The sequence below is a fragment of the Cupriavidus sp. C3SS-1 genome (assembly GCF_057073755.1).
In genome coordinates this window covers 2,485,722-2,712,786 of sequence record NZ_CP172699.1, presented here as the reverse complement: position 1 = coordinate 2,712,786, position 227,065 = coordinate 2,485,722, and the positions used below count along the sequence as shown (strand labels likewise).

Annotated in this window: 200 protein-coding genes, 1 tRNA gene, 1 other RNA gene, 3 pseudogenes and 1 riboswitch (1 of these 206 running past the window's edge); of the genes and pseudogenes, 117 read left to right on the top strand and 88 right to left on the bottom strand. The window is 65.0% G+C overall.

Annotation, left to right across the window (positions count from 1 at the left end):
• The 7 genes from panB to ACIGJC_RS12565 form a co-directional block, all read right to left on the bottom strand.
• Positions 1-592: the 5' portion of a 3-methyl-2-oxobutanoate hydroxymethyltransferase gene (gene panB, locus ACIGJC_RS12595; RefSeq protein ID WP_483709184.1), read on the bottom strand. The gene continues 230 nt to the left of window position 1, outside the view; 592 of the gene's 822 nt are visible here — the first part of the coding sequence; the start codon lies at positions 590-592; its stop codon lies beyond the left edge, outside the window.
• 103 nt (positions 593-695) lie between these two features.
• Positions 696-1,340 (bottom strand): deoxynucleoside kinase, encoded by a 645-nt coding sequence (locus ACIGJC_RS12590; protein ID WP_483709182.1) that lies wholly within the window; start codon positions 1,338-1,340, stop codon positions 696-698.
• A 33-nt stretch (positions 1,341-1,373) separates the two neighbouring features.
• Complete coding sequence (folK, locus tag ACIGJC_RS12585) at positions 1,374-1,892, bottom strand: 2-amino-4-hydroxy-6-hydroxymethyldihydropteridine diphosphokinase (RefSeq protein ID WP_483709181.1); 519 nt, start codon at positions 1,890-1,892, stop codon at positions 1,374-1,376.
• Entirely contained in the window at positions 1,889-3,397 is a 1,509-nt protein-coding gene (gene pcnB / locus ACIGJC_RS12580) for a polynucleotide adenylyltransferase PcnB (protein WP_483709180.1), read from the bottom strand. Before pcnB ends, folK begins: the two co-directional genes overlap by 4 nt.
• Before the next feature lies 1 nt (position 3,398).
• Entirely contained in the window at positions 3,399-4,073 is a 675-nt protein-coding gene (locus ACIGJC_RS12575; protein WP_483709179.1) for a histidinol-phosphatase, read from the bottom strand.
• An 84-nt stretch (positions 4,074-4,157) separates the two neighbouring features.
• Positions 4,158-4,865 (bottom strand): DnaA regulatory inactivator Hda, encoded by a 708-nt coding sequence (gene hda / locus ACIGJC_RS12570; protein WP_483709178.1) that lies wholly within the window; start codon positions 4,863-4,865, stop codon positions 4,158-4,160.
• A gap of 92 nt (positions 4,866-4,957) precedes the next feature.
• On the bottom strand, positions 4,958-6,028 hold the full coding sequence (locus ACIGJC_RS12565) for an AI-2E family transporter (protein ID WP_483709177.1): 1,071 nt from the start codon (positions 6,026-6,028) through the stop codon (positions 4,958-4,960).
• Between the two features lie 157 nt (positions 6,029-6,185).
• On the opposite strand from ACIGJC_RS12565, the gene purM reads away from it, so the two are divergent.
• The gene (gene purM, locus ACIGJC_RS12560) at positions 6,186-7,238 is read left to right on the top strand and encodes a phosphoribosylformylglycinamidine cyclo-ligase (protein ID WP_483709176.1); all 1,053 of its coding nucleotides are present in this window, start codon (positions 6,186-6,188) and stop codon (positions 7,236-7,238) included.
• Positions 7,239-7,376: 138 nt separating this feature from the next.
• On the opposite strand, the gene ACIGJC_RS12555 is transcribed toward purM, so the two are convergent.
• Together ACIGJC_RS12555 and ACIGJC_RS12550 are read right to left on the bottom strand one after the other, a co-directional pair.
• Positions 7,377-8,816 carry a coniferyl aldehyde dehydrogenase gene (locus ACIGJC_RS12555; protein ID WP_483709175.1) on the bottom strand — a complete coding sequence of 480 codons (1,440 nt, stop codon included), beginning with the start codon at positions 8,814-8,816 and terminating at the stop codon, positions 7,377-7,379.
• A 60-nt stretch (positions 8,817-8,876) separates the two neighbouring features.
• Entirely contained in the window at positions 8,877-9,770 is an 894-nt protein-coding gene (locus ACIGJC_RS12550; RefSeq protein ID WP_483709173.1) for a sterol desaturase family protein, read from the bottom strand.
• Positions 9,771-9,887: 117 nt separating this feature from the next.
• On the opposite strand from ACIGJC_RS12550, the gene ACIGJC_RS12545 reads away from it, so the two are divergent.
• Positions 9,888-10,814, top strand: coding sequence for a LysR family transcriptional regulator (locus tag ACIGJC_RS12545; RefSeq protein WP_483709172.1), 927 nt, complete (start codon positions 9,888-9,890; stop codon positions 10,812-10,814).
• Between the two features lie 6 nt (positions 10,815-10,820).
• Here the strand turns inward: ACIGJC_RS12545 and ACIGJC_RS12540 are convergent, their stop codons facing one another.
• The 3 genes from ACIGJC_RS12540 to mutL are packed head-to-tail and all read right to left on the bottom strand — an operon-like array spanning position 10,821 to position 14,337.
• Positions 10,821-11,336, bottom strand: coding sequence for an N-acetyltransferase family protein (locus ACIGJC_RS12540; RefSeq protein WP_483709170.1), 516 nt, complete (start codon positions 11,334-11,336; stop codon positions 10,821-10,823).
• Positions 11,337-11,381: 45 nt separating this feature from the next.
• A complete protein-coding gene (gene miaA, locus ACIGJC_RS12535; RefSeq protein ID WP_483709169.1) occupies positions 11,382-12,338 on the bottom strand; it encodes a tRNA (adenosine(37)-N6)-dimethylallyltransferase MiaA in 957 nt (318 codons plus the stop codon).
• A gap of 46 nt (positions 12,339-12,384) precedes the next feature.
• The gene (mutL, locus tag ACIGJC_RS12530) at positions 12,385-14,337 is read right to left on the bottom strand and encodes a DNA mismatch repair endonuclease MutL (RefSeq protein ID WP_483709168.1); all 1,953 of its coding nucleotides are present in this window, start codon (positions 14,335-14,337) and stop codon (positions 12,385-12,387) included.
• A 140-nt stretch (positions 14,338-14,477) separates the two neighbouring features.
• On the opposite strand from mutL, the gene ACIGJC_RS12525 reads away from it, so the two are divergent.
• Positions 14,478-15,131, top strand: a complete 654-nt coding sequence (locus tag ACIGJC_RS12525) for a VTT domain-containing protein (protein ID WP_483711533.1) — start codon at positions 14,478-14,480, stop codon at positions 15,129-15,131.
• A gap of 19 nt (positions 15,132-15,150) precedes the next feature.
• On the opposite strand, the gene ACIGJC_RS12520 is transcribed toward ACIGJC_RS12525, so the two are convergent.
• Together ACIGJC_RS12520 and murJ are read right to left on the bottom strand one after the other, a co-directional pair.
• On the bottom strand, positions 15,151-15,999 hold the full coding sequence (locus tag ACIGJC_RS12520) for a SirB1 family protein (RefSeq protein WP_483709167.1): 849 nt from the start codon (positions 15,997-15,999) through the stop codon (positions 15,151-15,153).
• Between the two features lie 82 nt (positions 16,000-16,081).
• On the bottom strand, positions 16,082-17,632 hold the full coding sequence (gene murJ, locus ACIGJC_RS12515) for a murein biosynthesis integral membrane protein MurJ (protein ID WP_483709166.1): 1,551 nt from the start codon (positions 17,630-17,632) through the stop codon (positions 16,082-16,084).
• 366 nt (positions 17,633-17,998) lie between these two features.
• On the opposite strand from murJ, the gene rpsT reads away from it, so the two are divergent.
• The gene (gene rpsT, locus ACIGJC_RS12510; RefSeq protein ID WP_011298911.1) at positions 17,999-18,265 is read left to right on the top strand and encodes a 30S ribosomal protein S20; all 267 of its coding nucleotides are present in this window, start codon (positions 17,999-18,001) and stop codon (positions 18,263-18,265) included.
• A gap of 123 nt (positions 18,266-18,388) precedes the next feature.
• Here rpsT and ACIGJC_RS12505 read toward each other — a convergent pair whose 3' ends face one another.
• Entirely contained in the window at positions 18,389-18,688 is a 300-nt protein-coding gene (locus tag ACIGJC_RS12505; RefSeq protein ID WP_011298910.1) for a DUF3579 domain-containing protein, read from the bottom strand.
• 416 nt (positions 18,689-19,104) lie between these two features.
• On the opposite strand from ACIGJC_RS12505, the gene argF reads away from it, so the two are divergent.
• Both argF and ppnP read left to right on the top strand, forming a co-directional pair.
• The gene (argF, locus tag ACIGJC_RS12500) at positions 19,105-20,028 is read left to right on the top strand and encodes an ornithine carbamoyltransferase (protein WP_483709165.1); all 924 of its coding nucleotides are present in this window, start codon (positions 19,105-19,107) and stop codon (positions 20,026-20,028) included.
• Positions 20,029-20,118: 90 nt separating this feature from the next.
• On the top strand, positions 20,119-20,430 hold the full coding sequence (gene ppnP, locus ACIGJC_RS12495) for a pyrimidine/purine nucleoside phosphorylase (RefSeq protein ID WP_483711532.1): 312 nt from the start codon (positions 20,119-20,121) through the stop codon (positions 20,428-20,430).
• 18 nt (positions 20,431-20,448) lie between these two features.
• Here ppnP and murB read toward each other — a convergent pair whose 3' ends face one another.
• Positions 20,449-21,459 (bottom strand): UDP-N-acetylmuramate dehydrogenase, encoded by a 1,011-nt coding sequence (gene murB / locus ACIGJC_RS12490; RefSeq protein ID WP_483709164.1) that lies wholly within the window; start codon positions 21,457-21,459, stop codon positions 20,449-20,451.
• Positions 21,460-21,594: 135 nt separating this feature from the next.
• Here murB and ACIGJC_RS12485 point away from each other — a divergent pair, with 135 nt between their 5' ends.
• Positions 21,595-22,080 carry a YajQ family cyclic di-GMP-binding protein gene (locus ACIGJC_RS12485; protein WP_483709162.1) on the top strand — a complete coding sequence of 162 codons (486 nt, stop codon included), beginning with the start codon at positions 21,595-21,597 and terminating at the stop codon, positions 22,078-22,080.
• A gap of 54 nt (positions 22,081-22,134) precedes the next feature.
• On the opposite strand, the gene ACIGJC_RS12480 is transcribed toward ACIGJC_RS12485, so the two are convergent.
• The 3 genes from ACIGJC_RS12480 to ACIGJC_RS12470 all read right to left on the bottom strand — a co-directional run bounded on the left by ACIGJC_RS12480 (position 22,135) and on the right by ACIGJC_RS12470 (position 23,681).
• Positions 22,135-22,584 carry a DUF192 domain-containing protein gene (locus tag ACIGJC_RS12480; protein ID WP_483709160.1) on the bottom strand — a complete coding sequence of 150 codons (450 nt, stop codon included), beginning with the start codon at positions 22,582-22,584 and terminating at the stop codon, positions 22,135-22,137.
• Between the two features lie 157 nt (positions 22,585-22,741).
• Positions 22,742-22,942, bottom strand: a complete 201-nt coding sequence (locus ACIGJC_RS12475) for a hypothetical protein (RefSeq protein WP_483709158.1) — start codon at positions 22,940-22,942, stop codon at positions 22,742-22,744.
• A 103-nt stretch (positions 22,943-23,045) separates the two neighbouring features.
• Positions 23,046-23,681, bottom strand: coding sequence for a pseudouridine synthase (locus tag ACIGJC_RS12470; RefSeq protein WP_483709156.1), 636 nt, complete (start codon positions 23,679-23,681; stop codon positions 23,046-23,048).
• Between the two features lie 249 nt (positions 23,682-23,930).
• Between ACIGJC_RS12470 and icd the strand changes: the two genes are divergently transcribed.
• Entirely contained in the window at positions 23,931-25,181 is a 1,251-nt protein-coding gene (gene icd / locus ACIGJC_RS12465; protein WP_483709154.1) for an NADP-dependent isocitrate dehydrogenase, read from the top strand.
• A 331-nt stretch (positions 25,182-25,512) separates the two neighbouring features.
• Here the strand turns inward: icd and ACIGJC_RS12460 are convergent, their stop codons facing one another.
• The gene (locus tag ACIGJC_RS12460; RefSeq protein ID WP_483709152.1) at positions 25,513-25,722 is read right to left on the bottom strand and encodes a cold-shock protein; all 210 of its coding nucleotides are present in this window, start codon (positions 25,720-25,722) and stop codon (positions 25,513-25,515) included.
• Positions 25,723-26,245: 523 nt separating this feature from the next.
• Here ACIGJC_RS12460 and clpS point away from each other — a divergent pair.
• From clpS to ACIGJC_RS12440, 4 genes are all read left to right on the top strand, one after another.
• Complete coding sequence (gene clpS, locus ACIGJC_RS12455) at positions 26,246-26,572, top strand: ATP-dependent Clp protease adapter ClpS (protein WP_116318045.1); 327 nt, start codon at positions 26,246-26,248, stop codon at positions 26,570-26,572.
• Entirely contained in the window at positions 26,569-28,866 is a 2,298-nt protein-coding gene (clpA, locus tag ACIGJC_RS12450; RefSeq protein ID WP_483709150.1) for an ATP-dependent Clp protease ATP-binding subunit ClpA, read from the top strand. The genes clpS and clpA overlap by 4 nt, the downstream gene beginning before the upstream one ends.
• A 122-nt stretch (positions 28,867-28,988) precedes the next feature.
• On the top strand, positions 28,989-29,990 hold the full coding sequence (locus ACIGJC_RS12445; protein WP_483709148.1) for a Bug family tripartite tricarboxylate transporter substrate binding protein: 1,002 nt from the start codon (positions 28,989-28,991) through the stop codon (positions 29,988-29,990).
• Entirely contained in the window at positions 29,990-30,838 is an 849-nt protein-coding gene (locus ACIGJC_RS12440; protein ID WP_483709147.1) for a VOC family protein, read from the top strand. The genes ACIGJC_RS12445 and ACIGJC_RS12440 overlap by 1 nt, the downstream gene beginning before the upstream one ends.
• Positions 30,839-30,850: 12 nt before the next feature.
• On the opposite strand, the gene dut is transcribed toward ACIGJC_RS12440, so the two are convergent.
• The 6 genes from dut to ACIGJC_RS12410 form a co-directional block, all read right to left on the bottom strand.
• Positions 30,851-31,351 carry a dUTP diphosphatase gene (gene dut, locus ACIGJC_RS12435; RefSeq protein ID WP_483709146.1) on the bottom strand — a complete coding sequence of 167 codons (501 nt, stop codon included), beginning with the start codon at positions 31,349-31,351 and terminating at the stop codon, positions 30,851-30,853.
• A gap of 51 nt (positions 31,352-31,402) precedes the next feature.
• Entirely contained in the window at positions 31,403-32,428 is a 1,026-nt protein-coding gene (locus ACIGJC_RS12430) for an LLM class flavin-dependent oxidoreductase (RefSeq protein WP_483709145.1), read from the bottom strand.
• Between the two features lie 6 nt (positions 32,429-32,434).
• Entirely contained in the window at positions 32,435-33,637 is a 1,203-nt protein-coding gene (gene coaBC / locus ACIGJC_RS12425) for a bifunctional phosphopantothenoylcysteine decarboxylase/phosphopantothenate--cysteine ligase CoaBC (RefSeq protein ID WP_483709144.1), read from the bottom strand.
• A 78-nt stretch (positions 33,638-33,715) separates the two neighbouring features.
• Complete coding sequence (lspA, locus tag ACIGJC_RS12420) at positions 33,716-34,267, bottom strand: signal peptidase II (protein WP_483709143.1); 552 nt, start codon at positions 34,265-34,267, stop codon at positions 33,716-33,718.
• Complete coding sequence (gene ileS, locus ACIGJC_RS12415; protein ID WP_483709142.1) at positions 34,267-37,158, bottom strand: isoleucine--tRNA ligase; 2,892 nt, start codon at positions 37,156-37,158, stop codon at positions 34,267-34,269. Before ileS ends, lspA begins: the two co-directional genes overlap by 1 nt.
• Positions 37,159-37,291: 133 nt before the next feature.
• Entirely contained in the window at positions 37,292-38,293 is a 1,002-nt protein-coding gene (locus ACIGJC_RS12410; RefSeq protein WP_483709140.1) for a bifunctional riboflavin kinase/FAD synthetase, read from the bottom strand.
• Between the two features lie 218 nt (positions 38,294-38,511).
• Between ACIGJC_RS12410 and ACIGJC_RS12405 the strand changes: the two genes are divergently transcribed.
• Positions 38,512-40,317 carry a hybrid sensor histidine kinase/response regulator gene (locus ACIGJC_RS12405; RefSeq protein ID WP_483709139.1) on the top strand — a complete coding sequence of 602 codons (1,806 nt, stop codon included), beginning with the start codon at positions 38,512-38,514 and terminating at the stop codon, positions 40,315-40,317.
• A 26-nt stretch (positions 40,318-40,343) separates the two neighbouring features.
• Here ACIGJC_RS12405 and ACIGJC_RS12400 read toward each other — a convergent pair whose 3' ends face one another.
• Positions 40,344-41,003, bottom strand: coding sequence for a response regulator (locus ACIGJC_RS12400; protein WP_483709138.1), 660 nt, complete (start codon positions 41,001-41,003; stop codon positions 40,344-40,346).
• Positions 41,004-41,239: 236 nt separating this feature from the next.
• On the opposite strand from ACIGJC_RS12400, the gene purN reads away from it, so the two are divergent.
• The 6 genes from purN to nadC all read left to right on the top strand — a co-directional run bounded on the left by purN (position 41,240) and on the right by nadC (position 48,444).
• On the top strand, positions 41,240-41,905 hold the full coding sequence (purN, locus tag ACIGJC_RS12395; RefSeq protein WP_483709137.1) for a phosphoribosylglycinamide formyltransferase: 666 nt from the start codon (positions 41,240-41,242) through the stop codon (positions 41,903-41,905).
• Positions 41,902-43,296 carry an RsmB/NOP family class I SAM-dependent RNA methyltransferase gene (locus tag ACIGJC_RS12390; RefSeq protein WP_483709136.1) on the top strand — a complete coding sequence of 465 codons (1,395 nt, stop codon included), beginning with the start codon at positions 41,902-41,904 and terminating at the stop codon, positions 43,294-43,296. The genes purN and ACIGJC_RS12390 overlap by 4 nt, the downstream gene beginning before the upstream one ends.
• 69 nt (positions 43,297-43,365) lie before the next feature.
• Complete coding sequence (locus ACIGJC_RS12385) at positions 43,366-44,742, top strand: mechanosensitive ion channel family protein (RefSeq protein WP_483709135.1); 1,377 nt, start codon at positions 43,366-43,368, stop codon at positions 44,740-44,742.
• 364 nt (positions 44,743-45,106) lie between these two features.
• Positions 45,107-46,297 carry a DesA family fatty acid desaturase gene (locus tag ACIGJC_RS12380; protein ID WP_483709134.1) on the top strand — a complete coding sequence of 397 codons (1,191 nt, stop codon included), beginning with the start codon at positions 45,107-45,109 and terminating at the stop codon, positions 46,295-46,297.
• A 132-nt stretch (positions 46,298-46,429) separates the two neighbouring features.
• A complete protein-coding gene (gene nadA / locus ACIGJC_RS12375; protein WP_483709132.1) occupies positions 46,430-47,584 on the top strand; it encodes a quinolinate synthase NadA in 1,155 nt (384 codons plus the stop codon).
• Entirely contained in the window at positions 47,581-48,444 is an 864-nt protein-coding gene (gene nadC, locus ACIGJC_RS12370) for a carboxylating nicotinate-nucleotide diphosphorylase (RefSeq protein WP_483709130.1), read from the top strand. The genes nadA and nadC overlap by 4 nt, the downstream gene beginning before the upstream one ends.
• 74 nt (positions 48,445-48,518) lie before the next feature.
• Here the strand turns inward: nadC and nadB are convergent, their stop codons facing one another.
• The 4 genes from nadB to radC all read right to left on the bottom strand — a co-directional run bounded on the left by nadB (position 48,519) and on the right by radC (position 51,594).
• On the bottom strand, positions 48,519-50,105 hold the full coding sequence (nadB, locus tag ACIGJC_RS12365; protein WP_483709129.1) for an L-aspartate oxidase: 1,587 nt from the start codon (positions 50,103-50,105) through the stop codon (positions 48,519-48,521).
• A gap of 207 nt (positions 50,106-50,312) precedes the next feature.
• Positions 50,313-50,483 (bottom strand): 50S ribosomal protein L33, encoded by a 171-nt coding sequence (rpmG, locus tag ACIGJC_RS12360; protein WP_010814980.1) that lies wholly within the window; start codon positions 50,481-50,483, stop codon positions 50,313-50,315.
• Between the two features lie 13 nt (positions 50,484-50,496).
• Complete coding sequence (gene rpmB / locus ACIGJC_RS12355; protein ID WP_006575661.1) at positions 50,497-50,730, bottom strand: 50S ribosomal protein L28; 234 nt, start codon at positions 50,728-50,730, stop codon at positions 50,497-50,499.
• A 177-nt stretch (positions 50,731-50,907) separates the two neighbouring features.
• The gene (gene radC, locus ACIGJC_RS12350; RefSeq protein ID WP_483709127.1) at positions 50,908-51,594 is read right to left on the bottom strand and encodes a RadC family protein; all 687 of its coding nucleotides are present in this window, start codon (positions 51,592-51,594) and stop codon (positions 50,908-50,910) included.
• A 108-nt stretch (positions 51,595-51,702) separates the two neighbouring features.
• On the opposite strand from radC, the gene ACIGJC_RS12345 reads away from it, so the two are divergent.
• The 7 genes from ACIGJC_RS12345 to ACIGJC_RS12315 all read left to right on the top strand — a co-directional run bounded on the left by ACIGJC_RS12345 (position 51,703) and on the right by ACIGJC_RS12315 (position 58,839).
• The gene (locus tag ACIGJC_RS12345; RefSeq protein WP_483709125.1) at positions 51,703-52,191 is read left to right on the top strand and encodes an FKBP-type peptidyl-prolyl cis-trans isomerase; all 489 of its coding nucleotides are present in this window, start codon (positions 51,703-51,705) and stop codon (positions 52,189-52,191) included.
• Between the two features lie 9 nt (positions 52,192-52,200).
• The gene (gene ispH, locus ACIGJC_RS12340) at positions 52,201-53,175 is read left to right on the top strand and encodes a 4-hydroxy-3-methylbut-2-enyl diphosphate reductase (RefSeq protein WP_483709124.1); all 975 of its coding nucleotides are present in this window, start codon (positions 52,201-52,203) and stop codon (positions 53,173-53,175) included.
• Between the two features lie 622 nt (positions 53,176-53,797).
• Positions 53,798-55,000, top strand: a complete 1,203-nt coding sequence (locus ACIGJC_RS12335; RefSeq protein WP_483709123.1) for a branched-chain amino acid ABC transporter substrate-binding protein — start codon at positions 53,798-53,800, stop codon at positions 54,998-55,000.
• Between the two features lie 210 nt (positions 55,001-55,210).
• Positions 55,211-56,146: a branched-chain amino acid ABC transporter permease gene (locus ACIGJC_RS12330; protein ID WP_011298876.1), complete on the top strand. Its 936-nt coding sequence runs from the start codon at positions 55,211-55,213 to the stop codon at positions 56,144-56,146.
• Between the two features lie 13 nt (positions 56,147-56,159).
• A complete protein-coding gene (locus ACIGJC_RS12325) occupies positions 56,160-57,317 on the top strand; it encodes an ABC transporter permease subunit (protein WP_483709121.1) in 1,158 nt (385 codons plus the stop codon).
• A gap of 13 nt (positions 57,318-57,330) precedes the next feature.
• Positions 57,331-58,107, top strand: coding sequence for an ABC transporter ATP-binding protein (locus tag ACIGJC_RS12320; protein ID WP_483709119.1), 777 nt, complete (start codon positions 57,331-57,333; stop codon positions 58,105-58,107).
• A 15-nt stretch (positions 58,108-58,122) separates the two neighbouring features.
• Positions 58,123-58,839, top strand: coding sequence for an ABC transporter ATP-binding protein (locus ACIGJC_RS12315; protein ID WP_483709118.1), 717 nt, complete (start codon positions 58,123-58,125; stop codon positions 58,837-58,839).
• Between the two features lie 63 nt (positions 58,840-58,902).
• Here ACIGJC_RS12315 and ACIGJC_RS12310 read toward each other — a convergent pair whose 3' ends face one another.
• Positions 58,903-60,090 (bottom strand): acetylornithine transaminase, encoded by a 1,188-nt coding sequence (locus ACIGJC_RS12310; protein ID WP_483709117.1) that lies wholly within the window; start codon positions 60,088-60,090, stop codon positions 58,903-58,905.
• A 301-nt stretch (positions 60,091-60,391) separates the two neighbouring features.
• Positions 60,392-61,450, bottom strand: coding sequence for a CDP-6-deoxy-delta-3,4-glucoseen reductase (locus tag ACIGJC_RS12305; protein WP_483709116.1), 1,059 nt, complete (start codon positions 61,448-61,450; stop codon positions 60,392-60,394).
• Positions 61,451-61,459: 9 nt separating this feature from the next.
• Here ACIGJC_RS12305 and ACIGJC_RS12300 point away from each other — a divergent pair, with 9 nt between their 5' ends.
• From ACIGJC_RS12300 to hutG, 11 genes are all read left to right on the top strand, one after another.
• The gene (locus ACIGJC_RS12300) at positions 61,460-62,437 is read left to right on the top strand and encodes an NAD-dependent epimerase/dehydratase family protein (RefSeq protein ID WP_483709114.1); all 978 of its coding nucleotides are present in this window, start codon (positions 61,460-61,462) and stop codon (positions 62,435-62,437) included.
• A gap of 309 nt (positions 62,438-62,746) precedes the next feature.
• Complete coding sequence (locus ACIGJC_RS12295) at positions 62,747-63,724, top strand: ABC transporter substrate-binding protein (protein WP_483709113.1); 978 nt, start codon at positions 62,747-62,749, stop codon at positions 63,722-63,724.
• 16 nt (positions 63,725-63,740) lie between these two features.
• Positions 63,741-64,595 carry an ABC transporter permease gene (locus ACIGJC_RS12290; RefSeq protein ID WP_483709112.1) on the top strand — a complete coding sequence of 285 codons (855 nt, stop codon included), beginning with the start codon at positions 63,741-63,743 and terminating at the stop codon, positions 64,593-64,595.
• A complete protein-coding gene (locus tag ACIGJC_RS12285; RefSeq protein WP_483709111.1) occupies positions 64,595-65,374 on the top strand; it encodes an ABC transporter ATP-binding protein in 780 nt (259 codons plus the stop codon). Before ACIGJC_RS12290 ends, ACIGJC_RS12285 begins: the two co-directional genes overlap by 1 nt.
• Positions 65,375-65,379: 5 nt before the next feature.
• Complete coding sequence (hutC, locus tag ACIGJC_RS12280) at positions 65,380-66,147, top strand: histidine utilization repressor (protein ID WP_483709110.1); 768 nt, start codon at positions 65,380-65,382, stop codon at positions 66,145-66,147.
• An 88-nt stretch (positions 66,148-66,235) separates the two neighbouring features.
• Positions 66,236-67,816 (top strand): histidine ammonia-lyase, encoded by a 1,581-nt coding sequence (gene hutH / locus ACIGJC_RS12275; RefSeq protein ID WP_483709109.1) that lies wholly within the window; start codon positions 66,236-66,238, stop codon positions 67,814-67,816.
• Between the two features lie 17 nt (positions 67,817-67,833).
• Positions 67,834-69,534: a urocanate hydratase gene (hutU, locus tag ACIGJC_RS12270; protein ID WP_483709108.1), complete on the top strand. Its 1,701-nt coding sequence runs from the start codon at positions 67,834-67,836 to the stop codon at positions 69,532-69,534.
• Positions 69,531-70,124 (top strand): HutD/Ves family protein, encoded by a 594-nt coding sequence (locus tag ACIGJC_RS12265; RefSeq protein ID WP_483709107.1) that lies wholly within the window; start codon positions 69,531-69,533, stop codon positions 70,122-70,124. The genes hutU and ACIGJC_RS12265 overlap by 4 nt, the downstream gene beginning before the upstream one ends.
• On the top strand, positions 70,121-71,392 hold the full coding sequence (gene hutI / locus ACIGJC_RS12260) for an imidazolonepropionase (RefSeq protein WP_483709106.1): 1,272 nt from the start codon (positions 70,121-70,123) through the stop codon (positions 71,390-71,392). The genes ACIGJC_RS12265 and hutI overlap by 4 nt, the downstream gene beginning before the upstream one ends.
• A 4-nt stretch (positions 71,393-71,396) precedes the next feature.
• Positions 71,397-72,803 carry a formimidoylglutamate deiminase gene (locus ACIGJC_RS12255; RefSeq protein WP_483709105.1) on the top strand — a complete coding sequence of 469 codons (1,407 nt, stop codon included), beginning with the start codon at positions 71,397-71,399 and terminating at the stop codon, positions 72,801-72,803.
• Positions 72,804-72,854: 51 nt separating this feature from the next.
• Positions 72,855-73,667 (top strand): N-formylglutamate deformylase, encoded by an 813-nt coding sequence (gene hutG / locus ACIGJC_RS12250; protein ID WP_483709104.1) that lies wholly within the window; start codon positions 72,855-72,857, stop codon positions 73,665-73,667.
• Positions 73,668-73,844: 177 nt separating this feature from the next.
• On the opposite strand, the gene cls is transcribed toward hutG, so the two are convergent.
• The 7 genes from cls to ACIGJC_RS12215 form a co-directional block, all read right to left on the bottom strand.
• Positions 73,845-75,314, bottom strand: coding sequence for a cardiolipin synthase (gene cls, locus ACIGJC_RS12245; RefSeq protein WP_483709103.1), 1,470 nt, complete (start codon positions 75,312-75,314; stop codon positions 73,845-73,847).
• A gap of 138 nt (positions 75,315-75,452) precedes the next feature.
• Positions 75,453-77,078, bottom strand: coding sequence for a bifunctional aspartate transaminase/aspartate 4-decarboxylase (locus ACIGJC_RS12240; RefSeq protein ID WP_483709102.1), 1,626 nt, complete (start codon positions 77,076-77,078; stop codon positions 75,453-75,455).
• A 96-nt stretch (positions 77,079-77,174) separates the two neighbouring features.
• Positions 77,175-78,860, bottom strand: coding sequence for an aspartate-alanine antiporter (gene aspT, locus ACIGJC_RS12235; protein ID WP_483709101.1), 1,686 nt, complete (start codon positions 78,858-78,860; stop codon positions 77,175-77,177).
• Positions 78,861-78,968: 108 nt separating this feature from the next.
• Positions 78,969-80,663 carry an aspartate-alanine antiporter gene (gene aspT / locus ACIGJC_RS12230; protein WP_483709100.1) on the bottom strand — a complete coding sequence of 565 codons (1,695 nt, stop codon included), beginning with the start codon at positions 80,661-80,663 and terminating at the stop codon, positions 78,969-78,971.
• A 276-nt stretch (positions 80,664-80,939) separates the two neighbouring features.
• Positions 80,940-81,692 carry a metalloprotease LoiP gene (gene loiP / locus ACIGJC_RS12225; RefSeq protein ID WP_483709099.1) on the bottom strand — a complete coding sequence of 251 codons (753 nt, stop codon included), beginning with the start codon at positions 81,690-81,692 and terminating at the stop codon, positions 80,940-80,942.
• Positions 81,693-81,868: 176 nt separating this feature from the next.
• A complete protein-coding gene (locus ACIGJC_RS12220; protein WP_483709098.1) occupies positions 81,869-82,654 on the bottom strand; it encodes a class I SAM-dependent methyltransferase in 786 nt (261 codons plus the stop codon).
• 235 nt (positions 82,655-82,889) lie between these two features.
• Positions 82,890-82,974: transfer RNA gene (locus ACIGJC_RS12215), tRNA-Leu, on the bottom strand.
• Positions 82,975-83,179: 205 nt separating this feature from the next.
• Between ACIGJC_RS12215 and ACIGJC_RS12210 the strand changes: the two genes are divergently transcribed.
• The gene (locus ACIGJC_RS12210) at positions 83,180-84,085 is read left to right on the top strand and encodes an alpha/beta hydrolase (RefSeq protein ID WP_483709096.1); all 906 of its coding nucleotides are present in this window, start codon (positions 83,180-83,182) and stop codon (positions 84,083-84,085) included.
• A 9-nt stretch (positions 84,086-84,094) separates the two neighbouring features.
• Here ACIGJC_RS12210 and ACIGJC_RS12205 read toward each other — a convergent pair whose 3' ends face one another.
• The 4 genes from ACIGJC_RS12205 to ACIGJC_RS12190 form a co-directional block, all read right to left on the bottom strand.
• Positions 84,095-84,985: an NAD(P)-dependent oxidoreductase gene (locus ACIGJC_RS12205; protein WP_483709095.1), complete on the bottom strand. Its 891-nt coding sequence runs from the start codon at positions 84,983-84,985 to the stop codon at positions 84,095-84,097.
• A 51-nt stretch (positions 84,986-85,036) separates the two neighbouring features.
• Entirely contained in the window at positions 85,037-86,209 is a 1,173-nt protein-coding gene (locus ACIGJC_RS12200; protein ID WP_483709094.1) for an ABC transporter substrate-binding protein, read from the bottom strand.
• Between the two features lie 88 nt (positions 86,210-86,297).
• A complete protein-coding gene (locus tag ACIGJC_RS12195) occupies positions 86,298-87,443 on the bottom strand; it encodes a methyltransferase (RefSeq protein ID WP_483709092.1) in 1,146 nt (381 codons plus the stop codon).
• An 88-nt stretch (positions 87,444-87,531) separates the two neighbouring features.
• The gene (locus ACIGJC_RS12190) at positions 87,532-88,473 is read right to left on the bottom strand and encodes a CysB family HTH-type transcriptional regulator (RefSeq protein ID WP_483709091.1); all 942 of its coding nucleotides are present in this window, start codon (positions 88,471-88,473) and stop codon (positions 87,532-87,534) included.
• A 165-nt stretch (positions 88,474-88,638) separates the two neighbouring features.
• On the opposite strand from ACIGJC_RS12190, the gene ACIGJC_RS12185 reads away from it, so the two are divergent.
• From ACIGJC_RS12185 to cobA, 7 genes are read left to right on the top strand one after another with little or no spacing between them, the layout of a single operon-like run.
• Positions 88,639-89,412: a sulfite exporter TauE/SafE family protein gene (locus tag ACIGJC_RS12185; RefSeq protein WP_483709090.1), complete on the top strand. Its 774-nt coding sequence runs from the start codon at positions 88,639-88,641 to the stop codon at positions 89,410-89,412.
• A 28-nt stretch (positions 89,413-89,440) separates the two neighbouring features.
• Complete coding sequence (locus ACIGJC_RS12180) at positions 89,441-91,123, top strand: nitrite/sulfite reductase (protein ID WP_483709089.1); 1,683 nt, start codon at positions 89,441-89,443, stop codon at positions 91,121-91,123.
• A gap of 17 nt (positions 91,124-91,140) precedes the next feature.
• Positions 91,141-91,716: a DUF934 domain-containing protein gene (locus ACIGJC_RS12175; RefSeq protein WP_483709087.1), complete on the top strand. Its 576-nt coding sequence runs from the start codon at positions 91,141-91,143 to the stop codon at positions 91,714-91,716.
• Positions 91,713-92,516 (top strand): phosphoadenylyl-sulfate reductase, encoded by an 804-nt coding sequence (locus tag ACIGJC_RS12170; protein WP_483709086.1) that lies wholly within the window; start codon positions 91,713-91,715, stop codon positions 92,514-92,516. Before ACIGJC_RS12175 ends, ACIGJC_RS12170 begins: the two co-directional genes overlap by 4 nt.
• Positions 92,517-92,533: 17 nt before the next feature.
• The gene (gene cysD / locus ACIGJC_RS12165) at positions 92,534-93,499 is read left to right on the top strand and encodes a sulfate adenylyltransferase subunit CysD (RefSeq protein ID WP_483709084.1); all 966 of its coding nucleotides are present in this window, start codon (positions 92,534-92,536) and stop codon (positions 93,497-93,499) included.
• A 24-nt stretch (positions 93,500-93,523) separates the two neighbouring features.
• On the top strand, positions 93,524-94,828 hold the full coding sequence (locus ACIGJC_RS12160) for a sulfate adenylyltransferase subunit 1 (RefSeq protein WP_483709083.1): 1,305 nt from the start codon (positions 93,524-93,526) through the stop codon (positions 94,826-94,828).
• Between the two features lie 39 nt (positions 94,829-94,867).
• Positions 94,868-95,671 carry a uroporphyrinogen-III C-methyltransferase gene (cobA, locus tag ACIGJC_RS12155; RefSeq protein WP_483709082.1) on the top strand — a complete coding sequence of 268 codons (804 nt, stop codon included), beginning with the start codon at positions 94,868-94,870 and terminating at the stop codon, positions 95,669-95,671.
• Between the two features lie 47 nt (positions 95,672-95,718).
• Here the strand turns inward: cobA and ACIGJC_RS12150 are convergent, their stop codons facing one another.
• From ACIGJC_RS12150 to lptF, 3 genes are read right to left on the bottom strand one after another with little or no spacing between them, the layout of a single operon-like run.
• Positions 95,719-96,132, bottom strand: coding sequence for a sirohydrochlorin chelatase (locus ACIGJC_RS12150; RefSeq protein WP_483709081.1), 414 nt, complete (start codon positions 96,130-96,132; stop codon positions 95,719-95,721).
• A 13-nt stretch (positions 96,133-96,145) separates the two neighbouring features.
• A complete protein-coding gene (gene lptG / locus ACIGJC_RS12145; protein WP_483709079.1) occupies positions 96,146-97,300 on the bottom strand; it encodes an LPS export ABC transporter permease LptG in 1,155 nt (384 codons plus the stop codon).
• The gene (lptF, locus tag ACIGJC_RS12140) at positions 97,297-98,418 is read right to left on the bottom strand and encodes an LPS export ABC transporter permease LptF (RefSeq protein ID WP_483709078.1); all 1,122 of its coding nucleotides are present in this window, start codon (positions 98,416-98,418) and stop codon (positions 97,297-97,299) included. Before lptF ends, lptG begins: the two co-directional genes overlap by 4 nt.
• Before the next feature lie 165 nt (positions 98,419-98,583).
• On the opposite strand from lptF, the gene ACIGJC_RS12135 reads away from it, so the two are divergent.
• The 3 genes from ACIGJC_RS12135 to ACIGJC_RS12125 are packed head-to-tail and all read left to right on the top strand — an operon-like array spanning position 98,584 to position 101,100.
• The gene (locus ACIGJC_RS12135) at positions 98,584-100,116 is read left to right on the top strand and encodes a leucyl aminopeptidase (protein ID WP_483709077.1); all 1,533 of its coding nucleotides are present in this window, start codon (positions 98,584-98,586) and stop codon (positions 100,114-100,116) included.
• Between the two features lie 22 nt (positions 100,117-100,138).
• Complete coding sequence (locus ACIGJC_RS12130) at positions 100,139-100,573, top strand: DNA polymerase III subunit chi (RefSeq protein ID WP_483709076.1); 435 nt, start codon at positions 100,139-100,141, stop codon at positions 100,571-100,573.
• Positions 100,570-101,100: a hypothetical protein gene (locus tag ACIGJC_RS12125; protein ID WP_483709075.1), complete on the top strand. Its 531-nt coding sequence runs from the start codon at positions 100,570-100,572 to the stop codon at positions 101,098-101,100. The genes ACIGJC_RS12130 and ACIGJC_RS12125 overlap by 4 nt, the downstream gene beginning before the upstream one ends.
• A 328-nt stretch (positions 101,101-101,428) precedes the next feature.
• Here ACIGJC_RS12125 and ilvD read toward each other — a convergent pair whose 3' ends face one another.
• Positions 101,429-103,102 (bottom strand): dihydroxy-acid dehydratase, encoded by a 1,674-nt coding sequence (ilvD, locus tag ACIGJC_RS12120; protein ID WP_483709074.1) that lies wholly within the window; start codon positions 103,100-103,102, stop codon positions 101,429-101,431.
• Between the two features lie 152 nt (positions 103,103-103,254).
• Here ilvD and ACIGJC_RS12115 point away from each other — a divergent pair, with 152 nt between their 5' ends.
• Both ACIGJC_RS12115 and lgt read left to right on the top strand, forming a co-directional pair.
• Positions 103,255-104,202 (top strand): LysR family transcriptional regulator, encoded by a 948-nt coding sequence (locus tag ACIGJC_RS12115; RefSeq protein ID WP_483709072.1) that lies wholly within the window; start codon positions 103,255-103,257, stop codon positions 104,200-104,202.
• 17 nt (positions 104,203-104,219) lie between these two features.
• The gene (gene lgt / locus ACIGJC_RS12110; protein WP_483709071.1) at positions 104,220-105,050 is read left to right on the top strand and encodes a prolipoprotein diacylglyceryl transferase; all 831 of its coding nucleotides are present in this window, start codon (positions 104,220-104,222) and stop codon (positions 105,048-105,050) included.
• 18 nt (positions 105,051-105,068) lie between these two features.
• Here lgt and ACIGJC_RS12105 read toward each other — a convergent pair whose 3' ends face one another.
• Genes ACIGJC_RS12105 through ACIGJC_RS12095 form a run of 3 tightly spaced genes read right to left on the bottom strand, consistent with a single transcriptional unit; the run spans position 105,069 to position 107,543 of the window.
• Positions 105,069-106,112, bottom strand: coding sequence for a M48 family metallopeptidase (locus tag ACIGJC_RS12105; protein ID WP_483711531.1), 1,044 nt, complete (start codon positions 106,110-106,112; stop codon positions 105,069-105,071).
• A gap of 48 nt (positions 106,113-106,160) precedes the next feature.
• Positions 106,161-107,261: a YjgN family protein gene (locus ACIGJC_RS12100; RefSeq protein ID WP_483709069.1), complete on the bottom strand. Its 1,101-nt coding sequence runs from the start codon at positions 107,259-107,261 to the stop codon at positions 106,161-106,163.
• A gap of 51 nt (positions 107,262-107,312) precedes the next feature.
• The gene (locus tag ACIGJC_RS12095) at positions 107,313-107,543 is read right to left on the bottom strand and encodes a hypothetical protein (RefSeq protein WP_483709068.1); all 231 of its coding nucleotides are present in this window, start codon (positions 107,541-107,543) and stop codon (positions 107,313-107,315) included.
• A gap of 449 nt (positions 107,544-107,992) precedes the next feature.
• Between ACIGJC_RS12095 and ACIGJC_RS12090 the strand changes: the two genes are divergently transcribed.
• From ACIGJC_RS12090 to ACIGJC_RS12070, 5 genes are all read left to right on the top strand, one after another.
• Positions 107,993-108,727, top strand: a complete 735-nt coding sequence (locus ACIGJC_RS12090; RefSeq protein ID WP_483709067.1) for a GntR family transcriptional regulator — start codon at positions 107,993-107,995, stop codon at positions 108,725-108,727.
• Positions 108,724-110,145, top strand: a complete 1,422-nt coding sequence (locus tag ACIGJC_RS12085) for a malonyl-CoA decarboxylase domain-containing protein (RefSeq protein ID WP_483709066.1) — start codon at positions 108,724-108,726, stop codon at positions 110,143-110,145. The genes ACIGJC_RS12090 and ACIGJC_RS12085 overlap by 4 nt, the downstream gene beginning before the upstream one ends.
• A 131-nt stretch (positions 110,146-110,276) precedes the next feature.
• The gene (locus ACIGJC_RS12080) at positions 110,277-111,278 is read left to right on the top strand and encodes a Bug family tripartite tricarboxylate transporter substrate binding protein (RefSeq protein WP_483709065.1); all 1,002 of its coding nucleotides are present in this window, start codon (positions 110,277-110,279) and stop codon (positions 111,276-111,278) included.
• A 3-nt stretch (positions 111,279-111,281) separates the two neighbouring features.
• Positions 111,282-112,064, top strand: coding sequence for an enoyl-CoA hydratase/isomerase family protein (locus tag ACIGJC_RS12075; RefSeq protein WP_483709064.1), 783 nt, complete (start codon positions 111,282-111,284; stop codon positions 112,062-112,064).
• A 103-nt stretch (positions 112,065-112,167) separates the two neighbouring features.
• Positions 112,168-113,721, top strand: coding sequence for a malonate--CoA ligase (locus tag ACIGJC_RS12070; protein WP_483709063.1), 1,554 nt, complete (start codon positions 112,168-112,170; stop codon positions 113,719-113,721).
• A gap of 62 nt (positions 113,722-113,783) precedes the next feature.
• Here ACIGJC_RS12070 and ACIGJC_RS12065 read toward each other — a convergent pair whose 3' ends face one another.
• The 6 genes from ACIGJC_RS12065 to ACIGJC_RS12040 form a co-directional block, all read right to left on the bottom strand.
• Positions 113,784-114,476 carry an SIMPL domain-containing protein gene (locus tag ACIGJC_RS12065; protein WP_483709062.1) on the bottom strand — a complete coding sequence of 231 codons (693 nt, stop codon included), beginning with the start codon at positions 114,474-114,476 and terminating at the stop codon, positions 113,784-113,786.
• A gap of 80 nt (positions 114,477-114,556) precedes the next feature.
• On the bottom strand, positions 114,557-115,369 hold the full coding sequence (locus ACIGJC_RS12060; protein ID WP_483709060.1) for a sulfite exporter TauE/SafE family protein: 813 nt from the start codon (positions 115,367-115,369) through the stop codon (positions 114,557-114,559).
• Positions 115,370-115,445: 76 nt separating this feature from the next.
• Complete coding sequence (locus ACIGJC_RS12055) at positions 115,446-115,886, bottom strand: EVE domain-containing protein (protein ID WP_483709059.1); 441 nt, start codon at positions 115,884-115,886, stop codon at positions 115,446-115,448.
• 167 nt (positions 115,887-116,053) lie between these two features.
• Positions 116,054-116,271, bottom strand: a non-coding RNA gene (gene ssrS / locus ACIGJC_RS12050) — 6S RNA.
• A 268-nt stretch (positions 116,272-116,539) separates the two neighbouring features.
• On the bottom strand, positions 116,540-116,881 hold the full coding sequence (locus ACIGJC_RS12045) for a cell division protein ZapA (protein ID WP_483709058.1): 342 nt from the start codon (positions 116,879-116,881) through the stop codon (positions 116,540-116,542).
• Positions 116,878-117,204 (bottom strand): hypothetical protein, encoded by a 327-nt coding sequence (locus ACIGJC_RS12040; RefSeq protein ID WP_483709057.1) that lies wholly within the window; start codon positions 117,202-117,204, stop codon positions 116,878-116,880. The genes ACIGJC_RS12045 and ACIGJC_RS12040 overlap by 4 nt, the downstream gene beginning before the upstream one ends.
• 196 nt (positions 117,205-117,400) lie before the next feature.
• Positions 117,401-117,653, top strand: a riboswitch (cobalamin riboswitch).
• 73 nt (positions 117,654-117,726) lie between these two features.
• On the opposite strand from ACIGJC_RS12040, the gene ACIGJC_RS12035 reads away from it, so the two are divergent.
• From ACIGJC_RS12035 to ACIGJC_RS12005, 7 genes are read left to right on the top strand one after another with little or no spacing between them, the layout of a single operon-like run.
• The gene (locus tag ACIGJC_RS12035) at positions 117,727-119,643 is read left to right on the top strand and encodes a TonB-dependent receptor plug domain-containing protein (RefSeq protein ID WP_483709056.1); all 1,917 of its coding nucleotides are present in this window, start codon (positions 117,727-117,729) and stop codon (positions 119,641-119,643) included.
• 18 nt (positions 119,644-119,661) lie between these two features.
• The gene (locus ACIGJC_RS12030; RefSeq protein WP_483709054.1) at positions 119,662-120,669 is read left to right on the top strand and encodes a FecCD family ABC transporter permease; all 1,008 of its coding nucleotides are present in this window, start codon (positions 119,662-119,664) and stop codon (positions 120,667-120,669) included.
• Complete coding sequence (locus tag ACIGJC_RS12025) at positions 120,666-121,502, top strand: ABC transporter ATP-binding protein (RefSeq protein WP_483709052.1); 837 nt, start codon at positions 120,666-120,668, stop codon at positions 121,500-121,502. Before ACIGJC_RS12030 ends, ACIGJC_RS12025 begins: the two co-directional genes overlap by 4 nt.
• Positions 121,499-122,140 (top strand): cob(I)yrinic acid a,c-diamide adenosyltransferase, encoded by a 642-nt coding sequence (gene cobO, locus ACIGJC_RS12020; RefSeq protein WP_483709050.1) that lies wholly within the window; start codon positions 121,499-121,501, stop codon positions 122,138-122,140. Before ACIGJC_RS12025 ends, cobO begins: the two co-directional genes overlap by 4 nt.
• Positions 122,141-122,195: 55 nt before the next feature.
• On the top strand, positions 122,196-123,236 hold the full coding sequence (gene cobT, locus ACIGJC_RS12015) for a nicotinate-nucleotide--dimethylbenzimidazole phosphoribosyltransferase (RefSeq protein WP_483709049.1): 1,041 nt from the start codon (positions 122,196-122,198) through the stop codon (positions 123,234-123,236).
• Between the two features lie 9 nt (positions 123,237-123,245).
• Complete coding sequence (locus ACIGJC_RS12010; RefSeq protein WP_483709047.1) at positions 123,246-124,022, top strand: adenosylcobinamide-GDP ribazoletransferase; 777 nt, start codon at positions 123,246-123,248, stop codon at positions 124,020-124,022.
• The gene (locus tag ACIGJC_RS12005) at positions 124,007-124,597 is read left to right on the top strand and encodes a histidine phosphatase family protein (RefSeq protein WP_483709045.1); all 591 of its coding nucleotides are present in this window, start codon (positions 124,007-124,009) and stop codon (positions 124,595-124,597) included. The genes ACIGJC_RS12010 and ACIGJC_RS12005 overlap by 16 nt, the downstream gene beginning before the upstream one ends.
• On the opposite strand, the gene ACIGJC_RS12000 is transcribed toward ACIGJC_RS12005, so the two are convergent.
• From ACIGJC_RS12000 to cobU, 4 genes are read right to left on the bottom strand one after another with little or no spacing between them, the layout of a single operon-like run.
• Positions 124,598-125,512: a cobalamin-binding protein gene (locus tag ACIGJC_RS12000; RefSeq protein ID WP_483709044.1), complete on the bottom strand. Its 915-nt coding sequence runs from the start codon at positions 125,510-125,512 to the stop codon at positions 124,598-124,600.
• Positions 125,513-125,544: 32 nt separating this feature from the next.
• Positions 125,545-126,567, bottom strand: coding sequence for a threonine-phosphate decarboxylase CobD (cobD, locus tag ACIGJC_RS11995; RefSeq protein WP_483709043.1), 1,023 nt, complete (start codon positions 126,565-126,567; stop codon positions 125,545-125,547).
• Entirely contained in the window at positions 126,564-127,544 is a 981-nt protein-coding gene (gene cbiB / locus ACIGJC_RS11990; RefSeq protein ID WP_483709042.1) for an adenosylcobinamide-phosphate synthase CbiB, read from the bottom strand. The genes cobD and cbiB overlap by 4 nt, the downstream gene beginning before the upstream one ends.
• A complete protein-coding gene (gene cobU / locus ACIGJC_RS11985) occupies positions 127,541-128,200 on the bottom strand; it encodes a bifunctional adenosylcobinamide kinase/adenosylcobinamide-phosphate guanylyltransferase (protein ID WP_483709041.1) in 660 nt (219 codons plus the stop codon). Before cobU ends, cbiB begins: the two co-directional genes overlap by 4 nt.
• A 122-nt stretch (positions 128,201-128,322) precedes the next feature.
• On the opposite strand from cobU, the gene ACIGJC_RS11980 reads away from it, so the two are divergent.
• Positions 128,323-129,783 (top strand): cobyric acid synthase, encoded by a 1,461-nt coding sequence (locus tag ACIGJC_RS11980; RefSeq protein WP_483711530.1) that lies wholly within the window; start codon positions 128,323-128,325, stop codon positions 129,781-129,783.
• 133 nt (positions 129,784-129,916) lie between these two features.
• On the top strand, positions 129,917-131,125 hold the full coding sequence (locus ACIGJC_RS11975) for a PepSY-associated TM helix domain-containing protein (RefSeq protein ID WP_483709039.1): 1,209 nt from the start codon (positions 129,917-129,919) through the stop codon (positions 131,123-131,125).
• 65 nt (positions 131,126-131,190) lie between these two features.
• Here the strand turns inward: ACIGJC_RS11975 and panC are convergent, their stop codons facing one another.
• From panC to ACIGJC_RS11960, 3 genes are all read right to left on the bottom strand, one after another.
• The gene (gene panC / locus ACIGJC_RS11970) at positions 131,191-132,039 is read right to left on the bottom strand and encodes a pantoate--beta-alanine ligase (protein WP_483709038.1); all 849 of its coding nucleotides are present in this window, start codon (positions 132,037-132,039) and stop codon (positions 131,191-131,193) included.
• A gap of 148 nt (positions 132,040-132,187) precedes the next feature.
• Positions 132,188-133,072, bottom strand: a complete 885-nt coding sequence (locus ACIGJC_RS11965) for a segregation and condensation protein A (protein WP_483709036.1) — start codon at positions 133,070-133,072, stop codon at positions 132,188-132,190.
• A gap of 34 nt (positions 133,073-133,106) precedes the next feature.
• Positions 133,107-133,298 carry a DUF3460 family protein gene (locus tag ACIGJC_RS11960; protein WP_483709034.1) on the bottom strand — a complete coding sequence of 64 codons (192 nt, stop codon included), beginning with the start codon at positions 133,296-133,298 and terminating at the stop codon, positions 133,107-133,109.
• A 224-nt stretch (positions 133,299-133,522) separates the two neighbouring features.
• On the opposite strand from ACIGJC_RS11960, the gene ACIGJC_RS11955 reads away from it, so the two are divergent.
• Genes ACIGJC_RS11955 through bamE form a run of 3 tightly spaced genes read left to right on the top strand, consistent with a single transcriptional unit; the run spans position 133,523 to position 140,068 of the window.
• The gene (locus tag ACIGJC_RS11955; protein WP_483709033.1) at positions 133,523-135,352 is read left to right on the top strand and encodes an autotransporter assembly complex protein TamA; all 1,830 of its coding nucleotides are present in this window, start codon (positions 133,523-133,525) and stop codon (positions 135,350-135,352) included.
• Complete coding sequence (locus ACIGJC_RS11950; protein WP_483709031.1) at positions 135,352-139,476, top strand: translocation/assembly module TamB domain-containing protein; 4,125 nt, start codon at positions 135,352-135,354, stop codon at positions 139,474-139,476. Before ACIGJC_RS11955 ends, ACIGJC_RS11950 begins: the two co-directional genes overlap by 1 nt.
• Positions 139,477-139,519: 43 nt before the next feature.
• The gene (bamE, locus tag ACIGJC_RS11945; RefSeq protein WP_483709030.1) at positions 139,520-140,068 is read left to right on the top strand and encodes an outer membrane protein assembly factor BamE domain-containing protein; all 549 of its coding nucleotides are present in this window, start codon (positions 139,520-139,522) and stop codon (positions 140,066-140,068) included.
• Positions 140,069-140,136: 68 nt separating this feature from the next.
• Here bamE and metG read toward each other — a convergent pair whose 3' ends face one another.
• A complete protein-coding gene (metG, locus tag ACIGJC_RS11940; protein ID WP_483709029.1) occupies positions 140,137-142,200 on the bottom strand; it encodes a methionine--tRNA ligase in 2,064 nt (687 codons plus the stop codon).
• Between the two features lie 311 nt (positions 142,201-142,511).
• Entirely contained in the window at positions 142,512-143,150 is a 639-nt protein-coding gene (locus ACIGJC_RS11935; RefSeq protein ID WP_483709028.1) for a YiaD family glycine zipper/OmpA-like lipoprotein, read from the bottom strand.
• A gap of 320 nt (positions 143,151-143,470) precedes the next feature.
• On the opposite strand from ACIGJC_RS11935, the gene apbC reads away from it, so the two are divergent.
• From apbC to ACIGJC_RS11865, 14 genes are all read left to right on the top strand, one after another.
• Positions 143,471-144,559, top strand: a complete 1,089-nt coding sequence (gene apbC, locus ACIGJC_RS11930; protein ID WP_483709027.1) for an iron-sulfur cluster carrier protein ApbC — start codon at positions 143,471-143,473, stop codon at positions 144,557-144,559.
• Between the two features lie 10 nt (positions 144,560-144,569).
• Positions 144,570-145,082, top strand: a complete 513-nt coding sequence (locus tag ACIGJC_RS11925; protein ID WP_483709025.1) for a DUF3305 domain-containing protein — start codon at positions 144,570-144,572, stop codon at positions 145,080-145,082.
• A gap of 12 nt (positions 145,083-145,094) precedes the next feature.
• Positions 145,095-145,658 carry a DUF3306 domain-containing protein gene (locus ACIGJC_RS11920; protein ID WP_483709024.1) on the top strand — a complete coding sequence of 188 codons (564 nt, stop codon included), beginning with the start codon at positions 145,095-145,097 and terminating at the stop codon, positions 145,656-145,658.
• Between the two features lie 97 nt (positions 145,659-145,755).
• Positions 145,756-147,927 (top strand): 4Fe-4S dicluster domain-containing protein, encoded by a 2,172-nt coding sequence (locus ACIGJC_RS11915; protein WP_483709023.1) that lies wholly within the window; start codon positions 145,756-145,758, stop codon positions 147,925-147,927.
• A 31-nt stretch (positions 147,928-147,958) separates the two neighbouring features.
• Positions 147,959-148,588 carry a TorD/DmsD family molecular chaperone gene (locus ACIGJC_RS11910; protein ID WP_483709022.1) on the top strand — a complete coding sequence of 210 codons (630 nt, stop codon included), beginning with the start codon at positions 147,959-147,961 and terminating at the stop codon, positions 148,586-148,588.
• A 135-nt stretch (positions 148,589-148,723) separates the two neighbouring features.
• Positions 148,724-148,939 carry a formate dehydrogenase gene (locus tag ACIGJC_RS11905; RefSeq protein WP_483709021.1) on the top strand — a complete coding sequence of 72 codons (216 nt, stop codon included), beginning with the start codon at positions 148,724-148,726 and terminating at the stop codon, positions 148,937-148,939.
• 71 nt (positions 148,940-149,010) lie between these two features.
• Entirely contained in the window at positions 149,011-152,037 is a 3,027-nt protein-coding gene (locus tag ACIGJC_RS11900; RefSeq protein WP_483709020.1) for a molybdopterin-dependent oxidoreductase, read from the top strand.
• 15 nt (positions 152,038-152,052) lie between these two features.
• Positions 152,053-152,733, top strand: coding sequence for a formate dehydrogenase FDH3 subunit beta (fdh3B, locus tag ACIGJC_RS11895; RefSeq protein WP_483709019.1), 681 nt, complete (start codon positions 152,053-152,055; stop codon positions 152,731-152,733).
• Positions 152,730-152,966 carry a hypothetical protein gene (locus tag ACIGJC_RS11890; protein WP_483709018.1) on the top strand — a complete coding sequence of 79 codons (237 nt, stop codon included), beginning with the start codon at positions 152,730-152,732 and terminating at the stop codon, positions 152,964-152,966. Before fdh3B ends, ACIGJC_RS11890 begins: the two co-directional genes overlap by 4 nt.
• Before the next feature lie 43 nt (positions 152,967-153,009).
• Positions 153,010-154,221, top strand: a complete 1,212-nt coding sequence (locus ACIGJC_RS11885) for a formate dehydrogenase subunit gamma (RefSeq protein ID WP_483709017.1) — start codon at positions 153,010-153,012, stop codon at positions 154,219-154,221.
• Positions 154,222-154,257: 36 nt separating this feature from the next.
• Entirely contained in the window at positions 154,258-154,587 is a 330-nt protein-coding gene (locus ACIGJC_RS11880; RefSeq protein WP_483709015.1) for a hypothetical protein, read from the top strand.
• 62 nt (positions 154,588-154,649) lie between these two features.
• On the top strand, positions 154,650-155,480 hold the full coding sequence (locus tag ACIGJC_RS11875) for a formate dehydrogenase accessory sulfurtransferase FdhD (RefSeq protein WP_483709014.1): 831 nt from the start codon (positions 154,650-154,652) through the stop codon (positions 155,478-155,480).
• A gap of 84 nt (positions 155,481-155,564) precedes the next feature.
• Positions 155,565-156,131 (top strand): dCTP deaminase, encoded by a 567-nt coding sequence (gene dcd / locus ACIGJC_RS11870; RefSeq protein WP_029046089.1) that lies wholly within the window; start codon positions 155,565-155,567, stop codon positions 156,129-156,131.
• A gap of 162 nt (positions 156,132-156,293) precedes the next feature.
• Positions 156,294-158,564: an Orn/Lys/Arg family decarboxylase gene (locus ACIGJC_RS11865; protein WP_483709013.1), complete on the top strand. Its 2,271-nt coding sequence runs from the start codon at positions 156,294-156,296 to the stop codon at positions 158,562-158,564.
• A 148-nt stretch (positions 158,565-158,712) separates the two neighbouring features.
• Here the strand turns inward: ACIGJC_RS11865 and ACIGJC_RS11860 are convergent, their stop codons facing one another.
• Positions 158,713-160,374, bottom strand: a complete 1,662-nt coding sequence (locus tag ACIGJC_RS11860; RefSeq protein ID WP_483711529.1) for a SulP family inorganic anion transporter — start codon at positions 160,372-160,374, stop codon at positions 158,713-158,715.
• 477 nt (positions 160,375-160,851) lie between these two features.
• Between ACIGJC_RS11860 and ACIGJC_RS11855 the strand changes: the two genes are divergently transcribed.
• Both ACIGJC_RS11855 and ACIGJC_RS11850 read left to right on the top strand, forming a co-directional pair.
• Positions 160,852-161,949 (top strand): glycosyltransferase family 4 protein, encoded by a 1,098-nt coding sequence (locus ACIGJC_RS11855; protein ID WP_483709012.1) that lies wholly within the window; start codon positions 160,852-160,854, stop codon positions 161,947-161,949.
• A 15-nt stretch (positions 161,950-161,964) separates the two neighbouring features.
• Positions 161,965-164,169, top strand: a complete 2,205-nt coding sequence (locus ACIGJC_RS11850; protein ID WP_483709010.1) for an amylo-alpha-1,6-glucosidase — start codon at positions 161,965-161,967, stop codon at positions 164,167-164,169.
• 78 nt (positions 164,170-164,247) lie between these two features.
• On the opposite strand, the gene ACIGJC_RS11845 is transcribed toward ACIGJC_RS11850, so the two are convergent.
• The 5 genes from ACIGJC_RS11845 to ACIGJC_RS11825 all read right to left on the bottom strand — a co-directional run bounded on the left by ACIGJC_RS11845 (position 164,248) and on the right by ACIGJC_RS11825 (position 169,502).
• The gene (locus tag ACIGJC_RS11845; protein WP_483709009.1) at positions 164,248-165,960 is read right to left on the bottom strand and encodes a TRAP transporter large permease; all 1,713 of its coding nucleotides are present in this window, start codon (positions 165,958-165,960) and stop codon (positions 164,248-164,250) included.
• On the bottom strand, positions 165,957-166,499 hold the full coding sequence (locus ACIGJC_RS11840) for a TRAP transporter small permease subunit (protein WP_483709007.1): 543 nt from the start codon (positions 166,497-166,499) through the stop codon (positions 165,957-165,959). Before ACIGJC_RS11840 ends, ACIGJC_RS11845 begins: the two co-directional genes overlap by 4 nt.
• A 165-nt stretch (positions 166,500-166,664) precedes the next feature.
• The gene (gene argH / locus ACIGJC_RS11835) at positions 166,665-168,077 is read right to left on the bottom strand and encodes an argininosuccinate lyase (protein WP_483709006.1); all 1,413 of its coding nucleotides are present in this window, start codon (positions 168,075-168,077) and stop codon (positions 166,665-166,667) included.
• A 118-nt stretch (positions 168,078-168,195) separates the two neighbouring features.
• Positions 168,196-168,918, bottom strand: a complete 723-nt coding sequence (locus ACIGJC_RS11830; RefSeq protein WP_483709004.1) for an anti-sigma factor — start codon at positions 168,916-168,918, stop codon at positions 168,196-168,198.
• Entirely contained in the window at positions 168,915-169,502 is a 588-nt protein-coding gene (locus ACIGJC_RS11825; protein WP_483709003.1) for an RNA polymerase sigma factor, read from the bottom strand. The genes ACIGJC_RS11830 and ACIGJC_RS11825 overlap by 4 nt, the downstream gene beginning before the upstream one ends.
• A gap of 134 nt (positions 169,503-169,636) precedes the next feature.
• On the opposite strand from ACIGJC_RS11825, the gene ACIGJC_RS11820 reads away from it, so the two are divergent.
• Positions 169,637-170,263 (top strand): ferritin-like domain-containing protein, encoded by a 627-nt coding sequence (locus ACIGJC_RS11820; protein WP_483709002.1) that lies wholly within the window; start codon positions 169,637-169,639, stop codon positions 170,261-170,263.
• An 82-nt stretch (positions 170,264-170,345) separates the two neighbouring features.
• On the opposite strand, the gene ppc is transcribed toward ACIGJC_RS11820, so the two are convergent.
• Positions 170,346-173,366, bottom strand: a complete 3,021-nt coding sequence (gene ppc, locus ACIGJC_RS11815; RefSeq protein ID WP_483709001.1) for a phosphoenolpyruvate carboxylase — start codon at positions 173,364-173,366, stop codon at positions 170,346-170,348.
• Between the two features lie 71 nt (positions 173,367-173,437).
• On the opposite strand from ppc, the gene hemC reads away from it, so the two are divergent.
• The 3 genes from hemC to ACIGJC_RS11800 are packed head-to-tail and all read left to right on the top strand — an operon-like array spanning position 173,438 to position 177,702.
• Entirely contained in the window at positions 173,438-174,442 is a 1,005-nt protein-coding gene (gene hemC, locus ACIGJC_RS11810) for a hydroxymethylbilane synthase (RefSeq protein ID WP_483708999.1), read from the top strand.
• A 9-nt stretch (positions 174,443-174,451) separates the two neighbouring features.
• Entirely contained in the window at positions 174,452-176,509 is a 2,058-nt protein-coding gene (gene hemDX / locus ACIGJC_RS11805; RefSeq protein ID WP_483708997.1) for a fused uroporphyrinogen-III synthase HemD/membrane protein HemX, read from the top strand.
• 2 nt (positions 176,510-176,511) lie between these two features.
• Positions 176,512-177,702 (top strand): heme biosynthesis HemY N-terminal domain-containing protein, encoded by a 1,191-nt coding sequence (locus ACIGJC_RS11800; RefSeq protein WP_483708996.1) that lies wholly within the window; start codon positions 176,512-176,514, stop codon positions 177,700-177,702.
• A gap of 36 nt (positions 177,703-177,738) precedes the next feature.
• Here the strand turns inward: ACIGJC_RS11800 and ACIGJC_RS11795 are convergent, their stop codons facing one another.
• Positions 177,739-179,289, bottom strand: coding sequence for a cryptochrome/photolyase family protein (locus ACIGJC_RS11795; RefSeq protein WP_483708994.1), 1,551 nt, complete (start codon positions 179,287-179,289; stop codon positions 177,739-177,741).
• A gap of 93 nt (positions 179,290-179,382) precedes the next feature.
• Here ACIGJC_RS11795 and ACIGJC_RS11790 point away from each other — a divergent pair, with 93 nt between their 5' ends.
• From ACIGJC_RS11790 to ACIGJC_RS11760, 7 genes are all read left to right on the top strand, one after another.
• Entirely contained in the window at positions 179,383-180,090 is a 708-nt protein-coding gene (locus ACIGJC_RS11790) for a pseudouridine synthase (RefSeq protein WP_483708993.1), read from the top strand.
• Between the two features lie 75 nt (positions 180,091-180,165).
• Positions 180,166-180,738 (top strand): YqgE/AlgH family protein, encoded by a 573-nt coding sequence (locus tag ACIGJC_RS11785; protein WP_483708992.1) that lies wholly within the window; start codon positions 180,166-180,168, stop codon positions 180,736-180,738.
• Positions 180,731-181,156 carry a Holliday junction resolvase RuvX gene (ruvX, locus tag ACIGJC_RS11780; protein ID WP_483708991.1) on the top strand — a complete coding sequence of 142 codons (426 nt, stop codon included), beginning with the start codon at positions 180,731-180,733 and terminating at the stop codon, positions 181,154-181,156. Before ACIGJC_RS11785 ends, ruvX begins: the two co-directional genes overlap by 8 nt.
• Positions 181,153-181,677 carry a bifunctional pyr operon transcriptional regulator/uracil phosphoribosyltransferase PyrR gene (pyrR, locus tag ACIGJC_RS11775; protein WP_483708990.1) on the top strand — a complete coding sequence of 175 codons (525 nt, stop codon included), beginning with the start codon at positions 181,153-181,155 and terminating at the stop codon, positions 181,675-181,677. Before ruvX ends, pyrR begins: the two co-directional genes overlap by 4 nt.
• 80 nt (positions 181,678-181,757) lie before the next feature.
• On the top strand, positions 181,758-182,729 hold the full coding sequence (locus ACIGJC_RS11770; protein ID WP_483708989.1) for an aspartate carbamoyltransferase catalytic subunit: 972 nt from the start codon (positions 181,758-181,760) through the stop codon (positions 182,727-182,729).
• A gap of 64 nt (positions 182,730-182,793) precedes the next feature.
• A complete protein-coding gene (locus ACIGJC_RS11765; protein WP_483708988.1) occupies positions 182,794-184,077 on the top strand; it encodes a dihydroorotase in 1,284 nt (427 codons plus the stop codon).
• A 7-nt stretch (positions 184,078-184,084) separates the two neighbouring features.
• On the top strand, positions 184,085-184,906 hold the full coding sequence (locus tag ACIGJC_RS11760) for a lysophospholipid acyltransferase family protein (RefSeq protein WP_483711528.1): 822 nt from the start codon (positions 184,085-184,087) through the stop codon (positions 184,904-184,906).
• A 39-nt stretch (positions 184,907-184,945) separates the two neighbouring features.
• Here the strand turns inward: ACIGJC_RS11760 and ACIGJC_RS11755 are convergent, their stop codons facing one another.
• On the bottom strand, positions 184,946-185,779 hold the full coding sequence (locus tag ACIGJC_RS11755; RefSeq protein WP_483708987.1) for a symmetrical bis(5'-nucleosyl)-tetraphosphatase: 834 nt from the start codon (positions 185,777-185,779) through the stop codon (positions 184,946-184,948).
• A 246-nt stretch (positions 185,780-186,025) separates the two neighbouring features.
• Between ACIGJC_RS11755 and rfbB the strand changes: the two genes are divergently transcribed.
• The 18 genes and pseudogenes from rfbB (at position 186,026) to ACIGJC_RS11665 (ending at position 205,967) form a co-directional block, all read left to right on the top strand.
• Complete coding sequence (rfbB, locus tag ACIGJC_RS11750) at positions 186,026-187,090, top strand: dTDP-glucose 4,6-dehydratase (protein ID WP_483708986.1); 1,065 nt, start codon at positions 186,026-186,028, stop codon at positions 187,088-187,090.
• The gene (rfbD, locus tag ACIGJC_RS11745) at positions 187,080-187,994 is read left to right on the top strand and encodes a dTDP-4-dehydrorhamnose reductase (RefSeq protein WP_483708985.1); all 915 of its coding nucleotides are present in this window, start codon (positions 187,080-187,082) and stop codon (positions 187,992-187,994) included. The genes rfbB and rfbD overlap by 11 nt, the downstream gene beginning before the upstream one ends.
• A gap of 11 nt (positions 187,995-188,005) precedes the next feature.
• Positions 188,006-188,884 carry a glucose-1-phosphate thymidylyltransferase RfbA gene (gene rfbA, locus ACIGJC_RS11740; protein WP_483708984.1) on the top strand — a complete coding sequence of 293 codons (879 nt, stop codon included), beginning with the start codon at positions 188,006-188,008 and terminating at the stop codon, positions 188,882-188,884.
• On the top strand, positions 188,881-189,432 hold the full coding sequence (gene rfbC / locus ACIGJC_RS11735; RefSeq protein ID WP_483708983.1) for a dTDP-4-dehydrorhamnose 3,5-epimerase: 552 nt from the start codon (positions 188,881-188,883) through the stop codon (positions 189,430-189,432). The genes rfbA and rfbC overlap by 4 nt, the downstream gene beginning before the upstream one ends.
• A 24-nt stretch (positions 189,433-189,456) precedes the next feature.
• Entirely contained in the window at positions 189,457-190,275 is an 819-nt protein-coding gene (locus ACIGJC_RS11730; protein ID WP_483708981.1) for an ABC transporter permease, read from the top strand.
• On the top strand, positions 190,265-191,602 hold the full coding sequence (locus tag ACIGJC_RS11725) for an ABC transporter ATP-binding protein (protein WP_483708980.1): 1,338 nt from the start codon (positions 190,265-190,267) through the stop codon (positions 191,600-191,602). The genes ACIGJC_RS11730 and ACIGJC_RS11725 overlap by 11 nt, the downstream gene beginning before the upstream one ends.
• Entirely contained in the window at positions 191,599-192,288 is a 690-nt protein-coding gene (locus tag ACIGJC_RS11720; protein WP_483708978.1) for an acetyltransferase, read from the top strand. Before ACIGJC_RS11725 ends, ACIGJC_RS11720 begins: the two co-directional genes overlap by 4 nt.
• Positions 192,285-193,418: a DegT/DnrJ/EryC1/StrS family aminotransferase gene (locus ACIGJC_RS11715; protein WP_483708977.1), complete on the top strand. Its 1,134-nt coding sequence runs from the start codon at positions 192,285-192,287 to the stop codon at positions 193,416-193,418. Before ACIGJC_RS11720 ends, ACIGJC_RS11715 begins: the two co-directional genes overlap by 4 nt.
• A 25-nt stretch (positions 193,419-193,443) precedes the next feature.
• On the top strand, positions 193,444-195,927 hold the full coding sequence (locus ACIGJC_RS11710; protein ID WP_483708976.1) for a glycosyltransferase: 2,484 nt from the start codon (positions 193,444-193,446) through the stop codon (positions 195,925-195,927).
• 2 nt (positions 195,928-195,929) lie between these two features.
• Entirely contained in the window at positions 195,930-197,861 is a 1,932-nt protein-coding gene (locus tag ACIGJC_RS11705; RefSeq protein WP_483708974.1) for a glycosyltransferase family 2 protein, read from the top strand.
• Positions 197,861-198,613 carry a glycosyltransferase gene (locus tag ACIGJC_RS11700; RefSeq protein ID WP_483708973.1) on the top strand — a complete coding sequence of 251 codons (753 nt, stop codon included), beginning with the start codon at positions 197,861-197,863 and terminating at the stop codon, positions 198,611-198,613. The genes ACIGJC_RS11705 and ACIGJC_RS11700 overlap by 1 nt, the downstream gene beginning before the upstream one ends.
• A gap of 6 nt (positions 198,614-198,619) precedes the next feature.
• Positions 198,620-199,720 carry an MraY family glycosyltransferase gene (locus ACIGJC_RS11695; RefSeq protein ID WP_483708971.1) on the top strand — a complete coding sequence of 367 codons (1,101 nt, stop codon included), beginning with the start codon at positions 198,620-198,622 and terminating at the stop codon, positions 199,718-199,720.
• Between the two features lie 87 nt (positions 199,721-199,807).
• Positions 199,808-200,761, top strand: a complete 954-nt coding sequence (locus ACIGJC_RS11690) for an NAD-dependent epimerase/dehydratase family protein (RefSeq protein ID WP_483708970.1) — start codon at positions 199,808-199,810, stop codon at positions 200,759-200,761.
• Between the two features lie 84 nt (positions 200,762-200,845).
• Positions 200,846-201,640, top strand: a complete 795-nt coding sequence (locus tag ACIGJC_RS11685) for a glycosyltransferase family 2 protein (protein ID WP_483708969.1) — start codon at positions 200,846-200,848, stop codon at positions 201,638-201,640.
• Complete coding sequence (locus tag ACIGJC_RS11680) at positions 201,640-203,142, top strand: glycosyltransferase family 4 protein (RefSeq protein WP_483708968.1); 1,503 nt, start codon at positions 201,640-201,642, stop codon at positions 203,140-203,142. Before ACIGJC_RS11685 ends, ACIGJC_RS11680 begins: the two co-directional genes overlap by 1 nt.
• 179 nt (positions 203,143-203,321) lie before the next feature.
• Entirely contained in the window at positions 203,322-204,128 is an 807-nt protein-coding gene (locus ACIGJC_RS11675; protein WP_483708966.1) for a class I SAM-dependent methyltransferase, read from the top strand.
• A gap of 338 nt (positions 204,129-204,466) precedes the next feature.
• Positions 204,467-204,556, top strand: a pseudogene (locus ACIGJC_RS11670) (hypothetical protein); the annotation flags it as partial.
• A gap of 331 nt (positions 204,557-204,887) precedes the next feature.
• Positions 204,888-205,967 carry an acyltransferase family protein gene (locus tag ACIGJC_RS11665; RefSeq protein ID WP_483708965.1) on the top strand — a complete coding sequence of 360 codons (1,080 nt, stop codon included), beginning with the start codon at positions 204,888-204,890 and terminating at the stop codon, positions 205,965-205,967.
• 140 nt (positions 205,968-206,107) lie between these two features.
• Here ACIGJC_RS11665 and ACIGJC_RS11660 read toward each other — a convergent pair.
• Positions 206,108-206,324: pseudogene (locus tag ACIGJC_RS11660) on the bottom strand (transposase domain-containing protein); the annotation flags it as partial.
• Positions 206,325-206,497: 173 nt separating this feature from the next.
• Here ACIGJC_RS11660 and ACIGJC_RS11655 point away from each other — a divergent pair.
• Positions 206,498-208,067, top strand: a pseudogene (locus ACIGJC_RS11655) (IS3 family transposase).
• A 150-nt stretch (positions 208,068-208,217) separates the two neighbouring features.
• Here ACIGJC_RS11655 and ACIGJC_RS11650 read toward each other — a convergent pair.
• From ACIGJC_RS11650 to ACIGJC_RS11600, 11 genes are all read right to left on the bottom strand, one after another.
• The gene (locus tag ACIGJC_RS11650) at positions 208,218-209,741 is read right to left on the bottom strand and encodes a glucosyltransferase domain-containing protein (protein ID WP_483708964.1); all 1,524 of its coding nucleotides are present in this window, start codon (positions 209,739-209,741) and stop codon (positions 208,218-208,220) included.
• A gap of 229 nt (positions 209,742-209,970) precedes the next feature.
• Positions 209,971-210,903: an aldo/keto reductase gene (locus tag ACIGJC_RS11645; RefSeq protein WP_483708963.1), complete on the bottom strand. Its 933-nt coding sequence runs from the start codon at positions 210,901-210,903 to the stop codon at positions 209,971-209,973.
• 1 nt (position 210,904) lies between these two features.
• The gene (locus ACIGJC_RS11640) at positions 210,905-211,651 is read right to left on the bottom strand and encodes a glycosyltransferase (protein ID WP_483708962.1); all 747 of its coding nucleotides are present in this window, start codon (positions 211,649-211,651) and stop codon (positions 210,905-210,907) included.
• 9 nt (positions 211,652-211,660) lie between these two features.
• Positions 211,661-212,794, bottom strand: a complete 1,134-nt coding sequence (locus ACIGJC_RS11635) for an FAD-dependent oxidoreductase (RefSeq protein WP_483708961.1) — start codon at positions 212,792-212,794, stop codon at positions 211,661-211,663.
• Positions 212,791-213,813, bottom strand: coding sequence for a glycosyltransferase (locus tag ACIGJC_RS11630; RefSeq protein WP_483708960.1), 1,023 nt, complete (start codon positions 213,811-213,813; stop codon positions 212,791-212,793). Before ACIGJC_RS11630 ends, ACIGJC_RS11635 begins: the two co-directional genes overlap by 4 nt.
• A 231-nt stretch (positions 213,814-214,044) precedes the next feature.
• Positions 214,045-214,443 carry a GtrA family protein gene (locus tag ACIGJC_RS11625; RefSeq protein WP_483708959.1) on the bottom strand — a complete coding sequence of 133 codons (399 nt, stop codon included), beginning with the start codon at positions 214,441-214,443 and terminating at the stop codon, positions 214,045-214,047.
• 134 nt (positions 214,444-214,577) lie between these two features.
• Positions 214,578-215,666, bottom strand: a complete 1,089-nt coding sequence (locus ACIGJC_RS11620) for a glycosyltransferase family 4 protein (RefSeq protein ID WP_483708957.1) — start codon at positions 215,664-215,666, stop codon at positions 214,578-214,580.
• A complete protein-coding gene (locus tag ACIGJC_RS11615) occupies positions 215,663-216,922 on the bottom strand; it encodes a lipopolysaccharide biosynthesis protein (RefSeq protein ID WP_483708955.1) in 1,260 nt (419 codons plus the stop codon). Before ACIGJC_RS11615 ends, ACIGJC_RS11620 begins: the two co-directional genes overlap by 4 nt.
• On the bottom strand, positions 216,919-218,061 hold the full coding sequence (locus ACIGJC_RS11610) for a glycosyltransferase (RefSeq protein ID WP_483708954.1): 1,143 nt from the start codon (positions 218,059-218,061) through the stop codon (positions 216,919-216,921). Before ACIGJC_RS11610 ends, ACIGJC_RS11615 begins: the two co-directional genes overlap by 4 nt.
• Positions 218,062-218,099: 38 nt before the next feature.
• Complete coding sequence (locus tag ACIGJC_RS11605; protein ID WP_483708952.1) at positions 218,100-219,413, bottom strand: exopolysaccharide biosynthesis polyprenyl glycosylphosphotransferase; 1,314 nt, start codon at positions 219,411-219,413, stop codon at positions 218,100-218,102.
• Positions 219,400-220,551 carry a glycosyltransferase family 4 protein gene (locus ACIGJC_RS11600; protein WP_483708951.1) on the bottom strand — a complete coding sequence of 384 codons (1,152 nt, stop codon included), beginning with the start codon at positions 220,549-220,551 and terminating at the stop codon, positions 219,400-219,402. Before ACIGJC_RS11600 ends, ACIGJC_RS11605 begins: the two co-directional genes overlap by 14 nt.
• Before the next feature lie 254 nt (positions 220,552-220,805).
• On the opposite strand from ACIGJC_RS11600, the gene ACIGJC_RS11595 reads away from it, so the two are divergent.
• From ACIGJC_RS11595 to ACIGJC_RS11580, 4 genes are all read left to right on the top strand, one after another.
• On the top strand, positions 220,806-222,191 hold the full coding sequence (locus ACIGJC_RS11595; RefSeq protein ID WP_483708950.1) for a phosphomannomutase/phosphoglucomutase: 1,386 nt from the start codon (positions 220,806-220,808) through the stop codon (positions 222,189-222,191).
• Positions 222,172-223,269, top strand: coding sequence for a lipopolysaccharide heptosyltransferase I (waaC, locus tag ACIGJC_RS11590; RefSeq protein ID WP_483708949.1), 1,098 nt, complete (start codon positions 222,172-222,174; stop codon positions 223,267-223,269). Before ACIGJC_RS11595 ends, waaC begins: the two co-directional genes overlap by 20 nt.
• Positions 223,269-224,558 (top strand): lipid IV(A) 3-deoxy-D-manno-octulosonic acid transferase, encoded by a 1,290-nt coding sequence (gene waaA, locus ACIGJC_RS11585; RefSeq protein ID WP_483708948.1) that lies wholly within the window; start codon positions 223,269-223,271, stop codon positions 224,556-224,558. The genes waaC and waaA overlap by 1 nt, the downstream gene beginning before the upstream one ends.
• A gap of 107 nt (positions 224,559-224,665) precedes the next feature.
• Positions 224,666-225,493 (top strand): DUF4377 domain-containing protein, encoded by an 828-nt coding sequence (locus ACIGJC_RS11580; protein ID WP_483708946.1) that lies wholly within the window; start codon positions 224,666-224,668, stop codon positions 225,491-225,493.
• A 61-nt stretch (positions 225,494-225,554) separates the two neighbouring features.
• On the opposite strand, the gene ACIGJC_RS11575 is transcribed toward ACIGJC_RS11580, so the two are convergent.
• Positions 225,555-227,048, bottom strand: coding sequence for a TolC family outer membrane protein (locus ACIGJC_RS11575; protein ID WP_483708945.1), 1,494 nt, complete (start codon positions 227,046-227,048; stop codon positions 225,555-225,557).
• Between the last annotated feature and the right edge of the window lie 17 nt (positions 227,049-227,065).

Genomic DNA, 227,065 nt, shown 5'->3' with positions numbered 1-227,065 from the left:
CGCCGGCCAGCGTGGCCGGCACGGCTTCCATCAGCACGATCTGGGCGCCGGCGTCCTGCATCGCGAGCGCATCGCGCTTGAGCTGGGCCGCGCCTTCATCAGTCTTGCCCTGCACCTTGAAGCCGCCGAAGGCGTGCACCGACTGCGGCGTCAAACCGATGTGGGCGCACACCGGGATGCTGCGCTCGACCAGGAACCTGACCGTCGGGGCGAGCCAGTCGCCGCCTTCGAGCTTGACCATGTGGGCGCCGGCGCGCATCAGCGCAACGGCGCTGGCAAAGGCCATTTCGGGCGTGCCGTAGGTGCCGAAGGGCAGGTCGGTCACCAGCAGCGCGGTCTGGTTGGCGCGCGCCACGCATTCGGTGTGGTAGGCCATGTGCTCAAGCGTCACGGGCAGCGTGGTCTGCTGGCCTTGTATCACGTTGCCCAGGGAGTCGCCCACAAGGATGACTTCCACGCCGCAGAAATCCAGCAGTGCGCCGAAACTGGAGTCGTAGGCGGTCAGCATGGCGATCTTTTCACCGGCGTCGCGCATGGCCTGCAGACGGGTGATGGTGACGGTCTTGCGGGTGGGATCGAGGAGGTAGCTCATGGCAGTGACGAATCAGGAGAGAGGCGCTCGGCGTGTAGCGGCCGGCGCGGCTGTCGTTATGGTTATGTACCGCCCCGGGCATTGCTCGGCTGCCCGGCTGCGGTCAGGGCGCAGCCAGGTTGAGAAAGGCCCTGCGACCGCGCATGTTCTCGATGCGCGTCAGTAGTGTACGGAAATCCCCATCGTTGTCCACCGGATTGAAATGGGCGGTATCCACGATCAGCACCGGGGCGTCGTCGTAGCGATGGAACAGTTCGCCGTAGGCGTCCGTGAGCCGTTGCAGGTATGACTCGTCGATGCCGGTGGCCTCGCCGGGCGCGCCACGGCGGGCGATGCGCTCGCGCAGCAATGACGGCGTCGCTTGCAGCATGATGACCAGGTCGGTGCGCTGCGGCGGCAGCTGCAGCCGTGCGGCAATCGCGTCATAGAGCGCCAGTTCGTCTTCGGGCAGCGTCAGGGAAGCGTACAGGCGGTCCCGGGCGAAGAGGAAATTGGCCACCATGCGCTGCGTGGCCAGCAGGGCGTTCTGCCATTGCTGGAGCTGGTCGGCGCGCTTGTTCAGGCAGGCCAGCTGCAGCGGCAACGCGTAGCGGGCCGGTTCGCGGTAGAAGCGTTCCAGGAAGGGGTTGGCGCGGGCGCTATCGAGGAGCGCCGTTGCGTGCAGCGTGTGCGCGAGGCGTTGGGCCAGTGCGGTCTTGCCGGAGCCGACCGGACCTTCCACCACGATGCGACGCAGATGTTCGAGCATATCGTTGACAGCGCGGGCGTGCGGCCCCGCGGCTCAGCCGCCGCTGCCGGCTGCCAGTGCCCGCAGGCACTTGCAGGAGGAAACCTTCTCGATGCGCTGGTCGCCGACACCGGCGAGGTAGTCGATCGCGGGGCCCATGCCGGGGATCACGAGATCCGGGGCCAATTCGAGCAGCGGCACGAGCGTGAAGGCACGTACGGTGACACGCGGATGCGGCACGGTGAGCTGTTCGTCGTTGTGCTGCTCGTCACCGAACACCAGCAGGTCGAGGTCCAGCGTCCGCGGCGCGTTGCGGAACGGGCGTTCGCGGCCGAACTGGTCTTCGATGTGGTGGCAGATGCGCAGCAGTTGCGCGGCGGTGAACGAGGTCTGCACCTTGACCACCGCGTTGTAGTAATCGTCGCCACCGGCATCGACAGGCGCAGTCCGGTACAGCGAGGACCGTGCCAGCACCGTGATGCCGACCTGCTGGGCCAGGCACACGATGGCGTCTTTCAGCGCCTGGCGGGCATCGCCCAGGTTGGCGCCGATGCCGATGAAGGCGAGTTTCATTGATGTTCCTCCGGCTGGTCGCGGCCGGCATGGACTTCCGGCCCCGCTTCCGTGTCGCTCCGGGAAGAAACTTTATCCGATTTCCGCGGACTGCGTCGGCGGCGCTTCTTGCGTGCCGGGGCGTCGCCCTCGGCCGCCGGACTACGCGGCGTGCGGGCGCCATCGATCAGGCCTTCGCGCTCGTCGGGATCGGCGTCCTGGAAATCTTGCCACCAGCGCGCCAGGTCCTCCGGCATTTCGCCGGACTGGCAGCGCAGGTGGAGGAAGTCGAAACCGGCGCGGAAGCGCGGCGACTCCAGCAGGCGGAACGGCATGCGGCCCACGCGCTTCTCGAAGCGCGGCTGCATGCCCCAGATGTCGCGCATGTCGGTGACGAAGCGGCGCTGGATTGCCAGCTGGCCGGTCTGCTTTTCCAGCACGGCGTCCATGGCCGTGTTGAGCGCCGCGATCGGGTGCTCGCCGCGTGCGCGCTCGGCATTCCAGCGCTGCAGCACGTGGTGCCACAGCAGCGCGGCGAACAGGAAGCCCGGCGACACCGGCTTGCCCGATTGCACGCGGCGATCGGTGTTGTCCAGCGCCAGCTGCACGAAGCGCTGGCCCATGGGCTGCTCCAGCGCCACGTCCAGCAGCGGCAGCAGGCCCTGGTGCAGGCCGGCCTTGCGCAGTTCCTGCAGCGATGCCCAGGCGTGGCCGGACATCAGCAGCTTGAGCATCTCGTCAAACAGGCGCGCGCTGGGCACGTTGTGGATCAGCGTGGCCAGGCCTTCGATCGGCTCGCGCGTGGCCTCGTCGATGCCGAAGCCGGTCTTGGCAGCGAATCGCACCACGCGCAACATGCGCACCGGGTCCTCGCGGTAGCGCGTGACCGGGTCGCCGATCATGCGCAGCGTGCGCGCGCGGATGTCTTCCATGCCGTGATGGTAGTCATGCACGGTCTGCGCGGCCGGATCGTAGTACATCGCGTTGATGGTGAAGTCGCGGCGTTCCGCGTCTTCGGCCTGCGAGCCCCACACGTTGTCGCGCAGCACGCGGCCCGAGGCATCGATGGCGTGGGTCTTGCTGTCGAGTTCGGAGCGCTTGAGGCGCCGGCCTTCGGGCAGCGTCTCGCTGGCCACGGCATCGACCAGCGCGCGGAACGTGGAGACTTCGATGATCTCCTGCTCGCGACCGCCATAGAACGTGACGTGGACGATCTGGAAGCGCCGGCCGATGATGCGCGAGCGCCGGAACAGCGCCTGCACCTGCTCGGGCGTGGCGTTGGTGGCGACATCGAAATCCTTGGGCTTGATGCCCAGCAGCAGGTCGCGCACCGCGCCGCCGACGATAAACGCCTGGTAGCCTGCCTGTTGCAGCGTGGAAGTGACTTTAACGGCATTGCGCGACAGCAGGGTCGGGTCAATGCGGTGCTCTTCCACGGTAACGATGCGCGGCGTGTGGGCGCGGCCGATGCGGCGCTGCTTGGGGCCAGGATTGCCCAGTAGGCGGTTGATGAGCTTCTTGATCACGTCAGAACAGATCCATGATGCGCCAGCCCGCGGCGGCGGCATGCTCGCGCAGGCGATCATCCGGGTTGGTGGCGATGGGCTCGCTGGCCTTTTCCAGCAGCGGCAGGTCGTTGGCCGAGTCGCTGTAGAAGTAGGTGGTGCTGAAATCGTTCCAGTGCGCGCCCTGGCTCTTCAGCCAGGCGTCGACGCGGGTAATCTTGCCTTCGCGGAAACTCGGCACGCCGTCGACCTCGCCGGTGAACTGGCTTTCCGGCTTGCCGTCGACCGTTGCCGGTTCGGTGGCGATCAGGTGCTTGATGCCAAACGCCGCCACGATCGGCGCCGTGACGAAGCTGTTGGTGGCCGTGACCACAGCGCACAGGTCGCCGGCTTCCAGGTGCTTGTAGACCAGCGCGCGGGCCTGCGGCGTCATGACGGGGTCGATCACTTCATGCATGAAGCGCTGGCGCAGGGCGTCGAGCCGGTCGCGCGAGTTGGCGGCCAGCGGCGCCAGCGCAAAGCGCAGGAAAGCCTGGATATCCAGGGTGCCGGCCTTGTAGTGGCCATAGAACTCGTCGTTCTTGCTGCGGTAGGATTCCTCGTCCACAACGCCCTGGCGCACCAGGAAGCGGCCCCATTCGTGGTCGCTGTCAGTCGGGATCAGGGTATGGTCGAGATCAAAGAGTGCCAGATTCATGGGGCGCGATTTTACCTTAAGGGAGGAGACCGGTCGGCAACGTGGCCCGCGCGACCGCTCCGGCCGGAACGAAGCAAATGGCGATTATTCCCGGAACTCCGCGAACATCTCGCGAAGCAGGGGCAAGGTCACCGGGCGCTTGCGCTCCAGCGAGTACGTATCGAGCGCATCGAGCAGCGCCATCAGGCTGGGCATGTCGCGGTAATGGCGGGTCACCAGCCAGTGGGTGATCTCCGGTGAAAGCTGCAGTCCGCGTTCGCGTGCCGCTTGCAGCACAGCTGACATCTTGTCTTCGTCCGACAACGGCTGCACCTGGTAGACCAGGCCCCAGCCCAGCCGGGTGCGCAGGTCTTCACGGACCGGCATGGCACGCGGCGCCAGGCCCCCGGCCACCACCAGCGCGGTGCGCACGTGCGCGCGGACTTCGTTGTAGAGCGAAAACACCGCGATCTGGCGCGCTTCGTCGAGCAGGTCGACATCGTCCACCGTATAGAGCTGGCAGGACGGATCGAACAGGAAATCCGACAGCGGGTGGTGCGGGCTCAGGTAGCGGCAGTTGATGCCGGTCTGCGGCGTGGCTTCGCATACGGCGTGCAGCAGGTGCGTGCGGCCGCAACCCACTTCGCCCCACAGGTAGACCAGCCGGTCCACGGCGCGCTCCTGCGCGACCGCATTGGGCAGGTCGTGCAGGCGCTGCACCGCCTCGCGGTTCGAAGCCACGACGAAATTGTCGAAGGTCGAAGGCGGGGGGCTGCCAAGCTCGAGCGAAAGTTGCTTGGGACGCGGGGACATGACGTATGGCTTGCTTGCTGGGGACAGCTCGCGCGGTGCGCTTGGAATCGGCTCAAGCCGACTATTGTCCGTCATTTTTCCCGTTGCTTCCGTTATTTCCGATAAAGGTCGCTGGCCAGGTACGCGCGGCGCAGTTGCCTGGCGCCGACCAGCAATACGGCGGACGTGGGCAGCGCCAGCAGCACGCCGAAGAAGCCGAACAGCTGGCCAAAGGCGAGCAGGGCGAAGATCACCACCAGCGGGTGCAGCCCGATGCGCTCGCCGACCAGGCGCGGCGTGAGGTAGAAGCTCTCGACGAACTGGCCGATGCCATACACGACCGCGACTGCCGCCAGCCCATACCAGTCGCCGAACTGCAGCAGCGCGGCCAGGATCGCCAGCACCAGGCCGACGCCGAAGCCGATATAGGGAATGAAGACCGCCAGGCCCGTGAACACGCCCACGGGTACGCCAACGTCAAAGCCGGCAACGGTCAGCCCGATCGAATAGATCGAGGCCAGGATCACCATCACCAGGATCTGGCCGCGCAGGTACTGCGACAGCAGCACGTCGGTCTCGCCGGTGAGTTCGCGCACCTTGGGCACCCAGCGGCGCGGCACCAGGCCTTCGATGCGCCGCATCACCATGTGCCAGTCCATCATCAGGTAGAACATGACGATGGGAACGATGAACAGCATGCCGGCCACTTCGATCAGGGCCGAGCCCGAGACCTTGGCATAGTTCAGGAACACCGCCAGCAGGTCTTCGGGACTGGCCGAGAAACGATCCGACAGCATGCTGCGCAGGCCCGGGAAATCGAAGCGCACGCGCACGCCGAAGTCCGCCAGGCGCGGCGCGACCACGGCGTTGAGCTTCTTCAGCAGCACCGGCAACTGTTCGCGGACCTGGGGGATTTCCCGCTGGAGCACGGCGATCAGCAGCAGTACCAGCACCACGCCGATCACCAGCAGCAGCAGGATCATCAGCGTCACGCCGACGGCACGCGGTATGCGCCGGCGTTGGAGCCAGTCGACGCCCGGGGTCAGGATGTACGCAAAGATGAACGCGAGCAGGAACGGCGTCAGGATCGGCGCAAGCGCGACGATGGCCGCAAACAGGCCAGCGGCGACCACAATCCACAGCAGGACGCGCTTGGTCTCTTGGTTCAGCAGGGGAGCGTTCATCGGTGGGCGCATAGGATGGAATGGCGAAACTGGTAGCCGGGCGCCTGTATCCGTTAAAATCGCGATTCTACTGGACTCGCGCCCGCCCCCTGCTGCTGCTGGGGCCGCCGGAGCGGCGAATTCACCACTTTATCTCCTCTGACACAAGCAGGTTCCCATGAGCGCTTCCCCGACCGCCGGCCAGGCAGGCCTTTCCTACCGCGATGCCGGTGTTGACATCGATGCCGGCGATGCCCTGGTCGACCGCATCAAGCCGTTTGCCAAGCGGACCATGCGCGAAGGCGTAATGGCTGGCATCGGCGGTTTTGGCGCGTTGTTCGAGCTGTCGAAGAAGTACCAGGAGCCCGTGCTGGTGTCGGGCACCGACGGCGTGGGCACCAAGCTCAAGCTGGCGTTCCAGCTGAACCGCCACGACACCGTGGGCCAGGACCTGGTGGCCATGAGCGTGAACGACATCCTGGTGCAGGGCGCCGAGCCGCTGTTCTTCCTCGATTACTTCGCCTGCGGCAAGCTCGACGTGGACACCGCCGCCACCGTGATCCAGGGCATCGCCCGCGGCTGCGAACTGTCGGGCTGCGCGCTGATCGGCGGCGAGACCGCCGAAATGCCGAGCATGTACCCGGACGGCGAATACGACCTGGCCGGCTTCGCGGTCGGCGCGGTGGAAAAGCGCAAGATCATCGACGGCACCACCATTGTCCCGGGCGACGTGGTGCTGGGCCTGGCTTCGTCGGGCGCGCACTCGAACGGCTATTCGCTGGTGCGCAAGATCATCGAAGTGGCCAAGCCGGACCTGAACGCGGACTTCCACGGCCAGCGCCTGCAGGACGCCATCATGGCGCCGACGCATATCTACGTGAAGCCGCTGCTGTCGCTGATCGAAACGCTGCCGGTCAAGGGCATGGCCCACATTACCGGCGGCGGCCTGACCGAAAACGTGCCGCGCGTGCTGCCGCAGAACACCACGGCCGTGCTCCACCGCGACGCCTGGACGCTGCCGCCGCTGTTCCAGTGGCTGCAGGCGCAAGGCCGCGTGGCGGACGACGAAATGCATCGCGTGTTCAACTGCGGTATCGGCATGGTGGTGATCGTCGCGAAGGAAGATGCCGAACGCGCGATCCGGCACCTGCAGGCTGCCGGCGAAGCCGTGTGGCAGATCGGCGAGATCCGCGAGCGCGCGGAAGGCCAGGCGCAGACCGTGGTGGTCTGACGGTCCGAAGGCCGGCCTTGCGGCCGGCAGCCGGTGATCGAACAGGAAGTTGAAGAGGGCACATGCATGGCATGTGCCCTTTTTGATTTTCAGGCGAGGGGCACCGGACATCCCGGCAACAAGCCCGGGGCCGAAACGCTATCCCTTCAGCCGGGTCAGCAGATTCATCAGCTTCAGGGCCCTTCCTGCATACGGTGGCTGAAACAGCTTCTGCACTAGCGACACCGGCCCCTGATAAAACACCGGCCGCAGCTTGGAGAAGGTATTGAACCCCTCCCGGCCGTGGTAGTGCCCCATCCCGCTCGGCCCGACACCGCCAAATGGCAGGTCATGCTGCGCCACGTGCAGCAGCGCGTCATTCACCGATACGCCACCGGACATCACGTGCGTGATGTAGTACCGCTGCAGCGCCTTGTCATGCGTGAACGGGTAGATCGCCAGCGGCCGGTCATGCGCGTTGATGTAGTCGGCCACTTCCTGATGGTCGCGATAGGTGCGGATGGGCAGGATCGGCCCGAAGATCTCGCGTTGCGACACCAGCATGTCCTCGCGGGGATCGAGCACCAGGCAAGGCGCGAACTTGCGCGCCGCGGCATCGCCGGTGGCCAGCTCGACGATCGTTGCGCCCTTTGCCCTGGCATCCTCCAGCGTCGCATGCAGGCGGTCATAGGCGCGCTGGTCGATGATGGCGGTGTAGTCGTTGCTGGTCAGGTCGGGGAAGCGCTCGGCAACCAGCCGCCTGGCATGCGCGACGAACGCGTCCACCGCGCCCTCGGGCAGGAAGACGTAGTCGACATTGGTGCAAATCTGCCCGGCATTGAACAGCTTGACCCACAGGATGCGCTCGGCGGCGGCCTGGATTGGAAAGTCCGGTGCCACGATCGCCGGGGCCTTGCCGCCCAGTTCGAGCGTGACCGGCGTGAGATTGCGCGCCGCATTGGCCATGACCGCGCGGCCCGTGGCGCCCGAGCCGGTGAACAGCAGGTGGTCGAAGGGCAGCGAAGAAAAGGCCGGTCCGCGCCCGCCGCCGTCCTCGAAGAACTTCAACTTGTCTTCGGGGAAGTAGCGCGGGCTGATGCGCGCCAGCAACTGCGCCAGGTGGCGCGAGTTCTCCGACATCTTGACCATGGCGCGGTTGCCAGCCGCGAAAATTGCCGCAAGCGGGCAGAAGGCTAGGTTGAGCGGAAAATTCCACGGCACGATGACCCCGACCACGCCCAGCGGCTGCGGGATGACGCGGTTGCGCGCACCCGGGTACATCAGCCTGTCGATATGGCGCCGTTGCGGCTTTATCCACTTGCGCAACTGCTTGCGGGCGTCGCGGATCGATTCGAGCGCGACGAAGAACTCCGCGAACAGGGTCTCGAATTCGGAGCGGCTGCCGTAGTCGCGCGCGATCGCTTCGACGATGTGCGCGCGGTTTTCCTTCAGCATGCGCGACAGCATGGTCAGGTCGGCAATCCGTTGCGCATGGCCTGGCTCGGGGTCGGCGAGATAGGCCTGCCGCTGACGCGCAAAACAGGCCTGGAATTCTTCCGGCATCACCACGTGATCGGCTGGCAGGTCAATGGCACCCACGGGGTCTCCTGTTGATTGGTTCCGGTTGAGGCGTGAAGGCGTCCCGATGCGTTGTCCGCGTCAGGGATTGCCAGCGGCCGTGGCGTCGGAGGCGGCGTCCTGGTCGCCGTAAGCCTTTCCGCCGAAGCGCAGCGCCGTATGCTGGCGCTGCGAGTGGCGCAACGGGTAGAACATCTGCGCGGCCCAGTGCTCGGCGCCGAAGCGGCGGTCATCCTCCAGCCCGACCTTCGCGGGGTACTGGCGGGTGATGTGCGCCGTGCCGAACAGCATATCCCAGATGAACAGCAGGTTGCCGAAGTTGCCCTTGTAGTGGCCGATGCCGTCGGCATTGGTCAGCGCATGGTGGGCCCAGTGCGTGGCCGGCGTGGAGATGGTTCTTTCCACCACCCACATCAGCGGGCGCAGCGCACGGATGCGGTACAGCGGCTCGTCCCAGCGCCAGGCACAGTGCGCGCCGAGGATCACGAGCATCTTGACCACGATGTACACGGCATAGACCTTGCCGAAGCCCAGGTACAGCAGCACGCCCGCGCTCCACAGCCCCGGCATCATCAGGTAATAGAAGAAGTTGTTCCGGTACGTGACGCGGATGCTCATGTACGACGCCGAGTGGTGCGCGCGATGCAGCGGCCACAACCACGGCGAATGGGATGCGCGATGCCACCAATACTGCGTCATGTCGTCGGCGACCAGCAGGATCGCCGTCATCGCCCACCACGGCAGATGGGACCATGCACCGCGCATGTCGGGCATGAGCCAGTTGCACAGCCAGTTGGCGCCCAGCAGCGCGAACGGCTGCGTCACGGCGACCAGGCTGACGAACATCAGCACTTCGAGCTTGGTGTCGTTGGCGTCGGCGCGCACGCCTTGCTGGTAGCGCCGCGTGGCAAATTCCATGACGGCAAAGCCAAGGATGATGCTGCCGATCAGCAGGTTCTGTAGCTGCAGGTTCATGCGGGCTGTCTCCGATCTCTTCGATGCTGGTTGTGCGGAAACTCTAGGTTGGCGCTGCCGATGCGTCCAATGCATAATGGACATTATTCCAATGTGTCTTGCGCAATGAGGTTGCCCATGGATCTCCGCCGGCTCAGCCATGTGGTCGCGCTTGCCGATACGCTGCACTTCGCCCGCGCGGCGGAGCAGGTTCACCTCAGCCAGCCCGCGTTCAGCCGCAGCATCCAGGCCATTGAAAGTGATCTCGGCGTGCGGCTGTTCGAGCGCGAAGCGGGCGATATCCGGCCCACGCCGGCCGGGGAATTCGTGCTCGAGCGCGCGCGCCGGCTGCTGTTCGAGGCACGTTGCATGCAGCGCGATGTCGAGCTTTACCGGGACACCCAGCTTGGCGACACGGCGTTCGGCGTCGGACCGTTTCCGGCCGCGACGCTGCTGCCGCGCGTGCTGTCGGAGCTTCGGCACCAGCATCCGCAGGTCTCGCTGCGGGTCGAGGAGAGCAACTGGGTCCTGTTGCTGGAGCGCTTGCGCGCGGAGGACATCGAGTTCTTCGTCGCCGACGTGCGCGACCTGCCGGAGGACGCGGCGCTGGAAGTGCGTCCGCTGCCGGCCCAGTCCGGGCGCTTCTTTGTCCGCGCGGGGCATCCACTGGCGGGTACGGCTTGCACGATCGGCGAGGCCTGGCAGTATGGGGTCGCGAGCGTCAAGGCGCCGCGCGTGGTGACGGCGGCGTTCTCCCGGGCGCTTGGACTGCCGCCCGGCCACGACGCCGTGCTGGCGCTTGAGTGCGACGACTTTGCCGTGATCCGGGCGGTCACCTTGTCCACCGACATGGTGCTTGGCGCGACCGATGCCTCGGTCAGGGCGGAGCTGGCTTCCGGCCAACTGGTCGCGCTGGCGGTGGAGGGATTTCCCGCGTTGCAGGCCGGCATGGGTATTGTGAACCTGCGCCACCGCACGCCGTCGCCGATGGCGGTGAAAGCGATCCGCTGCATCGAGCGGGTGGCAGCGCAGATCAGCGGCGAGGGCGAAGCCTTGCCGCAATAGGCCGGGTCAGTCCGGTACGCCGAGGCGGGCCAGTGCATCGCCGGTGACGCGGCAGATGCGCCAGTCCGGCATGACGTCCGCGCCCATGGCCTTGTAGAACTCGATCGACGGTGTGTTCCAGTCGAGCACCGACCATTCGAAGCGGCCGCAGCCGCGCTCCACCGCCAGCGCCGCCAGGTGCCTGAGCAGCGCCTTGCCAAGGCCATGGCCGCGCCAGGCCGGTTCGACGAACAGGTCTTCGAGATACAGGCCGGGTTTGGCCAGGAAGGTCGAGAAATTGTGGAAGAACAGCGCGAAGCCGACGGGCCGTGTGCCATCTGGTGTATGGGCTTCGACCAGCACGGCCTCGGCTTGCGGCTGCGCGCCAGGCTGCGCGCCAAACAACGCGTGTTCAAGCTTCTGCGGCGTGGCTTCGACCAGATGGGTCAGCTTTTCGTACTCGGCCAGGTCCGAGATCAGGCGGAACAGCGTGGTGCAGTCGGCAGGCGCGGCGGGGCGGATGGCAAAGTAAGGAGACGGCATGGGGCAGGGCATGGTGCGGGACAGACGACGATTATCGCCGCTGCGTCACATCCCGGCCAGCCGCGCAACGTGCGCGACGTAGTCGGGCGCGAGGCAATCGACGGACAAGCGTTCCGGCGTGCTGCGCAGCCATGTGAGCTGGCGCTTGCAAAGCTGGCGCGTGGCCGCGATGCCGCGTTCGCGCATGGCCGGGTAGTTGCAATCGCCGTCCAGGTATTCCCAGACCTGCCGGTAGCCCACGCAGCGGATCGACGGCAGGCCCGGGTGCAGATCGCCGCGCCGGCGCAGGCGTTCGACTTCCTCGATCAGGCCGCCGGCCAGCATGGCGTCGTAGCGCGCGGCAATGCGCGCGTGCAGCACGGCGCGGTCCGAGGGCTCCAGCGCGATCACGCGGTAGCGCTGGTCGGCCGCGCCCGTGAAGGTGCGGCCGTCTGCCTGGCGCGCCAGCAGTTCGGACATCGGTTGCCCGGACAAACGGTGGATCTCCAGCGCGCGCTGGATGCGCTGGGCATCGTTGGGCGCGAGCCGCGCCGCCGTGACCGGATCGACTTCCGCCAGCATGGCATGCAGCGCTGGCCAGCCGCGTGCGGCGGCGAGTTCGTCGAGTTCGGCGCGCACGGCCGGATCGGCCTGGGGCAGGTCGTTCAGGCCCTGCGTCAGCGCCTTGTAGTAGAGCATGGTGCCGCCGACGATCAGCGGCTGGCGCCCGCGCGCGCGGATCTCGCCGATCAGCCGTTCAGCGTCGGCGACGAACTGCGCGGCGGAGTAGCTGTCGGCCGGATCGATGATGTCGATCAGATGGTGCGGCACCGCGGCCAGCTCGTCGGGCGTGGGCTTGGCGGTGCCGATATCCATCTCGCGATAGACCAGCGCCGAATCCAGGCTGATGATTTCCACGGCTGCCTGCTGTGCCAGGGCCAGCGCGGCGGCGGTCTTGCCGGAGGCGGTCGGGCCGAGCAGGCAGACGATGGGCGGGTGTGCGGACGACGGCAAGGCGGACATCAGGTCAGGACTCAGGCAGGGCAGGACGGGGTGCGGGAGGGCGGCCTTACTGGCCGCGCAGGAACAGCCGGTCCAGCTCGGCCACGCTGAGCTGGACCCAGGTCGGGCGGCCGTGGTTGCACTGGTCGGCGCGCTCGGTCTGCTCCATCTGGCGCAGCAGCGCGTTCATCTCTTCTATCGTGAGCTTGCGGTTGGCGCGCACCGCGCTGTGGCAGGCCAGCGTGGCCAGCAGTTCGTTGCGACGCTCGGCCAGCACGCGGGAGCCGCCGTAGGCGTTCAGGTCGCGCAGCACGTCGCGCGCCAGCGCCTCGGCGTCGGCCTGCTGCAGCAAAGCCGGCACGGCGCGCACGGCGAGCGTGGTCGGCGATACCGGCGCGATGTCGAAACCGAGCAACGCCAGCGTATCGCGATGCTCCTCGGCCGTGCCGATCTCCACCGGGTTTGCCGGCAGGGTCACGGGCAGCAACAGCGGTTGCACGGCGAGATCGCGCGCATCAAGCGCGTCCTTGATCTGCTCGTACAGGATGCGCTCGTGCGCCGCGTGCATGTCGACGAGCACCAGGCCGCGCGCATTCTGCGCGAGCACGTAGACGCCATGCAGCTGGGCGATCGCATAGCCGAGCGGGTGATCGTCGGTGTCCTGCGCGGCGTCGTCCGCGGCGGGCGGGAGTGGCCGGGCCACGGCGATGCCGTCGAGCAGGCCGGGCGGCTCATCGGCCCGCGCGGCCTGCGCATCGGCCAGCCATGCGGGAGGCTGGGACGACGGCATATAAGGCCGCGGCGCCGTGGCGCCACGCACCATCCCCAGATAGGCCTGGCGTGGCTGAGCGATGCCAAGTTCGGTCTGGCGCGCCGCCGAATAGTTGACCCACTGGCTGCCGCTGCCCGCTGCACCGTAGGGCGCGCGTGGCTCTTGCAGCCGGATGGCGCCCGGCGCGGGCACCGGCTCGTCGTCCGTGCCGCTGTGCAGGCTGTCGCCATTCTCTCCGGCCTGGCGCGCCAGGCAGCGCTGCACGGCGTGATAGACGAACTGGTGCACGGCGCGCGATTCGCGGAAGCGCACCTCGATCTTCGACGGGTGGACGTTCACATCCACCATCTCGGGCGGCAGGTCCAGGCACAGCACGTAGGACGGGAAACGGTCGCCATGCAGCACGTCCTGGTAGGCGCTGCGCACCGCGTGGTTCAGCAGCTTGTCGCGCACGAAGCGGCCGTTCACGAAGAAGTACTGCTGGTCCGGCCGCCCGCGCGAGGCCGTGGGCAATCCGGCAAAACCATAGAGATGGAGATCGCCGGCCGCTTCATCGAGCGGTAACCGGGCCCGGGCAAAATCGCTGCCGAGCACCTGCGCCGTGCGCGTGGCCACATCGCCGGCGTTCCAGTGTTCGAGCGGCTTGCCATTGTGGTGGACCGAGATCGCCACGTCGGGACGAGCCAGCGCCGCGCGCCGGACCATTTCCAGGCAATGCCCCAGCTCGGTCTGTTCCGACTTGAGGAACTTTCGGCGCGCCGGAGTGTTGAAGTAGAGATGCTGGACGTCCACCGTTGTGCCGACTCCGCCAGATGCCGGCTGCAAGGCGCCGGTATCGGCACTGACCAGCGTGGCGTGCGGGTCATTCGCGGTACGGCTGGTCAGCGACAGCTGGGACACGGAAGCGATCGAGGCCAGGGCCTCGCCGCGGAAGCCGAGGGTCAGCACGGCCTCGAGTTCATCGAGTGAAGCGATCTTGCTGGTGGCGTGGCGCATCAGGGCCACGGGCAGTTCGGATGCGGGGATGCCGCAACCGTTGTCCGAGATGACGATGCGCCGCACGCCGCCTTCCTCGAGCCGGATGCCGAGCTGGCTGGAGCCGGCGTCGAGCGCGTTCTCGAGCAGTTCCTTCACCACGGAGGCCGGGCGTTCCACGACTTCACCCGCGGCGATCTGGCTGATGAGCTGGTCGGGCAGGGGGCGGATCGGGCGCGGCGGCTGCGCGGTTCGGGAGGCGGAGGCTGGCATGCGGCGATTATACGTGCCGTGCCACACGCGGGATGACCGCTTCCGGGCCGCCGGGTGACCGAAGCGTCGGGCGGCTCTTGTATGATGTCGCGCTTGTTGGATCAACCTACAACACAACGGGGAAAGACTTGGATCTCGCTCTGCAGCTCATCGACATGCTGTTGCACGTCGACAAATACCTCGGCACGGTCATCCAGCAGTATGGCGTCTGGGTCTACGCCATCCTGTTCGCGATCGTGTTTGCCGAAACCGGGCTGGTGGTGCTGCCATTCCTGCCGGGCGACTCGCTGCTGTTCATTGCGGGTGCGTTCTGCGCCACGGGCGCCATGAACGAATGGGCGCTGATCGGGCTGCTGCTGACCGCGGCGATCTCGGGCAACACCGTGAACTACTGGGTCGGGAGCTGGATTGGTCCAAAGGTGTTCGACCATCAATGGCGCTTCCTAGACCAGAAGGCGCTGCGCCGCACGCACGACTTCTACGAGCGTCACGGTGGCAAGACCCTGGTGATGGCGCGCTTTGTCCCGATCGTGCGTACGTTCGCGCCGTTCGTGGCCGGCGTCTCGCAGATGACGTTCGGGCGCTTCCAGCTCTTCAACGTGATCGGCGCGCTGGCGTGGGTCGCGGGACTGGTGTTCGCGGGCTACTTCTTCGGCAACCTGCCGTTCATCAAGCAGTACCTGAACCTGATCGTGCTGGCTGGCATTGGCGCGGCCGTGGTGCCGCTGGTGCTGGGCGGGATGTGGAAGCTCGTGCGCGGCAACAAGCGCAGCACGTCGAGCGTCGAGCGCTGAGCCCAGCGCTGCCGCGGTCCTAGTTCAGGCTGCGGCTCATCATGCGCAGGGCCGGCATGCGGTCGCGGATTTGGGCGATATCCGCGGCATCCGGGCGTGCCTTTACGTAGGCCTCCAGATCCTCCAGCGCCGGCCGGAAGCATTCCATGTTGGCATAGGCGAGGCCCCGGTCGCGCACTTCCTCGATCGATCCGGGAAGCAGGATCACCAGGCGGTTCTGCACCGCCAGCAGCCGCTGCCAGCGTGATTCCTGCAGGTAGATCGCCTTCAGGTTGCGCAGCATGCGCGCAATGATCTCGCGGTGGCTGGCGGCCTGCAGGAACAGGCCAAGCGGCACCTGGCCGGGATCGGAAATCCCCTCGCGCTCCAGGTACGGGTCAAGCATTTCCTGCAGCTGCTCCTTCGACAGGGTCTCGCCGCTCAGGGGGTCAAGGATGACTTCCCCGGCCGGGATCGTCATGCGCACCAGGAAATGGTTCGGGAAGGACACGCCCTTGAGCGGCAAGCCGATCTGCTGGCCAAGCTCCATGTACAGCACGGCCAGTGAAATCGGGATGCCGCGCCGCTGCTTCAGCACCACGTTCAGGTACGAGTTGTCGGGATCGTAGTAGTCGTTGGCGTTGGCGCCAAAACCGAGATCGCGATAGAAGAAGTGGTTCAGCAGGCGCAGCCGCTGGATGGCCGGAGTACCTTCGGCAATCCTGCGTTTGAGGCGCAGCGCCAGCACATCCAGCGCGGCCAGTTCGGCTTGAAGATCCAGGTCGGGGAAGGCGTCCTGCGCGATGGAAAGTGCGGTTTCAGTCAGGGGGATGCCGTTCTCGTCCGCCACCAGGCTGGCGAAGTAATCAAGGACTTTCGTACTTGTCATTGCGGATTCCTGATGCGGCACGGCCGTGCCGTGCCCTGGCGCTCACTTGGGTGCTACGGCCCGTTCCGTCGGTGAACGAGCCCTAGACCGTCCGGCGCTTGAAGGCGGCGTATCGCAGTCCCATGAGCCACAGTGTACCGAAGTAGACCACCGCTGCAAGTACCAGGCAGGAAGCCAGCAGCGCGATGCGCAGCAGCGGCGTGGCCCCCAGCCCGACCCAGTCGAAGTTGCGCACGAACCAGAGCAGCAGGCCCGACAGCAGCAGTACCGCGGTGAACAACTGGGCCAGGAACAGTCCCCATCCGGGCGCGGGCCGGTAGTAGCCGCGCCGGACCAGGCCGGCAAAGAGCAACAGGGCGTTGATGGTGGCACCGACGCTGATCGACAGCGCCAGGCCCGCATGGCCCAGCCACGGCACGAACACGTAGTTGCAGGCCTGCGTAATGACCAGTACCACCAGGGCGATCTTCACCGGCGTGCGGATGTCCTGGCGCGCATAGAACCCCGGCGCGAGGATCTTGATGACAATGAGGCCAAGCAGGCCGGTGCCGTAGGACACCAGCGCCTGCCGTGTCATCTCGACGGCGTGCGCGTCGAACTTGCCATAGTTGAACAGGACCGACGTCAGCGGCGCGCCGAAGACATAGAGCCCGACCGCGCACGGCACCGCCAGCAGGAATGTCAGGCGCAGGCCCCAGTCGAGCAGGCCCGAGTATTCGGCGCGATTGTCCTGGGCGCTCGCCTTCGACAGGCTTGGCAGCAGGATGGTGCCGAGCGCCACGCCGAGCAGCGCGGTCGGGAATTCCATCAGCCGGTCGGCATAGGTCAGGTACGACACGCTGCCGGCAGCCAGGCGCGAAGCAATATTGGTATTGATGATCAGGCTGATCTGCGCCACCGACACGGCCAGCAGTGCCGGACCCATCTGCCGGAGGATGCGGCGCACGCCGGGATCGGCCCAGGCCTTGCGCACGCTGAAAGTCACACGCGGCATGGCGCCCAGGCGCTTGAGCGCGGGGACCTGGATCAGCAGTTGCAGGATGCCGCCGACCAGCACGCCCCACGCCTGCGCATAGATCGGCTGCGCCATGCGCGGGCCGACGAACAGCGCCGCGAAGATCAGGCAGAGGTTCAGCAGCACCGGCGTGAACGCCGGCACGGCGAACTTGCGCCAGGTGTTCAGGATGCCGGACGCCAGCGCCACCAGCGAGATCAGGCCGATATACGGGAACATCACCCGGGTCATGAAGACGGCCGCCGTATAGGTCTCGCCCTGGCCGCGGAAGCCGGTCGCGACTATGGTCATGACCAGCGGCGCGCCGATCACGCCCAATAACGACACCCCCATCAGCGCCCAGGTCATGATGGTCGCAACGGCGTCGATCAGGTGTTTGGTCTCCGCGTCGCCGCGCTTGGCGTGGTATTCGCCGAGGATCGGCACAAAGGCTTGCGAGAACGCGCCCTCGCCGAAGATGCGCCGCAGCAGGTTGGGGATCCGGAACGCCACGTTGAAGGCGTCGGTCATGTCCGAGGCGCCGAAGGCCCGGGCAATCAGGATTTCGCGCACCAGGCCCGTGATGCGCGAGAGCATGGTCAGGCTGCTGATGGTGGCGAGCGCTTTGAGCAGGTTCAAGGTGAGTCGGCGGGAAGCGGTGGATCGGGCTGGTACGGGCTGGCGGGCATGGCGGCGTGCGTGCCGCGCATTGCGTGCAGGCGCGCGGATGGCGGTTCAGACGCCCGGCGCGCGGTAAAGTTGCCGCAGCGACACGCCGCGTGCGGCGAAGTGGCGCCTATTATACGGATCGGCTTGGCTGCAACTCCGGCCCAGCTTGGTATACCGAGCCCGGTCTTGCATGTGGCTTCGGCGTGTGTGTATAATTGCCGATTCACAAGGACAGCTGCGTTCCGGATTCGTGTGTCAGTGCATCCCGGGTCGCTTGATATGACTTAATTGTTGTGTCCCCCGCGGCACGCATCTGAATTCAGGATATTTAATTACATGGCAAATTCCGCACAAGCACGCAAGCGCGCCCGCCAAGCCGTTGCTCAAAACGCTCACAACTCCAGCCTGCGCTCGCGCCTGCGTACTGCCGTGAAGGCCGTCCGCAAGGCCATCGACGCCGGCGACAAGGCTGCTGCTGCTGAAATCTTCAAGAATTCGCAAGCTACCATCGACAGCATTGCCGACAAGAAGATCGTGCACAAGAACAAGGCTGCACGTCACAAGTCGCGTCTGTCGGCTGCTATCAAGGCCATGGCTGCCTGATAGTTGCCTGGGCCGCTCCGGCGGCCCCGACGGTACTGCAAAGTGCCCGTCTCAATAAAAAAGCTCGTCGGATGACGAGCTTTTTTATTTTCCGGCCGCCGCTGCACGCGGCGCCCAGTCGTCTTATTCCAGCGAGCAGGCTTCGACCAGTTGCAGGTTGTTGTCGCGCGCGAAATTCAGCACGAAGTCGAGCGCCTTCGGTTCGATCTCGCGCAGGCGCACATCGACCACCACGCATTTGACGTTGCCCGAGAAGATCGGGCGCACGTACGGGGAATAGGTCAGGCGGGGATCGCCGGTATCGCCTTCCGGGCGGAATTGCGCCATGACGCCGCAGAGTCGTTCAGCCCAGTCGCTTGGACGGAAGGTCTTGCCTTCCTTGGTAATGCCTTGGATGAAGTATTCGCGAACATTGGGGTTCATGAGACTGGGCGACTGCGGGTGAGGCGAGGTGACTCGACGGAAAACCCGCGGAACGGGCGCCCGTTTGACGCGGCCGGCGAGTGTTTGGTTCGCTCTTTCCAGGCCGGGGTGGCGGGGCGTCGGTGTCTGCGGGGGCACTTTTGATGCCGGCGGCGGGCAGCGGCAAGGGTATGCCGGGCCCCGCGTGAATCAGCCAGTATTATATCTTATATAAGACTTGCGCATAAGCCCGAAAACCTGTCGGGAACCTGTCAGCAGGTGCCGAGGCGGGTTCTTCCGGGCTCGCCAAAGCAGAAATAATCCCTTATGATCGTTGCACGTAAATTGCGTATGCGACGCGAAAGGCGGCTCCGCGACGCGCTTCTGTCATGCAGGTTCATGACGGCGTGTCTCCTCCGGGCCGCCTTCTTTGTTTTATGAGCTCAACCCCGATCAAGCATTACCTCCAGTTCAGCGACTTGTCTCCCGATGAGTACGAGTACCTGCTGGACCGCGCACGGATCCTCAAGGCCAAGTTCAAGAACTACGAAACCTGGCATCCGCTGCACGACCGCACGCTGGCCATGATCTTCGAGAAGAACTCGACGCGTACGCGCCTGTCGTTCGAAGCCGGCATCCACCAGCTCGGCGGCCACGCGGTGTTCCTGAACACGCGCGATTCGCAGCTGGGCCGCGGCGAGCCGATCGAAGACGCGGCGCAGGTGATCTCGCGCATGGTCGACATCATCATGATCCGCACGTTCGGGCAGGACATCATCGAACGCTTTGCCGCGCATTCGCGCGTGCCGGTCATCAATGGCCTGACCAACGAATACCACCCGTGCCAGGTCCTGGCCGACGTGTTCACCTACATCGAGCAGCGCGGCAGCATCCGCGGCAAGACCGTGGCATGGATCGGCGACGCCAACAACATGGCCTACACCTGGATCCAGGCGGCCGAGCGGCTTGGCTTCACTTTCAATTTCTCGGCGCCGCCGGGTTACCAGCTTGATCCGGCGATGGTGACGGCATCGGCCGCAGGCCAGCTCAAGGTGTTCGACGATCCGCTGGCGGCATGCCAGGGCGCGAGCCTGGTGACCACCGACGTGTGGACCAGCATGGGCTTCGAGGCCGAGAACGAAACGCGCAAGCGCGCCTTCAAGGACTGGATGGTGACCACGGCGATGATGGACCGCGCCGAGCCCGATGCGCTGTTCATGCATTGCCTGCCCGCGCACCGTGGCGAGGAAGTCGAGGCCGCCGTGATCGACGGCCCGAAGAGCGTGGTCTGGGACGAGGCGGAAAACCGCCTGCACGTGCAGAAGGCGCTGATGGAATACCTGCTCTGCGGCCGCTACTGAAGCACGCGCCGGCAGGCACAAGGGGAGGGGCCATGATGGCCCCTCTTTTTACGTGACCGCATCCACATGAATGCAATCAAGGAGATGGAAGTGAGCCAGTTCGACAACGTATCGGTCGTCAAGAAGGCCAACCTGTATTTCGACGGCAAGTGCGTGAGCCACACGGTGCTGTTTGCCGATGGCACGCGCAAGACGCTGGGCGTGATCTTCCCGGCGACGCTGACCTTCAACACCGGCGCGCCGGAGATCATGGAAGTCAACGCGGGCGTGTGCCGCGTGCGCCTGGCGGGCTCGGAAGACTGGCAGACCTATGGCGCCGGCCAGCAGTTCAGCGTGCCGGGCAACAGCAGTTTCGATATCGAAGTGCAGGAAACGCTCGACTACGTTTGCCACTTCGCCTGATCGTGGCGACGGAGCCGGTCAGAGCACGACCGGTTCCGGCTCGATACGCACGCCGAAGCGGGCCTGGACCGTATCGGCGATGCGCGTGGCCAGGGCCAGCAACGCTGCGCCAGTCCCGCCGCCATGGTGCACCAGCACCAGCGCCTGCTTGCCATAGACGCCCACCGGACCGTCATTGACCCCCTTGAAGCCGCAGCGGTCGATCAGCCAGCCGGCGGCCAGCTTGAACGTGCCGTCCGGCTGGGCATAGCTGACCAGGTCGGGGTGGCTGGCCACCAGCGCGCGCCGTTGCTCGGCGCTGACCAGCGGATTCTTGAAGAAGCTGCCCGCATTGCCGATCTGCGCGGGATCCGGCAGCTTGCGCGAGCGGATGGCGATCACCGCGTCGCGGATCGTTGCGGCGTCAGGTGCGGCATTGCCTTCCAGTTCCCGTGCCAGTTCCCCATAAGCGAGCACAGGCTGCCAGTCGCGCGGCAGCCGCAGCGTGACCGCAGTGATGATGTAGCGGTCGCGGCCCGCCTGCTTGAACAGGCTGTCGCGGTAGCCGAACGCGCACCGTGACAGGTCAAGGTCCACGAAGCGCATCGTCTGGCGGTCAAGCGCGCGCAGGCCGGCAAAGCGCTCGCGCAGTTCCACGCCATAGGCGCCGATGTTCTGGATGGGTGCCGCGCCGGCGGTGCCGGGGATCAACGCGAGGTTTTCGAGGCCAGGAAGGCCGTCCGCAATGGTGCGGCAGACCAGGCCATGCCAGTTTTCGCCGGCACCGGCGGTGACGCGCCATGCGTCAGTGCCGGTCTCCACGCGGTATCCCGGAATCTCCATCAGCAACACCAGCGCGTCGAGATCGCCGGTCAGCACGACATTGCTGCCGCCACCGAGCACCACCAGCGGCAGGCCACGGCCGCGCGGGTCTTCCAGCGCGGCCAGCAGGTCGGCTTCGCTGCGGACATGGACGGCGTAGCGCGCGCGGACATCGAATCCGAATGTATTGTGGCGGCGCAGGGGATAAAATTCGTGGAAATCTGCCATGCAAGCTAGAGGTGATGCGGCCGCCACAGCGCGGCCTGGCGCCTCATGGTGCGAGGCAGGCTGGATTATACGGAAGTGCCGGCGTGGCCCGAACCGGGCCCGGACGCCGTGCAGGCAAGTGAAAAGGAGAATGCAATGCCGTCGTTTGACGTAGTGTGCGAAGCCAACATGGTCGAGATCAAGAATGCGGTCGAACAGGCCAACAAGGAGATCTCGACGCGTTTCGATTTCAAGGGTTCGGACGCACGGGTCGAGCAAAAGGAAGGCGAACTGACCGCCTTCGCCGACGATGACTTCAAGCTGGGCCAGGTCAAGGATGTGCTGATCAACAAGATGGCCAAGCGCAATGTCGACGTGCGCTTCCTCGACTACGGCAAGGTCGAGAAGATCAGCGGCGACAAGGTCAAGCAGGTCGTCACCATCAAGAAAGGCGTGACCGGCGACCTGGCCAAGAAGATCGTGCGCATGATCAAGGACAGCAAGATCAAGGTGCAGGCCAGCATCCAGGGCGACGCCGTGCGGGTGTCAGGCACCAAGCGCGACGACCTGCAGGGCGTGATCGCGTTGCTGCGCAAGGACGTGTCCGAGGCGCCGCTGGACTTCAACAACTTCCGGGACTGATTCCCGTACCCGCGCCGGTGCAATGCCGGCGCGGTGCGAGGCCGCCGGCGGCGCTCAGCGCGCCTGCGGCAGCCCGCCGATCTTCGCGCCGGCCCGGATGCCCTTCTGCGCGAACCAGCCCTTGTTCATCTCGAGTGCGTAGCGGATCGCCGCCTTCGGGCAGTGGTTGTCCTGCGTCTGCGGCGCCATGTCCTCGATATTGACGATGCTGCCGTCGTCGGCCAGGAAGGCGATCGACAGCGGCAGGTCCGTATTTTTCATCCAGAAGCAGTGTCCGGCCTTCTGCTCGAACACGAACAGCATGCCGGCATTGGCCGGCATCGATTTGCGGTACATCAGCCCCTGCTCGCGCGCCGCGGGCGTCGACGCGACCTCTGCCTGAATGGCGTACATCCCGGCCGTGAGAGGCACCACGGGCAGGGCGCTCTGTGCGTGGGCCAGCCCGGTGACGGTGGCGGCCAACAGGATGCAGCGGGAAAGCAGGGTCTTGGTCAGGATTCGCATGGCAATGCGGCGGGGGGTCAATGGCAGGCGCAAGCATAACGCACGCACGGGCAGACTGAGCGACGTCCGCACGGCGGCGCGGTGGATACAAAAAAAGGCAGGTTGCCGGGCAACCTGCCTTTCGCACGTGCGCCGGAGATCCGGCGCGGCCGCGTGCTTACTGTGCGGCCGGTGCCGAAGCGGCTGCAGCCGAAGCGGCCTTCTTCGAGTGGTGCTTCTTGTGCGAGCTCTTCTTCTTGGTGGCCTTCGGGGCTTCCTTGGCGGCCGGAGCTGCGTCAGCGGCGGCCGGAGCCGAAGCCTGGGCGAAAGCGCCCGTGGCGAACAGACCAACAACCAGGGCAGCGATCAGTTTTTTCATTGCGATTACCTCGAAGAGTGACTGTAGTCGGAAAGTTGGCGCGCAATTGGACGCGTCACCGACAACAACGAGGACACCGCCCGCTGCGTTGACGTACCCGGTGTTAGTTTTTGTAACGCACGCGACCCTTGTTGCCGGCGCCCGGCCCGCGCGGGGCAGGCTGTGGCGCGCGGGCGACGGGCAGGCCAAGCAGGTCCGGCGCCACGACACAGGATTGCCCCGGCAGCAACGACAGTGCGCGCAGGTCAAGCCGGCCGATGGTCGCGCGCACGAGGCGCAGCGTCGGGAAACCTACCGCAGCGGTCATGCGACGGACCTGGCGGTTCTTGCCTTCACGGATCTGCAGTTCGAGCCAGCTGGTCGGGATCGCCGCGCGATAGCGCACGGGCGGATGCCGGGGCCAGAGCCACGACGGCTCCTCGACCACGCGGACCTTGGCCGGCAAGGTATGGAAATCGCCGAGGTCGACGCCTTGCCGCAAGCGCGCCAGGGCGGCCTCGTCGGGAATGCCCTCTATCTGCGCGAAGTAGGTCTTGGCGAGCTTGTGGCGGGGATCGGCGATCCGCGCCTGCAGGCCGCCGTCATCGGTGAGCAGCAGCAACCCCTCGCTGTCTGCATCGAGTCGGCCGGCCGGGTACACGCCAGGCGTCGCGATCCACTCGGCCAGCGTCGGCCGCGAGGGATGCTCGGAAAACTGGCTCATGGTGCCAAAAGGCTTGTTCAGGGCAATCAACGTCATGGGGCAGCAGTATGCCGGAGCCGGGGCGATTCCCGGCGTTCCCTGATCGGCGCTTCCAGCGTGGCAGATCGCCCGGAATTGCTGCATAATGAGTGGCTAGTCTTGTGTCTTATATAAGACTGACGTGGTGCGGCGCAACGCAGGCGGCCCCGGGCCTCCGGCTACAATGCCTTCGCTCCGCCTCGCTCATTTTGCTGCCGGGCCGTGCGTGCCGGGCGGCTGTCTTAACCGTTCCGTACTGGAGACGTCATGTATCAACACATCAAGGTCCCGGCTGGCGAGAAGATCACGGTCAACCAGGATTTTTCGCTGAATGTCCCGGACCAACCGATCATTCCTTACATTGAAGGCGATGGTACGGGCCGGGATATCACCCCGGTGATGATCAAGGTGGTGGACGCGGCAGTGGCCAAGGCATACGACGGCAAGCGCAAGATCTCGTGGATGGAGATCTACGCCGGCGAGAAGTCGACCAAGGTCTACGGCCCCGATGTGTGGCTGCCCGACGAGACCCTGGACGTGCTCAAGGAATATGTGGTCTCGATCAAGGGCCCGCTGACCACGCCGGTCGGTGGCGGCATCCGTTCGCTGAACGTGGCGTTGCGCCAGCAGCTCGACCTGTATGTGTGCCTGCGCCCGGTGCGCTATTTCAAGGGCGTGCCTTCGCCGGTGCGCGAGCCGGAGAAGACCAATATGGTCATCTTCCGCGAGAACTCAGAAGACATCTACGCCGGTATCGAGTGGGAAGCCGAAAGCCCGCAGGCCAGGAAGCTGATCGCCTTCCTGCAGAACGAGATGGGCGTAAAGAAGATCCGCTTTCCCGAAACCTCGGGGATCGGCGTCAAGCCCGTATCGAAGCAGGGCACCCAGCGCCTGGTGCGCAAGGCCATCCAGTACGCTATCGACAACGACAAGCCGTCGGTCACGCTGGTGCACAAGGGCAACATCATGAAATTCACGGAAGGCGGGTTCCGTGACTGGGGCTATGAGCTGGCCCAGGCGGAATTCGGTGCCGAGCTGGTCGACGGCGGCCCGTGGTGCAAGTTCAAGAACCCGAAGACCGGCCGCGATATCGTCATCAAGGACGCCATTGCCGACGCCTTCCTGCAGCAGATCCTGCTGCGTCCGGCCGAATACTCGGTGATCGCCACGCTGAATCTCAACGGCGACTACATCTCCGACGCGCTGGCGGCCCAGGTCGGCGGCATCGGTATCGCCCCGGGTGCGAACCTGTCCGACTGCGTGGCCATGTTCGAAGCCACCCACGGCACGGCGCCGAAATACGCCGGCAAGGATTATGTCAATCCGGGTTCGGAAATCCTGTCGGCGGAAATGATGTTGCGCCACATGGGCTGGACCGAGGCGGCCGACCTGATCATCGCTTCCATGGAAAAGTCGATCCTGTCGAAGAAGGTGACGTATGACTTCGCCCGCCTGCTGGAAGGCGCGACGCAGGTGTCGTGCTCAGGTTTTGGCCAGGTGATGATCGACAATATGTGATCCACTGGCCCGGCAGGCGCGCGCGTCTGCGTGCGAAAGCCCCGGCGCCGCAATGCGGCGACCGGGGCTTTTTAACGCCGATGAGCGACGTCGGGATCCGGGCAGGGTATTGCGGCACGGCGCACGGCCGCAGAATGCAGAAAGCCCGGCGCGAGGCCGGGCTTTTCGTCGGATGCGGTAGCGTGCAGCTGAGAGCCGTGCAACGGCATTGCCGCGGCCCTGAGGGCGGAGGCCATGCTGTTTTCGCGGATCCCGTTCCGGGGGAGTTTCCCCCCGCATCCTTGGTGACTACCCCGAAACTCTGTCGGCCCGGGTGCAGTCGCGGCGCACTTCAGCCCTGCGCGTCCTGGATGTTGGTGGCCTGCTTGCCCTTGGGGCCCTGGGTCACCTCGAACGAGACGCGCTGGCCTTCCTTGAGCGTCTTGAAGCCCGCCATCTGGATTGCCGAAAAGTGCGCAAACAGTTCTTCCTCGCCTTCGTCCGGCTTGATGAACCCGAAGCCCTTGGCGTCATTGAACCATTTGACGATACCGCTTGCCATATACTCCCCCAACGAAATAGCAGATTTCAAAGCGGGGAAGCCTGCGGCCAGCTGGATGACACGCGCTGCGGCGCCAGGCCGCCGCCTCCCTTCGGGATGCGGACGGCAATGACGCAGCATGGGTGAATCGCGTGGCAACGCTTCTGGTTATTGTGTGCCAGTATCGTCGCCACTGGTTCGTAAGCCTCCCTGCTCACGGATCACGAGGTCCGGCCCTTTTGCTTGACTCGCTGGCCTGAACCCGGTGTGCGACCGATTCTTCTGGCAAACCCATTTACTGTCAAGCTGGCGGATTCCCCACTCCCGGAAGGGTGTGGCGGGAATCGGACGGCCGCTGATGGTACCGTGTGGGGATGCGCACAGCGGCGTGGCGCACATTGGCGCTAGCGTGCCGGCGTGGGCCAGTCACGTGCATTGCAATGCCTTTGGCATTTTCCTAACGACGCGAACGCGTGGCGCGGCCCTTGAATCCCGCCACAGTTCCCCAAATTGCAGAGTTGCGAGTAAGGGTTAGAATAAAGCCATGGCTACACGGCTGGCGAATGTCCCACAACGCGAAGCAGGCACCATTCTGGAGCGGAAGGAGCAGGCGCTCAAACCGCCCGCTATGTACAAGGTGGTGCTGCTCAACGACGACTACACTCCGATGGAGTTTGTAGTCATGATCCTGCAACAGTATTTCAGCAGGGACCGTGAAACGGCGACGCAGATCATGCTCACCGTGCATCGGGAAGGTAAGGGCGTCTGCGGTATCTACACCAGAGATATCGCCGCGACAAAGGTCGAGCTGGTGTCAACGCACGCGCGGCAGGCGGGCCACCCCCTGCAGTGCGTGATGGAGGAAGCATGATTGCGCAAGAATTGGAAGTGAGCCTGCACATGGCGTTCGTTGAGGCCCGGCAGGCACGCCACGAGTTCATCACCGTGGAACACCTGTTGCTGGCGTTGCTCGACAACCCGACGGCAGCAGAGGTCTTGCGCGCCTGCGCGGCCAATATCGAGGACTTGCGCACCAGCCTGAAGAATTTCATCGCTGACAACACACCGGTCGTTCCCGGCACGGATGAGGTCGACACTCAGCCGACGCTGGGTTTCCAGCGTGTGATCCAGCGCGCGATCATGCACGTGCAGTCCACGTCCAACGGCAAGAAGGAAGTGACTGGCGCCAACGTGCTGGTCGCCATCTTCGGCGAGAAGGATTCGCACGCCGTCTACTACCTGCAGCAGCAGGGCGTGACGCGCCTGGACGTGGTCAACTTCATCAGCCACGGCATCCGCAAGGACCAGTCCGAGCCCGCCAAGCATGGCGATGGCACGGGCGAAGGCGAAGGCGGTGACGGCAAGGAAAGCCCGCTCGAGCAATACACCCAGAACCTGAATACGCTGGCCAAAGCCGGCAAGATCGACCCGCTGATCGGCCGCGAAAGCGAAGTCGAGCGCGTGGTGCAGGTGCTGTGCCGGCGGCGCAAGAACAACCCGCTGCTGGTCGGCGAGGCAGGCGTCGGCAAGACCGCGATCGCGGAAGGCCTGGCGTGGCGCATCACCAAGAACGAAGTACCGGACATCCTGGAAAAGGCGACCGTCTACTCGCTCGACATGGGCGCGCTGCTGGCCGGCACGAAATACCGCGGTGATTTCGAACAGCGCCTGAAGGGCGTGCTGAAGTCGCTCAAGGACAACCCGAACGCGATTCTCTTCATCGACGAGATCCACACGCTGATCGGCGCGGGCGCCGCGTCAGGCGGCACGCTGGACGCGAGCAACCTGCTCAAGCCGGCCCTGTCGTCGGGCCAGCTCAAGTGCATCGGCGCCACCACCTTCACCGAATATCGCGGCATCTTCGAGAAAGACGCGGCGCTGTCGCGGCGCTTCCAGAAGATCGATGTGGTCGAGCCTTCGGTCGACCAGACCGTTCAGATCCTGCGCGGCCTGAAGTCGCGCTTCGAGGAGCACCACGGCGTCAAGTACGCGGCCTCGGCGCTGACCGCGGCGGCCGAACTGTCGGCGCGCTTCATCACCGACCGCCACCTGCCTGACAAGGCGATCGACGTGATCGATGAAGCCGGCGCGGCACAACGCATCCTGCCGAAGTCCAAGCAAAAGAAGACCATCGGCAAGGGCGAGATCGAGGATATCGTCTCGCGCATTGCCCGCATCCCGCCGCAGAGCGTGAACCAGGACGACCGCAGCAAGCTGCAGACGCTGGAACGCGACCTGAAGTCGGTGGTGTTCGGTCAGGACCCGGCCATCGAAGCACTGGCCTCGGCGATCAAGATGTCGCGCGCGGGGCTGGGCAAGACCGACAAGCCGATCGGCTCCTTCCTGTTCTCGGGCCCCACGGGCGTGGGCAAGACCGAAGTCGCCAAGCAGCTCGCCTTCATCATGGGCATCGAGTTGCTGCGCTTCGACATGTCGGAGTACATGGAGCGCCACGCGGTCAGCCGCCTGATCGGCGCGCCGCCGGGATACGTCGGCTTCGACCAGGGCGGCCTGCTGACCGAGGCCGTTACCAAGAAGCCGCACTGCGTGCTGCTGCTGGATGAAATCGAGAAGGCGCATCCGGATATCTTCAATATCCTGCTGCAGGTCATGGACCATGGCTCGCTGACCGACAACAACGGCCGGCGTGCCGACTTCCGCAACGTGATCATCATCATGACCACCAATGCGGGGGCGGAGACCATGAACCGCGCCACCATCGGCTTCACCACGTCGCGCGAGCAGGGCGATGAAATGGCCGACATCAAGCGCATGTTCACGCCGGAGTTCCGCAACCGGCTGGACGCGATGATCAGCTTCCGTTCGCTGGACGAGGAGATCATCCTGCGTGTGGTGGACAAGTTCCTGATGCAGCTGGAAGAGCAGCTTCACGAGAAGAAGGTGGAAGCCAGCTTCACCGAGGCACTGCGCAAGTTCCTGGCGCGCAAGGGCTTCGATCCGCTGATGGGCGCCCGCCCGATGCAGCGCCTGATCCAGGACATGATCCGCAAGGCGCTGGCCGACGAGTTGCTGTTCGGCAAGCTGGTGTCCGGGGGCAAGGTGGTGGTCGATCTCGACGATCAGGACCAGATCAAGCTCGACTTCTCCGAAGCCGATCCGGAGCCGCCCGAGGCGCCGGAAAGCGAGCAGCGCGCGGAGGTCTGAGCGACGCGCGAGGACATTGTCTGCAATTGCGGCCATCCTCGGGCAAAATACAGGGGCGGCAGAAATGCCGCCCTTTGTTTTTTGTCACGGCAGCCAGTGGGCCGCCTCTTCCAGAAAGACCGATGTCCCGTCCCGAACGCACGCGGCTGCGCCGCATGCTGCTCAAAGCCCTGCCGCTGGCCGCTACACCGCTGACTGCGGTGGCCGCTGGCGCGCCCGCCGATTCGCCCGCAAGCGGCCGTCCGATCACGATGGTCCTGCCGTTTCCGCCGGGTGGCAGCGTCGATATCGTGGCGCGCCAGCTGCAGCCGGGCCTCAAGGCTTTGCTCGGCCAGACGGTCGTGGTCGACAACAAGCCTGGCGCCGGCGGACTGATCGCCTCCAGTACCGTTGCGCGTTCCAAGGCCGATGGCAATACCCTGCTGATGGCTTTCGACACCCACGCCATCAACCCGTTTGCCTACAAGCAGCTGCCCTACGACACCTTCCGCGATTTCACCCCGATTTCGCAGCTGGTGCGTTTTCCGCTCGTGATCGCCGCGAATCCGGCGCTGCCGGCCTCCAATGTGCGCGAGCTGGCGGCACTGGCCAAGGCCAGGCACGACGGCGTGCGCTATGCCTCGTCCGGCATCGGCAGCCTCAACCAGCTTGCCGCCGAAGCGCTGGCCACCGAGACCGGCGTGCATATGCTGCACGTGCCCTACAAGGGCGGCGGCCCGGCCGTGCAGGCCGTGCTGTCGAACGAAGTCGACATCTTCTTCAGCAGCTACGCGGCCGTGCAGGCCCATATCGCGGCCAAGACCATCAAGGTGCTTGGCGTCACGGGAACCAGCCGGCTGAAGCAGTTGCCGCAAGTGCCTACCGTGGCGGAGCAGGGCGTGCGCGGATTTGAGGCGTATTCGTGGATCGGCGTGTTCGGCCCGGCGGGCATGGCGCCCGCCACCGTGAGCCGCATCCACGACGCCCTGGTGGAGTCGCTGCACCAGCCGCGCGTGGTCGATGCCCTGGCGGCGCAAGGCTTCGAGATCGTCGGCGGCAGCCCCGCCGAGCTTGGAAACCTTGTGCGGCATGAGCACGACAAGTGGCAGGCTGTGGCACGCAAGGCCAATATCCAGTTCGAGTAATGGCAGGCAACGCCGAAATGTTCGACCACGCTGTCGTGGTCTGCCCCGATCTTGATGCCGGCGCCGAGGCCTGGCGCCGGCTCGGCTTTACGCTGACGCCGCGCGGCTATCACACGCTGGGTTCCCAGAACCACTGCATCATGCTGGCGCGCGACTATGTCGAGTTGCTCCACGTCACCGCACCGAACCCAAGCCGGCAGTATTACTGGGACGCCCAGGCGCGTGGTGGCGGCTGTGCGGCCATGTCATGCAAGAGCGCCGATGCCTTCGCCACGGCGGCCCGACTGCGCGAGGGCGGCTGGCATATTTCCGAGCCGATCGAGTTTTCGCGTCCGGTGGTGCTCGACGATGGCAGCGAGCACGCTGCCACGTTTCGCGTCACGGCGCTCGATGACGCACCGGGTGCGCGCTACTTCGTTTGCGAGCACCGCACGCCCGAACTGCTCTGGCGGCCGGAATGGATCCGGCACGCCAATGGCGCGCAGGGGATTGCGTCGATGTTCATGGTGGTAGCGCCGGCGCTGGTGGATGCGACCGGCCGCGCCTATGCCGAGCTGACCGGCGGCGAGATGACGCAGCTGAGCGACCACATCTGCAGTGTCTCGGTGGACGATGCCACGCTGGTCGTCAGTACGCCCCAGGCGCTGGCAGCGGCAACCGGCACCGCGCACATCCAGCGCGATGTGCCGGGCTATGCGGCGATCCGCCTGCGCACTGGCGCACTGGCAAAAGCGCGCCAGATCTGGCGCGCGGCCGGCATTCCGGCCCAGGACCTCGGACCGCACGAGACCCTGATTCCGGCGAGCGCCGCCGGCGGCGTTGCCCTGCTGTTCGAACAGCAGGGCTGAAGCCGGGCAGCGTCAGGCGCTGGCCTTGGCGTGGTGCACACCAGTCGAGCCAAAACCGCCGGCGCCGCGCTCGCTGTTTTCCGAGAACTCTTCGACCGTCGTGAACACCGGGCGCAGCACGGGCACGAACATCATCTGCGCAATGCGCTCGCCGGGCTGGATCACGATGGGCTCGGTGCCCGGCGCGTTGCGGTTCCACACGCTGACCATGATCTGGCCCTGGTAGTCGGCGTCGATCACGCCGATCGAATTGCCCAAGACCAGGCCTTTCTTGTGGCCTAGTCCCGAGCGCGGCACGATGGTCGCGGCCATGTACGGGTTGCCCATATGCACGGCGATGCCGGCCGGCACCAGTTGCGCGGCGGTGCCCGCTGCGATCGACACCGGTGCGTCGACGCAGGCATGCAGGTCGATGGCGGCGGCCATGTCGCTCTGGTAAGCGGGCAGGCCCCACTCGTTCAGGCGGGAATCCAGCACCTTGATTTCAACGGACGGGTTCAGTTCTAGGCTCATTTCGGGATCGGTTCTGAGAATCTCCGGCAAGGCGGCTTGCCTTGACGAGGTTCAGTTTTCGGAATTCAGTTCAAACGCTTCGGCCAGCAGTTCGTACGTGCGCAGCCGGGCGGCATAGGTCGCGGTCACGCTCAGCACCACCAGCTCGTCGGCGGCGAACTGCTCGCGCAGGGCCAGCATGCGCTCCGCCACGCGTTCGGGCGTGCCGCAGAGTGTGCGCGGGCGCTCGCGCTCGATGATCAGCTGGTCGCGTTCGGTCGGCACATGGTTTTCGGCCTGCTCCAGCGACGGGATCGGCGCGTTGACCCCATAGGCCATCTGCAGCCGCCGCAGATCCACGGCGCGTTCCAGTTCGGCCGCTTCGGCGTCGGTGTCGGCGCAGATCACGAAGATCGCGGCGGCACTGTAAGGCTGGGCCTCATAGCCTGGCTGGAAGTCCTCTCGGTACTGCCGCGCGACATGATGGCCCGTGTGCGCGTTGATGAAATGCGCAAACGCAAACCGCAACCCGAGCCGCGCGGCCAGTGCGCCGCCGTAGTCGCTGGAGCCCAGTATCCAGAGTTCAGGCTGCGTATCGACCACGGGCTGGAGCAGCACGCCCTCGGCCAGATGGCCGGGCGGCACGTCGCCGCGCAGCAGGCAGGACAGGTCGCGCACCTGCTCCTCGAACTGCGCGCCGCGGTCGTACTGGCCCATTGCCACGGCCTGCGCCGTGCGCAGGTCGCCGCCGGGCGCCCGGCCCACGCCGAGGTCGATGCGGTTCGGGAACAGGCCTTCGAGCATGCGGAACTGCTCGGCCACCTTGAACGGGCTGTAGTAGGGCAGCATGACGCCGCCCGAGCCCAGCCGGATACGCTGCGTGACGCTGCCGATGCGCGCCAGCATGACTTCCGGCGCGGGATTGCAGACGCCGCGCAGGCCGTGGTGTTCGGCGCACCAGTAGCGCGTGTAGCCAAGCGCGTCGGCCATCTGCGCCAGTTCTACGGTCGCAGCCAGCGCATCACGCGCGGTGTGGCCGGCGATGACCGGGCTCTGGTCGAGCACGGACAGGCGCAGGCGGGGTTTGGTCGCGGTCATGATGCTTCAGGGCTGGGTGCGGCCCGGCAGGCGCTGGCCGATGGCAGCCACCAGTTGGCGCGCCAGCGTGAGCTTGTCGGCGCGCGGCAGCCGGGTCATGCCGGCGGCATCGAACAGCACGATCTCGTTGTCGTCGAGGCCGAAGGTGTGGTGGCCGATATTGCCCACCAGCAGCGGCACGCCCTTGCGCTGGCGCTTCTGTTCGCCGTACTGCTCGAGGTTCTCGCTCTCCGCGGCAAAGCCGACGCAGTAGGGCGCATCGGTGCGTCCGGCGACGGTCGCCAGGATGTCCGGGTTCTGCACGAACTGCAGCGTCGGCGTATCGGTATCGTTGGCCTTCTTGAGCTTCTGCTGCGCGACCTCGGCGGGGCGCCAGTCGGCGACAGCCGCAACCGCGATGAAGACGTTTACGTCGCGCAGCTGGGCCAGCACCGTGTCATGCATCTGCTGGGCGCTGCGCACATCGGTGCGCACCACGCCGCGCGGCGTGGGCAGGCCGGTCGGGCCGGCCACCAGCAGCACCTCGGCGCCGGCTTCGCGTGCGGCGCGGGCGATGGAAAAGCCCATCTTGCCCGACGAGAGATTGGTGATGCCGCGCACCGGATCGATAGCCTCGAAGGTCGGGCCCGCGGTGATCAATACACGCTTGCCCGCCAGCGGCTTGGGCTGGAAGAAGGCGATGAGGTCATCGACCAGCTCTTCCGGTTCCAGCATGCGGCCGTCGCCGACTTCGCCGCAAGCCTGGTCGCCGCTGCCGGGGCCCAGGATGACGACGCCATCCGCGCGCAGTTGCGCCGCATTGCGCTGCGTGGGCGCGGCGGCCCACATCTGGCGGTTCATGGCCGGTGCCACGAGCAGCGGACAGTCGCGCGCGATGCACAGCGTGGTGAGCAGGTCGTCGCACAGGCCATTGGCCAGCTTGGCGAGGAAGTCGGTCGATGCGGGCGCGATCACGATGGCGTCGGCCTCGCGCGAGAGGTCGATGTGCGCCATGTTGTTGTCGACGCGCGCATCCCACTGCGACAGGAACACCGGGCGGCCCGAAAGGGCCTGCATCGTGACCGGGGTGATGAAATGGGTCGCTGCCTCGGTCATGGCCACCTGTACCGTGGCGCCGGCCTTGGTCAGCAGGCGGACCAGCTCGGCCGACTTGTAGCAGGCGATGCCGCCGGTCAGGCCGAGAACGATGTGCTTGCCGCGCAAATCCATGGGGGACTCGTCAAAGAAAGGGGTGTCGGCATGATACCGGCAGCCCGCGCGGGCTGCCGGGGGCGGCTTGGTGCCGGCTCAGTGCCGGCGAACGCGCCGCAGCTCGTCGACGACCAGCAGCACAGCGCCGACGGTGATGGCGCAGTCGGCCACGTTGAAGGCCGGCCAGTGGTAGTTGCGCACGTAGAAATCGAGGAAGTCGATCACGTGCCCGTAGACCACGCGGTCGACCACGTTGCCCACGGCGCCGCCCAGGATCAGCGACACGGCGAAGCAGAACAGGCGCTGGCCGGTATGGCGGTAAAGCAGCCAGACGATGAACGCGCCGACCACGAGCCCGAGCCCGGTAAAGAACCAGCGCTGCCAGCCGCCGGCATCTGCCAGGAAGCTGAACGCCGCGCCCTTGTTGTAGACCAGGACCAGGTTGAAGAAGCGCGTCACCGGGCGCGATTCGCCGTACGAGAACGTACGCACGATGACGATCTTGAAGAACTGGTCCAGCACCACCACCAGCAGGGCGAACGCCATCCACAGCAGCGGCGTGGCGTTGCCCGAGGCCTTGTTGTTATGGCCCGACGCCTTGTTATTGCGGCGTGCCGGGCGGGCGGAACGGGTCGTGGACGATGCCATCAGGCATGGCTCCTGTGTTCACCGGCGCCGAACAGGTTGCTGTCGCAGCGGCCGCAAAGGGTCGGATGGTCGGGGTTCTGGCCAACGTCGGCGCGGTAGTGCCAGCAGCGTTCGCACTTGGCATGCGCCGAAGCTGCGACCGTGACGAGCAGGTCGCCGGCTTCCGGCGCGGGCGTGACGGTGGCCGCGGACGTCAGCAGCACGAAGCGCAGGTCGCCGCCAAGGCTCTGCAGCGCGTCCAGCACCGGGCCGCCGGCCTGGATGTTGACCTCGGCCTGCAGCGACGAGCCGATCGCGCCTTCCACGCGCACTGCCTCGAGCTGCTTCGTGACTTCCGCGCGGACTTCGCGCAGGGTGTGCCACTTCTGCAGCAGGTCGTCGGCCTGGTCCACTTCCGGCAGCGTGTAGTAGGTGCTCGTGAAGATGGTGTCGGTGTGGCCGGTGCCGTGCGCGAACACTTGCCACGCTTCCTCGGCGGTGAACGACAGGAACGGCGCCATCCAGTGCAGCATGGCCTGCGTGATGTGGTACAGCGCGTTCTGCGCCGCACGGCGGTCCTTCGAGTCAGGCGCCGTGGTGTACAGGCGGTCCTTCAGCACGTCCAGGTAGAAGCCGCCCAGGTCTTCCGAGCAGAAGGTCTGCAGCTTGGCCACCACCGGGTGGAACTCGTACGCGTCGTAGTGCGACAGCACTTCCTTCTGCAGGCGCTCGGACAAGGCCACGGCGTAGCGGTCGATCTCCAGCCATTCCGAAGCGGGCAGCGCGTGCTTGGCATGGTCGTAGTCGGACAGGTTCGACAGCAGGAAGCGCAGCGTATTGCGGATGCGGCGATAGCTTTCCACCACGCGCTTGAGGATCTCGTCGGAGATCGACAGCTCGCCCGAGTAGTCGGTCGAGGCCACCCACAGGCGGATGATCTCGGCGCCCATCTTGTTGGCGATGTCCTGCGGCGACACGGTGTTGCCGACCGACTTCGACATCTTGCGGCCTTCGCCGTCGACGGTGAAGCCGTGCGTCAGCAGCGCCTTGTACGGCGGCTTGCCATACAGCATCGACGCCGTCAGCAGCGACGAATGGAACCAGCCGCGGTGCTGGTCCGAGCCTTCCAGGTACAGGTCCGCCAGGCGGCCGTCGGCTTCATCGGCCGACGGGTCGTACAGGTCTTCGCGGTGCGAACCGCGGATCACGGTCCAGTGCGTGGTGCCCGAATCGAACCATACGTCGAGCGTGTCGCGGTTCTTCTCGTACTGGTCGGCCTCGGCGCCGAGCAGTTCCTTCGGGTCCAGCGTCTGCCACGCCTCGATGCCGTGCTGCTCGACGCGCTTGGCCACTTCTTCCAGCAGCTCAGGCGTGCGCGGGTGCAGCGCGCCGGTTTCCTTGTGCAGGAAGAAGGCCATCGGCACACCCCACTGGCGCTGGCGCGACAGCGTCCAGTCCGGGCGGTTTGCGATCATGTTGTGCAGGCGCTGCTTGCCCCACGACGGGAAGAACTCGGTAGCCTCGATGCCCGCCAGCGCGGTTTCGCGCAGCGTCGGCACCGGCTTGCCGTCCTGCTCGACCGGATCGACATCCATGCCCGCAAACCACTGCGAGGTGGCGCGGTAGATGATCGGCGTCTTGTGACGCCAGCAGTGCATATAGCTGTGGGTGTACTTGTGCGAGTTGAACAGGTTGCCGGACCCCTTCAGTACCTCGACGATCTTCGGGTTCGCGTCCCAGATCGACAGGCCGCCGAACAGCGGCAGCGTGCCGGCGTACACGCCGTTGCCCATCACCGGGCTGATGATGTCGTGGTCGCTCATGCCGTGCGCCTTGCACGACTGGAAGTCTTCCACGCCATAGGCCGGGGCCGAGTGCACGATGCCCGAGCCGGTGTCGGTGGTCACGTAGTCGCCCAGGTAGATCGGTGACAGGCGGTCATAGCCGGCGTCCATCTTGGCCAGCGGATGGTGGAAGCGGATTTCCGACAGCGCGGCGCCGGTCGTGGTCGCGACGACCTTGCCTTCCAGTTCGTAGACCTTGAGTTGTTCCTCGACGCGCTCGGTTGCCAGGATCAGGAAGCCGCGCGGGGTGTCGACCAGCGCGTACTCGACTTCGGGATGCACGTTGAGCGCCTGGTTGCTCGGGATCGTCCAGGGCGTGGTGGTCCAGATCACGATCCAGCCCGGCTTGGCGTTGATCTGCTCGAACGGCACCTTGAAGGCGTGCGCGAGCTTGTCGGTGTCGGCGAACGGGAAACCGACGTCGATCGACAGGTCGACCTTGTCCTTGTACTCGACCTCGGCCTCGGCCAGCGCCGAGCCGCAGTCGAAGCACCAGTTGACCGGCTTCAGGCCGCGGAACACATAGCCCTTTTCCATGATCTTGCCGAGGGCGCGGATTTCGTCGGCCTCGTTGCTGTAGTTCATGGTCAGGTACGGGTGGTCCCAGTCGCCGAGCACGCCCAGGCGTTCGAAGTCCACCATCTGGCGCTTGATCTGCTCGGTGGCGTAGGCGCGGGCCTTGGCCTGGACTTCCTGCACCGGCAGGCCCTTGCCGAACTGCTTCTCGATCTGGATCTCGATCGGCATGCCGTGGCAGTCCCAGCCCGGCACGTAGACGGCGTCCAGGCCGGTCAGTCCGCGCGCCTTGACGATCATGTCCTTGAGGACCTTGTTGACCGCGTGGCCGATATGGATGTCGCCGTTGGCATACGGGGGGCCATCATGCAGCACGAACTTCCTGGCGCCCTTGCGCGCCGCGCGGATCTTCTTGTAGAGCTGCTTGTCCTGCCACTGCTTGACCCACTGCGGCTCGCGCTTGGGCAGGTCGCCGCGCATCGGGAAGGGGGTGTCCAGCAGGTTGACCGGATATTTGCTTTTCTCGGGCTTGGCGCGTTTGTCGTTGGACATGTCGATTCTCGGGGCAATTCGTTTGGCGCGCACCGGGCCGTTGATCTGGCCACGCATGGGTCGCACTGGGGCGTGCGCGCAGGAAAGACTGGATAGGGCGGAGCGCGAACCGGCACCGCGGGGTGCCGGGCCGCTAGCTAATTCGGTCCGTGGCCGACGTGGCGAAGCCGCCAGCGCCCTCGGCGCGGCCGGTGGAGGCGTCCGGCGCGGTCAGGCCGAAGAAGGCGCGCGCGTCGGCGCTATCCTTGGCGATGGCCGCGGTCAGTTCTTCCAGATTATCGAAACGCGCTTCATCGCGCAGCTTCTTCATGAACTCGACCCGGATCAGCTTGCCGTACAGATTCTCGTTGACGTCGAACAGGTGAACTTCCAGCAGCACGCGGCCGGCGTCCTCGATGGTCGGGCGCACGCCGATGCTGGCCACGCCGGGCAACGGATGCTCGGCAATGCCGTGCACTTGCACGACAAAGATGCCGTTGACCGCCGGTCGCTTGTGCGAGATGCGCAGGTTCAGCGTCGGAAAGCCCAGGTCGCGGCCCAGCTTGCGGCCGTGGATCACGTGGCCGCTGATGGCATAGCCATGGCCGAGCAGGCGGCGTGCGTGCTCAAGGTCGCCATCGGCCAGCGCCTGGCGCACGGCCGAGCTGGAGATGCGGATGCCGCCCTCGGACACCGAGCCCATCTGCTCCACGTCGAAGCCGAAGCGCTGGCCCGCGTCCTGCAGGTAGGCGAAATCGCCGGCGCGCTTGGCGCCGAAGCGGAAATCGTCACCAACCAGCACCCAGCGCGCGTGCAAGCCATGCCACAGCACGTTCTCGACGAACGCCTGCGGCGACTGGCCCGCGAAGTGGGCGTTGAAGTGCTCCACCACCACGCGATCCACGCCATTGCGTCGCAGGCTCTCGAGCTTGTCGCGCAGCAGGGCGATACGGGCCGGGGCCTTGTCAGGCGTGAAGAACTCGCGCGGATGCGGCTCGAACGTCATCACGCACAGCGGCAGGCCGCGCGCGTCGGCTGCCGCGCGTGCGCGCGCAAGCAGCGACTGGTGGCCGCGATGCACACCGTCGAAATTGCCGATGGTGAGCGCGCAAGGCGCCCGGCTCTCGGCGTTGGGCAGGCCGCGGAAGACTTTCACGGGGACGGCGGGAAATGTTTCGGGTAAAGCGGGCATTATAAGGCGAATGGGTCCGATTGCCCCTGCCGGGCGCCCATGTGTCGTCGACGGCCGCGGTTTTTGTGGCGCAATCGTCCTGTCGTCGTGGCGCGATAGGGCAAAAGGCGGCATGATAGGCGCCAGTCCAGACGCGCGGCCTTGGCTGCCGGCGCGTCCAAGCCTCGATCCCACAAATTCCCTTGAACGCGCTGCTCAATCGGCTGTTGCCGCGATTCCTGCCGCCTGCCGGCGCCCCGCTCGATACCGAGACGCGCGCGAAACTGATGGCGATCGTCCACAAGGGGTCGCCGTCGGGCACGCTGGCGGCGGTACTGCTGCCAGCGCTGACCATCTTCGCCTTCTGGGATTCCGCCGACCACGCCGCGCTGCTCGGCTGGGGCGCGGTGATGCTGTTGCTGGCCGGCGGCGGCGTGTGGTTCTACCTGGGCTACCAGCGCGATGGCGCTTCCATGAGCCGTTCGGCGCACACGCGGAAGTGGTGGGGCAATATGCGCGCCGTGGCGTTCCTGACCGGGCTGACCTGGGGCAGTTCGGCCCTGCTTCATATGTATACGGGCTCGACGATCTTCTCCAGCGTGCTGTACCTGCTCAGTCTCGGCGTTCTGGCGGGCGGGGCGGTGTCGCAGGCTCCCGTGCCGTCGAACCTGGTCTATGCCGGCGTGCCCGTACTGGTCCCGAACATGTTGTTGGCCGAGATTGCGTTTCCGGGGCACGGCATCTACGTGCAGTTGCTGCTTGTTATCTATGCGCTGATGCTGGGACGCCATGCAGTCGGCCTGCAGGGCACGCTGGTCAGGGCGATCCAGCTGGAAGGCGACAGCCGCCGACTGGCCAAGCAATTTCAGGAAGAGAAGGAACGTGCGCTGCATGCGAGCGAGGAGAAATCGCGCTTCCTGGCCGCGGCCAGCCACGACCTGCGGCAGCCGGTTCATGCGCTGGTGATGCTGGTGGAAGCGTTGCGCGCGCGCAACCAGTCCACGGTGCTCCATCCTCTCGTTGAGCAGGTGGCGGCCGGTACGCAGACCATCGACCTGCTGTTCCGTTCTTTGCTGGATCTGTCCAAGCTGGAGGGCCGCAAGGTCCTGCCCACCCTCGAACCGTGCGAACTGAGCGGATTGATCCGCGACGTCATGAGCCAGTTCGCCGCCGATGCGCGCGAAAGCGGCCTGACGTTGACGCCGCGCGTGCCGGACGAGCTTTATGCCATGGCCGAGCCGGTGCTGCTGCGCCGCGCGCTGTTCAACCTGGTGCAGAACGCCTTGCGCTATACGAAGCGCGGGGGCGTACTGATCACCGCGCGCCAGCGCCGCAAGCATGTGCGGCTGGAAGTGTGGGATACCGGAGCCGGCATATTGCCCGACCACCTGCCGGACATCTTTTCACCGTACTACCAGGTCCATAACCCGCAGCGAGACCCGTCGCAAGGCCTGGGGCTGGGGCTGGCCATCTTCAAGGAATGCGTGCGCCTGATGCGCGGCACGTACGGCGTACGGTCGGTGCCCGGCAAGGGCTCGGTGTTCTGGTTCGCACTGCCTCCGGTGCCGGCCGAGACAGTGGCCAGCGTGCGTGAAATGCGGGCCATGGCGGCGGCCGAGGATTCCAGGCCGGACAAGCTCCAAGGCACGGTGCTGGTGGTCGACGACGATACGCAGATCCGCAAGGCGTGGATTGCGCTGATGGAGGCGTGGGGCATCCGGGTGGCCTGTGCCGCCCATGGCGCGGAAGCCGACAAGCTGTTTGCCATGGGTTTGCGGCCGGACATCATCTTCTGCGATCTGCGCCTACCTGGCAGCGAAAATGGCCTGGATCTGCTGGAACGCTGGCAAAACACCCAGCCGCAGGCGCGCAGCGCCTTGCTGACGGGCGACCTGAAATCCGCCGCGCTGGCAGCAGCGGAGGACGCGGGATATTTCGTCTTGCCGAAGCCGGTGGACCCGGCATCGCTGCGCGTACTGCTGCGCCGCTGGTTGCGCGCCGCGGCCTGAAAGAGTGGACTGAAAGCTGGACGACCTTACTGACGCAGGCGGAAGCGTTCCATGCGGGACATGACTTGCATGCGCGTGCGGACACCGAGCCGCTGGAGGATGGCCGAAACGTGTTCCTTTACGGTGTTTTCGGTCAGCCCGAGCCGGCGCGCGATCACCTTGTTCGGCAATCCTTCCAGCACCAGCGCAAGCACCGAGCCCTGGCGCGGCGTCAGGCCAAGCTCGGCAGGCGTCACGGGGATACCATGAGCCGGTCCAAAGGACTGGGCGCGTCCGCTAAGCGCCTCATCGGTCGGAAACGAGGTATCGCCGGCGAGCACTTTGCGCACCGCGGAGGTGAAGGCGTGCGCGTCCAGGTGCTTGCCCACGAAACCACAGGCGGCCAAGGCGCGGGCGCGTCCGACGATTTCCGGCGTGGCTTCGGCCGACATGAAAATGAACCGCGCCCCTGGAATGACGGTCTTGAAGGACTGCATGGCATCGAAGCCCGTGCCGTCGTTCAGCCAGATATCGAGCAGAACGATATCCGGGCGCAGGCCTTGCTGGAGGCTCGTCAGCGCTTCCCGGGCGCTGCCGGCGGCATGGACTGCAACATCTGGCATCACCTCGGTCAGGAATGCAGTAGTGCCTGACAAGGCCATCGGATGATCATCGACCACCAACAACGTCGGTGCAGCGTTCGACATGCTAATTCCCGTAATTTCCCGTTTCGTCCTTGTTGTCACCAGCTTGCACAAAATTGGAGCGTGGACGTAGAGGCCACTCTATCAGAGGGTGCGATGCGTCACAATCTATCAAACGGGTCTTTGGGGCTTCACTGTCGCGTGCCCGTTGCAGTGTCCCGACTCCGATTCTCGCGAATTAGGCGCCTGATAGTTTGGCTTTGCCGGAGTTTGGTGCCTGCCCTTGGTAGAATTGCGCGATGAAAAAAATCGTCATCCTGATTTCAGGGCGGGGCTCCAATATGGAAGCCATCGTCCAGGCATGCGCGGCCGGCGGGTGGCCGGCGCGCATCGCTGCGGTAATTTCCAACCGGCCGGAAGCGGCCGGGCTGCAGTTTGCAAAGGACCACGGCATCGCCACTAGCGTGGTCGACCACCGCCTGTATCCCGATCGCGCGAGCTTCGACGCGGCGCTGGCGGAGGCTATCGATGGTTATGCACCGGACCTGGTGGTGCTTGCCGGCTTCATGCGCATCCTGACCGCGGGCTTCGTGGATCGTTATGCCGGCCGCCTGCTCAATATTCATCCGTCGCTGCTGCCTTGCTTCCCGGGCCTGAATACCCATAAGCAGGCGCTCGACGCCGGCGTGAAGCTGCACGGGGCCACCGTGCATTTCGTCACGCCTGAATTGGATCATGGTCCTATTGTGATCCAGGCGGCTCTCGATGTATTGCCGGTCGATACGCCCGAGAGCCTTGCCGTTCGCCTGCTCGATTGCGAGCATCTGATTTATCCCCGTGCCGTCCAATGGTTTGTCGAAGGACGCCTGCTGGTCCGGAACGGGGTCGTTCACGTCAATCCGGCCGAGCCTCAATTGCTTATGGCCATCTCCGCCGGTGTACCGGCGGCAGGAGCAAAGCCATGAGTCGTCATCAGGCCGGGGCGCGCCCGGCGTCCAAGGATTCCCGCCAGCCTGCGCGGGTCCGCAAGTCCAGTCCTATTCGCAAGGCCCCCGGTGCGGACGGTCAGCAGGTACGTTCGTCGAGCGGACTTCACGCTACGCACATCCAGCATATCGACCGCTTGCTTGGCAAAGTCATGCTGTTCGCGCGCCCGGCCGATGCCGTGGTGAGCTATTACTTTCGCGAAAACCCCAAGCTCGGACATCGCGAGCGCGGCATCATCGCCGAGGCGGTCTACGCGGTGCTGCGCCGCCGCGTCGAGTTCGGCCAGTTTGCCGAGAGTGGCACCGGCGCGGCGTCGCGCCGCCTGGCACTGCTGGGTCTGGCGGCAACCCTTGGACGCGATGTGCTTTCGCCTTTCCTGTATCCGGAGGAAGGCGAGTGGCTCGATCGCCTGACCACGATCGAGCGCGCCAGCCTGTCGCCCCGCGTGCGGGCGAACCTGCCGGAATGGCTGTTCGATAACCTGGTGGCACAGCACGGCGAAGCGTTTGCTTCGGCACTTGGGGATGCATGGTTGCGCCCCGCTCCGCTGGATCTGCGAGTGAATCTTGGCAAGGCCACCCGTGAAGCCGTGCTGGCCGAGCTCGAAGAAGCCGGCCTGCGTGCCGAGCCCACGCCGATGGCGCCGGCCGGCATCCGGCTGCAAGGCAAGCCGGCGTTGAACCAGTTGCCGCTGTTCGTGAATGGGCTGGTGGAGGTCCAGGACGAGGGCAGCCAGCTGCTGTGCAGCCTGGTCGCGCCGAAGCGCGGCGAGATGGTGGTGGATTTCTGCGCGGGCGCCGGCGGCAAGACGCTGGCGCTCGGCGCGGCGATGCGCTCGACCGGCCGCCTGTACGCGTTTGATGTATCTGAGAAGCGCCTCGCCAATCTCAAGCCGCGCCTGGCGCGCAGCGGTCTGTCGAATGTGCACCCCGTGCTGATCGATTCGGAACGCGACGCCAAGGTCAAGCGCCTGGCCGGCAAGATCGACCGCGTGCTCGTCGATGCGCCCTGCAGCGGGCTTGGCACGCTGCGGCGCAATCCGGACCTGAAATGGCGCCAGAGCCCGGAATCGGTGCTGGAACTTACCGCGAAGCAAAGCGCGATCCTGGACGCGGCGGCACGCCTGGTGAAAGGCGGCGGCCGCGTGGTCTACGCGACATGCAGCGTGCTGGAAGCCGAGAACGAGGCCATCGTGCGCAGCTTCCTCGCTTCCCACCCGAATTTCCGGCTGGTTCCGGCAGCAGAGGTGCTGGCCGAGCAGCAGATCGAGGTGCCTGACTTGCCGACGGAAGGCGGCATGTTCGCGTTGTATCCCCACCTGCACCAGACCGATGGCTTCTTCGCCGCGGTCCTGGAGCGTACGCAGTAATCCCTCCCACCGGTCGTCGCGCGGCAAGCGCGACGACCGGTGCGGCAGCAAGGTCCAGGCAGATTCTCCATGAGCGGAAACCCATTGGCCGGCCTGACGGCCACGCACACGACATTCGGCAGGATGCTCGACGACCTGCTCCGGGATGCGGGCGGCCCCGGCTTCATCTGGCAGCTTGTCGTGCTGGGCGGCTGCTTGCTGGCAGCCTGGCCGCTCGCGCGCTTTATCGTCAAACGGCTAGAGGATCGTTACGCATCGTCGAGTTTCTCGCTGCGCTTTGCCGCAGCCAGTCTCGAGCGTGCCATGTTCCCGCTGTTTGGCTGGCTGCTCGTGATGTCGGCCCGTTTCGCGCTGGAGCCGATGATGGCGATCAGCGTGCTGCGGCTTGCGCTTGTGCCGCTGTTCGGCATCACCTCCCTGTACTTCACGTTCTATATCCTGCGGCGCGTGCTGTCCGGCAGCGGCCAGTTGCACGGCATGCTGCTATTGGTCGAAAAAGTGCTGACCACGCTGGTCTGGGTGGCCATGGGGCTTTACGTGCTTGGCCTGCTTTCCGACGTGACGGGATGGATGGAGGCCATGCGCTTCTCGCTGGGCAAGCAGAAGGTGAGCCTGGCGGACATCCTGATGGCGGTCGTGTGGATCCTGCTGACCGTGCTGGTGGCCATGTGGTTCGGGTCCTGGCTGGAAGAGCGCCTGATGCGCTCGGCCAGTCTCGACGTGAACCTGAAGGTCGTGCTGACCCGCATTTCGAAGGCGCTGCTGCTGCTGGTCTCGCTGCTGCTGAGCCTGTCGCTGGTGGGCATCGACCTGACCGTGCTGTCCGTGTTCGGCGGTGCACTTGGCGTCGGCCTGGGTCTTGGCCTGCAAAAGATCGCCAGCAACTACATTTCGGGCTTCATCATCCTGCTCGACCGCTCGGTCAAGCTGGGCGACCAGATTACGGTGGACAAGTACTCCGGTACTGTCTCGCAGATCCGCACCCGCTACACGGTGGTGCGCAACGGCGACGGCGAGACCCTGGTGCCTAACGAGCAGTTGGTGGCGCAGTCCGTGCAGAACCACTCGTTTTCCAACACGCATGTCCGCGTGGCGACGCGGGTGCAGGCCGATTATGCGGCGGATCCCGAAACCGTGATCATGCTGCTGACCGAATGCGTGCGCGAACTGCCACGCGTGCTGAAGGACCCTGCGCCGGCGGCATTTCTGGTGATGTTCGCGGATAGCGGCATCGAATATGAGGTAGCCGTCTATATTGCCGATCCGCAGAACGGCAAGCTCGGCGTGCAGTCGGCCATGAACCGGGCAATCTGGCGTACGCTGCGCGAACACCGGATTTCGATCCCGTATCCCCAGCGGGAAATCCGCGTGCTCAATGCGCCGCAGGAACTCAACTCGGTCGATGATATTTCCGCGCCACCCGCGGAAGTGGCCAAATCGGCATGACTTCATAAAGAAACAGGCAAGAGCCGCACAACGGAACAAAAATCGCGGCGCCTCGTCAAACTCCGGGAAAAAGCGTATGACTCAGGCTTGCGCAATCCGGTAGAATGCTGGGTTGTCGCGGGTTGCGAGCATCCCGCATCCTCACACCGACAGCCGCCAGATTGCAGCGGCTCGTGCCTGTCCCGCCTGCCAACCGCCGGCGCCGGAACTGCGCGCCGGGGGTTCCCGCCATGAGATGGCCGGTCCCTGGCGGACGCCAGACCATATCGCAATCAGTAGATTTGCAGTCTTTTTTCTGCGCGTTGTGCACGGCGCCGGGGCAGCCGCAAGGGAATGCCCCTGTTTAACCGACGGAGAACAGAGTTTGTTCGACATTATTCTTGACTGGGCCGCCAATGGCCTTGCCAACTGGTCCTGGTGGGAGATCGTGATCTACACGCTGGTGATGACGCACGTCACCATCGCCGGGGTCACCATCTTCCTGCATCGTTGCATGGCGCACCGATCGCTGGACCTGCACCCGATTGCCCAGCATTTCTTCCGCTTCTGGCTCTGGCTGACGACGGGCATGGTCACCCGCGAGTGGACTGCCATCCACCGCAAGCACCACGCCAAGTGCGAGACCGAAGACGATCCGCACAGCCCGCAGACCCGTGGCATCCGCAAGGTGCTGCTGGAAGGCGCCGAGCTGTACCGCGCCGAAGCCAAGAACAAGGAAACCATCGCCAAGTTCGGCCATGGCTGCCCCAATGACTGGGTCGAGCGCAATGTGTATTCGCGCTTTGGCTGGCAGGGCGTCGGCCTGATGCTGATTATCGACCTGGCCCTTTTCGGCGTGATCGGCATGACGGTCTGGGCTGTGCAGATGCTGTGGATCCCGATTCACGCTGCCGGCATCATCAATGGCCTGGGCCACTGGTGGGGCTATCGCAACTACGATTGCGAAGATGCTTCGACCAATGTGTCGCCATGGGGCCTGATCATTGGCGGCGAAGAGCTGCATAACAACCATCACACCTATCCGACTTCGGCCAAGTTCTCGATCAAGTGGTACGAGTTCGACGTGGGTTGGGGCTATATCCGCGCCATGCAGGCCGTGGGGCTGGCCAAGGTGAAGAAGACGCCGCCCAAGGCCCGGCTCGTGGAAGCGCGTCCGGTCGACGACAACACGCTGGAAGCCATCATCGCCAATCGCTATGACGTGATGGCGCGCTACGCCAAAGCCTTGAAGAGCGCGTTCCGCCAGGAACTGGAGCAACTCAAGGAAGGCCGCGGCGCCGAGTACCGCACCCTCAAGCCGGCTGGCAAGTGGTTCCACCGCGAAGAAACCAAGCTGGCCGCACCGCAGCGCCAGCAATTGGCGAGCATCGTCGAGCAGAGCAAGTCGCTGCACACCTTCGTGGAAATGCGACGTGAGCTGGCCGCCATCTGGGGCCGTTCCAACCTGACGCGGGAGCAGTTGCTGCAGCAGCTGCAGGCCTGGTGCCATCGTGCCGAGGCCAGCGGAATCCAGGCGCTGCACGATTTTTCGCTGCGCCTGCGCCGCTACGCCTGATACAATCGGCCCGCGCCCGAATGGCTACACAAGGCCCCGCCCATGGCGGGGCCTTTTGTTTTAGATAAACTCCCCCATGTTCTGGCCGCCCGCATGAAGTTGCATGCGCGAGGGCCACGAGGAGTACCGGAGATGACCCCCCAATCGATCAAGACCGTCGAGTTCGAAAAGCCGAACCTGGCGGATACCGACAACGCCGCCGGCGGCAGCTGCGTGGCCCATGCCTGGGCCAAGGTGCCTCCGGTGCTCTCTCCCGACGAAAGGCAGGCGCTCAAGGCACGCATCAGGCGCTTGCTGAAAGAACGCAACGCCGTGCTCGTCGCGCACTATTACGTGGACGCCGACCTGCAGGACCTGGCCGAGGAAACCGGCGGTTGTGTCTCGGACTCGCTGGAAATGGCCCGCTTCGGCCGTGACCATTCGGCCCAGACCCTGGTGGTGGCCGGCGTGCGCTTCATGGGCGAGACCGCCAAGATCCTGAGCCCTGAAAAGACCATCCTGATGCCGGACCTGGATGCGACCTGCTCGCTGGACCTGGGTTGCCCGGCCGACGAGTTCGCTGCCTTCTGCGACGCGCATCCGGACCGCACCGTGGTCGTGTACGCCAATACCAGCGCGGCGGTGAAGGCCCGGGCCGACTGGATGGTGACCTCCAGCATCGGCCTGAAGATCGTCGAGCACCTGCATGCGCGCGGCGAGAAGATCCTGTGGGCACCGGACAAGCACCTCGGCGGCTATATCCAGAAGCAGACTGGTGCCGACATGCTGCTGTGGCAGGGCTCCTGCCTGGTGCATGACGAATTCAAGGGCGTCGAGCTGGACCTGCTGCGCCGCGAGTTTCCCAACGCCAAGATCCTGGTGCATCCCGAGTCGCCGGCCAACGTCGTGGCGCAGGCGGACGTGGTGGGCTCCACGTCGCAGATGATCGCGGCCGCGCAGGAACTTGACGCGACCGAATTCATCGTGGCGACGGACAACGGCATCCTGCACAAGATGCGGATGGCCGCCCCGGGCAAGCACTTTATTGAAGCGCCGACTGCGGGCAACAGCGCCACGTGCAAGAGCTGCGCCCACTGCCCGTGGATGGCGATGAACGCGCTGTCGAACCTGGCCGAGGTGCTCGAGACCGGTCGCAACGAGATCCACGTGGATCCGGCCACGGGCCGCCAGGCTGTGGTCTGCATCAACCGCATGCTGGATTTCGCCGCGCAGCAGAAAGCCAATGTCCGCCCGGTGGCTGACCTCGCGAAGGAACAGGCGTTGTTCCAGGGAATCGGCCCGGCATGAGCGTGAATCCCATTTTCGACAGCTATGGTTCGGCGCTGAAGGCGGCGCTGGAAGCCAACGTCGGCGCGGCCATTGCCGAAGACGTAGGCAGCGGTGACCTGACCGGCCTGCTGGTGCCGGCGGACAAGCAGGTGCTGGCGCGGGTGATCGTGCGCGAGCAGGCGGTGCTTTGTGGTCAGCCGTGGTTCGCCGCTTGCATGAAGGCCATCGACGAACGTCTGGTGGTGAGCTGGAAGCAGGAAGAGGGCGCCCGCATGGCACCCGATTCGATTGTCTGCGAAATCACCGGACCCGCACGCGCGCTGCTGACCGCCGAGCGGCCCGCGCTGAATTTCCTGCAACTGCTGTCCGGCGTGGCGACCGTCACGCGGCGCTATGCCGACCTGATCGCCGGCACGCGCGCGCGCGTGCTGGATACCCGCAAGACACTGCCGGGCCTTCGGCTGGCGCAGAAATACGCGGTCAAAGTGGGCGGCGGCGAGAATCAGCGGCTGGCGCTCTATGACGGCATCCTGATCAAGGAAAACCACATTGCCGCGGCAGGCAGCATCACGGCTGCGATGCGCGCCGCGCTGGCGCTGGGCGCCGATGCGACGATCCAGGTCGAGGTGGAGTCGCTTGCCGAACTGGAAGAGGCCCTGGCTGCCGGCGCCACGTCGATCCTGATCGACAACTTCACGGTGCCGATGATGCATGACGCCGTGCGCATCAATGCCGGGCGCGCGTTGCTGGAGGTGTCGGGCGGTGTCAATGCGGAAACGATCCGCACCTTTGCCGAGACCGGCGTGGACCGCATCTCGGTCGGGGCGCTAACGAAGGATGTGCGCGCCACCGATTACTCGCTGCGCATCATCGGCTGATCCCTGACTGTGCAGAACAAAACGGCCCGCTCGATGCGGGCCGTTTTGCATGCTGCCTTGCGCGGCGCTGCCTCTCAGCGCTTGCGCGCGGGCTGCATCACGGTAGGCAGTGCTTTGGGCAGGGTCTCCGGATAGTCGCGGCTGAAATGGAGGCCGCGGCTTTCGTGACGCGAATACGCGCTATCGACGATCAATGCGGCGACCTCCACCAGATTGCGCAGTTCGAGCAGATCGCGCGTGACGCGGAAATTCGCGTAGTACTCGGCGATCTCCTCGCGCAGCAGGCGGATGCGGTGCTGCGCGCGCTCCAGCCGCTTGCTCGTGCGCACGATGCCGACATAGTTCCACATCATGCGGCGCAGTTCGTCCCAGTTGTGCGAGACCACGACTTCCTCGTCGGCGTCGGAGACGCGGCTTTCATCCCAGGCCGGCAGCGGCAGGTCCGGCAATGCCGCCTTGTCCTGGCCAGCAATGTCGGCAGCGGCGGCTCTCCCGATCACCATGCACTCGAGCAGGGAATTCGATGCCAGCCGGTTGGCCCCGTGCAGGCCCGTGCAGGCCGTCTCGCCGACGGCGTACAGGTTGCCGATATCGGTGCGGCCCGCGGTATCGGTCACCACGCCGCCGCACGTGTAGTGCGCGGCCGGGACCACTGGGATCGGCTCGCGCGCGATGTCGATGCCCAGCTCCAGGCAGCGCGCATGGATGGTGGGGAAATGCTCCTTCAGGAAGGCCTCGGGCTGGTGCGTGATGTCGAGGTAGACGCAGTCCAGGCCGCGCTTCTTCATTTCGAAGTCGATCGCTCGCGCCACCACATCACGCGGCGCCAGCTCGGCGCGATCATCATGCTCCGGCATGAAGCGGGTACCGTCCGGCAGCTTCAGCAGCCCGCCTTCGCCGCGTACGGCTTCCGAGATCAGGAAGGACTTGGCATAGGGGTGGTACAGGCAGGTTGGATGGAACTGGATGAATTCCATGTTCGACACCCGGCAACCCGCGCGCCACGCCATGGCGATGCCGTCGCCAGTGGCCGTGTCAGGATTGGTGGTGTACAGGTAGACCTTGCCGGCACCGCCCGCCGCCAGCACCGTGTGCGTAGCGGTGATGGTGCGGACTTCTTCCGTGCGGTCGTCGAGCACATACAGGCCGTAGCAGCGGTTGCCAGGTAGCCCGAGCTTGCGCGAGGTGATCAGGTCGACGGCGAACTGGTCTTCCAGGATGGTGATGTTCGGATGCTGGCGCGCCTGCTCCGACAGCGTGCTGACGACGGCATGGCCGGTCGCGTCGGCGGCGTGGATGATCCGGCGACGGCTGTGTCCGCCTTCGCGGGTCAGGTGATAGCCGAGTTCGGCCTGTTCGTCCCTGGTGAACGGCACGCCGCGATCGATCAGCCACTGGATGGCTTCCCGCCCGTGCTCGACGATAAAGCGCGTGGCTTCTTCATCGCAAAGACCGGCGCCGGCGACGAGCGTGTCCTGCGTGTGCTCGTCATGGCTGTCGCCTGAATCCAGCACTGCGGCAATGCCGCCCTGGGCCCAATCGCTGGCGCCATGCGTCATGGCGCGCTTGCTGAGGATGACAACCCGGTGGGTGTCGGCCAGTTGCAGCGCGACCGTGAGACCGGCCAGCCCGCTGCCTACGATGGCGACGTCGAAGTTCATGGTGCAGGAGGTGCCCGCGCGAGGGCGCGGCATTGGAGGGAAAGCTCGAAAGTCTACACCCGGGGGTGCCCTCACGCATCAGCGCTGTCGCCGCTGCAAGGGCTAAAAGCACTGCCGCGAGCCTCGGTGCGCGCCATAAGCCGCGCTGACGCCACAAAAACAAAAAGCCCCGCGGTGGCGGGGCTTTCTGGCTGGAATCCGGATCAATTACTTGATCTTGGTTTCCTTGTAAGCGACGTGCTTGCGGGCGACGGGATCGAACTTCATGATCTCCATCTTTTCCGGCATGGTGCGCTTGTTCTTGGTGGTGGTGTAGAAGTGACCCGTACCTGCGGTCGATTCCAGCTTGATTTTGTCGCGGCCGCCCTTGCTTGCCATGATGTACTCCTAATTAGACTTCGCCACGTGCGCGCAGATCGGCGAGCACGGAGTCGATGCCTTTCTTGTCGATCAGGCGCAGGCCGGCGTTCGAGACGCGCAGGCTCACCCAGCGGTTTTCCGATTCAACAAAGAAACGACGATTCTGCAGGTTGGGCAGAAAACGGCGCTTGGTCTTGTTGTTTGCGTGGGAAACGTTGTTGCCGACCATCGGCGCTTTCCCGGTCACTTGACAGACGCGTGCCATGAAGCACTCCTAACTCTTCTATTCGTGGACAATGTTCGCAACAGATCAACAAAAGGCGCGCGGGCCCGGACTGCAGCGGATGAGACACAGCAAACGGGCATTATAGACTGGAAGCCGCCGATGAATCAATGCCTTCTGCACTCTGGTGTTGTATACCCTTCCGCGGTGCCGTCAGCATCACGTGACGGATTTCAGTTGCCCGTGCTCGGCAAAGGAGTGCACATGGGTGCCGGCTACGACGAAGTGGTCGAGTAGCTGCACATCGATCAGTGCCAGGGCGCGGCCCAGCAGGCGGGTCATCTGCAGGTCGCTCTGGCTCGGCGTGCACGACCCGGACGGGTGGTTGTGCGCGATGATGACGCCGGCGGCATTGTGCGCCAGCGCGCGGCGTGCCACCTCCCGCGGATAGACCGCGGTCTGGGTCAGCGTGCCGCGAAACATTTCCTCGGTCGCGATCATGCGGTTGCGGGTGTCGAGGAACAGGCACATGAAGACCTCATGCGCGAGCGGGGCCAGCGTCAGGCGCAGGTAGTTGCGTACCGCCGCAGGGGAATCCAGCCCGCGCGGCAGTTGCAGTGACTCGGCCAGCATGCGGCGCGCCAGTTCGGGCACGGCCTGCAGCTGGGTGTACTTGGCTTCGCCCATGCCCCGGATGTCCAGGATGGTGCGTGCATCGGCCGAGAACAGGCGGGTCAGCGAGCCAAAATGAATCATCAGATCGCGCGCCAGCTCCACCGCGCTCTTGCCCGTCGCGCCAATACGCAGGAACACGGCCAGCAGTTCGGCGTCGGACAGGGCAGCGGCGCCGCTCGCCTGCAGCTTTTCTCGCGGCCGCTCGCAGGGTGGCCAGTTTGTGATGCTCATGTCTCGGGAGTCTCTGGACGGGTGGGCCCGGGTCGGGCAGGCGTGGATGGGCAGGGCGCCCGGCAGCCCAGTCGAATACAATACGGGTTGTTCCCTGGTTGATCACCCATGAATTTGCAAACATTTGCGTCGGAAGCCGACGGCGGCGCAGCTGGCCGCAAGACGGTCCAGGCCGACTCGTTCCTGACCCTCCATTACAGTCTCTCTCTCGAAAACGGCACCGAAGTCATGAGCACGTTCGAGGACAAGCCCGCCACGCTGCTGCTCGGCCAGGGTCAGTTCGCCCCGACCCTGGAGCAGGCGCTGCTCGGCATGCCCGAGGGCGAGCGCATGACCTATCGCCTGGCGCCCGAGCAGGCGTTCGGCCCGCGCAACCCGGAACTGCTCCAGTGGGTCTCGCTGGCCACGCTGCGCGAGAACAGTTCGTTCGAGGAAGACTACAGCCCGGGCGACCTGGTCGAGTTCAACGCGCCCGGCGGCGGCAAGTACGCCGGCGTCCTCAAGGAGTTCGGCGACACGGCGGCGCTGTTCGATTTCAACCATCCGCTGGCCGGGCAGACCATCCTGTTCGACGTGCAACTGATCGGGATCCTCTGATATTGCAGCATGCCTGACCTGACTACCGCCCCCGATGCCGAGATCCTGATGGCGCAGCCGCGCGGCTTCTGCGCCGGCGTCGACCGCGCCATCGAGATCGTCGAGCGCGCGCTGGCACGCTTCGGGGCGCCAATCTATGTGCGTCACGAGATCGTCCACAACGCCTATGTCGTGGCGGACCTGCGCCGCAAGGGCGCCGTGTTCGTGCGCGAGCTGGACGAGGTGCCTGCCGGCGCCACCGTCATCTTCAGTGCCCACGGGGTGTCCAAGGACGTCCGGGCCGAGGCCGCCGTGCGCGGCCTCAATGTATTCGACGCGACTTGCCCGCTGGTGACCAAGGTCCATGTGGAAGTGGGCAAGATGCGCGCGGAGGGCTGCGAGATCGTGATGATCGGCCACCGCGGGCATCCGGAGGTCGAGGGCACGATGGGGCAGGCCGAAGGCGGCATGCTGCTGGTCGAGTCGGTGGCTGATGTCGCCGGCCTGGCGGTGACCGATCCCGCGCGCCTCGCCTACGTGACGCAGACCACGCTGTCCGTGGACGAGACGCTCGAGATCGTGGCGGCACTCAAGGCACGCTACCCCCTGATCCGCGAGCCCAAGAAGCAGGACATCTGCTATGCCACGCAGAACCGCCAGGACGCCGTGAAGTTCATGGCGCCCCAGGTTGACGTGGTGATCGTGGTGGGCAGCCCCAACAGTTCCAACTCGAACCGGCTGCGCGAGCTGGCCGCGCGCCTCGGCGTGCCGGCCTATATGGTGGATGCGCCGGAGCAGGTGCGCCCGGAATGGGTCGCGGGCAAGCGTCGCATTGGCCTGACCGCGGGCGCTTCGGCGCCCGAGGAACTTGCCCAGTCCATCGTCGCGCGCCTGCGCGAACTCGGCGCGGGCCATGTCCGCGCCCTGCAAGGCATTGAAGAAAACATGGCCTTCCCGCTTCCGCGCGGGCTGCAGGCCGCTATCCCCGCCGGCGTTACCGCCTGAGCTGCCAGGCGCCGCCTCCTGCGGCGCCTGATTCCCCGCTTCGCTTTCCCTGCCGTATGCGCGTCCAGCGTGCGCGGGCGTACCGACATTTCGCTCCAGTTGGCCGGATGCTTTTATCGTCACAACGATAATCTTTGAAATTCAATTCCACGGAAGCCTCTTAATACGCCCCTTCAAAGGGCACTCATTAGGTGCCTGTTCGGGTAAGCAGACAAATCAGGGTAATCCCCGTAACTGGGGTTTTCCCTATTATGGTGCGGCGCTACATTCTGCACATTAGATAGCGGTGCATGGCATTGCGAATGAAATGCCTAATTAATACGGATGGATTATGTATGGCCCCAGGCGCGTATATTTCAATGGAGAGAAGAAGCAGGCACGGTTCTTGTAAGCATTGGCGTTGACGCCGCCAGGCGATCAGGAATTGCCTCAATCTGTGCATTGGGGAAATTCCCTAGCTCGATTGGCGGTTGATTCGTCCAGGTTGTTGCGTCGCGTATTGCATCGCCGAAGAAAGGGGATACAATGCGCGCGTTTCAAATTGAAACTAAACAAAGGCGGTACGGGGAGACGTCCGGGAGGCGTCGCAAATCCCCGTTTTGTGAATCCTAGGAGATCACTCATGCAAATCTCGTTTGCCAAGATTCTGCCGATTGCGGCCGCAGTGGCGCTCGTTGCAGCTTGCGGCAAGAAAGAAGAAAAGCCGGTTGAACCGTCGGCATCGGCTCCTGCTGCTGCCGCTCCGGCCGCCGGCGGCGGTGAAGTTGTCGTCAAGATCGGTCACGCCGCTCCGCTGACCGGCGGTATCGCCCACCTTGGCAAGGACAACGAAAACGGCGCCCGCCTTGCCGTGGAAGAAGTCAACAAGAAGGGTCTCGAGATCGGTGGCAAGAAAATCAAGCTGGAACTGATCGGCGAGGACGACGCGGCCGATCCGAAGACCGGCACCGCCGTGGCCCAGAAGCTGGTCGACCAGAAGGTCGTGGCCGTGGTCGGCCACCTGAACTCGGGCGTGTCGATCCCGGCGTCGAAGATCTACAGCGATGCCGGCATCGTCCAGATCTCGCCGTCGTCGACCAACCCCGACTACACCAAGCAGGGCTTCAAGACGACCTACCGCGTGGTCGCCACCGATGCCCAGCAAGGTCCGGCGCTGGCCAACTACGCCGCCAAGAGCCTGCACGCCAAGAGCGTGGCCATCGTCGACGATGCCACTGCCTACGGCAAGGGCCTGGCCGACGAGTTCGAGAAGACCGCCAAGGCGGCAGGCGTGAACGTGGTGGCGCGTGAAGCCACCAACGACAAGGCCACCGACTTCAAGGCCATTCTCACCAAGATCAAGGGCAAGAAGCCTGACGTCATCATGTACGGCGGCATGGACGCCACCGGCGGGCCGTTCGCCAAGCAAGCCAAGGAACTGGGCATCTCGTCCAAGATCGTTGGCGGCGACGGCGTCTGTACCGACAAGGTGGCCGAGCTGGCCGGCGATGCCGTGTCCAACATCATCTGTTCCGAGGCAGGCCTGGCCCTGTCGAAGATGGAGAACGGCGCCGACTTCGAGAAGCGCTACCAGGCTCGTTTCAATGCCCCGGTGCAGATCTACGCACCGTTCACGTATGACGCCGTCATGGTCATCGTGGACGCCATGAAGCGCGCCAACTCGACCGAGCCGGCCGCCATCCTGGCCGAAATGCCCAAGACCAACTACAAGGGCGTGATCGGCAACATCGCCTTTGACGAGAAGGGCGACATGAAGGAAGGCACCATCACGCTGTACGAGTACAAGGACAAGAAGAAGTCCGTTCTCGACGTCGTGAAGATGTAATTCGGGCTTACCGGCCCATCCGAACGGCACCGTGAGTATTTTGCGGTGCCGTTCTTTTTAGCCTCGCCTAATGTAGAAGCATCCTTACCAAGGATGGAACAGGGCAGGCCGCTTACCAGCAACCCACCACACTCACCTACCCATCTCGCACCATGGTCCCTCCGGCATCCACACCATGCCGTAAGAACCGGGGCTGAAGCAGGAGTTTTCATGGATATCTTTATCCAGCAGATCGTGAACGGTCTGGTGCTCGGCAGCATTTATGCGCTGATCGCACTGGGCTACACCATGGTCTACGGCATTCTAGGCATCATCAACTTCGCCCACGGCGACGTCCTGATGATTGGCGCGCTGACCGCTTTGTCAGCGATTCTGGGGCTGCAGAAATTCGCTCCCGGGCTGCCCGAGTGGCTGACGCTGGTGATTGCCACGCTCATCGCCATGCCGGTCTGTGCTGTACTGGCCTATTCCATCGAGCGGATCGCCTACCGGCCGCTGCGCAATGCACCGCGCCTGGCGCCGCTGATCACCGCCATCGGCGTTTCCATCATCCTGCAGACCGCGGGCATGCTGATCTGGTCGCGCAACCCGCTGACCTTCCCGCAGTTGCTGCCTTCCGAACCGATCGACATCGGCTCCACCGGCGCCACCATTACCGGCAAGGAAATGGTCATCATCGGCCTCGCCGTGATGGTCATGGCCGGCCTGCTGGCCCTGGTCAACCGCACCAAGCTGGGCCGCGCCATGCGCGCCACTGCCGAAAACCAGAAGGTTGCCGGCCTGATGGGCGTGAACCCGAACTTCGTCATCTCCGCCACGTTCATGATCGGCGCGACGCTGGCCGCGCTGGCTGGCGTGATGATGGCCACCAACTATGGCAACGCCCACTTCTACATGGGCTTCATTCCCGGCCTGAAGGCGTTCACCGCCGCGGTGCTGGGCGGCATCGGCAACCTGGCCGGCGCCATGGTCGGCGGCATGCTGCTGGGCCTGATCGAGGCACTGGGCGCCGGCTATATCGGCGACCTGACCAACGGCGTCTTTGGTTCCAACTACCAGGATGTCTTTGCGTTCATTGTGCTGATTACCGTACTTGTGTTCCGTCCGTCCGGCATCATGGGCGAACGCGTGGCTGACCGTGCCTGAGGGGAGCGAATCCATGAATACTCCGATTCCATCCACGGCCGCCGTCGCCGCGCCGTCCAAAGTTCCGGCGAAAACCCTGGCCGCGCTGGTCGGCTTCCTCGTGATCGCCCTGTGCGCCCCGTTCTTCGTCCAGACCCTGGGCGGCAACTACTGGGTACGCGTGCTCGACTTCGCGCTGCTGTACATCATGCTGGCGCTGGGCCTGAACATCGTGGTGGGCTTCGCCGGCCTGCTCGACCTGGGCTACATCGCGTTCTACGCGGTCGGCGCCTACATGATGGCGCTGCTCGGCTCGCCGCACCTGGCCAACCAGTTCGAGTGGATCCACCAGTTGTTCCCCAATGGGCTGCACCTGTCGATGTGGTGGGTCTTGCCACTGGCGATCCTGGTGGCAGCCACCTTCGGCGTGCTGCTGGGCGCGCCGACCCTCAAGCTGCGCGGTGACTACCTGGCCATTGTGACGCTGGGCTTTGGCGAGATCATCCGCATCTTCATGAACAACCTCGACCGCCCGGTGAACATCACCAACGGGCCGAAAGGGATTACCGCGGTGGACCCGGTCCATATCTTCGGCTTCGACTTTTCGAAGACGCACGATATCTTCGGCCTCAAGTTCTCGCCGGTGTTCATGTACTACTACCTGCTGGTGGCCCTGGTCATCGTGATCGTGTTCGTGTGCCTGCGGCTGCAGAACTCGCGTATTGGCCGTGCGTTCGTCGCCATTCGCGAAGACGAGATCGCCGCCAAGGCGATGGGCATCAACACCCGCAACATCAAGCTGCTGGCCTTCGCCATGGGCGCGTCGTTCGGCGGCGCCTCCGGTGCGGTGTTCGGCGCGTTCCAGGGCTTCGTGTCGCCGGAATCGTTCACGCTGTGGGAATCGATCTATGTGCTGGCGATCGTGGTGCTCGGCGGCATGGGCCATATCCCGGGCGTGATCCTGGGCGGCATCCTGCTCGTCGGCTTCCAGGAACTGCTGCGCGTGGTGGCGGAGCCGATCCAGACCGGCATCTTTGGCCATGTGATCGTCGATGCGGAAGTCCTGCGCCAGCTGCTCTTCGGCCTGGCCCTGGTCGGTGTCATGCTGTATCGCCCGGCGGGCATCTGGCCGTCGCCGCGCAAGGAAGATCGCCCCGTCGCACGCCGCGCGGGCAGCGTGGGCCGTTTCTGACCAGGAGGACAACATGAGCAATAACAATTTCCTCCTGTCGGTACAGGGGGTGAACAAGCGTTTCGGCGGCCTGCAGGCGCTGTCCGAGGTCGGTCTGGAGATCAAGCCGGGCGAAATCTACGGCCTGATCGGCCCCAATGGCGCCGGCAAGACCACGTTCTTCAACGTCATCACGGGTCTCTACACGCCCGATTCCGGCGAATTCGTGCTGGGCGGCAAGCCCTACCGGCCGACCGCCGTGCATGAGGTGGCCAAGGCCGGCATCGCCCGTACGTTCCAGAATATCCGCCTGTTCGGCGACATGACCGCGCTCGAGAACGTGATGGTTGGACGCCATGTGCGTTCCAAGGCCGGCCTGTTCGGTGCGATCTTCCGTCCGCCGGCGGTGCGCCGCGAGGAAGAGGGCATCGAGGACCTGGCGCATGACCTGCTCGACTATGTCGGCATCGGCAAGTACGCCAACTTCACCTCGCGCAACCTGTCGTACGGCCACCAGCGCCGGCTCGAAATCGCCCGCGCGCTGGCGACGGAGCCCAAGCTGCTGGCGCTGGACGAACCGGCTGCCGGCATGAACGCGACCGAGAAAGTGGAGCTGCGCGGCCTGCTCGAGAAGATCAAGGGCGATGGCAAGACCATCCTGCTGATCGAGCACGACGTGAAGCTGGTGATGGGTTTGTGCAACCGCCTGACCGTGCTGGACTACGGCAAGGTGATCGCGCAAGGGCTGCCGCATGAAGTACAGAGCAACCCGGCGGTGATCGAGGCTTACCTGGGTTCGTCGGCGCACTGAGGCGGGAGGACAGCAATGAAACAGACAGTACTGAAGATCTCCGGCCTGAAGGTTGCCTACGGCGGCATCCAGGCCGTCAAGGGCATCGACCTTGAAATCAACGATGGCGAACTGGTGACGCTGATCGGCGCCAACGGCGCCGGCAAGACCACCACCATGAAGGCCATCACCGGCCTGCAAGGCTGGGCGGGCGGCGATGTGGAGTACATGGGCAAGTCCATCAAGGGCGTGCCCAGCTACGCGCTGCTCAAGCGCGGCCTGGCGATGGTGCCGGAAGGGCGCGGCGTGTTCGCGCGCATGACCATCACCGAGAACCTGCAGATGGGCGCCTACACCCGCAGCGACGACAGCAAGATCAAGGACGATGTCGATCGCATGTTCGGCATCTTCCCGCGCCTGAAGGAGCGGGCCAACCAGCTGGCGGGCACCATGTCGGGCGGCGAGCAGCAGATGCTGGCGATGGCGCGCGCGCTGATGAGCCAGCCCAAGGTGCTGCTGCTCGACGAGCCGTCGATGGGCCTGTCGCCGATCATGGTCGAGAAGATCTTCGAAGTCGTGCGCGACGTCTCGGCACAGGGCGTGACCGTGCTGCTGGTCGAGCAGAACGCGCGCCTGGCGCTGCAGGCCGCGCACCGTGGCTACGTGATGGAGTCGGGCCTGATCACGATGAGCGGCGAGGCGAAGCAGATGCTGGATGATCCCAAGGTCCGGGCGGCGTACCTGGGCGAGTAAGGCGCTCGGCAGCAACAAAAAGCCCCGCGAAAGCGGGGCTTTTTGTTTTGAAGCGCAATGCGATCAGGCCAGCTTCTTCAGCAGCGCACGCAACATGCCGATCATCTGGTCGATCTCTTCGCGCGTCACGTTCAGTGCCGGCATGAAGCGCAGCAGGTTGGCGCGCGGCGCGTTCAGCAGCATGCCTTCCGGTCCCATGTCGCGGGCTTCCTCGACCAGTTGCGGGCCGATGTCCTTGCCGAGCTGCAGCGCGCGCAGCAGGCCTTCGCCACGTTCGCCTTCCAGGCCGAATTCGCCGCATAGCGCCAGCAGCTGTTCCTTCAGGTACTCGCCCTTGGCGTTGACGTCATCCAGGAAGCCGGGCGCGGTCAGCTGTTCGATCACCGAGCTGCCCACGGCCGTCATCAGCGGGTTGCCGTTATAGGTGCCGCCCTGGTCGCCGGCTTCGAAACTGGCGACTTCGGCCTTGCACAGCAGCGCCGACAGCGGCACGCCGCCGCCGATACCCTTGCCCAGCGTCATGATGTCCGGCTCCACGCCCGACAGCTCATAGGCGAAGAGCGTGCCGCAGCGGCCGCAACCGGTCTGCACCTCGTCGACGATCAGCAGCAGCTTGTGCTTGTCGGCCAGCGCGCGCAGGCCTTGCATGAACTCGCGCGTGGCGGGGATCACGCCGCCTTCGCCCTGCACCGGCTCGAGCATGATGCCGACAGTCTTGTCGTTGATGAGCTTTTCCACCGAGGCCAGGTCGTTCAGGTCGGCCTTCGGGAAACCCGCAACCTGCGGCGCGAAGATGGTGTCCCAGCCGGCCTTGCCCGATGCGCTCATGGTGGCGAGCGTGCGGCCATGGAAGCTGTGGTCCATGGTGATGATCTCGAACGCGCCGTTCTTGTGCTTGCGGCCCCATTTGCGCGCGAGCTTGATCGCACCTTCGTTGGCTTCGGCGCCGCTGTTGGCGAAGAAGACCTTGTCGAAGCAGCTGTTGTCGGTCAGTTGCTTCGCCAGCCTGATCATCGGCTCGTTGTAGAACGCCGGGCTCGGGTTGATCAGCTTGCCCGCCTGCGCGACCACGGCGTCGACCATGCCCTGGTTGGAGTGGCCGAGGCAGTTCACTGCCCAGCCTTGCACGAAGTCCAGGTATCGCTTGCCGTTGTGGTCCGTCAGCCAGGAACCCTTGCCCTCGGTGAAGACGAGCTCGGGCCGGTTGGTGATGTACATCAGGGATTGAACGGGATACTCGGCAAATGCCATGGCGGACTCCAGGGGTCGGCGTAAATCGTTAGACGGGATGGCGAAGGGACAAACAGGTCGAAACCCGCAAGGGCACGGCCCAAAGCAAAAAGCCACGGGGGTTGCCCGTGGCTTGTTGACCTGAACAGACGCTGTCGACGGTCAGCCGCGCGGCACCCCGGTGGGGAGCATCGTACGGAAACTGCGTCGGATCATGGCGGCGTTCATGCGGGCAAATATAAGACGCATGGCCCCCGGTGTCAAAACGAATTTTGGCGGTCGGGGGCATTGTTGTGCTGACGGAACGGCCTGGCGGTCCGCTTCAGGCAGCTGGCGCAGCGGCGTGCATGTCGGCCTCGGACGTGAACGAGTCCGCGAAGAACGCGTCTTCGTGCAGCTTGCATTGCTTGGTGAAGTCGGTGCGGGCGGCGTTGATCATCACCGGGGCGCCGCAGGCGTAGACCTCGTGGCCGGACAGGTCCGGGTGGTCCGCGATCACGGCCTGGTGGACGAAGCCGGTGCGCCCGCTCCAGTTGTCTTCCGGCAGCGCGTCGGAGATGACCGGCACGTACTGGAAGTTGGGCAGGTCGCGTGCCCACTGCTCGCACAGCGCGTGCATGTACAGGTCCTTCGGCCGGCGGCCGCCCCAGTACAGCGTCATCGGGCGCGTGATGCCGGTGTAGGCGGCGTGCTCGACGATGGCCTTGATCGGCGCGAAGCCCGTGCCCGAAGCCAGCAGGACGATCGGCGCTTCGGACTCTTCACGCAGGAAGAAGCTGCCCAGCGGGCCTTCGAAACGCAGGATGTCGCGCTCCTTCATGGCCGGCGCGCCTTCCTTGGCGCCGAACACGTAGTCGGTGAACGCGCCGCCGGGCATGTGGCGGATATGCAGTTCGATCGGGCCGTCCTCATGCGGCGGCGTGGCGATCGAATAGCTGCGGCGCTTGCCGTCGCGCAGCAGGAATTCCACGTACTGGCCGGCCAGGTACTGCATGCGCTCGGTGGCGGGCAGTTGCAGCTTGATGGCGATGACATCGTCGGCCAGGCGTTCCAGCGAGGTGACGCGGCACGGCACCTTCTTGATGGGAATATCGCCCGCGCCGTGGACCTCGCGGCTTTCGATGGTGATGTCCGAGCTGGCGTTGGCGCAGCAGAACAGCGCGCGGCCCTCGGTCTTTTCCTGTTCGGTCAGCGCGGCGGGGGCGTGGTCGCCCTGTACGATCGTGCCTGCCAGCACGCGGCCCTTGCACGAGCCGCATGCGCCGTTCTTGCAGCCGTAGGGCAGGCCGATGCTGTGGCGCAGGGCCGCGCCCAGGATGGTTTCATCGGCAGCCACTTCGAACTTGTGGCCGCTGGGCATTACGGTGACTTGATAAGCCATAATCGATCTATGAGCGAAATTCTTAAGAAGCTGCAGCCATCGCGCCGTCCGGGCCCTGCCGTTCGCCTGGGCCGCCCGCGCCTGCTGATCGTCGGGTGCGGGGATGTGGGGACGCGCTGCCTGCGAATCCTGTCGGCGCGCATGCGTGTCTTTGCCGTGACGTCGCAGCCGGCGCGCCGGGCCGAACTGCGTGCCGCCGGCGCGGTGCCGCTGGTCGCGGACCTGGACCGGCCCGCCACGCTGGCACGCCTGCGCGGCCTGGCGGATCGCGTGCTGGACCTGGCGCCGCCACCCGGGTCGGGTGAGGGCGATCCCCGCACGCGCGCCTTGCTCGCCACCCTGCGCCGCACCGCCCGGCGCCGCGCCCGGGCGCACGCCGGCGAGCCCGTCATTCTACCCGAGCGCCGCAGGGCCCGTCCGGCCTTTGTCTATGCCAGCACATCGGGGGTTTATGGTGACCGGGCCGGCGCCCGGGTGGCCGAATTCGCCCGCCTTCGCCCGCAGACTGCGCGGGCGCGACGCCGCGTGGCGGCCGAGCGCACCGTGCGCGAGTTCGGCCGTGCGGGGAACTGGCGCACCAGCATCGTGCGCATTCCTGGCATTTACGCCGAGGACCGCCTGCCGCTGGCGCGCCTGAAGCGCGGCACGCCGGCGCTGGCGCCGCAGGACGACGTCTATACCAGCCACATCCACGCCGACGACCTCGCGCGCACCATGGTCGCCGCGCTGTTCCGCGGAAGGCCCCAGCGCGTGGTCCATGCGAGCGACGACACCGAGTTGCGCATGGCGGACTATTTCGACCTGGTGGCCGACCGCCGTGGCCTGCCACGGCCGCCGCGCATCACACGCCAGCAGGCGCGTGAAGTGATCGATCCCACGCTGCTCAGCTTCATGAGCGAATCGCGCCGCCTCGACAACCGGCGCCTGAAGCGCGAGCTGCGCCTGCGGCTGCGCTATCCCACCGTCTCGTCTTTTTTCGACGCCTGAGTCGCAAGAGTCCGCGCCGTGCCGTTTCAGGCACGGCGCTTGCCTTTCCATCGGCCGCATCCTTCCTGTCTATACAGCGACCGGCTTTTTGCCCCGCCACCGTGCATCGGCCGCGCTTGCCAAAGCGGCTTCCTCGCGCACCTGGTGCCGAAGCACGCCACGGAAGTGCGCAAATCGATGCCTTACGTACGCCATGCCCCGGGCAACTACTACGTTGACTTGTATATACAGGATTGTAAAATCCCCCGGACACGAGCAGTGCCACACGCATGGCGCCGCCGCTGACGGACAAACCAAAGGAGCTTACCGATGAGGATTCAGAGCCGGATTGCAAGTCAGGCCGCCACGCGCGTGGCCCGTGCGTCGCTGCTGGCAGCCGTTGCCATGGCAGGGGTGGCCCATGCCCAAACCACGCAGGTCACGCTCGGCATGAGCGGCTGGACCGGCTTCGCGCCGCTGACGCTGGCCGACAAGGCAGGAATCTTCAAGAAGCATGGCGTCGACGTGGACATCAAGATGATTCCGCAGAAGGACCGCCATCTCGCGCTGGCCTCCGGCGCGATCCAGTGCGCGGCCACCACCGTGGAAACGCACGTCGCCTGGAACGCCAACGGCGTGCCGATCACGCAGATCGTGCAACTCGACAAGTCCTACGGCGCCGATGGCCTGGCCGTACGCGCCGACGTCAAGGGCTTTGCCGACCTGAAGGGCAAGACCATCGGCGTGGACGCGCCCGGTACCGCGCCGTACTTCGGCCTGGCGTGGATGCTCAAGAAAAACGGCATGACGCTCAAGGACGTGAAAACCACCACGCTGTCGCCGCAGGCGGCCGCGCAGGCCTTCGTCGCCGGCCAGAACGACGGCGCCATGACCTACGAGCCCTACCTGTCCACCGTTCGCCAGAACCCGGACAAGGGCAAGATCCTGGCCACCACGCTCGACTATCCGATGGTGACCGACACGCTCGGCTGTGCGCCCAAGTGGCTCAAGGACAATCCCAAGGCCGCGCAGGCGCTGGTCGACAGCTACTTCGAAGCGATCGAGATGATCCAAAAGGAGCCCGGGAAGTCGAACGAGATCATGGGCGCGGCGGTCAAGCAGACCGGCGAGCAGTTCGCGAAGTCGTCGGCCTACCTGCGCTGGCAGGACCGCGACGCCAACCGCAAGTTCTTCTCCGGCGAACTGGCCAGCTTCAGCAAGGAAGCCGCCGGCGTGCTGCTCGACATCGGCGTGATCCGCCAGGTGCCGGACGTCACCGCGCTGTACGACGCACGCTTCCTCAAGTAAGCAAGGGGCCGATGTCATGGCGCAAGTTCAAGTGAGTTCCCCGGCGCCGGTCGCCATGGCGGCGAAGGCGGCACCGGCGCGCCGCCGGCATCCGTGGCTGTCGCCGCTGGTGCCGGTGTCGCCGCACGCGCGCTGGGTGCTGGGCCTGTCCTTCTTCGTGCTGTTCTTCGCGGTCTGGGCCGTGGTCACGCTGGGCGGTTTCGTGCCGCGCACCTTCCTGGCCGATCCGCTGACGATGGCGCGCGAAGGCATGACCCTGTTCGCCGAGTACAACTTCATCGGCGATATCGGCATGACCGTGTGGCGCGTGCTCGGCGGCTTCGTGCTGGCGGCGGTGCTCGCGGTGCCGCTCGGCATCCTGATGGGCGCGTACAAGGCGGCCGAGGCGTTCTTCGAACCGTTCGTCTCGTTTTGCCGCTACCTGCCGGCCTCGGCCTTCATTCCGCTGCTGATCCTGTGGGCCGGTATCGGCGAGACCCAGAAGCTGCTGGTGATCTTCATCGGCTCGTTCTTCCAGATCGTGCTGATGGTGGCGGTCGCCGTGGGCGGCGCGCGCAAGGACCTGGTGGAAGCCGCCTATACACTCGGCGCCAACAGCCGAGGCATCGTCAGGCGCGTGCTGATCCCGGGCGCAGCGCCGGAGATTGCCGAGATCCTGCGGCTGGTGCTGGGCTGGGCCTGGACCTACGTGATCGTCGCGGAACTGATCGGCTCGTCCTCGGGCATCGGCCACATGATTACCGACAGCCAGGCGCTGCTGAATACCGGCCAGATCATCTTCGGCATCATCGTCATCGGCTGCATCGGGCTGGTGTCGGACCTCGTCTTCAAGCAGGCCAACCAGCGCCTGTTCCCGTGGAGTTCGATCTGATGAGCGCACTGTCCATCCAGCAGGTCTCGCGCACCTTCGCCAATCCGCGCGGCGGCCAGACCCATGCGCTGCTGCCCGTCGATTTCGAAGTGCGCGACAACGACTTCGTCACCATCCTGGGCCCGTCGGGCTGCGGCAAGTCCACGCTGCTGCGCATCGTCGCCGGTCTCGACACGCCCACGAGCGGCACCGTGCTGCTCGACGGCCAGCCGGTCAGCGGGCCGGGCGCCGACCGCGGCATGGTGTTCCAGTCCTATACGCTGTTCCCGTGGCTGACGATCGAACAGAACGTGCGCTTCGGCCTGCGCGAGCGCGGCATGAGCGAGGCCGAGCAGCGCGAGCGCAGCGACTTCTTCATCGAGCGCGTGGGCTTGCGCGGTTTCGAGCACCACTATCCCAAGCAGCTCTCGGGCGGCATGCAGCAGCGCACCGCGATCGCGCGCGCGCTGGCCAATGATCCCAAGATCCTGCTGCTCGACGAGCCGTTCGGCGCGCTCGACAACCAGACCCGCGTGCTGATGCAGGAATTGCTGCTCGGCATCTGGGAAGCTTCGCGCAAGACGGTATTATTCGTGACCCACGATATCGACGAGGCCATCTTCATGGCCAACCGGGTGGCGGTGTTTTCCGCCAGGCCGGGTCGGATCAAGAGCGAGATCGCGGTCGATTTTCCGCATCCGCGCCATTACACGATCAAGACGTCGCCGGAGTTTTCCGCGCTCAAGGCGCGGCTGACCGAGGAGATCCGCGCCGAGGCCATGGCCGCGGCCGAGCACTGAACACCATGAACCACGCCGTCGGCCAAGGGCCAGCCAACTCCGCTACGAACTCTCCCACCGCGCTTTACCAGCAGGTGAAGGAGTACATCGCGCGCCAGATCCAGAGCGGCGCGTGGCAGCCGGGCGACCGGGTGCCATCGGAGCAGGAGCTGGTGACCCGCTTCGGCGTATCGCGCATGACCGTCAACCGCGCGCTGCGCGAACTGTCCGAGCAGGGCAGGGTGGTGCGCGTGGCCGGCGTGGGCACCTTCGTGGCCGAGCACAAGCCGCAGTCCACGCTGCTCAGCGTGGTCAACCTGCAGGACGAGATCCGCATGCGCGGGCATGACTATGCCTGCGACGTGATCCTGGTGGAGCGGGTGGCCGCATCGATCGAAGTGGCCGCGGCGCTGGAGCTGCGCACCGGCGAATCGGTGTTCCATTCCGTTTGTGTGCATCGCGAGGACGGCGTGCCGGTGCAGCTGGAAGACCGATACGTCAACCCGCGCGTGGCACCGGACTTCATCAGCCAGGATTTCACCGGCATCAAGCCCGGCGAATACCTGCTGCGCAATGTGCCCTATGACCAGGTCGAGCACGTCGTCGATGCCATTTCCGCCACGCCCGACCAGGCCGCGCAACTCGAAATGCCGCCGACGCAGCCTTGCCTGATGCTGACCCGCCGCACCTGGACCAACGGCGTGCCGGTGACTTTCGTGCGTTGCCTGCACCCGGGCAACCGCTACCGCCTCGGCAGCCGCTTCCGCGCCGACGGCAATCCCGCCTTCGGCTGATTCCAACTGATTTCGGACAGAAGCCAGCCATCCATCCCAATTTTGTTCTAAGCTGTATAGACAGGAACATACAAGACAGGATTCACTCATGACCGCCAGCCAAACCAAACTCGCCTCCCGCCCGTTGCTGACCTTGCATCCGGGCGAGGTCACCCTGGCCGACCTGCGCCGCATCTATCGCGGCGAAGTGCGCGTGGCAATGGCCGACTCGGCCTGGGCCGGCGTGCGTGCCGCACAGGCCACCGTGCAGGACATCATCGACGCCGACGCCGTGGTCTATGGCATCAATACCGGCTTTGGCAAGCTTGCGCAGACGCGCATCCCCCATGACAAGCTGGCCACGCTGCAACGCAACCTGGTGCTGTCGCACAGCGTCGGCACGGGCCCGGACCTGGCCGAGGACACGGTGCGCCTGATTCTCGCCATCAAGGCTGTGAGCCTTGCGCGCGGCCACTCGGGCGTGCGGCCCGAGCTCATCGAAGCGCTGCTGGCGCTGGCCAACCACGGCGTGACGCCGTGCATCCCGGGCAAGGGTTCGGTAGGCGCCTCGGGCGACCTCGCGCCGCTGGCCCATATGTCGTGCACGCTGATCGGCGTGGGCGATGTGATCGTCGATGGCCGCCGCGTGCCGGCCGCCGAAGGTCTGGAAGTTGCCGGTCTGTCCGTGTTCGAACTGGGTCCGAAGGAAGGCTTGGCGCTGCTCAATGGCACGCAGGTATCGACCGCGCTAGCGCTGGCGGGCCTGTTCGCCGCCGAAGATGCCTTCGCGGCCGGCCTCGTGGCCGGGGCGCTGTCGCTGGAAGCGATCAAGGGCTCGGTCAAGCCGTTTGACGCGCGCATCCATGAAGCGCGTGGGCAGGCGGGTCAGATCGCCGTGGCGGGCGCGACGCGCGCGATGCTCGATGGCAGCGAGATCGTCGATTCGCACAAGGCCTGTGGCCGCGTGCAGGACCCGTACTCGATCCGCTGCCAGCCGCAGGTGATGGGCGCCTGCCTCGACAACCTGCAGCACGCCGCGCGCATCCTGCGCATCGAAGCGAATGCCGCCTCGGACAACCCCCTCGTCTTCTCCGAGCAGGGCGACGTGATCTCCGGCGGCAACTTCCACGCCGAGCCGGTGGCGTTCGCCGCAGACATCATCGCGCTGGCGATCGCCGAGATCGGCGCGATCTCCGAGCGCCGCCTGGCGCTGCTGCTGGATACGGGCTTGTCCGGGCTGCCGCCGTTCCTCGTGCGCGATGGCGGCCTGAACTCGGGCTTCATGATCGCGCAGGTGACGGCAGCGGCGCTGGCATCGGAGAACAAGTCGCTGGCGCATCCGTCGAGCGTGGACAGCCTGCCGACGTCGGCCAATCAGGAGGATCATGTGTCGATGGCCACCTACGGCGCGCGCCGGTTGGGCGACATGGCCGCCAATACCGCGGTGGTGGTCGGCATTGAAGCGATGGCCGCTGCGCAAGGCATTGAATTCCATCGGCCGCTGAAATCATCGCCGCTGATCGAAAGCGAACTGGCCCGCATCCGCGCGCGCGTCGCGTTCGTGGAAGCGGACCGCTACCTGGCACCGGATATCGAAGCGATGAAGCAGTGGGTGGTGCAGGGGGATGCGGGCGCGGGGTGGCCGGCGGCGGTTCGCGACATCCTGCCCACTAACACCAAGAGCGCCTGAGCAAGGAGAGAGACCTCATGAACGCCCACGAATCCCAATTCCTCCAGCGCGGCCAGCGCGAGATCCGCGCGCCGCGCGGCACGCAGCTGCATTGCAAGAACTGGCTGATCGAAGCGGCCTACCGCATGATCCAGAACAACCTGGACCCGGACGTAGCCGAGCGTCCGCAGGACCTGGTGGTCTACGGCGGCATCGGCAAGGCCGCGCGCAACTGGGAATGCTTTGACGCCATCCTCGACAGCCTGCGCCGCCTGGGCGAGGACGAGTCGCTGCTGGTGCAGTCGGGCAAGCCGGTCGGCGTGTTCCGCACGCACCCGGACGCGCCGCGCGTGCTGATCGCCAATTCCAACCTGGTGCCGCACTGGGCCAACTGGGACAAGTTCAACGAACTCGATCGCGCCGGCCTGATGATGTACGGCCAGATGACCGCGGGCTCGTGGATCTACATCGGCACGCAGGGCATCGTGCAGGGCACCTACGAGACCTTCGTCGAAGCGGGCCGCCAGCACTACAACGGCGACCTGTCGGGCAAATGGATCCTGACCGCGGGCCTGGGCGGCATGGGTGGCGCGCAGCCGCTGGCCGGCGTGCTGGCCGGTGCGTGCGTGCTGGCGATCGAATGCCAGGAATCGCGCATCGACTTCCGCCTGCGCACGCGCTATCTCGACAAGAAAGCCACCACGCTCGACGAAGCGCTGGCGATGATCGCCGAGGCCACGCAGAAGAAGGAAGCGATCTCGGTGGGCTTGCTCGGCAATGCGGCCGACATCGTGCCGGAACTCGTCAAGCGCGCACAGGCGGGCGGCATGCGTCCGGATATCGTCACCGACCAGACCTCCGCGCATGACCTCGTCAACGGCTACCTGCCGCAAGGCTGGACTGTCGAGCAATGGGAGCAGGCGCGCCAGCAGGATCCGAAGTCGGTGGAGTCGGCCGCGCGTCCGTCGATCGTCAAGCATGTGCAGGCGATGCTCGCCTTCCAGCAGATGGGCGTGCCCACCGTGGACTACGGCAACAACATCCGCCAGGTCGCGTTCGACGAAGGCGTGAAGAATGCGTTCGACTTCCCGGGCTTCGTGCCGGCCTATATCCGTCCGCTGTTCTGCCGCGGCAAGGGGCCGTTCCGCTGGGTTGCGCTGTCTGGCGATCCCGAGGATATCTACAAGACCGATGCCAAGATGAAGGAGTTGTTCCCCGAGGACAAGGCCCTGCACCGCTGGCTCGACATGGCACATGACCGCATCGCGTTCCAGGGCCTGCCCGCACGGATCTGCTGGGTGGGGCTGGACGAGCGCCACCGCGCCGGCCTGGCGTTCAACGAGATGGTGAAGTCGGGCGAGCTGAAAGCGCCGATCGTGATCGGCCGCGACCACCTCGATTGCGGCTCCGTGGCCTCGCCCAACCGCGAGACCGAAGCGATGCGCGACGGCTCCGATGCCGTGTCCGACTGGCCACTGCTCAACGCGCTGCTGAACACCGCGGGCGGCGCAACGTGGGTCAGCCTGCACCATGGCGGCGGCGTCGGCATGGGCTTCTCGCAGCATTCGGGCGTCGTGATCGTCTGCGACGGCACCGATGCCGCGGCCAAGCGCATCGAGCGCGTGCTTTGGAACGACCCGGCCACTGGCGTGATGCGCCATGCCGATGCCGGCTATGACCTCGCCATCGACTGCGCGCGCGAGAAGGGCCTCAACCTGCCCATGGTGGACCGCGCATGACCCGCTTCGCACTCGACACCCTTTCTCCCACGCCGTGGAAGAACGGCGGCGGCACCACGCGCGAAGTCGCCGTGTGGCCACCCGATGCGGGGCTCGATGACTTTGCGTGGCGCATCAGCGTCGCCGACATCGCGGCGGACGGCCCCTTCTCGGCCTTCGCGGGCATCGAGCGGCACATCGTGCTGCTCGATGGTGCCGGCGTGCGTTTGCGCGCCGCCGACGGCAGCTTCGATCATCGCCTCGATACCGTCGGCGAACCGTTCGCGTTTTCGGGCGACGTAGCCGTGGACGCCACGCTCGTCGCCGGCACCACGCGCGACTTCAACGTGATGTCGCGCCGCGGCGTGTGCCGCGCGCACGTCCACGCCATGCGGCATGGCTTCTCGTTCAACTCGGGCGAGGACGCCGTGGCGCTGTTCGTGCTCCGGGGCGCCTGGCGCGATCCCGGCGCGAGCCTGATGGAGCCGCTGCGCGCCAACGAGGGGGTCTGGTATCCCACTGGCGTCACTGCGGCATTCCATGCGCTCGCGCCGCTCGAAGACGATTCGCTGTGCCTGTGCATCACGCTGCAAACGGAGGCCGACGAATGACCGCGCCTGTTGCTGCGGGCCTGCCCGAAGCCCGGTCCGCCGACGGCGTCTGGCACCACTGTCACCTGCTGCCCGATGCCGACCCGGACCGCGCCGTGCGCGACGGCGCGCTGGTGGTCGAGCAGGGCCGCATCGCGTGGCTCGGGCCCGAGGCCGAGCTGCCCGACGACTATCGCGGCCTGCCCCGTCACGATGCGGACGGGGCATGGGTCACGCCGGGCCTGGTCGATTGCCATACGCATCTGGTCTACGGCGGCCAGCGTGCCGATGAATTCGCCATGCGGCTGGCGGGCGCCAGCTATGAGGAGATCGCACGAGCGGGCGGCGGCATCGTGTCGTCGGTGCGTGCCACGCGTGCCGCGGATGAAGACACGCTGTTCGCGCAGGCTGCTGCGCGCCTGGCGCCGCTGCTGGCAGAAGGCGTGACGGCCATCGAGATCAAGTCCGGCTATGGCCTGGAACTGGAGGCCGAGCGCCGGCAACTGCGCGTCGCGCGCCGGCTCGGCGAAGCCTTTGGGGTGTCGGTGCACACGACCTTCCTTGGCGCGCATGCGCTGCCGCCGGAGTATGCGGGGCGTGCCGACGATTACATCGACCTGGTCTGCAACACCATGCTGCCGGCCCTCGCCGAAGAAGGACTGGTCGATGCCGTCGACGCCTTCTGTGAATCGGTTGGCTTTTCGCTGGCGCAGACTGAGCGCGTGTTTGAAGCCGCCGCCTGCCATGCCCTGCCGGTCAAGCTGCACGCGGAACAATTGAGCAACCTCGGTGGCGCCGCGCTGGCCGCGCGCCATCGCGCACTGTCGGCGGACCATCTGGAGCATCTGGACGAAGCGGGCGTGGCGGCCATGGCGGCCGCGGGCACGGTGGCGGTGCTGCTGCCGGGCGCCTACTATTTCCTGCGCGACACGAACCTGCCGCCGATCGCGCTGCTGCGCCGCCATGGCGTGCCCATGGCGATCTCCACCGACCACAATCCCGGGACCTCACCGGTGACATCGCTCCTGCTCATGATGAACATGGCCTGCACGCTGTTCCGCCTGACCGTGCCCGAGGCGCTGGCCGGCGTGACCACGCACGCGGCGCGCGCACTAGGCGCAGCCGACCGGCATGGCTTGCTCGCAATGGGACGTGCCGCGGACTTCGTGCTCTGGCGCGTCGATTCCCCGGCCGAACTGGCCTACTGGTTCGGCCGCAATCCGGCTGCTGCCGTGGTGCGTCAGGGACGCATCCATCCGGCGCCATCGCAACATGGCGGGAGGGCATGAGAGCATGAGCGAATCACGCATTTTTGCATCCCATGCATTGCTGCCCACTGGCTGGGCTCGCGACGTGCTGCTGGCATGGGACGCCGATGGCCGCCTGACCTCGGTACAGGCGGGCGCATCCGCCGCGGCCGACGTGCCGCGCGCGGCCGGTCCGGTATTGCCCGGCATGCCGAATCTGCATTCGCACGCGTTCCAGCGCGGCTTTGCCGGCCTGACCGAGTACCGCAGCGTGGCGCAGGGCGGAGATCCCGCCGGTGCCGACTCGTTCTGGAGCTGGCGCACGCAGATGTACCGCTTTGCGCTGCGCGTGTCGCCCGACACGCTCGAGGCCATCGCCACGCAGCTCTACATCGAGATGCTGCGCGCGGGCTACACCAGCGTGTGCGAGTTCCACTACGTGCACCGCGACATCGATGGCAAGCCCTATGCAGACGCGGCCGAGATGTCGCTGCGCCTGCTGCGCGCGGCTCAGCGCGCCGGCATCGGCATGACGTTGCTGCCCGTGCTGTACCAGACCGCTGGCTTCGGCAACAAGCCGCCGCTGGCTGAGCAGCGCCGCTTCCTGCACGACACCGATGCCATGCTGAAGCTGCTTGAACGGCTCGCGCCGGCCTGCAGCGAGCACGGTGCTCGTCTTGGGCTCGCCCCGCATTCGCTGCGCGCGGTGCCGCCGCAAAGCATGACGCACGCGCTGGCCGGCCTGCATGCGATCGATCCGACCGCTCCGGTGCACATCCACATCGCCGAGCAGCAGCGCGAGGTGGACGACTGTATCGCCTGGGCCGGCATCCGTCCGGTCGAATGGCTGCTCGACCACGCCGAGGTCGACGCACGCTGGTGCCTGGTGCACGCGACCCATATGGACTGGGATGAGCGCCGGCGGCTCGCGCACAGCGGCGCCGTGGCCGGCATCTGCCCGACCACCGAGGCCAACCTTGGAGATGGCGTGTTCGAGGCGGCGCCCTACATGGCGCAGCACGGCGCGTGGGGCATCGGCTCGGACAGCCATGCGAGCGTCAGCGTGGCGGAGGAGCTGCGCATGTTCGAATACGGGCAGCGGCTGGCGCTGCAGCAGCGCAATGTGCTGGCGTCGGAATCGCACCTGCAGGTCGCGGACCGCTTGTACCTGGAAGCCGTGACCGGCGGGGCGCGCGCCGCGGGGCGTGCGGTGGCGGGACTGGCAGCCGGCCAGCAGGCGGATTTCGTCGTGCTCGACGGTGCGCATCCGGCGCTTGCGGGCCTGGACGGCGCGCAGGCGCTGGCCACCCATGTCTTTGCCAACCACGGCCATGAGACACTAGCGGAGGTCCGCACGGCCGGCCGCTGCCGCGTGCAGCATGGCGCGCATCCTTTGCAGGCGGAGGCCGGCCGGCTGTTCGTGGCCGCGCGCGCGAGCCTGCTCGGCGACTGAAACCGGAAGCCGCCGCCTTGGGGCGGCGTGCTGCCAAGCCTCACACAGACCATGCCCTTTTCTACCGATACCCCCGCCTTTACCCTGCATCGCGGCACGCGTCCGCTGCTGGTATCGATGCCGCACGTCGGCACTTACCTGCCCGCAACCGTGTCGCAGCGGCTGACTGCCGAAGCGCGTACCGTAGCCGATACCGACTGGCACCTGGAACGCCTCTACGACTTCGCGCGCGCACTCGGCGCCTCGGTGCTGGCGGCCACGCATTCGCGCTATGTGGTGGACCTGAACCGTCCGCCCGACAACGCCAACCTGTATCCCGGCCAGGACACCACCGGCCTGTGCCCGGTCGACACCTTCGACAAGACGCCGCTGTACGTCAGTGGCGTGGGCCCGGACGAAGCCGAGATCGGCATGCGCCGCGATGCTGTATGGCGGCCGTACCACACCGCGCTGGCCGAAGAGCTGGCGCGCCTGCGCCAGCAGCACGGCACCGTGGCGCTGTGGGACGCGCATTCGATCCGCTCGGTCCTGCCGCGCTTCTTTGAAGGCAAGCTGCCGGACTTCAACCTGGGCACGGCCAATGGCGACAGTTGTGACCAGGCGCTTGCGGACGAACTGCTGGAGATCGCGCAGGACGTGCCCGGCCATACCGCCGTGCTGAACGGACGCTTCAAGGGCGGCTATATCACGCGCAACTACGGGCAGCCGCGTGATGGCGTGCACGCCGTGCAGCTTGAACTGGCGCAGTCCGCGTATATGAGCGAGTCGTATCCGTTCGCGTATGACGAAGCGAAGGCGTCGGCGCTGCAGCCGTCGCTGAAGCAGATGCTGGTGGCGGTGCTGGGGTTTGTGGAAGGGCGCTGAGCCGTACTTCGTGGGGACGCCTGCCCTCTCCCCCAGCCCCTCGCCCGCAGGCGGGAGAGGGTAGCAGCCCACGCCGGCTTTGGAAGCGCCACGTGCTGCGATACGCGGTTTGCTCCCCTCTCCCACTTGTGGGTGAGGGGCGGGGAAGAGGGCCAGCGCTCGCCCGAGCCAACACGCTTACAACAACGAATCCGCCAACCTGCAAAGGTTCTGCCACGTCCGCGTCCGCAACGGCCGCCGAGCCCATTTTTCCCGCGCCACCGTATCGCTGTCCGCCAGATAGCGTTGCTGAATCCGCACCATCTTTTCCACCACCTCCCGGTCATAGATCACCAGCGCCGCCTCGGCATTGAGCGCGAACGAGCGGATATCCATATTGGTTGATCCCACCATGGCCACGGTGTCGTCGATGGTCACGTGCTTGGCATGCAGGAATGCCGGCCGGTACAGGTGGATCTTCACGCCCGATTCCAGCAGCACGCCGAAATAAGCTTCCTGCGCGGCCTGCGTGAAGCGCTGGTCGATGCGCTGCGACAGCACCAGGTGCACCTCCACGCCGCGGTAGCAGGCCACGTGCAGCGCCTGCAGGAACGACTCGTCCGGCACGAAGTAGGGCGTGGTGATGACCACGCGGCGCACGGCGTTATGGATCATCGAGACCAGCACCATCTGCGCGTTCTGCGTACCGTAGCCGGGTCCGCTGGGCAGCATCTGCGCGATGCTCGGGCCTTCCGGCGACAGCGGCGGGAAATCCGCCGCGCCAAGGTCCTTGTCGCCGGTTTCGAGGTAGCGGTCCGCCAGGAACACGGCCTGCAACTGCGACACCGCCGGCCCCGTGACGCGCGCCACCAGTTCCTCGTTGGGCAGGCCCGGCATCGACTCCGCATCGACGATGTTCTGCGAGCCGATATAGCCTACGCGGCCATCGAGCACCACGATCTTGCGGTGGTTGCGCAGGTCGAAGCGCGCACTCTTGCCCTTGAGCACCGCGGACAGCGAGCCCATCGGCAGCACCGGCACCACCTGCACACCGGCGTGCCGCAATACGTCGGTGAAGGCCTTCAGGCCGCCACGCGCGCCCAGCGCGTCGAGCAGCACGCTGCAGCGCACGCCGCGGCGTGCGGCGCGCAGCACGGCGTCGGTGATCGTGCGGCCGGTGGCATCGGCGGCGTAGATGTACATGAGGATGTGCACCGACTGCACCGCGGCATCGATATCGGCCACCATTGCCGCCACGACTTCGTCGTAGCGGTCCATCAGCGTGACCGTGTTGCCGCGCATCGGCGCGAACGAGCCGACGCGCTCGATCAGGCAGGCCCCGGTCTGGCACACCCCGTCGGGCAGCGGACCTTCCGGCAGCTCGTGGCTGATGCGCTCGCGCAGCTGCTCGATGCCGCGGTTGATGCGGGCCAGCTTCACGCTGCGTGATTTTGGATAGTAGATGCGCCCGAACAGCGCATAGAGCAGCAAGCCAAGCCAGGGCAGGAAGAACACCAGCAACAGCCAGGTGCGCGCCGCCGCCGGCGCGCGGCGCTGCGGCACATAGACCAGCATGGTCAGGCGGATCGCCCACTCGGTCAGCGTGAACAGCGGGTCCGACCACAGGGCGGGGTCGGGCAGCGAAGACAGGAACGACGGAAGCAGCATGCCAGGGCTCGGGTATGGCGGCGGAGGGCGGGCGGAAATCGCCCAGACCATACCAGAGCCGGCTGCCCGCGGCCATAAGCGGGCAACCGCGGCGGGCAACCGGGGCCGGCACCTCGCGGGTGCCGGCCAGTGCGGCGCTTACTTCTTCACCACGTTCTTGTTGGCCTTGTTGCCGGTGGCCGCGTTGTATTTCTCCACATACTCCTCGAACAGCTTGCGGATCGAGCGGCCGATCTTGGCGTAGTCCGATTCGTTCAGGTTGGCCAGGGACACGCGGCCCGACGGGTGGCGCGTACCGAAGCCGCGGCCCGGCAGCAGCACCACGCCGGAATCCTCCGCCAGGCGGAACAGCAGTTCGTTCGGCTCCACCGATGCCATCACCCATTTGACGAAGTCCGGCCCCAGCGCCTTGCCGCCCAGCGCTTCAATGTCGAGCAGCGTGTAGTAGTCCACGGCGTTCGGATCGTTCGCCTCCGGCGCGATGCCGATCTCGCGGTACAGCGCCGCCTTGCGGTTGCGGATCAGGCGCTTCATGGCGGTCTTGTAGCTGTCCGGCGTGTCCATCAGCGAGAACAGCGAGAACAGCACCATCTGCACCTGCTGCGGCGTCGACAGGCCCGCGGTGTGGTTCAGCGCGACCGTGCGGCTGTCGGCCACCAGGCGGTCGATGAACTTGAGCTTGTCCGGCTCGGTCGTGATCGAGGTATAGCGCTCGTGCAGTTCCTTGCGCGCGGCCTCGGGAAGCGCGGCGATTTTCTGGTCGAAGATATTCTCGCGGTGCGTGGCGATCACGCCGAGCCGCCAGCCGGTCGCGCCGAAGTACTTCGAGAACGAGTACACCAGGATGGTGTTCTTCGGGCACATCGCGAACAGCGAGACGAAGTTGTCGGCAAAGGTGCCATACACGTCGTCGGTCAGGATGATCAGGTCCGGACGCTCCTCGATGATCGAAGCCAGGTACTCCAGGCTTTCATCGCTCATCCGCACCGAAGGCGGGTTGCTGGGGTTCACCAGGAAGAAGGCCTTGACCTTGGGGTCGCGCAGCTTGTCGAGTTCCTTGTTCGAGTACTGCCAGTTGCTGGCCGGGTCGGCGTCCACGGACAGCTCGACCAGCTTGTAGTCGTTCAGCTCGGGGATCTCGATATACGGCGTGAAAATCGGCATGCCCAGCGCGATGGTGTCGCCGGCCTTGAGCAGATGGTTCTCGCGGATCGAGTTGAACAGGTACGTCATCGCCGCAGTACCACCTTCGACGGCGAAGAGGTCGAACTCGCCGATGAACGGATGATTGCCGATCATCTCCTTGCGGATGTACTGGCCAACGATGACCTCCGACAGCTTCAGCATGCGATCCGGCACCGGGTAGCTGCAGGCCAGGATGCCTTCGCACATCTCATAAAGGAAGGCGCCGGCATTCAGGCCAAGCTGGTCGCGCACATAGGACACCGCACCCGCCAGGAACGACACGCCGGGCACATCGGCGAATTCGCGTGCGAACAGGTCGAAGCGCTCCTCGATGCCTTCGCGGCGCGGGAAGCCGCCCACGCCCTCGGGCATGTAAGAGAACGAACGCTCGGATTCGCGCATGGCGAACAGGCCAAGCTGCCAGAAGGCATGGCGCGGGACGGTGGCGAGGAAGTTCGGGTTGCCGCGGCCCGCGTTGAGCATCAGGCGGTCCGCGTCGCTGCTGGCAAGCTTGATCAGTTCGTCCTTCAGTTCAAACGGCGAGAGGCTGGCCAGCTTGGAGATATCCGGTTTGCTCATGACTTGCTCCTGTAAAGACGCTTGTCGGGTTGGCGCTGGCGGGCCGGAAGGGTAGGGCCCGCGTAGCGGTTGGGAACGCAAGGAATGCTGGCGCGACTAGACCAATCCCACAATCAGGGGGCCGAGCAGCGTCAGCAGAACGTTGGCAATGGCATACGTGATGGCGAACGGAACAGTAGGCACGGGGCTTTCCGCCTTGTCCAGCACGCCCCCAAATGCCGGGTTCGCACTGCGCGATCCCGACAGGGCCCCAGCCAGCAAGGCGGCGTTGTCGTAGCGCAGTACATAGCGGCCGAACAGCATGGTCAGGAACAGCGGCAGCAGCGTGACGACCGCGCCGAGCACGAAGATAGTGAGGCCTTGCTGCTTCAGCGTGTTGGCTGCCTGCAGGCCGGAGTTGATGCCGACGATGGCGACGAACGCGGCCAGCCCGAAATCCTTGAGCAGCTGGCAGGCCGCCGTGGGCATCGCGCCGAACATCTTGTGCTTGGACCGCGCCCAGCCGAACACCAGGCCGGACAGCAGCGCACCGCCGCCCGAGCCCAGGGTGAGCGGAATTCCGCCGACGCGCCATACCAGCAGGCCGATCAGCAGACCCACCAGAACGCCGGCACCGAAGTACACGAAATCGGTCTTCTCGCTAGGCACCAGCTCATAGCCCGCCATTTCCGACGCGCGCTTGGTGTCGGCCGGGGTGCCGTAGAGCGTGAGGATGTCGCCGTGCTGCAGCTTCAGTTCCGGCAACAACGGCAGCGGATGGTCATAGCGCTCGATATGCTCGATGTAGACGCCATGGCGCATATCGCGTCCCACCATCTCGACAATCTCGGCCACCGTCTTGTTGTTCATGCCCTTGGCGGAGAAGACTACCTTGCGCGCCTGCATGACTACGCCCATGCCTTCCGCGTCAGCCACTTCCTCACCGATCCGGGCGGCAGTCGGTATCATGGCATCGCGCCGACCTACCAGCAGGACCAGGTCGCCTTCCTTCAAGACCTCATTCTGCTTGACCTCCAGGGCCTTGCCGCCACGCTGGATCTTCTCCACGGTGACCAGGTCCTCTCCGCCAATCTCGATCTGCGAAACGGTCTTGCCGGCAGCATCGGTGACGCGGAACAGGCGGCCGGTCAGGCGCGGGAGTGCGCCACGCTGGCCCGGTCCGAACTGCGGCAACCCGCCATGCAGTTTGACCTCCATCTTCTTGGCGTCGCTTTTGAGGTCCGCCTTCATGAAGCGTGGCAGGATGTTCACGCAGACGATGATGGCGCCGAGCGACCCAAATACATAAGTCACGGCGTAGCCGATCGCGACGTTGGCCTGCAGCCGCTTCACCTCCTCGGCCGACAGGCCGAGCTTGGTGATCGCATCGCCCGCCGTGCCGATGATGGCCGACTGGGTCATGCCACCAGCCGCAAGTCCGGCGGCGATGCCCTTGTCGAGATCAAAGATCTTGGCCAGCACCACCACCGTCACCAGGCCGCACACCGCCATGAAGACCGCCATGGCGATCTCGCGCAGCGAACTGCGGTTGAGCGAGTTGAAGAACTGCGGGCCGCTTTCGTAGCCGACGGCATAGATAAAGACCGCGAACATCACGGCCTTGACGCCGTTGTCGATCTGGACGCCGAACTGGCTGATCACCACCGCGGCAAGCAGTGAGCCGGCCACGCCGCCGAGCTGAAAGCGCCCGAAGGTGATCTTGCCGATGGCATAGCCGACGGCGAGCGACAGGAATAGCGCTGACTCCGGCGATTTCTGGAAGATAGTGTGCAACCAATCCATGGTGCCCTCCTGAAGCGATCGATGCGAGTTGAGACGACGTTTTCGACTTGCTGCTGCCGGGTGTTGCAGGGACAGTCTTCTCGCGCGGCATCTGCGTGCCGCGTCTGGTCAATGCCTTGCCAGTGCTCCGGCCATGGCCACCGATATCGGGCCCAGCAGCGGCAGGAGGACATTGGAAATCGCATAAGTGATGGTGTAGCCGATCACCGGGGTGCCGTTGCCGGCCGCGGTGGTCAGCGCCATGATGGTCGGCGTGCTGCAGTGCTGCCCGGCAACGGCGCCGAGCAGGATGGGCGTGTCGAGCTTCAGCCAGCGATGACCGATGAACAGCGAGATCGCGGCTGGCACCACCGAGACGAGGATGCCCGCCACCGGCAGGATCAGGCCATATTCGCGGATGAGCTTGATCGCGTCAGGACCGGCGGAGAGGCCCACCGCGGCAATGAAGGTGGCCAGGCCGAAGTCCTTCAGGATCTCGGCGGCGGAAGAGGGCAGCGAGCCGAACAGCGGCACGCGCGCGCGCAGCCAGCCGAACATCAGGCCTGACACGAGGCAGCCGCCGCCGGTGCCGAGCGTGAGATCGGCGCGGCCGAGCTTTACGCTGAGGCTGCCGATCAGCATGCCCAGCAGCACGCCGACGCCCAGGAACACGAAGTCGGTCTTGATGGTCGGCGTGACCGTGTAGCCGAGTTCCGGCACGACGCGCTGCACTGCCTCCTGCGGGCCCGCCAGGGTCAGCACGTCGCCGCGCCTGAGTACGGTTTCGGGCAACGCGGGAACGCTGTGCTGCATGCGCGCAATGCGCTGGATATAAACGCCGCGTCCCATGCCGACATCGGCCATCTGGCGCAGGCGTGCAAGCGTGAGGCCAATGACCTCGCGCCGCGTGAGCAGGACGTCGTGCTCGCTCTGCACGGCGTCCATGTCGGGCTCTTCCGGCAATTCGGGGCCGACCAGTCCGGCGAAGGCCACCATGGCATCGCGCCGGCCAACGGCGAGCACCGCATCACCGCCGCGCAGGATCTCGTCGGGGGTCGGCCGAAACGTGTTCCCGTCGCGCCGTACACGCCGGATCGTCACGCCCAGCGCGACCAGCTTCTCGGTATCGAGCACGGTCTTGCCGGCCACGTCTTCGACGCGCAGTACGCGTCCGACCAGCAGCGGCAATGCGCTGCTCTGGCCTTGGCCCATGTCGTTCTCGCCACCGAGCTTGTGCCACAGTTTTTCGGCGGAGTCGCGCAGGTTCACGCGCAACAGCCACGGCGCGAGCTGGCTTGTGAACAGGACGATGGAAACCAGGCCGAACAGGTAGGTCACGCTGTACGCGGTGACGATATTGGTTTGCAGCACCCGTATCTGTTCTTGCGAGATGCCCAGCCGGGAAATCGCTTCGGACGCGGTGCCGATTACGGCAGACTCGGTCGCGGCGCCGGCGAGCAGGCCGGCGGCGGTACCCTGATCGAGTCTCAGCAGTGGCACGGCGACGGCCAGCAGGCCCAGCAGCACGAAGACTTCCACGAGCGAGAGCAGCCCGATGCGCCATTCGCGTCCGACATTGGCAAAGAACTGCGGCCCGCCGGTGAAGCCCAGCGCGAAGATGAAGACGGCGAACGCAACGTTCTTGACGTCGTTGTCGAGCCGCGCGCCGCTTTGCCCGATCACGAGCGAGGCGATCAGCGTGCCGCAGATGCCGCCGAGCTGGAACGGGCCGAAGCGGATCGCGCCGATCGCATGGCCGACCGCAAGCGCGAGGAACAGCGCAATTTCCGGTTGCGAGGCAAGCAGGCCTGAAAGGAATTCCATGGCGCGGCAGCGATATCCTTGGGGCGTGCGGCGTGGCGCGAAAACGTATTGCGCATTGCCGCTCAAAGCGCGCGGCCGTGCGGCCAGAACGCATCAGCATCCGCATGGGGATGCTGCGTGATGGATTATCACTGCGGGGTCGAAACCGGCGTACTGAAAGCTTTTATCGGTGATTTAAATAATTAAACGCGTCCGATTTTCGTTGCGCCGCACCACGCGGCGGACCCGGAACGCTTCACCCGGTCGGGTGCGGCGCCGCCATGGCAACGTCACGCGCTACTTCCCGCCGGCGAGCCGTGCGTCGATGTGCTTGGCGCGCTCCAGCGAGCCGGGGTGGCTGCTGAGCATGCTGGACTGTCCGCCGTCGAGTGCCGCCAGCTTGCGGAACGCGGAGGCCAGCGCCTGCCGGTTGGCGCCGTTTTTGGTGAGCAGGTCGAACGAATAATCATCGGCGGCGCTCTCCTGCCGTTGCGAGAACTGCGCATTGATGAATTGTTCGCCCAGGTCGGCGATCTGCGACGAGGTCAGCGCGGTGAGTGTCGGACTGCCCAGCGAACCGAGCAGGCCGCGCGCCGCCGACGTGCTGTACGCCACCTGCATGGCGTGCTTGGTATGCCCCAGCGCGACGTGGCCGATCTCGTGGCCCACCACGCCGCGGACTTCGTCGTCGCTCATCAGGTCCATCAGGCCGCTGTAGACGCGCACGCAGCCGTTGGCCATGGCCCAGGCATTGACGTCCTTGGTCATGTACACCTTGGCGTCGAGCGGCAGGCCGGTATTGCCCAGCCCGCTCATCACGTTGGCGAGGCGTCTGGTGTAGGGGCTGTCGGCCGCGGCAATGGTGTTTTTCTTGTCCATTTCCGCGCAGGACTGGTCGGACAAGGTCTTGACGTTGGCGTCGGTCAGCGAGGCTGCCGAGAACAGGCTGCCGCCGGCTTGCGTCATGCTGTCCATGTTCATGTTGGCGCAGCCGGCCTGCAAGGCCACGCAGACCACGGCAGGGACGGCAACTCGCGCGATTCGCGTCATGGTTCGGCTCCAGGGCGGAATTGACCAATGCATAGCATAGGAAAACCGGGAGCGAATGCGCCAGTGGAGTTTGTCCGACAAGGACGCGCGCCAGCGCGCGCGTCCTGTGACGTGGAGCGTTTTTTCAGCGGGCCTCGGGCCGTTTCGCGCACATTGCGGGGACGGCTCCCGACGCCTCAGTTTTGCGGCAGTTCGTAGGCGATGGTGCGGATGACACCACCGCTATCGGCCACCTCGCAGAGAATCCGCGCGGACCGTACCTTCAGGTTGAACGGAGGCGCGGTCAGCACGAGCCCGCTCGGTTGCGCCCCGAACAGGCGCAGGTGCGAGCCGATTGCCTTGTCGACGTTAGGCGTGAAGTTCGCGCTCTGCGGCAGGTACTCGGTCAGGATCAGCACCTTGTATGGCCCGAGTTTCGACAGCACGGTGGCGATGCGCGCATTGTCCAGGTGGTCGAGCACCTGGCGCAGGAACACGATGTCGCCCGCAGGCAGCGGATCGGTCGTGATGTCGACGCAGCGAAAGTCCACGTCGAGATCGGCGAACCTTGTCCGGTTCGACTGGATCGCCGCGTCCACGACGTCGCAGCCGACGTAGCGCCCGCAAACGGCGCGAATCCGCTTGCCGACGTTGAAGTCGCCACAGCCGAGGTCGACGACGGCCGGCTGCGACAACGCGCCCAGGTACTCGGTCACCGCCTTTACATAGGGTTCGACAATCTTGGGGTCATGGGAACTGCTGCCGCTGTAGAACCCGGACTGGTCCTCCGCCACGCCCCAGCCACCGGTCTGGTACACGTGGGTGAAAACTTCCCCAAGGGGCTTGCCTTCATACAGCGCCGTTTGCCTGCGTATGTTTCGGTCGCGGTGGAACTTCAGCACCCACGACGGCATGAATGGCTTCAGCGTTTGTTTGACGCGTTGCGCCAGTACGGAACGTGCGGGTGTGGCTGCCGTAGTCATGTTGCCTCCTGTCTGGGCTGTAGGGACTGGCTCGGATGTTTGAGCTTAGTAACAACCACAGCCAGCTTCATCCCAAAGGTTGATGACCTTTGTGCGGAAGGCCTCAGAACGACTGGATCTTTTGGGTCGTGCGCGCAGCAATGCAAGCGTACGCCGGTGCGTTCGCGGCAATGCCAGGGACAGGGGAGCACCGATCCGGAAATCCTTTGTCAATCAAAGGTTTGATCGGTATTGATGGTGCCCGGGGTCGGACTCGAACCGACACGCCTTGCGGCGGGGGATTTTGAGTCCCCTGCGTCTACCTGTTTCACCACCCGGGCAGGTGTGGGCGCCGGAGCCGGCACCGCGTTGAGCCGCGAATTATGCCGCAAATCGCCCCTTTCGACAACCTGCGGGTGCGCTCAGCGGCGCCGGCGGGCGTTGATGTGGCGGGTGCCGTCGCAATATTCAGTGGTATTGGCCCGGATATCCGCGCGTGCCGGGCCGGGGCTACGATGGCGCTTTCCCATGCACGCCGAGCCCGCCATGCCCGCACAATCGTCCCTGGCCAGCCTGGCCCGGTTGCCTTCCCAGGACCCGGCCTACTACGAGCGAGAATACAACAACCGTGCGCGCGTGCCCGACAACGCCGAGCACATGGCGCGCTGGGCGACGCTGTCGGCGCAGGTGCGCGCGCGCGGCGGCTACCAGGAGGATCTGAGCTATGCCGCACCCGGTTCGGTCCACGCGCAGGACGAGCGGCTGGACTACTTCCCGGGCGCCGGCGAGAACCCGCCGCTGCTGGTATTCGTGCATGGCGGCTATTTCCGCGCGCTGGACAAGCGCGACCACAGTTTCGTGGCCAGCGAGCTGCCGCGGCTGGGCGTATCGGTGGCGGTCGTGAACTATTCCCTGTGCCCGTCCGTGGCGGTCCCGGCGATCGTGCGCCAGGTGGTGGGCAGCGTGGCGTGGCTGTACCGGCAATCATCGCGCCTGGGCCATGACCCTGCGCGCATCTTCGTGGCCGGCCATTCGGTTGGCGGCCACCTGGTGGCCATGCTGATGGCGGCGCTGTGGCCGCAGGTCGGTCCCGACCTGCCGGACGACCTGGTCAAGGGCGGCCTGTCGGTCAGCGGCCTGTACGACCTGGAGCCGCTGCGCCGCGCCGAGTTCCTGCAGCGCGACCTGCGCCTGTCCGAGGCCGACGTCGCGCGCCTGTCGCCGGCGTTCATGCCGCCCGCGACGCATGCGCCGCTGGTGACGGCCGTGGGCGAACTGGAAGCCGCCGAGTACCACCGCCAGAACGCGTTGATCCGCGCCGCGTGGCCGGCCAATGCTGCGCAGGATGTGCCGCTGCCGGGCCGCCACCATTTCAACGTGATGGATGACCTGGCCAATCCCGACAGCACGCTGCTGCGGGCTGTCCTGACGCTGACGGGCGCCAGGACGTAGCCGGCGCGCTCAACCTTCGAGCACGCGCAGCAGGGACGAGGTATCGTCCTTGCCCCAGCCCTTTTCCATGAGCGTCTGGAGCTGGCCCGAGGTGGCTTCCATGGCCGGCAGCTTCAGGCCGATTTCCTCGGCGATGTTGCGCGCGAGCCCGAAGTCCTTGTCATGCAGCCGTGCCTCGATGCCGGCGGCGAAGTCGTGCGCGACCATCTTCGGCCCCATCATGTCGAGCATGCGGCTGCCGGCCAGGCCGGTGGACATGGCCTCGAACACGCGTGCGGTATCGACCTGCTGCGCGGACGCAAAGCGCATGGCCTCGGCGATGCCTTCGATATTGACCACCTGCGCGATCTGGTTGCACAGCTTGGCCACCTGGCCGGCACCGTGGTCGCCGATGTGGGTGATGGTCTTGCCGAGCAGCGCCAGCAGCGGGCGCACGCCTTCCAGCACTTCGGGCTTGCCGCCGACCATGATGGTCAGCGTCGCGGCCTCGGCCCCGACCGTGCCGCCCGATACGGGGCAGTCCAGCATGTCGATGCCGCCTGCGGACAGTGCGGCGGCGATTTCACGCGTGACGATGGGCGAGATGGTGCTGTGGTCGATGCAGACCGTGCCGGGAGCAGCGCCGTGGATCACGCCGTTCTCGCCGAGCAGCACCTCGCGCACGTCCTCGGACGAGGTGACGTTGGTGAACACCACGCTGGCGCCGCGTGCGGCTTCGGCGGGCGTAAAGTACGGCTCGGCGCCAAGCGCGCGCGCAGCCTCGGCGGCTTCCGGGCGGCGCACGAAGGCGCGCACCGAATGGCCTGCGGCCAAGAGGTGGCGGGTCATGTGCGAACCCATGGCGCCCAGGCCGATAAACGCGACGGTGCGCGCGGAGGATTGTGGATTGGCGGTGGTCATGCGGTGTTTCCCTTTCAGTGCGGCCGTGCCGGTCGCAATCGCTACAGGTGCTTACTCGTCGCCCGCGTAGGCGAACTTGCCGTTGCGGACGGTTCCCATCACGCGCGAACGCTGGTCGAAGCCCTGGTGGTCTTTCGCATTCATGTTCATCACGCCGTTGGGAATGGTGAGGTTCGAGGTGGTTTCAATGGCGTTGCGCAAGGCGTTGCGGAATTCACGCGTGCCCGGCTGCGCGCCGGTCTTCAGAGCGCGCCGCGATGCATCGTCGAGCAGCTGCCACGCGCCCCAGGCGTCGCCGGCGAACTGGGTCACGCTGTCGGCGCCGTACTTCGCTTCATAGCGCGTGACGAAGTCGAGCGCCACCTTGCGCACCGGGTGGCTGGCCGGCAACTGGCGCGCGACCACGACGGGGCCGGTGGGGAACAGCGTGCCTTCCACGTCCTTGCCGCCGACGCGCAGGAAATCCCACGTCGCGATGCCATGGGTCTGGTAGATCTTGCCCTTGTAGCCGCGCTCGGCCAGCGTCTTCTGCGGCAGCACCGCGGGCGTGCCCGAGCCGGCGATCAGGATGGCGTCCGGATTGGCCGACATCAGCTTGAGCACCTGCCCGGTCACGGAGGTGTCGTTGCGGCCAAAGCGTTCATTGCCGACCACTTTCAGCTTGCGCACCTCCGCCAGGCGCGAGAACTCGCGCCACCAGCTTTCGCCGTAGGTGTCGGAAAAGCCGATGAAGCCGACTGTCTTCACGCCATGGTTGCTCATGTACTCGGTCAGCACCGTGGCCATGTGCGAGTCGTTCTGCGGCATCTTGAAGGCCCAGCGCCGGCGCGCATCGGTCAGCGGCTCGATGATCGCGGCGGAGGCGGCCAGCGCCACCATGGGCGTTTCGTTCTCGGCGATGGCATCCAGCGCGGCAATCGCGTTAGGCGTGATGTTGGGGCCGACGATGACGTCGACTTTTTCCTCGGAGATCAGCTTGCGCACGTTGCGCACCGCGGCGGCCGGGTCCGAGCCGTCGTCGAGCAGCACGTAGTGAGCCTTTTGCCCGCCCAGCGTCTGGGGCCACATCAGCACGGTGTTCTTGGACGGAATGCCAATCGACGCCGCCGGGCCAGTGGTCGATACGTCAATGCCGACGCGGATGTCGGCCTGGGCGCTGTTGGCGATCAAGGTGGTAGCGGAGGCGCAGGCGATGACAAGCGCACGGCGCAGCACGTTGGGCATGGTTCTCCTCCTGGTGTGTGTTTTTCTTTTTGAGGGTTGCTCCCCTCTGCCACGCAGCGGGAGAGGGGAGCAACCAAAGGGGGCAAGCTTACCGCGCCCCCAGCCGCCACAGCGACGTCACTTCCGCCGAGCGCGCCGCATGGAGTGCGTCGGCCGCGTCCGTTGCGCGCGGGTGGCGCGGACGGATATCCGTGCGGCCCAGCACTTGCAGGCCGGCCGCTTCGATCCAGCCGAGCAGTTGCTCGCGCGAACGCAGGCCGAGGTGCTCGGCCAGGTCGGACAGCAGCAGCCAGCCCTCGCCGCCAGGCTCCAGGTGGGCCGCCAGGCCGTCCAGGAAGCCACGGAGCATGACGCTGTCGGGGTCGTAGACGGCGCGCTCCACGGGCGAACTCGGTCGTGCCGGCACCCACGGCGGGTTGCAGACGACCAGTGGCGCACGGCCCGCGGGGAACAGGTCGGCTTCGAGCACCTCGACCTGCCCAGCCACGCCAAGCTGTTCAAGATTTTCGCGCGCGCAGGCGAGCGCACGCGGGTCCTGGTCCGTCGCCACCACGCGCTTGACGCCGCGCCGGGCCAGCACGGCCGACAGCACGCCAGTGCCCGCGCCGATGTCGAACGCCAGCGCCTTCGACGGCAGCGGCGCATTGGCGACGAGGTCCACGTACTCGCCGCGCACCGGCGAGAACACGCCGTACCACGGGTGGATGCGCGCCCCCAGCGCGGGAATCTCCACGCCTTTGCGGCGCCATTCGTAGGCGCCGATCATGCCGAGCAGCTCGCGCATCGACGCGACGTAGGGTTCGCCGGCGTTGCCATAGACCTGCTCGCAAGCCTGCGCGACATCCGGCGCGCGGCGCAGCGGCACCGTATGGCCGGCGTCGAACGGCAGCAGCAGCATGCCCAGCGTGCGCGCACGCTGGGACTGTGCCAGCCGGTGTTGGTGGAAGGCTTCGGTCGGCGACTCGGACGCATGCTTGTGTCCGGGCCGGCTCTTTTTCTTCGGCTTGCGCTCGGTGCGGCGGGCCATGGCCTGCAGCATCTGGCGGGCATTCTGGAAGTCGCCGCGCCATAGCAGCGCGGTGCCTTCGCACGCCAGGCGGTATGCGGTATCGGCGGAGGTGGTGTCATCGGCCACCACCACGCGGCGCGGCGGCGGCAGGCCGGCTTCGGAGCGCCACTGCGCGCTGCGTTCGGCGCCGTCCTCGGTCCAATGGATTTGCGGCAATTCGCTCACGGGCGGGCCTCCGGTCGGCACGGTTGTGCCAGGAAAACGTGCATAAAGGTGTCCTGCATACAAATGGGGATGGGCGGGAGCCGCGGCCTCAGAGTTCGTAGACCTCGTGCTCGCCCGACATGGCTTGCTCCACCAGCTTGCGGTTCAGCGTCGGCGAGAACAGTTCGATGAAGGTATAGACGAAGCTGCGCAGGTAGGCGCCCTGCTTGACGGCCAGGTGCGTCACATTGGTGCCGAACAGGTGGCCGGCCGGAATGCCGCGCAGGTTGCGATCGCGCTCTGCATCGTAGGCCAGGCCGGCCACAATGCCGACGCCGAGCCCGACTTCCACATAAGTCTTGATCACGTCCGCATCGATGGCCTCCAGGACGATGTCGGGCTCCAGGTGGCGTAGCGCGAAGGCCTTGTCGATCTTCGGCCGGCCGGCAAAGTTCGGATCGTAAGTGATCAGCGGGTAGCCCTTCAGGTCTTCCAGCGCCAGGTGCTTCTTTTCGAGCAACGGATGATCGGGTGGCGTAATGACCACATGTTGCCACTGGTGGCCCGGCAGGGAGACCAAGGTCTTTTCGCTGGAGATGCCTTCCGTCGCAATGCCGATGTCCGCCTGGTCATGGAGCAGCATGTCGGCGATCTGCGCCGGGTTGCCCTGCTGGATCGACAGCCGGACCTTCGGGTAGCGCTTGGTGAACTCGCTGATGACCCGCGGCAAGGCGTAGCGCGCCTGCGTGTGAGTGGTGGCAATGGTGAAGTTGCCCTGGTCCTGCGCGGCATAGTCCATGCCCACGCGCTTCAGGCTTTCCACTTCCTGCAGGATCTTCTCCACCGAGTTGAGGATGCGCCGCCCCGGTTCGGTCAGGCTGCGGATGCGCTTGCCATGGCGCGTGAAGATATCGACGCCCAGCTCTTCTTCCAGCTCGATGATGGCCTTGGACACACCCGGTTGTGATGTGTAGAGCGCTTTTGCGGCTTCCGTCAGGTTGTAGTTCTGGCGTACCGCTTCACGCACAAAGCGAAACTGGTGCAGGTTCATATAACTTCGATCGTATAAACAAACAACTTCTTATTAGTTTGAGGTATGAGGCCAGTTTATTACGATTCTCGAACTTTGTTAATGAATGGCCAGCCCGCATTGCGCCCGCAGCCGCCACCCTGAAAGTGGCGCGGGCAAGACGGAATGGCCCACAAGAGCCTCTCAATGTCCCTTGCCTATACCGTTTCCGGTTTGCTGGTAGGCGTCCTCGTCGGTCTGACCGGGGTGGGCGGGGGCTCGCTCATGACGCCGCTGCTGACGCTGCTGTTTGGCTTCTCGCCGGCCACGGCAGTCGGCACGGACCTGGCCTTCGCCTCCATCACCAAGGGCTTCGGCACGCTGGCGCACCGTGCGCACGGGCATGTGCAGTGGCAGGTCGTGCGCCGCCTGTGCCTGGGCAGCCTGCCGGCCGCGGTGGCCGCCATCCTCGTCCTGAAGAGCGCCGGCGAACTCCATGGGCAGTGGCTGCACGCGATTCGCCTGACGATCGGCGTGTCGGTGCTGCTGACCGTGTTGTCGCTGCTGTTCCGCAAGCAGATGCTGGCCTGGCTGGCGCGCAATCCGCGCTTCCAGCTCCAGGGCCGTGCGCAAGTGATTGCCACCGTCGTGGTCGGCGCCGTGATCGGCGTGCTGGTCACGGTGTCGTCGATCGGTGCCGGCGCGGTTGGCGCCACGCTGATCCTGCTGCTGTATCCCCATATGAAGCCGGCCGAAGTGGCCGGCACCGATATCGCCTACGCCGTCCCGCTGACGGCGCTGGCCGGGCTGGGCCATGTGTGGCTTGGCACCGTCGACTGGAATCTGCTGCTGGCGCTGCTGGTGGGCTCGATCCCCGGCATCTGGCTGGGTGCTCAGCTCTCCCGCGCGCTGCCCGAGCGCCTGGTGCGCGCGGCCCTGGCCACCACGCTGACCCTGGTCGCCATCAAGCTCGTCTCCTGAATCCCACGAATACTGAACGGACCCCGCCATGTATCAGTACGACCAATATGACCAGCGCATCGTCAACGAGCGTGTTGCCCAGTTCCGTGACCAGGTGCGCCGCCGCCTGTCGGATGAACTGACCGAAGAAGAATTCCTGCCGCTGCGCCTGCAGAACGGCCTGTACATGCAGCGCCATGCCTACATGCTGCGCGTGGCGATTCCGTACGGACTGCTGGCCTCGAAGCAGCTGCGCAAGCTGGCCCATATCGCGCGCGAGTACGACCGCGGCTATGGCCACTTCTCGACGCGCCAGAACATCCAGTACAACTGGATGGAACTCGAGCGCGTGCCCGACGTGCTGGCCGAACTCGCCAGCGTCGAGATGCACGGCATCCAGACCTCGGGCAACTGCGTGCGCAATATCACCACCGACCACTTCGCCGGCGTCGCGCCGGACGAGTCGGTGGACCCGCGCGTGCTGGCCGAACTGCTGCGCCAGTGGAGCACGTTCCAGCCGGAATTCGCGTTCCTGCCGCGCAAGTTCAAGATCGCGATCTCGGCCTCGAAGGACGACCGCGCCGTGGTGCAGATGCATGACATCGGCATCTACGTCTACAAGAACGACGCCGGCGAGACCCGCATCCGCGTGCTGGCCGGTGGCGGCCTGGGCCGCACCCCGATCCTCGGCACGATCATCAAGGACGACCTGCCGTGGCAGCACATGCTGACCTACGTCGAGTCCGCCATCCGCGTGTACAACCGCTATGGCCGCCGCGACAACAAGTACAAGGCGCGCATCAAGATCCTGGTCAAGGCCATCGGCGCCGAGAAGTTCGCGCAGGAAGTCGAAGAGGAATGGCAGTTCAGCAAGGACGGTCCCGGCACGCTCACGCAGGACGAGTTCGACCGCGTGGCGCAATACTTCGCGCCGCCGGCCTATGAGAAGCTGGCCGACACCGATGCTTCGTACGAGAAGCACCTGCTCGAAGAGAAGGCCTTCGCCCGCTGGGTGAGCCGCAGCGTGCATGGCCACAAGGTACCGGGCTACGCCGCCGTGACGCTGTCGACCAAGCCGGGTCCGGTCTCGCCTCCGGGCGACGCTACCGCCGAGCAGATGGAAGCCGTGGCCGACCTGGCCGACCGCTTCGGCTTCGGCGAGCTGCGCGTCGCGCACGAGCAGAACCTGGTGCTGCCGGACGTGAAGAAGCACGACCTGTACGACTTGTGGCAGCTCGCGAAGAAGGCTGGCCTGGCCACCGCCAACATCGGCCTGCTGACCGACATCATCGCCTGCCCGGGCGGCGACTTCTGCTCGCTGGCGAATGCCAAGTCGATCCCGATCGCGCTGGCCATCCAGGAGCGTTTCGACAACCTGGACTTCGTCCATGACCTGGGCGAAGTGTCGCTGAATATCTCGGGCTGCATCAACGCCTGCGGCCACCACCATGTCGGCAATATCGGCATCCTCGGCGTCGACAAGGATGGTTCCGAGTGGTACCAGGTCACGCTGGGTGGCGCCCAGGGCAACGACGCCGCGATCGGCAAGGTCATCGGCCCGTCGTTCAGCGCCGAGGAAATGCCGGACGTGGTCTCGCGCATCATCGAGACCTTCGTGGCCAACCGCATCGAAGACGAACGTTTCATCGAGACCGTGAACCGGATCGGCGTCGCCCCGTTCAAGGAGCGCGTCTACGCCGACAAGCAGCCGCGCGAGCGCGCCGAAGCCTGAGGACCGGAGAAAGACACATGGCAAAGATCATTCAACTGCAACGTACCGCCGACGCGGTCACCCCGGTTATCGTCGAAGACAGCTGGACCGTGCTGCGCGGCGCCGAAGGGCAGCCGCTGACCGAAGAGCAGATCACCGCAGCCGTGCAGGGCCAGGACGCCGTCCTGTTCCCGCTGACGGTGTGGAAGTCGCATCAAGACCTGCTGGCCGGCCGCGCGCGCGAGCGTACCGGCGTGTGGCTGGCCCCCGAAGACGAGCCGGGCGATGCCCAGTCGCTGTTCGACGGCGTGGCCGTGGTCGCGGTGGATTTCCCGGTGTTCCGCGATGGCCGCGGTTTCTCCACGGCTTACCTGCTGCGCACGCGCTACCAGTGGAAGGGCCAGCTGCGCGCCATCGGCGACGTGCTGCGCGACCAGCTGAATTTCATGAAGCGCTGCGGCTTCGACACCTTCGCGGTGCGCGCCGACAAGAACATCGACGACGCCATCAAGGGCTTCACCGAGTTCACCGTGGCGTACCAGGCTTCGGTCGACGAGCCGCTGCCGCTGTTCCGCCGTGCACGTGCCGAAGTTGGCGCAAGGGAATCGGCATGAGCGCTGCATTGAGCGACATCGCGGTGGTGGATGCCGGTGCGCCGGCGTCGGCGCTGCGTCCCGCGCTGTGGACCATGCCCGAGTACACGGGCAGCGTGGCCGCGCTGGAAGAGAAGGAGCGCGAGCTGGCGAGCCGCCTGTCCGGCATTGCCGCACGTTTCTTCCGCGCGCGCTTCGCCACCAGCCTCGCCGCCGAGGACATGGTGCTGACCGACGCGATCCTGCGCGGCACGCAGGCCGTGCGCGCGGGCATCCGCGTGTTCACGCTGAACACCGGCCGCCTGCACGCGGAGACGCTGGCTGTGCTGGACCAGGTGACCGGTCACTATGGCTACACCATCGAGCAATACACGCCGGATGCCGAGGCAGTGGAAAACTACCTCAAGAGGCACGGCTTGAACGCTTTCTACGACAGCGTAGAACTGCGCAAGGATTGCTGCGGCATCCGCAAGGTGGAGCCGCTCAACCGCGCGCTGTCGCACGCGGACGCCTGGATGACCGGCCAGCGCCGCGAGCAGGCCGTCACGCGCGCCGAGCTGCCGTTCGAGGAAATGGACGAAGCCCGCGGCATCCCCAAGTTCAATCCGCTCGCGGACTGGACCGAGGCCGAGGTGTGGGCATACCTGAAGCGCCACAACGTACCGGTCAACGCGCTGCATGCCAAGGGCTACCCCAGCATCGGCTGCGAACCCTGTACCCGCGCGGTGCGCGCCGGTGAAGACGTACGCGCCGGGCGCTGGTGGTGGGAGAGCAAGGACTCGAAAGAGTGCGGGCTCCACGAACAGAACATCAAGCATTGAGATTGGGGCCGAACGACATGGGCATCATGAACGACATCGCAAGCGCCGCCAGCAGCGTGGCGCACCTGCTGCAGGTACAGAACGACCACCTCGACCGCCTGGAGGCCGAGTCGATCTACATCATCCGCGAGGTGGTGGCCGAGTGCCGCAACCCGGCGCTGCTGTTCTCGGGCGGCAAGGACTCGATCGTCATGCTGCACCTGGCGCTGAAGGCCTTCCGCCTCGGCGAGCGCAAGATCGAGCTGCCGTTCCCGCTGGTGCACATCGATACCGGCCACAACTACCCGGAAGTGATCACCTTCCGTGACCAGCGCGTGGCCGAACTCGGCGCGCGCCTGGTGGTGGGCCACGTGGAGGATTCGATCAAGCGCGGCACCGTGCGCCTGCGCAAGGACACCGATTCGCGCAACGCGGCGCAAGCCGTGACGCTGCTGGAAACCATCGCCGAGCACCAGTTCGACGCGCTGATGGGCGGCGCCCGCCGCGACGAAGAGAAGGCCCGCGCCAAGGAGCGCATCTTCTCTTTCCGCGACGAGTTCGGCCAGTGGGACCCGAAGGCCCAGCGCCCCGAGCTGTGGAGCCTCTACAACGCGCGCATGGCGCAGGGCGAGCAGATGCGCGTGTTCCCGATCTCGAACTGGACCGAGCTGGACGTGTGGCAGTACATCGCCCGCGAAAAGCTGGCGCTGCCGCCGATCTACTACACGCACCAGCGCGAAGTGGTACGCAAGAACGGCCTGCTGGTGCCGGTGACGCCGATCACGCCGAAGCAGGACGGCGACGTCAGCGAAGTGCTGTCGGTGCGCTTTCGCACCGTGGGCGACATCAGCTGCACCTGCCCGGTGGCCAGCACGGCGGATTCGCCGGAAGCGATCATCGCCGAAACGGCCGTGACCGAGATCACCGAGCGCGGCGCCACGCGCATGGACGACCAGACCAGCGAGGCGTCGATGGAACGCCGCAAGAAGGAAGGCTATTTCTAAGCCGACGCAGCCAAGGATTCAGACATGACTCACCAATCTACCCACCAGGGCCTGCTGCGTTTCATCACCGCGGGTTCCGTCGACGACGGCAAGAGCACGCTGATCGGCCGCCTGCTGTTCGACAGCAAGGCCGTGCTGTCCGACCAGCTGACCGCGCTGGCCAACGCCAAGAACAAGCGCACCGCCGGCGAGCAGATCGACTTCTCGCTGCTGACCGACGGCCTCGAAGCCGAGCGGGAGCAGGGCATCACGATCGATGTGGCGTACCGCTATTTCTCGACCGCGCGCCGCAAGTTCATCATCGCCGATACGCCGGGCCACGAGCAGTACACGCGCAACATGGTCACGGGTGCCTCGACCGCGCATGCGGCCATCGTGCTGGTGGATGCCACCCGTGTGACGGTCAAGGACGGCCGCGCCGAACTGCTGGCGCAGACCAAGCGCCATTCGGCCATCCTGAAGCTGCTGGAACTGCAGCACGTGATCGTGGCCGTCAACAAGATGGACCTGGTCGACTACAGCGAGCAGCGCTTCAACGAGATTCGCACGGCCTACGCCGAACTGGCCGAACAGCTCGGCCTGAAGGATGTGCGCTACGTGCCGGTGTCGGCGCTGCGAGGCGACAACATCGTGCACGCCAGCGACGCCATGCCGTGGTACCAGGGCGAGTCGCTGCTGCCGCTGCTTGAAGAACTGCCGGTGGAAGAGGCTGCGCCGGAGGGCGACACCGCGCTGCGCTTCCCGGTGCAGCTGGTGATCCGCCAGGACGGCTCGCAGTCGGACGACTTCCGTGGCTACGCCGGCCGTGTCGAGGCAGGCACCGTGCGCGTGGGCCAGAAGCTGCGCGTGCTGCCGGCCAACCGCGACGCCGTGGTGGCCGAAGTGCTGACGCCGAACGGCGCCGCCGATTCCGCCGGTGCCGGCGATACCGTGACGGTGCGCCTGGCCGAGGACGTCGATGTATCGCGTGGTGACATGTTCGTCGCCGCCGACGCGACCGCGGCCTCCGCCAAGAAGCTGCAGGCCGACCTGTGCTGGTTCGACGACGAATCGCTGAACCCGTCGCGCAAGTACGTGCTCAAGCACACCACGGCCAGCGTGTTCGCACGTGTGTCGGCTGTGGATCGCGTGCTGGACGTCCACACGCTGTCGCACGAGACCGGCCGCCACGATATCCGCCTGAACGATATTGGCTCGGTGCAGCTCTCGCTGCAGAAGCCGATCGTGTGCGATACCTACGGTGACAACCCGGCGACCGGCGCCTTCGTGCTGATCGACGAGGCGACCAATCACACGGTGGCCGCGGGCATGATCCGTGCATACTCCTGAGCGTTACGGCACATAGTCAATCGCAAGCGCAAGGGGCAGATGATGAGCAAGGCAGGCAAAGCGACCGGCAAGGTCTACCTGATCGGGGCAGGTCCCGGGGCGGCGGATCTCATTACGGTGCGTGGTGCACGGTTGTTGGGCGAAGCCCAGGTCGTGCTGCATGACGCATTGGTATCGCCGGAGATGCTGGCCTGGTGTCCGCAAGCGAAGCTGGTGGAAGTGGGCAAGCGCTGCGGCAAGCGTTCGACGGCGCAGCTGTTCATCAACCGCCAGATCGTCGACATGGCCACCAAGTTCGAACGCGTGGTGCGCCTGAAGGGCGGCGACCCGATGCTGTTCGGCCGTGCCGACGAAGAGCTGCAGGCGCTGGAAGCCGCGGGCATCGAGTATGAGGTGGTGCCCGGAATTACCGCTGCGCTGGCGGCCGCATCGGCCATCGCCAAGCCGCTGACCAAGCGTGGCGTGTCGCGCAGCGTTGCGTTTGCCACGCAGGCCAAGGCCGCGGACGGCACGGAAGTGCCAGCTGCGGCGGCCGACATCGAGGCCGATGTACGGGCCGATACGCTGGTCTACTACATGGGCCGCGACCAGGCTGCGGCCATTGCTGCGCAACTGATTGCGCACGGAAAGGCGCCATCGACGCCGGCATGGGTGGTGGAGTCGGTCAGTACCCCGCGCCAGCGCAGCCATGCGTTCACGCTGCGACAGATGGCGGCGGGCGAGGCTGCCGGCTGGATCGACCCGGCGCAACCGAGCCTGCTGATGATCGGTGAGGCGCTGGCGGCGCGGGCGACCGAGCCGGTGCTGGATCAGGCGGAGCCTGTTGCGGCGAAAGCGGCCTGAGGCCGCGTAGCCGTACGAAAGAGAAACCGGGCAACTGCCCGGTTTTTTCATGCGCCGCCAGTTGCGGCCGGCGCCAGCGATGCCACGCAGTACGCGGCAATCGCATCGAGGACACTGTCATCCTCGCCCACTGCGGGCGCACAGCGAATCGACAAGGCAGGATATTGCTGCCGGCAGGTATCGATCAGCGCGGGCAGGTCGCGCCGCAGGTGGCCACCCTGGCCAAAGAACACTGGCACCACGGTGATCTCGTCGATGCCAGCGGCTGCGAGCTCACCAAGGGCCTCCTGCAACTGCGGCGACATCAACTCCAGGAAAGCAAGCCGCACCGGCGTGCCCGGCAGAACCCCGCCGAGCTTCTGCGCCAGCCGATCGAACGGCTCACGCCAGCGCGCGTCGCGCGCCCCGTGTGCGAACAACACGAGGGCCTGGCGGCTGGGCGTGGCTGTGGTTGGAGGCATCACGATCCTTGTGTCAGTGACGATCCACCCAGCGCAGCGCCGTCAGCGCGAACAGCAGGTACAGCGTTCCGGGCACCAGCGCCGAAAGGATCGGTGGCCAGGTATGCAGCAAGCCCACGTGCGAAAACAGCGTATTCGACAGGTGGAACGACAGCCCCAGCATGATCCCGCCGAACACCTTCACGCCGACCGCGCCCGCACGCGCGTGCAGGTAGGCGAAGGGCAGGGCGAGGGCCATCATGACGAACAGGGTCAGCGGGTAGACCACTTTCTTCCAGAAGGCGATCTCGTAGCGCTGCGTGTCCTGCTTGTTGTCGCGCAGGTGCCGGATATAGCGGAACAGGTCCAGCGTCGACATGCGTTCGGGCGTGACCAGCAGCACGGACAGGATCTGCGGCGTCAGCTCCGAGTGCATGGTGATGCTGGGGAACTTGACCTGCTCGGCGCGGAACTCGGGCGCGAGTCCGTCGCCCGGCGCGTTGGCCGGCTTGCCCAGTTCCGAGAAGCGGGTCTCGTTGACATCGCTCAGCAGCCACGACTGGGCGCCCTGGTACCGGCCTTCCTTCACCACCCGGATGACGCGCAGGCGGTACTGGGCATCGAACTCATAGACCGTGATGCCGGTGATGGTCTGGTCCGGCCGCAGCCCGGCCACGTTGACGAAGCGCGTGATCTCGCCATCGCCCTTCGGATCCTTGTCGCGGTCCTTGACCCAGACGCCGGAACGGAAGTCCGACGATACCGTGGCACCGATGGCTTCCAGCTTGACCTTCTGCGCGAACTGCTCGGCCCGGGGGCCGATGAACTCGCCGAAGATGAAGGTGATGAGGGCCAGTGGTACCGCCAGCTTGAACAGCGAGAACAGCGCCTGCCGCGTATTCAGGCCCGCCACCCGGAAAATCGTGAACTCCGACTGGCTGGCCAGTTGCGAGAAGACGTAGATCGCGCTGATCAGCACCGCGATCGGCAGCACCTCGTAGACCCGCGTCGGCGCCTGCAGCAGGACGTGGAAGAACGCGATCAGCGAGGTGTACTTGCCGGCAACGCTCTCCAGTTCGTTGAGCAAATCGAAGAACACGAACAGCGACAGCACCGCGAACAGGATGAAGATGAACACCCCATAGACCTGGCGCGCAAAGTAGCGCTCATAGACGCGCAGCACCCTCATGCCGTGCCCCCCTTGGCGGGCGCGGGCCGATGCCCGAACACGGCGCGCCAGCCGCCCAGGCTGCGGTTCTGACGGTAACGGAACATCACCAGCGCGGCCAGGAACACCACCAGGTGGATCGGCCACCAGGCCAGCCAGAACGGGACCGAGCCGGAACGCACCCAGGACTGGGCCAGGTTGATCATGTTGCTGTAGGTCAGGTAGATCAGCACCGCGAACACCAGCGGCGTGTAGCGGCCGAGCCGCGGGTTCACGTACGCCAGCGGGATGGCGATCATCACGAAATTGAAGGCAAGGATCGGCAGAGAAATGCGCCAGAGCAGCTCGCCCAGGTTCTCGCGTGTGGGATTGCGCAACAGGTCGATGGTGTCACGGCTTTTGGGCGGCACCGAGTTCTGGTTTTCAGGTGGCTTATTGTCCACCTTGACGGCATAGCGCTCGAACTCGACGATGCGGTAGTCGATCTGGCCCGGCGTGCCGGCATAGCGGCGGCCATTCTCCATGACCACCAGGCGGTCGCCGTTGGGCATGGTCTCGAACTTGCCCTGGTGGGCCAGCGCGACCCCGACCTTGCCGGCCTCGGCATTGGCGACAAAGACGTTGCGCGCGTACTGCATGTTGGCGTCGATGCCTTCGATGAACAGCACGTAGTTGCCGTTGGACGGTTCGATGAAGCGCCCCGCGGCAATCATCGACAGCACGCCGCGCTGCTCGAAGCGGTCGCGGAACAGTGCGCTCTGCTGGTTGGCCCACGGCCACGCGAACACGCCGAGCAACAGCGACAGCAGGATGAACGGCGCCGCGAACTGCAGCACCGGCTTGACCAGGTCGCGCAGGGAGATGCCGGCCGAGAACCACACCACCATCTCGGAGTCCTTGTACCAGCGCGTGAGCACGATCAGGGTCGAGATGAAAAGCGTGGCCGAGAGCAGGATGGACAGGTAGCCGATCGTGGCCAGGCCGATCAGGATCAGCACGTCGTTGGGACTGGCCTTGCCGTTGGCGGCCAGGCCCAGGATACGGATCACAAGCGACGTGAGCATGAAGGTCAGCATCACCAGGAACACCGCGCCGGCGGTGTAGGCGAGCTCGCGTCGCAGGGCTTGTTGAAGGATCATGCGGTGTCGGTTCCGGGCTGCCGGCCGGCGCGGGCGATGTGCCGTGTGTCAAGTGCCTCGCAGGACAGCGGGCTGGCGGCGGGGCGGATCGGCAGCGGCAGGTCGCGGATAAAAATCGCGGATAATGGGGGCTTTCGTGACTACAAGCCCCTAGAAGGAAGCGCGATGGAATTTAGCACAAAAGCCCTGGATTGGAGCAAAGCCGGCCAAAATGGTTTCCTGGCGACCAAGACCGACTGCCTGGTGGTCGGCGTGTTCGAAGGGCAGAACCTGGCGGGGGTCGCCAAGGCCCTTGACGTGGCCACCAAGGGCTTGGTCGCACGCTTGCTGAAGCAGGGCGACTTCGAAGGCAAGCGCGGCACGCACCTTACGCTGCACGAAGTGGCCGGCGTGGGCGCGGCCCGCGTGCTGCTGGTCGGCCTCGGCAAGGAAGCGGACTTCAGCGACAAGGCGTTTGCCGAATCCGTGCGCACGGCCGTGCGTGCCTTGTCGGCCACGCGCGCGACGTCGGCGCTGTGGTGCCTGTCGCAGCAGCCGCCGCAGCAGCGCGACATCGGCTGGGCCGTCATCACGACGATCACGCTGGTGCGCGACGCGGGCTACCGCCTGCTGGAGCGTCACCCGGGCCTGAAGCGCGCCAACGGCAAGCCGGGCGCGCCCGACAAGCCGGCGCTGCGCAAGGTGGTGCTGGCCGTGGACGCCAACGATGCCAAGGCCGCGACCCAGGCCGTGGTGCGTGGCACGGCCATTGCCAACGGCATGGAACTGACCCGCGACCTGGGCAACCTGCCGTCCAATATCTGCACCCCGACCTACCTGGCCAACACGGCGCGGGCCATTGCCAAGCGCCACAAGCTCAAGGTGGAAGTGCTCGGCCGCAAGCAGATGGAAGCGCTGAACATGGGCTCGTTCCTGGCCGTGACCAAGGGCAGCGTCGAGCCGCCGCAGTTCATCGTGCTGCGCTATGACGGCGCGGGCGCCAAGCAGGCGCCCGTGGTGCTGGTGGGCAAGGGCATCACCTTCGATACCGGCGGCATCTCGCTCAAGCCGGGCGAGGGCATGGACGAAATGAAGTACGACATGTGCGGTGCGGCCTCGGTGCTGGGCACGCTGCAGGCCGTGGCCGAGATGGGCCTGAAGCTCAACGTGATTGCCGTCGTGCCCACCTGCGAGAACATGCCCAGCGGGATCGCGACCAAGCCCGGCGACGTGGTGACCAGCATGTCGGGACAGACCATCGAGATCCTGAACACCGACGCCGAAGGCCGCCTGATCCTGTGCGATGCGCTGACCTACGTCGAGCGCTTCAAGCCGGCCGCGGTGGTAGACGTGGCCACGCTGACCGGCGCCTGCATCATCGCGCTGGGCCACATCAACAGCGGCCTCTACGCCCGTAGCGACCTGCTCGCCGACCAGCTGCTGCAGGCCGGCCGCAAGTCCATGGACACGGCCTGGCGCATGCCGCTGGACGACGAGTACCAGGACCAGCTCAAGTCGAACTTCGCCGACATGGCGAATATCGGCGGCCGCCCGGCCGGCAGCGTGACCGCCGCCTGCTTCCTGGCGCGCTTCACCGAAAAGTACGACTGGGCCCACCTGGACATCGCCGGCACGGCGTGGAAGAGTGGGGCGGCCAAGGGTGCCACCGGGCGCCCGGTGCCGCTGCTGGCCCAGTTCCTGATGGATCGCGCCGCCTGACGGGCGCAAGGGGCAGGCAGTCATGACGCGCATCGATTTCCACAGCAATGTGCCGGACAAGCTGGGCTATGTCTGCCGGCTGGTCCGCAAGGCATATGGCGCTGGCCAGAAGGTGGTGGTACACGGCCAGCCGCCGCAGCTCGCGGAACTCGACGCGCGGCTGTGGACCTTCTCGCCGCTGGACTTCCTGCCGCACTGCGGCGTGGACAGTCCCAATGCGGCCGTCACGCCGATCGTGCTGGCCGCGCAGCTGGAAGGCCTGCCGCACCATCAGCTGCTGATCAACCTGGACTCGCAGGCACCGGCGCAGTTCGCCAGTTTTGAACGCCTGATCGAAGTCGTGGGTGCCGGCGCCGAAGACCGCGAGGCAGGGCGCGAGCGCTACCGTTTCTATCGTGAACGCGGTTATCCGCTGACGCACCACGACCTCGGCCAGCCCAAGGGAGATTCCGCATGAGCGAACGCACGACCTCGCGGGTGATCCCGCGGCTCGGGCCCAACGACAGCATTCCGCTGCTGACCGAAGTGGTGGAGTTTCCGGATGCCGCCACGGCGCTATCCGAGGACGGTGTCATCGATACGGCCGGCATGGCCGAGTCGGGCGTGGTCACGTATGTGGGCGACACGGGCGAGCCGGATGCGCTGGCGATACCGGTTTTGATGGATGAGGTGGAAGACGGCGATACCGCGTTGCCGGTGACCGATCCTGAAGACATCGCTGTGTCGGGGCGCTATTTGTCGGATGCGCCCGGCGAGGATGATCTGCGCGCCATGCGTTCCGAATTGCTGACACGCGTCATGATGCGCTTTCGCACGGAGTGGCCGCAGGTGGTGGAGGCGCATACCGAGGCCACGCTGCGCGCGCGGCTGGCGCCACTGACCGCGCAGCTCGCGGCTGAACTGACCCAGGCGCTCGAGGCTCGGCTGGTCGAGTGGCTGGATGCGACGCTGGAAGAGATTGAGCGGGATCCGGGTGGGTTGTGAGGATGGCGTCCCGGGCAGGCGCCGCTGTTTCGCCGGCGTAGCCGGCGAGTCACTTCTTGTCCGGGCGACAAAAAGTAAGCAAGAAACGCGTCGCTTACCCTAGCGGGCGAATATTGATCGTAGCGTGCGCAGAACTTCGTACGGGTATTCGCTTCATAGTCTTCCACGCTGCCTGCCGCGTGGAGCGCGTCCGTCTGCAGGCTCTCGGACAATGATTGAACGAGCCCCGAAACTGTCCGTGGCCCGGCCCTGCTCGCGCTTTCGCATCATCGCCTGCGGCTGCGCTGCGCGCGGCTCGGCAGCCGCGACGCTTCGCGCAGCCGTCCGCTCAATCGGTCACCGCCCCCTTGCTCGCGGTTGACGCCAGCCGCGAAAACTTCGCCAGGACTCCACGCGTATAGCGCGGCGCGGGCTGTTTCCATTCGGCCCGGCGCCTCGCCAATTCTTCATCCGACACATTGACCTGCAACACCAGCTTGTGTGCGTCAATCGTGATCGAATCCCCTTCCTGTACCAGCGCGATCGTCCCACCCACATACGCTTCAGGCGCTACGTGGCCAACCACCATGCCCCACGTACCACCGGAGAAGCGGCCATCCGTAATAAAGCCCACGGATTCGCCCAGCCCCTTGCCGATGATGGCGGAGGTCGGCGCCAGCATTTCCGGCATGCCCGGGCCGCCCTTGGGACCCAGGTAGCGCAGCACCAGCACGTCGCCGGCGTTGATCTTGTCGGCCAGGATCGCGTCCATGGCGCTCTGCTCGTCTTCAAACACGCGCGCCGGGCCGGTGATGACGGGGTTCTTCAGGCCCGTGATCTTTGCGACAGCACCTTCCTCGGCCAGGTTGCCCTTCAGGATGGCCAGGTGGCCTTCGGCGTATAGCGCCTTCTCGATCGGCATGATCACGTCCTGGTCTGCACGCGGCTGGTCTGGCACGTGCTCCAGTTCCTCGGCCAGCGTGCGGCCGGTGATGGTCAGGCAGTCGCCATGCAGCAGCCCGGCCTTCAGCAGGATCTTCATCACCTGCGGGATGCCGCCGGCCTTGTGCAGGTCGGTGGCCACATACTGGCCCGATGGCTTCAGGTTGCAGATCACCGGCACCTTGCGGCGGATGCGCTCGAAATCGTCGATGGTCCATTCGACTTCGGCGGAGTGCGCAATGGCCAGGTAATGCAGCACGGCATTGGTCGAACCCCCGGTCGCCATGATCAGGCTGACCGCATTCTCGATCGACTTGCGCGTGATGATGTCGCGCGGCTTGATGTCCCGCTTGACGGCCTCGACCAGCACGCGCGCCGATTCCGCCGCGCTGTCGACTTTCTCCTGGTCAGGGTTGGCCATGGTCGACGAGTACAGCAGCGACATGCCGAGCGCCTCGAACGACGAACTCATCGTGTTGGCCGTGTACATGCCACCGCAGGAACCCGTGGACGGGCAGGCGTTCTTTTCCACGCCCTCGAAGTCTTCCTCGCTCATGCGGCCGGCAGTGAATTCGCCCACGGCCTCGAACGACGAGACGATCGTCAGGTCCTTGCCTTTCCAGTTGCCCGGCCGGATGGTGCCGCCATAAACGTAGATGCTGGGCACATTGGTGCGCGCCATCGCCATCATGCCGCCCGGCATGTTCTTGTCGCAGCCGCCGATCACGACCACGCCATCCATCCACTGGCCCTGCGCGGCGGTCTCGATGCAGTCGGCAATGACCTCGCGCGAGATCAGCGAGTACTTCATGCCCTCGGTGCCCATCGACATGCCATCGGAGATGGTCGGCGTGCCGAACACCTGCGGATTGGCCCCGGCGGCCTTCACGGCGTCGATCGCGGCATCGGCAAGGCGCTGCAACCCAGCGTTGCACGGCGTGATCGTCGAATGACCGTTGGCGATGCCGACCATCGGCTTGTCGAAGTCCTCCTTCTGGTAGCCGAGGGCGTAGTACATCGAGCGGTTCGGGGAACGGGCCACGCCTTGCGTGATGTTCTTGGAGCGCTTGTTGAATGCCATGGTGGGGGTCTCCGGGGGATGTCTCTCGGCCGCCAGCACGCCGCACGGGCGCAGGCAGGGCAATGTTGTGCCGAAAGAATGCGACTTGCGTTTTGGCGTGTCAAATATATTATTTGACCGTTATTGAGTCGAAAAACATATCAGGAGCGGCATTGGACCTGCGCCAGCTGCGGTACTTCGTCACGGTGGCGGAAGAGTTGCATTTCGGACGCGCGGCCACGCGGCTGGCCATGACGCAGCCGCCGCTTTCGCAGCAGATCCAGTCGCTGGAAGAGGAAATCGGCGTGCAGCTGTTCGCGCGCACGCGCCGTTCGGTCATGCTGACGCCCGCCGGGCAGCAATGGCTGCCCGAGGTGCGGCGCGTGCTGGCGGATGCGGCGGCGCTGCCAGCGCTCGCCCAGCGGTTCGCGCGGGGGGAGATCGGCTCGCTGGCGCTGGCATTCGTCAGCACGGCCGACTACGGCATCCTGCCCGAGCTGCTGCGGCATTTCCGCGCACAGCATCCGGAAGTCCAGCTGCAGTTGCGCGAGGCCACCAGCGATATCCAACTGGAGGCACTGATCGACGGCAGCATCGACGCCGGGCTGGTCATCCGCCCGCAATGGCCCGCCATGCCGCACGGCCTGTCCTACCTGCCGCTGGTCAGCGAACCGCTGGTACTCGCCGTGCCGGATGGCTGGCGGCCCGCGCACGGCGCCGCATCGTCCGACGGCAAGGTTTCGCTGCGCGACGCCGCGCAGGAACCGCTGATCATCTTCCCGCGACGAAGCGCGCCGGTGTTTTATGACATCATTACGGGCTACTATGCGCGCGACGGCTTGTCGCCAGTGATCGCGCAGGAAGCCATCCAGATGCAGACCATCGTGAGCCTGGTGTCTGCGGGCATGGGGGTGGCGCTGGTGCCGGCCTCGCTCTGCAACCTTCGCCGCACCGGCGTGTCGTACCTCGCGTTGCGCGAGGCCGGGCCGCAGATCGAGACCGGCCTGGTCTGGCGCGAGGGCGCCGCCGGCGTCGCGCCGGCGCTGCGTTCCCTGATCGACATCGCGAGCGGGCTGGCCTTCGCGGGACCTGTGGGTTCCGTGGCTGCCGGGCCTTTATAACTTCCACCCACCTCACCATGCTGATTCATCCCCAATTCGATCCGGTCGCCATCCATCTCGGCCCGCTTGCCATCCGCTGGTACGGGCTCATGTACCTGGCCGGGTTCATCATGTTCCTGTGGTTCGGGCGCCTGCGCATCCACCAGCCGCATATGACAGCCAAGGGCTGGGTGGCGCGCGATCTCGATGACATGCTGTTCTTCGGCGTGCTGGGCGTGATACTGGGCGGCCGGCTCGGCTATGTGCTGTTCTACAAGCCGTCGTACTACCTGTCGCATCCGCTGGAGATCTTCAAGGTGTGGGAAGGCGGCATGGCCTTCCACGGCGGCTTTCTCGGCGTGCTGGTCGCCATGTGGCTGTTCGCGCGGCTGCGCGAGCGCCATTGGCTGGAGGTGACCGACTTCATCGCGCCGATGATCCCGTGCGGGCTGGCCGCCGGCCGCATCGGCAATTTCATCAACGGCGAGCTGTGGGGCCGGCCCACAGACCTGCCGTGGGGCATGATCTTCCCGCAGGCAGGCGACAACATTCCGCGCCATCCGTCGCAGCTCTACCAGTTCGCCGGCGAGGGCGTGGCGCTGTTCATCATCCTGTGGCTGTTCGCACGCAAGCCGCGGCCGATGGGCGCGGTGTCGGGCGTGTTCCTGATCGGCTATGGCGCCTTCCGTTTCGCCGTCGAGTTCGCGCGCGAGCCGGACAATTTCCTGGGCCTGCTGGCGCTGCACTTGTCCATGGGCCAGTGGCTGAGCCTGCCGATGATCCTGATCGGGATCGGCATGGTGGTGTGGGCGTATCGCCGCCAGCCGCGCCCCGCAGAGGAACAGCCCGCGGCGGGAACGGGCGCCTGACAGGGCGTCCGCGCGCAGTCAGGTGCCTGCCGCGCGCAATGCCTCGATCCGTTCGCGCGTGTGCGGATGCGTGGAAAGGAAATCATCCCTCTCGGGTGCTTCCGCCTTGCCGGCGGGCGCGGCCGCGTCCTTCCGCGCGCCACGGTTCTGGTTCTCCAGCGCAATCAGGACATCGGCGAGCGCTGACGGCGGCAGCCGGTTGCGCAGCATGATCTCGATGGCATAGGCATCCGCCTCGCGTTCATGCTCGCGCGAATAGCGCAACGTCAGCATCGCGGCGGGCACGCCCGCCAGCACCGAGGAATAGTCGCCGAACATGTAGGCCGCCAGCGCGCCGACCGCAGATGCCTGGATGACCTGCTGCAGGCCGTGGCGTTGTGCCACATGGCCGGCCTCGTGTGCGAGCACCCCGAGCATGCCGGCGCCGGTCCCCGCCAGCCCTGCCAGTTCGTCCGTGACCACGATGATGCCGCCGGGCAGGGCCAGCGCATTGGCGCCCAGGCGCCCGCCGCGGCGGAACACGATCTGGTAGTCATGGCCCGGATCGTCGGGCCGCTTCAGCCCGGCAAAGCCCGCGCGGATGCGCGCCTGTTCCGCGGCGGGCAGGCGCGTGGGCTCTACCACGCCGTTGTCCAGGCTGGCCAGCGTGGCGCGCCCGAGCTGCGCCTCGAGCGCGGGCGGTACGGCGCGTGCGATCTGCGACGAGCCCCACGGCAGCACGACGTAATAGCCCAGCACGAGCACGGCAACCAGCGCCGCCACGGCCATGCCCGCCATGCGCCAGCTGTTCTGCGCCCTGACCACCCAGCCTTCCCGATGTCCCGTTTCGGCAAGCAGCCGGTCGAACCCGTTGTGGTCGCTGACCTGGCAGAAGGCGCCGTCCGCGAACGTAACCAGGCGCGGCGCGCGCCGGACCCGCTCCGATACGCGCAGCGACGACAGCGCCGCGCGCCGCAGTTCCGCGCCATTGGCATCGCGCAGTACGGCCTGCCCGGCGTCCACGGCCAGCGTGGCCGGGTGCGCCCGGGAAGAGCGGCCATCGAAGTAGGTGACGGGAATCATCGGCGCCATGTCATGGGTGAATCATTTCGGCATCTGCTGCGCGCGGGCTCACAGCGCGATGTCGATGTCGTACCAGTCCGCCGCGGCATCGCCGAGCGCACCTACGCTCTCGGCCTGCCCTGCAACGAAGGCGTCCAGCGGCGCGCGCGCCAGCAGCGACACGCGTTCCACGCGGTAGCGTGCGGACCTGACCCGGGCAAACGGCAGGAACAGGCCCAGGGTCAGTGTGATGGCAACCATGTTGGTCAGGAAAATATAGAACAGACGGCTTGCCTTCACCTCGCTGCGCAAGCCGTGCGGGGCCAGGGTGGTGTGGTTCCACACCACGTTCTGCAGCCGCGCGGTGAAGTAGGGCCCGATAGCCAGGAACGAGGCGTAGATCCCGAGTGCTCCGACCAGGCCCGCAAGCATCGAGGCGGCTTCGTTCCCGCGCGCCGCTGCGGCGAGCCCGGCGGCGCCGAGGGCGGCAACAATCAGCACCAGAACTGTTAGCCCGCAGCCACGCAGGTAGACGCTGTAGAAATCCCCGGAAACCGCGCTGAAGGCGAATGGCGCGGTGCCGAAGCGCGTGTGGTTGTGCTGGTAGTGCTTCAGGCGCTGATGCGCCAGCGGTGCCAGCGCGCCAAGCGTGAACACCGTCAGCAACGGCCACAGCACGAACACCTTGTACGCTTCGGCGTCGCCGCCAGTGAAGGCGAAGCGCAGGCCGCGATAGCTCGTGTTCGCCATGCGGAAGCGCAGCGACCGGACCAGCAGCAGCGGGAACACCGCGGCCAGCGCCAGGGCCAGCAGGACGGCCAGCAGCGGCGACACCTTGCCGGCCAGCTGAAACGCGAGTGCCAGCACGAACACGATGGCGCGACCCTTGAGGATGGCCGTCGGCTTGCCGTGGTAATCGAACGTCGCCCCGTCCAGGCTGGTGTTGCGATAGAAGTACTGCAACGTGCGGACCTTGGCCCACGCGGAGTAGATGCCGAACGTGACGATGGTCAGCAGGGTGTTGACGATCCAGATCCGGAAATATTCCGATCCTGTGCCGGTGAAAGCGAGCCGCAAGACGCTGGTCTCGACCGCGGACGTCGAGGGTGGCCGGGCGCGGTCTTGCGTTTCCGGGAAAGCGGGGACTGCGCTGGTGTCGCCGGTTTGCATGGTCGGAATTCCCCTCGGGTCGTATTGCGGAAGCCGGGCCGCGTTGTTTCATCAGCGCAACCAATTTGCGCGTGTCGATTGTGCCTTACTCCCCATACTGCTGGTATTTGAACTGGCAAATTCGCCACAAATGCCAGTGTCTTCAAGGCCGCCCCCACTTCCCGACCTGCCCCCGGACAGGATCAGTGTCGTAACAACCGGGAAACATTCTGTTACATCGATGCGGTCTTGTAACAAGTTTCTCATCATCGACTTCAATAAAAACAAGGGATTAGCTTTCATGGCACGATCCTCGCTAACTCTTCTGTTACAACAGAGCGGGCTATGCCGAGCCCGCCAGGACGGCGCCAGGGAGGACCTGCCAGTCAGGCAGGGGCACCGGACCACAACGACGGCAGACGGGAAAATCTGCGCACCGGTGTGCGCCAACAGGGGGGCGCAGGGTCTGCGCCGGGAGTCCATGACCCACGCGGGACGATGCCTATCCAGGCGTTGACCGGCGATGAAATAGTCCGCAGCTGTTCTTTCAGGCGCGGGCGGATGCTGGCGGGGAGGCCTGGCATCCGCCCGCCGCACCTCTGCCCCTTTCCGAATCGATCTCGCTGGCCCATCCGCCGCTGCGGCGCAGCATCGAAATGCCTTGCCTGATACTTCCAGTTATTCATAATTATGAATTATGAAGACCCCTGCACAGCATGCGGGACGGTCTGGACTGATCCTGGCGGAGGCCTATGCGTATCGTCCAGCAGGCGCTGTATCTGGAGGTGGCGGACCGCATGCGCGGCATGATCGATGCGCACGCCCTGGTCCCCGGGGCATGGATCGACGAAAGCACGCTCGCCGGGCAACTCGGCATTTCACGCACGCCGCTGCGCGAAGCGCTCAAGGTGCTTGCCGCCGAGGGGCTGGTTCGCCTGGAGCCGAGGCGCGGCTGCTTCGTCAACGAGCTGTCCGAGCGCGATCTCGACGAAATCTTCCCGCTCATGGCGCTGCTGGAAGGACGCTGCGCCTACGAGGCCGCGCGCAACGCGACCGCGCAGGACCTGGAGGCGCTCGAAGGGTTGCACGCCGAACTCGCGCGGCATGCCGGCGCGGGCGAGATCGATGCCTACTACGAAACCAATTTCCAGATCCACGAAGCGATCCAGCGGCTGGCCGGCAACCGCTGGCTGTCGGGACTGATCAGCGACCTGCGCAAGGTGCTGCGCCTGTCGCGGCACAAGAGCCTGAAATTGCCGGGGCGCATCAACGAGTCCTGTGCCGAACACCTGAGCATCTTCGCTGCGCTCAAGGCGCACGACCCCGAAGGCGCGGAAGCCTTGATGAAGACGCATCTGCTGCGCCAGCGTGCCGCACTGACGACGCTGACGGCGCTGACGGCGCTGGACCGCAGCGTCCGGGCTGACGTGGCCGCGCCGCATGCGTTCCCCAATGTTTCTTCACGCACCCAGGCAGGTACCCCATGAGCGCCCTCGACTCCGGTGACCAGAAGATCAGCGCCCCGCTGGGCGTCAGCGAACCGTCAGGCCCCAACCTGTTGTCCAGGATCGGACGCTGGTGGGGCCGCAAGGGCGAAGCCGAGGCGACGCCCGCATCGGCCAGGAACGCGGAGGCGGCGCCGTTGCCCGCGCGCGTGGCGCGCCGCCAGCGTGAACAATTGCGGCTTTGCCTTGATGCGCGGCTGACCGACGGCAATGCCAATACCGCCGCCCAGGCCTGGCAGGCCGAATACGAAGCCGCGGACGAGGGCCGGCGTCGCGGCATGCTCGAAGTGCTGGCGGAGGTGGCCGGCGGTACGGGTCCGGAAAACGGCGCGGCGGATGCGGACAAGCCCGCCAGGGCGGCACAGGCTTTGTCGAATGCGCGTATCCGCTTCTTCAAGCGGCTCGCCGCGCTGCATGGCCAGCGTGGCAACAGTGCCTGCGGCCTGCATTTCCTGATTCACCTGCGTGCCGACATGCTGCGCTGGCAACGGCGTCTTCCCGGCTTGCGCGTGCTCGATGAAGACCTGGAAGCCCTGTTCTCCAACTGGTTCGACGTGGGCTTGCTCGAGTTGCAGCCCATCACCTGGGACTCGCCGGCCTCGTTGCTCGAGAAGCTGATCCGCTACGAAGCGGTGCATGAAATCTCGTCGTGGACCGACCTGCGCAACCGCCTCGATTCCGACCGCCGCTGCTATGCATTCTTCCATCCGCGCATTCCACGCGAGCCGCTGATCTTCGTGGAAGTTGCCTTCGTGCCGGAGATGGCGGCCAATGTGCAGACCCTGCTCGACGAGGCCGCGCCGCTGGAAGACCTGCGCCGCGTGAAGTGGGCCATCTTCTATTCGATCTCGAATACGCAGGCCGGATTGCGCGGCGTGAGCTTCGGCAACTTCCTGCTCAAGCGCGTGATCGAGGAACTGCAACGCGAGTTTCCCAAGGTCAGGCAGTTCGCCACGCTGTCGCCGATCCCGGGGTTTGCCGACTGGCTGCGCAAGCAGGACGGCACCACCGTGGCCGAGGCGCTCGGTGCCAGGCGGGTGGCGCGCTGGCAGGACCGGCACGGCCCGGCGCCGGCCGATGGCGCGGGCTGGCTCGCCGCGTTGCCAGCCGATTCGCAGGACGCCGTGGTGCGTGACACCGCGCTGTCGCTCGCCGCGCATTACCTCGTGCGCGAGCGCAGCCAGTCCATGCCCGCGGACCCGGTAGCGCGCTTCCACCTGGGCAACGGCGCTTGCGTGGAACGGCTGAACTGGGGCGGGGACCTGTCGCGCAAAGGCTGCAACCAATCGTGCGGCATGATGGTGAATTACCTTTACGCGCCCGAGGCACTGGATGACAATCTAGCGCGCCTTGGCGAAGGCAACCCGCGCATCAGCCGTGCTGTCGCGAAGCTGCTGTGACTCTGGTCAGGTCACATTAAACACGCCATGGCATCGCCGTTCCCTGACCGCCGGGGACGGCCTTTGACGGGATTAACAACAAGCCGTATCGGAACCAACTTTCCAATTCGAGAGAAAGGGAGACAGTGAAGATGAATCGTCGTCAGTTCAGCCTGGCCGCGTGCGCGCGCGCCGCCGTCGTGGTCGCCGGCGTTGCCGGCATGGCCGGGCAGGTACCCTCCGCGCTGGCGGATACCTGGCCGTCCAAGCCGGTCACCGTGATCGTGCCGTTCCCGGCAGGCGGCGGCACCGATGCCTTTGCCCGTCCGCTGACCGCGCAGCTTTCCAAGCAGCTCGGCAAGCAGTTCGTCATCGACAACCGCGGCGGCGCTGGCGGCACCCTGGGCGCGAGCCTTGCGGCCAAGGCCGCGCCGGACGGCTACACCGTCTTTATCGGCGGCGCGCACCACGCGATCGCGCCGTCGTTCTACAAGAAGCTCGACTACGACATCGAGAAGGACTTCATCCCCGTCACCGTGATTGCGCAACCGCCGCAGGTCGTGGTGGTGAATCCGTCGCGCGTGCAGGCCAACAACCTGCAGGAGCTGCTCGACTATGCGCGCAAGAATCCCGGCAAGCTGAACTACGGCTCGGCGGGCAATGGCTCGTCGCACCACCTGGCGGGCGAACTGTTCAAGCTGCAGACCAAGACCTTCATCACGCATATCCCCTACAAGGGGGCGGGCCCGGCGTTGTCGGACCTGATCGCCGGCCAGGTGGACATGGTGTTCGACGGCCTGGGCTCGTCCGCGCAACACATCCGCGCGGGGCGCATCAAGGCGCTGGCGGTGGCATCGGCCAAGCGCTCACCCGCGTTCCCGAACGTGCCGACCGCGGCCGAGGCGGGCGTGCCGAACTACGAGGTCTCGACCTGGTACGCGATGTGGGTGCCCAAGGGCACGCCCAAGGAGATCGTCGACCGCCTTTACATCGAGACCGAAAAGGCCCTGAACACGCCGGATATCAAGCACGTCTGGATCAGCAACGGCTCGGAAACGCCGCAGTTTACGCAGGAGCAGTTCGCGCAGTTCCAGCGCAGCGAGATCAAGCGCTGGGCCCAGGTGGTGCAGGCCTCGGGCGCCAAGATCGACTAAGCGATGAGCGGTACTGTCCAGTTCGCTGTCGAAGGCACGACGGCCACCGTCACGCTGTCGCACCCGGGCAAGCTCAACGCCATCTCGGCGCAGATGTGGGAGGCGCTGACCGCCGGCTTCATGCGGCTGTCGGCTGACCGCTCGCTGCGCTGCGTGGTGGTGCGCGGCGCCGACGGCAATTTTGCCGCTGGCGCCGACATTGCCGAGTTCCCCACGGTGCGCGGCGACCAAGCCGCGGTGCGCCGCTACCACATGGAGATCATCGCGCCGGCGCTGGCGGCCATCGCCGGTTGCCTGCACCCGACCGTGGCGATGATCGAGGGCGTATGCGTCGGCGGCGGCCTGGAGATTGCCTGCCACTGCGACCTGCGCATCGCGGCGGACAACAGCCGCTTCGGCGTGCCGATCAACCGGCTCGGCTTTCCGATGGCGCCGGGCGAGTTGAAGGGTTTGCTGGCGCTGGCGGGCCGTGCCGTGGCGCTCGAGATCCTGCTCGAAGGCCGCGTCTTCGATGCGGCCGAAGCGCGCGAGAAGGGCCTGCTGACGCGCGTGGTTGCGGCCGGCGGCGTGGCGGCGGAGGTCGAGGCCGCGGTGCGCCGCATCACGGCGGGGGCACCGCTCGCCGCACGCATCAACAAGGCCACGATCCACCGCCTGTCGCCACAGCCCGAGCCTTTGAGCGCCGAGGAACTGACCGCACATTTCGCCTACGCCGAAGGCGGCGACCATGCCGAAGGCGTGGCCGCCTTCCTGGCGCATCGTCCGCCGCGGTTCAAGGGAAACTAGCGCCTTTCCGCATTACAATCGCCCATCGCGTCATCGTTCCATCGACCCTTCGTCCATTGCATTGCGCGCCCGGATTCCGGAAGCCCTTGTCTTCATCCGCACCATGAACGCCAACCTGTTCGCTCTGTTCGAAAACCGCTTTCCCGCCGACCGCACCGCGTGCTGCATCGAAACGCATGACGGCCTGTACTACAGCTGGGACGATCTCGACCGCGCCACCGCCAAGCTGGCCAACCTGCTGACAGGCCTGGGCCTGCCCGAAGGCGCGCGCGTGGCCGTGCAAGTGGAGAAATCGCCCGAGGCGCTGTTCCTGTACCTGGCAACGCTGCGCGCCGGCTATGTCTACCTGCCGCTGAACACGGCCTACCAGGAAGCGGAGATCGACTACTTCGTCGGCAACGCCGAACCGTCGGTGGTGGTGTGCAGCAGCAAGAATTTCGCCTGGGTATCGAAGGTGGCGTTCCGCCACGGCACCAGCTACGTCTTCACGCTTGACGAAGACCGTTCGGGCTCGCTGCTGTCGCGCGCCGCGGCGCGGCCCGATACGTTCGAGACCGTGCAGCGCGCTGACGACGACCTGGCCGCCATCCTCTATACGTCCGGCACCACCGGCCGCAGCAAGGGGGCGATGCTGACGCATGGCAACCTGGCATCGAACGCGCAGACGCTGCACGAATACTGGGGCTGGCGCAGCGACGACGTGCTGCTGCACATGCTGCCGATCTTCCATGTGCATGGCTTGTTCGTGGCTTCGCACGGCGCGCTGCTGGCCGGAGCCAAGATGATCTGGGCGCCCCGGCTCGACATGGCGCAGGTGCTGAAATTCCTGCCGCGTTCCACCGTGATGATGGGCGTGCCGACCTACTACGTGCGCATGCTGCAGGAGCCGCGCTTCGACGACGACACCTGCCGCCGCATGCGGTTGTTCGTGTCGGGTTCGGCCCCGCTGCTGCTGGAAACATTCGAAGAATTCCGCAAGCGCACGGGCCACACCATCCTCGAACGCTACGGCATGAGCGAGACCGTGATGCTGGTCTCCAACCCGTACGACAGTGCCTTGGGCGAGCGCATCGGCGGCACGGTCGGCATGCCGCTGCCTGGCGTGTCGGTACGCGTGGTCGATGGCGAGGGCCAGCCGAGCGCGATCGGCGAGATCGGCAATATCGAGGTCAAGGGCCCGAACGTGTTCAAGGGCTACTGGCGCATGCCGGAAAAGACGCGCGAGGAATTCACCGCGGACGGCTGGTTCAGGACCGGCGACGTGGGCCGCTTTGGCGGTGCCGTCGTCAGCCAGGCGGGCGAGGTTTCGGTACCGGACAACTACGTGACCATTGTCGGCCGCAGCAAGGACCTGATCATTTCCGGGGGCTACAACGTGTACCCGAAGGAGATCGAGAGCTTTATCGACGAGATGCCGGGCGTGGCGGAAAGCGCGGTCATCGGCGTGCCGCATGCCGATTTCGGCGAGGCCGTAGTGGCCGTGGTGGTGAAGAAGCCGGGGGTCGAACTCGATGAGGGCGAACTGATCGGCACGCTGAAGGGACGTATCGCCAACTTCAAGGTGCCCAAGCGCGTGCACGTGGTGGACGAATTGCCGCGCAATACCATGGGCAAGGTACAGAAGAACGTATTGCGGCAGCAGTTCGCCGCGCTGTAGTTCCTTGCTCCCCTCTCCCATTTATGGGAGAGGGGAGCAACGACCCGCCGTTGCGAAGAGGCTTACTTCAGCATCTGCACCGACCCATTCACCGACACGGTGACCTGCGTCTTGCCGCCCTCGACCGGCACCGGCGCCGCGGCGTCGGACATCATGGCCTTGGCGGCGCCGTACATGCGCGGCATCGGCGGCACCACGCCGCTCTCGTTCACATTCACTTCGCGGATCGTATAGCTGCTGAAGCCGAACAGCTTCGAGGCGGACTGCGCCTTTTCGCGGAAGGCGCCCACGGCCTGTTCGGTCAGCTTGCCTTCGGCGGCCACGCGCGCTTCGCGCGACAGCGAGAACGCAATGCCCTGCACCTGCATCTGGCTGGCCAGCTCCCCGGCCAGCTTCGACACGGCCGCAAAATCCCGCGATTGCAGGATGACTTCCGAACGGCCGCGCCAGGTGGTGATGCGGCCATTGCGGTCGGTACTCGGGCGGATCGTGAAGCCACCGGATTCGGCCTGCACGCCGGGGGTGCGCTTGGCCTGGCTGATGACGGCCTGCGTGCGGGTCGAGAGCTGCGACGAGATCGCGCCCGGCTCCGCGCCTTCCTGCTCCGCGGCCAGCGTCAGGTGCACGACGTCGGTCGGGACTTCGGTCACGGCCTGCGCCGAGAGTGACAGCACGCCGGCCGGCGGCGGCACGGTCTGCGCGGAGGCGGCCAGCGCCGTGGCGCCGAGCAGGGTCGCTGCAAGCAGTTGCTTCATTCTTCTTCTCCCAGTCAAAGTGATGGGTATGAGACGCAAACGCCGCGCAATCGTTCCGCGCGCTCGCTCGGATGGACGCGTCAGAATGCCTTCCAGGCCTTCCAGAACATGTAGCTGGCCAGGCAGAGCAGCAGGATCGCAAACGCTTTCCTGAGCTGCGCCACGTCCATGCGATGGGCGGTGCGGGCGCCCAGCGGCGCGGTCAGCACGCTGGCGACGGCAATGCCGACCAGCGCCGGCAGGTAGATGTAGCCGAGCGAGCCGGCCGGCAGGTCCGGCTGCTGCCAGCCGCTCCAGATGTAGCCGATCACGCTGGCTACCGCAATCGGGAAGCCCAGCGCGGCCGAGGTGGCCACCGCATTGTGGATCGGCACATTGCACCAGGTCATGAACGGCACGGAGACAAAGGCACCACCCGCGCCGACCAGACTGGACAGGAAGCCGATCACCGATCCGGCGCCCACCATGCCCGGCACGCCCGGCAACTGGCGGCTGGGCTCGGGGCGCCGGCTGCGCAGCATCTGCAGCGCCGAAAAGCCGACGAAGCAGGCGAATGCCAGCGACAGCCAGCTGGTCTTGAGCGCGGCGAACACCTTGCCGCCACCGATCATGCCGCCCAGCAGGATCCCCGGCGCCAGCGCAAGGACGATCGGCCAGCGCACCGCGCCGCGCTTGTGATGTGCGCGTACCGACGACAGCGAAGTGAACAGGATGGTGCCCATCGACGTGGCGATGGCCATATGCACGATGGCCTCGCCGGCAAAGCCGAGACTCGTGAACAGCAGCGTAAGAAAAGGCACCATCATCATGCCGCCGCCCACGCCGAGCAGGCCGGCGCAGAAACCGGTAAAGGCGCCCAGCGCGAGCAGGGCGGGAATCAGGGCAAGGCTCATAGGAAAGGAAACGAGGAAAACGCCGCGTCGCTTGTGGTTGTACTTGTGATCGCGTCCGCCGCGCGGGCGGCGCGGCTCAGCCCATCAGCCGCGTGGTGATGAAGCGCCATTCGGCCGGCGTGACCGGAGTGATCGACAGCCGGTTGCCGCGTCTTAGCACGACCATATCTGCGAGTTCTTCGTGCGCGCGCAGTTCGGCCAGCGGGATCAGTGCACTCTTGCGCACGAACTTCACGTCGACGAGCTGCCAGCGCGGCTCGTCCGGCTTGGACGCGGCATCGTAGTAATCGCTCTTGCGATCGAACTGGGTCGGGTCCGGGTAGGGCTGCGAGCAGACCTCGGCGAGGCCGGCGATGCCAGGCTCCGGGCATGACGAATGGTAGAACAGCACGCCGTCGCCGATGCGCATGACGTCGCGCATGAAATTGCGCGCCTGGTAGTTGCGCACGCCGGTCCACGGCAATGTCCCTTCTTTTGCAAGGGTATCGATGCTGGCCTCGTCCGGTTCGGACTTCATCAGCCAGTATTGGCGGGCACGTGCGGGCGCTTTTTCTGTGCGACTGTTTTCTGCGCGGCTCATGGCAGTCGGGGATGCGGGCGTTTTGGAATACGCGCTGCACGCGCGACGCGGCAGCGCCCGGCAAGAAAAAAGGCGGTGGTCTGTGAAAACCACCGCCTTTTTAAGGGGTCCCCGCCTCGGCCGTTGGGTCGGCATCCTGAACCCTGTTGAGGTTCAGAGTGGCTGCGGAAGTCGTATTTCGGGTACATCACCCATTCAGGGAGTCCAAGCCAGGCCCAGACTATGAAGGTAGCGACGCGCTCGCCCATACGACATGATCCCGCACCATGCGATGCATATCGGTTCAAGGAGTCTATGACCCTAGCGAACCAGGCAGGGAAACTGTCAAACGTCTGACGCTCCGGACATCCCGACGTGACCAGAATTCGGACTCGCGGGCGGGATGTCAGACGTTTGCCGTTTCGAACTAGGATGGGATGAGAACGGCGGTCAGGCGCGATAACCCGACCCTTATGCTGCACGTCTGTGGTGCCTCGTGCAGTCTGGCTACACTATACACCTCGATGTGTTGCATACCAAGTCCACCTGGCCGCCTCGTTACACTTTGCCCGACAGCGCACATCCAGCGCACATGGGCCCGCGCGCCGCGCTCAGCCAGGCTGTGCCTGCGTGCCCGTGCCAACGTGCGCGTACTGGCGCAGCGCTTCGTCGGCACGCTCGTTGAGTTCGCGAATGCGCGCGCGGATGGCATCGACGGGGATCGCGCCATCCGACTGCTGCTTGCGCTGCAGGGCCAGCAGGTCGGACGCGATGCTGATCGCCGCCATCACCGCCACGCGCTCCACGCCCTTGGCCGAGGCGTTGTTGCGCAGCTTGTTCATCTGCGTGTCCACCAGTGCCACGGCGTCCAGCAGCGCGGCCTCGTTCTCGGGGGCGATCGCGAAGCGGTAGGGCTGGCCGGCGATGTTCACTTCGACTTGCTTGTTGCTCATGCGTGTTCTCCGGAGGCCTTGTGCGCGGCGCGTTCCTGGGCCGATGACCCGGCCTCTTCGCCGAGCAGGTCGAGCTGGCGCGAGTCGGCCGCGGTGGGGAGCTTGTCGAGGATGGACTGGATGCGCAGTTGCGCTTCCTCGATCTTGATATTGAGCAGTTCGCGATCGGCGGCCATGGCTTCGCGCTCGCCGCGCAACTGTGCGGCCTCGCCTTCCAGGCGCGCGATTTCGTCGCGCAGCCGCTGGTTCTCCGCCGCCAGGGTGTCCGCGTGATGGAGCACGCGTCCGATCTTGGCTGCCAGCTGTTCGAGTTCGTTAAGCATAGGGCCTGTCATGGTGAAAGGTGTCAGGTATCGGGATTCTAGCCGAAGCGTCGTCGCGCACAACGAAAGGCAAGGCGGTGTGACCGCCATGACGCGCGGAAGTTGCCCGCTTCTGCGCCGAAATCACGGTTTATGCGCCATTTGCATGCCGGCAAGTGAGGTCCGAATCCACATTGACTCGGTTAGGGAAACTGCCTACACTGCCGCTCGTTCCAGGTGCTCGCCATCTTGCGCAAGGCAAGTGGCAGTTCAACGGGAAACAGGGAGCCGCGGCCGACAGACAGCTCGGCCAGGCCAACCTGTGCTGCCCCCGCAACGGTAAGCGGCCGCGATGCCTGTCCACACATGGCATCGCAGGGCTGGCCCATCGCCACTGAACCACAAGCGTTCGGGAAGGCGGCCAGCCTGGCGCCGCCAGCCCGGATACCGGCCTGAACGCGGGCTGCCGCCCCTGCGTGGCACGCCTCATCGCCATCTGGCCCGCGGGGGAACGGGTCTGGCTGTCCTATCCATTCCTGCATCATGCGTTCATCGCTTTACAGGTCGAACCGTCCGGCGCTGCCGACGGTGCGTCCGTCCGTGGTTGCCGTACTGGCTGCCCTGTCTTCCCTTGTCCTGAATCCCGCCGTGGCACAGACCGCCGAGACGCCTGCAGCGTCCCAGCCTGCCGCCGACGCGGCGCCCGCGCAACTTGCGCCCGTGGTGGTCACGTCGACCCGCACGGCGCAGCCGCTCACCGAGGCCCTGCCGCACACTACGGTCGTGACACAGGAAGACATCGTCAACGCGCAGGCGCCGGACCTGCGCACGCTGCTGCGCAACCAGGCCGGCGTGGAGCTGACCGCCAACGGCGGCATGGGCTCGAACACCTCGCTGTTCATGCGCGGCGCCAACTCCAACCAGACGCTGATCCTGATCGACGGCGTGCGCGTGTCGTCCGTGAGCAGCGGCACGGCCCAGCTGGCCAACATCCTGCCGGACCAGATCGACCATATCGAAGTGGTGCGCGGCAACGTGTCGGCGCTTTATGGCTCGGACGCAATCGGCGGCGTGGTGCAGATCTTCACCAAGAGCGGTGCGGGCCAGGCGCCGGCGGCGAACGCGCAGGTCGAATACGGCAGCAACAACACGCGCCAGGGCACGGTCGGCTATGGCGGCCAGATCGGCGACACCTCGTTCAACGTGACCGGCTCCGCGTTCAAGACCGACGGCTTCTCGTCGATCAACACGAAGCAGGCGCCGCGCGCCAACCCGAACGACAACCCGTACGAGAACCAGAGCGTGTCGGCGCAGGTGAAGCACCGCTTCACGACTGACTGGGATGCGGGCCTGGCGGGCTACTACTCGAAGAGCAAGCTGTCGTACGACAACAACTTCGGCCGGCCTACCGACGACAACCGTTCCAACAGCGACCTCTACACCGTGTCGGCCTTTGTCAATGGCAAGGTGCTGCCGGACTGGGCGACGCACTTCAAGCTGGCGCAGAGCGAGGACCGCAGCGAGAACTTCCTGAATGGCGCGAACAACGGCACCTTCAACACGCGCAACCGCCAGTTCAACTGGCAGAACGAGTACGCACTGGCGGCGACGCACACGCTGCTGTTCGGCACCGATTACCTGCAGCAGGAACTGGATTCCAACTCGTACAATGCGCCCTCGCGCAATGTCTTCTCGGTATTCGGCGGCTATGACGGACGCATCGGCAAGCACCAGCTGCAGCTCAATGGCCGCAACGATCACTACTCGGACTTCGGCAACCAGGCCAGCTTCTTCGCGGGCTACGGCTACAACCTGACCGAGGCCCTTAAATTCATCGCTAACGTCAGCAACGCTTTCCGCGCACCGACTTTCAACGAGCTGTATTTCCCGGGATTCGGCAACCCGAACCTGAGCCCCGAGCGCGCCAAATCGGCCGAAGTCGGTGTGCAGTACAACACTGCCGCGGCCGGCCTGCTGCGCGTGACGGCCTTTGAAACGCGCTACAACGACCTGATCGTCACCGTGTCGCAGCCGAACGGCATGTTCCTGCCCAGCAACGTCAACAAGGCGAAGGTGCAAGGCCTGGAGGCCTCCTGGCGCGCGACGCTGTGGAATACCGACGTGGGGGCCAGCGTAACGTTCCAGAACCCGGTCGACGAGCAGACCGATACGCAGCTGCTGCGCCGCGCGCGCCGCCATGCCGCGTTCGACGTGGGCCGCAACTTCGGCAACTGGCGTTTCGGTGGCGAGTGGCTGTTGTCGTCGTCGCGCCTGGACGCCGGCTCGCGCACGTTGGGCGGATACGGTATCGTCAACCTCAACGCGCGCTACAACATCGACAAGCAATGGTTCGTTGCCGCCCGGGTGGAAAACCTCTTCGACAAGAACTACCAGCTCGCCTTCCCGTACAACACGCAGGGCAGGGCGGGCTTTATCACGCTGGGCTGGCGCCAGAAATGACGGGTTGCGTGGCGCGCGATGTCTGAGTTCCGGCGCGCCCTCGCGGTATGGCTCGCGCTTGCGGCGGCGGCCGTGGCGGTGTTCCTGCTGTCTCTGGCGCTGGGCAGCGTGCGTCTGGATGCCGCCCAGCTCTGGCAGGCACTTAGCGGCGCCGACACGGGCACCGCCGGTGCCATCGTGCGCGAGTTGCGCCTGCCGCGCGCCGCGGCCGCATTCGCATGCGGCGGCCTGCTGGCCCTGTCCGGTGCGCTGATGCAGGTGCTGCTGCGCAACCCGCTGGCCGAGCCCTATGTGCTGGGCGTATCCGGCGGCGCCGCCACCGGCGCGCTCGGGGCGATGCTGCTGATGCTGCCGCTGTGGGCCGTGCAGGCTGGCGCGGCGAGTGGCGCGCTGCTGTCGATGGTGCTGGTTGCCACGCTGGCGCGGCGCGACCTGCTGCATCCGCAGGTGCAGGGCGGCCACCATGAGGCCGGCGCGCGCCTGCTGCTCACTGGTGTGATCCTGGCTTCGGGCTGGGGTGCGCTGATTACACTGATCCTTGCCATCGCGCCCGAAGCGCGGCTGCGGGGCATGCTGTTCTGGCTCACGGGCGACCTGGGAGGAACCGCCGAATACGGCGCCGCGCTCGCCATGCTGGTTGTCGCCGTGCTGCTGGCCATGCCGATGGCGCGCTCGCTCAATGTGATGCTGCTCGGCGAAACCGTGGCGCAATCGCTGGGCGTGCGCGTGGGACGCGTGCGGCTGGCCACCTTCGTGCTCGCTTCACTGTCGATCGCCGTGGCCATCACGAACGCCGGCTCGATCGGCTTTGTCGGCCTGGTGGTGCCGCATCTGGTGCGCCTCGCCTGGGGCAACGACCAGCGCCTGCTGCTGCCGGCCTCGGCGCTGCTGGGCGGTGCGCTGCTGATGGCCGCCGACCTGATCGCCCGCACCGTGATCGCGCCCGCGCAGTTGCCGGTGGGCGTCATCACCGCGCTGCTGGGCGTGCCGACCTTCCTTTACCTGCTGCTGCGGAGGCCGCGATGACATCATGGTCCGAACCCGCGGCCGCCTGTCCGACGCTGGCGCTCCACGACGTCAGCCTGCGCACCGGCACGCGCGTGCTGCTCGAGCGCCTGTCGCTGGAGATCGCCCCGGGCCAGCTCTGGTGCGTGGCCGGGCCCAACGGCGTCGGCAAGTCCACACTGATGGCGGTGCTGTCCGGCCTGCGCCGCGCGGATGCCGGCGGCGCCAGCCTGGACGGTACGCCGCTGGAGCGCCTGTCGCCGGCCGCGCTGGCCCGCCAGCGTGCCTACCTGCCGCAGGCGGTGCATGACACGTTCTCGATGTCGGTGATGGATGCGGTGCGCGTTGGCCGCCATCCACACCTGTCCGGCTGGGGCTGGACCGGCCGCGACGACGATGCCGTGGTGCGCGCGACCATCCATGCAATGGATCTCGACACGCTGTCCGCGCGCGACGTGCTGACGCTGTCCGGCGGCGAACGCCAGCGCGCCGCCCTTGCCGCCGTGCTGGCGCAGCAGGCGCCGCTGCTGCTGCTCGATGAACCGGTCTCGCACCTGGACCTGCGCCACCAGGTCATGGTGCTGGAGGCGCTGGCGGCGCTGGCGCGTGCCGGCCGCCACGCCATGGTCGTGATCCTGCATGACCTGAACCTGGCCCGCCGCTACGCCACCCATGCGCTGCTGATGGCCGAAGACGGCACCGCGCTGTATGGCCCGGCGCAACAGGTGCTGACCCCCGAACAATGCTCGCGCGCGCTGCGCACGCCGATCGTCAGCGTGACGGACGGCGTGCACACCGCGCTGATTCCAGATGGATTTCCCCGCCCGGCGGAGTCATCGCACGACGAACCATGAACGACAACCTCACAGAACAAGACAACAGTCAGGACGACGCCGGCCGCGATGCCCGCCACAAGGCACGCATGGTCCGCAAGAAGGAAGTGATCGACGCCAAGATCGCCGCCGCGCAGGACGAGCGCGGCGTGATCGTCATTACCACAGGCAACGGCAAGGGCAAATCGAGTTCGGGCTTCGGCATGGTGGTGCGCGCACTTGGCCACGGCATGCGGGCCGGCGTAGTGCAGTTCATCAAAGGCGCGCAGCCCACCGGCGAAGAAATGTTTCTGCGCCGCTTTCCCAACGAGTGCGCCTTCCACGTGATGGGCGAAGGCTATACCTGGGACACGCAGGACCGCGCGCGCGACGTGGCCAAGGCCGAAGCGGCCTGGGAAGTGGCTCGCGGCATGCTGCGCGACCCGTCGATCGGGCTCGTCCTGCTCGACGAACTCAACATTGCGCTCAAGCTGCACTATCTTGATGTGGAGCAGGTCGTGGCCGACCTGCGTGTGCGCCCGCCGATGCAGCATGTCGTCATCACGGGCCGCGGGGCGCCGCCGGCACTGGTGGACGCGGCCGACACCGTGACCGACATGGTCCCGGTCAAGCACGCGTTCCAGCAAGGCATCAAGGCGCAGCGCGGCGTGGAGATGTAGCGGTACATTGCGGCCCGATTGTTTTTCCTCGTATCACTCGAATTCATTGCGCATCATGATGTTCCCGGAAATCGCCCCCCTCGACGACGCGCTGCGTCCGGCCCTGCGGGCCGCCATCGACGACAAGACCAAGCCGCTCGGCGCGCTTGGCCGCCTGGAAGACCTTGCCATGCAGATCGGCCTGATCTGCGGCACCACGCAGCCGGCGCTGAAACGCCCGACCGTGATCGTCTTCGCGGGCGACCACGGCGTGGCTGATGCCGGCGTGAGCGCCTATCCCGCCGAAGTCACCGCGCAGATGGTGCTGAACTTCCTCAAGGGCGGTGCGGCCATCAATGTGTTCTCGCGCCTGCACGGCATTGCGCTCGAAGTCGTCGATGCCGGCGTGCGCGCGCCTCTGCCCGCCGCGCCGGGGCTGGTCAACTGCCGCATCGCCGATGGCACGCAGAACTTCGCGCAGACGCGCGCCATGAGTTCGGAACAGGCCAGCGCGGCGATGATGGCCGGCATGGCGCGCGTGCTGCGCGCCGCGCAACAGGGCTGCAACGTGATCGGCTTCGGCGAGATGGGCATTGCCAACACCTCTTCGGCGGCCTGCCTGATGAGCCGGCTCACGGGCCTGCCGCTGGCCGACTGCATCGGGCGCGGCACGGGCCTGGACGACGATGGCCTCGCGCGCAAGCGTGAAGTGCTCGAACGCGCGCTGGCGCTGCACGCGGACGCGGAGGAGCCGCTGGACGTGCTGGCCGCGTTTGGCGGCTTCGAGATCGCGATGATGGCCGGTGCCTTCCTCGCCGCCGCGGCGAGCCGCATGGTGATCCTGGTGGATGGCTTCATCGCCTCGGCCGCGCTGCTGGTCGCGCATTCCATCGATGCCCGCGTGCTGCAGTACTGCGTGTTTTCGCACTGCTCGCACGAGCGCGGCCACCGCGCGCTGCTCGATCATTTCAAGGCCGAGCCGCTGCTGGCGCTGGACCTGCGCCTGGGCGAGGGCACCGGCGCGGCGCTGGCCTGGCCGCTGGTGACATCCGCCGCGGCCTTCCTGAACGAGATGGCCACGTTCAGCGGCGCCGGTGTCAGCGGCGCCTCGGCCTGACCGCGCCGCATGGCCGACGAACTGCGCTTCTTCCTGACCGCGCTGGGTTACTTCACGCGGGTGCCGTTGCCGTCGCCGCTGGCGCGCTGGGTCGGCTACGAGCCGCGTTACCTGAACGCAGCCGCGCGTTACTTTCCGCTCGTGGGATTGATGGTCGGCGGCGTAGCCGCCTTGGTGACGTGGGGTGCGCTGCAGTGGTGGCCGCCCGGCGTGGCGGTGCTGCTGGGCATGGCGGCCACGTTGCTCTTGACCGGCGCCTTCCATGAAGACGGGCTGGCCGATTGCGTGGATGCCTTCGGTGGCGCGTGGCGGCGCGAGGATGTGCTGCGCATCATGCACGATTCGCGCATCGGCGCGTTCGGTGCCATCGCGCTGGTGGTGGCGCTGTTGCTGAAGTGGCAACTGCTCGTGGCGATCGGTGCGCGCAGCGGGCTGGCCGAGTTGCTGATGGTGCTGGTCACCGCGCACGGCGCCAGCCGCGCCATGGCCGTGAGCTATCTTGCGACACTGGACTATGTGCGCGACGAAGGCAAGGCCAAGCCCGTGGCGCAGCGGCCCGGCGCGTTGGGGCTGGCCTTTGCGCTGCTGTGCGGCGCCGCGCCGCTGCTGCTCGTGTCGCCAGCCTTCGCAGGCGTCGCGATTGTCGCGCTGGCGATCCTGCGCTTCTTGCTCGGCCGCTACTTCGTGCGCCGCATCGGCGGCTACACGGGCGACTGCCTCGGCATGGCCCAGCAACTGGCCGAACTGCAGATCTACCTGGTGGCCGCGGCATGGACGTGGTCCTGATCCGCCACGCGCGGCCCGACGTAGGCTCCGGCATTTGCTATGGCCGCACGGACCTGTGCCTGGCTACGCCAGTCACGCCGGCCCCGGCCGCCATCGTTGCGGCGCTGCCGACGCCGCATCGCGTGCTGACCAGTCCGCTGCAGCGCGCTGCGGGCACAGCCCGGCTGCTGCTGCAGGCCTTGCCTTCGCATTCGCTGGAGCCCGAATTCGAACCGCGGCTTGCCGAGATCGACTTCGGCGCGTGGGAAGGCCGCGCGTGGGACGACATCCCACGCAGCGAACTCGATGCGCTGGCGGATGACCTGCTCGATGCCTGCCCACACGGCGGCGAAACCGCGACGCAGGCCCTGGCGCGCGTATCCGGCTGGGCGACTGCGCTGGCACAGCAGGCTTCGCCCGAAGCGTGCCTGTGGGTGGTTGGCCATGCCGGTCCGATGCGCATGCTGGCCGCGCACTGGCTCGGCTTGCCGCTGGCGACAACGCTGGGTTGGGAGCTGGGCTTCGGCGCGAGCTGCCTGTTCCGTCTGGGCAACGGCATGCCGCAGCTCGCGTGGTGGAACCGCAGCGCTGTCTGATCAGCGCGCGGGCCGTCGGCTGCGCGCCATGTCGAGGTCCTTGCAGATCTCCTCTGCGCCTTGAACCACGCGCGGGCCAGCACGGCTGACGAGGTCGCCATTGATCGTGAACAGGTTGCCACGCGCGACCGCGGTGACCTGCTTCCATTTCTCCCACATCGCAAAGTCCGCCAGCGGCCGGTCCGATTGCGTGGCGCCTGTGCCTGCGGTCAGCATGACTTCCGGATTGGCGGCCACCACGGCCTCAACGGACACGGTAGGCACCAGCGGAGACTCGGCGGCAAACAGGTTGCGGCCCCCGCACAGCGCAAGCACGTCGCTCATCAGATGCTGGCCGTTCAGCGTCATCAGCGGCTGCTGCCAGACCTGGTAGAACACCGTGACGGGCGGCTTGCCCGCGTAGGTCTTGCGCAGCGTTGCCACGCGCTGGCGGAAATCCTCCGCGGCGCGGCGGGCCAAGGCTCCGGTACCCAGCAGGGTGCCGAGCTTTTCGATATTTTCGGGGATGGCATCGAGCCGGCGCGGCTCGCTGTAGAACAGCGGCAGGCCGAGTGCGCGCAGGCGGTCGGTCTGCTTCTGTGCATTGCCGTGCCGCCACACCACGATCAGGTCCGGCTTGAGCGCGGCAATGCGTTCGAGGTCCAGCGCCTTGTTGTCGCCGACGCGCGGGATATCGCGCGCCTGCGGCGGATAGTCGCTGTAATGCACGGTGCCGACGATGCGCTCGCCGCCGCCCGCGGCGTAGATCAGCTCGGTCACGTGCGGGGCCAGCGATACCACGCGTCGCGCAGGCTGGGCGAGGGTGACGGTCTGGCCGGCGTCGTCGACGACGGAAATGGCGGCCATGGCCGGCGCGGCAGCGCAGAACCATGCGGCGGCAACGAGGCAGCGGACAAAGGCAATTCGATCAGGCATCGGCTTGATGAGTGAGTTCGCGGTGGTGGCGTTCAGCGGGGCAGCACGGCAGCCAGCGCGGCTTCCAGATGCCGCCACGCCTGCGGCGTATCGGGCGGCAGGCCGAGTCGCAGGCCCGGAGGGCAGTCGCCGGCGGCATCGAAGCGGCGGGTCCACACGCCATGCGCCGCCAGCGCATCGTGCAGGCGGGCTGCGTCCTCGTGGGCCACCCAGCAGAACAGTGGTTGCATCACCGGCTGCAAGCCGCAGCGGTGCAGCATGGCCGCCAGGCGCTCGCCCGATGCGGCAAGCGTGTCGCGGTTGGCAGCCTGCCAACTGGTGTCGGCCAGCGCCGCGCGTGCGATCACGCGCGCCGGCCCCGACACGGTCCAATGGCCCAGGCGCTCATCGAGCGCCTGGAGCAATGCGCGTTCGCCGAGCACGAAGCCGCAGCGGACGCCGGCCAGCCCGTAAAACTTGCCTAGCGAGCGCAGCACCACCAGTCCTGGTGTGCTGCTGTGAGCCGCGATGGAGTGTCCCGGCGTGCAGTCGATGAAGGCTTCGTCGACGATCAGGGTGCCGCCTCGCCGGGCGAGTGATGCGTGCCAGTTCAGCAGCGTTTGCGGCGGCACCAGCCGGCCGGTCGGATTGTTCGGGTTGACCACGACAAGGTGGTTCAGGCCATCCGCCAGCGAAGGCTGTGCGAAGTCCGATTCGCCGAGCAGCACGACGTCATGGCCGGCGGCAGCGAACGCGGGCGCGTACTCGCTGTAGCCGAGCGCGGCAACGCCGACGCGTCCGCGTTCCAGCAGTTGCGGCAGCGTGCGGATTGCCGCCTGCGAACCGGCGACCGGCAATGCGTGTTGCGCGCCGAATGCGTGTGCGGCGTTTTCCGCAAGACCATCGTCATCCTCGGGCAGGCGCTGCCATGCGTTGGCCGGAATCGGGGGGACGGGATAGCTTGTCGGATTGATGCCGGTGGACAGGTCCAGCCATTCGGCGGCAGGACGCCCATAGCGGCGCACGGCTGCCTGCAGGTCGCCGCCGTGGCGGATGAGGGGCAAGGCGGGTCTCATATCGCCAGCGGTGTGGAAAACGCGTACAGGGCCGCCGCGCTCGCGAGGGCCAGTGCAAGCCACAGCCACAACGTGCGCCGCACCAGCCGCAGGCAGGCCAGCACATGGGTGGCGTCGGGCCGGGCACCGGTGCCCAGCGGCGGACGTGCCTCGAGTTCCCCGTGGTAGCGGGCCGGGCCACCGAGCGCCACGCCAACCGCGCCGGCGCCGGCGGCCATCACCGGACCGGCGTTGGGGCTGGACCAGGCCGGCGCCTGTGTCCGCCAGCAGCGCAGGGCCTGTGCGGTGGCGCCGAGCATGGCGTAGGACAGCGCCGTCAGCCGCGCAGGCGCGAGGTTGAGGGCATCATCCAGCCGCGCGGCAGCCCAGCCGAAATACCGCAGGCGCGGCGTGCGGTAGCCCCACATGGCATCGAGCGTATTGGCCAGCCGGAACGCGACCACCGCGGGCGCACCGCCCACGAGAAACCAGAACAGCGCGCCGAAAATGGCATCGTTGCCGTTTTCCAGCGCCGATTCGCACGCGGCGCGTGCCAGCGCTTCGCTGTCGGCATCGGCCGTATCGCGCGACACGATGCGAGCGGTCAGCGCGCGCGCCGCGTCAAGGTCGGCGCGTGCCAGCGCTGCGGCGATCGGGGCGATGTGCTGATGCAGGCTGCGCGCGCCCAGCGCGGCGTAAAGCGCCACGACGTGCACGATCCAGCCGAGCCACGGATGCCAGTCCGTTGCGACATCGGCCAGCCATGAGGCCAGCGCCGCCGGCACCAGCACCATCAGCGACCATGCGGCGAGCCCGGCCAGTCGCTGGCGCCAGGCAGGCGTCGTTTGCGGAGAACGGTTGAAGCGGCGTTCCACGGCATTGGCGAGACGACCGAAGCCGACCAGCGGATGCCAGCGTCTCGGCTCGCCCAGCCATTGGTCCAGCAGCACGCCTGCCAGCGCGGCGGCCGCGCATGCCGGCCAGGACAGCATGGTCATGCCGGGTCGGCGCCCTTGACGGGAACGGGAATGCCGGCGACCAGCAGCCGCACGCAATCGGCGGCGGCAGCCAGCTTCTGGTTCAATCGGCCGAGTTCATCGACATAGAAGCGGGTGATGGCGCCCATCGGCACCACGCCGAAGCCGATCTCGTTCGAGACCAGGATTACATGGCCGGGCAGCGTGGGCAGGGCGTTGAGCAGCGCGTCGATTTCTTCGGCGAAGATGTCCGGCGGGGTGATCACGCCATGCTCGGGATACGCGCGGTCCTTCGGGAACAGCAGGTTGTTGAGCCACAGCGTGACGCAGTCCACCAGGATGCAGCCGTCATGGCGCGCATGCGCATAGAGCGCGTCGGCCAGGCGCACCGGCTCTTCGATCAGGTGCCAGTCGGCCGGGCGGCGGGCGCGGTGCAGCGCGATGCGCAGCTCCAGCTCCTCGTCGGTCTGGTCGGGGTCCTGGCGCGCCGTGGCAATGTAGGTGACCGGGCCGCCCCTGATGGTGGCGTGGTCGGTCGCCAGTTGCTCGGCGTAATGGCTCTTGCCCGAGCGGGCGCCGCCGAGCACCAGCGTGAGCTGGCGCGGGCCATGGCCGTTCGCGGCCCGGCGGGGCTCCGCGGCCGTGGCGGTCGCGATATCGGTGGCCGGTGTTTCCATCCGGGTATTGTAGCGGTCGCTTCCGGTCGCCGCACGGACCGGTGAGATAATCGGCCGCTATGCAAAGTGATGCTTCTGAAACTACGGACCACGTCGACACGGGTGCCCTGCGCGGCACGCTGATGGTCCAGGGCACGACTTCCGACGCCGGCAAGAGCACGATCGTCGCGGGCCTGTGCCGCGTGCTGGCCCGCGCCGGCACGCGCGTGGTGCCCTTCAAGCCCCAGAATATGGCGCTGAACAGTGCCGTGACGGCCGACGGCGGCGAGATCGGCCGCGCCCAGGCGCTGCAGGCGCTGGCCGCGGGGCTGGCGCCGCATACCGACATGAACCCGGTGCTGCTCAAGCCCAGCAGCGATACCGGCGCGCAGATCATCATCCACGGCCAGGCAAGGCTGGATCTGGACGCGCGCGCCTATCACGCGTACAAGCCCGAGGCGATGAAGGCCGTGCTGGCTTCGCACACGCGCCTGACGCAGGCCTATGACGTAGTCGTGGTAGAGGGCGCCGGCAGTCCGGCCGAGATCAACCTGCGCGACCGCGATATCGCCAACATGGGGTTTGCCGAGCGCGTCGATTGCCCGGTCGTGCTGGTGGCCGACATCGACCGCGGCGGTGTCTTCGCGCACCTCGTGGGCACGCTGGACTGCTTGTCGGACAGCGAGCGCGCGCGCGTCACCGGCTTCATCATCAACCGCTTCCGCGGCGATATCGGCCTGCTGGAGCCGGGGCTGGACTGGCTGGAGGCGCGCACCGGCAAGCCGGTGTTCGGCGTGCTGCCCTACCTGCATGGCCTGCACCTCGATGCGGAAGACGCCATCATTGGCACGCAGTCGGCCAAGCAGGGCGCATCCGAGACGCTGCTGCGCGTGATCGTGCCGGTGCTGCCGCGGATCTCGAACCATACCGATTTCGATGCGCTTCGGGCCCACCCGCAGGTGGATCTGCGCTTCATCGGGCCGGGCATGCCGGTGCCGCCCGCGGATCTCGTGATCCTGCCCGGCAGCAAGAGCGTGCGTGCCGACCTGGACTTCCTGCGTGCCAACGGCTGGGAGCCGGCGCTGCGGCGGCATCTGCGCTTTGGCGGCAAGGTGATCGGCATCTGCGGCGGCATGCAGATGCTGGGCCGGCAGATCCATGATCCCGCCGGGCATGAAGGCCCGGCCGGCAGCAGCGCGGGCTTTGGCTGGCTCGACTACGAGACGACGCTCGCGCCGCACAAGCACCTGCGCCATGTCAGCGGCCAGCTGTCAGGCGCGCAGGCGGCCGTCAGCGGCTATGAGATCCATATGGGCGTGAGCACCGGCGCCGGGCTCGATCGCCCGGCACTGTGGCTCGACGAGGGCGACGGCAAGGCGCGCCCGGATGGCGCCTGTTCCGAAGACGGCCAGGTGCTGGCGACCTACGTGCACGGTCTGTTCGACGAACCGGCGGCTTGCCAGGCGCTGCTGCGCTGGGCCGGGCTGGACGGCGCGCAGGGCGTCGACCTGGCGGCCTTGCGGGAAGCATCGATCGAGCGGCTGGCCGACAGCGTCGAAAGCCACCTCGACCTGCGCGCCATGTTCGCGCCGCTGCGCCGCTAGCGGTCGTTCGGCGGGGTAGCCAGGCCGCGGCGGGCTGCTGATACAATTGCGAATCTTTCCCATTTGCATCGCTGGGCCGGGGCAGGCACCCTACGCCATTTCCGCCAGCTTTCGCATTCCCTTCTGTCGCCCCATGGTCACTGGCCGCCTCCGCGTCGTCATCGTCAAGCTGCACCTGTATATCGGGCTGGTGTTTGGCCTGTTGTTTGTCCTCATGGGGCTCACGGGCACCACCATCGCGTGGCGCGACGAGCTGGATGCGTGGCTGAACCCGGACCTGCTCGTGGCATCCGCGCCAGTGCCGATGCCGGTGTCGCCCGATACGGTCCAGGCCGTCAGCGAGCGGCTGTCAGTCCCCGGCTACGGCAGGCCCAACCTGCTGATGCTGCCGGTCGAGGAACATGGCGTCTTTGTTGCCTGGTATCCGGTCAAGGGGCACGATGGCGCGGTGCCGGGGCGTTCGCGCCAGGTCATGATCGATCCGGTCACGCTGCAGGTGAAGGGCGAGCGCGTGTGGGGCGAGCCCGGCCTGACGCGCCAGCAGCTGCTGCCCACGCTGTTCCACCTGCATCGCTACCTGCTCGGCGGCGACACCGGCAAGACCATCACGGGCGTGGGCGGCATGATGCTGCTGATCACCGTGCTGCTCGGCATCGTGGCCTGGTGGCCGAAGCTGCGGCCGCGTTCGGTACTGCAGGCGTTCCGCATCACGCACGGCGGCTCGTGGTCGCGCTTCAACTATTCGCTGCATCGTGCGGGCGGCATCCTTGCGGCACCGGTGCTGGCGGTCATCGCCTTCTCGGGCTGGTACCTGAACCTGCCGAAATGGGTCACGCCGATCGTGTCCAGCGTGATGACGGTGACGCCGCCGGCCAGGCATGTTTCGGCACCGGTTGAGCCCGGCGCGCGGCCACTGGGTGCGGCGCGGATGATGGCGGCCGCGCAGGCGGAATACCCGCATGCCGCTGTCACGCGCATCAGCTTCCCGCGCAAGACGGGCGATGCCTACGAAGTGCGCCTGCGCCAGCCGGGCGAGGTGCGCCAGGACAGCGGCGCCACGCGCCTGTGGCTCGATGCCTATACGGGCCGGCGGCTCGGCGTGCGCGACCCCGCCGATGCGCCGGCCGGCGACACTTTCCTGAACTGGCTGTTCCCGCTGCATACCGGCGAGGCCTTCGGCGTGCCGGGCCGCGTCTTCATTACCGTCTTCGGCCTGGCGCCGCTGACGTTCGCCATCACGGGCGTGCTGATCTGGTGGAAACGGCGGCGGGGCCACCAGCGCCATGTGATCAAGGCGGTCCAGCGGGCCGGCATGCGCGGTACCGGCAAAGCCGGCGCCTGAAATGCAAAGAGCAAGCCCGGGGGCTTGCTCTTTTTGTCTGGTGGGGCGGCGCGTGGCCGCCGGGCTCAGATTTCCAGATTGTCGATAAGCCGCGTAGCACCGAGCTTGGCCGCCGTCAGCACCACCAGCGGCTCGCCGGCGGCGAATTCCTCGGGCGTCGGCGCCTGCAGGTTGCTGCGCTTGCGGATGGCCACGTAGTCGGGCTTCCAGCCGCGCTGCGCCAGCGTGTCGCACGCGTTGGCCTCGACGGTCGCCAGCGCGGTGGCCGCGCGGTCGCTGCCCAGCACGGTGTCGCGCACGTCATGCAGCGTACGGTAAAGCATGGGCGCCTCGGCGCGCTCGGCTTCGGTCAGGTAGCGGTTGCGCGACGACAGCGCCAGCCCGTCCTCGGCGCGCACGGTTTCCGCCGGCACGATCTCGATCGGCAGCGCGAACTGCTGGACCATGCGGCGCACGATCATCAGCTGCTGGTAGTCCTTCTTGCCGAACACCGCCACGCGCGGCTGCGCGCACGTGAACAGCTTCATCACCACGGTACAGACACCCTTGAAGAAGCCCGGGCGGAACTCGCCCTCCAGGATGTCGCCGAGGTCGTGGGGCGGATCGATGCGGTACTCCTGCGGCTCCGGGTACATGTCGCGCTCGGTCGGCGCGAACAGCACGTACACGCCTTCCTTCTGCAGCTTTTCGATGTCGTCCTGCAGCGTGCGCGGGTACTTGTCGAAGTCCTCGTTCGGGCCGAACTGCAGGCGGTTGACGAAGATGGACGCCACCACCGGGTCGCCATGCTGGCGCGCCAGCCGCATCAGCGACAGGTGGCCTTCGTGCAGGTTGCCCATGGTGGGGACGAACGCGGCCCGGTTCTGCCCGCGCAACTGGTCACGCAGCTCGTGGATGGAGGAAATGACTTTCATGAACGTGGTGTGCTGTCGTGGTATGGGTGACCCTGGCGCCTTCTGGCGGGCGCCCCGACATGCCCGGCGCACCTTTTGCGGACGCTTCCCGGGTTGTCGGCGGATTGTAGAACATGTAGCCACGCGGCGGGCGCGGCGCGACGGGAGGTCAGGCGGGGGTGTACGCCAATCGCACATAAATTGGCGCGAACGGCTCGGGCTGCGTGATCTCCACCAGGGACTCGCGCGCAAGCTCCAGCATGGCGATGAAGTTCACCACCACCACCGGCACGCCCTTGCCCGAGCGGATCGCGTCTTCGAACAGTTCGGTGAATTCCATGAAGCGCGCATGCTGCAGCCGGCGCAGGATCTGGCTCATGTGCTCGCGCACCGACAGTTCCTCGCGCGAGATCTTGTGGTGCTGGTTGAGCTTGGCGCGCTTGAGCACATCGGCCCAGGCCGATTGCAGGTCGATGGTTTCCACCTCCGGGAAACGCGGCGCCAGGCTCTGCTCGATATAGACCTGCGAGCGCAGGAAGTCGCGGCCCAGCTGCGGCACGGTGTCCAGGCGCTGCGCGGCCAGCTTCATCTGCTCGTATTCGAGCAGCCGGCGCACCAGCTCGGCGCGCGGATCCTCGGCATCCTCGTCGCTGTCGGCCTTCTTGACCGGCAGCAGCATGCGCGACTTGATCTCGATAAGCATGGCCGCCATCAGCAGGTACTCGGCCGCCAGCTCAAGGTTGGTCTTGCGGATTTGCTCGATGTACGACAGGTACTGCCGCGTGACCTGCGACATCGGAATGTCCAGGACGTTGAAGTTCTGCTTGCGGATCAGGTACAGCAGCAGGTCCAGCGGACCCTCGAATGCTTCCAGGAAGATCTCGAGCGCGTCCGGCGGGATGTAGAGGTCCTGCGGCAGCTTGAACAGCGGCTCGCCGTACAGGCGTGCGAACGCCATGCCGTCGACCACCTCGGCCGGGCTGCCCGATTGCGCAGGGGGCCCCGCAGGCAGTTCCACGGCAGGCTTCAGCTTGTCCTGATCGCTCTGGTTCATGGATGGCGCGCGGTAGCCGCGACGTCAGCGCGGATCAGTTGTCCAGCGAGTAGACGTAGGGCTTTTGCGACACGCGCGAGGCTTCGGCGCGGGCGCGTTCCTCGAGGTCGATCGGTTCCTTGTCCCACAGCAGGGCGCGGCCTTCGCGCTGCTCGGTCTCGAGGGCGGGACGTTCCTGCTTGAGCGACTTCAGGAACTGGGTGATTTCCGATTCGTACATGGCCATGGTGGGATTTCTGGTAATGCGCCGCGAAGGCGGCATGAAAGGTACGGTGCGGCAGGATTTTACAGTATCCCGCCCCTGGAACGGTTCGTTCGCCGTGCGCGGCTTGCCGGCGCGTTGCGTTGTGGCAGCCTCATGGTTACGGCCTTGGGCGGGGGTGTGGTCAAATACCGACTTCGTGTACTGCGCACACGCGCCATTCCCGCCCGTCGGAGCAACACCAGCGAATGAGGACCGAATCGGCCTGCATGGCGGCCACCCCTGACCGGAACACCGGGCCGGACGCGCGGCAGCGGATACCCGCGCGCCTGCGGCGGGTGCTCCTGTCCGCGCTGGCGGCGGTGTGGCTGCTGCCGGCCCACGCTACCTACAAAGTGGAGGTGGAGGCGCCCAAGCCCTTGCGCGAGATCCTGGAAAACCACCTCGACCTGTCCCGCTACAAGGACCGCACCGACCTGTCGCCCGACCAGTTCGACTATATGGTGGAGACCGTGGGCGAGCAGGTGCGCCAGTTCGCCTCGACCGAAGGGTATTTCGATCCCGTCACCACCACGCGCCTGGAGGGAGAGGGCGACAAGCGCACCGTGCATGTGATGGTCGACCCCGGCGCGCGCACGCTGATCCGCAACGTCGATATCAAGGTGGAAGGGCCGGCGGCGACACGTTCGCCCGAGCAGGTTGCCGAAGTGCAGAAGAAATGGGACCTGCCCGTCGGCAAGCCATTCCGGCAGGAAGACTGGGACAAGGCCAAGGAAGATGCACTGGTGACGCTGCAGAGCCGGAACTACTACGGGGCGCGGCTGGCCCGGTCCCAGGCGCGCATCGAACCGGATGAACTGCGCGCCGAATTGTCTGCAAGCTATGACAGCGGGCCGGCGTACCTGCTTGGGCCGTTGCACGTCAGCGGCACGCGCCGCTATCCCGAGCAGATCATCTACAACGTGAATCCGCTCAACGAAGGCGAGCCTTATCGCGTCGAGCGGTTGCTGGAATTGCAGCGCGCCATCCAGAACCAGCCCTACTTCTCGAACGTCCAGGTCGAACTGGTGCCGCCGGCCGTGCAGGCGGCTAATCCGCCCGATGGCGTGATCACCGCGCCGGTGGAGGTCAAGGTGCGCGAGTATCCCGAGCACCGGCTGAACAGCGGTGTCGGTTTCACGACCGATACCGGCGCGCAGGTGGAAGGCCGCTATTCCTACTACAACCTGTTCAACCGCGCCTGGGTGTTCGATTCGCAGGCCCGCATCGAACAGAAGCGCTCGTATCTGTTCGCCGAAACCGCCATGCCGCCGGACCGCAGCACGTTCCGCAACAGCCTGTACGGCAGCTACGAGCGCACCATCGACCTGGAGAACACCGATACCACCAGCTGGCGCGCGGGTCTGAAGCGTTCGCGCTCGCGGGAGAAGTACGACATCACGATGTCGCTGGACTTCTACTACGACAACCTGCTGCCGCAGGGCCAGCCCGCGCAGATCAGCAAGGCGCTGGTGCCGGCCTTCGCGTGGGCGCGGCGCGACGTGGACAACCCGGTCTTTCCGCGGCGCGGCAACGTGATCAGCACCCAGCTCGGCGTGGCGGCCAAGGGGCTGCTCAGCGATGCGACGTTCTTCCGCATGTACGGGCGCATCCGCCAGTACGTGCCGGTAGGCAACCGCGACCTGTTCATCGCGCGGCTGGAACTGGGCGCCAACCTCACCAGCGCCGATTCCAGCAAGATCCCGGCCACGCTGCGTTTCCGCGCCGGCGGTACCGATTCGGTGCGCGGTTATAGCTACCAGTCGATCGGCACGGCAAGCGGTTCCAGCGTGCTGCCGGCCAAGTACCTCGCCACGACCGGGCTCGAGTACCAGTACTGGTTCAAGCCCGACTGGGGCATGGCGGTGTTCTGGGATGCCGGCACGGCCGCCGACGCGCTCAACGACGTGAAGATCTTCAATGGCGTCGGTGTCGGCGCACGCTGGCGCAGCCCGGTGGGGCCGGTGCAGCTCGATATCGGCTACGGCATCCAGAAGCAGCAATTCCGTCCGCACATCTCGCTCGGGGTGGCGTTCTGATGGCCCTGGTCGACATGCCCTCGGTTCCGGGCCTCGGCGACGACGCGCCGCCGCCTGACCTGCCGCCGTCCCGGCGGCGGCGTTTCGGCCGCGTGCTGGCGTGGATCGCCGCGGGCCTGCTGGCCTTGCTGGTCGTGCTGGCGGCCGCCGGCGTGCTGGCGCTGCGTTCCGAGACCGGCACGCGGCACCTGTGGACGCTGGCCACGCGGCTGTCGGCCGGGATGCTGGCGGGCAAGTATGAAGGCGGTACGCTGTTCCAGGGCCTGCGGCTGCGCGATGTGGTGTTTGCCAGCGGTGCCACGCACGTGACGGTCGACCGGATCGACAGCAGCTGGAACATGGCGTGGTCGCCGCGGCGCTGGCACGTGGCGTGGCTGCGCATCGGCAAGGTGGAGGTGCAGCTCGGCCCCTCCACGCCGAGCACGACGCCGGCCACGATGCCGACGTCACTCGAACTGCCGCTGGCCATCGACATCGACGTACTGACGCTGGAGCGGCTGTCGCTGCGCACCAGTCCGGCGGCAACGGCGGAGCCGATGGTCTTTTCCGGGCTGGCCGGCGCCCTGCATTCCGACGGGCTGCGGCACCGCCTCAGTGTCGACCGTCTCGAGACACCGTATGGCAAGCTGGCCGCCAACGCGCAGATCGCAGCCCAGGCCCCGTTCGCGCTGAACCTGCAGGCCTTGCTGGAGGCCAGCTGGCAGAAGGAAGACTTCACGGTCAGCGCCACCGCGCAGGGTTCGCTGGACGCGTTGCGCGCCGAGCTGGAGGCCAACGGCGAGCGTATCCGCGCGCGCGCCAGCGCTGACGTAACGCCCTACGGGAAGGTGCCCTTCACGCACCTGCTGGCCGATGGCGAGCGCATCAACCCGCGGCTGTTCAGTCCGTCGGCGCCGCAGGCGAACCTGAGCGTCCATGCCGAACTGCGTCCCGTCGACGCCGCCGGGGCCCCTGCGAAGCTGCCGGCGCCAGCCTCGGCGCCGGCGTCGAGCCCCGCAGCGTCGGCCCCTGCGGCGGCACCGCTCACGGTCGCCGGCGACATCGTCGTGCGCAATCTCGAAGCGGGCCGCATCGATGCCGGCAGATTGCCGGTGCAGTCGGTGCAGGCCCACGTGCAGCTCAACGAGAAGGCGCAAGCCTTGCGCGATCTGCGCATCGCGCTGACGGGCAAAGCCGAGATCACGGGCAGCGGCTCGCTGCAGGACGGTCGCGGGGCTTTTGACCTGGACGTGAATCGCCTCAATCCCGCCGCGCTGCATGGCTCGCTGAACGAAGCCAGCCTGTCGGGCCCGCTGGCCGTGCGCCTGGAGCCAGGCCGGCAGAGCGTGGCGCTGGATCTCAGTGGCGGCGAGCTCAAGCTCTTTGCCGATGCCAGCATGGACGAGAACACGCTGACGCTGTCGGCGTTGCGCGCGACGCTGGGCGCGGGCACGCTCACGGCCGACGGCAAGCTCGGCCTGAAGGACCAGCAGGCGTTCGAGTTCAAGGGCAAGCTGGCGGCGTTCGACCCCGCGCGCCTGGCCAAGGTCGCCAGCGGCCGCATCAACGCGGACTTCAGCACGACCGGCACGCTGGCCAACGAGATTCGCGCCGCGGTGGATTTCACCGTGCGCGAGAGCGAGTACGCCGGCCTGCCGATGACCGGCGCGGGCAAGATCCGGCTGGCGGGCGAGCGGCTGCTGCCCAGCGAAGCCTCGCTCAGCATGGCCGGCAACCAGGTCGACCTGCGCGGCAGCTTCGGCGCGCGCGGCGACCGCCTGCATGTGGCAGTGGATGCGCCACAGCTGGAGCGCCTGAAGTTTGGCGTGGCGGGCAAGCTCAAGCTCGATGCGGACGTGAGCGGGACGATCAAGCGGCCCGAGATCGTGGGCGACTACAGTGCGCAGGCGCTGACGTTCGGACCGCACAGCGTGGCGACGGCCAGCGGGCACGCTGAAGTGCGCGGCGGCCTCGACGGCACCCTGTCGGTGCAGCTTGCGGCGCGCGGCTACAAGGGGCCGCAGGCAAGCCTGAGCACGCTCGACGCCACGCTCAACGGCACGCAGGCCAGCCACGTTTTCGATGCCAGGGCCGCCGGCACGCTGCACCAGCGGCCGCTGCAGCTGGCGTTGTCGGGGCAGGGCGCGTGGAAGGGCCCCAAGGACGGCTGGCAAGGCACCATTCGCACGCTGGAGGAACGCAGCACGGTCAACGTAAAGCTGGCCGCGCCGACACAGCTGATGGTGGCCGACCAGCGGCTGCGCCTCGGCGCCACGCGCCTGCTGTTCGATCGTGCCGTGCTGCAGATCGACAAGCTGGACTGGGACCACGGCCGCATCCGCACGCAGGGCCATCTGGATGGCGTGCAGGTCGGCAATGTGCTGACGCTGGTCGAAACGGTGACGGGCGAGAAGCCACCGCTGCGTTCGGACCTTGTGCTCGATGGCCGCTGGAACCTGACGCTGGCGGAAACCGCCGCGGGGTTTGCCGAGATCCGCCGCCGCAGCGGCGACGTGTCGGTCAACGCCGGGCGTGGCTTCACGTCGCTGGGGCTCGGCGAGACCTCGCTGCGCGCCGATATCGCGGGCGGCAACCGCATCACGCTGCGCGGCGGCACCGTGGCCGAGCGCATCGGCAAGGTGGCCGTCGATGTGTCGGCAGGACTGGTGCCGGACCAGGGGCTGCTCAGCGTAGGGCCGGCCTCGACGCTGGGCGGCACGGTGCATGTCGACGTGCCACGGCTGAAGTCGCTGGAGGCGCTGAGCGGGCCGCAGTATGCCTTCGAAGGCAAGCTGGCGGCAGCGCTGCGGCTTTCCGGCAGCGTCGGCGCGCCGGTGCTCACGGGCACGGTCGATGGCGACAGTATTGCCCTGACGATGTATGACCTGGGCATTCGCCTGACCGATGGCATCGTGCGCATCGTGCTGGACCAGAACACGGTGGAGTTGAAGCAGGTGGAGTTCCGCGGCGGCGACGGCAAGCTCACCGCCACGGGCAACGTCAAGCTGGGCGAGGCCGATCCGAACCTGACGGCCAGGATCGTTGCCGACAAGCTGCAGTTGTTCGCGAGCCCTGAACGCACGCTGATCCTGTCGGGCAATGCGACCATCGGCAACGAGAACCGGCAGATGGCGATTCGCGGCAAGTTCCGCGTCGACCGCGGCCTGTTCGACCTGCCGAAGGCCGGCGCCCCGGTGCTCGGCGACGACGTCGTGGTGGTGCGCCGCAAGGATCAGCGCGAGCTGAAGACGGCCGCCACGCCGGCGCCGGAAGCCAAGCCCGCGAGCAAGTTCAGCCCGCTGATCGAGGTCGCCGTGGATCTCGGCAATGACTTCCGGTTCCGTGGCGCTGGGGCCGATCTCAAGCTGGCCGGGCAGATGACGGTGCTGAGCGAGCCGCTCTCGCCGATGAAAGCCACAGGCACCGTGCGCGTGACCGAGGGCACCTACGAGGCCTTCGGCCGCAAGCTGAATATCGAACGCGGTACCATCAACTTCAACGGCCCGATCGACAATCCGAATATGTACATCCGCGCGATGCGTCGCGGCCAGGAAGTCGAGGCCGGCGTGGAGGTGACCGGCACGGTGCGGCTGCCGCGCGTGCGGCTGGTGTCCGAGCCCAATGTGCCGGAGGAAGACAAGCTGTCATGGCTGATGTTCGGCTACGGCGCGGAAAGCGCCGCCGCGGGCCAGCAGAAGCAGCTCGGCGGCGCGGCTCTGGGTGGCGCCGCGCTCGGCATGCTTGGCGGCAAGGCGGGGAAGGGCGTCGTGCAGCATTTCGGGCTCGACGAGTTCTCGATCGGTCCGTCCACCGCCGGCCTGAATGACCAGCAGGTGGTGAGCGTGGGCAAGGCCGTGACCGACAAGCTCGCGGTCGGTTACGAGCAGAGCCTGACGTCGGCGTCCAACGTGGTCAAGCTGACCTGGGCGTTTTCGCGACGCTGGTCGCTGATCGCCAAGGGCGGATCCATCAACGGCCTGTCGGTCTTGTTCAACCGCCGCTTCGACAACTGGGGCGTCCTGTTCTCCGGGGCTTCGAATCGCAGCGGCACCAGAAGGAGCCAGGAGGATGGCAACCCGGAATCCGATTTCGAAGGCGCGGCACAGGCCGCATCGGCTGCTGTCGCCGAGCCGGTCAAGCGCTGACCGTTACCCGCCAACTTATGCGTCGCCGCGACGCCTTGCCGCCATGGGACTGTTCGCTTCCTTGCTTGCGTTGTTTGGCTGCGACCAGCAGAAGGTCGATGAAGCCATGAAGAAGGCCGGCGATACCGCGCGTGCGACGTGGAACTCGGTCAAGCCGGACAGCCAGTTGTTCAAGGGCATCGAGCCGGGGCAGTCCACCGAGGACGATGTGGTGCGCCAGGCTGGCAAGCCGGAGACCGCGTGGGAGGAAGAGAACGGCGCGCGGCGGCTGGAGTATCCGCGCGGACCCGAGGGCGCAACCACGTGGATGGTGACGATCGATGCCGATGGCAAGGTAGCGCGCATCGAGCAAGTGTTGACGGCAGAGAATTTCGCACGCGTGCGGCCCGGGATGAACCAGGACCAGGTCAGGCGCATGCTTGGCAAGCCGACCAAGGTTGAGAAATTCGCGCTGAAGAAAGAGGAGGTGTGGGGCTACCGGTGGTGGGAGTCGTCACAGGAAAAGGCCTTCTTCAATGTGCACTTCAATCCCGACGGCATGGTCACGACGACGTCGCGCAGCGACGATCCGTCCCGCATGGGAGGCGGATGATGGTCCGGCCGCGATAAAAAAAGGCGGCTGCCCGAAGGCGCCGCCGTTTTGCTTTGCCGCGAGGCGGGTCAGCCGATCCGCATTCCCGGCACCGCCCCACTGTGCGGTTCCAGGATGTAAAGGCCCGGACTGGCCTTCTCATCCGCCGCCGACGCGGCCAGCACCATCCCTTCCGACACCCCGAACTTCATCTTGCGCGGCGCCAGGTTGGCGACCACCACGGTCAGCTTGCCCACCAGCTGTTCCGGCGAGTAGGCCGACTGGATGCCCGAAAACACGTTGCGCGTGCGGCCTTCGCCCAGGTCGAGCGTAAGCTGCAGCAGCTTGCTGGAGCCTTCCACCTTCTGGCATTCGACGATCTTCGCGACACGCAAATCGATCTTGGCAAAATCGTCGATCGTGATGGTGTCCGCGACCGGCTCGATCGATGCGGCCGATGCCGATGCGGCCGGCGCCGCAGCCTGCAGCGATTCGCGGTTTGCGGCCAGCAGTGCATCGACCTGCTTGGCATCGACACGGGTCATCAGGTGCTGGTACGGCTGCACCGGGCTCGAGGCCGACAGCTGCTTGTCGATCGCGCGCCAGTCGAGCGGCTCGACGTTGAGGAAGCGCTCGACGCCGGCGGCCATCGCCGGCACCACCGGCTTCAGGTAGACCGTCAGCAGGCGGAACGCTTCCAGCGACACCGAGCACGCGGCGTGCAGCGCGTCGCGCTTGGCTTCGTCCTTGGCCAGTTCCCACGGCTTTTCGGTATCGACGAAGGCATTGACGGCGGCGGTCAGCTCCATCACCAGGCGTAGCGCCTTGCTGTATTCGCGCGCTTCATACAGCTGGGCGACCTGCGGCGCGGCTTCGCGCAGCTGCTTGAGCAGCGGATGTGCCAGCGCGGCTTCGTTGACCTTGCCTTCGAAGCGCTTGACCAGGAAACCGGCTGCGCGGCTGGCGATGTTGACGTACTTGCCGATCAGGTCGCTGTTGACCCGGGCGATGAAGTCGTCCAGGTTCAGGTCCAGGTCTTCCATGCTCGCATTGAGCTTGGCGGCGAAGTAGTAGCGCAGCCACTCCGGGTTCATGCCGGTGTCGACATAGCTCTGCGCGGTGATGAAGGTGCCGCGCGACTTGCTCATCTTGGCGCCATCCACCGTCAGGAAGCCGTGCGCGAACACGTTGGTCGGCGTGCGGTAGCCCGAGAAGCGCAGCATGGCCGGCCAGAACAGCGTGTGGAAATACAGGATGTCCTTGCCGATGAAGTGGTACTGCTCGGCCGTGGAGTGCGGGCCGACCCAGGCGTCGAAGTCGATGCCCTTCTTCTCGGCCAGGTTCTTGAAGCTTGCGTAGTAGCCGATCGGCGCGTCCAGCCACACATAGAAGTACTTGCCCGGTGCGCCCGGGATCTCGAAGCCGAAGTAAGGCGCGTCGCGCGAGATGTCCCAGTCGGACAGGGTCGAGGCTTCGCCTTCGCTGCCCAGCCATTCCTGCATCTTGTTGGCGGCTTCGGGCTGCGCCAGGTCGGCCACCCACTCGCGCAGGAAAGTTTCGCAGCGCGGGTCGGACAGCTTGAAGAAGAAGTGCGTGGACGACTTGCGCACCGGCGTGGCGCCGGACACCACCGAGTACGGGTTCTTCAGGTCGGTCGGCACGTAGGTGGTGCCGCACACTTCACACGAGTCGCCGTACTGGTCCTTGGCGCCGCACTTCGGGCATTCTCCCTTGATGAAGCGGTCCGGCAGGAACATGTTCTTGACCGGGTCGAAGAACTGCTCGACCTCGCGCTCGGCGATCAGGTCGTCGGCCTTCAGGGCCAGGTAGATCTTTTCGCACAGCGCGCGGTTTTCTTCCGCGTCGGTGCTGTAGTAGTTGTCGAACGACACCAGGAAGCTGTCGAAGTCGCGCTTGTGCTCGTTCCAGACGCGGTCGATCAGTTGCTTGGGCGAAATGCCTTCCTTCTCGGCCCGCAACATGACCGGCGTGCCGTGCGTGTCGTCGGCGCCGACGTAGTAGACCTCGTTGCCCATCATGCGCTGGAAGCGCACCCAGATGTCAGTCTGGATGTACTCCACCAGGTGGCCGATATGAATCTGGCCGTTGGCATATGGCAGGGCAGATGTAACGAGGATACGACGTGCGGTCATGGAAAAGAGCCGGTGGGGATGACGGGGAAGCGATCTGCGACGGCAGCCGCGGCGAGGCCGGGCGCCGGCCGCGAAAGGGCTATTCTAGCAAGCACCGCCCGGCGCGACCGGTATTGCGCATGGTGAAACCGGCGCCGACCGAATGGTGATGCTTGGCGCACTCCTGGTCCTACGGCCAAAAAAAAGCGCCGGTCAGCGCCGGCGCAGCTTTCCACAACGGAAAAGGAGGAGAAATCAGGTACCGCCCGGGAGGTCAGCCACCCATCGCGAGCCAGCAACGGTGGCAAGCGGTACCTGTTTCTATGACCGGGTCATCCCTGAATTGGTTTCAAAAAAATTTCAACGCGGCGATTTTGTGCCCGTCCGGCCTCGGTGGCGTTGTCCGCCACGGGTTGGGTCTGGCCCCGGCCCTCGGCGGAGAGACGGTTGCGGGCGACTCCGCGGTCACCCAGGTAGCCCGCCACGCTCTGGGCGCGGCGCTGGGACAGCTGCATGTTGTATTGCGCGTTGCCGGTGCTGTCGGTATGGCCGACGACGTTGGCGCTGACATCCTGGTGCTGCCCCAGCGTCTGGGCCACCTGGTCAAGCACCGAGCGGAACGACGGCTTGATGGTGGCGCTGTCGGTATCGAACGTGACCTGGCTCGGGATATTGACCTTGAGCGAGCCGTCCGGCTGTTCCGTGATCTGCGTCCCGGTGCCGGCCGTGTCCTTGTTCAGCTTGCCGCGGATGGCGTTCCAGTTGTAGCCGGCAGTACCGCCGAGGGCGCCGCCCACTGCCGCGCCGACCAGCGTGCCAGTGGTATTGCCACCGATCAGGTTGCCCAGGCCTGCGCCTACTGCAGCGCCCACGCCGGTCCCGACGGCCGTGTGGGTCTGTTGTTCGGTGGCGCAGCCGGCGGCCAGAACCGTGACCGCGGCGAGCGAGATGGTGGCGAACTTGAATTTCATGCTTTCTCCTTCTGAATGTTCCCGTAGAAGTATTTTGGATTGCTGCAACGAGGATGGTAACGCCGATAGTAACGCCCGGCGCACCCGCCATGCCCCCGCACGATCCGGATAGGCACGGCGGGGCCTTGTGCAAACACTGCGGCACTACAATATGGATATGGCGGTGCGCGCACAAGTGCAAGCTTGTGAGATTTGTAAATGTCTGTAATCCCACAAAGCCCGAAAGGGCTTGGGCGCCGATTCGCGGTCCTGATGGCCGCTGCTGCATACTTTGATACATTAGTCCGTCCCCACCCCTCACCATCACAGCGGAGTTTGTCTTGAGCCTCAGTACTGAACAGGTCACGGAAGTCCTGCGTACGGTCATCGACCCCAACACGGGCAAGGACCTGGTGTCCACCCGCTCGGCCAGGAATATCCGCGTCGACGGCGGCGACGTGTCGCTGGAGGTGGAACTGGGCTACCCGGGCAAGAGCCAGTTCGAGCCGATCCGCAAGCTGGTGGTGGCTGCCGTGCGGCAGCTCCCCGGCGTCAGCAATGTGAGCGTCAGCGTCAGCATGAAGATCGTCGCCCACGCCGTGCAGCGCGGCGTCAAGCTGCTGACCGGCGTGAAGAACGTGATCGCGGTGGCCTCGGGCAAGGGCGGTGTCGGCAAATCGACCACGGCGGTCAACCTGGCACTGGCCCTGTCCGCCGAAGGCGCGCGCGTAGGCATGCTCGATGCCGACATCTACGGTCCCAGCCTGCCGATGATGCTGGGCATCGACGGCCGCCCGGAGTCCTCCGACGGCCAGACCATGGAGCCGCTGGAAGGCCACGGCCTGCAGGCCAACTCGATCGGCTTCCTGATCGAACAGGACAACCCGATGGTATGGCGCGGCCCGATGGTCACGTCGGCGCTGGAACAGCTGCTGCGCCAGACCAACTGGCATGACCTGGATTACCTGATCGTCGACATGCCCCCCGGCACTGGCGACATCCAGCTCACGCTGTCGCAGAAGGTGCCCGTGACCGGCGCGGTGATCGTGACCACGCCGCAGGACATCGCGCTGCTGGACGCCAAGAAGGGCCTCAAGATGTTCGAGAAGGTGGGCATTCCCATCCTGGGCATCGTCGAGAACATGGCGGTGTACTGCTGCCCGAACTGCGGCCATGTCGAGCATATCTTTGGCCAGGGTGGCGGCGAGAAGATGTGCGCCGACTACGGCGTGGACCTGCTGGGCAGCCTGCCGCTGAACCTGTCGATCCGCGAGCAGGCCGATTCGGGCCGCCCCACGGTGGTCGCCGACCCCGACAGCCCGGTGGCGGAGCTGTATCGCGGCATCGCGCGCAAGGTGGCCATCAAGGTGGCCGACAAGGCGCGCGATATGACCAGCAAGTTCCCCAGCATCGTCGTGCAGAACACCTGAGGCCAACGCCATGGACATGCCCGCGCCGCAAGCCCGTCCCGCCGTCACCATGGCGGTGGTCATGCGAAGGGTGGCGCTGGCAAGTCGCTGGCAGTCCTGGAAATGGGAGCTGGAAGCCGTCTGGCCCGACCTGGGCGAGTTCGGCGCCACGCCCATGTGCCTGGAACAGGACGGGCACGGCGCGCGCTGGCTCTATCCCGGTTTCGAGGTCGCGCTGTTCCATGACCAGGGCGAAGGCTACTACCTCAACCTCACCTCCACGCAGCCCTGCTGGTTCGTGCACTGGCGCATGCAGGAAGAGGTTCCCGCGGACGAGGCACGGCCCGTGCCGGTCACCGTGTCGCTGTCCTACAACGAAGCGGGGCGCTGGCTCGATGCCGGCGAAACCGTGGAGAACGTGCCGCTTGCACCCGAACAGCGCGAATGGCTGCAGGCTTACGTCGACCAGAACTACCGTCCCGAACCGAAGCAGCGTCGCCGGCCCGAGTCGTTCAAGGCGCCGGAGGATCGCGCGCGCTACTGACGGCCGCCGGCCATGAGCGAATCGTCCTTCCTGTCACGCTGGTCGCGCCGCAAGGCCGCGGTGCGGGAGGGCGCTTCCGTGCCGGACGAGCCGCCGGGTGCCGAACCGGTTCAGCCCGAGCCGCTGCCCGCTGTCGACGCGCAGGTCCCTGCAACGCCCGCCGAAGCGCCGGTTGATCTCCCCACCATGGCGGATGTGGCGCAGCTGCGACCCGGCGACAACATAGCGCGCTTTGTCGCGCGCGGCGTGGACGAGGGTGTCAAGCGTGCCGCGCTCAAGACCTTGTTTGCCGATCCGCACTTCAATGTGATGGATGGCCTCGACACCTATATCGACGACTACGGCAAGCCGGACCCGATTCCGCCGGATGTGCTGCGGCGCCTGACCCAATCCAGGACGCTGGGATTGTTCGATGACGTGGAAGCCGCGCAAGCCCCGCAAGCGGCAGGGTTCGCGGCGTTGCCGGAATCCGCGGCAGCGTCCGTCCCAGCCTTGCCGGACACGGAACCGGACGATGCCGAAGTCCACGTGCCATCCGTCGAGTCCGTAGCACCAGACCCGGACAAGCACGCGTAGCTCGCAGCATACGCCAGGCCTACAATAGGTCTCCCACAATTCCCGGCCTGCAGACCCTCGCAAGAAAGGGTGCCCGGGCCGGTCAGCCGCATTCGCCATGCCGACGCTGATCTGCAATTGCAATGACACCATGCCGCTCGACGCAGCGGCGCTGTCCCAGGCCAACGGTGCCAACGGTGAGCCACTGAAGGTTCACCGGCTGCTGTGCCGCAGGGAGATCGGCGCTTTCACCGCCGCGCTCGACGGGACCGATGATGTGATCGTCGCCTGCACGCAGGAGCGGCAGCTGTTCACTGAAGTCGCGGCACAGGCCGCGCGCGGCGCCGATGGCCGCGCCGTGGTGGCCGCGCCCGTGCGCTTCGTGAATATCCGCGAGACTGGCGGCTGGTCCCAGGGCGCCAGGCGCGACCCGAAAACCGCCAACGCGAAGATCGCCGCCTTGCTGGCCGTGGCCGCCTTGCCCGAGCCGGATCCAGTGCCGGTGGTGGACTACCGCTCCGAAGGCGCCGTGCTCGTGATGGGCCCCGCCGACCGCGCCTTGCCGTGGGCCGGGCGTCTCGCGGCCATGGCGCTCGAAGTCACCGTGCTGCTGCCCTCCGATGCAACGTCACACGGCCGCGTGGAACCCGGTATCGCGCCCGCGGATCGCGCCTACCCCGTCCACAGCGGCACGCTGAAGACCCTGGCCGGCTGGCTCGGCGCCTTTGCGGCCACCTGGGAGACCGGTGCGGGCCGCGCGAATCCCATCGATCTCGATCTTTGCACGCGGTGCAATGCCTGCATCGAAGCCTGCCCGGAACAGGCGATCGACTTCAGCTACCAGATCGACCTGGACCGTTGCCGCGCGCACCGCGATTGCGTGCGGGCATGCGGCGCGGCGGCCGCGATTGACTTCGACCGGCCGCCGGCGATCAGCGAGGGCCGCTTCGACCTGGTCTTCGATCTCAACGATGCGCCGGCCTTCACGATGCACGAGCCGCCGCAAGGCTACCTGCATGCCGGCGCGGATGCGCTGCGCCAGCAGCAACAGGCGCTGGTGCTGACGCAACTGGTCGGCGAATTCGAGAAGCCCAAGTTCTTCCGCTACAAGGAAAGCCTCTGCGCTCACGGCCGCAACCAGACCACCGGCTGCACCGCGTGTATCGACATCTGCTCGACGCAGGCCATCCGTTCGCAATGGCATGACGGCAAGGGCCGCATCGAGGTCACGCCCAACCTGTGCATGGGCTGCGGGGCGTGTACCACGGTGTGCCCGAGCGGCGCGATCAGCTACGCGTATCCGGGGCCGGAGATGCTGGGCACGCGCTTGCGCACGCTGCTGTCGGCCTACCGGTCGGCGGGCGGGCGCGATGCCGTGGTGTTGCTGCACGGGGAAGCGACCGGCACGCCGGCCATCCTGGCGCTGGGGCGCGCCGCGCGCGCCGGGCGGGCGCAAGGCGTGCCGCCGAACGTGATGCCGGTGCAGGTGTTTCATCCGGCTTCGGCAGGGCTGGAACTCTGGCTGTCGGCGCTGTGCTGGGGCGCGGCGCGCGTGGCGGTGCTGCTGACCGGCGACGAGGCGCCGCAGTACCGCACCGCATTGATCGGGCAGATCGATGTCGCGCGGTCGCTGCTGGCCGGGCTCGGCTACGACGGCGAGGCCGTGTCGCTGGTCGAGGCGAACGATGCGGCGTCGCTGGACCAGGGGCTTGCCGCGCTGCGCCCCGCGCGGCAAGCGTTGCCGCCCGCGCCATTCGGTGCCGTGGCTGCCAAGCGCGAGATGCTCGAGTTTGCGCTCGACCACCTCGTGCGGCACGCGCCGGTCCCGGCCGACATCGTGCCGCTGCCTGCAGGAGCACCGTTCGGGGCGGTGGCGGTCGACACGGCGGCTTGCACGCTCTGCATGGCCTGCGTCGGCGCGTGCCCGACCCAGGCCCTGCGTGACAACCCGGAGCGCCCGGTGCTTGGCTTCCTGGAGCGCAACTGCGTGCAGTGCGGCCTGTGCGAGAAGACCTGCCCGGAGAACGCGGTCACGCTCGTGCCACGCCTGCTGACCGGCGATGCCGCGCGGCGCGCCGTCACGCTCAATGAATCGCAGCCGTTCCATTGCGTGCGCTGCGCCAAGCCGTTCGGCACCGCGCAGATGGTGGAGGCGATGCTGGTGCGCCTGGCCGGACACCCGGCCTTTGCCGGCGCGGCCGCCGAGCGCCTCAAGATGTGCCCCGATTGCCGGGTAGTCGACATGATGGAGCGCGACCCGGGGGCGATCAGCGGCGCCACGCTCCGGTAAGCATTTCCGCCCAGACAAGAAACATCACGACATGACAGAGTTCCAGACGATCCAGCTGACCGCCGCGCCCGAAGACGATACCGAGGACATTGCCCGCGCCGATTTGTATGGCCTGCTGGCCACGCTGTTCTATCGCGCGCCGGACGCGGCGCTGCTCCATCACATCGCCGCCAACCGCGCGCCGGACGAGAGTTCGGGCACGATACTCGGCCAGGCGTGGAACGCATTGTGCGATGCGGCGTCGACCACCAGCGAGGCCGAGGCCGCCGACGAGTACCGTGAACTGTTCCTCGGCGTGGGGCGCCAGGAGGTCTTCCTGTACGGCTCCTTTTACCTCACCGGCTTCCTGAACGAGCGCCCGCTGGTGGTCCTGCGTGACGACCTGGCCCGCTATGGGCTGGTCCGGCACGACAATGTCAGCGAAACCGAGGACCACGTCGCCGCGCTGTGCGAGGTGATGCGTTTCCTCGTGGGGGGCGATGATGTCGCCGTGTCCAACCTCGGCGAACAACAGCGCTTCTACGCGCAGCACCTGCAGCCGTGGATCGGGAAATTGTGCGATGCACTAAGCGGCCATCCGAAAGCGCGCTTCTATCGCAGCGTTGCCGGATTGATGCAGGCCTTCACGGATGTCGAGGCCATGGCGCTCGAAATGCATTGATTGCATTGTCTTCCGTAATAGGGATTAACCCGGTAACTCCATGGTTTTTCAGCGATATTGCACCTAGAATATGCATAACAACGCATAACGGCTGAATCATCGGCATGCCTGTGCCGAACCCGAGGAGTGCCTCACATGAAAGAGAAGCAACCCAGGGTCGCGCGCCGCGGTTTTCTTGCGGGCGCTGGAGTTGTTGCTGCCGCCGCCGGCGCAGCGTCGCTGACCGCGCGGGGTCCCGCCGTGCCGGTCCAGAGCGCGGCCATCCCGGAGCCCACCGACGTGTCGTCGGACCAAGCGGGCTATCGGGTGTCCGAGCACATTCGCAAGTACTACCGCACCACGCTGGTGTGAGCACGCCGGCGGGCCGGGCCATCCGGCGGCGCCAGTCCGGCATTTGCTGCTTTCCTCTGTTGAGGTGAGACATGATCTTGACCCGCAAGCGCGCGGCGCAGGGCACATCGACCCGGCTGGCTGACAACCTCGCTCAGACTAATGCGTCGGGAACCGGCCGCCTTTCCACGCGGCTCGCCGCGAGCCTGGCCGGCGCCATGCCGACCATGGACCGGCGCAGCTTCCTCAAGCGCTCCGGCATTGGTGTCGGGGCCGGACTGGCGGCCTCGCAACTGACGCTGCTGCGCAAGGCCGATGCCGCCGATGACAAGACCGTTGCCGCTGCCGAAGGCAAGGGCGGCATCGTGGTGAGGCGCACCGTGTGCGGCCACTGCTCGGTGGGCTGCGCGGTCGATGCCGTGGTGCAGAACGGCGTTTGGGTGCGGCAGGAACCGGTGTTCGACTCGCCCATCAATATGGGCGCGCACTGTGCCAAGGGCGCCGCGCTGCGCGAGCACGGCCACGGCGAATATCGCCTGAAGTACCCGATGAAGCTGGTCAACGGCAAGTACCAGCGTATCGGCTGGGACCAGGCGCTCGACGAGATCACCGCGAAGATGAAGGAGATCCGCCAGCAGACCGGACCGGATTCCATGTTCTTCATCGGCTCTTCCAAGCACAGCAACGAGCAGTCCTACCTTTTGCGCAAATGGGTGTCTTTCTTCGGCACCAACAACACCGACCACCAGGCGCGCATCTGCCACTCCACCACCGTGGCGGGCGTGGCGAACACCTGGGGCTACGGGGCGATGACGAACTCTTACAACGATATGCAGAACGCGAAAGCGGCTCTGTATATCGGCTCCAACGCGGCCGAGGCGCATCCGGTGTCGATGCTGCACCTGCTGCATGCGAAGGAGAATGGCTGCAAGGTGATCGTGGTGGACCCGCGCTTCACGCGCACGGCCGCGAAGGCCGACCACTACGTGCGCATCCGTTCGGGCACCGATATCGCCTTCCTGTTCGGGGTGCTGTACCACGTCTTCCAGAATGGCTGGGAAGACCCGAAGTACCTGCACGACCGCGTCTACGGCATGGACAAGGTCAAGGAAGACGTCCTGGCCAAGTGGTCGCCGGACAAGGTCGAGGAAGTCTGCGGCGTGCCCGAGGCGCAGGTGAAGATGGTCGCCGAGATCATGGCGAAGAACCGGCCCAGCACGCTGGTCTGGTGCATGGGCCAGACCCAGCACTCGATCGGCAACGCCATCGTGCGCGCGTCGTGCATCGTGCAGCTTGCGCTTGGCAATATCGGCGTTTCCGGTGGCGGCGCCAACATCTTCCGCGGGCATGACAACGTGCAGGGCGCCACCGACGTCGGCCCCAATCCGGATTCACTGCCTGGCTACTACGGCCTGGCCACGGGCGCGTGGAAGCACTATGCGGCCGTGTGGGGAGTCGACTACGACTGGATCAAGCAGCAGTTCGTCTCGCAGGCAATGATGGAGAAGTCCGGTTCGACCGTGTCGCGCTGGATCGACCTGGTCACCGAGAAGAACGAACTGCTCGACCAGGACAACAACGTGCGCGGGGTGTTCTTCTGGGGCCATGCGCCGAACTCGCAGACGCGCGGCCTGGAAATGAAGAAGGCCATGGACAAGCTCGACCTGCTGGTCGTGGTCGACCCGTATCCCTCCGCCACTGCGGCCATGGCCAACATGCCGGGCGCTGAAGGCGAAAAGGTCAACCCGAACCGCGCGGTCTACCTGCTGCCGGCCTGCACGCAATTCGAGACCTCGGGTTCGTGCACGGCGTCCAACCGTTCGCTGCAATGGCGCGACAAGGTGATCGAGCCGCTGTTCGAATCGATGCCCGACCACACCATCATGCAGGCCTTCGCGGACAAGCTCGGCTTTGGCAAGGAGCTGTCGAAGAACTACAAGATGATCGAGGTGAAGCGCGCCGGCCGCACATGGATGGAGCCGGAGATCGAGTCGATCCTGCGCGAGATCAACCGCAGCAACTGGACCATCGGCTACACCGGCCAGTCGCCGGAACGGCTCAAGGCCCATATGCGCAATATGCAGATGTTTGACGTGAAGACGTTGCGCTGCAAGGGCGGCAAGGATGCCGCGACCGGCTATGACCTGACCGGCGACTACTTCGGCCTGCCGTGGCCGTGCTACGGCACGCCGGAACTCAAGCACCCGGGCTCGCCCAACCTGTACGACACCAGCAAGCACGTGATGGAAGGCGGCGGCAATTTCCGCGCGAACTTCGGCGTGGAGCGCGACGGTGTCAACCTGCTGGCCGAGGACGGTTCGTACTCGAAGGGGGCCGAGATCACCACGGGCTATCCCGAGTTCGATCACGTGCTGCTCAAGAAGCTGGGCTGGTGGGACGACCTGACGGACGCCGAGAAAAAGGCCGCCGAAGGCAAGAACTGGAAAACCGACCTGTCGGGCGGCATCCAGCGCGTGGTGCTCAAGGTCCATGGCTGCCATCCGTTTGGCAACGCCAAGGCGCGTGCCGTGGTGTGGAACTTCCCTGACCCGATCCCGCAGCACCGCGAGCCCTTGTACTCAACGAGGCCCGACATGGTCGCGAAGTACCCGACCCACGACGACAAGATGGCGTTCTGGCGCTTGCCCACGCTGTACAAGACCGTGCAGCAGCGCAACGTCGAGAACAAGGTCTACGAGAAGTTCCCGATCATCCTGACCTCCGGCCGCCTGGTCGAATACGAGGGCGGCGGCGAGGAGACCCGGTCGAACCCGTGGCTGGCCGAACTGCAGCAGGAGAACTTCGTCGAGATCAATCCGGTCGCCGCGTCCCAGCGCGGCATCCGCAATGGCGACTTCTGCTGGGTCAGGACGCCTACCGGCGCCACCCTGAAGGTGCGCGCGCTCGTGACGGAACGCGTCGGCCCGGACACCGCGTTTATCCCGTTCCATTTCTCGGGCTGGTGGCAGGGCAAGGACCTGAAGACGTACTACCCGGATGGCGCCATGCCGATCGTGCGTGGCGAGGCCGTCAACACGGGTACGACGTACGGATACGACTCGGTGACGATGATGCAGGAAACCAAGACCACCATTTGCCAGATCGAACGCTTTGCATAAGGGCAGGATGAAACCATGGCACGCATGAAATTTATCTGTGACGCCGAACGCTGCATCGAGTGCAATAGCTGCGTCACCGCCTGCAAGAACGAGAACGAGGTGCCATGGGGCGTCAACCGGCGCCGCGTGGTCACCATCAACGACGGCATGGTCGGCGCGGAGAAGTCGATCTCCGTCGCCTGCATGCACTGCTCGGATGCGCCGTGCATGGCGGTCTGCCCGGTCGACTGCTTCTACCGCACCGAGGACGGCGTGGTGCTGCACGACAAGGACGTCTGCATCGGCTGCGGCTACTGCTCGTACGCGTGCCCGTTCGGCGCGCCGCAGTTTCCATCCACCGGTACCTTCGGCGTGCGCGGCAAGATGGACAAGTGCACCTTCTGCGCGGGCGGCCCCGAGAAGAACGGCTCCGAAGCGGAATTCGAGAAATACGGCCGCAACCGGCTGGCCGAGGGCAAGCTGCCGCTGTGCGCGGAAATGTGCTCGACCAAGGCGCTGCTCGGCGGCGACGGCGACGTGATCGCCGACATCCTGCGCAACCGCGTGATCAAGCGCGGCAAGGGCGGCGATGTGTGGGGCTGGGGCACCGCATACGGGAATCGTGGCGGCGCCCAGCAGGCGCCCGCCGCACCGGCGGCACCTGCCGCACCGGCCAACCCGGCTCCTGCCAGCGGCAACGGAGGGCAACCATCATGACGCGCATTCCGATGGCGGCCATGCTGGCCGTGGCCGGCTTGCTGCTCGCCGGCTGTGGCGAGAAGCCGCAGACCACGACGGCTTCGCACAAGAAGTCGGATGCGGTCGCCTACCAGGGCGCGCCGGACGACCCGTTCGTCGTCAAGGGCTGGACCACCGGTGACAAGACCAGCTGGACCAACCAGATCCGACAGCGCAACCAGCTGCAGAACGAATACAACCGCACGCCGTGACTGCACCGCAGGCAGGGCGGGGTGATGACCCGAAGGAGCGCATATGAGGCCCACGCAGAATATGTGCGGCTGGCGTGCCTGGCTTGCCGCCGGTGCCCTGGCCATGTTGACGTTCGCCAGCGGTGGCGCTGCCGCGCAGGCGCCGGCCCCGGCGCCGCAAACCGCTCAGGCCCCGCAGATTCAGCCCACGCAAGCGGCTGACGCGAACAACCCGGCCACGCATCCGGTGCAGCCGTATGCCGGCATTGCCTCGGAGAACATCTTCAACGTGCCGCGCCGCGACATCGCCAATGAGGCGCGGTCGCAGAAGGAGCGCACGCTGACGCAGCCTGGCAACAATGCGCCGGTCTGGCGCGAGGTCAATTCCGACCAGGCCCACTACAGCAGCCTGCCGTACAAGGAGGCCGGCGTGCTGATCCAGCGCACCGGGCAGCAGTGGCGGCTGTTCCGCAATGGCGTGATCACGGTTTGGGGCGGCTGGCTGCTGGTGGTGGTGCCGCTGGCGATCCTCGGCTTCTTCCTCTGGCGTGGCGCGATCCCGCTGCGCGAGCCGCGCACCGGACGCATGATCGAACGCTTTACGCCGTTCGAGCGCATTGTCCACTGGACCATGGCGATCGCGTTCGTGCTGCTCGCGGTCTCGGGCATCGTGATGCTGTTCGGCAAGCATTTCCTGTTGCCGTTGATGGGCCATACGCTGTTCGGCTGGCTCACCTACCTGCTGAAGAACATCCATAACCTGGCCGGCCCGGTGTTCACGCTGTCGATCATCGTCGCCTTCGTGATTTTCGTGCGCAGCAACCTGCCCAGCCGCGATGACCTGCACTGGCTGACCAGCCTCGGCGGCCTGGCAAGCGGCAAGCATGTGCCGAGCGGCCGCTTCAATGCCGGCGAGAAGATGTGGTTCTGGGCAGGCCTGGTGATCTTCGGCCTGATCCTGTCCGCGTCGGGCTGGGTGCTCGACATGATCGTGCCCGGGCTCGACTACTACCGCGCCACCATGCAGATCGCCAACGTGATCCACGGCATCGCCGCGGTGCTGATGATCGCGATGTCGCTTGGCCATATCTACATGGGCACCATCGGCATGGAAGGCGCCTACCGCGCCATGCGCGACGGCTGGGTCGACGAGGCCTGGGCCAAGGAGCATCACGAGCACTGGTATGACGACATCAAGGCCGGCAAGATCCCGGTCCAGCGCTCGGCGACGCCGGAGCCCAAGGCGGCGCGCCGGCGCAATCCCGGCGAAGCTTGAGGCACCGGCATGGCACCCTTTCACCGGATACTGACCATGAAACGCATGCTGATGCTGATTGCCCTGGCCGCCGGCGCCATGGGTACCCAGGGCGCGCTGGCCAAGCTGCCGCCGCCGACCGATGCGCAGCAGGCCAAGGCCGCGGAGACCAAGGCGCGTACGGCCTGGGCCGACAAGGTCGTGGCGTTCCATCTGTGCAAGTCGCAGGACAGGATCGCGGCGCGCTACTACAGCGACATGAAGGCCCGTGGCAATGCCACGCACGAGCCCGCGCAGACTGCCGCCTGTGCGGATCCCGGGCCGTACGTGGCGCCCCAGGCGCCAGTCGCCGCAGCGGCAGTACAATCGACCGCAAAGGCGCCTTAACCCTGGCCCCATCGCTAGAAAGCCGGCGTGGGGCAAACCCGAGCAGCCCGACTTCGCCACCCATGCCCCTGCGTCCCGAACTCACCCACGCGGCCGTTCCCCTGATCGAAGAAGTGGAGGTTGTCGATGAACTGGGGCGTGCCCGCCCGGCTTACCTGCCTGGGGAGCGCCCGCTCACGGTCTATCTCGACAAGCGCGAACTGGTAACGCTGATGACGCTGGGCGGGGCGCCCGAACACCTGGTGCTCGGCTACCTGCGCAACCAGCGGCTGGTCGAGTCGATCGAGGACATCGCCGCCGTGCAGGTCGACTGGGAGACCGAATCGGCCGCAGTGACCACCCGGACGGGCATCGACCGCATCGAGGAACGCACCGCGCGCCGCGTGGTCACCACGGGCTGCGGGCAGGGCACGGTGTTCGGCTCGCTGCTCGACGAGATCGACAATGTCCGGCTGCCGGCCGGGGCCACGCTGGACCAGGACACCTTGTACGGCATCATCGACACCATCCGGCTGCAGCAGTCGGTGTACAAGCAGGCGGGATCGGTGCATGGCTGTGCGCTGTTCCGCGGCAGCGAGCTGCTGATGTTCGTGGAGGACGTGGGCCGCCATAACGCGGTCGATGCGATTGCCGGCCGCATGTGGCTGGAAGACATGCGCGGCGACGACAAGGTCTTCTACACCACCGGGCGCCTGACTTCCGAAATGGTGATCAAGGGCGCGCAGATGGGGATTCCTTTCCTGCTGTCGCGTTCAGGCGTGACGCAGATGGGCTACCAGATGGCGCAGCGGGTCAATCTGACACTGTTCGCAAGGTGTACGGGCAAGCATTTCCTGCTCTACACGGGGAACGAACGCTTCCATCATCGGTTGCCTGAGGAGGTTGTTGCGTAGGCAGCACTTCAATTGAGCGGCGCGCGGGCGGATTGGTTGTACAATTCGGCGCACTCTGCCCTAAGCGTTTACCCTCCCGACCCTATGAGCATCAAATCCGACAAGTGGATCCGCCGCATGGCGGAACAGCACGGCATGATCGAGCCGTTCGAACCCGGCCAGGTGCGGGAGGCCGACGGGCGCAAGATCGTGTCGTACGGCACGTCGAGCTACGGCTACGACATCCGCTGCGCCGACGAATTCAAGATCTTCACCAATATCAACAGCACCATCGTCGATCCGAAGAACTTCGACGAGAAATCGTTCGTGGATTTCAAGGGCGACGTCTGCATCATCCCGCCGAACTCGTTCGCGCTGGCGCGCACGATGGAGTACTTCCGCATTCCGCGCAGCGTGCTGACCATCTGCCTGGGCAAGAGCACCTATGCACGCTGCGGCATCATCGTCAACGTGACGCCGTTCGAGCCCGAGTGGGAAGGCTATGTGACGCTGGAGTTTTCCAACACCACGCCGCTGCCCGCCAAGATCTACGCGGGCGAAGGTTGCGCCCAGGTGCTGTTCTTCGAGAGCGACGAAGTCTGCGAGACCTCGTACGCCGACCGCGGCGGCAAGTACCAGGGCCAGCACGGCGTCACACTGCCGAAGACCTGAGCGCATTACAATGCCGGCGTTTGCCGGAACGGACGGCCCGCGATAGATCGACGCGCGGGCGCCAAGACCTGACGTGAGAGCCACATGTCGCCGTCGCAGGGGAACCCCTGCCGGCCATGTGGCTCAGTCCTTTATGTCCTGCTTTCCCATCAAGGATGCCCGATGAAATTCCGCTTCCCCGTCATCATCATTGACGAAGACTTCCGCTCCGAGAACATCTCCGGCTCGGGCATCCGCGCGCTGGCCGAAGCGATCGAGAAGGAAGGCATGGAGGTCATGGGCCTGACCAGCTACGGCGACCTGACCTCGTTCGCGCAGCAGTCGAGCCGTGCTTCGACCTTTATCGTGTCGATCGACGACGACGAGTTCGTGACCGCCGATGACCGTCCCGAAGCGGCCGCCATCGAGAAGCTGCGCGCGTTCGTCAACGAGGTGCGCCGCCGCAACACCGACCTGCCGATCTTCCTGTACGGCGAGACCCGCACCTCGCGCCATATCCCGAACGACATCCTGCGCGAGCTGCACGGCTTCATCCACATGTTCGAGGACACCCCCGAATTCGTGGCGCGCCACATCATCCGCGAAGCCAAGGTCTATCTCGACACGCTGGCGCCGCCGTTCTTCAAGGCGCTGATCGACTACGCGCAGGATTCGTCGTACTCGTGGCACTGCCCGGGCCACTCGGGCGGCGTGGCATTCCTGAAGAGCCCGGTGGGCCAGGTGTTCCACCAGTTCTTCGGCGAGAACATGCTTCGCGCCGACGTCTGCAACGCGGTCGACGAACTCGGCCAGCTGCTGGACCATACCGGCCCGGTGGCGGCGTCCGAGCGCAATGCCGCGCGCATCTTCAATTCGGACCACATGTACTTCGTGACCAATGGCACGTCGACGTCGAACAAGATGGTGTGGCACGCCAACGTGGCGCCGGGGGACATCGTGGTGGTGGACCGCAACTGCCACAAGTCGATCCTGCACGCGATCATGATGACCGGCGCGATCCCGGTGTTCCTGATGCCGACGCGCAACCACTACGGCATCATCGGCCCGATTCCGAAGAGCGAATTCGATCCGGAAACCATCCGGCGCAAGATCGCCAACCACCCGTTCGCCAGCAAGGCGAAAAACCAGAAGCCGCGCATCCTGACGATCACGCAGGGCACCTATGACGGCGTGCTGTACAACGCCGAGCAGATCAAGGAGATGCTGGCCTCGGAAATCGACACGCTGCATTTCGATGAAGCGTGGCTGCCGCATGCGGCATTCCACGACTTCTATCACGACATGCACGCGATCGGCCGCGGGCGCCCGCGCAGCAAGGACGCGCTGGTATTCGCCACGCAGTCCACGCACAAGCTGCTTGCCGGGCTGTCGCAGGCCTCGCAGATCCTCGTGCAGGATTCCGAGACGCGCAAGCTGGACCGCTACCGTTTCAACGAGGCGTACCTGATGCACACCTCGACCAGCCCACAGTACTCGATCATCGCCTCGTGCGACGTGGCCGCGGCGATGATGGAAGCGCCGGGCGGCACCGCGCTGGTGGAAGAAAGCATCCAGGAAGCGCTGGACTTCCGCCGCGCCATGCGCAAGGTGGAGGGCGAGTACGACGCCGGCCACAACGGCGACTGGTGGTTCAAGGTCTGGGGTCCCGACACGCTGAACGAAGAGGGCATGCCGGAGCGCGAGGAATGGATGCTCAAGGCCAACGAGCGCTGGCACGGCTTCGGCGACCTGGCCGACGGCTTCAACTTGCTCGACCCGATCAAGGCCACGCTCATTACCCCGGGCCTGGACGTGGACGGCGAGTTCAGCGAGCGCGGCATCCCGGCGGCCATCGTCACCAAGTACCTCGCCGAGCACGGCATCATCATCGAGAAGACGGGTTTGTACTCGTTCTTCATCATGTTCACCATCGGCATCACCAAGGGCCGCTGGAACTCGCTGGTGACCGAGCTGCAGCAGTTCAAGGACGACTACGACCAGAACCAGCCGCTGTGGCGCGTGCTGCCCGAGTTCGTCGGCAAGCACCCGCAATACGAGCGCATGGGCCTGCGTGATCTGTGCGACGCCGTGCACAGCGTCTACAAGGCCAACGACGTGGCGCGCGTGACGACCGAGATGTACCTGTCGGACATGGAGCCGGCGATGAAGCCGTCGGATGCGTGGGCAATGATGGCGCACCGCGAGATCGAGCGCGTGCCGGTCGACGAGCTCGAGGGCCGCGTCACGGCCATCCTGCTGACGCCGTATCCGCCGGGCATCCCGCTGCTGATCCCGGGCGAGCGCTTCAACCGCATCATCGTCCAGTACCTGAAGTTCGCGCGCGAGTTCAACAAGCTCTTCCCGGGTTTCGAGACCGACGTGCACGGGCTGGTGCTGGAAGAGGTGGATGGGCAGAAGGCCTACTTCGTGGATTGCGTGAAGCAGGGTAGCTGAGCGTTACGTTGAGGCAGCAATGCGGCGGGCTGCCTGTTGGCAGTCCGCCGCTTTCGTTTGCAGTGCACGCATCCGTGCCGGACGGCCCGGTCGCTTCTCTTCTTTCCCGACGCAAGTGGGAGAAAGGTTGGGGAGGAACCCCGGCTGCTCACGCCTTCCAGTCCACATCGAAGTCGCTCAGGTAGTCATCCACTGCCGCGCCGACCGTGGGATGGAAAGCATCCTTCCCCAGCTTGTCGAACAGCTCGAAGCGCTTGAGCTTGTCCTTGACGGGGTCCTTCATCTCCGCGAAGTGCAGTTCGATGCCGCGCTCGTCCAGGGCCTTGTCGAGTTCGCGCAGCATGTCGGCCGAGGTCACGTCGACGCTGGTGACCGGCTCGGCCGCCACCACCACGCGCCGCACCGCCGTGGGCGAGGCTTCGACGGCGCGCTGCACGCAGTCCTGGAACAGTTCGGCATTCGCGAAGAACAGCGGCGCGTCCCAGCGGAACAGCACCAGCCCCGGCACCCGGCGCGCGTTCGGGTAGCGCTCCACGTCGTGGTAGCCGCGCACGCCGTCGGCGCGGCCGAGCACCGCGTGGTGCGGGCGCCAGCCATCCCAAAGGAACTCGATGATGGCGATGACCACGGCCAGGCCGATGCCCGGCACCGCGCCGAAGACGGCAACGCCGGCAAAGCACGCCATCGCCAGCCAGAATTCCCACTGCTGGATGCGGTAGATCCGCTTGAGGTCGGCAAATTCGAACAGGCCGATGGCCGCCGCGATGACGACGGCGGCCAGTGCGCTGCTGGGCAGGTAGCGCATCAGGTCCGGCGCAAACAGCAGCAACGCCGCCACCGCCAGCGCGCCGACCACGCCGGTCAGTTGCGTGCGCGCGCCGGCGGCTTCAGCCACCGGCGTGCGTGACGCGCTGCTGCTGATCGGAAAACCCTGGAACAGCCCGGCAGCGAGGTTGGCGGCGCCCAGCCCTACCATTTCCTGGTTCGGATCGACCGGATATTTCAGGCGCGCCGCGTAGGTGCGCGACAGCACACTGGTATCGGCGAACGCGACCAGGGCGACGGCGCAGCCGCCTACCACGATATGGGTGAGATCGACCCCGCTCAGGTACGGCAAGGCGAACGCGGGCAGGCCTTGAGGCATCTTGCCGAGCACTTTGACCCCGTGTGCATCGAGACCGAACAGGCTCACGCTCAGCGTGGCCAGCACCACCGCGATCAGCACGCCGGGCACGCGCTCGAACCGTTTCAGCAGCAGGATCAGCACCAGGCTCGCGCCGCCCACGGCCACGCTGTACAGGTTGGCCTTGCCGGCCGCCACGGCAGTGCCCAGGCTCCATAGCTCCCGCAACGGCCCCGCATCTTCGATCGAAATGCCGAACAGCTTGGGCAACTGGCTGACGAGCACGGTGAACGCGATGCCGTTCATATAGCCATAGCGGATCGGCTTGGACAGCAGCTCGGTGATAAAGCCCAGCCGCAACAGGCCGACGACGATGCAGACCACGCCCGATACCACCGCCATCATGCTGGCGATGGTGATGGCGCGCGCCGGGTCGCCGGCGGAGAGCTGCACCACCACGGCGAGGATCGGTGCCGCCAGCGCGGAGTCGGGCCCCAGCACCAGGATGCGGCTCGGGCCGAACAGCGCGTAGGCAAGCAGCGGGATGATGGTGGCGTACAGGCCATAGATGCCTGGCACGCCCGATGCCTCGGCATAGGCGATCCCGACCGGCACCAGCATGGTGGTGAGCACCAGCCCCGCCGCCAGGTCGCGCGGGAGCCAGGCGGCCTCGTACGTGCGCAGCATCTGCAAGCCCGGCAGCCAGTGCAGCCAGCCGGAAGTGGAAGGGGCTTTCGCCGACTTGCGAGCCTGGGGACTGAGGGGTGGGTTGGACACGGGGCTCCCTTCTTGCGGTAACGCCACAGGGTTCGATGTGGACGATTCCTAGCATAGCAATCGGCGCAGGCCGCCGGGCATGGCGTTTGCAACGTCACGGGTTCAGGTCTGAGATCGATTGCCGGACAGCCAGTGCAGGGAGTCCTTCTGCTGCGGCGCGGCATGGTTCCCGGTGAGCAATCGCCTGTCAGGGGTGGCGCCAGCGACAGCCAGCCGCGTCTTGCCGCGATGGAATGAGGCGGGCAAGGCTGCCGTGGCCGCGCTGGCATCGCCTTGCCGGCGCGGGCTGCCTTTCGATGGCACGGAGCAGCGAATCGTGCAGGCTCCGCGGCGAAGGCGGTCCTTGCAACCGGTGGTCAAACTTTTCTGCAAAGGCATAGCCCGTCGATGAAAATCGCCCAAATTGCCCCTCTCCTGGAAGCATGCCCGCCACGGCAATACGGCGGTACCGAGCGCGTCGTTGCGTACCTGACGGACGAACTGGTCCGGCAGGGGCACGACGTTACGCTGTTTGCCAGCGGCGATTCATCGACTGCCGCCAGGCTGGTCAGCTGCGCGCCGCGCGCCTTGCGCACCGACCCGTCGGTGCGCGACATCGTGCCGTATCACGTGATGATGCTCGACGAAGTGGGCCGGCAGGCCGACGATTTCGACGTCCTGCATTTCCACACCGACCTGCTGCATTTCCCGCTGGCGCGGCGCCTGGCCGACCGCACCGTGACGACGCTGCATGGCAGGCAGGACCTGCCGGACCTGGCGGCGTTCTACTCTGCCTTCGCAAGGGTGCCACTGGTATCGATCTCGCTGGCACAGCGCGACCCCATGCCGCCGGTCCACTGGCTCGGGAACGTCTATCATGGCCTGCCCGCACGGTTGCTGCCGTTTCATGCGGTGGCGCGCGGGGGATACCTCGCCTTCCTCGGACGCATTTCGCCGGAGAAGCGCCCGGACCGCGCCATCAAGATTGCCGTGCAAAGCGGCATGCCGCTGAAGATCGCCGCCAAGATCGACCGTGTCGACCGCGCATACTGGGACGCCGACATCGCGCCGCTGGTCAGCCGGCACGCCAATGTCGAGTATCTTGGAGAAATCAGCGAACGGGAAAAGGCACGGTTTCTCGGCGGCGCGCGTGCGCTGCTGTTCCCGATCGACTGGCCCGAGCCGTTTGGCCTGGCTATGATCGAAGCCATGGCCTGTGGCACCCCGGTGATCGCGTTCCGGTGCGGCTCCGTCCCGGAAGTCGTTGATGACGGAGTCACCGGCTTTATCGTCGACAGTGTCGACGAGGCCGTGGCGGCAGTCAGGCGCATCGGTGACATCGACCGCCGCGCCGTGCGCCGTACGTTCGTTGCGCGTTTCAGCGCCGAACGCATGGCTCACGACTACCTGGCACTCTATGGTCGCCTGCGCAGACCGTCGCCGGACGGTTGCGTGCATCCAGACCCGTCCGCCCAGGCGGATGCGGGCCTGCACGTCGCGGCCTGAACCTGGAGAGAAACAATGCTCGACGCTCCCGAAGGCCGGCGCGGCCTGGTGCCGGACGCGACACCCGGCGCGCCCATCGTCATCGCCGCGACGCACTCCCTGCGTCTGACCCAGCCCCGCACGCTCAAGCAAGGCGACACCTTTGCCGTGTTCGACCAGCATGGCGACGCCATTGCCGGTTCCGGCGGCTCGGACGGCATCTTTTGTTGCGACACGCGGCACCTGTCGCACTTCCACCTGACCATCAACGGGTGGCGCCCCGTGCTGCTCAGTTCGGTGCTGCGCGACGACGACGCCGCGTTCAGCTGCGACCTGACCAACCCGGACCTGTTCGATGCGCGGGGCGAGATGGTCATGCCTCACGACGTGATCCATGTGCGCCGCTCGCGCTTTCTTTGGGAGGGCACCTGCTATGAGCGGCTGGCGGTACGCAATTTCGATGAAACGCCGCGGCACATCAGCCTGGAACTGGCGTTTGCGGCGGACTTTGCCGACCTGTTCGAGGTGCGCGGGGCCAGGCGCGCCCAGCGCGGTCAAACCCATCCACCCGAGCTGACCGACAGCGGTGCGAAACTCGCCTACACCGGACTCGATGATTGCGTGCGCACCACGCACCTGACGTTCGATCCCGCGCCGACGCAGCTGCGTGGCGACATGGCGGTGTTCGAGCTGGAGCTGATGCCGCACAGGACGCACCTGCTCTACGTCGAAGTCTGCTGCGACAAGGCGCGGCACGACAAGCGCCCGCCGCGCGGCGCTTTCCCGTCGGCCCTGCGGGCCGCGCGTCGTTCGCTGCAGGCGCTGTCCGCGCAGGCCGCAAGCGTGACCACCTCCAACGAAATCTTCAATGAAGCCGTAGGCCGCAGCCTGTCCGATCTGTACATGCTGATTACGAAGACCCCTTACGGCCCGTATCCCTACGCCGGCATTCCGTGGTTCAGCACCTTCTTCGGCCGCGATGCGCTGATCACCGCGATGGAAACCCTGTGGCTGGATCCGGGCATCGCACGCGGTGTGCTGGGTTACCTGGCAGCGAATCAGGCGACGACTTCAGACCCGTCTGCCGATGCCGAGCCGGGCAAGATCCTGCACGAAAGCCGCAAGGGCGAGATGGCCAACCTTGGCGAGGTGCCGTTCCGCCGCTACTACGGCAGCATCGATTCCACGCCGCTGTTCGTCATGCTCGCAGGCGCATACCTGGACCGCACGCACGACTTGGCGACGATCCGAACGCTCTGGCCCGCCATCGAGGCGGCGCTGCGCTGGATCGACAAGTACGGCGACCGCGACGGCGACGGCTTTGTGGAGTACGGCCGGCGCACCAGCGACGGGCTGCTCAACCAGGGCTGGAAGGACAGCCACGATTCGATCTTCCATGCGGACGGCACCCTGGCCGAGGGCCCGATCGCACTGGTGGAGGTGCAGGGCTACGTGTACGCGGCCTGGATGGCGGCCGCGCGGATGGCGCGCAACCTGGGCCACAACGGGCGCGCCACTGCACTCGAAACGCGTGCCGCACAGCTGCGGCAGCGCTTTGACGAAGCGTTCTTCGACGAGGAACTGGGCACGTACGTGATCGCGCTCGATGGCAACAAGCGGCCATGCCGCGTGCTGTCCTCCAATGCGGGCCACGCGCTCTATACGGGCATCGCACTGCCCCAGCGCGCGCCGGCGGTGGCCGCGGCCCTGATGGGCAGCGCATCGTTCTCAGGCTGGGGCGTGCGGACCCTTGCGTCCAGCGAAAGCCGCTACAACCCGATGAGCTATCACAATGGTTCGGTCTGGCCCCATGACAACGCCATCATCGCCGCGGGGATGGTTCGCTACGGCTTGCGCGACGCGGCGTTGCGCATCTTCGATGGTCTGTTCGCCGCGTCCACCCATATGGACCTGCGGCGCCTGCCCGAGCTGTTCTGCGGCTTCGTGCGCCGGCGCAACCGTGGGCCGACGCTTTATCCGGTGGCCTGCATCCCGCAGGCCTGGGCGGCCGCCACGCCGCTGTCGCTATTGCAAACGTGCCTGAACCTGGACTTCAACGTGGGCGCGCGCGAGATCAGCTTCCACTATCCGGCGCTGCCATCCTTCATGGAAGACCTGGCGCTGCAGGGGCTGTCCATTGCCGATGCGTCGGTGGACCTGATGCTGCGGCGCTCGGGCGGCAGCGTTGTCGTGAACGTGGTGGCGCGGCGGGGGGATGTGCTCGTGACGACGACGAACTGACCGCCGCTGTCCCGCGGCGCAGTAGTCCCACAAGGCAAAGAGCCCCGCGACTGCGGGGCTCTTCCAGGAATTCGACGCTTACTTCTTCTCGAACTCGAACTGCGGCGCCGCCGGCTCCGCTGGTGCCGCCGCTCCCGGCAATTCCAGCGTGCCCGGCGCGGAGGCCGGCTTCTCCGGTTCCCCCCCAAGCGGGATACTCACCTCCGCCCCGGTGTTATGGTGCAACGACCCCTTGTCGAGGAAGACGGTCACCATGCCCGGCCAGAACATCACGGCCAGCACCATCAGCACCTGCAGGCCGACCCAGGGCAGGGCGCCCCAGTAGATGTCCGAGCTCTTGACTTCCTTGGGCGCGACGCCGCGCAGGTAGAACAGCGCGAAGCCGAACGGCGGGTGCATGAACGAAGTCTGCATGTTCACGCACAGCATCACGCCGAACCACACCAGCGCGGCCGTGGCCGCGGCTTCGGGGTTGCCGCCCATCGAGTCGGCGACGACCGGCGCCAGCACCTTCACCGCCACCGGGGCCAGCATCGGCACCACGATGAAGGCGATCTCGAAGAAGTCCAGGAAGAACGCCAGGAAGAAGATGAACAGGTTCACCACGATCAGGAAGCCGATCCAGCCGCCCGGCAGCGAGGTGAACAGGTGCTCGACCCAGGCACCGCCGTCCACGCCCTGGAACACCACCGAGAAGCAGGTCGAGCCGATCAGGATGAACACCACCATCGCCGTGATGCGCGCGGTGGACTGGTAGGCCTCGACGATCAGCAGGCGCAGGTCGGTCATCTGGCCCGACCGGATGATGAGCCACAGGATGACCAGGTACAGCACGGCCAGCGGAACGCGGAACAGATGCGAGCCAAAGGCAAAGACGCCCACCGCCGCGGCGACCAGCGTCGCGGCAATGCCGACGCGGTAGATCAGCCGGTCGGTCTTGCTGAAGGCCTTGTCGCGGATCACCGCCAGCACCAGCGCGCCGACGGCGCCCATGGCGCCCGATTCGGTGGGGGTGGCGATGCCCAGCATGATCGTGCCCAGCACCAGGAAGATCAGCACCGCGCACGGGATGATGCCGCGCAGGCACTTGGACCACAGCGCCCAGCCGCGCAGCGTGCGGAACTCGGCCGGAACCGGCGGCAGCCAGTCGGGCTTGATGCGCGCCAGGAAGAACGTGTACAGCGCAAACAGCGCGATCTGCACCAGCGACGGGCCCCATGCGCCCAGGTACATGCTGCCGACGTCCGCGCTGCCGGCGGGCGTCTTGAGCTGGTCAGCCAGCACCACCAGCACCAGCGAAGGCGGCACCAGCTGCGTGATGGTGCCCGACGCCGCCAGTACGCCGGTGGCGTACTTCATGTTGTAGCGGTAGCGCATCATCACCGGCAGCGAGATCATCGCCATGGCGATCACCTGCGCGGCCACCGTGCCGGTGATCGCGCCCAGGATAAAGCCGACGATGATCACCGAATAACCCAGGCCGCCGCGCACCGGGCCGAACAGCTGGCCCATGGAGTCGAGCATGTCTTCGGCCAGCCCGCATTTCTCCAGGATCGCGCCCATGAAGGTGAAGAACGGGATCGCCAGCAGCAGCTCGTTGGCCAGCACGCTGCCGAACACGCGGCTTGGCACCGCCTGCAGGAAACTCAGCGGGAAGTAGCCCCACTCGATGGCCAGGAAGCCGAACGCCAGGCCGACGGCGGACAGCGAAAATGCGACCGGGAATCCGATCAGCATGAATACCACCAGGCCGCCGAACATCAGCGGCGGCATATGTTCCAATGGGATCATTGCACCGGCCTCTCGTATTTCGATTCGATACGCACCAGGCCTTTCAGGGCGGCGAAGCGCTTGATCAGTTCGGAAACGCCCTGCAAGGCGAGCAGGGCGAAACCGACCGGCACCACCAGCTTGATCGGGTACCGCGGCAGGCCGCCGGAGTTGCCCGATTGCTCCAGGATGCGCCACGACGGCAGGAACAGCGAATCCCAGGACAGCCACGTGAACAGGATGCACGAGGGCAGCAGGAACACGACGATGCCGAAGATGTCGATCCAGTGCTGCGCGCGCTCCGAGACGTTGCCGTAGATCAGGTCGACGCGGACATGTTCATTGCGCTGGAAGGTGTACGAGGCGCCGAACATCACGGCGATCGCAAACATGTACCACTGCAGTTCGAGTGGCCAGTTATCGCTCAAGTTGAAGCCATAGCGCAGCAGGGCGTTGCCTGCGCTGATCAGGCACGACAGCAGGATCATGATGTTTGCAAGCCTGCCCGTGTGCTGATTCAACCTGTCGATCTGTCGTGACAGACCAAGCAAGTAGTTCATGGGTTGTCTCCCCGGTTTTTTGCGGCGATTAGTTTATCTGTAACAAAATGCGTCGGCGCTTGGGGCTAATACCTATCACATTGCGCAAAAATCAGGCGTGCCAAAGAAAAAAGCCACGATGGCCAGGCCATCGTGGCTTTTTCTTGCTTGGAGCTTACGCGGAACTTATAGCGCAGCGCGTGCGGCGGCGATGGCGGCGCGCACCTGGTCCGGTGCGGTGCCGCCGATGTGGTTGCGCGCGGCGACGGAGCCTTCGAGCGTCAGCACGCCATGCACGTCGTCGCCGATCAGCGCGGCCTTGTCGCCCAGGCCGGACACGTCGCGCAGCTCGGCCACGCTCAGGTCGGCCAGGTCGCACTGGCGGCTGTCGCAGGCGCGCACGGCGTGGGCCACGGCCTCGTGCGCGTCGCGGAACGGCAGGCCCTTCTTGACCAGGTAGTCGGCCAGGTCGGTGGCGGTGGCGTAGCCCTGCAGCGCGGCGGCGCGCATGGCTTCCGGCTTGACCGTGATGCCAGGCACCATGTCGGCGAAGATGCGCAGCGTGTCGACCACGGTATCGACCGTGTCGAACAGCGGCTCCTTGTCTTCCTGGTTGTCCTTGTTGTACGCGAGCGGCTGGCCCTTCATCAGCGTCAGCAGGCCGATCAGGTGGCCGTTGACGCGGCCGGTCTTGCCGCGCGCCAGTTCGGGCACGTCGGGGTTCTTCTTCTGCGGCATGATCGAGCTGCCGGTGCAGAAGCGGTCGGCGATGTCGATAAAGCCGACGCGCGGGCTCATCCACAGCACCAGCTCTTCCGAGAAGCGCGACACGTGGGTCATCACCAGCGCGGCGGCGGCGCAGAACTCGATGGCGAAGTCGCGGTCCGAGACAGCGTCCAGCGAATTGCGGCACACGCCGTCGAAGCCGAGCTGCTGCGCGACGAATTCGCGGTCGATCGGATAGCTCGTGCCGGCCAGCGCGGCGGCGCCCAGCGGCAGGCGGTTGACGCGCTTGCGGCAGTCGGCCATGCGCTCGGCATCGCGCGTGAACATTTCCACGTAGGCCAGCAGGTGGTGGCCGAAGGTCACCGGCTGCGCCACCTGTAGGTGCGTGAAGCCTGGCAGGATCGTATCGGCGTTCTTGTCGGCCAGGTCCAGCAGCGAAACGCGCAGCGCGCCGAGCAGCGCGACGATATTGTCGATCTCGCTGCGCAGCCACAGGCGGATATCGGTCGCGACCTGGTCGTTGCGCGAGCGGCCGGTGTGCAGGCGCTTGCCGGCATCGCCGACCAGCGCGGTCAGGCGCGCTTCGATATTCAGGTGGACGTCTTCGAGATCAAGCTTCCACTCGAAGCCGCCAGCCTCGATCTCGCCCTTGATCTGTGCCATGCCGCGCTCGATCTCGGCGCGGTCGGCTTCGGCGATGATGCCTTGCTTTGCCAGCATGGCCGCATGGGCGAGCGACCCCTGGATGTCGAACAGGGCCAGGCGCTTGTCGAAGAACACCGAGGCGGTGTAGCGCTTCACCAGGTCGGACATCGGTTCGGAGAAGCGGGCGGACCAGGCTTCGCCTTTCTTGGCAAGTTGGGAGGTCGTCATGGACGTCAGGGCTGTGGCTCGCGCGGCGTGCGGCCGGTGCATGACCGTGCGGGGCGGGCGCGAGCGGATTTCGGGGAAACGTGGATTATATCGCCCGCGCGGGCCGGGGAAGGGGGCTTCAGAGCGGCGAGTGGAGCAAGCGCCCCTTGAACACGACCGGGCCGCTCGGCCCATCCGGATTCGGCGATCCGCCGGGCGGTTCGACGCTGACCGCCAGGGCCGGCACGGCTGCGGGGAACCCGGCCAGCGCCAGCCGGGCCGCCCGCTCGCGGCCGATCACGCCGAGCGATTGCGGCTTGCCGTCCTTGGGCAACGCCCACAGCTGCAGGACTTGCTGTCCGGACACGACCGTGTCGTCGAGCCGCTGCACAACCAGCTGCCGGGCCGCGGCATCCCATGACACGAGCAGGGCGGGCTGCGACTGTGCATCGTTCAGCACGGCGACCACCGCGGTCTCGGCCAGCGGGCGTTGTGCCATTTGCCGTCCAATGCCCACGGCGAGCACCGCGACGACGGCCATTGCCGCCGCGGCACCGCGCCAGAACACCGGCGCCCCCCACAGCGTTTGCCACCATGGCGCTTGCGCTGCCGCGGCCGAAGGCACAGCTTTCCAGCCGAGCCGTTGCTCGATGCCGCACCACACCGCCTCCACCGGCTCTGCGGACAGTTGCAACTCGGCCATGCCGGACAGCCTGACCTGCCAGTGACCGATCGCGGCACGCACGGCGGGCTCCTCGCGCGCAAGCTGCTCCATCCGGCGCCGCGCGCCGCCGCGCAGTACGCCAAGCGCATATTGAGCGGCGATGCGATCGAGCAGGTCGGGGTGGCGGCTCAGCCTCATGACGCACTCTCCAGGCACGCGCGCAGGCGCTCCAGGCCCCGGCGGATCCAGGATTTGACGGTGCCCAGCGGCATGCTCAGCCGCTGCGCCAGTTCTGCGTGGCTCAGGTCGTGGAGGTAGGCCAGCACGATGGCCTGGCGCTGCGCCTGCTCCAGGCGCTGCAGGCAGCGGTTCAGCGCGCGCGCCTGCTGGCTGGCCAGTGCGAGCTCCGCCGGACCGGCGGCCTCGTCTGCCAGCCATTCGCCCAGTTCCACGGTTTGCGGCAGCCGTGCGGCTGCGGCGCGGCGCAGGCAATCCAGCGCGCGGTTGCGAACGATGGTGGTCATCCACGTCATCGGGGCGGCCAGGTGTGGCCGGTAGTCGACGGCGTGGTGCCAGATGCTGACAAAGCTTTCCTGCACGACATCCTCCGCCCAGTCGCGCCTGCCAGTGATACGCAGCGCAAGACCGAACAGTTTCGTCGCGGTCTGCTCGTAGAGCGCGCGCAGCGCCTGGCGGTCGCCGAGCGCCACGGCCTGCAGCCACGCGGCCAGCCGGTCGTTGTCGGCCGCAGGGGCAAAGGAGGCTTCGGGGGTGGCAGACACGCGCACAGTTCCTGACGGAAGGCTCTGCCGGATTATAGGCAGCGCCGGTGCATCCGATCGCCCGGTAACTGCGTAAAAGGGTCAGGCAAGCCGCACAGCGGACGCTGCCCTTTGATCCCTCACTGGAGAACACCATGGGACGCACATCCACGACGCCGGACCGCCGGCTGGTTCAATCCGCGGACGTTTCCATCGTCACGTTGCCCGACCGGCGCCGGCGCGGCCTGCTCAAGATGCCAGGCCTGTTCGCGCTCGGTTCGCTGGCCGTGCTGAGCCTGGGTGAGTCGATGCCGGCCTGGGCACAGACGGAGTCGGGCAGCACGAAGGACGACATCCGGATCCTCAACGTCGCACTCGGGCTGGAGTACCAGGCGATTGCGGCCTACCAGGTCGGCGCGGAAAGCGGGCTGCTGCAGAAGCCCGTGCTCGATACGGCGGTGAAGTTCCAGAACCACCACAAGGCGCATGCGCAGGTGCTGGCCGGTACGGTATCGAAGCTTGGCGGGTCGCCGGTGATGGCGAAGAAGCCGTCGGAGTATTCGTTCCCGACCGCGCAGCTCAAGACGCAGGCGGACGTGCTGCGTTTTGCGGCGGGGCTGGAGAAGGGCGCCACCGCGGCCTACCTCGGCGTGCTGCCGAATTTCTACAACCGTGACCTGACCAAGGCGGCGGGCAGCATTCTCGGCGACGAGGCCATGCACTGGGCGGTGCTGCTGCATGCGCTGGGCGAAGATCCTGTCCCGGGGGCGTTTGTGGGCTGAGCCAGGCAACAAGGGCCAGATGGACAAGCGCCCGGACGGCAAGCCGTCCGGGCGCATCCTGACGCAATGGATCAGGCCGGGATCAACCCGTATTGCGCAGTCCCGCCGCCACCCCGTTGATGGTCAGGTGGATACCGCGGCGAACGCGGATATCGTCCCCGTCCTTGCCCGAGCGATAGCGCTTGAGCAGCTCGACCTGCAAGTGGTTGAGCGGGTCCAGGTAGGCAAAGCGGTTCTTGATCGAGCGCGCCAGCAGCGGGTTGTCGGCCAGCCGTTCCTGGTGGCCGGTGACCAGCGCCAGCATCTCGCAGGTCAGGTGCCATTCCTTGCTGATGCGCGCGAACACGTTCTTGCGCAGGGCCGCGTCATCGCAAAGCTGCGCATAGCGCGAGGCCACGGCCAGGTCGGTCTTGGCCAGCACCATGTCCATATTGGACAGCAGCGTGGAGAAGAACGGCCAGGTCTTGACCATCTTGCGCAGCGTGGCCACGGCAACCTTGCGCGCCTTGTCGTCCGGCGCGGTGTCCAGCAGCGACTTGACCGCGCTGCCGAAGCCATACCAGCCCGGCAGCAGCAGGCGGCACTGGCCCCACGAGAAGCCCCACGGAATCGCGCGCAGGTCTTCGATGCGGCGGTTCTTCTTGTCCATCAGCTTGCGCGAGGCCGGACGCGAACCGAGGTTCAGGTCGGCGATCTCGGTGATCGGCGTGGTCGCGAAGAAGTAGTCCTTGAAGCCCGGGGTCTCGTACACCAGGTTGCGGTAGGCGCCGAAGGCGCGGTCCGACAGCTGCTGCATGATGCCCTCGAAGGTGCTCAGGTCCTTCGGCGCGTTCTGCTGAGGCAGCAGCGAGGCTTCGAGCGTGGCGGCGATCACGGTTTCCAGGTTGCGCCGGCCGATCTCGCCATTGGCGAACTTGCTGTTGATGATCTCGCCCTGCTCGGTCAGGCGGATCTGCCCGTTCACCGTGCCTGGTGGCTGCGACAGGATGGCCTGGTAGGTCGGGCCGCCGCCGCGGCCAACCGTGCCGCCGCGGCCGTGGAACAGGCGCAGCTTGACCTTGCGCTGCTCGAACAGCTGCACCAGCGCCAGCTCGGCCTTGTACAGCTCCCACGTGGAGGTCAGGAAGCCGCCATCCTTGTTGGAGTCGGAATAACCAAGCATTACCTCCTGCTCGACGCCGTGGTGCTCGATCACCGAATCGAAACCGGGCAGGTCCAGCAGCGACTGCATGATGCCCGCGGCATTCTGCAAGTCCTCGATGGTTTCGAACAGCGGAATGACCATCAGCTCCATGCGAGCCGGGTCGGTCTTGCTGCCCAGCGTGCCCTGCAGCATGCCGGATTCCTTCTGCAGCAGCATGACCTCGACCAGGTCCGACAGCGTTTCCGTGTGCGAGATGATGTAGTTGCGCGCCACGCGCTTGCCGTAGCGCGCGCGCAGTTCGCGCGCCGTCGCCAGGATCGCCAGTTCGTTGCGGGTCTGTTCCGAGTACTCATGCCAAGGCAGGGTCAGCAGGCGCGGCTGGCGCAGCTCGGCCAGCAGCAGTTCCTGCTTGCGCGACTCCGGCAGCGCGGCGTAGTCCTTCTCCACGCCCGCGGCGGCGAACAGCTCGGCCACCACGGCTTCGTGCACGTCGGAGACCTGGCGCATGTCGACCGATGCCAGGTGGAAGCCGAACACGGCGATGGCGCGCACCAGCGCATCGATGCGCGTGCTGGCCAGTGCGCGGCCGTGGTGCGCGCGCAGGGAGTCGATCACCACCTGCACATCGGCGGCGAAGGCTTCGGCGCTGCTGTACGGCTCGGCGTCGGCCACCGGGTGGCGCGGCGCGGCGTGGCCGGTCAGCGCCTTGCTGGTCGCTGCCAGGCGCGCGTAGATGCCGATCAGCGCGCGACGGTAGGGCTCGTCGGCGCGGTGCGCGGAATGGTCGGGAGAGGCTTCGGCCAGTGCCAGCAGCTCGGGGCTGGCGTCGACCATCAGCGACGACATCGACAGCTCGGCGCCCAGCGCATGGACCTCATCCAGATACCAGCCCAGGATCATCTGCGACTGCTGGGTGGCGGCGTGATCGAGCGTCTCGGCCGTGACGTTCGGATTGCCGTCGCGATCGCCGCCGATCCACGAACCCATCTGCATGAACGGCGCGAGCGGCGCTGGCTCTGCCGCGCTGCCCTTGGCCTTGCGCGAGGCCGGGAAGATTGCGGCGATGTCCTCTTCCAGCTCGCTCATCAGTTGCGGGATGCCGTGCAGGAAGGTGGTGCGGTAGTAGGACAGGGCGTTGTCGATCTCGTCCGCCACCGTCAGGCGCGAATCGCGCAGCATGCGGGTCTGCCACAGCGTGGTGACCTTGGCGCGCAGCTGCGCGGTGTTCTGGTCGCGCTCGCGCGCGGTCATCGGCAGGTCGCGCTCGGCCAGCAGACGGGCGATCTCGCGCTCGGCGTCCAGGATGCTCTTGCGCTGGACTTCGGTCGGGTGCGCGGTCAGCACCGGCACGATCAGCGCCTCGTCCAGGAACTTGCGCAGCTGCTTGCCGGTGACGCCGGCGGCGTCGATTTTCTCCAGCGCGTGCTGCAGGCTGCCGTCCTGCGGCGGCGAGCCGGCCAGCGCATGGATGCGGCGGCGGCGGTTGTGGTGCTGGTCCTCGGCGATATTGGCCAGGTGCGAGAAATAGCTGAATGCGCGCACGACCTGGTTGGTCTGGTCGCGCGACAGGCGCTTGAGCAGGCGGTCCAGCTCGGTGGCGGCGGCGCGGTCGTTCTCGCGGCGGAAACGCACGGCGGTCTGGCGGATGGTCTCGACCACCTCGAAGGTGGCGTCGCCTTCCTGCTCGCGCAGGCATTCGCCCAGCAGGCGGCCCAGGAAGCGGATGTCCTCGCGCAGCGGCAGGTCCTTGTCGGCGGCGGAGCGGCGGGCGGGGCTGGTGTTCACGGCGCCGTTGGCGGGCACGACCATCAGGTTTGCCTTTGTAATCTGTTTGGTACGGGTGGCTTTGGAAGCGGTCTTGCGGGTAGGGGCGCCGTTTGCGTCACTCTGGCCTGAGGCCTGGGAGGGGACTTCTCGATTGACCGTGCGTCGGCCGGGGCGCGCAGCGTGCTGCGTCATGCAATCTCCTCTTGCTTTACTTCTGTCCGATGGTGCGGAGCGGCGATTGGGTCGCGTGCTAACATTGACGAATGCAAGCATCCGCCTTTCCGACTTCTTCTACCGCCGTGTCCAGCAGCCTTCCACACAAGCTTGTCATTGCCTCTCGCGAGAGCCGTCTGGCCATGTGGCAGGCTGAACATGTGCGTGCTGCACTGCAACAATACTATCCCGCGTGCGATGTGTCCATTCTTGGCATGACCACGCGCGGAGACCAGATTCTAGACCGTACTTTGTCGAAAGTCGGCGGAAAGGGTTTGTTTGTCAAAGAGCTGGAATTCGCGATGGCCGAAGGCCGGGCTGACCTGGCGGTGCATTCCCTCAAGGATGTACCGATGGAACTGCCTGCGGGTTTCGCCCTGACGGCGGTGATGGAGCGTGAAGACCCACGCGATGCACTGGTCTCGTCGGCCTTCGCGTCGCTCGACGACATGCCGGCGGGCACCGTGGTGGGCACGTCGAGCCTGCGCCGCGAAGCCGCGCTGCGGGCACGCTATCCGCACCTCGTCATCAAGCCGCTGCGCGGCAACCTGGATACCCGGCTGGGCAAGCTCGATCGCGGCGAATATGGCGCGATCATCCTGGCCGCGGCGGGTCTGAAGCGCCTGGGCCTGGGCGAGCGCATCCGCGCGCTGATCGCGCCCGAGGCCTCGCTGCCTGCGGCAGGGCAGGGCGCGCTCGGTATCGAGATCCTGTCCACGCGTCCGGACGTCGCCGCATGGCTGGCGCCGCTGAACCATCAGCCCACGGCGCTCGCCGTCACGGCCGAACGGACCGTGTCGCGCATGCTGGGCGGGTCCTGCCAGGTGCCGCTGGCCGCGCATGCGCGCTGGGACGGCGACCAGTTGCGGCTCGACGCCTTCGTGGCCATGCCTGACGGCACGCGCCAGACGCGCGCCACGGCTGCCGGTCCCGCGTTGGATGTCGCGGCGGCTGAAGACATTGGCGAATCCGTCGCGCGCGACCTGCTGGCGCAAGGTGCGGCCGATATCCTCGCCGCGCTGGCTGATACGCCCGATCCCCAAGCTCCCGCCTGAGGCCGGCCCATGCCCCGCCCGACTGTCGTTGTCACACGACCCGCCGGGCAGTCCCGGCAACTGACCGAGGCCCTGCAGGCCGCGGGCCTGGACGTGCTGGGCTTTCCGCTGCTCGCGATTGGCCCCGCCGACGATGACGCGCCGCTGCGCGCCGCGCTGGGGCGCCTGTGCGAATTCGCGCTGGTGGTCTTTGTCAGTCCCAATGCGATTCAGTACGCGTTCGATACGCTCGCGACGGTGCAGGGCAATGCGGTGGCTCAGTGGCCGACCGGCGTGCCGGTGGCCGTGGTCGGCCCCGCGAGCGTCGCGGCCCTGGCCGAGCGTGGCATTGCCGCGCCCCATCACCGCGTGATCGCGCCGGCCGGCGCCGATGGCAACGGCCACGACACGAATGGTGGTGCCGCCGGCGAAGAGCCGCGTTTCGATTCCGAGGCCCTGTGGGCGCAGCTGGACCCGGCCTCGCTGCATGGGCGCGCCGTGCTGATCGTGCGCGGCAACGGCGGCCGCGACTGGCTGGGCGATCGCCTGCGGGCAGCGGGCGCCAGCGTCACGGCGGTCGAAGCGTATCAACGCACCTTGCCCGAGCCCGGCGCCATGCAATGGCAGGCCGTGCGCGAAGGCCTGGGCGCAGGCGCTGCGCCGCAGGCCTGGCTGCTGACCAGCTCCGAAGCCGTACGCAACCTCGATACGCTGGCGCGACAGAACCTGTCGCCGCAGGAACTGAACACCCTGAAACAGGTGCAGTGCATCGCGCCGCATGCGAGAATCGCCGAACAGGCGGAGGGGCTCGGCTTCACACGGATCCTTCGTGCGGCGCCAGGCGACGCCGGCTTGCTTGCGGCATGCAAGCAGTGGGCGGATGCTTATGCCGGACCGGTGCCCGCGAGGCCCACGGCGCCCGTAGCAATGCCGGCGCCAAGGCCGGAGCCGCCGCCCGCCATGACAAACAGGGTCGAACGCGTGACGCAAGAATCTACGTCCTCCTCAACCACCATCCCTCCCGCCGCTACGGCGGCAGTCGCGCCGGGGCAGTCATTCACCGCCCCGCGCCGCAACGCCTCATTGTGGGCGCTGGTGGCCGTCCTGGTGCTGGCGACTGCCGGCGGCTTCTGGTGGCTGCAGCAGCGGGTCGACCACCTGACCGAAGAGCTGGCGCGGCGCCAGCAGAGCAACGACGCGCTGGTGCAGGAGACCCGCGTGCTGTCGCGCAATGCGCAGGACACGGTCAAGGAACTGCAGGCCAAGGTCGGCTCGCTGGACGGCCAGGTCGGCGAAACCCGCGACAAGCAGGTCGCGCTCGAACAGGTCTACCAGGACCTGATGCGCAACCGCGACGACTGGGAAATCGCCGAGATCCAGCAGTTGCTTACCAACGCCGGCCAGCAGCTCCAGCTCACCGGCAACGTGCAGGTCGCGCTGGCCGCGCTGCAGAGCGCCGATGCGCGCCTGGCCCGAACCGACAAGCCGCAGTACAACCTGCTGCGCCGCGCGCTGGCACGCGATATCGCCCGCATGAAGGCGGTGCCCGACACCGACCTGACCGGTGCGGCGATCAAGCTGGACGAGGCCATCAACCAGATCGATTCGCTGCCGCTCTTGTCGAGCGAGCGCATGCTTGAACGTACCGAAGCAGGAGACCGCCAGGAGGCCAGCCGTGGTGCGGCCAAGGGCGCGAAGGGGACCGCGCCGGCAGCGGCTGCGACCGGAAACTGGTTTACCCGGCTGTGGGACTACATGCGCGAGGAAATGGCGCAGGTCATCCGCATCCGCAAGGTCGATGACACCGAAGCCTTGCTGCTGTCGGGCGACCAGGGCTGGTTCCTGCGCGAGAACGTCAAGCTGCGCATGCTCAATGCGCGCCTGGCGCTGCTGTCGCGCAACGAGCCGGTCTTCCGCAATGACCTGGCCGCGGCGCAGGCCATGATCGGCCGTTATTTCGACACCAAATCGCGGCGCGTGCAGACCGTGCTGACGCTGCTCAAGCAGGCGCAGGCCGGCGCGGTGACGGTGCAGCTGCCGACCATGGCGGAAAGCCTGGGCGCGCTGCACGCGCTGAAGAAGGAGTAAGCATGCGCCTTCTGTTCTGGGTCGCGGTGCTGTTTGGTGGCGCCGTCGGACTGGCCCTGTTCACGCAGTTCAATCACAGCAACGTCGTGCTGTTCTATCCGCCGTATCGGGTCGAGCTGTCGCTGAACCTGGCGCTGGCGTTGCTGCTGCTGCTGTTCTTCGTGGTGTGGACGGTCCTCTCCACGGTGCGGCATCTGTCGGAAATGCCGCGCCGCGCCGCGGCCTATCGCGAACGCAGCCGCATGAACAAGGCCCAGGCGGCGCTGCGCGAATCGATCGAGAACCTGTTCGCCGGCCGCTTTGCCCGCGCCGAGCGCGCGGCACGCGAAGCGCAGTCGTGGGAGGCGCAGGCGCAGACCGCTGCACTGGTCGGCGCCCGCGCCGCGCACCGCATGCAGGAAATCGAGCGCCGCGACGCCTGGATGGCACAGGTCACCGACCCCGAGCGCGAGCAGGCCCGGCTGGTATCGATGGCGGAACTGCTGGTCGACGCGCGCGATGCCGAGGGCGCGCTGGAAACCATCGCGCAACTGCAGGCACAGGGCGGACGCCAGATCCACGTGCAGCGCATTGCGCTGCGCGCGCACCAGCATCTGAAGAACTGGTCGGAGGTGCTGCGCCTGGCCCGTTCGCTGGAAAAACGCAACGCGCTGCATCCCGTGCTTGCGCTGCGACTCAAGCAGATGGCCTGCGAGGCCATGCTGGACGAGCGCCGCCACGATGCCGAGGCACTCTCCGCCTTCTGGCGCACGCTTTCGGCCGACGAGCGTCGTGCCGCGCGCATCGCCGAGCCGGCGGCGCGCTACTTTGCCGCGCTTGGCCGGCAGGACGAGGCACGCCGCATCATTGAAGATGCACTCAAGGTCAACTGGGACAGCCGCCTGGTGCTGCGTTATCCCGACTGCGCCAGGGCCGGGCAGGCATTGCCGCAGATCCAGCAGGCGGAAAAATGGATCAATGAGCATCCGGCGGACGCGGATCTCTACTACACGCTCGGCGTGCTTTGCCTCGGCGAACAGCTTTGGGGCAAGGCGCAGTCGAGCTTCGAGCGTGCCTTGAAATATGCGGACCGCAATCACCAGGGCCGTCTGCGCGTGCGTACCCACCTGGCGCTGGCCCGCCTGTTCGAGGAAACCGAGCGGCCCGAGGAAGCGCAGCGCCACTACCGTGAAAGCGCGATGCTGGCCGCCTGAGATTGGCCCGGGGCAGCCGGCCCGAACTGCCGCACGTCAATCCTGCGCGGCCTTTATCTTGCCGGCAGCCGCCTTCACCACCGCATAACGCTCCAGCGTTTCCTTGCGCGCCACGTCATGCTGCACCAGCGGGCGCGGATAGTTTTCTCCAAGCCGCACGCCCGCGGTCGCCAGCACGTCTTCAGGCGCGGTCCACGGCGCATGAATGTATTTATCCGGCAGCGCGGCCAGTTGCGGCAGGTACTTGCGGATAAAGCGCCCTTGCGGGTCGAACTTCTCGGATTGCGTCACCGGGTTGAAGATGCGGAACCACGGCTGCGCATCGCATCCCGTCGAAGCGGCCCATTGCCAGCCGCCGTTGTTGGCCGCCAGGTCGAAGTCGTTGAGCTGGTCGGCAAAATACTGCTCCCCGCGACGCCAGTCCACGCCCAGATCCTTGACCAGGAAGCTGGCCGTCACCATCCGCAGCCTGTTGTGCATATAGCCGCTTTGCAGGATCTGCAGCATCGCGGCATCGATGAGCGGATAACCGGTGGCGGCGTCGCGCCATGCCTCGAAGTAGCGCTCGCCGGTCGTGCCGCTGCGCCAGCGGATGGCGTCATAGGCGGCGTGGAAGGCCGTGCCGGCAGCCACGCGCGGATGGTGGTGCAGGATCATGAAATAGAAGTCCCGCCAGATCAGTTCCGACAACCAAGTGGCCGCGCCGGCGCTGTCCGCGCCACCGCGCAGCGTCACCTCATGCGCCGCGCGGGCCAGGGTGCGGATCGACACCGTGCCGAACCGCAGGTGCACGGACAGGTAGCTCGGGCCGCGCAGGGCGGGGAAGTCGCGCCGGCGGGCATAGTCGCCGATGCGCGACGTGAACTCGTCCAGTAATGCGTATCCGCCTGAGCTGCCGGTTGGCATGGCGATCTCCGGCAGGTTGCTCGGGGCGAAACCGAGGGCTTCCAGCGATGGCATCGGCGCCTGCCGTCGTTCGGGCGGCGGCGCCAGCGCGTGCAGGTACGGCTCGATCGGATAGGGCCGCAGGTCGAACGGCTGTACCGTCCTGAGCCAGCCATTCTTGTACGGCGTGAATACGGAAAAGGGCTTGCCCTGGCCGGTCAGGATCTCGTCCCGCTCGAAGATCACCTGATCCTTGAAGGTGAAGAAGGCGCGAGCATCGGAGGCCAGCGACTGGCGGACGGCGGCGTCGCGCGTATTGGCGGCGGGCTCATAGTCGTGGTTGGCGAACACGGCCTGGGCATCGAGTTCGCGCGCCAGCGCTGGGATGGCGCTGGCGGCAGCCTCGTGCAGAACGATCAGGCCGCCGCCGGCCGCGCGCAGCGTGGCGTCCAGCTCCATCAGCGACTCGCGGATGAACCCGACACGGCGGTCCGCTTTCAGGCCACGGGCCAGCAGTGGATCCAGGATATGCCGGTCGAATACGAACACGCACCACACCCGGGCACAGTGCTTGAGGGCATAATGCAGCGCCGCGTGGTCCGTGGCCCGCAGGTCGCGGCGGAACCACACGAGCCCGCTGTCGAACCGGCGGCCGATGCGGTAGGGCGTACGGCTTGTGGCGGATGGGTCTGCGACTAGCATGGTGCCTGGAGGAAGGGAAAAGCCCGGGCGATACCCTACCATAGCGATACGGCTGCGCCGCTCCACCATCATTTCACTGACGATTCCATTTCCATGACCCTTGATCGCATCCTCCAATCCCAGGGCTTCGGCACGCGCCGCTACTGTGGCGACCTGATCGGCGCCGGGCTGGTGGAGGTCAACGGCGAACTCTGCGAAGACCCGCGCGCCCAGTTCGAGGTCGACGGCCTGCAACTGACCGTCGATGGCGAGGCATGGGTGGCCTGCACCAAGGCCTACCTGATGCTGAACAAGCCGGCCGGCTACGAGTGCTCGCAGCGCCCGCGCAACCATCCCAGCGTCTACAACCTGCTGCCGGTGCCGCTGCGCCAGCGCGAGGTCCAGGCAGTGGGGCGGCTCGATCACGACACCACTGGCCTGCTGCTCCTGACCGACGATGGCCAGTTCATCCACGCCCAGACCTCGCCCAAGCGCAAGGTGCCCAAGGTGTACGAGGTCACGACGGCAGAGCCGGTAACGCCGGAGCAGGCCGAGGCGCTGCGAACCGGTGTGCAGCTCGACGACGAACCCGCGCCGATCGCCGCGGAAGACTGCGAGATCACTGGCGAACACAGCCTGCGGCTGACGCTGGTGCAGGGCAAGTACCACCAGGTCAAGCGCATGGTGGTCGCGGCCGGCAACCATGTGACTGCCCTCCATCGCAGTGCGGTGGGCGGCCTGAAGCTGGATCCCGCACTTCCCGAAGGCGAGTGGCGCTGGCTGACCGCGGAGGACCTGGCGGCCCTGACAGGGAAGGAGTGAGCAAACGGTTGCTGCACTGCAGCGTCGTCCAATTCTTTTCCGGAAGCCCTCCTGTGATTTGATAAAATGCCAGATATGGTCAAGCCCGAAGCACCCATCAATCTGACGAATCAGTTCCTGATTGCCATGCCTGGCATGGCCGATCCGACCTTTTCGGGCTCCGTCGTCTACCTTTGCGAACACAATGAGCGCGGCGCGCTCGGGCTGGTGATCAACCGCCCGATCGATATCGATATGGCCACGCTGTTCGACAAGATCGACCTCAAGCTGGAAATCCAGCCCGTGGCCCATCAGCCCGTTTATTTCGGCGGTCCGGTGCAGACCGAGCGCGGTTTTGTGCTGCATGACCCCGTGGGCATCTACGTATCATCGCTCGCGGTGCCCGGCGGACTGGAGATGACCACCTCCAAGGACGTCCTGGAAGCCGTGGCCAACGGCAGCGGCCCGCACCGTTTCCTGCTGACGCTGGGTTACTCCGGCTGGGGCGCCGGCCAGCTGGAAGAAGAGCTTTCGCGCAATGGCTGGCTCACTGTCCAGGCCGATCCCGAGATCATCTTCAGCGTGCCGCCGGAAGAACGGTTTGCGGCGGCCGTGCGCCTGCTGGGCATCGACTTCACCATGCTCTCCGGCGAGGCCGGGCATGCCTGACGGCGTGGGGCGCGAACTGCCCCGCGACGGCACGGTCCTGGCATTCGACTACGGCGAGAAAAAAATCGGCGTTGCCCTGGGCAACTTCGTCACGCGCCACGCCAGTGCGCTGACCATTCTTCCGAACCTGTCCGTCGAGGGCCGCTTTCAGGTCGTGGGCGAGTTGATCCGCGAATGGAACCCGGTGCAGCTGATTGTCGGCATGCCGGTCAACCCTGAAGGCGGGGAGCAACCTTCCATGCGGCTTGCGCGCCGCTTCGGCAACCAGCTCAATGGGCGCTTCAGCCTGCCGGTGGAGTGGGTGGACGAACGCTATTCCTCGCGCATGGCCGCCATGGCCGGCGCGCGCCGCGGCGAACTCGATGCCGAGGCCGCGCGCATCATCCTGCAACAGTATTTCGACCAGCTTCCGCTATGACCCGAACTACCAATCCCGACGCCGAGGCGCTGTACCGCGCATTGCTCGACCAGGCCCAGGCGCTGATCCAGGCCGATCGCGCGCAGTGGTCCGTGGCCGGCATCCACTCCGGCGGCGCCTGGATTGCGCAGCGGCTGGCGGCGGACCTGGGACTGCCCGACCATGGCGTCATCAACGTTGCCTTTCACCGCGACGACTATGCCAAGAAAGGCCTGCACAGCCAGGCCCAGCCGAGCACGCTGCCGTTCGAGGTGCAGGACCGCAGGATCCTGTTGATCGACGACGTGCTGGCCACCGGCCGCACCATCCGTGCGGCGGTCAATGAACTGTTCGACTATGGCCGCCCGGCGCGTGTCGCGCTGGGTGTGCTGGTGGACCGCGGCGGCCGTGAACTGCCGATCGCGGCGGACCTGGTCGCGCTGCGGACCGAGCTGCCGCGCGAGGCCACGCTGGTGCTGGCGCGCCAGGGCGAGGGCGCGCAGGCGACCTTTGCTTTCTCCACCGAATCCTCGGCCGGTTGAACCGGCCAATTTTTCGTTCACCGGCCCCGAGACCCCGAGACCCATATCACCCCCCGATTTCTGCCCGCGCCTGACCACCCATGACCAAGACGTTCCGCAACCCGCAGCTGACCAAGAACGGCGAACTGAAGCACCTGCTGTCGATCGAGGGCTTGTCGCGTGACATGATCACGCACATCCTGGACACCGCCAGCCAGTTCGTGTCGCTGTCCGACTCCGACCGCGATGTGAAGAAGGTGCCGCTGCTGCGCGGCAAGAGCGTGTTCAACCTGTTCTTCGAGAACTCCACGCGCACCCGCACCACCTTCGAGATCGCCGCCAAGCGGCTGTCGGCGGATGTGCTGAACCTGAACATCAACGCCTCGTCGACCAGCAAGGGCGAGTCGCTGCTGGACACGATCAACAACCTGTCGGCCATGTCGGCGGACATGTTCGTGGTCCGCCACGCCAGTTCCGGCGCGCCGTACCTGATTGCCGAGCACGTGGCGCCCCACGTGCATGTGATCAACGCGGGCGATGGCCGCCATGCGCACCCCACCCAGGGGTTGCTGGACATGTACACGATCCGGCACTTCAAGAAGGACTTCACGCAACTGCGCGTGGCGATCGTCGGCGACATCCTGCATTCGCGCGTGGCGCGTTCCGATATCCACGCGCTCACCACGCTGGGCGTGCCCGAAGTGCGCGCCATTGGCCCGCGCACGCTGCTGCCGTCCGGGCTCGATCAGATGGGCGTGAGGGTCTTCCACAACATGGAAGAGGGCCTCAGGGGGGTGGACGTGGTCATCATGCTGCGCCTGCAGAACGAGCGCATGAGCGGTGCGTTGCTGCCGTCGGCGCAGGAGTACTTCAAGGCCTTCGGCCTGACGCCCGAGCGCCTGGCGCTGGCCGCGCCCGATGCCATCGTGATGCATCCGGGGCCGATGAACCGCGGCGTGGAGATCGACTCCGCGGTGGCGGACGGCCCGCAATCGGTGATCCTGAACCAGGTGACGTTCGGCATTGCCGTGCGCATGGCGGTGATGGGAATCGTGGCAGGAAACAGTGACTGACCGCGCGATGCCGACTTCGAGCCAGAACCTCCCGAACACGCCCAGCGACACGACAAGCCAAGCTATGAAGATTCACATCCAGGGCGGCCGCCTGATCGACCCGGCCGCGAACCTCGACGCCCAGCAGGACCTCTATATCGCCGCCGGAAAGATCGTCGGTGTTGGCAGCGCGCCGGCGGATTTCACCGCCAACAAGACCATCGACGCCCGCGGCCTGATCGTGTGCCCGGGGCTGGTCGACCTCTCGGCGCGGTTGCGCGAGCCTGGCTCCGAACACCGGGCCACGCTCGAATCCGAAGTGGCCGCGGCCGCCGCCGGTGGCGTGACCAGTCTGCTCTGCCCGCCTGACACGGATCCCGTGCTCGACGAGCCCGGCCTGGTCGAGATGCTGAAATTCCGCGCCCGTACGCTGAACCAGACGCACGTCTACCCGCTGGGCGCGCTGACACAGGGCCTGAATGGCGAAGTGCTGACCGAGATGAACCAGCTGACCGAAGCCGGCTGCGTCGGTTTCAGCCAGGCCGATGCGCCCGTGCGCAACACGCAGGTGCTGCTGCGCGCGCTGCAATATGCGCAGACGTTCGGGTTCACCGTGTGGCTGCGTCCGGAAGATCCGTTCCTCGGCGGCGGCGTGGCCGCGAGCGGCGCGGTGGCGTCGCGCCTGGGGCTGTCGGGCGTGTCCGTGATGTCCGAGACGGTGCGCCTGCACACCATCTTCGAACTGATGCGCGCCAGCGGCGCCCGGGTCCATCTTTGCCGCTTGTCGTCGGCAGCGGGGCTGGAACTGGTGCGTCAGGCCAAGCGAGAAGGCTTGCCGGTGACTTGCGACGTGAATATCCACCACGTCTCGCTGACCGACATGGATATCGGTTACTTCAATTCGCAGATGCGCTTCTCGCCGCCGCTGCGCAGCTCGCGCGACCGCGATGCTATCGTGACGGCGCTGGCCGACGGCACGATCGACGCGCTGTGTTCGGATCACACGCCGGTGGACGATGACGAGAAGCTGCTGCCGTTCGCAGAAGCGACGCCGGGCGCCATCGGTCTTGAGCTACTGCTGCCTCTGACGCTGCGCTGGGCTGCAGAGCACAAGGTGCCGCTGCAGACGGCGCTGGCCCGCATCACCTCCGAGCCGGCGCGGGTGGCCGGCCTGAAGGCCGGTACGCTGGCAATGGGCGCCGTCGCCGACGTTTGTGTGTTCGATCCGAAGGAAGTCTGGAAGGTCGAGCGCCAGTCCATCAAGAGCCAGGGCAAGAACTCGCCGTGGCTGGGTTATGAGATGGAGGGCAAGGTGCGCATGACGGTGGTCGGCGGGCAGATTGTCCACGGCAACCACAACCATCACTGACGCGCGCATGGTTTGGCTGCGCAAGACGGCGCTGGTGCTGCACCTGTTGAGGGGCTTGCTGACCTGCGCGGTGCTGTTTCCCTGGCTAGGCGTACGTTCGCGTGAATGGCACATTCGGCGCTGGTCGCGCCGTCTGCTGCGGATCTGCGGGATGGAGCTCGAAATCGCGGGTGAAATGCCGGCGCACGGTGGTAGCCTGGGCGCGCTCGTGGTTTCGAATCACATTTCGTGGCTGGATATCTATGTGATCCACAGCTGGCGGCCGGTGCGCTTTGTTGCCAAGTCGGAGATTCGGAGCTGGCCGGTCATTGGCTGGCTGTGCGAGAAGACTGGCACGCTGTTCATCGAACGCGCGCGCAAGCGCGACGCGCATCGGGTGCTGCATGACATTACCGATGTGATGCTGCAGGGGGACCTCGTTGGCGTGTTTCCGGAAGGGACGACGACGGATGGCAGTGATGTGCTGCCGTTTCACGCCAACCTGATGCAGGCGCCGATCTCGGGTGGGGTGCCGGTGTTGCCGTTGGGGCTTAGTTATGTGGATGCTGCGACGGGAAAGCCCACGCTGGCGCCTGCCTATATTGGCGACCTGAGCTTGCTTGACTGCCTGAACGCCGTCTTGCGCGCGCCGCGTATCAAGGCTCGGCTGTCGATCGGGCCGATGCTCCATCCCAAGTCCGACAGCCGCCGCGAACTGGCGGGCGCCGCGCGGGAAGTGGTCGTTCACCTGGCCCGGGGCGCACATGAGGCTGCCGCAGCTGCCGCGCTGCAGCGCAGTCAGTCGGGTACGGAAGCTGTTGGCGTGCAGGCATCGCCTGCCACGACCTGAGCCGGGCTGTCGTCCCCGCCGTGGCGGGGTACGCCGGGATCAGGCGAACGGGTCACAATATTGGGGGCATTCCACCTGGACCACCGTCCGTTCGGCGGGATTCGGGGCGAGCCGCGCGGCGGTCAGCTTCCCGCCCCAGACGCAGCCGGTATCCAGCGCCATCAAGTTCGGGCGCATCACCAGGCCGAGTGTCGACCAATGCCCGCATACGACGGTGACGTTCTCCGTGAGGCGACCCGGCACGTCGAACCATGGCATGAAGCCGGCGGGAGCATTGCCCAGCGCTTCCTTTGTCTTGAAGTCCATCACGCCGTCGGCTGTGCAATAGCGCAGCCGGGTCAGGGCGTTGATGACCACCCGGTGACGCTCGATGCCCCGCAGGCCGTTGTGCCAGCGGTCTGCGGCATTGCCGAAGATGTCGGCAAGAAAGCCTTGCCAGTTGCGGCCTTGCAGTTGTTCCTCGACTTCGCGGGCCAGGTCGATGACCTGCTCTGCGGACCATTGGGGGAGTACGCCCGCATGGACCATAAGGAAATCGTCATCGAGGAGGGCGAGCGGGCGGTGGCGCAGCCAGGTGAGCAAGTCCTCGCGGTCGGGGGCAGTCAGGAGGTCCTGAAAGGTGTCGGACTTTCCGTTCTTGCGGACGCCCGCGGCTGCGGCAAGGGCGTGGATGTCGTGGTTGCCCAGGACGGTTTCCGCGCGTGCGCCGAGTGCGCGGACGGTGCGCAGGGTCTGGAGGGAGGCGGGGCCGCGGTTGATGAGGTCGCCGACCAGGCGGAGGGTGCTGTCCTTCGGGACCTTGGCGAGGAGTTGGTCGAAGGAATCGGAGCAGCCTTGAAGGTCGCCAATGGCGAAAGATGATTTATAGGGCACTTTATGCTTGTCTCTGCGGAGCAGAAGAAAGAAATCGTCGCTATTTGTAGAGAAGTGACCGGCAATTTGCCGAATCGTTACAACAGGCTACAAAAAGACTCCAGCTATGGGCCGGTGAGCCCATACAGTCAGATAGAATACCGCGACTTCTGCAGGTACTTAACGCCCCGCCGTCCCTCACGAGGACAAGGTGGGCGCTCGGCTTTTGTCGGGTAATCGGAATATATCGAGAGCAGGGAGCTAGTTTTGTCGCACATTTTGGTCACTGGGGGTGCCGGTTTCATTGGTGCCAACTTCGTTCTGGCATGGCTGCGGGATAAGGCGGCCGACGGCGTCGTCAACGTGGACAAGCTGACGTATGCGGGAAATCGCAAGACGCTGGCGTCGCTGGATGATGACAGTCGTCACGTCTTCTCGAAGACGGATATCTGCGACCGGGCCGCGCTGGACAAGCTGTTCGCGACTTACCAGCCGCGTGCGGTAGTGCATTTCGCTGCCGAAAGCCACGTTGACCGCTCGATTCACGGCCCTGGCGAATTCATTCAGACCAATATCGTTGGCACGTTCACGCTCCTGGAGGCCGCCCGCGCCTATTGGGGTTCGCTGGAAGAGCCGGCCAAATCGGCATTCCGATTTCTCCACGTCTCCACGGATGAAGTCTTCGGTTCGTTGAGCGAGACTGACCCGCAATTCTCGGAAACCACCCCGTACGCGCCCAACAGTCCGTACTCGGCGTCCAAGGCTGCTTCGGACCACCTGGTTCGCGCCTACCATCACACCTATGGTTTGCCGGTCCTGACGACCAACTGCTCGAACAACTACGGGCCATACCATTTCCCTGAGAAGCTGATCCCGCTGATCATCGCCAACGCGCTGGCCGGAAAGCCGCTGCCTGTCTACGGCGATGGCCTCAATGTCCGTGATTGGCTTTACGTGGGCGACCACTGCTCTGCAATTCGGGAGGTGCTTTCTCGCGGCCGGCTCGGTGAGACCTACAACGTGGGTGGCTGGAACGAGAAGACCAACCTCGACGTGGTGCATACGCTGTGCGATCTGCTCGATGAGCTCAAGCCCAAGGCTGCAGGCTCCTATCGTGCCCAGATCACCTTCGTGAAGGATCGCCCGGGACACGACCGCCGCTACGCGATCGACGCCCGCAAACTGGAGCGCGAGCTCGGTTGGAAGCCCGCCGAAACTTTCGAGACAGGGCTGCGCAAGACGGTGCAGTGGTATCTCGATAACCAGGCGTGGGTGCAGGACGTGATGTCTGGCGAGTATCGGAATTGGGTGGCGAAGCAATATGCAGCGTAATTCGAAGGTGCCGACGCTTCTGGTCACGGGTTGCAACGGGCAGGTTGGATTCGAACTTCGCCGCAGCCTGGCACCGCTCGGCAATGTGGTGGCGCTGGATCGCGCCGGCTGCGACCTGGCCCGTGCTGATGAATTGCGCCGCGTAGTGCGTGAGTATCGCCCCGATGTGATTGTCAATCCCGCGGCCTATACCGCTGTGGACAAGGCGGAAACCGAAGCTGAACTTGCCTTCGCCATCAATGGCACAGCGGCCGGCATTCTGGCGGAAGAGGCCAAGGCGCTTGGCAGTCTGCTGGTGCACTATTCGACCGACTACGTTTTCGACGGCACCAAGGATGGCGCATACGTTGAAACCGACGCTGTCAATCCGCAGTCCATCTACGGCAAGAGCAAGCTGGCCGGCGAGCAGGCCATTGCTGCCACGGGTGCGCAGGCTTTGGTGCTACGTACCTGCTGGGTCGCGGGTGCCCACGGCGGCAACTTTGCCAAGACCATGCTGCGCCTGGGCAGGGAACGCGATAGCCTGCGGGTCATTGCTGATCAGTTTGGTGCGCCTACTACGGCTTCGCTGATTGCGGACGTCACCGCGCAGGTCGTGGCCCGGCAATGGTTGGCCGGGGACCGTCAGGTCTTTGTCGACGGCGTCTATCACTTGGCCGCAGCGGGCGAAACGACGTGGCACGGCTACGCTACCGAGGTGCTTCGCTACGCGAAAGCGCATGGCGTTGAGTTGAAGGCGAATTCAGAGCAAATCGAAGCAATTCCTGCGACGGCGTATCCGCTGCCGGCGCCGCGCCCGTCCAACTCGCGTCTGGATACTACACGCCTGCGGGAGACCTTCGGCATCCATCTTCCGGACTGGAAGCAGGGCGTGCATTTCCTGCTGGACCAGATCCTTCCATAACAGGGGTCAATATGCGCAAGGGCATTATCCTGGCCGGGGGTTCCGGCACGCGGCTCTATCCCATCACGCGGTCTGTGTCCAAGCAGCTGTTGCCGGTGTATGACAAGCCGATGATCTATTACCCGCTGTCCACTCTGATGCTGGGGGGGATTCGGGACATTCTGATTATCTCTACGCCGGAAGATACGCCGCGGTTCAGCGAGATGCTGGGCGACGGCAGCAACTGGGGTGTCAATCTACGATATGCGGTGCAGCCGTCGCCGGATGGACTAGCACAGGCGTTTATTATCGGGCGCGAGTTCATCGGCAACGATGCCAGTACGTTGATTCTCGGAGACAATATCTTCCACGGTCACGATCTGGTGAGTCAGTTGACCAGGTCGGCCAGCCAATCCGAAGGCGCCACCGTTTTCGCCTACCATGTCCACGATCCCGAGCGGTATGGGGTGGTGGAGTTTGACGACCAGTTCCGTGCGCTTTCCCTGGAAGAGAAGCCGGCCAAACCGCGTTCGAACTATGCGGTAACGGGGCTCTATTTCTACGACAATCAGGTTTGCGACATCGCCGCCGACATCAAGCCGTCGGCTCGTGGCGAACTCGAGATTACCGACGTCAACAAGCGCTATCTCGAGCGGGCACAACTCGAGGTCGAGATCATGGGGCGCGGCTATGCATGGCTTGATACAGGTACGCACGAGTCATTGCTTGAGGCTGCCAGCTTCATCGCCACGCTGCAGAACCGGCAAGGGCTGATGGTGGCCTGCCCGGAAGAGATTGCCTACCGCAGCAAGTGGATCAGTGCGGAAAAGGTGGAGGAACTGGCCAGGCCGCTATGCAAGAGCGGTTACGGCAAATACCTCCAGCAAATCATTTCGGGTAACGTCAAATGAGCCTTACTATCATTCCGACCGCGCTCCCGGAGGTGCTGATTCTCGAGCCGAAGGTTTTTGGCGACGAGCGGGGCTTCTTTATGGAGAGCTTCAATGCCAGGGTCTTCGAGGAAGCCACCGGAGTGAGCCGGGTCTTTGTGCAGGATAACCATTCGCGTTCCGCGCGCGGGGTGCTCCGCGGTCTCCATTACCAGATCCAGAAACCGCAGGGAAAGCTGCTCCGTGTCACGTCCGGCGAAGTCTATGACGTGGCGGTCGACTTACGCCGCCACTCGCAGAATTTTGGCAGATGGGTAGGCGTGACGCTTTCCGAAGCGAATAAGCGGCAGTTGTGGGTGCCGGAAGGCTTCGCACATGGTTTCGTGGTGACATCTGCCTCTGCCGATGTCCTGTACAAGACGACCGACTACTGGTATCCGGAGCACGAGCGCAGCTTGCTGTGGAACGATCCGGTGCTGGCGATCGACTGGCCGCTGTCCGGCCCGCCGATCCTTGCGCAGAAAGACAGGCAGGGAGCACGCCTGGAGTCTGCGGAGACCTTTTCTTAATGACACGCTGTCAACGCATTAAGCATGCAGAAATTTGAGACGTCGATATCGTCGCTAGGTCGATCGGTGCTGCAGCACAAAGGCCTGATCCTAAGTTTCGCCCGGCGCGATGTCGTCGGCCGCTACAAAGGGTCAATGTTCGGCATCCTGTGGTCGCTTCTGACGCCACTTTTCATGCTGGCGATCTACACGTTCGTGTTCGGCGCCATCTTCAAGGCGCGCTGGGGCGCTGGTTCGACATCCAAGTCCGAATTCGCAATCGTGCTGTTTGCGGGCCTGATTGTGTTCAACATCTTTTCCGAATGTATCGGACGGGCTCCCAGCACAATTCTGTCCAACGGCAACTTCGTAAAGAAGGTCGTGTTTCCGCTCGAAATCCTGCCATTGGCGCACCTGCTATCGGCACTGTTCCATGCCGTGATCAGCTTGCTTGTGCTACTGGTCTTCGAGTCGATCATTGGCAACGGCGTGCCCGCCACTGTCTTCCTGTTGCCCGTGGTGATGGCGCCTTTTCTGTTATTCGTCACAGGATTGAGCTGGTGGCTTGCAGCCACGGGCGTCTATTTCCGGGATATCGGCCAAACCATCGGCTTGATGATCACGGCACTGATGTTCCTGTCGCCGGTGTTCTTTCCCATTTCGTCGCTGCCGCCGCAATGGCAGATCGTGGCGAAGTTCAATCCTCTGACCTTGCCCATCGAACAGGCTCGCAACGTCATTGTCTGGGGCGCTCCGGTCCACTGGGGTGAGTGGGCAGTTTATTCGCTGGCATGCTGCGCCGTAGCCTGGCTCGGCTATGCGTGGTTCCAGAAGACCAGGAAGGGATTTGCTGATGTCCTCTGATGTGATCGTACACACCGAGAACCTTGGGAAGTGCTACGAAATCTACGATAGACCCAAGGACCGTCTCCTGCAGATGCTGGCAAGGGGGCGCAAGCAATACTACCGGGAGTTCTGGGCCCTGCGGAATATCTCGCTTGAGATTCGACGTGGCGAGAACGTTGGTATTGTCGGTCACAACGGCTCAGGCAAGTCCACGCTGCTGCAATTGCTCGCCGGAACGCTGAACCAGACGACCGGGACAGTCTCGGTTCGCGGCCGCGTTGCGGCGTTGCTGGAACTTGGCTCGGGCTTCAACCCGGAGTATTCCGGCCGCGAGAACGTGAAGATGTATGCCCAGCTGCTTGGCATGAGTGATGACCAGATCGAGGAGCGCTTTGACCGGATCGTCGATTTCTCCGAGATCGGCGATTTCATCGACCAGCCGCTGAAGACGTATTCCTCCGGCATGTATGTGCGCCTGGCATTTTCCGTCGCCGTGCATGTCAATCCGGAAATCCTCATCGTGGATGAGGCGCTATCTGTTGGCGACGCCTTCTTCCAGGCTAAATGCATGGCGTTGCTCAAGAAGCTAATGGACGACGGCGTGACTCTGCTCTTCGTAAGCCATGATCCGGGCGCGGTCAAGGCATTGTGCTCGCGTGCCGTGCTGCTCGATCACGGCTCGATGCTCGCCAATGGTGACACGGAATCTGTGGTCGAGACCTACTACGCTCAGTACGTGCAACGGCGTCAGAGCATCGCTGTCAGCGATGGCAAGGCAGGGATGACCGATGCCGCCGATAAGGCTGCGGTACTCGCGGAGGATGCGGAATCGGAGGCCGCTTTCAAGTCGCGTTCGTCATACCAGCGCTTGCAGAACGGGATGGCCGAATATTTGAATGTGACTCTGCTCGATTCGCGCGGAAGGCCAGCGAGATCCGTGGACTTCGGTGAAAAAGTCACGCTTCGGGTGAAAATCCAGGTCCAACGAGACCTCCCTCAGCTCAGCTTCGGGTATCACATCAAGGATAAGAACGGTTTCGATATCGTCTATTCGGATAGTGGCATTGAGCAATGCAACATCGAATCACCCCGCGAAGGGAGCGTTCACGTCGTAGACTGGACTTTCCGTGCGCGACTGAAGGAAGGTGAATACACGGTGGCGGCGGTGCTGGCCGTCCCGGTCGATCTTTCTATCGGGCTCGTCGAGACATGTGACCACGTGCCGATCGCGTGTCAGTTTCGCATCGACCGCGCCGGACATCTGCCTATCTACGCAGCCACGGCATGGGACAACAAAGTGACCGTTATTGAGGTGCAGACGCCGCCTCTTCTGGAGCGCGTATGAATGCAAGGCTGACACCACTGGTGATTTACGGGGCGGGCGGATTCGCGCGCGAGGTGCTGCAGGTTGCCCTCGATATGAACTCGCAGACTCCACGCTGGGACGTGCAGGGTTTCCTTGTCGACCCCGGCTACGAGGTCGCTGAACCGGTGCAGGGACTGCCGGTCATGACCACCGATACGTGGACGGCCCCGGAAGATTGCGAACTGGTGATTGCCATCGGCGACACCAGCGCGCGCCGGTCGATCGCCCAGCAGATGCATGCGCGATTTGCGATGCGATTCGCGACTCTGGTGCACCCACGGGCGTGGGTCGGGCGGCATGTTCAAATCGGCGAGGGCTGCGTGATTTGTGCCGGGGCGTTGATTACCACTGACATCATCATCGGCCGGCACGTACACGTGAACCTGGGCAGCACGATCGGGCATGACGCGGTTCTGGAGGACTTTGTCACACTTAACCCTACGGTCAGTGTGTCGGGCAATGTCCGTTTGTGCGAAGGCGTCATGGCCGGCACGGGCGCCAAGTTCATTCCACATGTCCGGGTTGGTGCGGGAACTGTGCTAGGGGCTGGTGCCGTCGCAGTGGCCGATCTGCCGGCCGACGTGACCGCGGTTGGCGTACCGGCCAAGGTCATCCGGCAACACGATGTTTCCTGGTCGATTCAGTCGCCGGGAGGACAGGCATGAGCGCGCCCACGCCGTTCGAGCAGCAGATCTTCGTCACGCGTCCGATGCTGCCATCCCTATCACGATACCAGGAGTTTGTGGCGCAGATTTGGGAGGCCGGTTGGCTGACCAATGGCGGCGGCAAGCATGCTGCCCTGGAGCGCGCGCTGGAGGACTACCTCGGGTCCAGGCACGTGTCGCTGTTCAATAACGGCACTATCGCACTGATCGCGGCGTGCAAGGCGTTGCGCCTGCATGGCGAGGTTATTACTACGCCGTTCACATTTCCGGCTACAACGCATGTACTGGACTGGGGCAACATCACACCAGTCTTCTGCGATATCGACCCAGTGCGGATGACAATCGATCCGCGCAGGATCGAACGCCTGATCACATCCCGCACGACCGGCATCATGGGCGTACATGTGTATGGTATTCCCTGCCATACACAAATGATCCAGGACATCGCTGACGCCTATGGGCTGCGCGTCGTCTATGACGCTGCCCATGCGTTCGGCACGGAGATTGACGGCGTACCGGTCGCCCAGTACGGCGATTGCACAATGTTCAGTTTTCATGCGACCAAGCTTTTCCATACCGCCGAAGGCGGTGCGCTGGCTGTAAAGGACCCGGAGCTGAAGCAGCGCATCGACCTGCTCAAGAACTTCGGGATTAAAAGCGAAGTGGATGTGGTCATGCCCGGCATCAATGGCAAGCTCAATGAGTTGCAGGCTGCCATGGGCCTGGCCAACCTGGAGTGCCTCGATGAAGAACGCGCGAAGCGAGCCAGGGTTGCGGCGGTCTACAGGGAGCGGCTCGCACACGTCGCGGGTCTGGAATGCGTAACATTGCCGGACGGAGTCAAGCCGAGCCTGCAATATTTCGTGATTCGGGTGCAAGCGGGCGGAAAAGTCACGCGTGACCGCCTTTACGAAGAGCTCAAGGCCTTCAACGTGCTGTCTCGCCGGTATTTTTATCCCTTGTGCAGCGAATTTAGCTGCTATCAGGCATTGCCGAGCGCAGCACCGTCCGAATTGCCGGTGGCACATCAGGTCTCACGCGAAGTCCTGGCGCTGCCGTTCTTCGGGGATCTGGGAGAGGACGGGGCGGGCCGCATTTGCGAAATGATTCAGCACATTATGGGACGATGAGCCCGCGAAAGGCACGACAATAAAAGTGCGTCCTCTTATTTCGATTATTACCACCTCCTACAATTACGAACGCTACATTGGGCGCTCCATTGAATCGGTACTGCAACAGAGTTACGGGAACTGGGAATTAATCATTGTCGATGACTGTTCGTCCGATGGATCATGGGATGTCATCTCCCGATACAAGGATCCACGGATCCGAGCGTTCCGAAATGAAGTAAACCTGGGGGCCTGTGCCACCTATAACAAGGCATATAGTCTTTGCAGCGGTTCGTTGATTGCGAGCCTTGATTCGGACGACGTGTTCTTGCCGGAGAAGCTCGCGATCCAGGTCGCTGAATTCGAGCGTCATCCTGAAATCGGTATATCTGGTACGAAGATTGAGGTGATCGATGAAGCCGGCACGATTGTCCCCGATAGCGCCGTTGCGGCGTGGTTTAACGATTCTCGTGATCTGAATGCGCCCGGCGAATGGGTGTGGGAAAACCACCTATGCCATTCAACCGTGATCCTTCGGAAGGAGGTTCACGATGCCATCGGCGGGTTCAGGGAGGAACTCATCTATACGCCGGACTGGAACCTGTGGATCCGGGCGCTTGCCGCAGGGGCGCGGTTCTCGATCGTGAATCAGGTCCTGCTCCAGTATCGCGTGCATGGAAATAACATTACGCACAAGGATCCGCTCTGCATGATCTCCGAATACGCGGAGACGACGCGTGAGATCCTGACGCCCTTCCTGTTGCAGCGCAAGGCTTACGCGGCAGCACGTGAGAATTTTCGGCGGTTCGCGGCCCATTCGGTGCTGAAGGAGCGCGGCGAAGACACGTTGGCGAACGTCCTGTCCGCGATCAGGCAGCGGGGAACTGAACGTGGCGAGCAAGCTCCTTCGCCTCGCGATGTGGCGGAACTGATGGCCGACCTGCTGCTCGAGGAAGGCAAACTGCGCGAGACCACACGCCGGCTGCAGCAGCGGGATGTCGAGCGCGAGCAGCGGCTGGCATACCTGGAGCAGAAGCTGGCCCAGCAGCAGGGCACGCGCGCCGCGGGCGTGCCGGCCTACGGCCAGGGTGAAAAGGAACAATTTCGTCGATTCATGAGCACATTGCGTCCAAAGCTATTGAGGCTCGCCCGAGTGGCTTATCACCGGGTGCCGCTGCCTTTGCATGTGAAATGGCGTATCCGACAGTACGCTTCGCCTACCCTTGCATTATTGCGGGGCCAACGCTCCGATGTGTTTGGGGTATTAAGAGACACCGTCGCGCAGACAGGCAAGAAGGACCCGGCTGGCAATGGCCGCAGCTTGTCCGAGGAAGACATCCTGAGTCGCATGCTGGGTGACTTGTCTGAGCAGTCCCGCGAGACAGGGCCGGTCGGGCATATGATTGTCCTGCCTTTCCTCGGCACGGGCGGGGCGGAGATGACAGCCCTGAATTTCGCGCGTGCAGTGCGCCAGTTCAATTCTGACGAGAGCGTGCTGATTGTCGTGGCGGACAGGCCAGCGGTTGACGGGGCCGTCCAACTGCCGCAGGGCGTGCACGTGCTCGCCCTGGATGCGTACTACGGTGCGGGCGCCAGCTATGCCATCAAAGGCAGAGCGCTGCAGCAGCTTGCCTTGCTGATCCGGCCGCATACGTTCCACAACATCAACAGCGAAGTCGCCTGGCAGCTGATCATTGCCGAGGGCGCACGGCTGCGCGCGGCGATGAAGGTGGTTTCAAGCATTTTTGCTCTGCAATTCGCGGAGAACAGCAAGGACATCATTGGCTATGCAGCCAATTTCTTTCCGAAGGGCTTTCCGCAAGTCGACCTACTACTGACTGACAACCATCGCTTCATCGAGGGCGTGAGCGCCAGCTTTGGTGTTGCCGAAGCCGATCAGGGCAAGCTGGTCGCCGTCTATAACCCGGTGCGGATCGACCACTCTGTCGCCATGCCGAGCAGGCTGGCGCAGGCCGAGCATCTGCGTGCCGCCGGTAAGGACCGGCCCCTGCGTTTTCTCTGGGCCGGACGCCTCGATGCCGAAAAGCGCGTGGACCTGCTCTATGCGATCGCGCGTCAATGCCCGTCGATCCGTTTCGAGGTTTTCGGTCAGGCCGTGCTGAAGGATACGGAGATGGAACCGTTGCCGCCTAACGTCAGCCTGCACGGACCCTTTGCGTCACCAGCGGAACTCGTGGTGCATGGTCCCTATGACGGCTTTCTGTTCACCTCGCGCTGGGAAGGGATGCCGAACATCCTGCTTGAGGTCGGTGCGCTGGGAATTCCGCTGATTGCGCCAACGGTTGGCGGCGTGGGCGAGCTCGTGAGTGACCAGACCGGCTATCCGCTGAAGGAAAACCCCGAGGCCGCCGATTACATCGAGGCCATGCAGGCCATCGCTGGCGCGCCCGCCGCTGCGCTGGCGAAAGCGCAGCGGCTATGCGCGTTGATTGATGAGCGGCACGGCTGGAATGCCTTCGCGCAACGCGTGCGTGCATTGCATGGCTACCTGCCGGAACAGGAGGGCTGAGGGTGACGAAGCGTGAATTGACAGAGCAATGGCCGCGCGTTTCCGTCGTGATTCCGTGCTACAACCAGGCCGGCTACCTGATGGAATCCGTCGCATCCGTCAAGGCAGCGTACGCAGGTGAGCTCGAGATCATCGTCGTCAACGACGGCAGTACGGATCCTCATACCGCGCGCCAGCTGCGGGAGTTGCTGGCGTACTATCCGGAAGTTCTTGTCCTGGACCAGCAGAATGCAGGGCTTTCCGCGGCGCGCAATGCCGGTATCCGCCAGTCCACAGGCACCTACATACAGTTGCTCGATGCGGACGATCTGCTGTTGCCCGGCAAACTGACGCGGCAGGTCGAACACTTCGCCGTCGCCCGCGCACTGGATGTGTCGGTATCCAATTTCTTGCTGTCGGACGAAGAGCTCATCAGTTTTTCCAAGCCGGAAGAAGCCATCGCGCAGTTTGACCTGTCGGTCGACGACTTCCTGTTCAAATGGGAGCGCGGCTTTGCCATTCCCATTCACGGCGCGCTGTTCCACCGCCGGGTGTTCGATCACGTCCTGTTCGACGTCAGCGCCCGTGCCAAGGAGGACTGGCAGTTCTGGTGTCACCTGGCGCTGAACAAATATCGGATGGCCTACCTGCCCCTGCATGCCGCGATCTACCGGCAGCACGGCCAAAGCATGCGCCGCTCGTACCTGAGCATGGGACGCTCCTGGATCCAGGCGGTGATTAACCTTGAGCAAAAGGTCCGCCATAGCCATCCGTTGTTTTTCGAGGCTGGCATGGCATGGTTCGAACAGTGCTATCGCTCGCATCCTTCTTACCGCGCCGAAGTGGCCGCGCTCCAGGCCACGAAGCAGCCAGTTTCGGCTTCAGCCGCGCCGGCGGTGAGCCGCGCAGAGGAGCTACAGCCCGAGAAACTGGCAGAGCAGATCCTGCAAGACTTGGTACCGCTGGGGACGCCATGCGGGCAGCCGCTGATTACCGTGGTGGTTCCCATCTACAATCATTACGGATTTCTGCGCGAATGCCTGGGTTCTTTGGGTGCGCAAGGCGACGTGGCCTTCGACGTGATCTGCGTCGAGGACTGTTCCAGCGACGTCCGCGTGACGCGTCTGATGAGAGCGCTCTCCAATCGGCTGTCGCGGCTGCACGTCATTACGCATGACGAGAACCATGGCATTACCCGCAGCCAGATGGAAGCCGTAGGTCAGGCGCGGGGTGCGTTCATTGCCTTCCTCGACTGCGACGATGCGCTGGGCGAAGGTGCGCTGGGCAGGGTAGCGGAAGAGATCGGAAGGAATCCAGGCGTCGATTACTTTTTTACCGACCGACTGGACGTCGGCACCGACAACGCCGTGATCCGTCATGCCCGTTATGGCGGCTATGACAACATCAAGCCCAGCGGCAATATCCGTGAAGATCTGCTGGACGGAATGGTGGCGTCCCATCTGAAGGTGATTCGGCGTTCGGGCTATCTGGAGGCCGGTGGCGGAGATTCTGCATTCGATGGCATCCAGGACTGGGAGATTGCCCTGACCTTGGCCGAGACTGGGGAGTTCCGCTACATCCCGGAAGCGCTGTATCGCCACCGTATTCATGCGCGCTCGGTAACAAACGCAAGCCGTATCTCGCAGATGCGCAAGACCAACCGGTTGCGCCGCCGGTTCCAGGAGCGGTGGATGGCGACTGGCAGCGATGCGCCGCTTGAGTTCGTCATCGACGAACGCTCGGCGGTCCTCAACCTGGACGAAATAAAGGCGGCATGGCGCACCGGGCGCCGCTGCATCCTCACGCTTTCGGGCATGCCGATCGTGCCGGTGATCAATGTCATTCGCGAGTTCAATTCGTATTTTGACCGGATCGCCTACACGCAGCCGGAAGTATTTGCGGTCCTGATCGGCTATGTCTGGTCGCCGGATGTCCTTCAACGAGTGTCGAAATAATGGCGTGGACCGACGGGCACCTGCTGACTGCTTCGGTGGTCAGCCATCACCAGGAGGCGCTACTCGAACAACTGCTTCCGCAGTTGCTTGCGATTCCAGGCATGCAGATCGTGGTGACGGTAAACGCCGGCGGCGAGTCTTTCGAGGCGCGCGACCCGAGGATCCGTGTGATCCGCAACGCCCGCCCGAAGGGATACGGGGCCAACCACAATGCGGCCTTCGAAGTCTGCCGGACGCCGTACTTCGTCGTGTTGAACCCCGATCTCGGCCTCACCGATACGAGCTTTGGGCCGCTTCTGGCATGCGTGTCGGAGGCGCCGGGTGTCGCCGGTCCACATGTTTTTTCCCCCGCCGGGACCATTGAGGACAGCGCCCGCCGTTTGCCCCGCATCGCCGGGTTGCTGGCACGCCGGATCGCCGGCAGATCGTCACCTGACTACGATGCGGCGGCTCCACGGCAGCAGGTCGACTGGCTGGCCGGCATGTGCCTGATGTTTGATAGCGCCAGCTTTCGCGCCGTGGGCGGGTTTGACGAGCGCTATCACCTGTACTGCGAGGATGTTGACATCTGCCTGCGGCTTCATCTGATGCACCGGCAAGTGAACTGGGTCCGGGAGGCCGCGATCGTCCACGACGCCCGGCGGTCGAGCCGGCGCAGGCTGCGCTATATTTGGTGGCACCTCTGCAGCCTGACGAGGCTGTTCCTCTCCGCCGCCTACTGGCGTTTCTCGTGTTCACGCAGCGGTTCCTGACCATTCATGTTCGATTTCTTCTGGGTTCCTGCCTTTACCTTCCTGGTGTCTGCGCTGGGCGTGCTATTGCTGCGTCCGGTGGCGATGGTAGGGGGCCTGCTTGACCGTCCTGATAGCCGCAAGCGCCACCAGGGTGCCGTGCCCCTTGTCGGTGGAATTGCCGTCACGCTTGCGGTCTGGGCGGGTTGCCTGCTGTTTATGCGCGACCAGGGCTACTACGTCGCCCTGCTGGGCGGCCTGACGTTGCTGGCACTGGTGGGCCTGATCGACGACATGCAGGGCATGTCGCCTGTCGCAAAGCTTGCAGCGCAGCTGTTCGCGGCGATCCTCATGACTTCCTGGGGGGGGGTCTACCTGACTTCGCTCGGCGATATCTTCGCGCGCCGCGAAATCGTGCTGGCGGACTGGGGCATCCCACTGACGCTTTTTGCAGTGGTATCCGTGATCAATGCCATGAACATGTGCGATGGACTGGACGGGCTGGCCGGCGGCCTGTCGTTTGTCATGTTTGCATGGCTGGCCTATCTGGCTGGGGAGCTTGGCAATGCCGCCGCACAGCGCGTCTGCGTGATCTTCTGCGGCGCGCTCCTCGGTTTCCTGCTGTTCAACATGCGGAACCCGCTTCGGGGCAGGTTACGCGTATTTCTTGGCGACGCGGGCAGCCTGATGCTCGGATACGGCGTTGTGTGGTTCGCCGTGGAGCTTTCCCAGACGCGGTACAACTACGGTCATCATGTGCCCCCGGTTGTCATGCTCTGGGTGTTTGGCTTCGTTCTGATCGACCTCCTGACGGTGGTCATCCGCAGGGCGCTGAAAAGGCGCAATCCCTTGTCGGCAGATCGCACCCACCTGCACCATGTACTGCTGAGACTTGGCATAGGGCCTGACGCGATTGTCTGGGTCATAGTGATCAGCAACGCGCTGCTGGGCCTGATCGGCGTGTATGGCTGGAAAAGCGGTGTTTCCGAGCAAACGCTTTTCCTTGGCTTTCTAGGCTTGACGCTCGCCCACCTGTGCGTTATGCGCAATGCCTGGCGTTGCCTACGCGTCGGCAGGCGGCTGATCTCGCGTGTCCGGCAAGGTCGGGCCGCGAAAGTCGACAGATAGAAGGGGAATACGTGCCACGCTCCCTGTCTCGAGTAGTCACCATACAAAGCAACCGGCCGTATCGCGTCATGCAGCGAGGGAAGGCAAATGACTAAAGTACTTTTGATTGGCGGTGGCGGCTTTATCGGCAGCCGACTCGCGCTGCGCTGTCTCTCCGCAGGATTTTCAGTTCGCGTTGCCGATGTCCAGTTGCCGGCCTCGGACCAGTTAGCTTCGCGCGACATTGAATATGTAGCGGGAGACTTCAGCGAGGCATTGGATCTGGATCGGATGCTTGAAGACGTCGATATTGTCGTCCATTTGGTGCATCGGGCTATGCTCCTGGGCCTGGATTCCAGCATGCTCCCCGAAATTGAGCGCAACGTCGTGCCGGCGGTCAAGCTGTTCGACCGCTGCCTCGAACATCCCGGCCTGCGGCTGGTCTTCGTCTCGTCAGGTGGCACCGTCTATGGCGAGCCGGATGAGAGGCGGCCCCTCGCTGAGCACGCGGCGCTGCGCCCCATCTCGGTGTACGGTACTTCCAAAGGCATGATCGAAAAGGCCTTGGGCCTTTACGTGGCGCAACGCGGGCTTCGAGCGCTTGTGGTGCGTCCGGGAAACGCGTACGGTCCGGGCCAACTTCCTTTCAAGGGACAAGGCCTGATTCCCACTGTGATGGCGTCGGCGCTGCAAGGCAAGCCGGTCACGATCTACGGCGACGGAACTGCTATTCGCGACTACATCCATGTGGAAGACATCGCACAGGGCATTGTTGCTGCCATTCAGGCCGGCAGCAACGGCGAAGCTTATAACATTGGCACGGGCAGAGGCCTCTCGATCAATTCGCTGATCAATGACCATATCAGGCCGCTTGTCGTCGCCCAAGGTCTAGACATAGACCTGCGCTACGTGGAGTCGCGGGGCGTGGATGTCAGCTACAACATTTTGGATACCGCGAAGCTGGCCAACGAATGCGGGTTCACAGCACAGATCCGGGTCGAGAACGGCATCGCTGAAACCTGGAACTGGGTCCTCCGAGGCTATTCAAGTGTTGGACAGTAGGACGATGGTCTACTGATCGCACGATCCAACAGAATGCCCTTGGTTAGGCGGCGAGCTAACACCGGCCGGCAGGGAGAAACGAATATGGAAACTTCGCAGAGTCGTATTGAAATGTCCTCAAATCCGACGATTAGCGCCATCATGACCTTTCATGGGGAAAAGGTCCTGGCGAATTTTGCATTGCGGGGTTTTGCCCGGATGAGGCAGGCATCTGAAGCCGTAGGCATTCAAATCGAACTGGTGGCGGTGCTCGACTGCGCAGATGACGAAACCAAGCGGATTGTGGCAGATCACCCCGCCGTCCGCCCAAGCGACCAGATTGTCGAGGTAAAGAACGGAGATCTGGCGTCGTCGCGCAACGATGGCATCAGGCGCGCAAAGGCGCCATACGTTGCTATTCTGGATGGCGACGACTACTACTCGAAGGACTGGTTCGTGTCAGCGCTACAGACGGCAAGTGCAGCACTTGGCAAGGTAATCGTTCATCCGGAACTGACGATCTCCTTCGGTGCTGTCCATTGCGTTGCGGAGACCTTCGACATGGATTCGGGAAGTTATCCACTGGCCGGTTGCATGATGGCACACCCCTGGGTGTCCTGCTCCTTCGGGTCGCGTGATGTCTACCTACGCCACCCCTATCAGCCGACGCATCTCCGTGCCACTGGCTTTGGCTATGAAGACTGGCATTGGAACCTCGAGACGCTCGCCCATGGCATCAGGCATGTCACGGCGCCCAGGACAGCTTTGTACTATCGGCGAAAGGCGTCGTCCATGGTTACCGAAATGGCGCAGAACGGCGCCACCGTGCGGCCAAGTGTTTTTTTTGACGAGCCAGAGAAATGGCAGGATGAGTTTTGCGGAAAGGGTGGAGCAAATTGATGAAGCGGATGGCCAAGAACGTTGTGCGGGCCACGTGGCGGTCTCTGTTGAAGCCAATCGTACGAAAGCTGCCACCATCGATCGGCGATCGGATCGAAACCCTGCTTCACTACACCAAGCTGACTCTGGTCAGTGGCCAAACGATTTCGTTTAGGGATATCGAACGCCACCTGGCCGAGGAAGATTCGGTATTGGATAGGCCGGCTGACAATATCAGTGTAACGGTCAGTCCCATCACACATGGGAAGTCGCCAACGTTGCTGCCTGACTGGGCTCTTGACGACTTGCGCGAGCTTGCCGAGATCGAGCCATCGTTGTATCCGAATCGCGATTATGTCGCGTCGTTCCAGCGGTACGAGTTGCCGCTGAAGCCTGCGGCGGGCGAGCTTTACGCCGAATGCTTCCCGGTGGCCCGCGACTTGAATCCCGACTTAATTATTTTGGTCCCGTGGCTCAAGCATGGCGGTGCGGACCAAGGTGTTCTGCATCATGCGGAAGCGGCCGTGGCAGCCGGGAAAGCGGTGCTCGTCATTGCCACCCTGGACGCCGATTCACCGTGGGCGGATCGGTTGCCGCCAGGTGCCGTGTTCCTGCCTTTCGGACAGATGGCAAGCAGCCTGTCCTGGGCGGAGCAGATGGCGGTTCTGACGCGAATCCTGATTCAGTCATCGGCGAAGACGGTTCACCTGATCAATTCTCCTCTGGGCTGGGATGTCCTGCGCCATCATGGCAAGTCGCTGCGAACGCTGGACAAGCGTATTTTTGCCAGCGTCTTCTGCGACGACTTTGACCGTCATGGGGTGAGGTGGAGCTATGCCGATCTCTATTTCCCTAGCTGCCTGCCATATCTGGATGGCATCTTCTGCGACACCCAGGCCTATCCGGGCGAGTTGAAGAAGCGCTTCGGCATCAGTGCAGACAAGCTCCACACTCTGTACTTCCCTCATGCATTGGATGCTCACGCCCGCTATCGAGCCGGTGCAGTGCGCACGGTGCTTTGGGCGGGACGATTCAGTCGGCAAAAGCGTGTCGATCTGCTGCAGAAGATTGCCGCGGCGATGCCGGACGTCAATTTTGATGTGCACGGTTGCGGTGATAGCCAGGAAGAACGTGATCTTGCCAGTCGTCTCACTGAACTCGGGAATGTCACGGTACGTGGCCCGTTCCGTTCGCTTGATCATCTGATCGAGGACGGAAAGTATGCGGCGTTTCTTTACACGTCGGCTTGGGATGGACTCCCTATCGTGCTGCTGGATGCTACTGCGGCCGGGCTTCCAGTGGTCGCGTCCTCAGTCGGCGGGGTCGCCGAGTTTATTACTCCGGAAACTGGGATGCCAGTCGCGCAGGACGATGTGCAGGGCTACGTAAACGGTCTCAGTTGCTTCGTCGAGGATCCGCACGACAGTCGGCGGCGTTGGGAACAGGCCGAGAAACTGCTTAGAAGTCGACATACGAGGGAGCAGTTCCGATCCGCTCTTGCAGCAATTCCTGGCTACCTTTGATGCCGAGTCGGATTGTTGAGCGATCAATTTTTGCGTCAGTGTCGTCAGATCCTTCTCGTTCTGAGGTCCGGAGTTGTTCAAATCGGGGGGGCAGGGCCTTAAGAGTCCTGGAATAGTCAGCAGGCATTACCTGTTACACTGAATCGAGTGCCACGATCTTTAGATTATTCATGTCTCCCATGGAAAATAATTCCTGTTTGGTCTGCTCCGGCCCATCACTGCCGTACTTCAGCAAGCGTTTCTCAGCCTTCGGTTTGTCTGATGTCGAGTACCTCCGGTGTGTTCATTGCGGCTTTGTTCATTCTAAGACCCATGCCGATATGTCTGATGAAAGTTGGAGCACTCTGAATGCTGCATACCATTCAGGCTATCAGTCTCTTGAGCACAATCCAGACGACCCGCGGTGGCTAGCCAGAATCGATGCGCAAGCGGCGTTCATTTCGGATTCCGCACATCAGGGCCTGATACCCACAGAGCGAGCATGGATCGACTATGCCGCCGGTGGTGGTCAGCTATCCGCCGCATTGCAGAAGGTCAGTAGCTATACGTTGCTGAATTTCGATCGGTATATGGAATGTCCTGAACCAGCTCTGAAGACTGCACCCATTGCCGGGACGTTCGACTTCGTTATTTCCACATCCGTGTTCGAGCATCTAAGAAGGCGAGAAGATCTGGATGCAATCAACGCGCTTGTTTCTCCAAATGGGGTGATGGGTTTGCATACCTTGGTTCGTGAAGAAATCCCCGCGGACCCTGAGTGGTTTTATCTGCTTCCAGTTCATTGCTCTCTTTTTACAAACAAGAGTATGGAGGTGCTATTCCGTCAATGGGGATATCAATGTTCCATATATGATGTTGAATCCCGTCTGTGGCTTTTCTTCAAGCGACCATTTGAAGAAATCAAGGAAATAGTCGATCGGGGGAATAATAGAGAAGGTAAAGAGGACTACCTATTAAAGCAGGGATTTTTAGATTATTGGAAGTAACGGCTACGAGAAGATCGAAGAAACATCCCGTGGAATCCCTCATCGACTTCCCAGGGGGGCTCCAGTGGAGGAGATGGCGCGTCCCGGATTGGTTGTGGCCGTCCGATGCTGTGCCGGGGACGATGCCGTTTTCAGGGCCATGTTTGGCCAATGCGTCCACCGAGGAAGGTTCGCGGCTCCGATGAGAGTTGTATGCCAGCATGGATCGATGCTCCGGCGCCGACAGAGTTGCCGCGGCGTCGCGAGCACGACGCGCTACTCTTGGCAAGCGACTGGACTCAACTTCCTGACGTGCTGCAGGGAACGAAGACCGATGGGCGCTATACCGGCAAGCTTTACGCGATTTTCCAGAGGAGCCCGGGTTTCCTGAGAGTGTCTCTTCCTGGCTGCGCCGGCTAGAGGGACTCATGTCGATGTCTGTGCTGTAATGCGTTTCCGGTGAAGGTTGGACCGAGTGGAGATGGCGGATAGGAGCGTCACTGCGCGCCAACTGCAAATCTTCTGCAGAACGGCAAAGCGAGCGTCTGTTCGTTCTGTAGCTTGTCCGGCATAATTGCTGAAGGTGGCATATCTAGAGGCTATGCCGGGCGAGTCCTTTGTCGATTACGCGCTGCGGCTCCCATCCTATTCAACCGTCCAACTAGCATGACCGTGGAGGCTCTTTGATTCTCGAAATCTGGCCGGTAACACGCTATTAGGGGCGCAAGGGGCGCACCCCGCGATAGAATCGCACCAAGAAAAACGCCGAAAAGTGAATCAATGTCCACGCTGGGTGCCTCATTTGGAGCGCGAGCACGCGACTCCGAGAATAATTTCCTGTTTCTACGGCTGTTGGCCGCCTCGCTTGTGGTGTACGGCCACGCGTTTGCAATGGCTGCACCCTGTGAAGGCTGCTTCGATGTAGTTAGCAAGTTTCTTGGCTACCGCTACTCTGGCGATATTGGGCTACACATATTCTTTGTGATTAGCGGATTTCTGGTGTTCGCCAGCTATGACAAGCGACGCGACTTGGCCTCGTTCGCGAGGTCAAGGGCGCTTCGCCTGTTTCCGGCGCTTCTTGTCTTCCTTGTCATTCTGACGCTGGTGATTGGTCCGATAGTCACGAGTTGGTCGATGACAGACTATTTTGTCTCCGCTACGACGCGGGTTTTCTTCATCAAGAACGCGTCGTTATATTCGTATGCGGCTGATTTGCCCGGGATATTCATGGAAAGTCGGTTCCCGTTGGTTGGCGCGGGAACACTATGGACGCTTGGAATAGAGGCGAGACTCTACCTGATCGTTGCGTTGTTTGGTACGTTTGGCATCATAGCGACACGAAAGGCTGCGAATTTGTCTGTAGTCGGGCTGATCCTCGCGACGGCGCTCTTCCCTGAGCATATTCTGTTGGTTGGGAGCAATCCTAATCATCTCCGGGTGGCTGCATTCTTCGCGGCAGGTTCACTGTTCTACATCAATCGGGATTCAATCCCACTGAATGGTCAAGTGATGGGGTTGCTGCTGGTGGTGGCTGCACTATCGTATCGCACAACGAGCTACGAGTTGGCGTGCGGCGCGGCGATTGCCTATGGCGCGTTTTGGATTGCTTTCGCCAAGAAGATTCGTATCCCGAAGTTCGTGCAAGACTATTCTTATGGGATCTATCTTTACGGCTGGCTGGTTGAGCAATTGATTCATATGTGGTGGCCAAGTGCTGGCCCCTACAAGATGGCGGCAATCGCTCTCCCTGCATCGTGGCTATGTGGAGCCGCATCATGGCAACTCATCGAGCAGCGATGCCTATCTTGGAAAACCAAGGCACGACGGCGTGATAGCCACGCGAATGCACTAGCCCACTGAAAGTTCTATCTAGCCACCTTCGGGTGGTTCTTTTGTGCCCGCGGCGTGCTGGCATTTTTATTTCCGGAGTTACAACATGTCCGTAACCGTCAGACAATCAGCGTTCTTGACGAGGGGATACTTTCAGGCTGCACTCTAACCTAATCCGCCACAGCCCATAGCGGTAGTTCGCTACGCGATTGACGGGGTGTTCGGCAATGCGAGCAATGACGTGTCGGAGGTAAGCTTCAAGATCGAAATCGAGATCGTTCAGCTTGGCTGGCGCAACAAGTGTATAGACCGCGGCGCGCCACACTTTCCACCACTGTCGGAGCCGAAGTGCAGGAAGTTCTTCCGGCCGAGTGCGACTCCTCCCAGTAATTTGCGTCCAAAGTAGTCTTCGCTAAATTCTGCTGGAGACGACTCGGGATACATTCGCCTTGCACGTTCACGGTCATCGCCAGGCTGCTGAAGCCGTAGCGCATGCCCCCCGCGGCAGAATAGATGTCGCCCCGATAGAATTTGAACCCTGGGGGCGATGAGAGAAAGAAGTGGCTCGTTACGGGAAGGATTTCAAGGACCGGGCGGTAGCGCGGTTGTTACCGCCGGAGAGTGCGGCGGTGGAAGTGGTTGCAAGGGAACTGGGTGTGGCAGTGGCCACGCTGGAGCGCTGGCGTGCGGACGCTATGTCCATGCCCGCTCGCGAGCGGGCATGGACAGCGGCCGCCAGGTTTGAGGCGGTGCTGGCGACGGCTGCGATGGACGAGGCCAGCAAGAACGCCTGGTGCCGTGAGAACGGTGTGTATCCGCAGGAGTTGGAGCAGTGGCGTGCTGCCGCCACGCAGGCGCTGGCGAGCCCGAGGATGCGCGCGCCACCCCTCGCGAGGCGAAGGCCGATCGGCGCCGCATCAAGGAACTCGAACGCGAGCTGCGCCGCAAGGAGAAGGCGCTGGCTGAAGCCGCCGCCCTGCTGATACTCTCAAAAAAGCTAGAGGGCATCTTCCCGAAGGACAAGGACGAGGACGCATGATCGGCCTGGAAGATCGCCACACGATGGTCCGCCATATCGAAACCGCGCATGCAGGCGGCGCTCGCCTGCGCCTGGCGTGCGAGGTAGCTGGCATAACCGTGCGCACTCTGCAACGCTGGAAGGCCCACGAAGGCTTGGTGGTCGGCGATCGCCGCCCCGAGGCCGAGCGGCGCACGCCCGCGCACGCGCTGAGCATCGAGGAACGCGAACGCATTCTGGCCGTTGCCAACGAGCCGCGCTTCGCCGACATGCCGCCGGCGCGCATCGTGCCCATGCTGGCCGATGAGGGTGCCTACCTGGCCAGCGAATCGAGCTTCGGTCGGGTGCTGCGTGCCCATGGGCAGACCCGCCATCGAGGACGCGCCAAGGCACCGCGCCAAAGCCGTCCGCCCACCACGCACGTGGCCACGGGGCCGCGCCAACTGTGGTGCTGGGACATGACGTATTTGCCGGCCGAGGTCGCCGGGCGCTGGTTTTATCTGTACCTCATCCTGGACGTGTACAGCCGCAAGATCGTGGGCTTCGAAGTCCATGATCGCGACGACGCCGACCACGCGGCGCATCTCGACAAGCGTACGGCGCTGGCCGAGGGTATTCATGCCATGGCGGCCAAGCCGGTGTTGCACGGAGACAATGGTGCCAGGCTCAAGGCCACCACGGTGCTGGCGATGTTGCACTGGCTGGGCGTCAAGCCTTCGTACTCGCGTCCGCGGGTGAGCGACGATAATGCCTTCGTGGAAAGCCTCTTCCGCACGGCCAAGTACCGGCCGGAGTTCCCGTCCAAGGGCTTTGCCGATCTGACTGCGGCGCGTACCCGGGCGGCGCACTTCGTCCACTGGTACAACCACGAGCATCGACACAGCGGCATCCGCTATGTGAGTCCGGCACAGAGCCTTGCCGGACAAGATGAAAAGATTCTCGCCGCGCGCCATGAGCTGTACGCCAAGGCCCGAGAGAGCAACCCGCGTCGCTGGTCGCGCCACACGCGAGATTGGTCGCCAATCGGGACGGTCACGCTCAACCCCGAGCTCGAGATTGCCGTGCCCACCTGTATCAAGCCAGGCGCGGAAAACCAGCGTTTGGCTGCATGAATGAGGCGACATCTACCTTGACGCGCGCCGCATGTAGGGCGTCATACTCGAGCTTGCCATCGAAACAACCGCCACGCCGCCACATTCGATGACAAGCCCAGACGGATGCGCATGTTCGTAACAGGCGCTGCCTATCCGTCGGTAGAGCCTTCAGCGCTTGAGGCAAACAATGGCTAAATCCCCAACGACTGCTACCGCGTCAGCTTGCGGCCATGGATGATTCTTTCGGCAATATTCCTTGCCGACCGTGACTTGGTCCTTCGTGGCATTTTCGAAAGTGTAGCCAGAAGCTTCTGTTAAAAGACGCGTTGAGTAACCGGGGTAGAAGGCGGACATATTCATATCACCCTGAAGCGTCCTTAGTCGTGCGGGATAGTTGAAAATCCCGTCCTCCAGGAATATATATCGAACGCTCTTGAACTCCGGTATCGCCTCCAAGCGGTAAATAATGCGGTTCGCTTGCATGCGATCCCAGATGTTGAGTCGCTGCTGATCGGAGAAAATTTGATTGTTAATTACAATAAAGCCAAATACGAGGAAAAATGCGGGGAATTTGATCGCAATGCGTGCGAGATAGTTTTTCGAGCTTTGTAGAAATGAGTTGGCGATCAATAATAGGATGCCAATTGCAAAAGGAATGTGGGCGATGGCGCGAGGGACAGGCCACCAATCCTTGAATGCGATGATAATTCCTGGTGCTAAGGGAACTAAAAGGGAAAGAGCTAGCAGCGCAATGCTGGCATCCTTCAAGCGGGAAGCCGAATTCTCTGAATTCAGAATTCGTCGGAATATAATGCATATAGCCAATATTAGAAGAACTGCGATGGAAGCCTTCACCCAACCTGGAACGATCGGTTCGTCCATCCATCCAACTCTCTGAAACAAGGCGAGAACCTCCCAAATGCGTGCATGAACACTGCCGCGGTCCAGGAAGTTGGCCCTACCCGTGGGGGTAATCAAACCGAGATACTTGGATAAACTTAGAGCGAGGAGAAAAATTATCGCCGATATTGTGCTAACAACTGTGAGGGTAGTAACACGTGCAAGATAGGTGCTTCGCCCTATTAAAACGTCAACCCTGGCATCGTCGAAAAGACGGCCAAAAGCAAATGTAAAAATTATCGCTATTGCGAAGTAATTCAGGAAAGCCTGATACGTAAATAGCATCCCGAGCACTGCTGCGCAAGATAGAATTCCATTGATGAGGGAAGCAGGACTTCGGGCTGCCATCTCCAGCGCTAGAATGGAAAACAACAATGCAACGCAGTACCCGGGAAGCACCATGCGGAAGGTCAGTGTTTCCGCAAGATATGGATGTGTAACAATTAGGGCTCCGAACAGAGCCGCACCGGGCAGTTCCGCGATGCCGATAAAGCGAAACATTGAAACGACAAAGACCGATTGAAGGAATATCGTTAGCAATCCGAATGAAAATTGAAGATCTGCTACATTCGCCCCCAACGAGTCGATCAGCCACACAACAAATGCCATAATAACGCGGCCCTGGGTGGCGAAGCTATCAATGTCGTAAGGCGTAACTCCGGTAGTGTATAGATAATCGTCCACGGATAATCCGCGAAAAACAGCGCTGCCTTTTGCGATTAATCCGATAACAAAAATAAGGAAGACTAGCCTTCGCTGTGTTTGGCTAAATTCCAGCGTTCTTTCGGTCATCGTTTAAAATCCTTGAATCAAAAAAAGCAGTGGGGCGGGCGTCGCTTGATGGCTTGGGTCCAAAGCAAAACTTCTCAGCAAAGGATTTAGGGAAGCACCACCGACACTGCCGCACAGCGGAACAGCTTTATTCATTCTTTTTTTCGGACATGCCACGTCGCGTAAGATCTTTGCTATCTTAAGCCGGTTGGCAATCCCAAGAATTTGCGGCTTTAGGGATGAAAGCCACTTACTTCTGAAGGTTCGATTTCAGTTCTTGAAGCTTCGTAAGATCGATGAGCGTCGACTCGGATTCCAGTTGTCTCCAATACTGAATCGTCGAAATCAACTGATCCAGATTGCTGGGTCCGATAATTACCCCTTTCAAATTTGGATTATGATAGCTGCAGAAGAGCGCTAATTCATTGATGTTCTTGGGGCGGGGTAAAAATCCGTGGTTTGATTTCAGTAGTACAGAAATCTTTTCGACGAGTTCGTCTGGTCGCCTAATCGCCCGCAGCGTCAGGGAGCCGTGCTGAGACTCAGATTCGATCTTTACGCCACCCATATTTATTCCGTAGGCAAAATAACGAGCCAACGGGAAATACTTTTCATACGAGCGACGTGCGGAATCTGAGAGAAAGTTCTCCTTTACCTGAATGCACCATTTGGAACTCAAATCGGGCGCCGCTTTTAAATAAAGATCGGGATGCCGGATTCCAGATAATCCAATGTCGTAATCTGTGTCCAACAATTCGTGCATCACATCAACGGTTTGTTGGATAAGCGCTACGTCGTGGTCGTTGTCACCTCTGTTATCCCAATGAATAGATATCCCGTGAAGGAAATTCCCCAGTTTATCCTGAAAATAGCTCACGGTCCGAAGAATGTTGTCTCGGCTCAGGTCGACGTTGTCGCTACCTGAGTTATCTCGGGCGCCTAGTTTAAGGAGAACCCTTCCATCTTCACCTCCGCGAGAGGCCATAAAATCCGCTAGCCAATTGGCAGCCAGCCCAAGATGGCCGGGATTGTTGCTTATTGGATAATTGGTTGCTGTGTCGATTAGAGATCCTCCTTGAGATAGGAAATAATCGAGCATCTCTGAAGCATGGTCGCGGCTTACGCCCCATCCCCAAAGAGCGGTCCCAAGTATAAGGAGCTTGTTATCTGGCTTGGTGGTCATCTCAGATCAGCTTTGCGCGCTTCGGCAGGCGACTACGAAGAAGCTTCATGGCCTTTAGGTATTCCCAAGACAACCTTAATATCTTAACTTTCGAATTAGGGTCATCCGTCCATTCGACCGGCAGGTCCTTAATCCGATAGCCCAGATAGTCGCCGGTCACCAGAATCTCTGTGGCAAAAAACCAGCCATCGCTCTGCGCACCAGCAGCCATCAACCTCGCCAGTCCGCCGTGCTTGAGAAACTTGAAGCCACACATGCCATCAGTGAAAGTCGTCTGGAAGACGCACTTTACGATCATATTGAAGCTGCGACTCGTAAAATTGCGCAATGCCGAGCGACCAATCACGCGAGCCCCCTTGGCGAGCCGGGAGCCCGTAACGATATCTGAGCGATCGGCGCACAGCTCTTCCAACGCTGGGCGCAGGTAACGCAGGTCCGTTGCAAGGTCGAGATCCATGTATCCCACAATCTCCGCTCCGGACTTCAACCAGGATGCCTTAAGTGCGCGGCCAACTCCTCTTTCCTCGAGTCGCAGATAGCGAACCATTTGGAATTCTTCCGCAAGCGCCCGTGCGATGGCTGGAGTGCCATCTGTCGAGCCATTGTCTGCGAGTACAATCCGAATGGTACCAATATCCGCGAGCTCACTCTCTACAAAGTGGACAACTTTACGCACCTGGACGGCGAGAGTATCTTGCTCATTTAGTATGGGTATTGTTATGTCAACCGTGCTTTTCATTTTTTTCATGCATCTGGATTAGTTGGGCTGCAAGATTTCCTGATCGAGTTTCTCAAGAACGTCATATATATTATCGATCTTTCCGCCCAGTACTGAAAAACACCCATCCAAGCCAGGGTGTGTCTCGAAAAGAATGGGTCTTCCGTCATCGCCCTCGTTCTTAACCAGTACGGTTTTCACTTCAAAGAGCGAGTCGACATACTCTGCATCCAAGATCGCGGGCAGATACCTGCCAACGTCCCTTACCATTCTATCTACGCGTGTTTCGCGTTCATAAGATGCCAGCTTCCCATATGGATCCAGCCCCGGCGCATCTCTCCAGTGTATATGGGGGGTGTAGCGAACGTGCGAGAGTGTGTGTAGGTCCCGGGCGGGGAAGGGCATCGTCGAAAAGAAGGGCCCATCCATTACTGTAATGCCGACTTCGCGCAGAAGTGGCGGCATCCTCATAAGCGCCATCTCCGTTATTTCATGCTTTAAGCCGGTCCGAGTGCCAGCGTAGTCACCAATCAATTGGTTGATGCCGCTGTAGGAACAGTTAAAAACATAGCGGGTGGTTTCGATATGAGTTAGCCCTTCGGGATCTTGCAGGGCGACCAATAGCCCCCCTTGTATGCTTTTGGAAATCCCAGTTGCCCTTGTTCGCAGGCGAACCTGAATGTTTTCTTCGCGAAGTTCCTTATCCGCCCAAATCGCCAGCTTAGTTGAATCGAAGGCATACTCTTCAACCTGAAAGACTTCCTCGATCAAGCGAGGCTCAAAAAGAGCCCGCAGCGCCGGCTGAACAGGTTGGGTTTTCGCTCCTATTTCACGGCAGAAACGTTCGAACTGCTTTGCCGTGACCTTGGAGTTACGGCGCGCAATCGCATATAGTTTGGTGAAATCTCGTCTGACCGCTTCAGGCCAATCGCGCACAAATCTGGGGAGATTGATTCGACTTCGGTATGCCGTTGTAAAGCTGCGTGGATAATGATAGCCGTTGTGTACCCGTGCTTGATTGTTGTAGGAAGCACGGGATAGCAATTTCTGCTCCCGTTCCACAAGAAGAATTCGCTTTAGACCTTTTTGTTTGGCCAGATAGATCGCGATTGCGGCGCCGTAGAATCCTCCGCCGATGATGATCGCCTCCCAGTTGTTGCCGGTGCTCGTCATCCGGCAACTCGACTGGAATTTATAGAGGTAGTTTTATGTGACACCAATTCTTCGATATTGAGTTTCTCACGGCGCGTCATTCGAGCGCTGGTAAACTCTTGACCGATATAGTAGGAGGGGCCATCGTTGGAAAGTTTGGCGACATGTAGGATATATTCGCCAAGAACCAACAAAACTATGGAGATAAGAAGAAACATACCCGACTGCTGGAGCGATAGGCTGACCCATCCTGGTGCGACATTTGCCTTGAACAGCCCGCTGGCAACCACATATATTGAGTAAAGCAAATTGGAAATGGCGCCAAATAGAGAAAGCGTCGTAACCAGTCTCATGGGGGCTCGTGTCGTGGAAACGAGCAATCGCATGCCTCGGTCGATGCTTTCGCCAAGTTTTTTGGGGTGCGAACTGCGCGGCGTGGAGCTGTAATCAAGGTTTACGCGTGCGAAACCTCCTGTGGCCGGCAGGTGACGATAGGTCACCGCGGGTTGCGGATGCTGAAGAATAAAATTAATTACCCTCTTGCTAAGCAGCCGATACTGAGGTGCTTCCTTGGCTAAATGGATGCCGTTGAACGACTTATAAAGGGAATTAAAGATTGAAAAGGCGCCTCTGTAGATCAGGCTTTGTGGTGGCCTGTCTAGATTATGTGCAAAAACTACATCGACGCCGCTTGCGGCTTTCTCCATCATCTCCGGGAGAAAGGAAATATCATCTACCAGAGGGTCGATAACCGCCACGAAGTCTCCTAAAGCATTTTCCAGGCCCACCCATGAGGCTGTATCAGTGTCAACCTCCTTGGTGAGTGCATAAACCTGCAAATTGGCCAAGCCACGCTCGCTGGTGAGTTCCTTCAGAATAGAAATACTATTATCCGTGGATGCATTGTCCACAACGATCAATTCGTAATCGCTAACCAGGGCCGAGACGCGCTCGGCGGCGTCTCGTAAAATATCTTCGATCTGCGTGGACTGGTTTTTCATTGTGTACACGACAGAAAGAAAAACTGGGAAGGGTGTCATTCTTGGAGTTCCTCGGCGCTCAGCACATTAGGGAAGCGTGTGCTTTGTCAAATGGTCATTCATTATAATCTTGGAGAGGAGGGCCGTCACGCTTGATCGCGGCGGTGAGAGCCGATTCCCGGCCGCAACACGGCTCGGAATCTGTGCGGTAGGCTCAAGGGTGAAGTGATTCAAGGGGCGCTAGGGTGCCTGCCAACTCTTGAGAACGAGGCTGTTCGGAGGCCCCTACTGTTACCGCGCTTTCCTGAACAATAAGTATTTCGTTGTCAAAAAGTTAACCCCCATACCTGCCAAGCTGCCGATCGCGACTGCAAGGACTGGGTAATCGATCACCACGCCATGGAGCATAATCGCCACGGCATAGGCAGCATAGTTCACTACGCCTCCACCGCACATCAACGCGAGGTAGCTTGCATACTCGCGAAGCAAGGATTGCCCCGAGCCGTGTCGTGCGAATGTGATGGTCCGGTTTACGATCCACGTTGCCGTTGCCGCGGACAGGAACGAGACGACACGGCCCCAATATAGACCGATATGATCCTTAAGTAGGTAAAGAACGGCGGTATCGACCAAAAATCCGACGGTCCCGGCGAAGATAAAAAAGAAGAATTCTCCTGTTACTTTTGTCATTGGCTTGATTTTTCCTCTCGTGTCGCTGAGATGGACACAACTAAGTCGCCTTGTATTCGGCTGGGGTGCGCTTTGCTGTCTGGATTTATTTGGGAGGCAGAATTGATATATCCCAGGGCAAAGGGAGGGCACATTCAATCCCATATGCGAGGCAGTAGAAAGCTCCACCTTCTGGCTATGCTTGGCAAAGCGTAGACCACGACCCTTCTCTTTCCTCTTGCCGCCATCTCTTGAATCTCACCCCCACCTCGAATCACATACAACAACCCTTCAGACAGCGCTTCGCAGGTGTCCACTGCCACGATCGCCGCATTTACTCCATTCTCCAATAACTCCCTCGGACCGCTCTCACAATCCGTAGATACAATCGGCAACCCAAACGCCATCGCCTCAATCAACACCAACCCGAACCCCTCATACCGCGAACTCAGGCAAAAGATCGAAGCTCCGCGATAAGCCTCCGTAGCATCCTCACAGATCCCAGGCAAGCCGACACTATCCTGCAACGCAAGCTCTTCAATCAGCGAGGTCAGCGCTGGTCGTTCTTCACCTTCCCCATGGATGACTAGCTTCCAATCAGGCGCTTCCCTTGACACGCGCTGCCAGGCCCGAATTAGTACATCAAATCCCTTGGCATGCACCAGCCGTCCCATCGCCAACACAGTCTTGCTCGTCCGCGGCGCCGGCTCTTCCGGATACGGAAAGGGCAGGGGATTGGGAATGGCAACAACATGGCTGCGCGGATGCAGCGCTGCTTCCCAACGTTGCCGGTCCCGCTCGGTGAGCACCACGACATGTTTGCAATAGTGCGCGGCCAGCCGACGTGCAAATCTTCGGGCCCGCTTCCCCAGGTCTTCGTCGAAGTGACAATGCTCCCATGCAATATGCTCAACACCCAGTCCGATGGTGGCAGGCAGGGCGAACAGCGCTAGCATGGTGTCGACTTGCACCAGTACGTCAATTTTCCTCTCGCGGCAGTAGCGGCGAATGCCTGCGACGGTCGCAAGATACATCCGCTTGAACGACGGACGTTGCGCGAACAACGCCTCATGCCGCACGGCAGGATGCAGCGCAAAACAACTCTGTTCATCCCACAGGCTGAGAATGCTGACGGTGTAGCCTGCATCGGCCAGCGCATTCGCAATGACCGCCGTCACCCGCTCCGCTCCTGCCATCGCATTCAGCGTTCCCGTCAGGAAGCAAATATGGCAGCCTGCGCTCATGCTTTTGCCCCGCGCGGTGCCGGTGAGTTTTGCTCCCGACGTAACCAGAGACCGATGCCGAACGCAATTGCGAGCACGTTAGCCACGGCATACCCAAGGATCGCACCGCGGGCACCGAGGCGCGGAATGGCAATTATGTCGATAACGACGGTGGCGACAAACATTATGCCCCACTTGATAGCGATCAGCTGGGGCCGGCGCATGTAGACGGGCAGCAGGGTAAGCGCAACGTCCGCAAATACCAGGCTGGACGCCAGCGCCGCAAGCTGCAGCAGATGTGCCGCGGACGCGAACGCCGAACCATAGAGCAAGTGGATAATCCAGTGCGCAAGCGCGGCAATGATGATCCCGCCGCCAGCACCAATGACCACCATGCCAAGCGCGATTCGCAGGATATTTCGCCGGGCCATGGCCAGCGTCGGCTGTACATAGACATAGATCGGCGCGATGCCCGCAGCCAGTATGCTGGCCACGGTCACGAAGTTGTCCAGCACCTGCATGGTGGCCGCATAGGCGCCAAATTCGGACAACGGGACAAGAGGCTTGAGCAATAACTGATCCACGCGCCGCGAACCCATCATCAGCATGAAGCTCACCCAAAAGAGCGCGCCATTCCTGAACAACTCTCGCGCTAGTCCGGCATCGACTGCGACACGCGTCTTGGGCGCTTGGGCCAGATAGAAAAGTGCCAGCATCAGGGCGGCGAGGACCGCCTCCATTGCGATGGCCGTGGCATAGGCCGGCACGCTCTGGATACCCATCCAGAAAAGCAATCCGACGCCGATTGCCTTGACAACCAGCGAGGTGATATTAATCACGGCGTTTGGGCGCGACCGCGTATGGGCCTGCATCCAGGCTGTAACGATGCCCGATGGCTCGCGTAGCAGGACCGCGATACCGAGAACCATCGCCGGTACCCAGATTTCCGGTCCTTGCCCCGTGATCAGCATGAAGGCGCCAATCATCAGATACGCCAGCACCGCCGCCCCAAACCGCAATCCAAACGCATGCACCACCAACCGATGCTGCGCCACCGGATCGGTATTTGCCACCAGCCGCGGAATAACCACCTCGCCGCCGCAGATCAGCGCCACCGATGCCGCGATGTACGCCACCGCCTGCGCATACTGGAAATGCGCGAACCCTTCAGGCCCCAGCCCGCGTGCCAGCATGGCCACGATGCCGATGCCGCCCCCGACCTGCAGGCCGCGCTCCATCAGCATCCACGCGAGATTGCCCGCGACCTGCCGTTTCATCGGACAGGCTCCGGTATCGGGCTGGCTGCTACGCCGGCCAGTTCTGCGTAGCAGGCCACCCATTGCCTGGCCACTGCCTCCAAGCTGAACCTGTCCAGAACGCGTTGCCGGCGGGCCGATTGCTCCTGCGGCGTGCCCGCACCGGCCGCAACGGCGTGGCGAAGTGCATTGGCCAGCGCCGCGATGTCACCGCGGGGGACGATTTCGCCAGCCTCGCCGAGCAATTCGGCTACGCCCGCCGCGTCAGTGGCGATGACCGCGCAGCCGCTCGCCAGCGCTTCCCCGATGACCACCGGCATGCCTTCGATCCGCGAGGACAAGGCGAAAACATCAGCTGCGTTCAGCAAGGCGGGTACGTCGTGGCGCATGCCCAGCAGTGTGACCGTGCTTTCGAGCTTATGCCCACGGATAGCCGCCTGCAGCTCACCAAGCATCGGACCTTCACCGACGATGAACAGGCGCACGTCCGTTGCCGGCGCAGCGGAATCAGTTTTGCGCGCCAGCCGCTCGAAGGCTTCGATCAGGACGTGCTGGGCCTTTTCGGGTACCAGACGGCCGACATTGATCACGACTCGCGTGCTTGCGGCCACGCCTAATGCCGCACGCGTGGCCAGCCGCCGTGCCGGGTCCGGATGGAAGACGGCGGCATCAATGCCGTTGGGCATGACGCGGATACGCCCCGGCTTCACGGCACCGGCCGCGATCATTGCCTGCCGCGCTGCTTCGCTGACATGCGTGGTCAGCGCCGCCCAGCGATCGGTCAGGCGATAGGCCAGCATGCGCGCGCGTCCACCTTCGCGAGCGCTATGCGCGGAGCACAGCACGGGCGGAGCGTTGGTCAGTGCTGCTAGGGTCCGTGCCGCGAGGTTCGCGTGCACCATATGGGCGTGGATGATGTGAGGCTGCCATTGCCGCACGAAGCGGTTCAGCCGCCATAGCGCCAGGGCAAAGGACGGTAGATGCTTGCGCATGCCAAGGTTCACGACGATTGCGCCCTCTGGCAAGGAGACCTCTTGTCCCGCCGTCAGGCTTACGACCGCCACCGCATGCCCGTCGCGCAGGAATTGCCGGGCGAGCCCGGCAACCTGTTGCTCCGCGCCACCCATCTTGAGGCCGGTGCAAAGCAGCAGTATTCGCATGGGCCGTGGTGTGGGAACGCCAGTCGATGCTCGTACTGTCACCGCGCACCGTAGCCGGTCAGGATCGTCTGCATCGTCTTCACTGCAATCAACAGGTCCAGCGCAAACGAGCAATGCTTGACGTAATAGAGGTCGTAGCTGAGCTTGGTCACGGTCTCCTCGCGCGTGCCCACATAGCCTTGCTGTACCTGCGCCCAACCGGACAGGCCCGGCCTCACTAGGTGGCGATAAGGGTAATAGGCGATGGTGCGCTCGAAATCCTCCACCATCGGAATCTGTTCCGGGCGCGGACCGATCAGGCTCATGTCGCCTGTCAACACGTTCCAAAGCTGCGGAATTTCATCGAGCCGGTACTTGCGGATGAACCGACCGACGCGCGTCACGCGGGGGTCCTTGCGTGCCGCGAACTGCGCGCTGCCCGAGTTGTCCACAGCCATGCTGCGGAACTTGAACATGGTGAAGGGCTTGCCCAGCAGCCCCGCCCGCACTTGGCGGAATAGGGCCGGTCCGGGCGATTCCAGGCGGATGGCCGCGGCCACGGCCAGTGCGAGCGGCAGCGCCAGCGGCGCCAGGCACAGAACCGTGCCGATATCGATGACGCGCTTCAGGTAGCCATAGAAGTAATGCGCCGCGTAATCATCCAGGAAGTTCTCGTCGATGTGCGCCAGGCCCACGCGGCCGGTCAGCATCTCGCCAACGCGCTCGACTGAATAAATGCGGACATGGCTGAGCTTGAACTGTGCCAGCGCGCGCGTGCGTTCGGGGTCGGCGGCGGCATTCCGGTCGAGCATCAGGCCGTCGCAATTCACCGCTTCGGCGAGCGAGCTGATGGGCTGGAATCGGGTGCGGCCGGCTGGCGCGGCGCCGGGCATGGCCAGCACGGCTTCGAGTTGCGCCAGCGCGGCTGCGTCCGTGTAGCCAAAGACCGGTACATAGTTGCGCACGAAATGCCGGTAGCCAAACCAGAGCCAGGCGAGCGTGGTGAAGTACGCCAGCAGGAAGGCGCCGCGCGAGTACTCGATATGGAAGCCGGCAAATACGAACAGCAAGGCCGCGAAGGGCAGGGTGGCGGCCAAGCCTGCCAGGCTGTTGCCTTCCATGGCGGGCAGGTGCAGGGAGCGGTGCAGCAGGACGAAAGCCGTCAAGTAGGGGGCGATTGACCAGAGCAGCGTGCGGTTGAAGACGTAGGTCACGAAGCCGGCGCGCTGTGCCAGCTCGGCGAGGGCGATGTTCATGCCGAACAGCAGCAGCCCGAACAGGGCCCATGCCAGCATGCGGCTGGCGCGTCGGATGGTTTCCGAGCCGGTGGCGCGGGCGGCCGGGGGCCGGCGCAGGCTGTCAGTTTTGTGCATGGCGTTGTCGTGCGGACGCCCGGTAGCGCGGCGCGCTGGCGAGCGTGTCCTGATAGACGGCCCAGGTGGCCTGGATCATGCGCGCCAGACCAAATTGCTGTTCCCAGCGCAGGCGCGCAAGGCGCCCAAGCGCCTTGCGCCGCGGCGCGTCGGAGGCCAGGGCTTGCAACGCACGCACCAGGGTTTGCGGCTCATTGTCTTCCAGCAGGATGCCACAGAGGCCGTCGTCGAGCTGCTCGCGGATGCCGGGCAAATCGCTGGCGATGACGGGCAGGCCTGCCCGCATGGCCTCCAGCACCGACAGTGGAAACGCCTCATGGTCCGATACCAGCACAAAGACTTGCGCGGACGCCAGCAGGCCCGGGACGTCATGAATACTGCCCGGCAATTCCACGTGCGCCGCGGTCATGGCTTGCGCCCGGGCCCGGATGGCGGGCAGTTGTGGCCCTTCGCCGGCGATGACCAGTTCACACTGAGCAAGCCCCGCCTGCCCGAACGCTTCCAGCAGGACGTCAGGCCGCTTGGGGCGCGCAAAGCGCGCAACCATGGCGATGCGCCGGAGCGGCGCGCCCGGGCTGGCGCCCTCCGCCACGTCTGCCAGACCATTGCGGATGACGCACACGCGTGAACTGGCGATCGGCAGGGCCCGCGCGAGCTGCCGCTCGCCATCAGCTACGCAGATCAGCCGGGTGGCCAGCGGTGCGAGCAGCCATTCCGTCACGCGGGCCGCCAGTCGCTGGCGCCAGGGCGCTGCGGGCTTGAAGGCAAAACCATGTACGGTATAGATCACGGGAATGCCCAGCATCCGGCCGGCCACGCGCCCAAGTGCGCCGGCCTTGGCGCTATGGGTGTGGAGGATGTCCGGCGCAACCTGGCGCAGTGCCGCCTTCAATTCGCGCAGGGCTTGCACAGCCCGTACCGGGGAAAGGGCATTATCCAGCTTCCGCAGGCGCACGACGGGGATCCCCGCCGACTGCGCGGTGGTGAACAGGTGACCATCCCCGCCCGCCAGCAAGGTGACGTCAGCTTGCTGGCGCATAGCTTGCATCAGGTCTGCCACATGCGCCTGCGCACCGCCGATCTCCGAATTCGTGATCAGGTAGGCAATGCGCGGGCGGTGGGCGGATGTGGCTGACAAAGGATTCCGGGCAAACGGGAACGAGATTGCCGTGTCGAAAGGCAGATAAAGGCTCGCCTCGCGACCCGGGCCGGGGTGCCCATCAGCAAGTGCGATCACGCCGCCGAACGGCACAACGGCGCGCATTCCGGGGCGGCGGCGTGATTATAGCGCCGGCTATCCTCGCGATCCGGCAAAATAACACCTTTGGCGCGACGAGCGTCCCGCAAGTCGGGATGGCACCGGCCAGCAGAATCTGAAAACTGGAACCCGCTATGCAAATCGATCCCAGCATCTTCAAAGCCTATGACATCCGCGGCATCGTCGGTAAGACGCTGACCCGCGACGTGGCCCGCCTGATCGGCCTGTCATTCGGTTCCGCGGCGGCCGAAGCCGGCGAGAAGGCCGTGGTGGTCGGCCGCGATGGCCGTCTCTCGGGGCCCGACATCATCGGCGGCCTGGTCGACGGCCTGCGCGCCGCGGGCATGGACGTGATCGACCTCGGCATGGTCGCCACACCGATGGTCTATTTCGGCACGAATATCGAGTTGGGCGGCGTAAAGGCCACATCCGGCATCATGGTCACGGGCAGCCACAACCCGCCGGACTACAACGGCTTCAAGATGGTCCTTGCCGGCAAGGCGATCTTCGGCGAGCAGATCCAGGCACTGCGCGAGCGCATCGAAGCTGGCAACTTTGCCAGCGGCGCCGGCGGTTACCGCCAGTACGATGTGCGTCAGCAGTACCTCGACCGCATCAGCAGCGACGTCAAGCTGGCCCGCCCGATGAAGATCGCCCTCGACGCCGGCAACGGAGTGGCCGGCGCCTTCGTCGGCGACCTGTTCCGCGGCCTGGGCTGCGAAGTCACCGAGCTGTTCTGCGATGTGGATGGCAATTTCCCCAACCACCACCCCGACCCCGCCCACGTCGAAAACCTGCAGGACCTGATGCAGTGCCTGCGCGATACCGACTGCGAACTGGGCCTGGCCTTCGACGGCGACGGCGACCGCCTCGGCGTGGTGACCAAGGACGGCCAGGTCATCTTCCCGGACCGCCAACTGATGCTGTTCGCCGAGGAGATCCTCGGCCGCAACCCGGGCGCGCAGGTGATCTACGACGTCAAGTGCACCGGCAAGCTGGCCCCATGGATCCGCCAGCACGGCGGCGAGCCGCTGATGTGGAAGACCGGCCACTCGCTGGTCAAGGCCAAACTAAAGGAAACCGGCGCCCCGATCGCCGGCGAGATGAGCGGCCATGTGTTCTTCAAAGACCGCTGGTACGGCTTCGACGACGGTCTGTACACCGGCGCGCGCCTGCTGGAGATCCTGTCGCGCCATGCCGACCCGAGCGCCGTGCTGAACGCACTGCCTAACGCCAACAACACGCCGGAGCTGCAGCTCAAGTGCGCGGAAGGCGAACCGTTCACGCTGCTCGACAAGATCAAGGCCAACGCCAAGTTCGATGGCGCGCGTGAGGTCATCACGATCGACGGCGTGCGCGTGGAGTACCCCGACGGCTTCGGCCTGGCACGCCCGTCCAACACCACGCCGGTGGTGGTGATGCGTTTCGAAGCCGACAACGACGCCGCACTGGCCCGAATCCAGGCCGAGTTCAAGCGAGTGATCCTGGCCGAAAAGCCTGATGCCAAGCTCCCGTTCTGAGCAGATGCGTGAGGTGATGGCCGCTCCGGCGGCACCGCACGCCGTGACGCAAGCGGCGCCGTTTGCGTTGCCGGCCAATCCGCGCATCCTGGTAGTCAAGGTCTCGTCGCTCGGCGATGTGGTCCACAACATGCCGCTGGTCCACGACCTGCGCGCGCGCTGGCCCGGCGCGCAGATCGACTGGGTGGTGGAGGAGGGCTATGTCGACCTGGTGCGCCTGCTGCCCGATGTGGCGCGGGTGATTCCGTTTGCGCTGCGGCGCTGGCGCAAGCGCTTCTGGCAACCCGCGATCTGGCATGAGATCGGCGAGGTGCGTGATGCGCTGCGCGCGCAGCGCTATGACGCCGTCGTCGAAAGCCAGGGACTGCTGAAAACCGCCGTCGTCGCACGCGTGGCGGCTCGGGCCGCCAGCGCGCCGATCATCGGTCTTGGCAACCGTACGCAAGGTTCTGGCTACGAGCCAGCCGCGCGCCTGCTGTACACGAATCCCGTCAGCGTTCCGCGCCAGGCGCATTCGGTGCGCCGCTCGCGCCTGCTTGGCGCCGCGCTGACCGGCATGGCACCGGCCGAGCCGCCGCGATTTTTTGGCGAGTCGGCGCGTTCACTGCACGTCGATGACCCGATCTGGGCGCAATTGCCGGCGCGCTATGCGGTGTGCTTCCATGCCACCGCTGGCGCGAAAAAGAAATGGCCAGTGGCCAACTGGCACGCCCTCGGCCAACGGCTGCAAGCCGATGGTCTGGCCATGCTGCTGCCCTGGGGCAACGATGCCGAGCGCCGCGCCGCGCAGGAGATCGCCGCCGGTGTGCCCGGCGCGCAGGTGTTGCCGCGCTTTTCCGTGATGCAGGGCTTCGGGCTGATCAATCGCGCCGAGGTGGTGATCGGCGTGGATACGGGGCTTGTCCATATCGCCGCGGCGCTGTGCCGTCCGACCGTGGAAATCTATACCGCCACCTGGCGCTGGAAGACCGAAGGGTACTGGTCCGAACGGATCGCCAACGTGGGCGATGACGGTGTCGTGCCCACGGTCGATGAAGTCTGGCAGGCGGCTTGCCGCGTACGCGGGGCAGGGGCCTGATGCTGCGCGTTCTGTACAGCCTGCTATGGCTCGTCATCCTTCCGCTCGCCTTGTTGCGGCTGTTCTGGCGCGGGCGCAAGGAGCCGGGCTATGTCCGCAACATCGGCGAACGCCTTGGCCTTTACGGACAGCTTCCCGCGCAGGGCCCATGGCTGTGGGTCCATGCGGTGTCCGTAGGCGAGACCCGCGCTGCGCAGCCGCTCGTCGAGGCCTTGCTGGCCGCCTATCCGACGCACCGGCTGCTGCTCACGCACATGACGCCGACGGGCCGGCAGACCGGCGCGGAGTTGTTCGGCAAGGAGCCGCGCATCCTTCAGTGCTACCTGCCCTATGACCTGCCGTGGCTCGTGGGCCGGTTCCTGCGGCATTTCCGGCCGGCCGCGGGCATGCTGATGGAAACCGAGGTCTGGCCCAACGTCGTGCATGGCGCGCGCCGTGCGGGCGTGCCGCTGTTCCTCGTCAATGCACGCCTGTCGCCGCGCAGCTTCCGCCGTACGGCCCGCTTCGGGCGCGCCGCGTCGGCCATGTATGCGGACTTTGCCGGCGTGCTGGCCCAGACCAGCGGCGATGCCGAGCGTTTCCAGGCCCTTGGCCTCGAAGCGGTGCAGATCACAGGCAATCTCAAGTTCGATATGCAACCGGCGCCAGCGGGCATCGAGCGCGGCCATCGCCTGCGCCAGGCGTTCGGCGGCCGTGCCGTGCTGGCGGCGGCGAGCACCCGGGAAGGTGAGGAACCGCTTCTGCTGGATGCGCTCTCGCGCTGGGCGCAACTGGGCGGCGATACGCCAAGACCCGCCTTGCTGCTGATACCGCGCCATCCGCAACGCTTTGGCGAAGTCGCGGCCATGGCGGAGCGCGCGGGTTTCTCGGTCCAGCGCCGCAGTGCGATGGATATCGACAAGCTGGCCGCCCCGATCACCGCTGACATCGTGCTGGGCGACTCGATGGGCGAGATGGCGATGTACTTTGCCGCTTCGGACCTGGCCTTTGTCGGGGGAAGCCTGCTGCCGCTCGGGGGACAAAACCTGATCGAGTCGTGCGCAGTGGGGACGCCTGTGCTGGTCGGCCCACATACCTTCAACTTTGCCCAGGCGACGGAAGACGCCATCGCGGCCGGTGCCTGCCGGCGCGTGGCGAATGCCGACGAGTTGATGCAGGCCGCGGCCGGGCTGCTAGCTGATCCCCCTGCGCTCGCCGATATGCGCTCGCACGCCCGCACGTTCGCTGGTGTGCACCGCGGGGCGACCGTACGAACGCTGGCAGCGCTGGCCCCAGCGCTCGGTGCCTGAGCCGATCGGGAATTCGCAGCAAGGCCCCAGGCTCTAAGGGGCATTAACCTGGCGCGCCGGTCAGTCGGATGACTGGCTGGCTCGCCTTATCACAGGAGCCAAAATCCATGCAGACATTGACCCGTGATACCTGCCGCCGGATGGCCCGGCGCGGAGCCGCCGCTGCCATGCTGGCAGGCGCCCTGGGCGCATGCGCGACGGGGCCGGCGCCCGACTCCACCGGCGCCACCGCCGCCCTCAACCAGACCCAGTCCTCCGGCCCGAGCCGCTGGGAACTGGTGCGCTGGCAGCAGCCCGACGGCACGCAGCGCGATATCCCGCATGGCGACAACGGCCAGCCCATCATCTTCGAGTTCAGCGCCGGCATCGACGCCGCGCAGGGCACGGTCAGCGGCACGAGCGGCTGCAACCGCTTCACCGGCAGCTACGGCAAGACCGATACCGGCATTCGTTTCGATCGCATCGCCGGTACGCGCATGGCCTGCCCGCCGCCGCGCATGGAGCTGGAATCGGCGTTGCTCAAGGCCATGCAGACGCCGTTCCTGACGGTTGGCACGCAGCCGACGGCAGGCGCCTCGGGCCGCCAGATCATCTGGAAAACCTCCGGCGAGGACCTGCTGCAGTTTGTCGAGCGCGAGGGCGTCGGCCAGCGCGGCGCGCGCATCGATGCAGCAGGCAGCGTCGAGAAGACGGTCTATATCGATTCCCAGCGCGTGGAATGCAGCGGCGTGGGCCGCATGACCTGCTACCGCTGGCGCGAGTCGCCGGATGCGCCGTGGCAACTCTGGTACGGGCCGATCGAAGGATTGGATTTCGAGCAGGGCGTGTCGTACAAGCTGCGCGTGCGCGAGTACAAGGTGGCGAACCCGCCGGCGGATGCCCCTTCGATCCGCTGGCAGTTGCTCAGCGTGGAGTCGCGCACGCGCGCGAATTAGGGCCGCGGTCCAAGCAAAACGGGCCGCATTGCGGCCCGTTGCGTTGTCTGCCCCGTGTCCGTCAGGAGCGCGGCGTGCCGCTTGCCAGCGCATCGCGCCGGCCGCTGCGGCGACCCGCCGCTGCCGGTGCGGGCGTTGCCACTGCGCCCACCTGGGCCTTTTGCGGCAACTGGTACATGGCGCCCGGCGCCGAGGTCAGCAGCGTGTTGATCTGGACGACATCGTCTTCCTTCAGCGCGCCTGTGGATGCCTTCAGGCGCAGGCCGTTCATGATCGTGTCATAGCGGGCCTTGGCCAGGTTGGCGCGCGTCTGGAACAGCTGCGCCTCGGCATTCAGCACATCGATGTTGATGCGCACGCCCACCTCGTAACCGAGCTGGTTCGATTCCACGGCGCTCTGGGCCGAACGCTCGGCCGCTTCCAGCGCCTTGACCTGCGCCAGGCCGTTGGACACCCCCGAATAGCTCTGGCGCGCGCCTTGCGCGGCGGTGCGGCGTGCGAACTCCAGGTCGCTGGCGGCCTTGTCGGCCAGTGCCAGCGTTTCCCGCACGCGCGACTGGATCTGGCCGCCCGCGAAGATCGGCATGCTCAGCTGGACGCCGATCTGCGACGCGTTGTAGTGCGTGGAGATCGCTTGCGTGGCGCTGCCGGTCTGGTTGGTGAAGCCGTAAGAAGCCACCAGGTCCACGGACGGCAGGTGCGCGGCGCGCGCCTTGTTGGTTTCGCGCTGCGCGGTTTCCAGGTTGTAGTTGGCCAGTCCCACCTGCAGGTTGCTGGCCTCGGCCTGGGCGGCCCAGGCGTTGGAGTCGGCCGGCACCGGAGCGGGCAGCTCGGCCTCCGGGCGCAGCCCGAGCAACTCGTCCACGGGCTTGCCGGTGATCTGCTGCAGGTTGGCGCGTGCAACTTCGAGCGCGCTTTGCGCCGCGATCTCGGTCGATGTGGCCAGGTCGTAGCGGGCCTGGGCATCGTTGGCGTCGGTGATGGTGGCGGTGCCCACTTCGAAATTGCGCTTGGCCTGCGCGAGCTGCTCGCCGATGGCCTTCTTCTGCGCGCCGGCCAGGTAAAGATTGTCCTGGGCGGTCAGCACGTCGAAATAGGCCTGCGAAGATCGGGTGATCAGGTCGAGCTGCGCCTGCTGGAACGTGACTTCGCCCGCCATCGCGGCCAGCTCGCCTTGCTTGTAGGTTTCCCAGCGGTCCCAGCGGAACAGCGGCTGGCTCAGCTGCAAGGCCCAGCTGTTGTTGTCGAAGAAGCGTACGCCCGAGGCGCTTGGCAGGCCCGGTGCCAGGGACGCGGTCTGGTCCAGCCGGGTACGGTTGGCGCCGGCCGTGCCGGTGACCAGCGGCAGCAGGCCGGCCCGGCCCTGCGGCAGCTTCTCGCGCGTGGCCAGCAACTGCGCCCGCGCACTGGCGAACTGGGCGTCATTGGACTGGGCGTCGCGGTAGACCTGCAGCAGGTCGGCGGCCGAGGCCGCCGGCATTTGCAGCAGCGCATACAAGGACAGCGCTACAGCCAGCCGCATCCTGCCGGTCGCGGCGAAAGGCGCAAACGTCATCACATCTCCAGGTTGCC

What these genes read in the sequence shown, in the direction of transcription:
- ACIGJC_RS12590 (WP_483709182.1), bottom strand. Translation starts at nt 1,340, where the DNA reads ATGCTCGAACATCTGCGTCGCATCGTGGTGGAAGGTCCGGTCGGCTCC.
- folK (WP_483709181.1), bottom strand. Translation starts at nt 1,892, where the DNA reads ATGAAACTCGCCTTCATCGGCATCGGCGCCAACCTGGGCGATGCCCGC.
- ACIGJC_RS12575 (WP_483709179.1), bottom strand. Translation starts at nt 4,073, where the DNA reads ATGAATCTGGCACTCTTTGATCTCGACCATACCCTGATCCCGACTGAC.
- hda (WP_483709178.1), bottom strand. Translation starts at nt 4,865, where the DNA reads ATGTCCCCGCGTCCCAAGCAACTTTCGCTCGAGCTTGGCAGCCCCCCG.
- ACIGJC_RS12565 (WP_483709177.1), bottom strand. Translation starts at nt 6,028, where the DNA reads ATGAACGCTCCCCTGCTGAACCAAGAGACCAAGCGCGTCCTGCTGTGG.
- purM (WP_483709176.1), top strand. Translation starts at nt 6,186, where the DNA reads ATGAGCGCTTCCCCGACCGCCGGCCAGGCAGGCCTTTCCTACCGCGAT.
- ACIGJC_RS12550 (WP_483709173.1), bottom strand. Translation starts at nt 9,770, where the DNA reads ATGAACCTGCAGCTACAGAACCTGCTGATCGGCAGCATCATCCTTGGC.
- ACIGJC_RS12545 (WP_483709172.1), top strand. Translation starts at nt 9,888, where the DNA reads ATGGATCTCCGCCGGCTCAGCCATGTGGTCGCGCTTGCCGATACGCTG.
- ACIGJC_RS12540 (WP_483709170.1), bottom strand. Translation starts at nt 11,336, where the DNA reads ATGCCGTCTCCTTACTTTGCCATCCGCCCCGCCGCGCCTGCCGACTGC.
- miaA (WP_483709169.1), bottom strand. Translation starts at nt 12,338, where the DNA reads ATGTCCGCCTTGCCGTCGTCCGCACACCCGCCCATCGTCTGCCTGCTC.
- mutL (WP_483709168.1), bottom strand. Translation starts at nt 14,337, where the DNA reads ATGCCAGCCTCCGCCTCCCGAACCGCGCAGCCGCCGCGCCCGATCCGC.
- ACIGJC_RS12520 (WP_483709167.1), bottom strand. Translation starts at nt 15,999, where the DNA reads ATGACAAGTACGAAAGTCCTTGATTACTTCGCCAGCCTGGTGGCGGAC.
- rpsT (WP_011298911.1), top strand. Translation starts at nt 17,999, where the DNA reads ATGGCAAATTCCGCACAAGCACGCAAGCGCGCCCGCCAAGCCGTTGCT.
- ACIGJC_RS12505 (WP_011298910.1), bottom strand. Translation starts at nt 18,688, where the DNA reads ATGAACCCCAATGTTCGCGAATACTTCATCCAAGGCATTACCAAGGAA.
- argF (WP_483709165.1), top strand. Translation starts at nt 19,105, where the DNA reads ATGAGCTCAACCCCGATCAAGCATTACCTCCAGTTCAGCGACTTGTCT.
- murB (WP_483709164.1), bottom strand. Translation starts at nt 21,459, where the DNA reads ATGGCAGATTTCCACGAATTTTATCCCCTGCGCCGCCACAATACATTC.
- ACIGJC_RS12485 (WP_483709162.1), top strand. Translation starts at nt 21,595, where the DNA reads ATGCCGTCGTTTGACGTAGTGTGCGAAGCCAACATGGTCGAGATCAAG.
- ACIGJC_RS12480 (WP_483709160.1), bottom strand. Translation starts at nt 22,584, where the DNA reads ATGCGAATCCTGACCAAGACCCTGCTTTCCCGCTGCATCCTGTTGGCC.
- ACIGJC_RS12475 (WP_483709158.1), bottom strand. Translation starts at nt 22,942, where the DNA reads ATGAAAAAACTGATCGCTGCCCTGGTTGTTGGTCTGTTCGCCACGGGC.
- ACIGJC_RS12470 (WP_483709156.1), bottom strand. Translation starts at nt 23,681, where the DNA reads ATGACGTTGATTGCCCTGAACAAGCCTTTTGGCACCATGAGCCAGTTT.
- icd (WP_483709154.1), top strand. Translation starts at nt 23,931, where the DNA reads ATGTATCAACACATCAAGGTCCCGGCTGGCGAGAAGATCACGGTCAAC.
- ACIGJC_RS12460 (WP_483709152.1), bottom strand. Translation starts at nt 25,722, where the DNA reads ATGGCAAGCGGTATCGTCAAATGGTTCAATGACGCCAAGGGCTTCGGG.
- clpS (WP_116318045.1), top strand. Translation starts at nt 26,246, where the DNA reads ATGGCTACACGGCTGGCGAATGTCCCACAACGCGAAGCAGGCACCATT.
- clpA (WP_483709150.1), top strand. Translation starts at nt 26,569, where the DNA reads ATGATTGCGCAAGAATTGGAAGTGAGCCTGCACATGGCGTTCGTTGAG.
- ACIGJC_RS12445 (WP_483709148.1), top strand. Translation starts at nt 28,989, where the DNA reads ATGTCCCGTCCCGAACGCACGCGGCTGCGCCGCATGCTGCTCAAAGCC.
- ACIGJC_RS12440 (WP_483709147.1), top strand. Translation starts at nt 29,990, where the DNA reads ATGGCAGGCAACGCCGAAATGTTCGACCACGCTGTCGTGGTCTGCCCC.
- dut (WP_483709146.1), bottom strand. Translation starts at nt 31,351, where the DNA reads ATGAGCCTAGAACTGAACCCGTCCGTTGAAATCAAGGTGCTGGATTCC.
- ACIGJC_RS12430 (WP_483709145.1), bottom strand. Translation starts at nt 32,428, where the DNA reads ATGACCGCGACCAAACCCCGCCTGCGCCTGTCCGTGCTCGACCAGAGC.
- coaBC (WP_483709144.1), bottom strand. Translation starts at nt 33,637, where the DNA reads ATGGATTTGCGCGGCAAGCACATCGTTCTCGGCCTGACCGGCGGCATC.
- lspA (WP_483709143.1), bottom strand. Translation starts at nt 34,267, where the DNA reads ATGGCATCGTCCACGACCCGTTCCGCCCGCCCGGCACGCCGCAATAAC.
- ileS (WP_483709142.1), bottom strand. Translation starts at nt 37,158, where the DNA reads ATGTCCAACGACAAACGCGCCAAGCCCGAGAAAAGCAAATATCCGGTC.
- ACIGJC_RS12400 (WP_483709138.1), bottom strand. Translation starts at nt 41,003, where the DNA reads ATGTCGAACGCTGCACCGACGTTGTTGGTGGTCGATGATCATCCGATG.
- purN (WP_483709137.1), top strand. Translation starts at nt 41,240, where the DNA reads ATGAAAAAAATCGTCATCCTGATTTCAGGGCGGGGCTCCAATATGGAA.
- ACIGJC_RS12390 (WP_483709136.1), top strand. Translation starts at nt 41,902, where the DNA reads ATGAGTCGTCATCAGGCCGGGGCGCGCCCGGCGTCCAAGGATTCCCGC.
- ACIGJC_RS12385 (WP_483709135.1), top strand. Translation starts at nt 43,366, where the DNA reads ATGAGCGGAAACCCATTGGCCGGCCTGACGGCCACGCACACGACATTC.
- nadA (WP_483709132.1), top strand. Translation starts at nt 46,430, where the DNA reads ATGACCCCCCAATCGATCAAGACCGTCGAGTTCGAAAAGCCGAACCTG.
- nadC (WP_483709130.1), top strand. Translation starts at nt 47,581, where the DNA reads ATGAGCGTGAATCCCATTTTCGACAGCTATGGTTCGGCGCTGAAGGCG.
- nadB (WP_483709129.1), bottom strand. Translation starts at nt 50,105, where the DNA reads ATGAACTTCGACGTCGCCATCGTAGGCAGCGGGCTGGCCGGTCTCACG.
- rpmG (WP_010814980.1), bottom strand. Translation starts at nt 50,483, where the DNA reads ATGGCAAGCAAGGGCGGCCGCGACAAAATCAAGCTGGAATCGACCGCA.
- rpmB (WP_006575661.1), bottom strand. Translation starts at nt 50,730, where the DNA reads ATGGCACGCGTCTGTCAAGTGACCGGGAAAGCGCCGATGGTCGGCAAC.
- radC (WP_483709127.1), bottom strand. Translation starts at nt 51,594, where the DNA reads ATGAGCATCACAAACTGGCCACCCTGCGAGCGGCCGCGAGAAAAGCTG.
- ACIGJC_RS12345 (WP_483709125.1), top strand. Translation starts at nt 51,703, where the DNA reads ATGAATTTGCAAACATTTGCGTCGGAAGCCGACGGCGGCGCAGCTGGC.
- ispH (WP_483709124.1), top strand. Translation starts at nt 52,201, where the DNA reads ATGCCTGACCTGACTACCGCCCCCGATGCCGAGATCCTGATGGCGCAG.
- ACIGJC_RS12335 (WP_483709123.1), top strand. Translation starts at nt 53,798, where the DNA reads ATGCAAATCTCGTTTGCCAAGATTCTGCCGATTGCGGCCGCAGTGGCG.
- ACIGJC_RS12330 (WP_011298876.1), top strand. Translation starts at nt 55,211, where the DNA reads ATGGATATCTTTATCCAGCAGATCGTGAACGGTCTGGTGCTCGGCAGC.
- ACIGJC_RS12325 (WP_483709121.1), top strand. Translation starts at nt 56,160, where the DNA reads ATGAATACTCCGATTCCATCCACGGCCGCCGTCGCCGCGCCGTCCAAA.
- ACIGJC_RS12320 (WP_483709119.1), top strand. Translation starts at nt 57,331, where the DNA reads ATGAGCAATAACAATTTCCTCCTGTCGGTACAGGGGGTGAACAAGCGT.
- ACIGJC_RS12315 (WP_483709118.1), top strand. Translation starts at nt 58,123, where the DNA reads ATGAAACAGACAGTACTGAAGATCTCCGGCCTGAAGGTTGCCTACGGC.
- ACIGJC_RS12310 (WP_483709117.1), bottom strand. Translation starts at nt 60,090, where the DNA reads ATGGCATTTGCCGAGTATCCCGTTCAATCCCTGATGTACATCACCAAC.
- ACIGJC_RS12305 (WP_483709116.1), bottom strand. Translation starts at nt 61,450, where the DNA reads ATGGCTTATCAAGTCACCGTAATGCCCAGCGGCCACAAGTTCGAAGTG.
- ACIGJC_RS12300 (WP_483709114.1), top strand. Translation starts at nt 61,460, where the DNA reads ATGAGCGAAATTCTTAAGAAGCTGCAGCCATCGCGCCGTCCGGGCCCT.
- ACIGJC_RS12295 (WP_483709113.1), top strand. Translation starts at nt 62,747, where the DNA reads ATGAGGATTCAGAGCCGGATTGCAAGTCAGGCCGCCACGCGCGTGGCC.
- ACIGJC_RS12290 (WP_483709112.1), top strand. Translation starts at nt 63,741, where the DNA reads ATGGCGCAAGTTCAAGTGAGTTCCCCGGCGCCGGTCGCCATGGCGGCG.
- ACIGJC_RS12285 (WP_483709111.1), top strand. Translation starts at nt 64,595, where the DNA reads ATGAGCGCACTGTCCATCCAGCAGGTCTCGCGCACCTTCGCCAATCCG.
- hutC (WP_483709110.1), top strand. Translation starts at nt 65,380, where the DNA reads ATGAACCACGCCGTCGGCCAAGGGCCAGCCAACTCCGCTACGAACTCT.
- hutH (WP_483709109.1), top strand. Translation starts at nt 66,236, where the DNA reads ATGACCGCCAGCCAAACCAAACTCGCCTCCCGCCCGTTGCTGACCTTG.
- hutU (WP_483709108.1), top strand. Translation starts at nt 67,834, where the DNA reads ATGAACGCCCACGAATCCCAATTCCTCCAGCGCGGCCAGCGCGAGATC.
- ACIGJC_RS12265 (WP_483709107.1), top strand. Translation starts at nt 69,531, where the DNA reads ATGACCCGCTTCGCACTCGACACCCTTTCTCCCACGCCGTGGAAGAAC.
- hutI (WP_483709106.1), top strand. Translation starts at nt 70,121, where the DNA reads ATGACCGCGCCTGTTGCTGCGGGCCTGCCCGAAGCCCGGTCCGCCGAC.
- ACIGJC_RS12255 (WP_483709105.1), top strand. Translation starts at nt 71,397, where the DNA reads ATGAGCGAATCACGCATTTTTGCATCCCATGCATTGCTGCCCACTGGC.
- hutG (WP_483709104.1), top strand. Translation starts at nt 72,855, where the DNA reads ATGCCCTTTTCTACCGATACCCCCGCCTTTACCCTGCATCGCGGCACG.
- cls (WP_483709103.1), bottom strand. Translation starts at nt 75,314, where the DNA reads ATGCTGCTTCCGTCGTTCCTGTCTTCGCTGCCCGACCCCGCCCTGTGG.
- ACIGJC_RS12240 (WP_483709102.1), bottom strand. Translation starts at nt 77,078, where the DNA reads ATGAGCAAACCGGATATCTCCAAGCTGGCCAGCCTCTCGCCGTTTGAA.
- aspT (WP_483709101.1), bottom strand. Translation starts at nt 78,860, where the DNA reads ATGGATTGGTTGCACACTATCTTCCAGAAATCGCCGGAGTCAGCGCTA.
- aspT (WP_483709100.1), bottom strand. Translation starts at nt 80,663, where the DNA reads ATGGAATTCCTTTCAGGCCTGCTTGCCTCGCAACCGGAAATTGCGCTG.
- loiP (WP_483709099.1), bottom strand. Translation starts at nt 81,692, where the DNA reads ATGACGCGAATCGCGCGAGTTGCCGTCCCTGCCGTGGTCTGCGTGGCC.
- ACIGJC_RS12220 (WP_483709098.1), bottom strand. Translation starts at nt 82,654, where the DNA reads ATGACTACGGCAGCCACACCCGCACGTTCCGTACTGGCGCAACGCGTC.
- ACIGJC_RS12210 (WP_483709096.1), top strand. Translation starts at nt 83,180, where the DNA reads ATGCCCGCACAATCGTCCCTGGCCAGCCTGGCCCGGTTGCCTTCCCAG.
- ACIGJC_RS12205 (WP_483709095.1), bottom strand. Translation starts at nt 84,985, where the DNA reads ATGACCACCGCCAATCCACAATCCTCCGCGCGCACCGTCGCGTTTATC.
- ACIGJC_RS12200 (WP_483709094.1), bottom strand. Translation starts at nt 86,209, where the DNA reads ATGCCCAACGTGCTGCGCCGTGCGCTTGTCATCGCCTGCGCCTCCGCT.
- ACIGJC_RS12190 (WP_483709091.1), bottom strand. Translation starts at nt 88,473, where the DNA reads ATGAACCTGCACCAGTTTCGCTTTGTGCGTGAAGCGGTACGCCAGAAC.
- ACIGJC_RS12185 (WP_483709090.1), top strand. Translation starts at nt 88,639, where the DNA reads ATGTCCCTTGCCTATACCGTTTCCGGTTTGCTGGTAGGCGTCCTCGTC.
- ACIGJC_RS12180 (WP_483709089.1), top strand. Translation starts at nt 89,441, where the DNA reads ATGTATCAGTACGACCAATATGACCAGCGCATCGTCAACGAGCGTGTT.
- ACIGJC_RS12175 (WP_483709087.1), top strand. Translation starts at nt 91,141, where the DNA reads ATGGCAAAGATCATTCAACTGCAACGTACCGCCGACGCGGTCACCCCG.
- ACIGJC_RS12170 (WP_483709086.1), top strand. Translation starts at nt 91,713, where the DNA reads ATGAGCGCTGCATTGAGCGACATCGCGGTGGTGGATGCCGGTGCGCCG.
- cysD (WP_483709084.1), top strand. Translation starts at nt 92,534, where the DNA reads ATGGGCATCATGAACGACATCGCAAGCGCCGCCAGCAGCGTGGCGCAC.
- ACIGJC_RS12160 (WP_483709083.1), top strand. Translation starts at nt 93,524, where the DNA reads ATGACTCACCAATCTACCCACCAGGGCCTGCTGCGTTTCATCACCGCG.
- cobA (WP_483709082.1), top strand. Translation starts at nt 94,868, where the DNA reads ATGATGAGCAAGGCAGGCAAAGCGACCGGCAAGGTCTACCTGATCGGG.
- ACIGJC_RS12150 (WP_483709081.1), bottom strand. Translation starts at nt 96,132, where the DNA reads ATGCCTCCAACCACAGCCACGCCCAGCCGCCAGGCCCTCGTGTTGTTC.
- lptG (WP_483709079.1), bottom strand. Translation starts at nt 97,300, where the DNA reads ATGAGGGTGCTGCGCGTCTATGAGCGCTACTTTGCGCGCCAGGTCTAT.
- lptF (WP_483709078.1), bottom strand. Translation starts at nt 98,418, where the DNA reads ATGATCCTTCAACAAGCCCTGCGACGCGAGCTCGCCTACACCGCCGGC.
- ACIGJC_RS12135 (WP_483709077.1), top strand. Translation starts at nt 98,584, where the DNA reads ATGGAATTTAGCACAAAAGCCCTGGATTGGAGCAAAGCCGGCCAAAAT.
- ACIGJC_RS12130 (WP_483709076.1), top strand. Translation starts at nt 100,139, where the DNA reads ATGACGCGCATCGATTTCCACAGCAATGTGCCGGACAAGCTGGGCTAT.
- ACIGJC_RS12125 (WP_483709075.1), top strand. Translation starts at nt 100,570, where the DNA reads ATGAGCGAACGCACGACCTCGCGGGTGATCCCGCGGCTCGGGCCCAAC.
- ilvD (WP_483709074.1), bottom strand. Translation starts at nt 103,102, where the DNA reads ATGGCATTCAACAAGCGCTCCAAGAACATCACGCAAGGCGTGGCCCGT.
- lgt (WP_483709071.1), top strand. Translation starts at nt 104,220, where the DNA reads ATGCTGATTCATCCCCAATTCGATCCGGTCGCCATCCATCTCGGCCCG.
- ACIGJC_RS12105 (WP_483711531.1), bottom strand. Translation starts at nt 106,112, where the DNA reads ATGATTCCCGTCACCTACTTCGATGGCCGCTCTTCCCGGGCGCACCCG.
- ACIGJC_RS12100 (WP_483709069.1), bottom strand. Translation starts at nt 107,261, where the DNA reads ATGCAAACCGGCGACACCAGCGCAGTCCCCGCTTTCCCGGAAACGCAA.
- ACIGJC_RS12095 (WP_483709068.1), bottom strand. Translation starts at nt 107,543, where the DNA reads ATGAAAGCTAATCCCTTGTTTTTATTGAAGTCGATGATGAGAAACTTG.
- ACIGJC_RS12090 (WP_483709067.1), top strand. Translation starts at nt 107,993, where the DNA reads ATGCGTATCGTCCAGCAGGCGCTGTATCTGGAGGTGGCGGACCGCATG.
- ACIGJC_RS12085 (WP_483709066.1), top strand. Translation starts at nt 108,724, where the DNA reads ATGAGCGCCCTCGACTCCGGTGACCAGAAGATCAGCGCCCCGCTGGGC.
- ACIGJC_RS12080 (WP_483709065.1), top strand. Translation starts at nt 110,277, where the DNA reads ATGAATCGTCGTCAGTTCAGCCTGGCCGCGTGCGCGCGCGCCGCCGTC.
- ACIGJC_RS12075 (WP_483709064.1), top strand. Translation starts at nt 111,282, where the DNA reads ATGAGCGGTACTGTCCAGTTCGCTGTCGAAGGCACGACGGCCACCGTC.
- ACIGJC_RS12070 (WP_483709063.1), top strand. Translation starts at nt 112,168, where the DNA reads ATGAACGCCAACCTGTTCGCTCTGTTCGAAAACCGCTTTCCCGCCGAC.
- ACIGJC_RS12065 (WP_483709062.1), bottom strand. Translation starts at nt 114,476, where the DNA reads ATGAAGCAACTGCTTGCAGCGACCCTGCTCGGCGCCACGGCGCTGGCC.
- ACIGJC_RS12060 (WP_483709060.1), bottom strand. Translation starts at nt 115,369, where the DNA reads ATGAGCCTTGCCCTGATTCCCGCCCTGCTCGCGCTGGGCGCCTTTACC.
- ACIGJC_RS12055 (WP_483709059.1), bottom strand. Translation starts at nt 115,886, where the DNA reads ATGAAGTCCGAACCGGACGAGGCCAGCATCGATACCCTTGCAAAAGAA.
- ACIGJC_RS12045 (WP_483709058.1), bottom strand. Translation starts at nt 116,881, where the DNA reads ATGAGCAACAAGCAAGTCGAAGTGAACATCGCCGGCCAGCCCTACCGC.
- ACIGJC_RS12040 (WP_483709057.1), bottom strand. Translation starts at nt 117,204, where the DNA reads ATGCTTAACGAACTCGAACAGCTGGCAGCCAAGATCGGACGCGTGCTC.
- ACIGJC_RS12035 (WP_483709056.1), top strand. Translation starts at nt 117,727, where the DNA reads ATGCGTTCATCGCTTTACAGGTCGAACCGTCCGGCGCTGCCGACGGTG.
- ACIGJC_RS12030 (WP_483709054.1), top strand. Translation starts at nt 119,662, where the DNA reads ATGTCTGAGTTCCGGCGCGCCCTCGCGGTATGGCTCGCGCTTGCGGCG.
- ACIGJC_RS12025 (WP_483709052.1), top strand. Translation starts at nt 120,666, where the DNA reads ATGACATCATGGTCCGAACCCGCGGCCGCCTGTCCGACGCTGGCGCTC.
- cobO (WP_483709050.1), top strand. Translation starts at nt 121,499, where the DNA reads ATGAACGACAACCTCACAGAACAAGACAACAGTCAGGACGACGCCGGC.
- cobT (WP_483709049.1), top strand. Translation starts at nt 122,196, where the DNA reads ATGATGTTCCCGGAAATCGCCCCCCTCGACGACGCGCTGCGTCCGGCC.
- ACIGJC_RS12010 (WP_483709047.1), top strand. Translation starts at nt 123,246, where the DNA reads ATGGCCGACGAACTGCGCTTCTTCCTGACCGCGCTGGGTTACTTCACG.
- ACIGJC_RS12005 (WP_483709045.1), top strand. Translation starts at nt 124,007, where the DNA reads ATGGACGTGGTCCTGATCCGCCACGCGCGGCCCGACGTAGGCTCCGGC.
- ACIGJC_RS12000 (WP_483709044.1), bottom strand. Translation starts at nt 125,512, where the DNA reads ATGCCTGATCGAATTGCCTTTGTCCGCTGCCTCGTTGCCGCCGCATGG.
- cobD (WP_483709043.1), bottom strand. Translation starts at nt 126,567, where the DNA reads ATGAGACCCGCCTTGCCCCTCATCCGCCACGGCGGCGACCTGCAGGCA.
- cbiB (WP_483709042.1), bottom strand. Translation starts at nt 127,544, where the DNA reads ATGACCATGCTGTCCTGGCCGGCATGCGCGGCCGCCGCGCTGGCAGGC.
- cobU (WP_483709041.1), bottom strand. Translation starts at nt 128,200, where the DNA reads ATGGAAACACCGGCCACCGATATCGCGACCGCCACGGCCGCGGAGCCC.
- ACIGJC_RS11980 (WP_483711530.1), top strand. Translation starts at nt 128,323, where the DNA reads ATGGTCCAGGGCACGACTTCCGACGCCGGCAAGAGCACGATCGTCGCG.
- ACIGJC_RS11975 (WP_483709039.1), top strand. Translation starts at nt 129,917, where the DNA reads ATGGTCACTGGCCGCCTCCGCGTCGTCATCGTCAAGCTGCACCTGTAT.
- panC (WP_483709038.1), bottom strand. Translation starts at nt 132,039, where the DNA reads ATGAAAGTCATTTCCTCCATCCACGAGCTGCGTGACCAGTTGCGCGGG.
- ACIGJC_RS11965 (WP_483709036.1), bottom strand. Translation starts at nt 133,072, where the DNA reads ATGAACCAGAGCGATCAGGACAAGCTGAAGCCTGCCGTGGAACTGCCT.
- ACIGJC_RS11960 (WP_483709034.1), bottom strand. Translation starts at nt 133,298, where the DNA reads ATGGCCATGTACGAATCGGAAATCACCCAGTTCCTGAAGTCGCTCAAG.
- ACIGJC_RS11955 (WP_483709033.1), top strand. Translation starts at nt 133,523, where the DNA reads ATGAGGACCGAATCGGCCTGCATGGCGGCCACCCCTGACCGGAACACC.
- ACIGJC_RS11950 (WP_483709031.1), top strand. Translation starts at nt 135,352, where the DNA reads ATGGCCCTGGTCGACATGCCCTCGGTTCCGGGCCTCGGCGACGACGCG.
- bamE (WP_483709030.1), top strand. Translation starts at nt 139,520, where the DNA reads ATGGGACTGTTCGCTTCCTTGCTTGCGTTGTTTGGCTGCGACCAGCAG.
- metG (WP_483709029.1), bottom strand. Translation starts at nt 142,200, where the DNA reads ATGACCGCACGTCGTATCCTCGTTACATCTGCCCTGCCATATGCCAAC.
- ACIGJC_RS11935 (WP_483709028.1), bottom strand. Translation starts at nt 143,150, where the DNA reads ATGAAATTCAAGTTCGCCACCATCTCGCTCGCCGCGGTCACGGTTCTG.
- ACIGJC_RS11925 (WP_483709025.1), top strand. Translation starts at nt 144,570, where the DNA reads ATGGACATGCCCGCGCCGCAAGCCCGTCCCGCCGTCACCATGGCGGTG.
- ACIGJC_RS11920 (WP_483709024.1), top strand. Translation starts at nt 145,095, where the DNA reads ATGAGCGAATCGTCCTTCCTGTCACGCTGGTCGCGCCGCAAGGCCGCG.
- ACIGJC_RS11915 (WP_483709023.1), top strand. Translation starts at nt 145,756, where the DNA reads ATGCCGACGCTGATCTGCAATTGCAATGACACCATGCCGCTCGACGCA.
- ACIGJC_RS11910 (WP_483709022.1), top strand. Translation starts at nt 147,959, where the DNA reads ATGACAGAGTTCCAGACGATCCAGCTGACCGCCGCGCCCGAAGACGAT.
- ACIGJC_RS11905 (WP_483709021.1), top strand. Translation starts at nt 148,724, where the DNA reads ATGAAAGAGAAGCAACCCAGGGTCGCGCGCCGCGGTTTTCTTGCGGGC.
- ACIGJC_RS11900 (WP_483709020.1), top strand. Translation starts at nt 149,011, where the DNA reads ATGATCTTGACCCGCAAGCGCGCGGCGCAGGGCACATCGACCCGGCTG.
- fdh3B (WP_483709019.1), top strand. Translation starts at nt 152,053, where the DNA reads ATGGCACGCATGAAATTTATCTGTGACGCCGAACGCTGCATCGAGTGC.
- ACIGJC_RS11890 (WP_483709018.1), top strand. Translation starts at nt 152,730, where the DNA reads ATGACGCGCATTCCGATGGCGGCCATGCTGGCCGTGGCCGGCTTGCTG.
- ACIGJC_RS11885 (WP_483709017.1), top strand. Translation starts at nt 153,010, where the DNA reads ATGAGGCCCACGCAGAATATGTGCGGCTGGCGTGCCTGGCTTGCCGCC.
- ACIGJC_RS11880 (WP_483709015.1), top strand. Translation starts at nt 154,258, where the DNA reads ATGAAACGCATGCTGATGCTGATTGCCCTGGCCGCCGGCGCCATGGGT.
- ACIGJC_RS11875 (WP_483709014.1), top strand. Translation starts at nt 154,650, where the DNA reads ATGCCCCTGCGTCCCGAACTCACCCACGCGGCCGTTCCCCTGATCGAA.
- dcd (WP_029046089.1), top strand. Translation starts at nt 155,565, where the DNA reads ATGAGCATCAAATCCGACAAGTGGATCCGCCGCATGGCGGAACAGCAC.
- ACIGJC_RS11865 (WP_483709013.1), top strand. Translation starts at nt 156,294, where the DNA reads ATGAAATTCCGCTTCCCCGTCATCATCATTGACGAAGACTTCCGCTCC.
- ACIGJC_RS11860 (WP_483711529.1), bottom strand. Translation starts at nt 160,374, where the DNA reads ATGCTGCGCACGTACGAGGCCGCCTGGCTCCCGCGCGACCTGGCGGCG.
- ACIGJC_RS11855 (WP_483709012.1), top strand. Translation starts at nt 160,852, where the DNA reads ATGAAAATCGCCCAAATTGCCCCTCTCCTGGAAGCATGCCCGCCACGG.
- ACIGJC_RS11850 (WP_483709010.1), top strand. Translation starts at nt 161,965, where the DNA reads ATGCTCGACGCTCCCGAAGGCCGGCGCGGCCTGGTGCCGGACGCGACA.
- ACIGJC_RS11845 (WP_483709009.1), bottom strand. Translation starts at nt 165,960, where the DNA reads ATGATCCCATTGGAACATATGCCGCCGCTGATGTTCGGCGGCCTGGTG.
- ACIGJC_RS11840 (WP_483709007.1), bottom strand. Translation starts at nt 166,499, where the DNA reads ATGAACTACTTGCTTGGTCTGTCACGACAGATCGACAGGTTGAATCAG.
- argH (WP_483709006.1), bottom strand. Translation starts at nt 168,077, where the DNA reads ATGACGACCTCCCAACTTGCCAAGAAAGGCGAAGCCTGGTCCGCCCGC.
- ACIGJC_RS11830 (WP_483709004.1), bottom strand. Translation starts at nt 168,918, where the DNA reads ATGAGGCTGAGCCGCCACCCCGACCTGCTCGATCGCATCGCCGCTCAA.
- ACIGJC_RS11820 (WP_483709002.1), top strand. Translation starts at nt 169,637, where the DNA reads ATGGGACGCACATCCACGACGCCGGACCGCCGGCTGGTTCAATCCGCG.
- ppc (WP_483709001.1), bottom strand. Translation starts at nt 173,366, where the DNA reads ATGACGCAGCACGCTGCGCGCCCCGGCCGACGCACGGTCAATCGAGAA.
- hemC (WP_483708999.1), top strand. Translation starts at nt 173,438, where the DNA reads ATGCAAGCATCCGCCTTTCCGACTTCTTCTACCGCCGTGTCCAGCAGC.
- hemDX (WP_483708997.1), top strand. Translation starts at nt 174,452, where the DNA reads ATGCCCCGCCCGACTGTCGTTGTCACACGACCCGCCGGGCAGTCCCGG.
- ACIGJC_RS11800 (WP_483708996.1), top strand. Translation starts at nt 176,512, where the DNA reads ATGCGCCTTCTGTTCTGGGTCGCGGTGCTGTTTGGTGGCGCCGTCGGA.
- ACIGJC_RS11795 (WP_483708994.1), bottom strand. Translation starts at nt 179,289, where the DNA reads ATGCTAGTCGCAGACCCATCCGCCACAAGCCGTACGCCCTACCGCATC.
- ACIGJC_RS11790 (WP_483708993.1), top strand. Translation starts at nt 179,383, where the DNA reads ATGACCCTTGATCGCATCCTCCAATCCCAGGGCTTCGGCACGCGCCGC.
- ACIGJC_RS11785 (WP_483708992.1), top strand. Translation starts at nt 180,166, where the DNA reads ATGGTCAAGCCCGAAGCACCCATCAATCTGACGAATCAGTTCCTGATT.
- ruvX (WP_483708991.1), top strand. Translation starts at nt 180,731, where the DNA reads ATGCCTGACGGCGTGGGGCGCGAACTGCCCCGCGACGGCACGGTCCTG.
- pyrR (WP_483708990.1), top strand. Translation starts at nt 181,153, where the DNA reads ATGACCCGAACTACCAATCCCGACGCCGAGGCGCTGTACCGCGCATTG.
- ACIGJC_RS11770 (WP_483708989.1), top strand. Translation starts at nt 181,758, where the DNA reads ATGACCAAGACGTTCCGCAACCCGCAGCTGACCAAGAACGGCGAACTG.
- ACIGJC_RS11765 (WP_483708988.1), top strand. Translation starts at nt 182,794, where the DNA reads ATGAAGATTCACATCCAGGGCGGCCGCCTGATCGACCCGGCCGCGAAC.
- ACIGJC_RS11760 (WP_483711528.1), top strand. Translation starts at nt 184,085, where the DNA reads ATGGTTTGGCTGCGCAAGACGGCGCTGGTGCTGCACCTGTTGAGGGGC.
- rfbD (WP_483708985.1), top strand. Translation starts at nt 187,080, where the DNA reads ATGCAGCGTAATTCGAAGGTGCCGACGCTTCTGGTCACGGGTTGCAAC.
- rfbA (WP_483708984.1), top strand. Translation starts at nt 188,006, where the DNA reads ATGCGCAAGGGCATTATCCTGGCCGGGGGTTCCGGCACGCGGCTCTAT.
- rfbC (WP_483708983.1), top strand. Translation starts at nt 188,881, where the DNA reads ATGAGCCTTACTATCATTCCGACCGCGCTCCCGGAGGTGCTGATTCTC.
- ACIGJC_RS11730 (WP_483708981.1), top strand. Translation starts at nt 189,457, where the DNA reads ATGCAGAAATTTGAGACGTCGATATCGTCGCTAGGTCGATCGGTGCTG.
- ACIGJC_RS11725 (WP_483708980.1), top strand. Translation starts at nt 190,265, where the DNA reads ATGTCCTCTGATGTGATCGTACACACCGAGAACCTTGGGAAGTGCTAC.
- ACIGJC_RS11720 (WP_483708978.1), top strand. Translation starts at nt 191,599, where the DNA reads ATGAATGCAAGGCTGACACCACTGGTGATTTACGGGGCGGGCGGATTC.
- ACIGJC_RS11715 (WP_483708977.1), top strand. Translation starts at nt 192,285, where the DNA reads ATGAGCGCGCCCACGCCGTTCGAGCAGCAGATCTTCGTCACGCGTCCG.
- ACIGJC_RS11700 (WP_483708973.1), top strand. Translation starts at nt 197,861, where the DNA reads ATGGCGTGGACCGACGGGCACCTGCTGACTGCTTCGGTGGTCAGCCAT.
- ACIGJC_RS11695 (WP_483708971.1), top strand. Translation starts at nt 198,620, where the DNA reads ATGTTCGATTTCTTCTGGGTTCCTGCCTTTACCTTCCTGGTGTCTGCG.
- ACIGJC_RS11690 (WP_483708970.1), top strand. Translation starts at nt 199,808, where the DNA reads ATGACTAAAGTACTTTTGATTGGCGGTGGCGGCTTTATCGGCAGCCGA.
- ACIGJC_RS11685 (WP_483708969.1), top strand. Translation starts at nt 200,846, where the DNA reads ATGGAAACTTCGCAGAGTCGTATTGAAATGTCCTCAAATCCGACGATT.
- ACIGJC_RS11680 (WP_483708968.1), top strand. Translation starts at nt 201,640, where the DNA reads ATGAAGCGGATGGCCAAGAACGTTGTGCGGGCCACGTGGCGGTCTCTG.
- ACIGJC_RS11675 (WP_483708966.1), top strand. Translation starts at nt 203,322, where the DNA reads ATGGAAAATAATTCCTGTTTGGTCTGCTCCGGCCCATCACTGCCGTAC.
- ACIGJC_RS11665 (WP_483708965.1), top strand. Translation starts at nt 204,888, where the DNA reads ATGTCCACGCTGGGTGCCTCATTTGGAGCGCGAGCACGCGACTCCGAG.
- ACIGJC_RS11650 (WP_483708964.1), bottom strand. Translation starts at nt 209,741, where the DNA reads ATGACCGAAAGAACGCTGGAATTTAGCCAAACACAGCGAAGGCTAGTC.
- ACIGJC_RS11645 (WP_483708963.1), bottom strand. Translation starts at nt 210,903, where the DNA reads ATGACCACCAAGCCAGATAACAAGCTCCTTATACTTGGGACCGCTCTT.
- ACIGJC_RS11640 (WP_483708962.1), bottom strand. Translation starts at nt 211,651, where the DNA reads ATGAAAAAAATGAAAAGCACGGTTGACATAACAATACCCATACTAAAT.
- ACIGJC_RS11635 (WP_483708961.1), bottom strand. Translation starts at nt 212,794, where the DNA reads ATGACGAGCACCGGCAACAACTGGGAGGCGATCATCATCGGCGGAGGA.
- ACIGJC_RS11630 (WP_483708960.1), bottom strand. Translation starts at nt 213,813, where the DNA reads ATGACACCCTTCCCAGTTTTTCTTTCTGTCGTGTACACAATGAAAAAC.
- ACIGJC_RS11625 (WP_483708959.1), bottom strand. Translation starts at nt 214,443, where the DNA reads ATGACAAAAGTAACAGGAGAATTCTTCTTTTTTATCTTCGCCGGGACC.
- ACIGJC_RS11620 (WP_483708957.1), bottom strand. Translation starts at nt 215,666, where the DNA reads ATGAGCGCAGGCTGCCATATTTGCTTCCTGACGGGAACGCTGAATGCG.
- ACIGJC_RS11615 (WP_483708955.1), bottom strand. Translation starts at nt 216,922, where the DNA reads ATGAAACGGCAGGTCGCGGGCAATCTCGCGTGGATGCTGATGGAGCGC.
- ACIGJC_RS11610 (WP_483708954.1), bottom strand. Translation starts at nt 218,061, where the DNA reads ATGCGAATACTGCTGCTTTGCACCGGCCTCAAGATGGGTGGCGCGGAG.
- ACIGJC_RS11605 (WP_483708952.1), bottom strand. Translation starts at nt 219,413, where the DNA reads ATGCACAAAACTGACAGCCTGCGCCGGCCCCCGGCCGCCCGCGCCACC.
- ACIGJC_RS11595 (WP_483708950.1), top strand. Translation starts at nt 220,806, where the DNA reads ATGCAAATCGATCCCAGCATCTTCAAAGCCTATGACATCCGCGGCATC.
- waaC (WP_483708949.1), top strand. Translation starts at nt 222,172, where the DNA reads ATGCCAAGCTCCCGTTCTGAGCAGATGCGTGAGGTGATGGCCGCTCCG.
- waaA (WP_483708948.1), top strand. Translation starts at nt 223,269, where the DNA reads ATGCTGCGCGTTCTGTACAGCCTGCTATGGCTCGTCATCCTTCCGCTC.
- ACIGJC_RS11580 (WP_483708946.1), top strand. Translation starts at nt 224,666, where the DNA reads ATGCAGACATTGACCCGTGATACCTGCCGCCGGATGGCCCGGCGCGGA.
- ACIGJC_RS11575 (WP_483708945.1), bottom strand. Translation starts at nt 227,048, where the DNA reads ATGACGTTTGCGCCTTTCGCCGCGACCGGCAGGATGCGGCTGGCTGTA.